The sequence below is a fragment of the Paraburkholderia fungorum genome (assembly GCF_046027605.1).
Classification (GTDB): domain Bacteria; phylum Pseudomonadota; class Gammaproteobacteria; order Burkholderiales; family Burkholderiaceae; genus Paraburkholderia; species Paraburkholderia fungorum_F.
The window spans coordinates 1-162,446 of sequence record NZ_JAQQEF010000019.1 but is presented as its reverse complement, the minus strand read 5'-3'; the positions used below and the strand labels follow the sequence as shown (position 1 = coordinate 162,446).

The 162,446-nt window shown below is 61.4% G+C and carries 166 protein-coding genes, 5 tRNA genes and 1 riboswitch; of the genes, 121 read left to right on the top strand and 50 right to left on the bottom strand.

Annotation, left to right across the window (positions count from 1 at the left end; translation table 11 throughout):
• Positions 1 to 89: 89 nt before the first annotated feature.
• The 11 genes from PQR53_RS27435 to rplL all read left to right on the top strand — a co-directional run bounded on the left by PQR53_RS27435 (position 90) and on the right by rplL (position 5,283).
• Positions 90 to 175, top strand: a tRNA-Tyr gene (locus PQR53_RS27435).
• Positions 176 to 210: 35 nt separating this feature from the next.
• A tRNA-Gly gene (locus PQR53_RS27430) sits at positions 211 to 284 on the top strand.
• Between the two features lie 16 nt (positions 285 to 300).
• A tRNA-Thr gene (locus PQR53_RS27425) sits at positions 301 to 375 on the top strand.
• 63 nt (positions 376 to 438) lie between these two features.
• Complete coding sequence (gene tuf / locus PQR53_RS27420) at positions 439 to 1,629, top strand: elongation factor Tu (RefSeq protein ID WP_063497539.1); 1,191 nt, start codon at positions 439 to 441, stop codon at positions 1,627 to 1,629.
• Between the two features lie 65 nt (positions 1,630 to 1,694).
• Positions 1,695 to 1,770, top strand: a tRNA-Trp gene (locus PQR53_RS27415).
• 36 nt (positions 1,771 to 1,806) lie between these two features.
• Positions 1,807 to 2,187, top strand: a complete 381-nt coding sequence (gene secE, locus PQR53_RS27410; RefSeq protein WP_408461008.1) for a preprotein translocase subunit SecE — start codon at positions 1,807 to 1,809, stop codon at positions 2,185 to 2,187.
• A gap of 1 nt (position 2,188) precedes the next feature.
• Positions 2,189 to 2,746, top strand: a complete 558-nt coding sequence (gene nusG / locus PQR53_RS27405; protein WP_007180147.1) for a transcription termination/antitermination protein NusG — start codon at positions 2,189 to 2,191, stop codon at positions 2,744 to 2,746.
• A 165-nt stretch (positions 2,747 to 2,911) separates the two neighbouring features.
• A complete protein-coding gene (rplK, locus tag PQR53_RS27400) occupies positions 2,912 to 3,343 on the top strand; it encodes a 50S ribosomal protein L11 (protein ID WP_172318045.1) in 432 nt (143 codons plus the stop codon).
• Complete coding sequence (rplA, locus tag PQR53_RS27395) at positions 3,344 to 4,042, top strand: 50S ribosomal protein L1 (RefSeq protein WP_408461006.1); 699 nt, start codon at positions 3,344 to 3,346, stop codon at positions 4,040 to 4,042.
• Positions 4,043 to 4,344: 302 nt separating this feature from the next.
• The gene (gene rplJ, locus PQR53_RS27390; protein WP_007180144.1) at positions 4,345 to 4,848 is read left to right on the top strand and encodes a 50S ribosomal protein L10; all 504 of its coding nucleotides are present in this window, start codon (positions 4,345 to 4,347) and stop codon (positions 4,846 to 4,848) included.
• Positions 4,849 to 4,911: 63 nt separating this feature from the next.
• Positions 4,912 to 5,283, top strand: coding sequence for a 50S ribosomal protein L7/L12 (gene rplL / locus PQR53_RS27385; RefSeq protein WP_172318043.1), 372 nt, complete (start codon positions 4,912 to 4,914; stop codon positions 5,281 to 5,283).
• Positions 5,284 to 5,286: 3 nt separating this feature from the next.
• Here the strand turns inward: rplL and PQR53_RS27380 are convergent, their stop codons facing one another.
• Positions 5,287 to 5,529 (bottom strand): hypothetical protein, encoded by a 243-nt coding sequence (locus PQR53_RS27380; RefSeq protein ID WP_408461003.1) that lies wholly within the window; start codon positions 5,527 to 5,529, stop codon positions 5,287 to 5,289.
• Positions 5,530 to 5,653: 124 nt separating this feature from the next.
• On the opposite strand from PQR53_RS27380, the gene rpoB reads away from it, so the two are divergent.
• The 38 genes from rpoB to dsbD all read left to right on the top strand — a co-directional run bounded on the left by rpoB (position 5,654) and on the right by dsbD (position 38,035).
• Positions 5,654 to 9,760: a DNA-directed RNA polymerase subunit beta gene (gene rpoB / locus PQR53_RS27375; RefSeq protein ID WP_408461001.1), complete on the top strand. Its 4,107-nt coding sequence runs from the start codon at positions 5,654 to 5,656 to the stop codon at positions 9,758 to 9,760.
• 21 nt (positions 9,761 to 9,781) lie between these two features.
• Positions 9,782 to 14,020 carry a DNA-directed RNA polymerase subunit beta' gene (gene rpoC / locus PQR53_RS27370; RefSeq protein WP_179734810.1) on the top strand — a complete coding sequence of 1,413 codons (4,239 nt, stop codon included), beginning with the start codon at positions 9,782 to 9,784 and terminating at the stop codon, positions 14,018 to 14,020.
• Between the two features lie 203 nt (positions 14,021 to 14,223).
• Entirely contained in the window at positions 14,224 to 16,071 is a 1,848-nt protein-coding gene (gene recQ, locus PQR53_RS27365) for a DNA helicase RecQ (RefSeq protein ID WP_408460999.1), read from the top strand.
• 221 nt (positions 16,072 to 16,292) lie between these two features.
• Positions 16,293 to 16,673 (top strand): 30S ribosomal protein S12, encoded by a 381-nt coding sequence (gene rpsL / locus PQR53_RS27360; protein ID WP_006998493.1) that lies wholly within the window; start codon positions 16,293 to 16,295, stop codon positions 16,671 to 16,673.
• Between the two features lie 179 nt (positions 16,674 to 16,852).
• Positions 16,853 to 17,323: a 30S ribosomal protein S7 gene (rpsG, locus tag PQR53_RS27355; protein ID WP_006053291.1), complete on the top strand. Its 471-nt coding sequence runs from the start codon at positions 16,853 to 16,855 to the stop codon at positions 17,321 to 17,323.
• A gap of 134 nt (positions 17,324 to 17,457) precedes the next feature.
• Positions 17,458 to 19,560, top strand: a complete 2,103-nt coding sequence (fusA, locus tag PQR53_RS27350) for an elongation factor G (RefSeq protein WP_172177406.1) — start codon at positions 17,458 to 17,460, stop codon at positions 19,558 to 19,560.
• Between the two features lie 47 nt (positions 19,561 to 19,607).
• Entirely contained in the window at positions 19,608 to 20,798 is a 1,191-nt protein-coding gene (gene tuf, locus PQR53_RS27345) for an elongation factor Tu (protein ID WP_063497539.1), read from the top strand.
• 127 nt (positions 20,799 to 20,925) lie between these two features.
• On the top strand, positions 20,926 to 21,237 hold the full coding sequence (gene rpsJ / locus PQR53_RS27340; RefSeq protein ID WP_006998489.1) for a 30S ribosomal protein S10: 312 nt from the start codon (positions 20,926 to 20,928) through the stop codon (positions 21,235 to 21,237).
• A gap of 201 nt (positions 21,238 to 21,438) precedes the next feature.
• Complete coding sequence (rplC, locus tag PQR53_RS27335; protein ID WP_007180137.1) at positions 21,439 to 22,098, top strand: 50S ribosomal protein L3; 660 nt, start codon at positions 21,439 to 21,441, stop codon at positions 22,096 to 22,098.
• Positions 22,098 to 22,718 carry a 50S ribosomal protein L4 gene (gene rplD / locus PQR53_RS27330; protein ID WP_007180136.1) on the top strand — a complete coding sequence of 207 codons (621 nt, stop codon included), beginning with the start codon at positions 22,098 to 22,100 and terminating at the stop codon, positions 22,716 to 22,718. Before rplC ends, rplD begins: the two co-directional genes overlap by 1 nt.
• A complete protein-coding gene (gene rplW / locus PQR53_RS27325; protein ID WP_007180135.1) occupies positions 22,715 to 23,029 on the top strand; it encodes a 50S ribosomal protein L23 in 315 nt (104 codons plus the stop codon). Before rplD ends, rplW begins: the two co-directional genes overlap by 4 nt.
• A 2-nt stretch (positions 23,030 to 23,031) precedes the next feature.
• Positions 23,032 to 23,859, top strand: a complete 828-nt coding sequence (gene rplB / locus PQR53_RS27320; protein WP_115781223.1) for a 50S ribosomal protein L2 — start codon at positions 23,032 to 23,034, stop codon at positions 23,857 to 23,859.
• A gap of 10 nt (positions 23,860 to 23,869) precedes the next feature.
• Entirely contained in the window at positions 23,870 to 24,145 is a 276-nt protein-coding gene (gene rpsS / locus PQR53_RS27315) for a 30S ribosomal protein S19 (protein WP_054036552.1), read from the top strand.
• A 7-nt stretch (positions 24,146 to 24,152) separates the two neighbouring features.
• Positions 24,153 to 24,485: a 50S ribosomal protein L22 gene (rplV, locus tag PQR53_RS27310; RefSeq protein ID WP_197070230.1), complete on the top strand. Its 333-nt coding sequence runs from the start codon at positions 24,153 to 24,155 to the stop codon at positions 24,483 to 24,485.
• An 11-nt stretch (positions 24,486 to 24,496) separates the two neighbouring features.
• Complete coding sequence (gene rpsC, locus PQR53_RS27305) at positions 24,497 to 25,303, top strand: 30S ribosomal protein S3 (protein ID WP_011490053.1); 807 nt, start codon at positions 24,497 to 24,499, stop codon at positions 25,301 to 25,303.
• Positions 25,304 to 25,305: 2 nt separating this feature from the next.
• The gene (gene rplP, locus PQR53_RS27300) at positions 25,306 to 25,722 is read left to right on the top strand and encodes a 50S ribosomal protein L16 (protein WP_007180131.1); all 417 of its coding nucleotides are present in this window, start codon (positions 25,306 to 25,308) and stop codon (positions 25,720 to 25,722) included.
• Between the two features lie 10 nt (positions 25,723 to 25,732).
• Entirely contained in the window at positions 25,733 to 25,927 is a 195-nt protein-coding gene (gene rpmC / locus PQR53_RS27295; RefSeq protein WP_007180130.1) for a 50S ribosomal protein L29, read from the top strand.
• Positions 25,924 to 26,196, top strand: a complete 273-nt coding sequence (gene rpsQ, locus PQR53_RS27290) for a 30S ribosomal protein S17 (RefSeq protein ID WP_007180129.1) — start codon at positions 25,924 to 25,926, stop codon at positions 26,194 to 26,196. Before rpmC ends, rpsQ begins: the two co-directional genes overlap by 4 nt.
• Positions 26,197 to 26,486: 290 nt before the next feature.
• Complete coding sequence (rplN, locus tag PQR53_RS27285; protein WP_006052212.1) at positions 26,487 to 26,855, top strand: 50S ribosomal protein L14; 369 nt, start codon at positions 26,487 to 26,489, stop codon at positions 26,853 to 26,855.
• Positions 26,856 to 26,864: 9 nt separating this feature from the next.
• Positions 26,865 to 27,173 (top strand): 50S ribosomal protein L24, encoded by a 309-nt coding sequence (gene rplX, locus PQR53_RS27280; RefSeq protein ID WP_408460995.1) that lies wholly within the window; start codon positions 26,865 to 26,867, stop codon positions 27,171 to 27,173.
• A gap of 17 nt (positions 27,174 to 27,190) precedes the next feature.
• The gene (gene rplE / locus PQR53_RS27275; RefSeq protein WP_006052214.1) at positions 27,191 to 27,730 is read left to right on the top strand and encodes a 50S ribosomal protein L5; all 540 of its coding nucleotides are present in this window, start codon (positions 27,191 to 27,193) and stop codon (positions 27,728 to 27,730) included.
• 7 nt (positions 27,731 to 27,737) lie between these two features.
• Positions 27,738 to 28,043, top strand: a complete 306-nt coding sequence (rpsN, locus tag PQR53_RS27270; protein WP_006052215.1) for a 30S ribosomal protein S14 — start codon at positions 27,738 to 27,740, stop codon at positions 28,041 to 28,043.
• Positions 28,044 to 28,057: 14 nt separating this feature from the next.
• Positions 28,058 to 28,453: a 30S ribosomal protein S8 gene (rpsH, locus tag PQR53_RS27265; RefSeq protein ID WP_006052216.1), complete on the top strand. Its 396-nt coding sequence runs from the start codon at positions 28,058 to 28,060 to the stop codon at positions 28,451 to 28,453.
• 18 nt (positions 28,454 to 28,471) lie between these two features.
• On the top strand, positions 28,472 to 29,002 hold the full coding sequence (gene rplF, locus PQR53_RS27260; protein ID WP_028199570.1) for a 50S ribosomal protein L6: 531 nt from the start codon (positions 28,472 to 28,474) through the stop codon (positions 29,000 to 29,002).
• A 12-nt stretch (positions 29,003 to 29,014) separates the two neighbouring features.
• Complete coding sequence (gene rplR, locus PQR53_RS27255; RefSeq protein WP_006052218.1) at positions 29,015 to 29,380, top strand: 50S ribosomal protein L18; 366 nt, start codon at positions 29,015 to 29,017, stop codon at positions 29,378 to 29,380.
• Positions 29,381 to 29,394: 14 nt separating this feature from the next.
• Complete coding sequence (rpsE, locus tag PQR53_RS27250; protein WP_006052219.1) at positions 29,395 to 29,913, top strand: 30S ribosomal protein S5; 519 nt, start codon at positions 29,395 to 29,397, stop codon at positions 29,911 to 29,913.
• A gap of 10 nt (positions 29,914 to 29,923) precedes the next feature.
• Positions 29,924 to 30,106 carry a 50S ribosomal protein L30 gene (rpmD, locus tag PQR53_RS27245; RefSeq protein WP_007180126.1) on the top strand — a complete coding sequence of 61 codons (183 nt, stop codon included), beginning with the start codon at positions 29,924 to 29,926 and terminating at the stop codon, positions 30,104 to 30,106.
• A gap of 29 nt (positions 30,107 to 30,135) precedes the next feature.
• Positions 30,136 to 30,570 (top strand): 50S ribosomal protein L15, encoded by a 435-nt coding sequence (rplO, locus tag PQR53_RS27240; protein WP_074281990.1) that lies wholly within the window; start codon positions 30,136 to 30,138, stop codon positions 30,568 to 30,570.
• Positions 30,571 to 30,616: 46 nt separating this feature from the next.
• Positions 30,617 to 31,963 (top strand): preprotein translocase subunit SecY, encoded by a 1,347-nt coding sequence (secY, locus tag PQR53_RS27235; protein ID WP_179734802.1) that lies wholly within the window; start codon positions 30,617 to 30,619, stop codon positions 31,961 to 31,963.
• Between the two features lie 8 nt (positions 31,964 to 31,971).
• Positions 31,972 to 32,190, top strand: a complete 219-nt coding sequence (infA, locus tag PQR53_RS27230; RefSeq protein WP_004521905.1) for a translation initiation factor IF-1 — start codon at positions 31,972 to 31,974, stop codon at positions 32,188 to 32,190.
• A 20-nt stretch (positions 32,191 to 32,210) separates the two neighbouring features.
• Positions 32,211 to 32,327 (top strand): 50S ribosomal protein L36, encoded by a 117-nt coding sequence (gene rpmJ, locus PQR53_RS27225; RefSeq protein WP_004199844.1) that lies wholly within the window; start codon positions 32,211 to 32,213, stop codon positions 32,325 to 32,327.
• Positions 32,328 to 32,368: 41 nt separating this feature from the next.
• Entirely contained in the window at positions 32,369 to 32,734 is a 366-nt protein-coding gene (gene rpsM, locus PQR53_RS27220; RefSeq protein ID WP_012434566.1) for a 30S ribosomal protein S13, read from the top strand.
• Between the two features lie 28 nt (positions 32,735 to 32,762).
• Positions 32,763 to 33,167, top strand: a complete 405-nt coding sequence (gene rpsK, locus PQR53_RS27215) for a 30S ribosomal protein S11 (RefSeq protein ID WP_006052224.1) — start codon at positions 32,763 to 32,765, stop codon at positions 33,165 to 33,167.
• Between the two features lie 156 nt (positions 33,168 to 33,323).
• Positions 33,324 to 33,947: a 30S ribosomal protein S4 gene (gene rpsD, locus PQR53_RS27210; protein ID WP_007180123.1), complete on the top strand. Its 624-nt coding sequence runs from the start codon at positions 33,324 to 33,326 to the stop codon at positions 33,945 to 33,947.
• 124 nt (positions 33,948 to 34,071) lie between these two features.
• Complete coding sequence (locus PQR53_RS27205) at positions 34,072 to 35,049, top strand: DNA-directed RNA polymerase subunit alpha (protein ID WP_006052226.1); 978 nt, start codon at positions 34,072 to 34,074, stop codon at positions 35,047 to 35,049.
• Positions 35,050 to 35,207: 158 nt separating this feature from the next.
• On the top strand, positions 35,208 to 35,600 hold the full coding sequence (gene rplQ, locus PQR53_RS27200) for a 50S ribosomal protein L17 (protein WP_135894945.1): 393 nt from the start codon (positions 35,208 to 35,210) through the stop codon (positions 35,598 to 35,600).
• A gap of 235 nt (positions 35,601 to 35,835) precedes the next feature.
• A complete protein-coding gene (gene cutA, locus PQR53_RS27195) occupies positions 35,836 to 36,168 on the top strand; it encodes a divalent-cation tolerance protein CutA (RefSeq protein ID WP_408460990.1) in 333 nt (110 codons plus the stop codon).
• A complete protein-coding gene (gene dsbD / locus PQR53_RS27190; protein WP_408460987.1) occupies positions 36,161 to 38,035 on the top strand; it encodes a protein-disulfide reductase DsbD in 1,875 nt (624 codons plus the stop codon). Before cutA ends, dsbD begins: the two co-directional genes overlap by 8 nt.
• Positions 38,036 to 38,157: 122 nt before the next feature.
• On the opposite strand, the gene hemB is transcribed toward dsbD, so the two are convergent.
• On the bottom strand, positions 38,158 to 39,156 hold the full coding sequence (gene hemB / locus PQR53_RS27185) for a porphobilinogen synthase (protein WP_408460984.1): 999 nt from the start codon (positions 39,154 to 39,156) through the stop codon (positions 38,158 to 38,160).
• Between the two features lie 261 nt (positions 39,157 to 39,417).
• Positions 39,418 to 40,071, bottom strand: coding sequence for a ribosome biogenesis GTP-binding protein YihA/YsxC (gene yihA, locus PQR53_RS27180; protein ID WP_408331720.1), 654 nt, complete (start codon positions 40,069 to 40,071; stop codon positions 39,418 to 39,420).
• Between the two features lie 216 nt (positions 40,072 to 40,287).
• Between yihA and PQR53_RS27175 the strand changes: the two genes are divergently transcribed.
• The 5 genes from PQR53_RS27175 (at position 40,288) to msrQ (ending at position 46,398) form a co-directional block, all read left to right on the top strand.
• Positions 40,288 to 40,941 (top strand): c-type cytochrome, encoded by a 654-nt coding sequence (locus tag PQR53_RS27175; protein WP_408461021.1) that lies wholly within the window; start codon positions 40,288 to 40,290, stop codon positions 40,939 to 40,941.
• Between the two features lie 117 nt (positions 40,942 to 41,058).
• Positions 41,059 to 43,272 (top strand): cytochrome c biogenesis protein ResB, encoded by a 2,214-nt coding sequence (locus tag PQR53_RS27170; protein ID WP_408460981.1) that lies wholly within the window; start codon positions 41,059 to 41,061, stop codon positions 43,270 to 43,272.
• 4 nt (positions 43,273 to 43,276) lie between these two features.
• Positions 43,277 to 44,488 (top strand): c-type cytochrome biogenesis protein CcsB, encoded by a 1,212-nt coding sequence (gene ccsB / locus PQR53_RS27165; protein WP_408460978.1) that lies wholly within the window; start codon positions 43,277 to 43,279, stop codon positions 44,486 to 44,488.
• Positions 44,489 to 44,686: 198 nt separating this feature from the next.
• Positions 44,687 to 45,682, top strand: coding sequence for a protein-methionine-sulfoxide reductase catalytic subunit MsrP (msrP, locus tag PQR53_RS27160; RefSeq protein ID WP_408460976.1), 996 nt, complete (start codon positions 44,687 to 44,689; stop codon positions 45,680 to 45,682).
• Between the two features lie 14 nt (positions 45,683 to 45,696).
• Positions 45,697 to 46,398: a protein-methionine-sulfoxide reductase heme-binding subunit MsrQ gene (gene msrQ / locus PQR53_RS27155; protein WP_408460973.1), complete on the top strand. Its 702-nt coding sequence runs from the start codon at positions 45,697 to 45,699 to the stop codon at positions 46,396 to 46,398.
• A gap of 91 nt (positions 46,399 to 46,489) precedes the next feature.
• Here the strand turns inward: msrQ and lysA are convergent, their stop codons facing one another.
• Positions 46,490 to 47,752, bottom strand: coding sequence for a diaminopimelate decarboxylase (lysA, locus tag PQR53_RS27150; protein ID WP_408460970.1), 1,263 nt, complete (start codon positions 47,750 to 47,752; stop codon positions 46,490 to 46,492).
• A 9-nt stretch (positions 47,753 to 47,761) separates the two neighbouring features.
• Positions 47,762 to 48,115, bottom strand: coding sequence for an LPS translocon maturation chaperone LptM (gene lptM / locus PQR53_RS27145; RefSeq protein ID WP_408460967.1), 354 nt, complete (start codon positions 48,113 to 48,115; stop codon positions 47,762 to 47,764).
• A 35-nt stretch (positions 48,116 to 48,150) separates the two neighbouring features.
• On the opposite strand from lptM, the gene cyaY reads away from it, so the two are divergent.
• Positions 48,151 to 48,468 (top strand): iron donor protein CyaY, encoded by a 318-nt coding sequence (gene cyaY, locus PQR53_RS27140; RefSeq protein ID WP_211633109.1) that lies wholly within the window; start codon positions 48,151 to 48,153, stop codon positions 48,466 to 48,468.
• Positions 48,469 to 48,547: 79 nt separating this feature from the next.
• Here the strand turns inward: cyaY and PQR53_RS27135 are convergent, their stop codons facing one another.
• Entirely contained in the window at positions 48,548 to 50,947 is a 2,400-nt protein-coding gene (locus PQR53_RS27135) for a penicillin-binding protein 1A (protein ID WP_408460964.1), read from the bottom strand.
• A gap of 253 nt (positions 50,948 to 51,200) precedes the next feature.
• On the opposite strand from PQR53_RS27135, the gene pilM reads away from it, so the two are divergent.
• From pilM to PQR53_RS27100, 7 genes are all read left to right on the top strand, one after another.
• On the top strand, positions 51,201 to 52,193 hold the full coding sequence (gene pilM, locus PQR53_RS27130) for a type IV pilus biogenesis protein PilM (protein ID WP_408460961.1): 993 nt from the start codon (positions 51,201 to 51,203) through the stop codon (positions 52,191 to 52,193).
• A complete protein-coding gene (locus tag PQR53_RS27125; RefSeq protein WP_408461018.1) occupies positions 52,193 to 52,918 on the top strand; it encodes a fimbrial assembly protein in 726 nt (241 codons plus the stop codon). Before pilM ends, PQR53_RS27125 begins: the two co-directional genes overlap by 1 nt.
• On the top strand, positions 52,915 to 53,838 hold the full coding sequence (locus PQR53_RS27120; RefSeq protein ID WP_408460958.1) for a hypothetical protein: 924 nt from the start codon (positions 52,915 to 52,917) through the stop codon (positions 53,836 to 53,838). Before PQR53_RS27125 ends, PQR53_RS27120 begins: the two co-directional genes overlap by 4 nt.
• Positions 53,839 to 54,131: 293 nt before the next feature.
• Positions 54,132 to 55,784 (top strand): type IV pilus secretin PilQ, encoded by a 1,653-nt coding sequence (locus tag PQR53_RS27115; protein WP_408460955.1) that lies wholly within the window; start codon positions 54,132 to 54,134, stop codon positions 55,782 to 55,784.
• Between the two features lie 106 nt (positions 55,785 to 55,890).
• The gene (locus tag PQR53_RS27110) at positions 55,891 to 56,442 is read left to right on the top strand and encodes a shikimate kinase (RefSeq protein WP_408460952.1); all 552 of its coding nucleotides are present in this window, start codon (positions 55,891 to 55,893) and stop codon (positions 56,440 to 56,442) included.
• A complete protein-coding gene (gene aroB, locus PQR53_RS27105; protein WP_408460950.1) occupies positions 56,442 to 57,527 on the top strand; it encodes a 3-dehydroquinate synthase in 1,086 nt (361 codons plus the stop codon). The genes PQR53_RS27110 and aroB overlap by 1 nt, the downstream gene beginning before the upstream one ends.
• Positions 57,528 to 57,659: 132 nt before the next feature.
• Positions 57,660 to 58,811, top strand: a complete 1,152-nt coding sequence (locus PQR53_RS27100) for a deoxyguanosinetriphosphate triphosphohydrolase (RefSeq protein WP_408461015.1) — start codon at positions 57,660 to 57,662, stop codon at positions 58,809 to 58,811.
• 293 nt (positions 58,812 to 59,104) lie between these two features.
• On the opposite strand, the gene PQR53_RS27095 is transcribed toward PQR53_RS27100, so the two are convergent.
• Together PQR53_RS27095 and PQR53_RS27090 are read right to left on the bottom strand one after the other, a co-directional pair.
• Complete coding sequence (locus PQR53_RS27095) at positions 59,105 to 59,485, bottom strand: ElaB/YgaM/YqjD family protein (protein ID WP_408460947.1); 381 nt, start codon at positions 59,483 to 59,485, stop codon at positions 59,105 to 59,107.
• Positions 59,486 to 59,823: 338 nt separating this feature from the next.
• Complete coding sequence (locus tag PQR53_RS27090) at positions 59,824 to 60,549, bottom strand: OmpW/AlkL family protein (protein WP_408460944.1); 726 nt, start codon at positions 60,547 to 60,549, stop codon at positions 59,824 to 59,826.
• A gap of 187 nt (positions 60,550 to 60,736) precedes the next feature.
• On the opposite strand from PQR53_RS27090, the gene PQR53_RS27085 reads away from it, so the two are divergent.
• The 3 genes from PQR53_RS27085 (at position 60,737) to PQR53_RS27075 (ending at position 68,041) form a co-directional block, all read left to right on the top strand.
• Positions 60,737 to 61,444, top strand: a complete 708-nt coding sequence (locus PQR53_RS27085; RefSeq protein ID WP_408460941.1) for a transposase — start codon at positions 60,737 to 60,739, stop codon at positions 61,442 to 61,444.
• 298 nt (positions 61,445 to 61,742) lie between these two features.
• Positions 61,743 to 66,446, top strand: a complete 4,704-nt coding sequence (locus PQR53_RS27080) for a glutamate synthase-related protein (RefSeq protein WP_408460939.1) — start codon at positions 61,743 to 61,745, stop codon at positions 66,444 to 66,446.
• Between the two features lie 125 nt (positions 66,447 to 66,571).
• Positions 66,572 to 68,041: a glutamate synthase subunit beta gene (locus PQR53_RS27075; protein ID WP_408460936.1), complete on the top strand. Its 1,470-nt coding sequence runs from the start codon at positions 66,572 to 66,574 to the stop codon at positions 68,039 to 68,041.
• A 233-nt stretch (positions 68,042 to 68,274) separates the two neighbouring features.
• Here the strand turns inward: PQR53_RS27075 and PQR53_RS27070 are convergent, their stop codons facing one another.
• Positions 68,275 to 69,540 (bottom strand): D-amino acid dehydrogenase, encoded by a 1,266-nt coding sequence (locus PQR53_RS27070; protein ID WP_408460933.1) that lies wholly within the window; start codon positions 69,538 to 69,540, stop codon positions 68,275 to 68,277.
• A 17-nt stretch (positions 69,541 to 69,557) separates the two neighbouring features.
• Positions 69,558 to 70,817, bottom strand: coding sequence for an MFS transporter (locus PQR53_RS27065; RefSeq protein ID WP_179734760.1), 1,260 nt, complete (start codon positions 70,815 to 70,817; stop codon positions 69,558 to 69,560).
• 260 nt (positions 70,818 to 71,077) lie between these two features.
• Between PQR53_RS27065 and PQR53_RS27060 the strand changes: the two genes are divergently transcribed.
• Entirely contained in the window at positions 71,078 to 72,004 is a 927-nt protein-coding gene (locus PQR53_RS27060) for a tyrosine-protein phosphatase (RefSeq protein ID WP_408460930.1), read from the top strand.
• A 35-nt stretch (positions 72,005 to 72,039) separates the two neighbouring features.
• On the opposite strand, the gene PQR53_RS27055 is transcribed toward PQR53_RS27060, so the two are convergent.
• The 5 genes from PQR53_RS27055 to PQR53_RS27035 form a co-directional block, all read right to left on the bottom strand.
• Positions 72,040 to 73,311 carry an ATP-binding protein gene (locus PQR53_RS27055; RefSeq protein ID WP_408460927.1) on the bottom strand — a complete coding sequence of 424 codons (1,272 nt, stop codon included), beginning with the start codon at positions 73,309 to 73,311 and terminating at the stop codon, positions 72,040 to 72,042.
• Positions 73,308 to 74,048, bottom strand: coding sequence for a response regulator (locus tag PQR53_RS27050; protein ID WP_179734754.1), 741 nt, complete (start codon positions 74,046 to 74,048; stop codon positions 73,308 to 73,310). The genes PQR53_RS27055 and PQR53_RS27050 overlap by 4 nt, the downstream gene beginning before the upstream one ends.
• 91 nt (positions 74,049 to 74,139) lie before the next feature.
• Positions 74,140 to 74,880, bottom strand: a complete 741-nt coding sequence (locus PQR53_RS27045) for a response regulator (protein ID WP_408460924.1) — start codon at positions 74,878 to 74,880, stop codon at positions 74,140 to 74,142.
• A 108-nt stretch (positions 74,881 to 74,988) separates the two neighbouring features.
• Positions 74,989 to 75,780, bottom strand: coding sequence for an SDR family NAD(P)-dependent oxidoreductase (locus PQR53_RS27040; RefSeq protein ID WP_408460921.1), 792 nt, complete (start codon positions 75,778 to 75,780; stop codon positions 74,989 to 74,991).
• A 23-nt stretch (positions 75,781 to 75,803) separates the two neighbouring features.
• The gene (locus PQR53_RS27035) at positions 75,804 to 77,555 is read right to left on the bottom strand and encodes an ABC transporter ATP-binding protein/permease (protein ID WP_408460918.1); all 1,752 of its coding nucleotides are present in this window, start codon (positions 77,553 to 77,555) and stop codon (positions 75,804 to 75,806) included.
• Between the two features lie 393 nt (positions 77,556 to 77,948).
• Positions 77,949 to 78,072: riboswitch (TPP riboswitch) on the top strand.
• Between the two features lie 237 nt (positions 78,073 to 78,309).
• Here PQR53_RS27035 and PQR53_RS27030 point away from each other — a divergent pair.
• From PQR53_RS27030 to tatC, 29 genes are all read left to right on the top strand, one after another.
• Positions 78,310 to 79,440: an FAD-dependent oxidoreductase gene (locus PQR53_RS27030; RefSeq protein WP_408460915.1), complete on the top strand. Its 1,131-nt coding sequence runs from the start codon at positions 78,310 to 78,312 to the stop codon at positions 79,438 to 79,440.
• A gap of 86 nt (positions 79,441 to 79,526) precedes the next feature.
• Positions 79,527 to 79,724: a sulfur carrier protein ThiS gene (thiS, locus tag PQR53_RS27025; protein WP_408460912.1), complete on the top strand. Its 198-nt coding sequence runs from the start codon at positions 79,527 to 79,529 to the stop codon at positions 79,722 to 79,724.
• A gap of 39 nt (positions 79,725 to 79,763) precedes the next feature.
• The gene (locus PQR53_RS27020) at positions 79,764 to 80,579 is read left to right on the top strand and encodes a thiazole synthase (RefSeq protein WP_408461013.1); all 816 of its coding nucleotides are present in this window, start codon (positions 79,764 to 79,766) and stop codon (positions 80,577 to 80,579) included.
• The gene (gene thiE, locus PQR53_RS27015) at positions 80,576 to 81,679 is read left to right on the top strand and encodes a thiamine phosphate synthase (RefSeq protein ID WP_408460909.1); all 1,104 of its coding nucleotides are present in this window, start codon (positions 80,576 to 80,578) and stop codon (positions 81,677 to 81,679) included. The genes PQR53_RS27020 and thiE overlap by 4 nt, the downstream gene beginning before the upstream one ends.
• Positions 81,680 to 81,773: 94 nt before the next feature.
• Positions 81,774 to 82,595 (top strand): ABC transporter ATP-binding protein, encoded by an 822-nt coding sequence (locus PQR53_RS27010; protein WP_408460906.1) that lies wholly within the window; start codon positions 81,774 to 81,776, stop codon positions 82,593 to 82,595.
• Positions 82,592 to 83,359 carry a lipid asymmetry maintenance ABC transporter permease subunit MlaE gene (mlaE, locus tag PQR53_RS27005; protein ID WP_408460903.1) on the top strand — a complete coding sequence of 256 codons (768 nt, stop codon included), beginning with the start codon at positions 82,592 to 82,594 and terminating at the stop codon, positions 83,357 to 83,359. The genes PQR53_RS27010 and mlaE overlap by 4 nt, the downstream gene beginning before the upstream one ends.
• A 91-nt stretch (positions 83,360 to 83,450) precedes the next feature.
• Positions 83,451 to 84,014, top strand: coding sequence for an outer membrane lipid asymmetry maintenance protein MlaD (gene mlaD, locus PQR53_RS27000; protein ID WP_408460901.1), 564 nt, complete (start codon positions 83,451 to 83,453; stop codon positions 84,012 to 84,014).
• Between the two features lie 11 nt (positions 84,015 to 84,025).
• Entirely contained in the window at positions 84,026 to 85,084 is a 1,059-nt protein-coding gene (locus tag PQR53_RS26995; RefSeq protein WP_408460898.1) for an MlaA family lipoprotein, read from the top strand.
• A gap of 118 nt (positions 85,085 to 85,202) precedes the next feature.
• On the top strand, positions 85,203 to 85,835 hold the full coding sequence (locus PQR53_RS26990) for an MlaC/ttg2D family ABC transporter substrate-binding protein (RefSeq protein WP_408460896.1): 633 nt from the start codon (positions 85,203 to 85,205) through the stop codon (positions 85,833 to 85,835).
• Complete coding sequence (locus PQR53_RS26985; RefSeq protein WP_408460893.1) at positions 85,832 to 86,134, top strand: STAS domain-containing protein; 303 nt, start codon at positions 85,832 to 85,834, stop codon at positions 86,132 to 86,134. The genes PQR53_RS26990 and PQR53_RS26985 overlap by 4 nt, the downstream gene beginning before the upstream one ends.
• Before the next feature lie 236 nt (positions 86,135 to 86,370).
• Positions 86,371 to 87,303 carry an ABC transporter ATP-binding protein gene (locus tag PQR53_RS26980; protein WP_408460890.1) on the top strand — a complete coding sequence of 311 codons (933 nt, stop codon included), beginning with the start codon at positions 86,371 to 86,373 and terminating at the stop codon, positions 87,301 to 87,303.
• Positions 87,300 to 88,064, top strand: a complete 765-nt coding sequence (locus PQR53_RS26975) for an ABC transporter permease (protein WP_408460888.1) — start codon at positions 87,300 to 87,302, stop codon at positions 88,062 to 88,064. Before PQR53_RS26980 ends, PQR53_RS26975 begins: the two co-directional genes overlap by 4 nt.
• 15 nt (positions 88,065 to 88,079) lie before the next feature.
• On the top strand, positions 88,080 to 88,319 hold the full coding sequence (locus PQR53_RS26970; RefSeq protein WP_063497505.1) for a BolA family protein: 240 nt from the start codon (positions 88,080 to 88,082) through the stop codon (positions 88,317 to 88,319).
• A 111-nt stretch (positions 88,320 to 88,430) separates the two neighbouring features.
• Positions 88,431 to 89,693, top strand: coding sequence for a UDP-N-acetylglucosamine 1-carboxyvinyltransferase (gene murA / locus PQR53_RS26965; RefSeq protein ID WP_494471274.1), 1,263 nt, complete (start codon positions 88,431 to 88,433; stop codon positions 89,691 to 89,693).
• Positions 89,690 to 90,385 carry an ATP phosphoribosyltransferase gene (hisG, locus tag PQR53_RS26960; protein ID WP_408460882.1) on the top strand — a complete coding sequence of 232 codons (696 nt, stop codon included), beginning with the start codon at positions 89,690 to 89,692 and terminating at the stop codon, positions 90,383 to 90,385. Before murA ends, hisG begins: the two co-directional genes overlap by 4 nt.
• Positions 90,386 to 90,445: 60 nt before the next feature.
• Positions 90,446 to 91,768: a histidinol dehydrogenase gene (gene hisD / locus PQR53_RS26955; RefSeq protein WP_408460879.1), complete on the top strand. Its 1,323-nt coding sequence runs from the start codon at positions 90,446 to 90,448 to the stop codon at positions 91,766 to 91,768.
• Positions 91,769 to 91,961: 193 nt separating this feature from the next.
• Positions 91,962 to 93,032 carry a histidinol-phosphate transaminase gene (gene hisC, locus PQR53_RS26950; protein ID WP_408460876.1) on the top strand — a complete coding sequence of 357 codons (1,071 nt, stop codon included), beginning with the start codon at positions 91,962 to 91,964 and terminating at the stop codon, positions 93,030 to 93,032.
• A gap of 117 nt (positions 93,033 to 93,149) precedes the next feature.
• Positions 93,150 to 93,737, top strand: a complete 588-nt coding sequence (gene hisB / locus PQR53_RS26945; protein WP_179734719.1) for an imidazoleglycerol-phosphate dehydratase HisB — start codon at positions 93,150 to 93,152, stop codon at positions 93,735 to 93,737.
• Between the two features lie 73 nt (positions 93,738 to 93,810).
• Positions 93,811 to 94,431 (top strand): MarC family protein, encoded by a 621-nt coding sequence (locus tag PQR53_RS26940; RefSeq protein WP_179734717.1) that lies wholly within the window; start codon positions 93,811 to 93,813, stop codon positions 94,429 to 94,431.
• Positions 94,428 to 95,069 (top strand): imidazole glycerol phosphate synthase subunit HisH, encoded by a 642-nt coding sequence (hisH, locus tag PQR53_RS26935; RefSeq protein WP_408460872.1) that lies wholly within the window; start codon positions 94,428 to 94,430, stop codon positions 95,067 to 95,069. Before PQR53_RS26940 ends, hisH begins: the two co-directional genes overlap by 4 nt.
• 214 nt (positions 95,070 to 95,283) lie before the next feature.
• The gene (hisA, locus tag PQR53_RS26930) at positions 95,284 to 96,036 is read left to right on the top strand and encodes a 1-(5-phosphoribosyl)-5-[(5-phosphoribosylamino)methylideneamino]imidazole-4-carboxamide isomerase (protein ID WP_408460869.1); all 753 of its coding nucleotides are present in this window, start codon (positions 95,284 to 95,286) and stop codon (positions 96,034 to 96,036) included.
• Between the two features lie 266 nt (positions 96,037 to 96,302).
• A complete protein-coding gene (hisF, locus tag PQR53_RS26925; protein WP_063497498.1) occupies positions 96,303 to 97,076 on the top strand; it encodes an imidazole glycerol phosphate synthase subunit HisF in 774 nt (257 codons plus the stop codon).
• 1 nt (position 97,077) lies between these two features.
• A complete protein-coding gene (gene hisI / locus PQR53_RS26920) occupies positions 97,078 to 97,488 on the top strand; it encodes a phosphoribosyl-AMP cyclohydrolase (protein WP_408460865.1) in 411 nt (136 codons plus the stop codon).
• Positions 97,485 to 97,877, top strand: a complete 393-nt coding sequence (locus tag PQR53_RS26915; RefSeq protein WP_408460863.1) for a phosphoribosyl-ATP diphosphatase — start codon at positions 97,485 to 97,487, stop codon at positions 97,875 to 97,877. Before hisI ends, PQR53_RS26915 begins: the two co-directional genes overlap by 4 nt.
• A 94-nt stretch (positions 97,878 to 97,971) precedes the next feature.
• Positions 97,972 to 98,367: a DUF4870 family protein gene (locus PQR53_RS26910; RefSeq protein WP_323044418.1), complete on the top strand. Its 396-nt coding sequence runs from the start codon at positions 97,972 to 97,974 to the stop codon at positions 98,365 to 98,367.
• 80 nt (positions 98,368 to 98,447) lie between these two features.
• Positions 98,448 to 98,813 carry a histidine triad nucleotide-binding protein gene (locus PQR53_RS26905; RefSeq protein ID WP_408460860.1) on the top strand — a complete coding sequence of 122 codons (366 nt, stop codon included), beginning with the start codon at positions 98,448 to 98,450 and terminating at the stop codon, positions 98,811 to 98,813.
• A gap of 243 nt (positions 98,814 to 99,056) precedes the next feature.
• Positions 99,057 to 99,296, top strand: coding sequence for a Sec-independent protein translocase subunit TatA (gene tatA / locus PQR53_RS26900; protein WP_179734705.1), 240 nt, complete (start codon positions 99,057 to 99,059; stop codon positions 99,294 to 99,296).
• 39 nt (positions 99,297 to 99,335) lie between these two features.
• Positions 99,336 to 99,854, top strand: a complete 519-nt coding sequence (gene tatB / locus PQR53_RS26895) for a Sec-independent protein translocase protein TatB (protein ID WP_408460858.1) — start codon at positions 99,336 to 99,338, stop codon at positions 99,852 to 99,854.
• 34 nt (positions 99,855 to 99,888) lie between these two features.
• Positions 99,889 to 100,668 (top strand): twin-arginine translocase subunit TatC, encoded by a 780-nt coding sequence (gene tatC, locus PQR53_RS26890; protein WP_408460855.1) that lies wholly within the window; start codon positions 99,889 to 99,891, stop codon positions 100,666 to 100,668.
• Between the two features lie 269 nt (positions 100,669 to 100,937).
• On the opposite strand, the gene PQR53_RS26885 is transcribed toward tatC, so the two are convergent.
• Entirely contained in the window at positions 100,938 to 102,161 is a 1,224-nt protein-coding gene (locus tag PQR53_RS26885) for a Do family serine endopeptidase (protein ID WP_179734699.1), read from the bottom strand.
• 19 nt (positions 102,162 to 102,180) lie between these two features.
• Here PQR53_RS26885 and PQR53_RS26880 point away from each other — a divergent pair, with 19 nt between their 5' ends.
• From PQR53_RS26880 to PQR53_RS26845, 8 genes are all read left to right on the top strand, one after another.
• The gene (locus tag PQR53_RS26880) at positions 102,181 to 102,927 is read left to right on the top strand and encodes a Nif3-like dinuclear metal center hexameric protein (protein WP_408460853.1); all 747 of its coding nucleotides are present in this window, start codon (positions 102,181 to 102,183) and stop codon (positions 102,925 to 102,927) included.
• A gap of 220 nt (positions 102,928 to 103,147) precedes the next feature.
• A complete protein-coding gene (gene petA, locus PQR53_RS26875) occupies positions 103,148 to 103,768 on the top strand; it encodes a ubiquinol-cytochrome c reductase iron-sulfur subunit (protein ID WP_179734694.1) in 621 nt (206 codons plus the stop codon).
• Positions 103,768 to 105,147, top strand: a complete 1,380-nt coding sequence (locus PQR53_RS26870) for a cytochrome b (RefSeq protein ID WP_408460850.1) — start codon at positions 103,768 to 103,770, stop codon at positions 105,145 to 105,147. The genes petA and PQR53_RS26870 overlap by 1 nt, the downstream gene beginning before the upstream one ends.
• Before the next feature lie 22 nt (positions 105,148 to 105,169).
• Complete coding sequence (locus PQR53_RS26865) at positions 105,170 to 105,925, top strand: cytochrome c1 (protein WP_408460848.1); 756 nt, start codon at positions 105,170 to 105,172, stop codon at positions 105,923 to 105,925.
• A gap of 94 nt (positions 105,926 to 106,019) precedes the next feature.
• Entirely contained in the window at positions 106,020 to 106,631 is a 612-nt protein-coding gene (locus PQR53_RS26860; RefSeq protein ID WP_006052302.1) for a glutathione S-transferase N-terminal domain-containing protein, read from the top strand.
• A gap of 74 nt (positions 106,632 to 106,705) precedes the next feature.
• Positions 106,706 to 107,236 (top strand): ClpXP protease specificity-enhancing factor, encoded by a 531-nt coding sequence (locus PQR53_RS26855; protein WP_408460846.1) that lies wholly within the window; start codon positions 106,706 to 106,708, stop codon positions 107,234 to 107,236.
• Positions 107,237 to 107,255: 19 nt separating this feature from the next.
• Positions 107,256 to 107,331 (top strand) — tRNA-Thr (locus tag PQR53_RS26850).
• 391 nt (positions 107,332 to 107,722) lie between these two features.
• Entirely contained in the window at positions 107,723 to 108,847 is a 1,125-nt protein-coding gene (locus tag PQR53_RS26845; RefSeq protein ID WP_408460843.1) for a methyltransferase, read from the top strand.
• Positions 108,848 to 108,907: 60 nt separating this feature from the next.
• Here the strand turns inward: PQR53_RS26845 and PQR53_RS26840 are convergent, their stop codons facing one another.
• Positions 108,908 to 110,185: a TIGR03862 family flavoprotein gene (locus PQR53_RS26840; protein WP_408460840.1), complete on the bottom strand. Its 1,278-nt coding sequence runs from the start codon at positions 110,183 to 110,185 to the stop codon at positions 108,908 to 108,910.
• Positions 110,186 to 110,561: 376 nt separating this feature from the next.
• On the opposite strand from PQR53_RS26840, the gene PQR53_RS26835 reads away from it, so the two are divergent.
• Positions 110,562 to 110,771, top strand: a complete 210-nt coding sequence (locus PQR53_RS26835) for a DUF1059 domain-containing protein (protein WP_179734683.1) — start codon at positions 110,562 to 110,564, stop codon at positions 110,769 to 110,771.
• A 129-nt stretch (positions 110,772 to 110,900) separates the two neighbouring features.
• On the opposite strand, the gene PQR53_RS26830 is transcribed toward PQR53_RS26835, so the two are convergent.
• Positions 110,901 to 111,221, bottom strand: coding sequence for a type II toxin-antitoxin system HicA family toxin (locus PQR53_RS26830; RefSeq protein WP_408460837.1), 321 nt, complete (start codon positions 111,219 to 111,221; stop codon positions 110,901 to 110,903).
• A gap of 393 nt (positions 111,222 to 111,614) precedes the next feature.
• Between PQR53_RS26830 and PQR53_RS26825 the strand changes: the two genes are divergently transcribed.
• The gene (locus PQR53_RS26825) at positions 111,615 to 112,457 is read left to right on the top strand and encodes a class I SAM-dependent methyltransferase (protein WP_408460834.1); all 843 of its coding nucleotides are present in this window, start codon (positions 111,615 to 111,617) and stop codon (positions 112,455 to 112,457) included.
• A gap of 41 nt (positions 112,458 to 112,498) precedes the next feature.
• On the opposite strand, the gene PQR53_RS26820 is transcribed toward PQR53_RS26825, so the two are convergent.
• Both PQR53_RS26820 and PQR53_RS26815 read right to left on the bottom strand, forming a co-directional pair.
• Positions 112,499 to 113,053: a DUF1415 domain-containing protein gene (locus PQR53_RS26820; RefSeq protein WP_408461010.1), complete on the bottom strand. Its 555-nt coding sequence runs from the start codon at positions 113,051 to 113,053 to the stop codon at positions 112,499 to 112,501.
• Positions 113,054 to 113,146: 93 nt separating this feature from the next.
• The gene (locus PQR53_RS26815) at positions 113,147 to 113,788 is read right to left on the bottom strand and encodes a TetR/AcrR family transcriptional regulator (RefSeq protein WP_408460831.1); all 642 of its coding nucleotides are present in this window, start codon (positions 113,786 to 113,788) and stop codon (positions 113,147 to 113,149) included.
• Between the two features lie 154 nt (positions 113,789 to 113,942).
• On the opposite strand from PQR53_RS26815, the gene PQR53_RS26810 reads away from it, so the two are divergent.
• Positions 113,943 to 115,226 carry an MFS transporter gene (locus tag PQR53_RS26810; protein WP_408460828.1) on the top strand — a complete coding sequence of 428 codons (1,284 nt, stop codon included), beginning with the start codon at positions 113,943 to 113,945 and terminating at the stop codon, positions 115,224 to 115,226.
• 185 nt (positions 115,227 to 115,411) lie between these two features.
• Positions 115,412 to 116,005 (top strand): nitroreductase family protein, encoded by a 594-nt coding sequence (locus PQR53_RS26805; RefSeq protein ID WP_179734673.1) that lies wholly within the window; start codon positions 115,412 to 115,414, stop codon positions 116,003 to 116,005.
• 124 nt (positions 116,006 to 116,129) lie between these two features.
• Here PQR53_RS26805 and PQR53_RS26800 read toward each other — a convergent pair whose 3' ends face one another.
• Complete coding sequence (locus tag PQR53_RS26800; protein ID WP_408460825.1) at positions 116,130 to 117,605, bottom strand: MFS transporter; 1,476 nt, start codon at positions 117,603 to 117,605, stop codon at positions 116,130 to 116,132.
• Between the two features lie 189 nt (positions 117,606 to 117,794).
• Here PQR53_RS26800 and PQR53_RS26795 point away from each other — a divergent pair, with 189 nt between their 5' ends.
• A complete protein-coding gene (locus tag PQR53_RS26795; protein WP_408460822.1) occupies positions 117,795 to 119,045 on the top strand; it encodes an Hsp70 family protein in 1,251 nt (416 codons plus the stop codon).
• A 113-nt stretch (positions 119,046 to 119,158) separates the two neighbouring features.
• Here the strand turns inward: PQR53_RS26795 and PQR53_RS26790 are convergent, their stop codons facing one another.
• Positions 119,159 to 119,362, bottom strand: coding sequence for a cold-shock protein (locus PQR53_RS26790; RefSeq protein WP_060858913.1), 204 nt, complete (start codon positions 119,360 to 119,362; stop codon positions 119,159 to 119,161).
• 527 nt (positions 119,363 to 119,889) lie between these two features.
• On the opposite strand from PQR53_RS26790, the gene PQR53_RS26785 reads away from it, so the two are divergent.
• Positions 119,890 to 121,485, top strand: a complete 1,596-nt coding sequence (locus PQR53_RS26785; RefSeq protein ID WP_408460820.1) for an APC family permease — start codon at positions 119,890 to 119,892, stop codon at positions 121,483 to 121,485.
• 121 nt (positions 121,486 to 121,606) lie between these two features.
• On the opposite strand, the gene PQR53_RS26780 is transcribed toward PQR53_RS26785, so the two are convergent.
• From PQR53_RS26780 to PQR53_RS26750, 7 genes are all read right to left on the bottom strand, one after another.
• A complete protein-coding gene (locus PQR53_RS26780; protein WP_408460817.1) occupies positions 121,607 to 122,392 on the bottom strand; it encodes a DODA-type extradiol aromatic ring-opening family dioxygenase in 786 nt (261 codons plus the stop codon).
• A 223-nt stretch (positions 122,393 to 122,615) separates the two neighbouring features.
• A complete protein-coding gene (locus PQR53_RS26775) occupies positions 122,616 to 123,215 on the bottom strand; it encodes a UbiX family flavin prenyltransferase (RefSeq protein ID WP_408460814.1) in 600 nt (199 codons plus the stop codon).
• Positions 123,216 to 123,276: 61 nt separating this feature from the next.
• Positions 123,277 to 123,588 (bottom strand): Grx4 family monothiol glutaredoxin, encoded by a 312-nt coding sequence (gene grxD, locus PQR53_RS26770; RefSeq protein ID WP_179734661.1) that lies wholly within the window; start codon positions 123,586 to 123,588, stop codon positions 123,277 to 123,279.
• Positions 123,589 to 123,701: 113 nt separating this feature from the next.
• Positions 123,702 to 124,544, bottom strand: a complete 843-nt coding sequence (prmC, locus tag PQR53_RS26765; protein WP_408460811.1) for a peptide chain release factor N(5)-glutamine methyltransferase — start codon at positions 124,542 to 124,544, stop codon at positions 123,702 to 123,704.
• A gap of 6 nt (positions 124,545 to 124,550) precedes the next feature.
• A complete protein-coding gene (gene prfA, locus PQR53_RS26760) occupies positions 124,551 to 125,633 on the bottom strand; it encodes a peptide chain release factor 1 (RefSeq protein ID WP_408460808.1) in 1,083 nt (360 codons plus the stop codon).
• Positions 125,634 to 125,751: 118 nt separating this feature from the next.
• Positions 125,752 to 127,038 carry a glutamyl-tRNA reductase gene (gene hemA / locus PQR53_RS26755; RefSeq protein ID WP_408460806.1) on the bottom strand — a complete coding sequence of 429 codons (1,287 nt, stop codon included), beginning with the start codon at positions 127,036 to 127,038 and terminating at the stop codon, positions 125,752 to 125,754.
• Between the two features lie 65 nt (positions 127,039 to 127,103).
• Positions 127,104 to 127,814, bottom strand: coding sequence for a response regulator transcription factor (locus PQR53_RS26750; RefSeq protein WP_408460803.1), 711 nt, complete (start codon positions 127,812 to 127,814; stop codon positions 127,104 to 127,106).
• A gap of 218 nt (positions 127,815 to 128,032) precedes the next feature.
• Here PQR53_RS26750 and PQR53_RS26745 point away from each other — a divergent pair, with 218 nt between their 5' ends.
• From PQR53_RS26745 to PQR53_RS26735, 3 genes are read left to right on the top strand one after another with little or no spacing between them, the layout of a single operon-like run.
• The gene (locus PQR53_RS26745) at positions 128,033 to 128,296 is read left to right on the top strand and encodes a hypothetical protein (protein WP_408460800.1); all 264 of its coding nucleotides are present in this window, start codon (positions 128,033 to 128,035) and stop codon (positions 128,294 to 128,296) included.
• 19 nt (positions 128,297 to 128,315) lie between these two features.
• Positions 128,316 to 130,130 (top strand): aminopeptidase P family protein, encoded by a 1,815-nt coding sequence (locus PQR53_RS26740; protein WP_408460797.1) that lies wholly within the window; start codon positions 128,316 to 128,318, stop codon positions 130,128 to 130,130.
• 34 nt (positions 130,131 to 130,164) lie between these two features.
• Positions 130,165 to 130,788, top strand: coding sequence for an HAD family hydrolase (locus PQR53_RS26735; protein WP_408460794.1), 624 nt, complete (start codon positions 130,165 to 130,167; stop codon positions 130,786 to 130,788).
• A gap of 35 nt (positions 130,789 to 130,823) precedes the next feature.
• Here PQR53_RS26735 and PQR53_RS26730 read toward each other — a convergent pair whose 3' ends face one another.
• The 6 genes from PQR53_RS26730 to ugpB form a co-directional block, all read right to left on the bottom strand.
• Positions 130,824 to 131,945 (bottom strand): DUF748 domain-containing protein, encoded by a 1,122-nt coding sequence (locus PQR53_RS26730; protein ID WP_408460791.1) that lies wholly within the window; start codon positions 131,943 to 131,945, stop codon positions 130,824 to 130,826.
• Between the two features lie 213 nt (positions 131,946 to 132,158).
• Complete coding sequence (gene ettA, locus PQR53_RS26725; RefSeq protein WP_408460788.1) at positions 132,159 to 133,823, bottom strand: energy-dependent translational throttle protein EttA; 1,665 nt, start codon at positions 133,821 to 133,823, stop codon at positions 132,159 to 132,161.
• 216 nt (positions 133,824 to 134,039) lie between these two features.
• Positions 134,040 to 135,128 (bottom strand): sn-glycerol-3-phosphate import ATP-binding protein UgpC, encoded by a 1,089-nt coding sequence (locus tag PQR53_RS26720; protein WP_408460785.1) that lies wholly within the window; start codon positions 135,126 to 135,128, stop codon positions 134,040 to 134,042.
• 91 nt (positions 135,129 to 135,219) lie between these two features.
• Positions 135,220 to 136,065, bottom strand: coding sequence for a sn-glycerol-3-phosphate ABC transporter permease UgpE (gene ugpE / locus PQR53_RS26715; RefSeq protein WP_007180267.1), 846 nt, complete (start codon positions 136,063 to 136,065; stop codon positions 135,220 to 135,222).
• Entirely contained in the window at positions 136,062 to 136,946 is an 885-nt protein-coding gene (ugpA, locus tag PQR53_RS26710; protein WP_323047574.1) for a sn-glycerol-3-phosphate ABC transporter permease UgpA, read from the bottom strand. Before ugpA ends, ugpE begins: the two co-directional genes overlap by 4 nt.
• 70 nt (positions 136,947 to 137,016) lie before the next feature.
• Positions 137,017 to 138,342: a sn-glycerol-3-phosphate ABC transporter substrate-binding protein UgpB gene (gene ugpB / locus PQR53_RS26705; RefSeq protein WP_408460782.1), complete on the bottom strand. Its 1,326-nt coding sequence runs from the start codon at positions 138,340 to 138,342 to the stop codon at positions 137,017 to 137,019.
• 296 nt (positions 138,343 to 138,638) lie between these two features.
• On the opposite strand from ugpB, the gene PQR53_RS26700 reads away from it, so the two are divergent.
• Positions 138,639 to 139,598: a glycerophosphodiester phosphodiesterase family protein gene (locus PQR53_RS26700; RefSeq protein WP_408460779.1), complete on the top strand. Its 960-nt coding sequence runs from the start codon at positions 138,639 to 138,641 to the stop codon at positions 139,596 to 139,598.
• A gap of 112 nt (positions 139,599 to 139,710) precedes the next feature.
• Here the strand turns inward: PQR53_RS26700 and ychF are convergent, their stop codons facing one another.
• On the bottom strand, positions 139,711 to 140,805 hold the full coding sequence (gene ychF / locus PQR53_RS26695; protein ID WP_408460776.1) for a redox-regulated ATPase YchF: 1,095 nt from the start codon (positions 140,803 to 140,805) through the stop codon (positions 139,711 to 139,713).
• A 295-nt stretch (positions 140,806 to 141,100) separates the two neighbouring features.
• Between ychF and PQR53_RS26690 the strand changes: the two genes are divergently transcribed.
• The 5 genes from PQR53_RS26690 to PQR53_RS26670 all read left to right on the top strand — a co-directional run bounded on the left by PQR53_RS26690 (position 141,101) and on the right by PQR53_RS26670 (position 146,200).
• Positions 141,101 to 141,463, top strand: coding sequence for a hypothetical protein (locus PQR53_RS26690; RefSeq protein ID WP_408460774.1), 363 nt, complete (start codon positions 141,101 to 141,103; stop codon positions 141,461 to 141,463).
• Positions 141,464 to 141,528: 65 nt separating this feature from the next.
• Positions 141,529 to 142,701 (top strand): UbiH/UbiF family hydroxylase, encoded by a 1,173-nt coding sequence (locus PQR53_RS26685; RefSeq protein WP_408460771.1) that lies wholly within the window; start codon positions 141,529 to 141,531, stop codon positions 142,699 to 142,701.
• A 136-nt stretch (positions 142,702 to 142,837) separates the two neighbouring features.
• A complete protein-coding gene (locus PQR53_RS26680; RefSeq protein WP_408460768.1) occupies positions 142,838 to 143,563 on the top strand; it encodes a DsbC family protein in 726 nt (241 codons plus the stop codon).
• A gap of 95 nt (positions 143,564 to 143,658) precedes the next feature.
• Positions 143,659 to 145,449, top strand: coding sequence for a M61 family metallopeptidase (locus PQR53_RS26675; RefSeq protein WP_408460765.1), 1,791 nt, complete (start codon positions 143,659 to 143,661; stop codon positions 145,447 to 145,449).
• 154 nt (positions 145,450 to 145,603) lie between these two features.
• On the top strand, positions 145,604 to 146,200 hold the full coding sequence (locus PQR53_RS26670) for an FMN-dependent NADH-azoreductase (RefSeq protein WP_408460762.1): 597 nt from the start codon (positions 145,604 to 145,606) through the stop codon (positions 146,198 to 146,200).
• A 111-nt stretch (positions 146,201 to 146,311) separates the two neighbouring features.
• Here PQR53_RS26670 and PQR53_RS26665 read toward each other — a convergent pair whose 3' ends face one another.
• The 8 genes from PQR53_RS26665 to rpe all read right to left on the bottom strand — a co-directional run bounded on the left by PQR53_RS26665 (position 146,312) and on the right by rpe (position 153,627).
• Positions 146,312 to 147,151: a uracil-DNA glycosylase gene (locus tag PQR53_RS26665; RefSeq protein WP_408460759.1), complete on the bottom strand. Its 840-nt coding sequence runs from the start codon at positions 147,149 to 147,151 to the stop codon at positions 146,312 to 146,314.
• Positions 147,152 to 147,216: 65 nt separating this feature from the next.
• A complete protein-coding gene (locus PQR53_RS26660; RefSeq protein WP_408460756.1) occupies positions 147,217 to 147,843 on the bottom strand; it encodes a CYTH domain-containing protein in 627 nt (208 codons plus the stop codon).
• Between the two features lie 39 nt (positions 147,844 to 147,882).
• The gene (gene trpC / locus PQR53_RS26655; protein WP_408460753.1) at positions 147,883 to 148,668 is read right to left on the bottom strand and encodes an indole-3-glycerol phosphate synthase TrpC; all 786 of its coding nucleotides are present in this window, start codon (positions 148,666 to 148,668) and stop codon (positions 147,883 to 147,885) included.
• 18 nt (positions 148,669 to 148,686) lie between these two features.
• A complete protein-coding gene (gene trpD / locus PQR53_RS26650) occupies positions 148,687 to 149,718 on the bottom strand; it encodes an anthranilate phosphoribosyltransferase (protein ID WP_408460750.1) in 1,032 nt (343 codons plus the stop codon).
• 17 nt (positions 149,719 to 149,735) lie between these two features.
• The gene (locus tag PQR53_RS26645; RefSeq protein ID WP_408460747.1) at positions 149,736 to 150,323 is read right to left on the bottom strand and encodes an aminodeoxychorismate/anthranilate synthase component II; all 588 of its coding nucleotides are present in this window, start codon (positions 150,321 to 150,323) and stop codon (positions 149,736 to 149,738) included.
• A gap of 13 nt (positions 150,324 to 150,336) precedes the next feature.
• Positions 150,337 to 151,830, bottom strand: coding sequence for an anthranilate synthase component I (trpE, locus tag PQR53_RS26640; RefSeq protein WP_408460744.1), 1,494 nt, complete (start codon positions 151,828 to 151,830; stop codon positions 150,337 to 150,339).
• A gap of 370 nt (positions 151,831 to 152,200) precedes the next feature.
• On the bottom strand, positions 152,201 to 152,917 hold the full coding sequence (locus tag PQR53_RS26635; RefSeq protein ID WP_408460741.1) for a phosphoglycolate phosphatase: 717 nt from the start codon (positions 152,915 to 152,917) through the stop codon (positions 152,201 to 152,203).
• Positions 152,918 to 152,943: 26 nt separating this feature from the next.
• Complete coding sequence (gene rpe / locus PQR53_RS26630; RefSeq protein WP_323045137.1) at positions 152,944 to 153,627, bottom strand: ribulose-phosphate 3-epimerase; 684 nt, start codon at positions 153,625 to 153,627, stop codon at positions 152,944 to 152,946.
• 277 nt (positions 153,628 to 153,904) lie between these two features.
• On the opposite strand from rpe, the gene apaG reads away from it, so the two are divergent.
• The gene (gene apaG, locus PQR53_RS26625; RefSeq protein WP_172176826.1) at positions 153,905 to 154,279 is read left to right on the top strand and encodes a Co2+/Mg2+ efflux facilitator ApaG/CorD; all 375 of its coding nucleotides are present in this window, start codon (positions 153,905 to 153,907) and stop codon (positions 154,277 to 154,279) included.
• A 46-nt stretch (positions 154,280 to 154,325) separates the two neighbouring features.
• Here apaG and PQR53_RS26620 read toward each other — a convergent pair whose 3' ends face one another.
• Entirely contained in the window at positions 154,326 to 154,487 is a 162-nt protein-coding gene (locus PQR53_RS26620; RefSeq protein ID WP_408460737.1) for a hypothetical protein, read from the bottom strand.
• Between PQR53_RS26620 and mltA the strand changes: the two genes are divergently transcribed.
• Positions 154,486 to 155,640: a murein transglycosylase A gene (gene mltA / locus PQR53_RS26615; RefSeq protein WP_408460734.1), complete on the top strand. Its 1,155-nt coding sequence runs from the start codon at positions 154,486 to 154,488 to the stop codon at positions 155,638 to 155,640. The two genes, PQR53_RS26620 and mltA, sit on opposite strands and share 2 nt — an antisense overlap.
• A gap of 76 nt (positions 155,641 to 155,716) precedes the next feature.
• On the opposite strand, the gene paaK is transcribed toward mltA, so the two are convergent.
• The 5 genes from paaK to paaN all read right to left on the bottom strand — a co-directional run bounded on the left by paaK (position 155,717) and on the right by paaN (position 161,531).
• Positions 155,717 to 157,021 carry a phenylacetate--CoA ligase PaaK gene (gene paaK / locus PQR53_RS26610; protein WP_408460732.1) on the bottom strand — a complete coding sequence of 435 codons (1,305 nt, stop codon included), beginning with the start codon at positions 157,019 to 157,021 and terminating at the stop codon, positions 155,717 to 155,719.
• 159 nt (positions 157,022 to 157,180) lie between these two features.
• Entirely contained in the window at positions 157,181 to 157,642 is a 462-nt protein-coding gene (gene paaI, locus PQR53_RS26605; RefSeq protein WP_408460727.1) for a hydroxyphenylacetyl-CoA thioesterase PaaI, read from the bottom strand.
• Between the two features lies 1 nt (position 157,643).
• Entirely contained in the window at positions 157,644 to 158,435 is a 792-nt protein-coding gene (paaG, locus tag PQR53_RS26600) for a 2-(1,2-epoxy-1,2-dihydrophenyl)acetyl-CoA isomerase PaaG (RefSeq protein WP_408460724.1), read from the bottom strand.
• Positions 158,436 to 158,501: 66 nt separating this feature from the next.
• Entirely contained in the window at positions 158,502 to 159,704 is a 1,203-nt protein-coding gene (gene pcaF / locus PQR53_RS26595) for a 3-oxoadipyl-CoA thiolase (RefSeq protein ID WP_408460721.1), read from the bottom strand.
• A 126-nt stretch (positions 159,705 to 159,830) separates the two neighbouring features.
• Positions 159,831 to 161,531 (bottom strand): phenylacetic acid degradation protein PaaN, encoded by a 1,701-nt coding sequence (paaN, locus tag PQR53_RS26590; protein ID WP_408460718.1) that lies wholly within the window; start codon positions 161,529 to 161,531, stop codon positions 159,831 to 159,833.
• A gap of 132 nt (positions 161,532 to 161,663) precedes the next feature.
• Between paaN and PQR53_RS26585 the strand changes: the two genes are divergently transcribed.
• Positions 161,664 to 162,440: an enoyl-CoA hydratase gene (locus tag PQR53_RS26585; protein ID WP_408460715.1), complete on the top strand. Its 777-nt coding sequence runs from the start codon at positions 161,664 to 161,666 to the stop codon at positions 162,438 to 162,440.
• The last annotated feature ends 6 nt before the right edge of the window (positions 162,441 to 162,446 follow it).

Below are 162,446 nucleotides of genomic sequence, written 5' to 3'. Positions count from 1 at the left end.
TCACTATATAAGTGAGAGCTATGAGTTTGGAACGGTCAAGCAGGCCTTGACAGCGAGCGGTTGTTCCCTCATAATCATCAGTTCTCTGCGGAGGGGTGCCCGAGTGGCTAAAGGGGGCAGACTGTAAATCTGTTGGCTTACGCCTACGTTGGTTCGAATCCAACCTCCTCCACCAGAATGCGAGCAGTAGTTGGGAATCCATGGATCCTTGCGGGTGTAGCTCAATGGTAGAGCAGAAGCCTTCCAAGCTTACGACGAGGGTTCGATTCCCTTCACCCGCTCCAGTAACAAAGAAGTAGCGCCCATGTGGCTCAGTGGTAGAGCACTCCCTTGGTAAGGGAGAGGTCGGCAGTTCGATCCTGCCCATGGGCACCAGAAGTACACGGTGATTGTTTGCGCGCGGCGCAACGTACGGATAAATCCTCTTAGGAGTCGAAAATGGCCAAGGGTAAGTTTGAGCGGACCAAGCCGCACGTGAACGTCGGCACGATCGGTCACGTTGACCACGGCAAGACCACGCTGACGGCAGCGATCACGACGGTGCTGACCAAGAAGTTTGGCGGCGAAGCAAAGGCGTACGACCAGATCGACGCGGCGCCGGAAGAAAAGGCACGTGGTATCACGATCAACACGGCGCACGTTGAGTACGAAACGGCTAACCGCCACTACGCCCACGTCGACTGCCCGGGCCACGCTGACTATGTGAAGAACATGATCACGGGCGCAGCGCAGATGGACGGCGCGATCCTGGTGTGCTCGGCTGCAGACGGCCCGATGCCGCAAACGCGTGAGCACATCCTGCTGGCGCGTCAGGTTGGCGTTCCGTACATCATCGTGTTCCTGAACAAGTGCGACATGGTGGACGACGCTGAGCTGCTGGAGCTCGTTGAGATGGAAGTTCGCGAACTTCTGTCGAAGTACGACTTCCCGGGCGACGACACGCCGATCATCAAGGGTTCGGCCAAGCTGGCGCTGGAAGGCGACACGGGCGAGCTGGGCGAAGTGGCGATCATGAACCTGGCCGACGCGCTGGACACGTACATCCCGACGCCGGAGCGCGCAGTTGACGGTGCGTTCCTGATGCCGGTGGAAGACGTGTTCTCGATCTCGGGTCGCGGCACGGTGGTGACGGGTCGCGTTGAGCGTGGCGTCGTGAAGGTCGGCGAAGAAATCGAAATCGTCGGTATCAAGCCGACGGTGAAGACGACCTGCACGGGCGTGGAAATGTTCCGCAAGCTGCTCGACCAGGGTCAGGCAGGCGACAACGTGGGTATCCTGCTGCGCGGCACGAAGCGTGAAGACGTGGAGCGTGGCCAGGTTCTGGCGAAGCCGGGTTCGATCAACCCGCACACGCACTTCACGGCTGAAGTGTATGTGCTGAGCAAGGACGAAGGCGGTCGTCACACGCCGTTCTTCAACAACTATCGTCCGCAGTTCTACTTCCGTACGACGGACGTGACGGGCTCGATCGAGTTGCCGAAGGACAAGGAAATGGTCATGCCGGGCGACAACGTGTCGATCACGGTGAAGCTGATCAACCCGATTGCGATGGAAGAAGGTCTGCGTTTCGCAATTCGCGAAGGCGGCCGTACGGTCGGCGCAGGTGTGGTTGCTAAGATTCTCGAGTAACGCCAGACAGTTCTCGTTGATCGGTGGTTTCGGGGTTGGCGGTGTCGTCAACCCCAAAATGGTTTAGGGGTATAGCTCAACTGGCAGAGCGTCGGTCTCCAAAACCGAAGGTTGGGGGTTCGATTCCCTCTGCCCCTGCCAACTCTCGCGCCGTATGTGGCGCTTCGTTAAGGTGTTATGGCGAATCCTTCCGTCGAAACTGTAAATACATCCGGCGACAAGCTGATGCTCGTCGCGGGCGTATTGTTGGTCTTGGCCGGGTTCGTGGGGTTCTTCTGGCTCAGCAGCCAGGAATGGTACGTCCGCGGAGCCGCCTTGGCTGTTGGCGCTATCGCGGGTGTTGCAGTCGGTCTTCTCTCCGCGCCTGGCAAGGGTTTCATCGCTTTCGCCAAAGACTCATACAAAGAAGTTCGCAAGGTTGTCTGGCCGACTCGCAAAGAGGCCAGTCAGACGACGCTCGTCGTGTTCGGCTTCGTGTTTGTGATGGCGATCTTTCTTTGGGTTAGCGATAAATCCATCGAATGGGCGATTTTCTCGGTGATTCTGGGTTGGAAATGATATGAGCGATACTCCGGCATCCCCGAGCGGCAAACGTTGGTATGTAGTGCACGCATACTCCGGCATGGAGAAGAGCGTGCAACGTGCGCTTCAGGAGCGTATCGAACGTGCTGGCATGCAAGACCAATTTGGTCAAATCCTCGTTCCGACTGAAGAAGTGGTCGAGGTGAAAGGTGGTCACAAATCAGTGACCGAGCGGCGCTTTTTCCCGGGCTACGTCCTCGTGGAAATGGAAATGACGGACGAAACGTGGCACCTCGTGAAGAACACCGCCAAGGTGACGGGTTTCGTTGGCGGTGCGCGCAATCGTCCGAGCCCGATTTCCCCGCGGGAAGTTGAGAAGATCATGTCGCAGATGCAGGAAGGCGTGGAAAAGCCGCGTCCGAAGACCCTGTTCGAAGTGGGCGAGATGGTGCGGGTGAAAGATGGTCCGTTTACGGACTTCAACGGCAGCGTCGAAGAAGTGAACTACGAAAAGTCGCGCGTCCGTGTTTCCGTTACAATCTTCGGCCGCGCAACGCCGGTCGAGCTGGAATTCGGCCAGGTCGAAAAGTTGTAATCCAGAATTCTACGGGGTGCACCAGTCGGTGCGGTCCGTATTTCGCGCTTACGGTCCGCGTAATGGCCGTTGAGGAGCGTCAGTAGTCTGCTTTTCGGCGAACACGCGCTACTACTCACTGAATGTCCGCCTGTAACACGGCGACGTTCCTAAGAGGTTTTCAAAATGGCAAAGAAAATCATTGGCTTTATCAAGCTGCAGATTCCTGCAGGTAAAGCCAACCCGTCGCCGCCGGTCGGTCCGGCGCTGGGCCAACGCGGCCTGAACATCATGGAGTTCTGCAAGGCGTTTAACGCGCAGACTCAAGCAATGGAACCGGGTCTGCCGATTCCGGTTGTGATCACCGCGTTCGCGGACAAGAGCTTCACGTTCGTTCTGAAGACGCCGCCGGCTACGGTCCTGATCAAGAAGGCAGCGAAGATCGACAAGGGTTCGGCCAAGCCGCACACCGACAAGGTCGGCACGATTACCCGTGCTCAAGCCGAAGACATCGCCAAGACCAAGATGCCCGATCTGACGGCAGCTGATCTGGACGCAGCGGTTCGTACGATCGCTGGTAGCGCCCGCTCGATGGGCATCACCGTGGAGGGCGTGTAAATGGCTAAGCTTTCAAAGCGTCTGCAAGCATTTGCAGCTAAGGTCGACAGCCAGAAGCTGTACGCAATCGACGAAGCTCTGTCGCTCGTGAAGGAATGCGCAAGCGCGAAGTTCGACGAGTCGATCGACGTTGCAGTGCAACTCGGCATCGATGCGAAGAAGTCGGACCAAGTGGTTCGTGGTTCGGTCGTGCTCCCGGCTGGTACCGGTAAGTCCGTTCGCGTGGCAGTGTTCGCACAAGGCGAAAAGGCTGAGCAAGCTCGTGCAGCCGGCGCAGAAGTCGTCGGTATGGAAGACCTGGCTGAACAAGTCAAGGCCGGCAAGCTGGACTTTGACATCGTGATCGCTTCGCCGGACACGATGCGCGTTGTCGGTACGCTCGGTCAGATCCTCGGCCCGCGCGGCCTGATGCCGAACCCGAAGGTTGGCACGGTTACGCCGGACGTCGCGACTGCGGTCAAGAATGCCAAGGCTGGTCAGGTGCAATTCCGTGTCGACAAGGCGGGTATCATCCACGCCACGATTGGCCGTGCATCGTTCGAGCCGACGGCTCTGCGTAGCAACCTAAATGCTCTGGTCGACGCGCTGCAAAAGGCGAAGCCGGCAACGAGCAAGGGTGTGTACCTGCGTAAGGTTGCGCTGTCGAGCACGATGGGTGTTGGCGTTCGCGTCGACCAGGCATCGATCGCAGCACAGTAATAAATTTCATCGCCTCGATGTGAGTCGAGGCGGTTTTATGGGCTTTGGGCGGTCGCGAGATGGCAGTGTGCATCGAACGGCCGGTTGTCAAAGACCGTTGGCGGGAAAGCAGCAGGCAGGCTGACCCTTAATGTAAAGCCAACGCAGATGGCGAACCCGAAAAAGTTTTGTAGTGATGAAACCGGTTGGGATCCGCAGTGATGTGGGTTTCAGGCGGTCGAAATACTCCTGACTGGTCGGACGCCGTTATTGAACGCGGTACGCAAGGCGCACGCTGCGTGTATCGAATCTGGAGGTTAACCGTGCCACTTAACAAAGAAAGCAAGCAGGCCGTCGTCGCTGAGGTTGCCGCGCAAGTCGCGAAAGCCCAGACCGTGGTTCTGGCTGAGTATCGTGGAATCGCGGTTGGCGATCTGACCAAGCTGCGCGCGAAAGCGCGTGAGCAACAGGTTTACCTTCGCGTGTTGAAGAACACGCTGGCGCGTCGCGCTGTCGAAGGTACCCCGTTTGCTCCGCTGGCAGAGCAGATGACTGGTCCCTTGATCTACGGCATCTCGGAAGATGCAATTGCTGCTGCTAAGGTCGTCAACGACTTCGGCAAAACCAATGACAAGTTGATCATCAAGGCTGGTTCCTACGAAGGCAAGGTGATGGACAAGGCTGGCGTGCAAGCGCTGGCAAACATCCCGAGCCGCGAAGAACTGCTCTCCAAGCTGTTGTACGTTATGCAAGCACCTGTTTCCGGCTTTGCGCGCGCTCTGGCCGCGCTGGCAGAAAAGAAACAAGGCGAAGAAACCGCTGCGTAACGCACTTCAGTCGAGCGTGATTGATCGCTGGCTGTATCCGAATTCAATTTAGGAGTATTTCAAATGGCAATCGCAAAAGATGACATCCTCGAGGCAGTAAGCTCGATGTCGGTTCTGGAACTGAACGAGCTGGTCAAGGCGTTCGAAGAAAAATTTGGCGTGTCGGCAGCTGCTGTTGCAGTGGCAGGCCCGGCAGGCGCAGCTGCAGCTGTCGCTGAAGAGCAAACCGAATTCACGGTCAACCTGACGGAAGTCGGCGCGAACAAGGTTTCGGTCATTAAGGCTGTTCGTGAACTGACGGGTCTCGGCCTGAAGGAAGCGAAGGACCTGGTCGACGGCGCACCGAAGCCTGTTAAGGAATCGGTACCGAAGGCTGCTGCTGAAGAAGCCAAGAAGAAGTTGGAAGAAGCCGGCGCGAAGGCTGAAATCAAGTAAGTTTCAGCGCGTTGTGCGAAGGCTGGCGGTTTTCCACCGCCGGCCTTTTTGTGCTTTGTGGGGACGACGTTTTTGCCAGCCATATTCGGCAAGAACAGGGGCCCTAGAAGCCAAAGAAAATCGCCTATCGGCAATATTGACCGGCGTTTCTCTTTGTCTTCTGAAGCGACTGCAGAAGGCAAGTTTGGTCGGGTAGCGGGCAACATAGGCATCCGCTGCCGTCAGCCAGCGGTTGGTAGCGGCCAACCACCAAGCTTCTAGGCTCGTTCAAGCCATCGGACGGCCATCGGGTCTCAGTCGGTGAACACTCGGGTTGTCTCATCAAGGTATCCTGCCTCGACAACAATGCCCGCCGTGATTCGGAGATCGTATGCAATATTCCTTCACCGAGAAGAAGCGTATTCGCAAGAGTTTTGCGAAGCGCCCCATCGTTCACCAAGTACCTTTCCTGCTGGCTACCCAGCTTGAATCATTCAGCACGTTTCTGCAAGCAGACACGTCATCCACGCAGCGCAAGCCGGAAGGCCTGCAAGCTGCGTTTACGTCCGTTTTTCCGATTGTTTCGCATAACGGGTTCGCACGTCTAGAGTTCGTCAGCTATATGCTGTCGCCGCCGGCATTCAACATCAAGGAATGTCAGCAGCGCGGTTTGACGTACTGCTCCGCACTGCGCGCAAAAGTGCGTCTGGTGCTGCTCGACAAGGAATCGCCGAGCAAGCCGGTCGTCAAGGAAGTGAAGGAACAAGAAGTGTACATGGGCGAAATTCCGCTCATGACGCCGACGGGTTCGTTCGTTATCAACGGCACGGAACGTGTGATCGTGTCGCAGCTGCATCGCTCGCCGGGCGTGTTCTTCGAACACGACAAGGGCAAGACGCACAGCTCGGGCAAGCTCCTGTTCTCGGCACGTATCATTCCTTACCGCGGTTCGTGGCTCGACTTCGAATTCGATCCGAAGGACGTGCTGTACTTCCGCGTCGACCGTCGTCGCAAGATGCCGGTCACGATCCTGCTGAAGGCAATCGGCCTGACGCCGGAACAGATCCTCGCAAACTTCTTCGTGTTCGACAATTTCACGCTGATGCCGGAAGGCGCGCAGATGGAATTCGTGCCGGAGCGTCTGCGTGGTGAAGTCGCACGTTTCGACATTACGGATCGTGACGGCAACGTGATCGTCCAGAAGGACAAGCGGATCAACGCCAAGCACATTCGCGATCTCGACAACGCGAAGACGAAGTTCATCTCGGTCCCGGAAGACTATCTGCTCGGCCGCGTGCTGGCGAAGAACGTCGTCGATGGCGACACGGGCGAAGTCATCGCTAACGCGAACGACGAAATCACCGAAACCGTCCTCGAAAAGCTCCGCGAATCGAAGATCAAAGACATCCAGACGCTCTACACGAACGATCTGGATCAAGGTCCGTACATCTCGTCGACGCTGCGTATCGACGAAACCGCGGACAAGATGGCCGCTCGCATCGCGATCTACCGCATGATGCGTCCGGGCGAACCGCCGACCGAAGAAGCGGTCGAGGCGCTGTTCAACCGTCTGTTCTACAGCGAAGACGCATACGACCTGTCCAAGGTTGGTCGTATGAAGTTCAACCGCCGTGTCGGTCGCGACGAAATCGTCGGTCCGATGACGCTGCAAGACGACGACATCCTCGCAACGATCAAGATCCTGGTCGAACTGCGTAACGGCAAGGGCGAAGTGGACGACATCGACCACTTGGGCAATCGTCGTGTGCGTTGCGTCGGCGAACTGGCGGAAAACCAGTTCCGCGCCGGTCTCGTGCGTGTCGAACGTGCTGTGAAGGAACGCCTCGGCCAGGCCGAAAGCGAAAACCTGATGCCGCACGACCTGATCAACTCGAAGCCGATTTCGTCGGCGATTCGCGAGTTCTTCGGTTCGTCGCAGCTGTCGCAGTTCATGGACCAAACGAACCCGCTGTCGGAAATCACCCACAAGCGCCGTGTTTCGGCACTGGGCCCGGGCGGTTTGACGCGTGAGCGTGCTGGCTTTGAAGTCCGCGACGTGCACCCGACCCACTATGGCCGTGTGTGCCCGATTGAAACGCCGGAAGGTCCGAACATCGGCCTGATCAACTCGCTCGCACTGTACGCGCACCTGAACGAATACGGCTTCCTCGAAACGCCGTATCGCAAGGTTGTGGACAGCAAGGTGACGGATCAGATCGACTATCTGTCCGCGATCGAAGAAGGCCGTTACGTGATCGCTCAGGCGAACGCGGCAGTGGCTGCTGACGGCTCGCTGACCGACGAACTGGTGTCGTCGCGTGAAGCAGGCGAAACGTTGATGGTCACGCCGGACCGCATCCAGTATATGGACGTGGCGCCGTCGCAGATCGTGTCGGTGGCAGCATCGCTGATTCCGTTCCTCGAACACGATGACGCGAACCGCGCATTGATGGGTTCGAACATGCAGCGTCAGGCTGTGCCGTGTCTGCGTCCTGAAAAGGCTGTGGTCGGTACGGGTATCGAGCGCACGGTGGCAGTCGACTCGGGTACGACGGTTCAGGCATTCCGCGGCGGTGTGGTCGATTACGTCGACGCTGGCCGTATGGTGATCCGCGTGAACGACGATGAAGCCGTTGCGGGCGACGTCGGCGTGGACATCTACAACCTGATCAAGTACACGCGTTCGAATCAGAACACGAACATCAACCAGCGCCCGATCGTGAAGGTCGGCGATATCGTGTCGCGTGGCGACGTGCTGGCTGATGGCGCATCGACCGACCTCGGCGAACTGGCTCTCGGCCAGAACATGCTGGTCGCGTTCATGCCGTGGAACGGCTACAACTTCGAAGACTCGATCTTGATCTCGGAGAAGGTGGTTGCTGACGACCGTTACACGTCGATCCACATCGAAGAACTGAACGTCGTAGCTCGCGATACGAAGCTCGGACCGGAAGAAATCACGCGCGACATCTCGAACCTGGCTGAAGTACAACTCGGCCGTCTCGACGAGTCGGGCATCGTCTATATCGGCGCTGAAGTCGAAGCAGGCGACGTGCTGGTCGGTAAGGTCACGCCGAAGGGCGAAACCCAGCTGACACCGGAAGAAAAGCTGCTGCGCGCGATCTTCGGTGAAAAGGCTTCGGATGTGAAGGATACGTCGCTGCGTGTGCCATCGGGTATGAGCGGCACGGTCATCGACGTGCAAGTGTTCACGCGTGAAGGCATTCAGCGCGACAAGCGTGCGCAACAGATCATCGACGATGAACTGAAGCGCTATCGCCTCGACCTGAACGACCAACTGCGTATCGTGGAAGGCGATGCGTTCCAGCGTCTCGCACGTATGCTGACCGGCAAGGTCGCGAACGGCGGGCCGAAGAAGCTCGCGAAGGGTGCGAAGATCGAACAGGCTTACCTGGAAGACCTGGATCACTACCACTGGTTCGACATCCGCCTCGCGGACGAAGAAGCCGCGGCCCAGCTCGAAGCTATCAAGGACTCGATCGAACAGAAGCGTCACCAGTTCGATCTGGCGTTCGAAGAAAAGCGCAAGAAGCTCACGCAAGGCGACGAACTGCCGCCGGGCGTGCTGAAGATGGTCAAGGTGTATCTCGCTGTGAAGCGTCGTCTGCAGCCTGGCGACAAGATGGCCGGCCGTCACGGTAACAAGGGTGTTGTGTCGAAGATCGTTCCGATCGAAGACATGCCGTACATGGCCGATGGCCGTCCGGCTGACGTCGTTCTGAACCCGCTCGGCGTGCCGTCGCGGATGAACGTGGGCCAGGTTCTCGAAGTGCATCTGGGTTGGGCCGCGAAGGGTCTCGGCTGGCGTATCGGCGAAATGCTGCAACGTCAGGCGAAGATTGCTGAACTGCGCGAATTCCTGACCAAGATCTACAACGAGTCGGGCCGCGCTGAAGAGCTGGACAGCTTCACGGACGACGAAATCGTCGAACTGGCGAAGAACCTGCGCGAAGGCGTTCCGTTTGCCACGCCGGTGTTCGACGGTGCGACGGAAGAAGAAATGTCGCGCGCGCTGGATCTGGCATTCCCGGACGACATCGCGAAGAACCTCGGCATGACGCCGTCGAAGAATCAGGTGCGTCTGTATGACGGCCGCACGGGTGAGATGTTCGAACGTACGGTGACTGTCGGTTACATGCACTACCTGAAACTGCACCACTTGGTCGACGACAAGATGCACGCGCGTTCCACGGGCCCGTACTCGCTCGTCACGCAGCAGCCGTTGGGCGGTAAAGCGCAGTTTGGTGGCCAGCGTTTCGGTGAAATGGAAGTGTGGGCGCTCGAAGCGTACGGCGCATCGTACGTGTTGCAAGAAATGCTGACGGTTAAGTCGGATGACGTGGCAGGCCGGACCAAGGTGTATGAGAACCTGGTCAAGGGTGATCACGTGATCGACGCCGGCATGCCGGAATCCTTCAACGTGCTCGTGAAGGAAATCCGCTCGCTCGGTATCGACATCGACCTCGACCGCAACTAATCGGACTACGGAGAGAAAGCAATGAAAGCTCTGCTCGATCTATTCAAGCAAGTCCAACAGCCTGAAGTTTTTGACGCGATCAAGATCGGTCTGGCCTCGCCAGACAAGATCCGTTCGTGGTCGTTCGGCGAAGTCAAGAAGCCGGAAACCATCAACTACCGGACGTTCAAGCCGGAACGCGATGGTTTGTTCTGCGCGAAGATCTTCGGGCCGATCAAAGACTACGAATGCCTGTGCGGCAAGTACAAGCGCCTGAAGCATCGTGGCGTGATCTGTGAAAAGTGCGGCGTCGAAGTGACGCTCGCGAAGGTGCGTCGCGAACGGATGGGCCACATCGAGTTGGCCTCGCCGGTCGCTCACATCTGGTTCCTGAAGTCGCTGCCGTCGCGTTTGGGCATGGTGCTCGACATGACGCTGCGCGACATCGAACGCGTGCTGTACTTCGAAGCATATGTGGTGATCGATCCGGGTATGACGCCGCTGAAAGCGCGGCAGATCATGACGGAAGAGGATTACTACAACAAGGTCGAAGAGTACGGTGACGAATTCCGTGCCGAAATGGGCGCGGAAGGCGTTCGCGAACTGCTGCGCGCGATCAACATCGACGAACAGGTCGAGATGTTGCGCACCGAACTCAAGAACACGGGTTCGGAAGCGAAGATCAAGAAGTACGCGAAGCGCCTGAAGGTGCTCGAGGCTTTCCAACGTTCGGGCATCAAGCCTGACTGGATGGTGCTCGAAGTGCTGCCGGTGCTGCCGCCGGAGCTGCGTCCGCTGGTGCCGCTGGATGGCGGCCGCTTCGCGACGTCGGACCTGAACGACCTGTATCGCCGCGTGATCAACCGTAACAACCGGTTGAAGCGTCTGCTCGAACTGAAGGCGCCTGAAATCATCGTCCGCAACGAAAAGCGGATGCTGCAGGAAGCCGTCGATTCGCTGCTCGACAACGGTCGTCGCGGTAAGGCAATGACCGGCGCGAACAAGCGTCCGCTGAAGTCGCTCGCTGACATGATCAAGGGTAAGGGCGGTCGTTTCCGTCAGAACTTGCTCGGTAAGCGCGTTGACTACTCGGGCCGTTCGGTGATCGTGGTCGGCCCGACGCTCAAGCTGCATCAGTGCGGTCTGCCGAAGCTGATGGCGCTCGAACTGTTCAAGCCATTCATCTTCAACAAGCTCGAAGTGATGGGTGTGGCTACCACCATCAAGGCTGCGAAGAAGGAAGTCGAGAACCAGACGCCGGTGGTGTGGGACATCCTCGAAGAGGTGATCCGCGAACATCCGGTCATGCTGAACCGTGCGCCTACTCTTCACCGTCTTGGCATTCAGGCTTTCGAGCCGGTGCTGATCGAAGGTAAGGCAATCCAGCTGCACCCGCTCGTTTGCGCGGCGTTCAACGCCGACTTCGACGGTGACCAGATGGCTGTGCACGTGCCGCTGTCGCTCGAAGCGCAAATGGAAGCGCGTACGCTGATGCTGGCGTCGAACAACATCCTGTTCCCGGCCAACGGCGATCCGTCGATCGTGCCGTCGCAGGATATTGTGCTCGGCCTGTACTACGCGACGCGTGAAGCCGTGAACGCCAAGGGCGAAGGCCTGACGTTCACCGGCGTGTCGGAAGCGCTGCGTGCTTACGAAAACAAGGAAGTCGAGCTGGCCTCGCGCGTCAACGTGCGGATCACGGAAATGGTCCACAACGAAGACACGTCGGAAGGCGCGCCGAAGTTCGTGCCGAAGATCTCGCTGTACGCGACGACCGTTGGCCGTTCGATTCTGTCGGAAATTCTGCCGCCGGGCCTGCCGTTCTCGGTGCTGAACAAGCCGCTGAAGAAGAAGGAAATCTCGCGTCTGATCAACACCGCGTTCCGCAAGTGCGGTCTGCGTGAAACGGTGATTTTCGCCGACCAGTTGATGCAGTCGGGTTTCCGTCTGGCAACGCGCGCTGGTATCTCGATCTGCGTCGACGACATGCTCGTGCCGCCGCAGAAGGAAACCATCGTCGGCGACGCCGCGAAGAAGGTGAAGGAATACGACCGTCAGTACATGTCGGGTCTCGTTACGTCGCAAGAACGCTACAACAACGTGGTCGACATCTGGTCGGCAACGTCGGAAGCGGTCGGCAAGGCGATGATGGAGCAGCTGTCGACGGAACCGGTGGTCGATCGCGACGGCAACGAAACGCGTCAGGAGTCGTTCAACTCCATCTACATGATGGCGGACTCGGGTGCTCGTGGTTCCGCGGTTCAGATTCGTCAGCTGGCCGGTATGCGTGGCCTGATGGCGAAGCCGGACGGCTCGATCATCGAGACGCCGATTACGGCGAATTTCCGTGAAGGCCTGAACGTGTTGCAGTACTTCATCTCGACCCACGGTGCGCGTAAGGGTCTGGCTGATACGGCACTGAAGACGGCAAACTCGGGTTACCTGACGCGTCGTCTGGTCGACGTGACGCAGGATCTGGTGGTGGTCGAGGACGATTGCGGTACGTCCAACGGCGTCGCCATGAAGGCGTTGGTCGAAGGCGGTGAAGTCGTCGAAGCGCTGCGTGACCGAATCCTGGGTCGCGTGACGGTGGCTGACGTCGTCAATCCGGAATCGCAGGAAACGCTGTACGAAACGGGCACCTTGCTCGACGAAGACGCGGTCGAAGAAATCGAACGCCTCGGCATCGACGAAGTGCGCGTGCGTACGCCGCTGACTTGCGAAACGCGTTACGGTTTGTGCGCAGCCTGTTACGGCCGCGACCTGGGTCGTGGCTCGTCGGTCAACGTCGGTGAGGCAGTTGGCGTGATCGCTGCTCAGTCGATCGGTGAACCGGGCACGCAGCTCACGATGCGCACGTTCCACATCGGTGGTGCGGCATCGCGTGCAGCAGTGGCTTCGTCGGTTGAAGCCAAGTCGAACGGTACGGTGCGTTTCACGGCAACCATGCGTTACGTCACCAACGCGAAGGGCGAGCAGATCGTCATCTCGCGTTCGGGCGAAGCAATGATCACCGACGACCACGGCCGCGAGCGTGAACGTCACAAGGTGCCGTACGGCGCGACGCTGTTGCAACTGGACGGCGCGCAGATCAAGGCCGGCACGCAACTGGCGACGTGGGATCCGATGACGCGTCCGATCATCACCGAGTACGGTGGTACGGTGAAGTTCGAAAACGTCGAAGAAGGCGTGACGGTTGCCAAGCAGATCGACGATGTGACGGGTCTCTCGACGCTGGTCGTGATCGACGTGAAGCGCCGCGGTTCGCAAGCGTCGAAGACGGTGCGCCCGCAGGTTAAGCTGCTCGACGCGAACGGCGAAGAAGTCAAGATCCCGAACACCGAGCACTCGGTGCAGATCGGCTTCCAGGTCGGCGCTCTGATCACCGTGAAGGACGGTCAGCAAGTGCAGGTCGGTGAAGTGCTGGCACGTATCCCGGTTGAATCGCAGAAAACGCGTGACATTACCGGTGGTCTGCCGCGTGTGGCCGAACTGTTCGAAGCGCGCTCGCCGAAGGACGCCGGTATTCTGGCGGAAGTCACGGGCACGACGTCGTTCGGTAAGGACACGAAGGGCAAGCAGCGTCTCGTTATCACGGACCTCGAAGGCAATCAGCACGAGTTCCTGATCGCGAAGGAAAAGCAGGTTCTGGTGCACGATGGTCAGGTCGTCAACAAGGGCGAAATGATTGTCGACGGGCCGGCTGATCCGCACGACATTCTGCGTTTGCAGGGCGTTGAAGCGCTGGCGCGCTACATCGTGGACGAAGTGCAGGACGTGTATCGTCTGCAGGGCGTGAAGATCAATGACAAGCACATTGAAGTGATCGTCCGTCAGATGCTGCGCCGTGTGCAGATCGTCGATAACGGTGACACGCGCTTCATCATGGGCGAACAGGTCGAGCGCTCGGATATGCTCGACGAGAACGACCGGATGGCTGCTGAAGACAAGATCCCGGCAACCTACGACAACGTGCTGCTCGGTATCACGAAGGCATCGCTGTCGACCGATTCGTTCATCTCCGCGGCGTCGTTCCAGGAAACGACTCGCGTGCTGACCGAAGCGGCGATCATGGGCAAGCGCGACGATCTGCGCGGGCTGAAGGAAAACGTGATCGTTGGTCGTCTGATTCCGGCTGGTACGGGTCTCGCGTTCCACAAGGCACGCAAGAGCAAGGAACTGTCCGACCGCGAGCGTTTCGATCAGATCGCAGCGGAAGAGTCGTTCGAATTCGGTACGCCGGAAACCCCGGCCGCCGAACAGCAGCACTCAGGCGAGTAAGTCCCGGCGGCGCAAGCCGCTTGGGCTCACCAGCCAGCGAAGCCGCTCAGTTTCGACTGAGCGGCTTTTTTTATGCGCCTCGTTTTTTGTGTGTTTTTGTGGATTCGTCGGCCAAACGGCTAACGTTTGTGCAAAGCGCGGGCGCAGCACGAATGCGTTGGTAAAATTCGTGTCACCGGCATTACGCTGCTTCTCTCCAATTCATGTCCCGTCCGCTCGAAATCCTCAACGAAGTCTTCGGTTACCCCGCATTTAGAGGACAGCAGGGTGAAATTGTCGAGCACGTCGCCGGCGGCGGCGATTGCCTCGTGCTGATGCCGACGGGTGGCGGCAAGTCGTTGTGCTATCAGATTCCGTCGTTGGTGCGGCGCGAAGCAGGGTGCGGAGCCGGGATCGTGGTGTCCCCGCTGATCGCATTGATGCAGGACCAGGTTGCCGCGCTCAAGGAAGTCGGCGTGCGTGCCGCTTACCTGAACTCGACACTGTCGAGCACGGAGGCGATGGCCACTGAGCGCGCACTGCGTGAAGGCGAAATCGATCTGCTGTATGTGGCGCCGGAACGGTTGATGACGCCCCGTTTCCAGGAATTGCTCGAGCGCACGCGTATCGGGTTGTTCGCCATCGACGAAGCGCACTGCGTGTCGCAATGGGGTCATGATTTCCGTCCTGAATATATTCAGCTGTCGGTGTTGCATGAGCGCTTTCCCAACGTGCCACGCATTGCGCTCACCGCAACCGCCGACGCGATCACGCGCGACGAAATCATTCACCGTCTCGCGCTCGATGATGCGCGCATTTTTGTCTCGAGTTTTGATCGTCCAAACATTCGCTATCGCATCGTCGAGAAAGACAATGCGCGTACGCAATTGCTCGACTTCATTCGCGCCGAGCACTCCAAGCCAGACGGCACGACTGATGCCGGTGTTGTCTATTGCCTGTCGCGTCGCAAGGTGGAAGAAACGGCGGAGTGGCTCAAAGAAAAAGGCATGCGTGCGTTGCCTTACCACGCAGGCATGGAGTTCGAAATCCGCCAGAAGCATCAGGAGATGTTTCAGCGTGAGGAGGGCATCGTGATGTGTGCGACGATCGCGTTCGGCATGGGAATCGACAAGCCGGACGTGCGCTTCGTGGCTCACCTTGATTTGCCGAAGAGTGTCGAAGGTTATTACCAGGAAACCGGGCGTGCCGGCCGTGACGGCATGCCAGCGAACGCATGGATGGCGTACGGTCTGGGCGACGTCGTGCAGCAGCGCAAGATGATCGACGAGTCCGACGCTGACGATGCGCACAAGCGCGTGCAGACCGGCAAGCTCGATGCGCTACTCGGGCTGTGCGAAGCGGCGACCTGCCGCCGGGTGCGGCTGCTCGCGTATTTCGGAGAATCGAGCAAGCCGTGTGGCAACTGTGACAACTGCATCGAACCACCCGACACATGGGACGCGACACGCGAGGCGCAAATGGCGCTGTCATGTGTGTTCCGCGCGCAGCGGGCGAGTGGGTTTCACTTCGGCGCCGGGCACCTGATCGATATCCTGCGTGGTAACCGCAGCGAGAAGATCCTGCAACGCGGCCACGAGAAGCTCACCACCTTTGGGATTGGGGCGGCGCTCGGCGAGGCGGAGTGGCGCGCCATCTTTCGCCAACTCGTTGCATTTGGCTACCTCACCGTCGACCACGAAGGTTTCGGCTCGCTCGTACTGACAGAAGCTGCCAAAGCAGTGCTGAAGAGCGAGCAGAACGTTACGATGCGCCGCTACGTGAAACCCACGCGCACCCGCCAATCATCCGGCCGGACGAGCGAGCGCGCCGATCCGACGATCGGCATGGGCCCACGCGAGCGCGCCCGCTGGGAACGCCTGCGCGCCTGGCGCACGGAGACGGCGAAAAGCGACGGCGTGCCGGCCTACGTCATCTTCCACGACGCCACGCTGGCCGAAATTGCCCGCAACGGTCCCGGCTCCATCGAGGATTTGCGCGGTATTCCGGGCATGGGAGCCCGCAAACTCGACCGTTTCGGCGACGAGTTACTGGAAGTCGTCGCCGCCGACTGAGTGGCGTCGCAGGCAGTTTAAGGTCGGCAGGCGTGCGAAACATCGCAACCTGTTGACTCGCTTAGCATTTTCGGAATATTATGCTAGGTTCCGGTTCTTGGAATGCCCGTGTGCGAAGTTAATTCGTGCGCTGACCCCCGGGTCCGGAAGTTCGATGCGCAATCGTTTCTGCTTTGCCCGGAAACAGATGCGTCGATTTTGTTCAATTTCAGGAATAAACAATGCCAACCATCAATCAACTGGTTCGCAAAGGCCGCGCGTCGGAAACGACGAAGAGCAAGAGCCCGGCTTTGCAGGACTGCCCCCAGCGTCGCGGCGTGTGCACCCGTGTGTACACCACGACGCCGAAGAAGCCTAACTCGGCACTGCGTAAGGTTGCCAAGGTTCGTCTGACGAACGGCTTCGAAGTCATTTCGTATATCGGTGGTGAAGGCCACAACCTGCAGGAACACTCGGTCGTGCTGATTCGCGGCGGCCGTGTTAAGGACTTGCCGGGTGTGCGTTACCACATGGTTCGCGGCTCGCTGGATACCCAGGGCGTCAAGGATCGTAAGCAGGCTCGCTCGAAGTACGGTGCTAAGCGTGCCAAGGCTGGCAAGTAACTAGCCGGTCAGAGTAGTTTCAGGTCGCCTGCAAAGGCGTAATAGCGGTGGTGCCGGAATCGCCGGTGCTGTCGAGTAAGTGGTCACCCGACCAGGCTGGTAAGTCGTTAGAGATGAATCGGGTTAGTTGGTGGCCGCGGGGCTAAAAATAGCTCCAACTGAAAAGTTAAGGAAGAAACATGCCGCGTCGTCGCGAAGTCCCCAAGCGGGAAGTGTTGCCGGATCCGAAGTTCGGTAACGTAGATGTAGCTAAGTTCATGAACGTGCTGATGCTCTCCGGCAAGAAGTCGGTTGCTGAGCGTATCGTGTACGGCGCTTTCGAACAGATCCAGACCAAGGGTGGCAAGGACCCGCTGGAAGTGTTCACGGTAGCGCTCAACAACGTCAAGCCGGTGGTCGAAGTTAAGAGCCGCCGCGTTGGTGGTGCAAACTATCAGGTTCCGGTCGAAGTGCGTCCGTCGCGTCGTATGGCATTGGCGATGCGTTGGTTGCGTGAAGCCGCGAAGAAGCGCAGCGAGAAGTCGATGGCCCTGCGTCTGGCAGGTGAACTCTCCGAAGCGGCCGAAGGCCGTGGCGGCGCGATGAAGAAGCGCGACGAAGTTCACCGGATGGCAGAAGCCAACAAGGCGTTCTCGCACTTCCGTTTCTAAGCTTCCCGAACTCGGGTTTAGCAGAAAAAGCGGAACGAAATTCCGGGCGGGTGCGCTTACAAAGCGCCTCGCCCGTTTGTGTTACAGCGCGATGGGTATTTTCTCGCATCGCGTCATCCCAATAGAGGATCAAAGTGGCTCGCAAGACACCTATCGAGCGCTACCGTAACATCGGTATTAGCGCTCACATCGACGCCGGCAAAACGACGACGACCGAGCGCATCCTGTTCTATACCGGCGTGAACCACAAGATTGGTGAAGTTCACGACGGCGCTGCCACCATGGACTGGATGGAGCAGGAGCAGGAACGCGGCATCACGATCACGTCCGCTGCTACCACGGCGTTCTGGAAAGGCATGGCCGGCGACCGCGCTGAGCACCGCATCAACATCATCGACACCCCGGGCCACGTTGACTTCACGATTGAAGTTGAGCGCTCGATGCGCGTGCTCGACGGTGCATGCATGGTTTACTGCGCAGTGGGCGGCGTGCAGCCGCAGTCGGAAACCGTGTGGCGTCAGGCTAACAAGTACAAGGTTCCCCGTCTCGCGTTCATCAACAAGATGGACCGTACCGGCGCGAACTTCTTCAAGGTCTACGACCAGCTCAAACTGCGCCTGAAGGCAAACCCGGTTCCGGTCGTGGTGCCTATCGGCGCTGAAGAAACGTTCACGGGCGTGGTCGATCTGCTGAAGATGAAAGCGATCATTTGGGATGAGGCGTCCCAGGGCACGAAGTTCTCGTACGAAGAAATCCCGGCAGAACTCGTCGACACGTGCAATGAATGGCGCGAGAAGATGGTCGAAGCTGCGGCAGAATCGAGCGAAGACCTGATGAACAAGTACCTCGAAGAAGGCGAGCTGACGGAAGCGGAAATCGTTAAGGGTCTGCGCGACCGTACGATCGCTTGCGAAATCCAGCCGATGCTGTGCGGTACCGCGTTCAAGAACAAGGGCGTGCAACGGATGCTGGACGCCGTGCTCGACTTCCTGCCGTCGCCGATCGATATTCCGCCGGTTACGGGTGAACTCGAAAACGGTGAGAAGGCTGAGCGTCGCGCAGCTGACGACGAGAAGTTCTCGTCCCTCGCATTCAAAATCATGACCGACCCGTTTGTCGGCCAGTTGATCTTCTTCCGTGTGTACTCGGGTACGACCAAGTCGGGCGACACGCTGCTGAACGCGACCAAGGACAAGAAGGAACGTCTCGGTCGTATTCTGCTGATGCACGCAAACCAGCGTGAAGAAATCAAGGAAGTGCACGCTGGCGACATCGCTGCTGCTGTTGGCCTGAAAGACGCGACCACGGGCGACACGCTGTGCGATCCGCTGCACCCGATCGTGCTCGAACGCATGATTTTTCCGGAACCGGTGATTTCGCAGGCTGTTGAGCCGAAGACGAAGCCGGACCAGGAAAAGATGGGGCTGGCCCTGAACCGTCTGGCTCAGGAAGATCCGTCGTTCCGCGTTCAAACGGACGAAGAATCGGGTCAAACCATTATTTCGGGCATGGGCGAGCTCCACCTGGAAATTCTGGTCGACCGGATGAAGCGTGAATTCGGCGTCGAAGCAACTGTCGGCAAGCCGCAAGTGGCGTATCGTGAAACGATCCGCGGCAAGGCGGAAGACGTTGACGGTAAGTTCGTCAAGCAGTCGGGCGGTCGCGGCCAGTACGGTCACGCAGTCATCACGCTCGAGCCGAATGAGCAAGGCAAGGGCTACGAGTTCCTGGACGAAATCAAGGGTGGTGTGATTCCGCGTGAATACATCCCGGCAGTCGACAAGGGTATCCAGGAAACGCTGAAGGCCGGCGTGCTGGCAGGCTTCCCGGTCGTTGACGTGAAGGTTCACCTGACGTTCGGTTCGTACCACGACGTCGACTCGAACGAAAATGCGTTCCGCATGGCCGGTTCGATGGCGTTCAAGGAAGCCATGCGCAAGGCTCAACCGGTCATCCTCGAACCGATGATGGCCGTGGAAGTCGAAACGCCTGAAGATTACATGGGCAACGTGATGGGCGACCTGTCGGGTCGTCGCGGCATCGTTCAGGGCATGGACGACATGGTTGGCGGCGGCAAGATTGTTCGCGCCGAAGTGCCGCTGTCGGAAATGTTCGGTTACTCGACGTCGCTACGTTCGCTGACCCAAGGTCGTGCAACGTACACGATGGAGTTCAAGCACTACTCCGAAGCACCGCGCAACGTGTCTGAAGCGATCATCAACGCGAAGTCGAAGTAAGCGCGCGGCAAGTCATTCAACGATTAACTTTTTGAAAGAAGAGAAACATGGCTAAAGGTAAATTCGAACGGACCAAGCCGCACGTGAACGTCGGCACGATCGGTCACGTTGACCACGGCAAGACCACGCTGACGGCAGCGATCACGACGGTGCTGACCAAGAAGTTTGGCGGCGAAGCAAAGGCGTACGACCAGATCGACGCGGCGCCGGAAGAAAAGGCACGTGGTATCACGATCAACACAGCGCACGTTGAGTACGAAACGGCTAACCGCCACTACGCCCACGTCGACTGCCCGGGCCACGCTGACTATGTGAAGAACATGATCACGGGCGCAGCGCAGATGGACGGCGCGATCCTGGTGTGCTCGGCTGCAGACGGCCCGATGCCGCAAACGCGTGAGCACATCCTGCTGGCGCGTCAGGTTGGCGTTCCGTACATCATCGTGTTCCTGAACAAGTGCGACATGGTGGACGACGCTGAGCTGCTGGAGCTCGTTGAGATGGAAGTTCGCGAACTTCTGTCGAAGTACGACTTCCCGGGCGACGACACGCCGATCATCAAGGGTTCGGCCAAGCTGGCGCTGGAAGGCGACACGGGCGAGCTGGGCGAAGTGGCGATCATGAACCTGGCCGACGCGCTGGACACGTACATCCCGACGCCGGAGCGCGCAGTTGACGGTGCGTTCCTGATGCCGGTGGAAGACGTGTTCTCGATCTCGGGTCGCGGCACGGTGGTGACGGGTCGCGTTGAGCGTGGCGTCGTGAAGGTCGGCGAAGAAATCGAAATCGTCGGTATCAAGCCGACGGTGAAGACGACCTGCACGGGCGTGGAAATGTTCCGCAAGCTGCTCGACCAGGGTCAGGCAGGCGACAACGTGGGTATCCTGCTGCGCGGCACGAAGCGTGAAGACGTGGAGCGTGGCCAGGTTCTGGCGAAGCCGGGTTCGATCAACCCGCACACGCACTTCACGGCTGAAGTGTATGTGCTGAGCAAGGACGAAGGCGGTCGTCACACGCCGTTCTTCAACAACTATCGTCCGCAGTTCTACTTCCGTACGACGGACGTGACGGGCTCGATCGAGTTGCCGAAGGACAAGGAAATGGTCATGCCGGGCGACAACGTGTCGATCACGGTGAAGCTGATCAACCCGATTGCGATGGAAGAAGGTCTGCGTTTCGCAATTCGCGAAGGCGGCCGTACGGTCGGCGCAGGTGTGGTTGCTAAGATTCTCGAGTAAAATCGAGGGTTGAAGCTGCAGTAAGTGGTGCCCGGAGCCGGGCGCCAGCACCATAGCGGGTGCCCGGCTCTACGTTCTTTTACTATCTGGCGGCGCAATACCGCCTCGCTCTTTCCAAGGAATTGTCATGCAGAACCAGAAAATCCGCATTCGCCTGAAGGCTTTCGACTATCGCCTGATCGATCAATCGGCAGCTGAAATCGTCGACACGGCAAAGCGGACTGGCGCAATCGTTCGTGGTCCGGTGCCCCTGCCGACCCGCATTCAACGTTTCGACATCTTGCGTTCGCCGCACGTCAACAAGACGTCGCGCGATCAGCTCGAAATCCGTACGCACCAACGCCTGATGGACATCGTCGATCCGACGGACAAGACCGTTGACGCACTGATGAAGCTGGATCTGCCGGCTGGCGTGGACGTGGAAATCAAGCTGCAATAATGCTTCCAGAGCTTGCCTGGCGTGCCGGGCAGCGCTAAGTCATTGATTGCTTGCGGAAAACGAAAAGCCTCGCTATAATGCAAGGCTTTTCGCGCATTTGCGCAAAAAAGTCGGTGTGCTGCAGCATGAATTCATGCCCGAAACGGCACCGGCATTTTGTAAATTAGCCCCGACCAATCGCAGTCGGGAATGGAGAAAACGATGAGCCTTGGACTCGTAGGTCGCAAGGTTGGCATGACCCGTATCTTCACGGCAGAAGGGGATTCGATTCCCGTTACCGTGCTGGACGTGTCCGACAACCGCGTGACGCAGATCAAGACTGTTGAAACCGACGGCTACACAGCCGTGCAGGTTGCATTCGGTACGCGCCGTGCATCGCGTGTGACGAAGCCGTTGGCCGGTCATCTCGCCAAAGCCGGTGTTCAAGCCGGTGAAATCCTCAAAGAATTCCAGATCGATGCTGCCAAGGCTGCCGAGTTGTCGAACGGCACCGTGGTTGGTCCCGACCTGTTCGAAGTAGGCCAGAAGGTCGACGTGCAAGGCGTGTCGATCGGTAAGGGCTACGCCGGTACCATCAAGCGTTACAACTTCGCATCCGGCCGTGCATCGCACGGTAACTCGCGCTCGCACAACGTGCCGGGTTCGATCGGTATGGCGCAGGATCCGGGTCGTGTTTTCCCGGGTAAGCGCATGACCGGTCACATGGGTGACGATACGGTAACCGTGCAAAACCTCGAAATCGCTCGTATCGACGCTGACCGCAAGCTGTTGCTGGTCAAGGGCGCCGTTCCGGGTGCGAAGGGTGGCAAGGTATTCGTTACGCCGGCTGTGAAGACGCGTGCCGTGAAAGGAGCGAAATAATGGAACTTAAGCTCCTGAATGCCAATGGTCAGGAAGGTGCAGGCGTTAGCGCGTCGGACGTAGTGTTCGGTCGCGATTACAACGAAGCCCTGATTCACCAGGTCGTGGTGGCGTACCAAGCGAATGCCCGTAGCGGCAACCGCGCGCAGAAGGACCGTGAGCAAGTCAAGCACACGACCAAGAAGCCGTGGCGCCAGAAGGGTACGGGCCGTGCCCGTGCCGGTATGTCGTCGAGCCCGTTGTGGCGCGGCGGTGGCCGGATTTTCCCGAATTCGCCGGAAGAAAACTTTTCGCACAAGGTCAACAAGAAGATGCATCGCGCAGGTCTCTGCTCGATCTTCTCGCAGCTGGCCCGCGAAGGCCGTATCTCGGTGGTCGACGAGCTGACGCTCGAAGCGCCGAAGACGAAGCTGCTGGCCGAAAAATTCAAGGCGATGGGTCTCGACTCCGTGCTGGTGATTACCGACACGGTTGACGAAAACCTGTACCTCGCGTCGCGCAACCTCGCCCATGTGGCAGTTGTCGAGCCGCGTTACGCCGACCCGCTGTCGCTGATCTACTTCAAGAAGATCCTGATCACGAAGGCTGCGGTCGCCCAGATCGAGGAGTTGCTGTCATGAGCGAGATTCGCAAGAACGATCATCGTTTGATGCAGGTCCTGCTCGCGCCGGTGATCTCCGAAAAGGCGACGCTGGTGGCCGACAAGAACGAGCAAGTTGTGTTCGAAGTCGCGCCCGATGCCACGAAGCAGGAAGTGAAAGCTGCAGTCGAGCTGCTGTTCAAGGTGGAAGTCAATTCCGTCAACGTGCTGGTCTCGAAGGGCAAAGCCAAGCGCTTTGGCCGCTTCATGGGCAAGCGCAAGGACGTGAAAAAGGCGTACGTCTGCCTGAAGCCCGGCCAGGAAATCAACTTTGAAGCGGAGGCCAAGTAATCATGGCAATCGTTAAAGTTAAGCCGACTTCGCCGGGTCGCCGTGCGATGGTCAAGGTGGTCAACAAGGATCTGCATAAGGGCAAGCCGTTCGCACCGCTGCTCGATTCGCAATCTTCGACCGCCGGCCGTAACAACAACGGCCACATCACCACGCGTCATAAGGGTGGTGGTCACAAGCATCACTATCGCGTCGTCGATTTCCGTCGCAACAAGGACGGCATTCCGGCGAAGGTCGAGCGTCTTGAGTACGATCCGAACCGTAGCGCGAACATCGCGCTGGTTCTGTACGCAGACGGCGAGCGCAAGTACATCATCGCTCCGAAGGGCGTGACGGTTGGTCAGCAACTGATGTCGGGTTCGGAAGCTCCGATCCGCGCAGGTAACACGCTGCCGATCCGCAACATTCCGGTCGGTACGACGATCCACTGCATTGAAATGCTGCCGGGCAAGGGCGCGCAAATGGCGCGTTCGGCTGGTACGTCGGCGATGTTGCTGGCTCGTGAAGGCATCTACGCACAGGTCCGCCTGCGCTCTGGTGAAATCCGCCGCGTTCACGTTGAATGCCGCGCGACGATTGGTGAAGTTGGTAACGAAGAGCACAGCCTCCGTCAAATCGGTAAGGCTGGCGCGAACCGCTGGCGCGGTATCCGCCCGACGGTGCGTGGCGTTGCAATGAACCCGGTCGATCACCCGCACGGCGGTGGTGAAGGCAAGACGGCTGCAGGTCGCGATCCGGTGAGCCCGTGGGGCACGCCTGCTAAGGGTTATCGCACCCGCAGCAACAAGCGCACGACGAGCATGATCGTCCAGCGCCGTCACAAGCGTTAAGGAGTAGGCAATGGCACGTTCTGTAAAAAAAGGTCCGTTCTGCGACGCCCATTTGCTGAAGAAAGTTGAGTCGGCAGCCGCTGCGCGTGACAAGAAGCCGATCAAGACTTGGTCGCGTCGTTCGACGATTCTGCCGGATTTCATCGGTCTGACGATTGCCGTTCACAACGGCCGTCAACACGTTCCGGTGTACATCTCGGAAAACATGGTCGGCCACAAGCTTGGCGAGTTTGCATTGACCCGGACGTTCAAGGGTCATGCAGCCGACAAGAAGGCTAAGAAATAAGGGGCTCATGATGGAAGTGAAAGCAATTCATCGCGGTGCCCGCATCTCGGCGCAGAAAACGCGCCTTGTGGCTGACCAGATCCGCGGTTTGCCGGTCGACAAGGCGCTGAACGTTCTGACGTTCTCGCCGAAGAAGGCTGCGGGAATCGTGAAAAAGGTCGTGCTGTCGGCGATCGCGAATGCGGAGCATAACGAAGGCGCCGATATCGATGAGCTCAAGGTAACGAGCATCATGGTCGACAAGGCTGCGTCGCTCAAGCGTTTTACTGCGCGCGCAAAAGGCCGTGGTAACCGCATCGAGAAGCAATCCTGTCACATCACTGTGACGGTCGGGAATTAAGGGGTCATACGATGGGACAGAAAATTCATCCGACTGGCTTCCGTTTGGCCGTCAGCCGCAATTGGGCGTCGCGTTGGTACGCGAACAACAACAATTTCGCGGCGATGTTGCAGGAAGACATCGGTGTTCGTGAATACCTGAAGAAGAAGCTGAAAAACGCTTCGGTTGGTCGCGTCGTTATCGAGCGTCCGGCGAAAAACGCGCGCATCACGATTTATAGCTCGCGTCCGGGTGTCGTCATCGGTAAGAAGGGCGAGGATATCGAGTTGCTGAAGTCGGAACTGCAACGCCGTATGGGCGTTCCGGTCCACGTCAACATCGAAGAAATCCGCAAGCCGGAAACCGATGCGCAACTGATCGCTGACTCGATCACGCAACAACTCGAGCGTCGGATTATGTTCCGCCGCGCGATGAAGCGTGCGATGCAAAACGCAATGCGTCTGGGTGCTCAAGGCATCAAGATCATGAGCGCTGGCCGCCTGAACGGTATCGAAATCGCTCGTACGGAATGGTATCGCGAAGGTCGCGTGCCCCTTCATACGCTGCGTGCTGATATCGACTACGCAACTTCGGAAGCGAAGACGACGTACGGCATCATCGGCGTGAAGGTGTGGGTCTACAAGGGCGACACGCTCGGCCGCAACGACGCACCGGTGGTTGAAGAAGTCGCCGAAGAAAAGCGTCCGCGCCGTAACGCACGTCCGGGTGGCGATCGCCGTCCGCGTCGCGATGGTGAAGGTGGTGGCCCGGCAGGTGCACGCCGTGGCGCTCCTCGTCGTGCTGGCGGTGCCGGCGACGGCGGGAAGACTGGAGAATAACGATGCTGCAACCGAAACGCAGAAAGTATCGCAAAGAGCAGAAGGGTCGTAACACCGGTATCGCTACCCGCGGCAACGCGGTGTCGTTCGGTGAGTTCGGCCTGAAGGCGATCGGTCGTGGTCGTCTGACCGCGCGCCAGATTGAAGCGGCACGTCGTGCAATGACGCGTCACATCAAGCGTGGTGGCCGCATCTGGATCCGCATCTTCCCGGACAAGCCGATCTCGCACAAGCCGGCTGAAGTACGGATGGGTAATGGTAAAGGTAACCCTGAGTACTACGTCGCAGAGATTCAACCGGGCAAGATGCTGTACGAAATGGATGGCGTAACCGAAGAGCTGGCACGCGAAGCGTTCCGTCTGGCTGCAGCTAAGCTGCCGCTTAAGACGACGTTTATCGTGCGTCAGCTCGGCGCCTAAGGAGCAAATGATGAAGGCTTCCGAACTTCACCAGAAAGATCAGGCCGCGCTCAACAAGGAGCTGTCGGACCTGTTGAAGGCGCAATTCGGCCTGCGCATGCAACTCGCGACCCAGCAGCTCACGAACACGAGCCAGCTGAAGAAGGTTCGTCGCGACATCGCACGTGTGCGGACCGTCCTGACTGAGAAGGCGAACCAGAAATGAACGATAGCGTAAAAACCTCGCTCAAGCGGACGCTGGTCGGCAAGGTCGTCAGCAACAAGATGGACAAGACGGTCACCGTGCTGGTTGAGCACCGCGTGAAGCACCCGATCTACGGCAAGTACGTTGTGCGTTCGAAGAAGTATCACGCGCACGACGATGCGAACACGTACAACGAGGGTGACCTCGTTGAAATCCAGGAAACGCGTCCGATTTCGAAGACGAAAGCTTGGGTTGTGGCTCGCCTGGTCGAGGCTGCTCGCGTCATCTGACGCCGCAAAGTTGTAGAAGTAGTTGAAGTCGCAGTAAGTTTCGCTTGCAAGACCGAGATTATTTGTTATAATCTCGGTCTTCCCTCTTTTATGGGAGCCCCGTCGCGGGCGAAGTTGGTGGGGGAAGCGGTGCAGGCGCCAGTCTGTTCCGTAGGATTCACCGGATTGCGATGGCGGGTTTCGTTTGCCGTCGCTGCTGTTCATACCCAAGCAGCCGATTGGCTGACGGGACCAAGACTGACCGGGTACGCCATGGTGGTGTGGCCGGATTAAGTTGGGAAAGATAAACCATGATCCAGACCGAAACTCGGCTTGAAGTGGCCGACAACACCGGTGCGCGTGAAGTCATGTGCATCAAGGTTCTCGGCGGCTCGAAGCGTCGTTATGCCAGCATTGGCGACATCATCAAGGTGACCGTCAAAGAAGCAACGCCGCGCGGGCGCGTGAAGAAAGGCGAAATTTATAACGCCGTGGTGGTTCGCACCGCCAAGGGCGTGCGCCGTCAGGACGGCTCGCTGATCAAGTTCGATGGCAATGCAGCAGTGCTGTTGAATGCCAAGCTCGAACCTATTGGCACCCGTATTTTCGGGCCTGTTACGCGCGAGTTGCGCAGCGAACGATTCATGAAGATCGTTTCGTTGGCACCTGAAGTGCTGTAAGGAGTCGCGATGAACAAGATTCGCAAAGGTGACGAAGTAATCGTCATCACCGGCAAAGATAAAGGCAAGCGCGGCGTCGTGCTGTCCGTTGGCGAAGACAAAGTCATTGTCGAGGGTATCAACCTCGTCAAGAAGCACGTCAAGCCGAACCCGATGAAGGGTACGACGGGTGGTGTGGAAGCCAAGACGATGCCGCTGCAAATTTCGAACGTCGCATTGGTCGACGCGAATGGCAAGGCGTCGCGTATAGGCATCAAGGTCGAAGGAGACAAGAAGGTCCGTTTCCTTAAGACGACCGGTGCTGTGCTGAGCGCCTGACGCTGCGGAGTAAAAAAATGGCTCGTTTGCAAGAGTTTTACAAAGAGAAGGTTGTACCCGGCCTCATCGAGAAGTTCGGTTACAAGTCCGTGATGGAAGTGCCGCGCATCACCAAGATCACCCTGAACATGGGTCTTGGCGAAGCGGTTGCTGACAAGAAGATCATCGAAAACGCCGTTGGCGACCTGACGAAGATCGCAGGCCAGAAGCCGGTGATCACGAAGGCACGCAAGGCAATCGCTGGCTTCAAGATCCGTCAGGGCTATCCGATCGGTGCAATGGTCACGTTGCGTGGTCAGGCAATGTACGAATTTCTGGACCGTTTCGTGACGGTTGCGCTCCCCCGTGTGCGTGACTTCCGTGGCGTGTCGGGTCGTGCGTTCGATGGTCGCGGCAACTACAACATCGGTGTGAAAGAGCAGATCATTTTCCCCGAAATCGACTACGACAAGATCGACGCATTGCGTGGGCTGAATATCAGCATCACGACGACTGCGAAGACCGACGACGAAGCAAAGGCTCTGCTCGCCAGCTTCAAGTTCCCGTTCAGAAACTGAGGTTACCGTGGCTAAACTGGCACTGATCGAACGTGAAAAGAAGCGTGCTCGCCTGGCCGCTAAGTACGCTCCCAAGCGTGCTGAGCTGAAAGCGATCATCGGCGATATGAGCAAGTCGGACGAAGAGCATTACGCAGCACGTCTGGAACTGCAACAACTGCCGCGCAACTCTAATCCGACCCGTAAGCGCAACCGTTGCGCAATTACCGGTCGCCCGCGTGGCACGTTCCGTAAATTCGGGCTGGCGCGTAACAAGATTCGCGAAATCGCGTTCCGCGGCGAGATCCCTGGCCTGACCAAGGCGAGCTGGTAATAGGAGAAACGTAAATGAGCATGAGTGATCCTATCGCCGATATGCTGACTCGCATCCGCAATGCGCAGATGGTTGAGAAAGTCTCGGTGACTATGCCCTCGTCGAAAGTCAAGGTTGCGATTGCGCAGGTCCTTAAGGACGAAGGCTATATCGATGATTTCGCAGTGAAGTCCGAAGGTGCGAAGTCTGAATTGAACATCGTGTTGAAGTACTACGCTGGCCGTCCGGTGATCGAGCGCATTGAACGCGTTTCGAAGCCTGGTCTGCGTGTGTACCGCGGCCGTAACGACATCCCCGTGGTCATGAATGGCCTCGGCGTGGCAATCGTGTCGACGCCGAAGGGCGTGATGACGGACCGCAAGGCGCGTGCAACGGGCGTTGGCGGCGAAGTCATCTGCTACGTCGCTTAAGGCCGAAAGGAGAGAAACATGTCTCGAGTAGGTAAAAGCCCGATCGCGCTGCAAGGCGCAGAAGTGGCCCTGAGCGACGAACGCATTACCGTCAAGGGTCCGCTGGGTACGATTTCGCAGGCTGCAAACAGCCTCGTTAAAGTGGTGAACGACAACGGCACGCTGAAGTTTGAGCCGGTGGACGAAAGCCGCGAAGCGAATGCGATGTCGGGCACGATGCGCGCACTGGTTGCGAACATGGTGAACGGCGTGACGAAGGGTTTCGAGCGCAAGCTGACGCTGGTTGGCGTCGGTTACCGCGCACAGGCGCAAGGCGACAAGCTGAACCTGTCGCTGGGTTTCTCGCACCCTGTGGTGCACCAGATGCCGGAAGGTGTCAAGGCTGAAACCCCGACGCAAACCGAAATCGTGATCAAGGGGATCAACAAGCAACAAGTTGGCCAAGTCGCTGCAGAAGTGCGCGGCTATCGCCCGCCGGAGCCCTACAAGGGCAAGGGTGTGCGTTACGCCAACGAGGTTGTGATCCTCAAAGAAACGAAGAAGAAGTAAGGGTGCGCAATCATGGATAAGACTCAATCTCGCCTGCGCCGCGCTCGTCAGACGCGTATCAAGATCGCTGAGCTGCAGGTCGCGCGTCTCGCCGTGCATCGCACGAACACGCACATCTATGCGCAAGTGTTCTCGCCGTGCGGCACCAAGGTACTCGCCAGCGCGTCGACGCTCGAAGCCGAAGTGCGTGCGCAACTGGCTGATCAGACGGGCAAGGGCGGCAACGTCGCTGCTGCGACCCTGATCGGTAAGCGCATTGCAGAAAAGGCTAAGGCTGCCGGCATCGAATCCGTCGCCTTCGACCGTTCGGGTTTCCGTTACCACGGCCGCGTGAAAGCGCTGGCCGATGCGGCGCGCGAAGCCGGACTCAAGTTCTAAGGGAAGAATTCGTCATGGCAAAGATGCAAGCGAAAGTTCAGGCTGACGAACGCGACGACGGCCTGCGCGAAAAGATGATTTCGGTCAACCGCGTGACCAAGGTTGTGAAGGGCGGCCGGATTCTCGGTTTCGCCGCACTGACCGTGGTTGGCGACGGTGATGGCCGCGTCGGTATGGGCAAGGGCAAGGCGAAGGAAGTGCCGGTCGCTGTTCAGAAGGCGATGGAACAGGCTCGCCGCAACATGTTCAAGGTGCCGCTTAAGAACGGTACCCTGCAACACGAAGTGCACGGTAAGCACGGCGCATCGATGGTCCTCCTGGCTCCGGCCAAGGACGGTACCGGTGTGATCGCCGGCGGCCCGATGCGCGCAGTGTTCGACGTGATGGGCGTGCAGAACGTTGTGGCCAAGAGCCACGGTTCGACGAACCCGTACAACCTCGTTCGTGCAACGCTCGACGGTCTGCGCAAGCAGTCGACGCCGGGTGATATCGCGGCGAAGCGCGGCAAGTCCGTCGAAGATATTCTGGGCTAAGGTGGACACCATGTCTGATAAAACTGTCAAGGTCCAGCTCGTCAAGAGCCTGATCGGCACCCGTGAAACGCACCGTGCAACGGTGCGTGGCTTGGGCCTGCGCCGACTCAACTCGGTTAGCGAGTTGCAGGACACGCCGGCTGTGCGCGGCATGATCAACAAGGTTTCGTACCTCGTTAAGGTCATCAGCTAAGCGGCTGACCAGGACTCAAGGAGTTGATAATGGAATTGAATAACCTGAAGCCGGCTGAAGGTTCGAAGCACGCTAAGCGTCGCGTCGGCCGTGGTATCGGCTCCGGTCTGGGCAAGACGGCTGGCCGTGGTCACAAGGGTCAGAAGTCGCGTTCGGGCGGCTTTCACAAGGTTGGCTTCGAAGGCGGTCAAATGCCGCTGCAACGGCGCCTGCCGAAGCGTGGCTTCACCTCGCTGACGAAGGAATTCGTCGGTGAAGTGCGTCTCTCTGATCTGGAAAAGCTGCCGGTCGACGAAATCGATCTGTTGGCTCTGAAGCAAGCCGGCCTGCTCGGCGAGCTGATCAAGAGCGCCAAGATCATCGCGACGGGCGAGCTGAAGCGCAAAGTCGTTGTGAAGGGTCTGGGTGCGACGAAGGGTGCGCGTGCTGCTATTGAAGCAGCGGGCGGCTCTTTTGCCGAGTAACGCGCAAGTTATTTGCCGTCACTAGCATTTGCATCGGAGAAGGTACTTGGCTAACAGTCCGAGTCTCGCAAAACCCGGTCGCAGCGCGGCGAAGTTTGGCGATCTGCGTCGGCGTGCAGTGTTCCTGCTGCTGGCGTTGATTGTCTACCGTATCGGCGCGCACATTCCGGTGCCGGGTATCGACCCGGACCAACTGGCAAAGTTGTTCCAAAGCCAGTCGGGCGGCATCCTTGGCATGTTCAACATGTTCTCGGGTGGTGCACTTTCGCGGTTCACGATTTTTGCGCTGGGGATCATGCCGTACATTTCGGCGTCGATCATCATGCAGTTGCTGGCGATTGTCTCGCCGCAGCTGGAAGCGCTGAAAAAGGAAGGGCAGGCGGGTCAACGGAAGATTACGCAGTACACGCGTGTCTTCACGGTCCTGCTGGCGACATTCCAGGCGTTCGGCATTGCCGTCGCTTTGGAAAATCAGCCTGGCTTGGTGATCGATCCGGGGATGATATTTCGGTTGACGACGGTCGTGACGCTGGTGACCGGCACGATGTTCCTGATGTGGCTGGGTGAGCAGATCACGGAACGTGGGCTGGGTAACGGTATCTCGATCATCATTTTCGGCGGTATTGCGGCGGGGTTCCCGAACGCAATCGGTGGTCTTTTTGAACTGGTGCGAACCGGCTCGATGAGCATCATCTCAGCGATTATCGTGGTCGCGCTGATTGCTGCAGTGACGTATCTGGTTGTGTTCATCGAACGTGGCCAGCGCAAGATTCTTGTGAACTACGCCAAGCGGCAGGTCGGCAACAAGATTTACGGCGGACAGTCTTCTCATCTGCCGCTGAAGTTAAATATGTCGGGTGTGATTCCGCCGATCTTTGCATCGTCGATCATTCTCTTCCCGGCAACCATCCTGAACTGGTTTAGTTCGGGGTCGCGTACCAGCTGGTTCGCAGACACGTTGCACAACGTGGCCGAAGCCCTTAAGCCCGGTCAACCGGTGTACGTGTTGCTGTACGCGTTGGCGATCGTCTTCTTCTGTTTCTTCTACACCGCACTGGTGTTCAACAGCAGAGAAACGGCCGACAACCTGAAAAAGAGTGGAGCGTTCGTCCCAGGCATCCGCCCGGGCGATCAAACCGCGCGATATATCGACCGCATCCTGACTCGTCTGACGCTGGCTGGTGCGATCTACATCGTGTTTGTTTGTCTGCTGCCTGAATTTTTGGTACTGCGCTGGAACGTGCCGTTTTATTTTGGTGGAACGTCGCTGCTGATCATTGTCGTCGTCACAATGGATTTCATGGCGCAGGTGCAGTCGTACGTTATGTCGCAACAGTATGAATCGCTGCTGAAGAAAGCTAACTTCAAAGGCGGCGGCGTCCCGATGCGTTGAAAGGACTTATGGCCAAAGACGATGTTATCCAGATGCAGGGTGAAGTCATCGAAAACCTGCCTAACGCTACCTTTAGGGTGAAGCTGGAAAACGGCCATGTCGTATTGGGACACATATCCGGCAAGATGCGGATGCACTATATCCGCATCTTGCCGGGCGACAAGGTGACGGTTGAATTGACGCCTTACGATCTGTCGCGTGCGCGGATCGTGTTCCGGGCGAAGTGATTTGAAAAAAGGGTAATATCATGAAAGTGATGGCATCGGTTAAGCGCATTTGCCGCAATTGCAAGATCATCAAGCGCAAAGGCGTTGTGCGCGTGATTTGCAGCTCTGATCCGCGCCACAAACAGCGTCAAGGCTGAACGCCGCGCTTTTTGCTGCGCTTTTTGTTTGAGGAAAAACAATGGCTCGTATCGCAGGGGTTAACATCCCGAATCACCAGCATACCGAAATCGGCCTGACGGCAATTTACGGTGTAGGCCGCACGCGCTCGCGCGACATTTGCGTCGCTGCTGGTGTGGCATTTTCGAAGAAGGTCAAGGACCTGAACGACGCAGACCTCGAAAAGCTGCGTGAAGAAGTCGGCAAGTTCATCGTTGAAGGCGATCTGCGCCGTGAAACGACGATGAACATTAAGCGCCTGATGGATCTCGGCTGCTACCGTGGCGTGCGTCATCGCAAGGGCTTGCCCCTGCGTGGCCAACGCACGCGTACGAATGCCCGTACGCGCAAGGGTCCGCGTCGTGCAGCGCAATCGCTGAAGAAGTAAGCGGAACTGACAGTTACAGGAAAACGTAATGGCTAAGGCTTCGAACAACTCCGCGGCGCAACGCGTTCGCAAGAAGGTCAAGAAGAACGTCGCCGAGGGCGTGGTTCACGTTCACGCGTCGTTCAACAACACCATCATCACGATCACTGATCGTCAGGGCAATGCACTTGCTTGGGCAACGTCGGGTGGTCAGGGCTTCAAGGGTTCGCGTAAATCGACCCCGTTTGCAGCCCAGGTGGCAGCCGAATCGGCTGGCCGCGTGGCGATGGAATACGGCGTGAAGAACCTCGAAGTGCGGATCAAGGGCCCTGGTCCTGGCCGTGAGTCGGCGGTGCGCGCGTTGCATGGTCTTGGCATCAAGATCACCGCAATCTCCGACGTGACCCCGGTCCCGCACAACGGCTGCCGTCCGCCGAAGCGTCGTCGTATCTAAGACGCTGTTTTCGCTAGCGCCTGTCGCCGCCGGGGTACAAGCCGGCGACCACAGGCTGCTTGCGCTATTGAATTGACTAAGCCCACCGTTCGGCCCAAAGGGTTCGGACTAGCGCGAGTGCAAGCGCTCGTGTGATTAATCATAGAAGGAATCAACGTGGCACGTTATATCGGCCCTAAGGCCAAGCTGTCCCGCCGTGAAGGCACTGACCTCTTCCTGAAGAGCGCCCGCCGTTCGCTCGCTGACAAGTGCAAGCTTGACAGCAAGCCTGGCCAACACGGCCGCACGTCGGGTGCACGTACGTCCGACTACGGCACGCAGCTGCGCGAAAAGCAAAAAGTGAAGCGCATCTACGGTGTCCTCGAGCGCCAATTCCGCCGTTACTTCGCTGAAGCCGACCGCCTGAAGGGCAACACGGGTGAAAACCTGCTGCAATTGCTCGAATCGCGTCTCGACAACGTCGTGTATCGCATGGGCTTCGGCTCGACGCGCGCTGAAGCGCGTCAGCTCGTGAGCCACAAGGCGATCACGGTCAACGGCGTGGTGTCGAACATCCCGTCGATGCAAGTGAAGGCAGGCGATGTCGTCGCAGTGCGCGAACAAAAGAAGAAGCAGGCGCGTATTCTCGAAGCGCTGTCGCTGGCTGAGCAAGGCGGTTTGCCGAGCTGGGTCGCTGTTGATTCGAAGAAGTTCGAAGGCACGTTCAAGCAGAAGCCGGAACGCAGCGACATCGCTGGCGATATCAACGAAAGCCTGATCGTCGAATTGTATTCGCGGTAATCGGATTAACGGCCGGGGCACCTCGATTGCGTTGCGCAAGGAGGCGTCTCGGCTGTTTATTTTCAGGTTGTTACCGGTCAGCCTTATCGGTGTAACGAGCCGAGGGTATTGAAAAGGAAAACCTATGCAAACCAGTTTGTTGAAGCCCAAGATCATCGCTGTTGAATCGCTTGGTGAGAGCCATGCGAAAGTGGTCATGGAACCGTTTGAACGCGGTTACGGCCACACCTTGGGTAACGCGCTTCGGCGCGTGCTGCTGTCGTCGATGATCGGCTACGCGCCGACCGAAGTGACGATCGCAGGCGTCGTACACGAGTATTCGACGCTCGACGGTGTGCAAGAGGATGTGGTCAACCTGTTGTTGAACCTGAAGGGCGTGGTGTTCAAGCTGCATAACCGTGACGAAGTGACGGTTACGCTGCGCAAGGAAGGCGAAGGCGTTGTCACCGCTGGCGACATCGAACTCGCGCACGATTGCGAAGTGATCAACCCGGATCACGTGATTGCACATCTGTCGAAGGGCGGTAAGCTCGACGTGCAGATCAAGGTCGAAAAGGGCCGTGGTTATGTGCCGGGCAATGTACGTCGTTACGGCGAAGAGTCGGCCAAAATCATCGGCCGTATCGTGCTGGACGCGTCGTTCTCGCCGGTTCGCCGCGTGAGCTACGCCGTTGAAAGCGCGCGCGTCGAACAGCGTACCGACCTCGACAAGCTCGTGATGAACATCGAGACCAACGGTGTGATCTCGCCGGAAGAAGCGATCCGTCAATCGGCGCGTATTCTGGTTGATCAACTGTCGGTGTTCGCTGCACTGGAAGGTACCGAAGCAACGGCGGAAGCGCCGTCGCGTGCGCCGCAGATCGATCCGATCCTGCTGCGTCCGGTTGATGATCTCGAACTGACGGTTCGTTCCGCGAACTGCCTGAAGGCCGAGAACATTTACTACATCGGCGACCTGATCCAGCGCACGGAGAACGAGTTGCTCAAGACCCCGAATCTGGGTCGCAAGTCGTTGAACGAAATCAAGGAAGTACTGGCGTCGCGTGGTTTGACGCTCGGCATGAAACTCGAAAACTGGCCGCCGGCTGGTCTCGACAAGTAATCTCGGGACAAGCCCCGCCGCTGCACTGGCAAAGACGCGGATTTTCCTTTAAAATCCGCGTCTTGTCTTTTTTTACTACCGGCCCGTGCACTCACACCTTCGGGTGGATCGAGCGCGATAGAAGAGCTGGACCAAAACTTTGAATTGAAGGAATTAACATGCGTCACCGTCATGGTCTGCGGAAACTGAACCGCACGAGCAGCCACCGTCTGGCAATGCTCCGTAACATGTCCAATTCGTTGATCGAGCACGAAGTCATCAAGACGACGCTGCCGAAGGCGAAAGAACTCCGTAAAGTCGTCGAGCCGCTGATCACGCTCGGCAAGAAGCCGTCGCTGGCAAATCGTCGTTTGGCGTTCAATCGCCTGCGCGATCGTGACTCGGTCACGAAGCTGTTCGACGTCCTCGGCCCGCGTTACGCTACCCGTCCGGGCGGCTACCTGCGCGTCCTGAAGTTCGGCTTCCGCGTCGGCGACAACGCGCCGATGGCACTGGTCGAATTGCTGGACCGTCCGGAAGTCGAGGAAGTTGAAGTGCAAGAAGCTGAGTAAGCTTTTTAGCATCGAAGAGAAAGCCAGGCACCCAGCCTGGCTTTTTTTGTTTGCGGCGGTGAAATTCACTACTGTATGCCGATCACGGCGGCCGACTGCCGTATGCGTGCCCCGGCCCTGCAGCATCGCGCCACCAGCGCCACCAGCCACCAGCCACCAGCCACCAGCCACCAGCGCCACCGCGAGCCTAGGTGATACGATATCGGCACTTGAATCGTGCCTGTCCGGAGCCCTTGTGAGCGTGAATGTGACCTTGATTCTGACGACGGTACCGGATGCCACCGTTGCTCAGAAGCTTGCCGCGGATGCACTGGCCGCGCGCCTATGTGCCTGCGCTACGCAACTAGGCACTGTGCAGTCCAGCTATCACTGGCAAGGTACGATCGAAACAGCGCAGGAAATTCAGTTACTGTTCAAGACGAGTTGCGCACGCGCGCTGGAACTTGAACAGTACATTCAGGCGCACCATCCTTACGACACGCCGGAAATCCTCTCGTGGCAAGCTACGGCATCGGCTGCGTACGGCCAGTGGATCACTGCTGAAACCCAACGTCCTCTTCATGTTTAACGGTCTCAATCGACGTACACGCAATGCGCTGCGCACGGTCCTTTTCCTGCTCGGCAGCCTGATCTTCTCGCAGTTCGGCACGCTTGCTCACGCTGCGGACGATTTCCTCGATCCCGCCGTCGCATTCAAATTCAGCGCGACCGAAAAGCCGGGTGAAGTCGACGTCACTTACAAGATCGCGGACGGTTACTACATGTATCGCGAGCGCTTCGCGTTCGCGGTCCGTAACGGCGCGACGACGATCGGCGAGCCGCAACTGCCCGCTGGCCACGTGAAGTTCGATCAGACCTTCAACAAGAACGTCGAAACCTATCGCAATGAGTTGACGATCCGCATTCCTGTGAAACAGGCCCAGGGGCCGTTCGACCTCGCTGTCACGTCTCAAGGCTGCGCAGACGCCGGCATCTGCTATCCGCCGATGGAGCGCGCGTACCACGTCAGCGGCGCGGCGTTGCAGCCGGTCGACAGCGCTCCCGCTGCCGCTGCCGCGCAACAACCCGCAGGAGCCGGCACCTCGTGGTACGACCGCGCCACCAGTGCCGACTATGCGCAGTCCCTTCTGCAAGGTGGCGGCTTCTTCGCGATCATCGCGCTCTATTTCGCGGCCGGCGCCGTGCTCAGTTTGTTGCCGTGCTCGTATCCGATGATTCCGATCCTGTCGGTGATCATCATCGGCGAGGGGACGCGGGTGACGCGCGCCCGCGGCTTCGCGTTGTCGCTGGCGTACGTGATCGGTATGGCGCTCGTGTACACGGCGCTTGGCGTCGCGGCGGCGCTGGTTGGCCAGAGCCTCGGTGCGTGGCTGCAGAACCCGTGGGTGCTTGGGACGTTTGGCGTATTGCTGACAGTTTTCGCATTGACCCTGATCGCGGGTTTAGACATCGCATTGCCACAGCGCTGGCAAGACGGTGTGTCGCATGCGTCGACCGGGCGTTCCGGCGGCAAGTTTGCCGCCGTTGCCGTGATGGGCGCTTTGTCCGCGTTAGTGGTGGGCGCCTGTATGACCGCGCCACTCTTCGCCGTGCTGGCATTCATCGCGCATACGGGCGACGCATTGCTCGGTGGCGCCGCGCTTTTCTCGATGGGACTCGGCCTGGGTGTGCCGCTCCTGATCATCGGTCTTGGCGCCGGTACGTTGCTGCCGCGCGCCGGTGCATGGATGAACGGCGTCAAGGTGTTTTTCGGCGTGGTGCTGCTTGCCGCGGCCCTGTGGATCGTCTGGCCGGTGCTCGGTGCGACAGCGACAATGCTGTTGAGCGCGCTGTGGCTTCTGATTGCCGCCGCTGGACTCGGTCTGTTCTCGGGCCCAACCGCCGGCGCCTCGCTGTGGCGCCGGTTCGGTCGCGGTATTGGCGCGGCACTGGCAATCTGGGCGGTAGTGCTGCTGGTCGGCCTGGCTGCGGGCTCGTCAGATCCGCTGCGTCCCCTAGCTGTTCTGGCCGTGCGCGGCGGTAGTGAGGCCAGTGTCGCAAGCACCTCCAATGAGCCGAATACAGCGTCACAGAACGATCTGACGTTCGCCTCGGTGCGTTCCTCGACCGAGCTCGACGAGGCCGTCAAAACGGCTGCGCAGCCCGCTATGCTCGATTTTTACGCCGACTGGTGCGTGAGTTGTAAAGAGATGGAGAAATTCACGTTCAGCGATCCGCGTGTCCAGGCGAAGTTGAAGCAGATGAACCTCCTGCGCGCCGACGTCACCGCGAATAACGCCGATGATCAGATGCTGCTCAAGCGTTTCAGCCTGTTCGGGCCGCCTGGCATCATCTTCTTCGATCAAGGCGGCAAGGAAGTATTGCGCGTCGTCGGATACGAGTCCGCGGACAAGTTCCTGCGCAGCCTCGATCGCGCGAGTGCGCCCGGCGCCTAGCGGCGGTGCGGTTTTCCGCGAGCGTGTGCGAAAAAAAACGGAGGCGTGACTGAAAAAGTCCGCCTCCGTTTTTTCGAGCAATCAGACCGCTGCCTGTCGCCTCGGCGACGCGTCGAATCAAATCACTTCTGCGAGCGCAAAATTCGCGCAGCATCCAGCGCGAAGTAGGTCAGCACGCCATCCGCGCCTGCCCGCTTGAACGCCAGCAGCGATTCCATCATCGCCTTGTCGTGGTCCAGCCAGCCGTTCTGCGCGGCCGCCTTGAGCATTGCGTATTCGCCGCTCACCTGGTAGACGTAAGTCGGGAACTTGAACTCGTCCTTCACGCGACGCACGATGTCCAGATACGGCATGCCGGGCTTGACCATCACCATGTCCGCGCCTTCCTCGATGTCCGCTTGGACTTCGCGCAGCGCTTCATTCGAATTGGCCGGGTCCATCTGGTAGGTCATCTTGTTGCCCTTGCCGAGGTTCGTCGCGGAACCGACGGCATCGCGGAACGGGCCGTAAAACGCCGACGCGAACTTGGCCGCGTAAGCCATGATGCGCGTATGGATATAGTCCTCGCTCTCGAGCATTTCGCGGATCGCGCCGATACGGCCGTCCATCATGTCCGAGGGTGCGACGATATCGACGCCCGCTTCAGCCTGCGCACGCGCCTGTTCAACGAGAATCTCGACGGTCTCGTCGTTGATCACGTAGCCGGCCTCGTCGAGTACCCCGTCCTGGCCGTGGCTCGTGTACGGATCCAGCGCGACGTCGGTGAGCACGCCGAGGTCGGGGAAGTTCTTTTTCAGCTCGCGAACCGCGCGCGGGATCAAACCGGCGGGATTAGTCGCTTCGCGGCCATCAGGCGTCTTCAAGGAAGGCTCGATCGCCGGGAACAGCGACAGCACTGGGACGCCCAACTCGACGCATTGTTCGGCCACACCCATCAGCAGATCGACCGACACACGCTCGACGCCCGGCATCGACGGTACGGCTTGCCGCACGTTGGTGCCTTCGACGATAAACACGGGGTAGATCAGATCGTTGGTGGTGAGGATGTTTTCCCGCATCAGACGGCGCGAGAAGTCGTCATGGCGCATGCGGCGCGGACGATAGTGCGGGTAGAAGCTCATAAACGCATCGAAGGAACGTGGATGTATGGAGTGGACAAGTAACGCCTGCCTCCGCTCCCGGAAACTTTTCGAGACAATGGTATATCATACCGATCGAGCAAGGCGCCTAGCGCTGACCTCCCCGCTTCTCCTCCCTGAGCGGGTGCCTGTCGTTTTTTCGATTAGGCTGTTTGACCCGCCGTTAAAGCGGCGGGTTTTTTTATGGGCGGCCGAAATCGGCCTAAAAGGCGCTTTTTGCCCGCGCTCTTACGAGCCGTGCGGTTACTGCGGGGCGTCTGTTTCGCCCTTCGCATCGGGAATCAGCCAGCTTTCGATCAACTCATGCGCTTCGTCGATGCCGACGCGCTTGAGCGCCGAGAACAACTGCGCGGTCAATTCGCCCTGATAGCCGGCGGTACGATATTCAGCCAAACCTTTCTGCGTCGCGCGCAAGGCGTTGATGCTTTCCTGACGCGTCAATTTGTCGCACTTCGTGAGCAGCGTGTGAATTGGCTTGCCGGTCGGCGCGAACCACTCGATCATGCGCCGGTCCAGATCCGTCAACGGGCGGCGCGAGTCCATCATCAGGATCATGCCGCGCAACTGCGAGCGCGATTGGAGATAAGTGGACAGCAGGGCTTCCCAGTGGGCCTTGGCCGCGCCCGGCACTTCCGCATAGCCGTAACCCGGCAGGTCGACCAGGTGAGCGGTCGGCTCATCCGCCTTGCCAACCGAGAAATAATTAATGTGCTGCGTACGCCCCGGTGTCTTACTGGCGAAGGCCAGCCGCTTCTGATTGCACAGAATATTGATGGCTGTCGACTTGCCCGCATTCGAGCGCCCGGCAAAGCAGATCTCGGGTTGCGCGGTGGCCGGCAGGTCACGCAGGTGATTGACGGTCGTGAAAAAGCGGGATTGGTGGAGCAGGAAGGACATGATCAGGCCAGAATTCGAGACGCCGGGGAACCCGGAGTGGGGACGGGTCAAGCCCGACTGGCGTCTTAGCGATTAGCGAGTTATTGTACAATACGATGGTTTACTGAAAACCTGAGGGGGCCAGCCCGCGTGCCTTGGCGGCTCTTTGCGGTCACTCAGTCGCTGTCGTATCTTGCAAAACCTCTAAAATCCCACAAGACGAGACAGGGTGTGCGAATGAATCGACTGTGCAAGACTCTGATGGTGTTTCAAGTAGCGGCAGGTCTTTCAGGTTTGGCAATTCAGGCACGGGCAGCAGATTCGGCAAAGCCGGACGTCAATCGGGGGCAGGCAATCGCAGTGCAGGTTTGCGCGTCATGTCACGGTGCGGACGGCAACAGCGCAGGCGGCGCGTATCCGAAGCTGGCGGGCCAGCATCCCGAGTACCTCGTCAAGCAGCTCATGGATTTCAAGACGCAGCCGGGGGCCAAGCAACCCGCGCGCAACAATGCGATCATGGCGGGCATGGCCGCGGCGCTGTCGCCCCAAGACATGGTCAACGTGGCGGCCTATTTTTCGACGCAGACCCCGAAGCCAGGCTACGCGCATAACAAAGACACCGTCCCGCTCGGTCAGAAGATTTACCGCGGCGGCCTTGCTGATAAGGGCGTGCCGGCGTGCGCAAGCTGCCACGGGCCGACCGGTCAAGGGATTCCGTCGCAGTATCCGCGTCTGTCGGGCCAGTGGGCCGAGTATACGGTGGCGCAGTTGATGGCGTTCACGCAAGGTCCGGGCGCACGTAACAACAACGAGCCGATGCATGCAATTGCCACACGTCTGTCGGATAGTGACATCAAGGCCGTAGCCGATTACATCGCGGGCTTGCATTAAGATAGCCCGCACGCAAGTGCAACCGGCCCGGCGAGGTCGGTACAAAACAAGAAAAGGGTGGGGGCGTCGTGCCTACGACAGCCCTCCACCCTTTTTTGCTGTTCAGTCGGAGTATGAATGAGCGTCACCACGTCGGGTTTGCAATCGAAGTCGGGCAATCGCATTACGCGCAGCATCATCGAAGTATTGAGCTCGATGCGCTTCGCGATCGCGCTGCTCGTGATTCTGTCGATCGCCAGCATCATCGGTACCGTCCTCACGCAGGACGATCCCTATCCCAACTACGTCAATCAGTTCGGCCCGTTCTGGGCGGACATCTTCCGCTCGCTGAGTTTGTACACGGTGTACAGCTCGTGGTGGTTCATGCTGATCCTCGGTTTCCTGATGGTGTCGGTGTCGCTGTGCGTGATTCGCAATGCCCCCAAGATGGTGGCGGACGCCAGGAGCTGGAAGGACAAGGTCCGCGAAGGCAGCCTGCGCGCGTTCCATCACAAAGGCGAGTTCGCGGTCCATGGCACGCGCGCGCAGACCTCGGCGGTGCTTGCCACACTCTCGGGCAAGCTCGGCTACAAGTTCGTCACACGTGAGTCGGACGGCGCGACGCTGATCGCGGCCAAGCGCGGCGCGCTGACCAAGTTCGGCTACATCTCCGCGCACATTGCGATTGTGGTGATCTGTCTGGGTGGTCTGCTCGACAGTAATCTGCCGATCAAGCTGCAAATGTGGCTGTTCGACAAGTCGCCGATCCGCGCCAACACGGTGATAAATGACATTCCGCCGGAACATCGCCTGTCGCAATCGAACCCGACTTTCCGCGGATACGCATGGGTGCCGGAAGGCCAGCATGTGTCGACAGCGATTCTGAATCAGCCTGACGGCTCGCTGATCCAGGACCTGCCGTTCTCGATCGAACTCAACAAATTCATCGTCGACTATTACTCGACCGGCATGCCAAAGCTGTTCGCGAGCGATATCGTGGTGGTCGATCACAAGACCGGCGCACGCGTGCCGGCACGCGTCGAAGTGAACAAGCCGTTCACGTATGACGGCGTGTCGATCTATCAGTCGAGTTTCCAGGACGGCGGCTCGCAGATGCAGATGACCGCGTATCCGATGTCCGGCAACAGCGCAAAGACCGCGCCGTTCGGCGGCACTATCGGCGGCAACGCACCGTTGAACACGGCCACGCCGCTGGCTGACGGACAAACCGTCGAATTCACCGATTTCCGCGCGATCAACGTCGAAAACATTTCGAACGGCAGCGGCCAGAACGATGCTCGGGGTGTGGCCGCGCATCGCACGCTGAAAGAGGCGTTCGACGAGCGCCTCGGCTCCGGCGCCAAAACCTCGAATCCACTCGATCTGCATAATGTCGGCCCGTCGGTGCAGTACAAGGTGCGCGACAAGGACGGCCAGGCGCGCGAGTACAACAACTACATGCTGCCGGTGGACGTCGCCGGCGAAAAGATGTTCCTCGCCGGCATGCGCGTGAATCCGGACGACCCATTCCGCTATCTGCGCATTCCGGCCGATACCGGCGGTACCGTCAAGGAATGGATGAACCTGCGCGCCACCCTTGAAGTTCCAGCCAAGCGCGCCGCAGCCGCACACCTTTTCGCCTTGCGCTCGGTGCCGGGTTCGAATGCCGAACTGCAACAGCATCTGGAAGAAAGCGCGGTGCGTGTCCTGACCCTGTTTGCCGGTGCGGACAACAGCATCAAGATGCCGAACGGCCAGCCCGTCGGCGGCTTCCAGGCGATCGCCGGTTTCATCGACCATTCCGTGCCGAAGGGCGAGCAGGAAAAGGCCGCCGGCCTGCTTCTGCGCATGCTGGAAGGCGCGACGTGGGACCTGTGGCAACTGTCGCGTGAGCAACTGGGCGAGCCCGATGCACAGGCCAGTGCGGACGCCAGCCGCTTCATCCAAAGCTCGCTCAATGCGATATCCGACAGCTTTTTGTATGGATCGCCGGTCTACTTGCAGCTTGACTCCTTCAAGCAGGTGCAAGCTTCGGTATTTCAGTTGACGCGCGCGCCGGGCAAAAAAGTCGTGTATCTTGGCAGCCTGCTCCTCGTGTTGGGCATCTTTTCGATGTTCTATGTCCGCGAACGCCGCCTCTGGTTCTGGCTCAAGGATACCGATCACGGCACGAACGTCGTGATGGCCATGTCGAGCGCGCGCAAAACGCTCGATTTCGAAAAGGAGTTCGTCCAGACGCGCAACGCTGTAAGCGCCGCGTTAGGCACCCAACTCACTGATGCATCCGGCGCCTCCGACCAACCCGGCAATGCCGGCACGCCGTCCGCAGGCTCACAAGATTCGACCCGGTAAGATCATGGACTTGACTCAGGTTTCCTCATCCTCCTCTTCACCCTCGCGGCCGCAGAAGACGTTTGCGAACGAGGCACTCAACGTCGCGCAGTATGACGAGCGGCCGTTTTTGAAACGGCTCGGTGTCGTCGACTGGCTGTTCGCCGTGGTGATGGTTGCGGGCGCGGGATTCGCGCTGTCGCGCTACCACCCGTTCATGAATTACTACGACAAGCTGGTGCTGTGCTGCGCAGTGCCGGTGTTCGTCGTGTTGGGCTGGCGCTGGAAACCGGTGCGCCCGCTGATGATCGGCATCGCCGCGCTGTCGCTGCTGGCGATCCAGATCTATCACGGCGATCTGACACGCGCGGATAACGCGTTCTTCCTCAAATATTTCCTGTCGAGCCAGTCCGCGATTCTGTGGATGAGCGCGCTCTTTGTGTTTGCCACCGTCTTCTACTGGATCGGCCTGCTGTCGCGTTCACCCACAGGCGCTGCGATCGGTTCCAAAATGACGTGGGCCGCAGTGGTGATGGGCTTCGTCGGGTTGATGGTGCGCTGGTACGAGTCGTACCTGATCGGCGCGGACGTCGGCCATATTCCAATCTCGAACCTGTATGAAGTGTTCGTGCTGTTCAGCCTGATTACCGCGCTGTTCTATCTGTACTACGAGCAGCACTACAACACTCGTGCGCTCGGCGCGTTTGTGCTGCTGGTGATCAGCGCGGCTGTCGGTTTCCTGATGTGGTATTCGGTCGCGCGTGACGCACAGCAGATTCAGCCGCTCGTGCCCGCGCTGCAAAGCTGGTGGATGAAGATCCACGTGCCGGCTAACTTCATCGGCTATGGCAGCTTCGCGCTGTCGGCCATGGTCGGCGTCGCGTATCTGTCGAAGGAGCGCGGCGTGCTGGCAGACCGCCTGCCGGCGCTCGATGTGCTCGACGACCTGATGTACAAATCGATCGCCGTTGGCTTTGCGTTCTTCACGATCGCGACGATTCTCGGCGCACTGTGGGCCGCTGAAGCATGGGGCGGTTACTGGAGCTGGGACCCGAAGGAAACGTGGGCACTCATCGTCTGGCTGAACTACGCGGCGTGGCTTCATATGCGCTTGATGAAGGGTCTGCGCGGCGCCGTGGCGGCATGGTGGGCGTTGACCGGCCTGTTGGTGACGACCTTTGCGTTCCTCGGAGTCAACATGTTCCTGTCCGGGCTGCATAGCTACGGCAAGCTGTAAGTTCTGTCGTTCCAAGCCGACCAAGAACCGCCGCGTGCTTCGCACCGGCGGTTTTTTTATGTCTGGCGGAATATTCGCTGCATCCAGGGTGTTCGTTAGAGCAGTACCTATGGATGGCTGGGCGAGTGGGCAAACGAGCCGATCATCAATATGGCCCCGTAAGATAGACACCCCGATGGGCCGGCAAGGAGCAGCACGATGTGGATCAAGCGAAGCGACCGAATTCAACTCATTGGCGAAAACATCGCGCGCAGCGAAATCACGCCGCAGCGCGTGTTCGAGAACCGGCGGCGCGTGTTGCAGGCAGCGGGCGCGTTAGCGCTCGGTAGTCTGATTGGAGTGAATGGCGAAGCGCTGGCGGCGTATTCATCGCCGGATCCGAAGGCGCAGAAGCTTACGGCGAAGACCAACGCGAAGTTCGTCGCGCTCGACAAGATCACGCCGTACAAGGACATCACCACGTACAACAACTACTACGAGTTCGGCACCGACAAGGCCGACCCGGCGCATAACGCCGGTACCTTGCGGCCGCACCCGTGGAAGGTGAGCGTCGAGGGTGAGATCAAGAATCCCAAGGTGTATGACATCGACGAATTGCTGAAGCTCGCGCCGCTCGAGGAGCGCGTGTACCGGTTGCGTTGTGTCGAAGGTTGGTCGATGGTGATTCCGTGGATCGGTGTGCCGCTCTCGGAATTGATCAAGCGCGTGCAGCCGACCGGCAATGCCAAGTACGTGCAATTCATCACGCTGGCCGATCCGTCGCAAATGCCTGGCCTGTCGGAACCGGTGCTCGACTGGCCGTACACGGAAGGGCTGCGGATGGACGAAGCGATGAATCCATTGACACTGCTGACCATGGGCCTCTACGGCCAGGTGCTGCCGAATCAGAATGGCGCGCCGATCCGCGTGGTGGTGCCGTGGAAATACGGCTTCAAGAGCGCGAAGTCGCTGGTGAAGATCCGCTTCCTCGACAAGCAGCCGCCGACCAGCTGGAACACGTATGCGTCGAATGAGTATGGGTTTTACTCGAATGTGAATCCGAACGTCGATCACCCGCGCTGGAGTCAGGCTACTGAGCGGCGTATCGGCGAAGACGGTTTCTTCACGCCCAAGCGCAAGACATTGATGTTCAACGGCTACGGCGATCAGGTCGCGTCGCTCTATCAGGGCATGGACCTGAAGAAGAATTTTTGAACGACGAACTAATAATGGCTTCCTCCGACACGCAACCTGTTACCGAAACCCCACGCATGCCGCCTGGTGCTAAAGCGCCGGCGAAAGCGACGGCAAAGCGCCCGGCAGGCGGCGCGCGCTGGATCGTGCCGGCCAAGATTGTCGTGTTCATCGCGGCGTGGTTTCCGCTCGCGCGCATCGTGCTGTTCGGCGTGACCGATCGGTTGGGCGCGAATCCGATCGAGTTCATCACGCGCTCGACGGGCCTGTGGACGCTCGTCTTTCTTTGCATCACGTTGGCCGTGACACCGTTGCGCCGGCTGACCGGCATCGCTGCATTCGTCAGGTTTCGTCGCATGCTGGGTCTTTATGCATTCTTCTACGCGACGCTGCACTTCACCACTTACCTGTGGTTCGACAAGTGGTTTGATGTTGCCGCGATTCTGAAGGACATCGGCAAGCGGCCTTTCATCACCGTAGGCTTCGCTGCGTTCGTGTTGCTGATCGCATTGGCCGTGACATCGCCGCGCGCCATGGTGCGCAAACTTGGACGCCGCTGGCAGATGCTGCATCGCGCGATCTACGTAATCGGCGCGCTCGCGATCCTGCACTTCTGGTGGATGAAGGCGGGCAAGCACGATCTGATTCTGCCGAAAATCTACGGCGCGATCATGGTCGCGTTGCTGGGGTGGCGTTTGATCGTATGGTTGCGCGAGCGGCGCCTGAAGGCGCGCTGACCTGCGCGGTCCTTGTCTAACGCATAAATGAAAAAAGGCGATGCCGCAGTTGGCATCGCCTTTTTTATGGAAGAGCGCAGCCCGCCGACGTTTACGCCGGCAAGATCGTCTCGCCTGAAAACAGCTGCGTGACCTCTTCACGAGCGCGAACGATATGCGCTTGTGTACCATCAACCATCACCTCGGCCGCACGCGGACGGGTGTTGTAGTTCGAGCTCATCACGAAGCCATACGCACCAGCGGAGCGAATCGCCAGCAGATCTCCCGGTTCGACCGCCAGCAGACGCTCACGACCGAGCCAGTCGCCACTTTCGCAAACCGGGCCGACCACGTCGTACACGTGAGCGGGCACGTCGCGCTTAACGACAGCCTCGATTGCGTGATACGCCTCATACATCGCAGGGCGTGCGAGATCGGTCATCGCCGCATCGACAATCGCGAAGTTCTTTTCCGCGCCCGGCTTCAGAAACTCGACGCGCGTCAGCAGCACACCGGCATTGCCGACCAGCGAACGGCCCGGCTCGAAATACACCTCGCGATGCCCGTGGCCGCGCGCTTCGATGCGATCCAGCACGGTGCGCACGAAGTCGCCGATTTCCGGCGGGGTTTCGTCGTCGTACGTGATGCCGAGACCGCCGCCTACGTCGATATGGCCAATTTTGATGCCGTCCTGCTCGATCTGTTCGACCAGTTCCAAGACCTTGTCGACCGCGTCCAGATACGGTGCGACTTCAGTGATCTGCGAGCCGATATGGCAGTCGATGCCAACCACGTCGAGGTGCGTCATCGCCGCGGCGGCTTGATAGGTTGCCCGCGCATCTTCGAACGCGACGCCGAATTTATTCGACTTCAGGCCAGTGGAAATATACGGATGCGTTTTCGCGTCGACGTCCGGATTCACGCGCAACGAAACGGGCGCCTTCTTGCCCATTTCCGCGGCCACGGCATTCAGGCGATCGAGCTCGGGAATCGATTCGACGTTGAAGCATTTGACGCCGGCCGCGAGTGCCTGACGCATCTCGTCCGCGTGCTTGCCGACGCCGGAAAACACGGTGTTTTCCGCTTTGCCGCCGGCGGCCAGCACGCGCGCCAGTTCACCGCCCGACACGATGTCGAAGCCGGCTCCGAGTCGCGCGAACACGTTCAGCACCGCGAGATTGCTATTGGCCTTGACGGCGACGTGGACGCTCGCGCGGCGGCCGGCGCAAGCGCCTGCGTAGGCATTCCACGCTGCGGTGAGGGCGGCGCGCGAATAGACGTACAGCGGCGTGCCGAACTGTTCGGCAAGTGAGACGGCGGACACGCCTTCGGCGTGCAATACGCCGTCGACGTAGTCAAATGCGGATCGAGTCATGCGAAAGTCTTATTGAACGGGAGTGGCAGCGGAGGCAGGTTGTGCAGGCAAAGCCGAGGATGCGGCGGACGCGGGCGGCGCGGCGAGTTCGCTTTCCGGCGACAACGACAGCGGCGCGCCAGAAGTGTCCGGTACCTCACCCGTCGGAGCCGCGTTTTCCGTGGCCGGTTTCACTTCATCCGATGACGGTGACGGCGGCAGTTGTGTGCGATCGATCGGCTTGGCCGGCAGCGGCGGCACGGTGGGCAAATAGAGCGAACCGCGTTGCCCGCAGCCGGCAAGTGCACAACCTGCGAGAATGGCTAAACCCGCTACAATCGCGCGGCCGGGCACCGCCGCGCGCATCCGAGATACGACTCGCATGACTGTCCCTGAATAAATAATCGATGGAGTTTAGCATGTCCGATAGTGATTACCTGACCCGCGCGGAAGCCGCGCTAGCCGCCATCGAACGCGCGCTCGACGACACGGAAGCCGACATCGAACTCGAGCGCAGCGGCAATGTCCTGACCCTCGAATTCGAGAATCGCACGAAGATCATCGTCAATCTGCAGCCGCCGATGAGCGAAATCTGGATCGCCGCGAAAGCGGGTGGTTTTCACTTCCGTTTCGTCGACGGTGAGTGGCGCGATACCCGCAGCGGCACGGAGTTTTTTGCCGCGCTGTCGGAGTACGCGACGCAACAGGCTGGCGAGCCGGTCCACTTCGAAGCATAAAGCGCTCGCCTGAAAGAAAAAAACCGCCGCGCATCGAGCGCGGCGGTTTTCTTTTTTTCCGACTGATCCAGGTCTTGCTTCAGTGTCCGCGGAACAGATTCATGATGTCCTGCTTTTCCTGCTCGCCGACCTGCTCGGGCGCCGCCGCGGACGCCCCGCTCGCGTCGGCATCCAACGCCGCCTGGCTGACGCCGACTGTCGCGACGAAACCGTGGCCCGGCGTGAATTCGTCGAAATACAGTTCTGAGCCGATGTCGGTTACGCCGTCCGGCATCGGCATCTTGTACTCCGGCACGCCTTTGAGCGCGCGCGCCATGTATTCGACCCACACTGGCAACGCGAGGCCACCGCCGGTTTCCTTATCGCCGAGACTGCGCGGGTTGTCGTAGCCGATCCACGCGATGGCTGTGAGCGTGTGCTGATAGCCGGCGAACCACGCGTCGCGCGAATCGTTGGTGGTGCCGGTTTTGCCGCCGAGATCGGTACGCTTCAACACGTTGGTCTTAGCACCCGTGCCCCGTTGCGCGACACTTTGCAGCAGGCTGTTCATCACATACGCATTGCGCGGTTCGATCGCGTGAGGCGCGCTCTGCGCGGCGACTAGCGGTTGCGCGTGCGCCACGACGATACCGCGCTGATCGGTGACTTCGGCGATCAGATACGGATTGACGCGATAGCCACCGTTAGCAAACACCGAGAACGCGCCCGCCATCTGCAAGGGCGTGACGAGTCCCGCGCCGAGCGCCATTGGCAGATAAGCCGGGTGACGATCCGCATCGAAGCCGAAACGCGTGATGTATTGCTGCGCGTACCTGGTGCCGATCTGGTTCAGGATGCGGATCGACACGAGGTTCTTCGACTTCTGCAGCGCGGTGCGCATGGTCATCGGACCGTCGAAACCGCCACCATAGTTCTTCGGTTCCCACGCCTGACCACCCGTCTCCGCGGCGCTGAAAAAAAGCGGCGCGTCATTGATCACCGTGGCCGGTCCGAGTCCCTTTTCAAGCGAAGCTGAGTAGATGAATGGCTTGAAGCTCGAACCCGGCTGACGCCACGCCTGGGTCACGTGGTTGAACTTGTTCTTGTTGAAGTCGAAACCGCCGACCAGCGCGCGAATTGCGCCATCTTGCGGCACCACCGAAATGAATGCGCCTTCCACTTGCGGCAACTGCGTGATCGACCAGTTGCCGTCGTCATTCTTCACGAGGCGAATGATCGCGCCGGGCCGCACGCGTTGATTCGGCTGCGCACGCGTGCCGAGCGCGAACTGCGCGAAGCGCAGGCCGTCGCCCTGAATGGTCGCGACGTTGCCGTCGATGAAAGTGGCCTGCACCTGCTTCGGGCTTGCCGCCGTCACCACCGCCGCAATGATTTCGCCGTTGTCGGGGTGTTCGAGCAACGCGTCGTCGATGGCCTGTTCGCGGTCGTCCGCATCGGACGGCAGATCGATGAACGCTTCCGGGCCGCGATAGCCGTGGCGCCGTTCGTAGTCCATCAGACCTTTGCGCAACGCCCGGTAAGCGACGTCCTGATCGGCCGAGTCGATGGTGGTCACGACGTTCAGGCCGCGCGTGTACGCCTCTTCGCGATACTGCGCGTACATCATCTGCCGCACCATTTCCGCGACGTACTCCGCGTGCACGCTGAACTCCTTGCCCGCGCCCTTGACGATCAGCGGTTGCTTGCTCGCCTCGTCGTACTGTTCCTGAGTGATGTAGTGCAGCTCGTACATGCGCTGCAGAATGTATTCCTGACGAATCTTCGCGCGTTTCGGATTGACCACCGGGTTGTACGCAGACGGCGCCTTCGGCAAGCCCGCCAGCATGGCCGATTCCGCCAGCGTCAGGTCCTTCAGATCTTTACCGAAGTACACTCGCGCGGCGCTCGCAAAGCCATACGCGCGTTGACCGAGATAGATCTGATTCATATACACCTCGAGAATCTGATCTTTCGTCAGTTTGGACTCGATCTTGTAGGCGAGCAGCATCTCGTAGATCTTGCGCGTGTAGGTCTTCTCACTCGAAAGGAAGAAGTTGCGCGCCACCTGCATGGTGATCGTGCTGGCGCCTTGTGTTGCGTGACCATTGGTCAGGGCGACGAAACCGGCTCGCGCGATGCCTGTGAGGTCGACGCCGCCATGATCGTAGAAGCGCGCGTCCTCAATTGCCAGCACGGCTTTCTTCAGGCTATCCGGCACGTCCTGGATATGGACGATGTCGCGCCGTTCTTCACCGAATTCGCCGATCAGCACGTGGTCGGCCGTATAGATGCGCAGTGGGACCTTCGGTCGGTAGTCGGTCAGTGCATCGAGCGACGGCAGGTTCGGCGTGGCCACCACCAGCGCATAGCCGAGAACCAGCAGCACGCATAGGATGCCTGCGACGATCAAACCCACAAAGCCGATGATGAGCTTGAGCCACAACGGGCGCTTGCGCTTCTGCGGCGTGGGCGGCGGGGACGTAGGAGACGTGGATTGCATATGGACACCAAAAAGCAGTCCCGCGATTATAGCCGCCCCGCTTTTCAGCTTTCGGCATGCTTACTGACAGTTCTTGACAAGTCTGCGCGTCCTGCGGGAATGACTTCACTGTAGACGCTTTGATGGTGTGCAGGGCGCGCGTCACGCAACGTTAGCCATTTGGCTGAGTGTCGCGCAACGGCGCGGCTACGCACAATTCTCCCTCGCAACTCGCGTTCGAATGGTTCGTCGCGTGAGTCTGAGGGAGGGCGTGATGACGTTTAAAAATTCGTGGCTTCAAGGTGTGCAACTCGGTGCGCAGCGTTTCGCTGCGGGAATCGATGTGGGATCGCAGGCGGTGCGTCTGGTCGTGATAAGTCAGCATGCGCGCGCACCTGCCGCGCTGCATATCGAATACGTGAGCACGGTGCCGCTTGGCGCCGGCGCGATGGCCGGCACGGAGATCGCCGACCGCCATGCGGTGGCGCGTGCGTTGCGCGACGCATTCGCCGGCATGCCGCATGCCTGCGTCACGCAGGCATTGCGCTGCGCGATGGCGTTGCCCGCCGCGGCTACGTTGACCACCACGGTGCCGCTCACGCGGCTCGCCGCGCTAAGCGGTTGCGCGGAAGACGGCGGCCATGAACTCGCCGAACTCGAACCGGCGGTGATGAGCGAAGTCGAGCGTATCGCCGGTCTCGAGCGGCATGCATTGGCTGTCGACTGGTTCGTCGACGAAACGCGTTCGCCGATTCGTTCGGTGACGATCGCCGCAACCGCCCGCCAGCATCTCGAAGCGCGTATCGAATGCGCGGCGACGGCCGGTATTTCGCTCAGTGCGATCGATGGCGAACCGCATGCGGCTTTGCGCGCAATGCGCTATGCGGCGAGCTATGAACTCGATCCGCACGAGCCGTACGTCGCGCTCTGGGTGGGCACGGACGGCGTGTACGGCTGGCGGATCGTCGACGACTGCCTGGTCGGCGAAATGCGCTACCCGGCGCCTGAACATGCTGATCTCGCCGACGCGTTGCGTGATCTCGTCCACGGTCCTGTACTCGATTGTGCATTGCTGAGCGGCGAGGTCGATCTGCTCGACGGCGTGGGTTTCTCGACCGCGGATATCGCCGACGTATTGGGCTGCACGGTGCTGCCGTTCGAATGCGCGGCGCTGGGTGGGCTCGTGCGTGAATTGCACGATCCGTTATTGCACGAGCCCACCGCGGCGGTCGCGTTCGGGCTTGCGTTGCGCGGGGTGCTCGAATGATGCGCGCGCTCTCCGGTCTGAGTTCGGGGGGGCTGGCCACGCGGGCGTCTACGCGTGGCGCGCGCGGCGTATCGCTGTGGCTCGGCGGCTTCAATCTGCTGCCATACCGGCAACGCAATGCGCAACGCGCGCGCCAGCGGCGTCTGCTCGAATGGGTGGCCGCTGCGCTCGCCGGTTTGATGGCGGTGCTCGCGTTCATTGGCTGGCAGGCATTGGAACGAGCGCGGCTCGATGCGCGGCGCGCGTCGGTTGAACAGTCGCTCACGCAACTGGCCATGCCGCTCGCCGAGCACACCAGGCTGCTGCGGGCGCAAGACGAACAACGCCAAGGCGCAATGCGTGCAATGACTCTGTCAAAGCCGCTCACGCATTTGCGCGATCTGCTGGATGCGCTGAGCTTTGAACCTGGCGATGGCGTGGTGCTGCAGCAGCTGCGCCAGCGCGAGTACGAGACGGAGTTGCTCGCGACCTCGCGTGGACATATCGCGTCGGCCGAGTGGCTTAAGCGCTTGAGCGCGATCCGCGGCGTGAAGGGCGCGGAAGTGAGCGACCTGCATCGCTCGACGCCTCGTGGTGGTGCGGTTGCGGCAATAGGCGTGACGAGCGGCCCGATTGAATTCGGCGCGCATCTGCGCTGGGACGACCCGCCGCGCAAAGCGGTCCTTCTGTCTCGCGCCGCTGAGCCACGTCACACGAAGTCTGAACAATCAGGAGGTGCGAAATGAGTACGACTTTTATCGAGTTCGGCGGCACGGCGAGCACGCGGTTTTCTTTCTCTCAATGGATGAAGCATGTGCGCGTGCCGCTCGCCGCGTGGAATCGTCGGCGCTGTTGGGCGGTCGCGTTGCTGATCGCTGCGCTGGTGTTCGCACTTGGCGCGCACGGCTGGGTCGTGGCCGATTTCGGCGGCATCGAGGCGAGCCGGACGGCATTGGATGCGGCCACGCGGCATCTCGCGGATGCGCGCCACGCGTTGACGCAGTTGCCCGCGCTGCGCAGGGACGTTACCGCCAAGCCGGGTGGACCGTTGTCTGCGTCGTGGACCTCGGCGGACGATGTGCGCATCGTGTCTGAACTCGCAGCGCAGAATAGCGTCTCGTTGCTTTCAATAGACCCGGGCGCCGCCAGCGGTTCAGGTGCTGAAACCATGCGTCCGATACAGATCACCGCCCACACTGATTTCGTCCACCTGATGGCATTTCTGCGCGGGCTGTCGGACCTGCCGGTGCTGATCGTTCCGGTCGACGTGACGGTCAACCGCGAGGCCGCTTCGTTAGCGGTGAGGGCAACGCTGCACGTATTCAGTGCGTTGAAGCCGGTGCCTTCAGCGGCCGCCGTTGACGCGTTTGCCGACGATGGCCTTGATCTGGATGACGAAGAAGATGTCGTGTTCTTCGATCCGTTCCTGCTTCCGCTGATGCTCGCATCCGGTGAGCAGCAGCCGGACGCTTCGCAACTGCGCCTGGTCGGGCTGTTGCATGATCGAACGCGCGGGCTGGCCTTGCTGGATACACCGGATGGCGCGACCACGGTCGTGTCCGGGCAGCAACTCGGTACTGAGCGCGTTACGCGGCTCGACGCGCTCAGCATCACGCTGGCGAATGGCGGCGTGAGGCGCACGCTGGCACTGACGGAGGCGTCCTGATGAGGATGATGAAGCCGTTTGGTGCCGCAGCGGCGTGCGCGGGCGTTCGTGCGTGGTTTGGCTTTGGCGTGGGTTGCGGCATGCCGGGAGATATGGGTGGGAGGGTGGTTTCCAACGTGGTTCGCAGCTCGGTTCGCAACACGGTTCACAGCCCTCCTCGCAGTGCGGTTCGCACTCCGGTCAAGAGTACGGTGCGCAGCCCGGTCAAGCGTCCGGTTAATCCGGTTGGCAGCCCGCTTCGCAACGCGCTTCGCAGCCCCCTTCGCAGCCCCCTTCGCAGCCTGGTCGCGGGGATGGCGATAAGCGCCGGCATGGCGCACGCGTCGACTCCACCGCTGCCACCGCTACCCGCATACATACCGCTCGACGACGCCATCGCGCTCCCCGGTGCTCGATACGACGTACCGCCGCTGCCGCGAGGCAGCGCGGCCGAAGTCGCCAACCCGTTCCGTGACGATTCCGCTGTTGAGCCTGGCGCCGAGTCTGGCATATCGCGAGCGGCGGCGATCTCCGGGACTGGCCGTGCCGACCTGGCCGACGATCTGGCCAATGACGCGGACGGCTCAATGCCGCTACCGAGGCGGTCCCCAACCTCGACTCGCGACAATGTCACCGCAGCAGCGGCCCGCGACGACCTCACCGGAGCCGCGGTGCTCGAAGGACCGCCGGTGCCGCTGCCTCCGCTCGCGCGTCTGAGCGGCGCACCGAAAACGCCAGCAGACGCTCAACTCGCCGCCGACGACAAACCGATCTCGTTGAATTTTCAGCGTGCCGAACTCGGTGCGGTGCTTAACGCGTTCGCCCAGTTCACCGGACTGAACATCGTCTCGAGCGAGAGAGTGCGCGGCGCCGTTTCATTGCGGCTCGACAAGGTGCCGTGGCGCACCGCGTTCGACACTTTGCTCGACGTCAATGGGCTCGCCATGGAGCGCCACGGCAACGTGATCTGGGTCGCGCCGGGCGCGGATCTGGCCGCGCGCGAACGGCTGCGTTTCGAAGCTCACGCGAGAGCCGCCGATCTTGAGCCGCTCGCCAGCCGTACGTTCGAGCTGCACTACGCGCGCGCGGAGGACGTGCGGCGTCTGCTGAGCGGCGCCGGCAATCAGCGCGTGCTATCCAAACGCGGCGCCGCGACTGCCGACCCGCGCACCAATCTGCTGTTCGTCACCGATCTCGAAGCACGGCTCGCGCAGATCACGGCCTTGCTTGCCTCCGTCGACCGGCCGACCCGTCAGGTATTGATCGAAGCGCGTATCGTCGAGGGCGAGCACGGGTTTTCGCGCAATCTCGGGGTGCGTCTTTCCATGGCAGCCGCCAACGCCGACGGCACGGCCCGGGGCTTGACGGGCGGTAAGGACGGCACCGTGTACGATCTGTCGGCCCGGCCAATTTCCGGTTTTGACGCCGCCACCGCCGGGCTGACCTTATTCGCAGCCGGGGCGACGCGTCTCCTGAACATCGAGCTGAGCGCGCTGGAGGCGGAAGGGCGCGGTGAAATCGTCTCGAGCCCTCGCGTCGTCACCGCGGACCGGATGAAGGCGGTGGTCGAGCAGGGTACCGAGCTGCCGTATCAGGCGAAAGTCGGGCAGGGCGTGTCGGGCGTGCAGTTTCGCCGCGCCACGCTCAAACTGGAGGTCGAGCCGCAAATCATGCCGGACGGCAGGGTGGTGCTGGACCTCGACGTCGCCAAAGACAGCGTCGGCGAACAGACCGATGCCGGACCCGCGATCAACACCAAACACGTGCAAACGCGCGTCGAAGTCGAAGATGGTGGTACGGTGTCGATCGGCGGAATTTACGCGACCGACGACCGTGACGATGTGACGCGCGTGCCGGTCCTGGGCAAAATACCTGTTTTAGGTGCGCTTTTTCGCCATCGGGCCCATCGGGACCAGCGCAGTGAACTGGCAGTTTTCATCACGCCGCGCGTCGTTCAGACAAATTAGGGGCATGCTGCTGCCGCCGTCCAGCGGCGGCCTGCAGGCTCGACAAGGCAGCCGCTTTGCCAGTAAGCTGCGGCACGAACCATACCGGATTAGCCAGAGGACACCGTTGCAAGCGCGGGACGCACACGCCAATGTATTTTTTGTAGGGCTCATGGGGGCAGGCAAGACCACCGTGGGTCGGGCCATTGCGCGCCGTCTCGATCGCCCGTTCTTCGATTCCGATCATGAAATCGAGGCACGCACGGGCGCGCGCATTCCGGTGATCTTCGAGATGGAAGGCGAAGCGGGCTTTCGCGATCGCGAAGCAGACGTGATTTCCGACCTGACCGGGCGCGATAATATCGTGCTGGCCACGGGCGGCGGTGCGGTCTTGCGGCCGGAAAACCGCGAAGCGCTGCAAAATCGGGGCGTGGTGATCTACTTGCGCGCGAATCCACATGATCTGTGGCTGCGCACCCGGCGCGACAAAAACCGCCCGCTGTTGCAGACCGAAGACCCCAAAGCGCGTCTCGAAGCGCTCTACGAAGTACGCGATCCGCTATACCGGGAATGCGCGCACTTTGTGATCGAAACCGGCCGGCCTTCGGTCAACGGACTCGTCAATATGGTTCTGATGCAGCTCGAGCTGGCCGGCGTCGCCAAACATCCTGCGTCATAATGGACCGTATGATTACCGTCAACGTCGAACTGGGCGAGCGCGCCTACCCCATCCATATCGGTGCCGATCTGATCGGCCAGACCGCGCTGTTCGCGCCGCATATCGCCGGCAGCTCGGTCACGATCGTCACGAACACCACGGTCGATCCGCTTTACGGCGACCAACTGCGTGCGGCGCTTGCGCCGCTCGGCAAACAGATCTCCACGGTCGTTTTGCCGGACGGCGAGGCGTACAAGAATCTCGAAACGCTGAATCTGATTTTCGACGCACTGCTGGGCTCGCGCGCGGATCGCAAGACCACGCTGATCGCTCTCGGCGGCGGCGTGATCGGCGACATGACGGGTTTTGCCGCGGCCTGCTACATGCGCGGCGTGCCGTTCATCCAGGTGCCGACTACCTTGCTGTCGCAGGTCGATTCGTCGGTGGGCGGCAAGACCGGTATCAACCATCCGCTCGGCAAGAACATGATCGGCGCGTTCTACCAGCCACAGGCTGTGATCGCCGACATCGGTGCGCTGCGCACGCTGCCGGCACGCGAACTGGCAGCAGGCGTCGCCGAAGTGATCAAGACCGGCGCCATTGCTGACGCCGGTTTCTTCAACTGGATCGAAGCGAACATCGAGGCGCTCAATCGCTGCGAGCCGCAAGCGCTGGCCGAGGCGGTCAAGCGCTCGTGCGAGATCAAGGCGTCGGTCGTGGCGCAGGATGAGCGCGAAGGCGGACTGCGCGCGATTCTCAATTTCGGCCACACCTTCGGCCACGCGATCGAAGCCGGGCTTGGCTACGGCGAGTGGCTGCACGGCGAGGCGGTGGGCTGCGGAATGGTGATGGCGGCGGACCTGTCGGTGCGCATGGGCTATCTCGACGAAGCCGCGCGCAAGCGTCTGGTCGACGTGATCGTCGCCGCCCATCTGCCTACCCGTGCGCCGGCACTCGGTGACTCGCGTTACGTCGAACTCATGCGCGTCGACAAGAAGGCGGAAGCCGGCGCGATCAAATTCATTCTGCTGAAGCGTTTCGGTGAGACGCTGATCACCCAGGCGCCCGACGCCGAGGTGCACGCCACGCTGGCCGCTGCCATCTAGAAACGGCAGGGCATTGCAGCAAAGGTTCACGCACCAGCGTCACGAGGCGCCGCCCATGTTTCGGAGAATCCGGTGACTGACAGGCGCAGCGACGATGTAAAGCATGGCCCCGCAGACACGCCCGGCACGCCCGTGAGTGGCGTGCCCGCGCAGGAAGCGCTCGAAGCGCATCTCGCGCCGTACGCGGCACATTCCGCCCAATCACGCGGGCGCCGCTATCCCGAAGCCGCGCCCAGCGCGCGCACCGAATTCCAGCGCGATCGCGATCGTATCGTCCACTCCACGGCGTTCCGCCGGCTTGAATATAAGACACAGGTATTCGTCAATCACGAGGGCGATCTGTTTCGCACGCGACTCACCCATAGTCTCGAAGTCGCGCAGATCGCCCGTTCGGTGGCCCGCAATCTGCGCGTCAACGAGGACCTCGTCGAAGCCATTTCGCTGGCGCACGATCTCGGCCATACGCCGTTCGGTCACGCGGGCCAGGACGCGCTGAACGAATGCATGCGCGAACATGGCGGCTTCGAGCACAATCTGCAAAGCCTCGCGGTGGTCGACGATCTGGAGGAGCACTACGGCGCGTTCAATGGGCTGAACCTTTGCTTTGAAACGCGCGAGGGCATTCTCAAGCACTGCTCGCGCGAGAACGCGCGGCGGCTCGGCGCGCTCGGCGAGCGTTTTCTGGAGGGGCGGCAGCCTTCCATAGAAGCGCAGATCGCCAACGTCGCCGATGAGATCGCATACAACAATCACGATGTCGACGACGGCTTGCGTTCGGGCTTGCTTACGGTGGAGCTGCTTGCCGAAGTGGAGTTATGGCAGACCCATTACGTGGCGGCGCGTGGCGATTTCCCGCAGATCGAAGGGCGACGGCTGATTCACGAGACGGTGCGCCGCATCATCAACACGTTGATCGTCGATCTGATCGATACGACCTTGCTCAATCTTGCAAGGCACGCGCCAGTCTCGCTCGACGATGTGCGGGCCGCACCGCCGCTGGTCGCACACAGCGAAGCGATCGCCGCGCAGGCTGCGACGCTCAAGCGCTTTCTGTTCAAGAACCTGTATCGACACTATCGCGTCATGCGCATGGCCAACAAGGCGCGCCGCGTGGTGGCCGGGCTGTTCGATGCGTTCACGGAAGATCCGAGGCTATTGCCACCCAGCTATCAAACGACGGACGCGTCGATGCAACCGCGGTTGATCGCCCACTACATCGCGGGTATGACGGATCGCTATGCGGTGAAGGAATACCAGCGGCTGTTTGTGATCGACGACAACTGATTGGACCTGCGGCCAGGTCGGGCCGCCTACGCTGTTGCGGCGCAGGCCGACTTCTGGCGCGGGCCGCCGCGCCATAAGTCGATATGAGCCTCGCGCTCGAGAAGCGTGCGGCGGCCACCTGCGCCGGTGGCGATTCGAGACCTCCGCCAGAAGCCGGTGCCCGAACTTGGCGTCAGTGCTCCGACCTGCGTGCCGCCAAAGGCGTCACACGCGACGGCCCTGCCGACTCGCTACCTGGCCGTAGCGCGCTTACCCCAACTTGCCTGGCGCAGCCGCGCCTTACGCACCCGCGCCTAGCGCAGCCGCGCCGCGAACAGCGCGCCCGCGATCAACGCAACGCCGCCGACAATCGCCACCGTCTGCCACGGATTCTCATGCACGTAATCGTCAGCGTCGGCGATCGCGACTTCAGCGCGTTCGCGAACGGCTTCGCGGGTGTCGTTCAAACGGGCACGCGCGGCGTCGAGCTGCTTACGCAATTTGCCGCGCAGCGCCACCGCGTCTGCCTGGGTGCCGTCTGCCAGAGTGGACTCCAGCTCCGACATCAAGTTGCGCAGTTCGCCTGCGATATCTTCGGCCGCATGGCGGCTATGGCGAGCGATACGCCGCGCGCGGCGGCTGGTGGTGGTCCAGGATTCGCCGAGGGCGTCTCGCGTGTTCGGAAGTGCTGTCATGGTCGCTCCGTCGATGAGGGTGAAGGGTCCCACGCTGTCACGCAGACACACGTTGTCACGCGGGAAACACCCTGAGAACGCAACTTCGGTGCCAAACCGGCAGCCCCTATACACCGTAGCGCCACCTCACATTCGTCAGCAGATATTGCACGAGCCGGCCCGTTGATGGGTCAAATTTACAAACGCTCCCGCCCGGGCACCGAATTGAGTTCCGCACGCCGCAAACGGTCTCCCAACGTGCATGAATCAAAAAAACGCCGTCATTGAATGCATGACGGCGTTGTCCAAGCCACGAAAATTCGACTACCCTAACTCAACGGCCCCAATTTCATGACGCGTTAGAAACGGTAACCAATGTTGACGTAGGTAACGATAGGGTTCAGCTTGATCTTGGTTTGCGACTGCACATTCAGCGTACCGACCGGGGTATTGGCGGCGGTGTTCAGCTTGGCAGTCGTGCTGAGCGGCAGGTACGAGATCGAGACACCCGCGAACCAGTGCTGGTTGAACGCATAGGTGAAACCCGCATTAAACACCGGCTCCCACGAACTATCCGTAGAGACGCTGGTCGGACCATGCAGAACACCCGCCTCGAACGCGCCGTTGGTGATCTTTTCGTCGGTGAACCAGATGCGGCTCACACCAACGCCGAGATACGGGCGGAACGTAGCGGTCGGAGCGTTGAAGTAGTACTTGAACAGCAGAGTCGGGCTCCACTGTTTCGCCTGACCGAGCTTGCCGAATTGTTCGAGGTTGCCCGTGCCGTTCAGGTCGAACGAAGGCGGGACGCCGATTACGAACTCGGTGGCGATGTGGTCTGTGATGAAGTAACCGGCAGTGAAGCCAAGCGTGTCAGCTGAACTGAGTGATGCACCGGTGTTGGCTTGGGGGAGGTTGGTCGGGCTGCCCCCAACGCTTGTCACTCTCAGCGGCTCGCTGCTCGATTGAGGCGCAAGATGGAACCAGCCTGATGTGACGTAAAAGCTTCCGGCCGATTGCGCGTGCGCTGCTGTTGTCATACAGGCTAGCGCCGCGATCCCCGTTACGGCCTGTTTTAATTTCATATGTGCTCCTCCAAAAAAGGCCCGCTCATTATGACTACAACGTTTGAAACAAACCATACGCGGCGGTTAGAGCTTTCTCCCTAGGCTCCGCGCGGTTTCTGGCTTAGCCGTGCTGCGCCGAACCCCGGGCGCGCGCGGTTCTTCGGACCTTCGGGTATGTACCAACGCGACTATTGGATACTCCAGCATGGCACGGCTTGCACGTCTTTATGTCCCTGACCAGCCGCAACACGTCATTCTCCGCGGACTCGATCAGCAACCCGCATTCGTCGACGACCAGGACTACGAGCTTTTCATCGACTGTTTGAAAGCGGCTTCACGCGACCATCACCTGTCCATCCACGCGTACGCGTTGATGCCGGGCTCGGTACAGCTGCTCGTCACGCCGACCGAGGAGTCGAGCCTGCCGAAGGCGATGCAGGCAGTAGGGCGCCGCTACGTAGCGCATTTCAACCGGCGTTACGCGCGCCGCGGCACGCTATGGGAGGGCCGCTACCGCGCCACGGTGATCGAAGGCGAGCGCTATTTCCTGCTGGCCAGCCGCGTTGTCGAAATGTCGCCGGTGCGCGCGGGGCTGGTGAGCACGCCCGAGGACTATCGCTGGTCGAGCTACCGCCATCACATCGGCCTGACGCTAGACAGCCTGATTACCGACCACCCGCTGTACTGGTCGCTCGGTAACACGCCGTTCGAACGGCAGCGCGCATACCGCGAGCTGTGCGAGCAGCCGCTCGACGAACGTGAAGCCAGTCAGCTTCAGCAGGCCACCCTGAAAGGCTGGGTTCTGGGCAGTGATACTTATCGCGAATGGGCGGCGCGGGCCGCCAACCGGCGCGTATCTCCGCTGCCACGCGGACGGCCGCGCAAGGTGCGCGAAACGCCCCAGACGCAATAAAGTGTTTCAAATCAAACGGCCTCACCCCGAACGGCATTTTCGAATGCCGTTTTCTTTTGCACTTTTTTGATGTGGCACCAATAAAAAACGACCGCAATGCACCAACTTGATAATTGGGGATCGACCATCACGTTTTATTTGCTATTCCGTTGATTCGTCGCGTATATTCCGAATTCCGGCGCTTTTTGGTATGTGCACCCTCTTGCGTACTGAACTCGCCGACGTGGTTGCGGTGCGAACTGCGGCAATAGAAAAACGGTTTTAACGGCCTGACCGGCCCCTCACAGACGGTGTCCCCATGAACGACCACCAGCAACCCGCTCACCCGGTTCCCGCCGCGCAAGGTCTGTACGACCCGCAAAACGAACATGACGCCTGTGGCGTCGGCTTCGTTGCCCATATCAAGGGCAAGAAAAGCCACGAGATCATCGAGCAAGGCCTGAAGATTCTCGAGAACCTCGACCACCGGGGCGCCGTCGGCGCCGATCCGCTGATGGGCGACGGTGCCGGCATCCTGATCCAGATTCCGGACGGTTTCTATCGCGAGGAAATGGCCAAGCAGGGCGTCGTGTTGCCGCCGCACGGCGAATACGGTGTCGGCATGGTCTTCCTGCCGAAGGAACACGCCTCGCGTCTCGCCTGCGAACAGGAACTGGAACGCACGGTGAAGGCCGAAGGCCAGGTCGTGCTGGGCTGGCGCGACGTGCCGGTCGACCACACCATGCCGATTTCGCCCACCGTCAAGGCGAGCGAGCCGCTGATCCGCCAGATCTTCATCGGCCGCGGCAAGGACATCATGGTGACCGACGCGCTCGAGCGGAAGCTGTACGTGATCCGCAAGACCGCGAGCCACCGCATCCAGGCGCTCAAGCTGAAGCACGGCAAGGAATACTTCGTGCCTTCCTGCTCGGCGCGCACGGTCGTCTACAAGGGCCTGTTGCTGGCCGGCCAGGTTGGCGTGTACTACCGCGACTTGCAGGACGAGCGCACCGTGTCGGCGCTGGCGCTGGTGCACCAACGCTTCTCGACCAACACGTTCCCGGCGTGGGAACTGGCTCACCCGTATCGCATGATCGCCCACAACGGCGAAATCAACACGGTGAAGGGCAACGTCAACTGGCTGAACGCCCGCACCGGCGCGATCGCGTCGCACGTGCTCGGCGACGATCTGCCGAAGCTGTGGCCGCTGATCTATCCGGGCCAATCGGACACCGCCTCGTTCGACAACTGCCTCGAACTGCTGGTCATGGCCGGCTATCCGCTCGTCCACGCTGTGATGATGATGATCCCGGAAGCCTGGGAACAGCACACGCTGATGGACGACAACCGCCGCGCGTTCTACGAATACCACGCCGCAATGATGGAGCCGTGGGACGGCCCCGCTGCGATCGCCTTCACCGACGGCCGTCAGATCGGCGCGACGCTCGACCGTAACGGCCTGCGTCCGGCGCGCTACATCGTCACCGACGACGACCTGGTCATCATGGCGTCGGAAGCGGGCACGTTGCCGATTCCCGAGTCGAAGATCGTCAAGAAGTGGCGTCTGCAGCCGGGCAAGATGTTCCTGATCGACATGGAGCACGGCCGCATCATCGACGACAAGGAACTGAAGGACAACCTCGCGAACGCCAAGCCCTACAAGAGCTGGATCGACGCCGTGCGCATCAAGCTCGACGAAATCGAGCCGAAGGCCGAAGACGTCGTGACGGAACGCCGTGAACCCGCTGCCTTGCTGGATCGCCAGCAGGCGTTCGGCTACACGCAGGAAGACCTCAAGTTCCTGATGGCGCCGATGGCGCAAGCCGGCGAAGAAGCCGTCGGTTCGATGGGCAACGACTCGCCGCTGGCCGTCATGTCCAACAAGAACAAGACGCTCTATCACTACTTCAAGCAGCTGTTCGCGCAAGTCACGAACCCGCCGATCGACCCGATCCGTGAAAACATGGTGATGTCGCTGGTGTCGTTCGTCGGTCCGAAACCGAACCTGCTGGACACGAACAACATCAACCCGCCGATGCGGCTCGAAGTATCGCAGCCGGTGCTCGACTTCAAGGACATTGCGAAGATCCGCGCGATCGATCAGTACACGGGCGGCAAGTTCAGCTCATATGAACTGAACATCTGCTATCCGGTGGCGTGGGGCAAGGAAGGCATTGAAGCGCGCCTGGCCTCGTTGTGCGCGGAAGCCGTCGATGCGGTCAAGTCCGGCTACAACATGCTGATCGTGTCGGACCGTAAGACCGACCGCGACAACGTCGCGATTCCGGCCTTGCTGGCAACGGCCGCGATCCACACGCATCTTGTGCAGCACGGTCTACGCACGAGCGCGGGTCTCGTCGTGGAAACCGGCTCGGCGCGTGAAACGCACCACTTCGCGTTGCTCGCGGGCTACGGCGCGGAAGCCGTGCACCCGTACCTCGCGATGGAAACACTCGGCCAGCTCGCAGCGGGCCTGAAGGGTGACCTGTCGCCTGAAAAGGCGGTCTACAACTTCACCAAGGCAGTCGGCAAGGGCCTGATGAAGGTCATGTCGAAGATGGGCATTTCGACCTACATGTCCTACACCGGCGCGCAGATTTTCGAAGCGGTCGGTCTGGCTGAAGACCTGGTGGTGAAGTACTTCAAGGGCACGTCGTCGAAGGTCGGCGGCATCGGCCTGTTCGACGTCGCGGAAGAAGCGATCCGTCTGCACCGCGACGCGTTCGGCGACAACCCGATCCTTGCGAACATGCTCGATGCGGGCGGCGAGTACGCGTACCGCGTGCGCGGCGAAGAACACATGTGGACGCCGGATGCGATCGCCAAGCTGCAGCACTCGGCGCGCAGCAACTCTTACCAGACGTACAAGGAATACGCGCATCTGATCAACGATCAGACCAAACGCCACATGACGTTCCGCGGCCTGTTCGAATTCAAGTTCGATCCGACCAAGGCGATTCCGCTCGACGAAGTGGAATCGGCGAAAGACATCGTCAAGCGTTTCGCAACCGGCGCGATGTCGCTGGGCTCGATCTCGACCGAGGCGCATGCCACGCTGGCTGTTGCGATGAACCGCATCGGCGGCAAGTCGAACACCGGCGAAGGCGGCGAGGACGTGAACCGTTATCGCAACGAACTGCGCGGCATTCCGATCAAGAACGGCGACACGATGAAGTCGGTGATCGGCGATGAAGTGATCGTCGACATTCCGCTGAAGGACGGCGATTCGCTGCGCTCGAAGATCAAGCAGGTGGCGTCAGGCCGTTTCGGCGTGACGGCGGAATACCTCGCGTCGGCTGATCAGATCCAGATCAAGATGGCGCAAGGCGCGAAGCCGGGCGAAGGCGGTCAGCTGCCGGGCCACAAGGTGTCCGACTACATCGGCAAGCTGCGTTACTCGGTGCCGGGCGTGGGTCTGATCTCGCCGCCGCCGCACCACGACATCTACTCGATCGAAGATCTGGCGCAACTGATTCACGATCTGAAGAACGCCAACTCGGCGGCGAGCGTGTCGGTGAAGCTGGTGTCGGAATCGGGTGTCGGTACGGTTGCCGCGGGTGTTGCCAAGGCGAAGGCCGATCACGTCGTGATCGCGGGCCATGACGGTGGCACGGGTGCTTCGCCGTTGTCGTCGGTGAAGCATGCCGGCACGCCGTGGGAACTGGGTCTGGCCGAAACGCAGCAAACCCTGGTGCTGAACCAGCTGCGCGGCCGTATCCGCGTGCAGGCCGACGGTCAGATGAAGACCGGACGCGACGTCGTGATCGGCGCGCTGCTCGGCGCGGACGAATTCGGTTTCGCGACGGCGCCGCTCGTCGTCGAAGGCTGCATCATGATGCGCAAGTGCCACCTGAACACCTGCCCGGTCGGCGTCGCGACGCAAGATCCGGTGCTGCGTGCGAAGTTCCAGGGTCAGCCGGAACACGTCGTCAACTTCTTCTTCTTCGTTGCGGAAGAAGCGCGCGAAATCATGGCGCAACTGGGCATCCGCAAGTTCGAAGATCTGATCGGGCACGCCGAACTGCTCGACATGAAGAAGGGCGTCGAACACTGGAAGGCAAAGGGTCTCGACTTCTCGCGCGTGTTCTATCAGCCGCAGGTTTCGGCTGAAGTCGCACGCAAACACGTCGACGTGCAGGACCACGGTCTCGAGAAGGCACTGGATCACGTGCTGATCGAGAAGTCGAAGGCCGCGATCGAGAAGGGCGAACACGTCTCGTTCATCCAGCCGGTGCGCAACGTGAACCGTACGGTCGGCGCGATGCTGTCCGGCACGATCGCGAAGAAGTACGGCCACGACGGCCTGCCTGACGACACGATTCACATCCAGTTGAAGGGCACCGCGGGTCAGAGCTTCGGCGCGTTCCTCGCGAGAGGCGTGACGCTGGATCTGGTTGGCGACGGTAACGACTACGTCGGCAAGGGTCTCTCGGGCGGCCGCATCATCATTCGTCCGACCAACGATTTCCGCGGCAAGTCGGAAGAGAACATCATCTGCGGCAACACGGTGATGTATGGCGCGATTGAAGGCGAAGCGTTCTTCCGCGGCGTTGCCGGCGAGCGTTTCTGCGTGCGTAACTCCGGTGCGACGGCGGTTGTCGAAGGCACCGGCGACCACGGTTGCGAATACATGACGGGCGGCACGGTGATCGTGCTCGGCGAAACGGGTCGTAACTTCGCGGCCGGTATGTCGGGCGGTATCGCTTACGTGTACGACCCGGACAATACGTTCGCGGGCAAGTGCAACAAGTCGATGGTCGCGCTCGATCCGGTCCTGCAACAGGCCGAACAGGAACGCACGGTCGACAAGGGCTTGTGGCACAGCGGCACGACCGACGAAGCCCTGCTCAAGGGTCTCATCGAAAGTCACTTCCAGTTCACGGGTTCGCCGCGTGCAAAGGCGTTGCTCGAAAACTGGGATGCGTCGCGCCGTCAATTCGTGAAGGTATTCCCGACCGAATACAAGCGCGCGCTGGGCGAGATGGCAGCGAAGAAGGCGAGCAAGGAAGTCCTCGCCGCGTAATCGCCTCCTGATCACCACAGCACAGAAGACGTCACATTTAGCCGTACCCGCCGCGCCTCACCGTTCAGTCGGTCCGCGCGGCGGGTGAAGATCACCCACCTGATACAGATAGAGAAGAGAACCACATGGGCAAGGCAACCGGTTTTCTCGAGTTCGAGCGCCGCCACGAGGCGTACGAAGCTCCGCTCACGCGTGTGAAGCACTACAAGGAATTCGTCGCGGCCCTGACCGACGACGAAGCGAAGATTCAAGGCGCGCGTTGCATGGACTGCGGCATTCCGTTCTGCAACAACGGCTGCCCGGTGAACAACATCATCCCGGACTTCAACGACCTGGTGTTCCATCAGGACTGGAAGAACGCGATTGAAGTGCTGCACTCCACGAACAACTTCCCGGAGTTCACGGGCCGCATCTGCCCGGCTCCGTGCGAAGCGGCATGTACGCTCGGCATCAACGACGACGCTGTCGGCATCAAGTCGATCGAACACGCGATCATCGACAAAGCGTGGGCGGAAGGTTGGGTCGCGCCGCTGCCGCCGAAGCACAAGACCGGCAAGAAGGTCGCCGTGGTCGGATCAGGCCCCGCCGGTTTGGCCGTCGCGCAGCAACTCGCGCGCGTGGGGCACGATGTGACCGTGTTCGAAAAGAACGACCGCATCGGTGGTTTGCTGCGTTACGGCATTCCCGACTTCAAGCTGGAGAAGTGGTTGATCGACCGCCGCATGCGCCAGATGGAAGCCGAAGGCGTGACGTTCCGCGCCAACGTATTCATCGGCCGCGCGGATTCGCTACCGGAATACATCGGCAATACCGCGAAGGAAACCATCACGCCGGCAGAGCTGAAAGAACAGTTCGACGCGGTGGTGATCGCCGGCGGTTCGGAAACGCCGCGCGATTTGCCGGTGCCCGGCCGTGAGCTGGAAGGCATCCACTACGCGATGGAATTTCTGCCGCAGCAGAACAAGGTCAACGCCGGCGACAAGGTCGCGAACCAGTTGCTCGCCAAGGGCAAGCATGTGGTCGTGATCGGCGGCGGCGATACGGGTTCGGACTGCGTCGGCACGTCGAATCGGCATGGCGCGAAGAGCGTCACGCAGTTCGAGCTGCTGCCGCAACCGCCGGAAGAAGAGAACAAGCCTTTGGTTTGGCCGTACTGGCCGATCAAGCTGCGCACGTCGTCGTCGCATGACGAAGGCTGCGAGCGCGATTGGGCGGTTGCGACCAAGCGTCTCGAAGGCAAGAACGGCAAGGTCGAGAAGCTGATCGCCGCGCGCGTCGAATGGAAGGACGGCAAGATGCAGGAAGTGCCGAACTCGGAATTCGAAATGAAGGCCGATCTGGTGCTGCTGGCCATGGGCTTCACGCAGCCGGTATCGCCGGTACTTGAAGCGTTCGGCGTCGACAAGGATGCGCGCGGCAACGTGCGCGCCGCGACCGAAGGCGACAAGGCGTATTACACGTCGGTGGACAAGGTCTTCACGGCGGGCGATATGCGTCGTGGCCAGTCGCTGGTGGTGTGGGCGATTCGCGAAGGCCGTCAGTGCGCACGTTCGGTCGACGCCTTCCTGATGGGTCATTCGGAACTGCCGCGTTAAACGTCTCTGGCCGGTTTCCGCGGTTCAAGCTGGAAACGGGCGACTGCTTGCAGGAAGAGGTGGAGACGACAAAGCGGTAGAAAACAAAGGCGGGCACCTGAGAGGGTGACCCGGCTTTTTAACGTCTGTTGCACGCGGAGAGTCGAGGGAGGCCGTCCACGTTATGACTCGTTTGCGGTCCCGTACGCGAACGCAACGCGTCGCACTTCACGCCGCGGTTTATCCGCGCGCTGTCATTTCCGATAGCGCGCCAGTGTCAGCCCATCCAGATCAATTTCCGGCTGGCGCTGCGTGATGAGATCCGCAACCACGCGCCCCGAGCCCATCGACATCGCCCATCCCGTCGAACCGTGTCCGACGTTCAGCCACAGATTGTCCACACCCGACGGACCCAGCAACGGCGCGCCGTCGGGTGTCATCGGACGGCGGCCCACCCAGAAGTGCGCGGAAGTGGGATTGGCCGCGTGCGGAAACCAGTCGCCGAGTACCTTCATCAGCGTCTGCAGGGCCTGTTCGCGTAACGTGGTCTGACGATTGCCGAGTTCCGCCGTGCCCGCCACGCGCAGGTTGTTGCCGAAGCGCGTGATCGCCGTCTTCAGCGATTCGTCCATCAGCGCCGCGCGCGGGGCTTTTTCTTCATCGGTGACGGGCAGGGTTGCCGAATAGCCTTTGACCGGGTAGAGCGGCACCTTCACGCCGAGTGGCGCGAGCAGCGCCGCACTGTCGACGCCCAGCGCCACCACCACCGCATCCGCTTGCACCGTCTCGCTGCCACGCTCGCTCTCGATCCGCACGCCGCGCACCGTATGGCGTTCTACATCGAGTCCCGCCACGCGCGTGTCGAAGCGAAACTGCACGCCATTGCGCTCGCAGATCGCACGCAGTTCGCGGGTGAAGCGGGCGCAATCGCCGGCTTCGTCGTCGGGGAGATAGAGACCCGAGAGCGGTGTCTGACGCGCCCACCGCAAACCCGGTTCGATCTCGACGCACTGCGCCGCGCTCACTTCACGGTGCGCGATCCCGGCGTCGCGCAAAATCGCCAATGCGGGTTGCGCGAGTTCGACGTCGTACTCGCTGCGGAACAACTGCAGATAGCCCCGGCTGCGACCATAGTCGAACGGATGACGGCCACGGAATTCGTGCAGACACTCCCGGCTGTAATAAGCGATGCGTTGCATGCGCTGCTTGTTGACGCGAAAGCGTTCGAGGTCGCATTCGCGCAGCCAGCGCGCGATCCAACGCCATTGAGCCGGATCGAAGGTGGGGCGGAAGATCAGCGGCGAGGCCGGCTTGAACAGATACTTGAGGATTTTCGTCGGCATGCCGGGCGCGGCCCACGGTGTCACATAGCCCGGCGCGATCACGCCGGCGTTGCCGAAACTGGTGGAAAGCGCGACGTCGGGCTCGCGCTCGATCACGGTGACGTCGCAGCCTTGCTGGCGCAGATAAAACGCGGTGGCGACGCCAATCACGCCGCCCCCCAGAACAATCGTTTTCATGTGTGTGTACAGCGATTTCAGGCGGTAGGGCGGGTCGCGCCAAGCACTTTGCCCTTGGTTTCCGGCAGACACACCGCGGCGACGATCACCAGCAGATAGCCGGACCCGGCGACGATACCCATCGCCTTAACAAGCGTCATGGTTTGCGACAGTGTACCCACCAGAATCGGAAAGAACGAGCCGAGACCGCGACCCAGGTTGTAGCAGAAGCCTTGCCCCGATCCACGGATCGAATTCGGATAGAGCTCCGACAGATACGCGCCCACGCCCGCGAAAATCCCTTGCACGACGATGCCGAGCGGAAAGCCGAGCGCGAGCATCATGCCGTCGGTGATCGGCAGCATGGTGTAGACCATGCCGAGCACGAACGAGCCGATCGCAAACAGCACGAACGACGCGCGCCGGCCGATCTTGTCGCACAGAATCGCGCCGACGATATAACCCATGAACGAGCCGACAATCAGCACGATCAGATAGCCGCTCGTGTTGAAGATCGACAGATGGCGCACGGTTTTCAGGTAGGTCGGCAGCCAGGTGGTGATGGCGTAGTAGCCGCCGAGCATGCCGGTGCACAGCGCGCTGCCGAGCAAGGTCGTTTTGAGGTGATCGCCGGAAAATATCTGCAGGAAGTGCGAGGTATCGAAACCGCTCTCGCGAGCGCGGCGCGTTTCGAGAAAAATCTCGGGATCGCTGACATTGCGGCGAATGTAGATGATCCACAGCGCGGGCAGCAGGCCGATCCAGAAGCAGGCGCGCCATGCGTACTGCTCGGGCAGCAGCGCGAAGAACGCCCAATAGATGATGGCCGCCGCTGCCCAGCCGAAAGACCAGCTGCTTTGCACAGTGCCGACGGCTTTCGCGCGATGCTGAGGTGAGCGGATGGTTTCAGCCATCATGATCGTCACCACCGACCATTCACCGCCGAAGCCGATGCCTTGCAGCGTACGAGTGGTGAGCAGTTGCCAGAACGAGTGCGTGAAGCCGGACAGGCAGGTGAAGATCGCGAAGGTGGCAATCGTCCACTGGAGGACACGTACTCGTCCGTAACGGTCGGCGAGGATACCGGCGAGCCAGCCACCGATCGCCGACGAAATCAGCGAACTGGTCGCGATCATGCCGGCTTCGCTTTTGGTCATGCCCCATGTCGCGATCAGTGTCGGAATGAGGAACGAGTAGATCATGAAGTCGAAGGCGTCGACTGCGTAGCCGCCGAAGCCAGCATAGAGAGTGCGGCGTTCGCGCTGGGTCAGTTCGGTGAACCATTGGAGAGAGGGCATGTTTTTTTGTGGTCTCCAGCTGTCTTTTTGCCTTTCGGCGGCTTGATTGTGGGGTTTTTGTATTCTAAGGGGACGAGGTGTCGTGCGGCCAGTTGTGGTCAAAAATGGCGACGGGGTAGGACACGCACTTCCAGTTCCTTACCAACCACTACCGTGTAACTCAAAAATCATCGACCGTCGTTAGACTGCAACGGCAGCGTTCAGGCTGCGACAATCCTCCTCACGCCAGCGCCCGCCACCTCGTCCCTTCCCAACTGCTCATGCCCGCAACCCCAAAAGCCCGCTCGCCGTCCCGCCGCCTCGCGAGCACGCCTTTGCGGGCAGATCAATCGCGTCGTGCGTTCCTGAAATCTTCGGTAAGTGTGTTGTTGCTCGGAGGGATGAGCAGTTCGCTGCTGTCGGCTTGCGGGGGCGGAAATCTGGACGCTGATCAGCCGGCAACGCCACGCCTCGCGTCGGTGAACAACTTTCGCGATGTAGCGGGTGCAGCCACCAGCTATCCCACTGTCGACGGCAAGCAGATGCGCCGCGGCGCCTTCTATCGCGCGAACGCGTTGACCCTCGGCGCCGCCGACGCGGCCGCCCTCGACAAACTCGGCATCGCCTCGGTCTACGATCTGCGCACGCCCGGTGAAATCGCGCGCACTGCGGATAGTCTGCCGGCCGGTGCGGCATCACAGGCGCTCGACGTCCTGGGTACCAGCGACTTCGTCACGCCAACGTTCGATACGGCAGACGCCGCCGTGGCGTTCATGGAAGCCCAGGCGCGCGCCTACGTTACCGGTGCTGCCCAGCGCATCGGCTACGGCGAACTCCTCACGCGGCTCGCTAACGGCGCCGGCGCGCAACTGTTTCATTCCAACGCGGGTAAGGACCGTGCCGGTTGGGTCGCGGCGCTCCTGCTCAGCATCGCCAATGTGCCGCTCGACGTCATCATGCAGGACTATTTGTTGAGCAACGTCTATCTGGCCCAGTCGATCCAGGCCCAGGCCGCCGCGCTGCGTGCGCAGGATGGCGACGCCGTCGCAACGGCCGAGTCGCCCTTGTTCAGCGTTCAGGAAAACTATCTGCAAGCGGGCTTCGATCAGGTGCAGGCGAGCTATGGCACGATGACGAACTATCTGACGCAAGGCCTTGGCATGTCTCAAGCGACCATCGATACCTTGCACAGCCGCCTGGTCGTCTGACGCCTGCTCCCACGCTCAACCGTTCTGCACCATTCTCACGTTAGCGTTGGCACGACCGGCAATTCGATTCGTACTTCGAGGCCGCCTTGCGCGTGATTGCGAACATGGCAGCGTCCGCCGCGGTCGTGCGCGAGCCGCGCGACGATCGCGAGACCGAGGCCGCAATGACCTTCGCCGCCCCGTGCGGCGTCGAGCCGGACGAACGGCTTCATTGCCGCGGCGACGCGCTCGTCGGGAATGCCCGGGCCGTGGTCGCGCACGCTGATCACCCAATGCCGGTCATTGCGCGACGTGGCGATATCCACCGGCGGCGAGCCGTGCTCGAGCGCGTTGTCGACGAGGTTCGTGACCAGCCGGTCGAGTAAGGTGCGCGGCAGCGTGAACGACGAACCCGCGCGCAGATCGAGCGCGAACAGCGGCGTCTCGGTGCTGTCGCTGGCGGAAAACTGTTCCTTCAGGAAGGCGTCGACTTCGATCGGCGGTCCGGCGTCGGCGGATTGACCGGCAAACTCGAGAAACTGCTGGACGATATTAGTCAGCGAGTCGACGTCGCGGATCAGTCCGGCTCGCTCGTTTTCCGCGACCAGTACGCTCGCGCGCAATTTGAGCCGCGTAAGCGGCGCTTTCAGATCGTGCGCGACGCCGGCCAGCATCACCGCCTGGTCGTCGCCGGCTTCGTTCAGGCGCCGCATCATGTCGTTGAATGAACCGATCAGATCGCGCAGCTCACGCGGGCCTTCCACCGTGACGGGTTCCGGCCGGCCGCCCGACCCGAACGCGCGCGCCGCCACCGCCACGCGCGATAGCGGCCGCTGCATCTGCCAGACCGCGAACAGCGACAGAATCAACGCGGCCAGCAGCATCGAGATGGATTCGACCAGGAAACGTGGACGCGGCGGCACGTCCACCGGCACGACGACCCAGTTCGACTTGCCGGGGAACAATACCCATAGCTGCGGCGGGCGTAGGTCGTCCACCGCGATCTGCGTGCCGGGCGGCAAGTTCTCACGCAAATGCCGGCTCAGTTCGACCAATGGATGCATGGTCGGCGTATGCAGATGAACGCTCGACGGCATGTTCCAGGTGGGCACGAGGTGCACGCGCATGGCGGGCGCGAGCGCGGCCCCCTTGATCGGTTCGCCGTTGATCGCCTGCAGCACCAGCAGAATGCCGCGCGCGAAACCGTCGATTTCGTGGCGGGGCGGCTGCATCACCACCAGCACGAACCAGCACGCCTGAATCGCGAACAGGACCGCCGTCGAGAGCAACGCCATTCTGCCGAACAGCGTGTTCAGCGGATTTCTCATGCGTTTGCGGCGGCCTCGTCGGCGAACGGGGTGCCGTCGGCGTCGGGTACGAAGACGTAGCCTTTGCCGCGCACTGTTTGCACGTAGCAGGGATTGGACGGGTCGTCTTCGATCACGCGGCGCAGGCGCCAGATCGGCACGTCGAGGCTGCGGTCGCGGAAGGCGAGGTTGTCGCGATGCACGAGATCGTGAATCAGCACACGCGACAGCACTTTGTACGGATTGTTGACGAAGATTTTCAGCAGCGCGAATTCGCTGTCGCGTAGCGGCAGCTTCGAGTCGTCGCGCGATAGCGAGCGGGTGGCGAAATCGAGTTCGAACGGGCCAAAGCGATACGGCTTGCGGGCTTCCGGCGCGCTCGTGGTGGACGGGCCACGGCGGCGCAGCACCGTATGGATGCGCGCGAGCAGCTCGCGTGGATCGAACGGCTTGGTCAGGTAGTCGTCCGCGCCAAGCGAAAGCCCGACGATGCGGTCGGCCACCGTGCCGCGCGCCGTCACGAAGATCACCGGAATGTCGTCGCCGGCCGCGCGCAGGGCGGTGAGCGCGCGCAGGCCGTCAGTGTTCGGCATCATGATGTCGAGCACGACGACCGACGGCCGCTCGCGTTCGAGCCGGCGTTGCAGATGGGTGCCGTCGTGCAGCACCGACGCGTCGAAGCCGTTCGTCTGCAGAAACTTGCAAAGCAGATCGCGTACGACCGGGTCGTCGTCGACGATAAGGACCTGTGGATTCATGGCGAAATTCTAGACTGGCGCGCGCGACGCACGACCGACTGTTTTCTTACCAATGCTTACGCAGCCGCGCGACGGGAAATTTGGACAAATCTTACGTAAGCAGCGGCGCGCTACGTTCCGCCACGCCGATTTCACCGTCCGGCACGAACACGTAGCCGCGTCCCCAGACGGTTTGCACATAGCGGGGCTGGGACGGATCGACTTCGATCAGCCGCCGCAAACGCCAGATCGACACATCGAGGCTGCGATTGCGATGCGACTCGCTATTGCCATGCACCTTCTCCAGCAACTGCGCGCGCGTGAGGACGGTCATCGCGTGCGTAACGAACACCTTGAGCATCGCGAATTCGCTCGAGCGCAGCGCAATGCGCTCGCCGTCGTGGTGCAATTCGCGCGCCGGGAAATTCACCTCGAAACGGCCGAAGCGATAGGGCGCGCGTTGCTCCGGCGCACTCGGCGCAAGCGCGCCGCGGCGGCGCAGAACCGTGCGAATCCGCGCGACCAGTTCGCTGGGTTCGAACGGCTTGCCGAGATAGTCGTCGGCGCCGAGTTCGAGGCCGATCACACGGTCGATCGGCTCGGCGCGCGCCGTCAGCAGGATCACGGGAATATCGTCGCCGGCGACGCGCAATGCGCGCAGCGCGCTGATGCCGTCGAGTTCCGGCATCATGATGTCGAGCACGATCAGCGCGGGACGCTCGTCCTGCAAGGTGCGCTGCAACGCCATACCGTGTTCGAGCGTGGACACCCTGAAGCCACGCCCCAACAGATATCCGCTGACGAGTTCGCGTACGACGGGGTCGTCGTCGACGACCAGAATGGATGGGTTCATTCAGGTCATCTTAGTGAGCCACGCGAGCGGTGCAAAGCGCGTAACGCTTTCGAATCCTTTCTCGCATAAGAAACGGCAAGCAGACGGTGCGGCTAGCTGGCCTGTCGCTTAGCCCAACGTGAGGCCGCCGTCGATATGGATCACCTGGCCGGTGATATGACGCGCTTCATCGGAAAGCAGGAACGCAATCAGCGCCGCGATATCCGCGGGCTCGGCGACGTGACCGAGCGGTGTCGCTTCGGCGGCGCGGGTCCACACCGATGCATTATCGGCACTGGGGCCGCGATCTTTACGGGTGTAGCCGGGCGCCACGCAATTGACCGTCACGCCATGCGGCGCAAGTTCGGCAGCCGCGGTCTTAGCCAGCGATTCGAGCGCCGCTTTAGCCGCCGCCGTGGCGGCGAACGGCGCATCCGCGCGATAGCGATGCGCGACGAACGAACTGAGCGCGACCACGCGACCGCGTTTCGAGGTTTCCAGGGCTGGCGTGGCGCGCTTCACGAGCGCGGCGAACGCGGCAGGCATCGCGGCGAAGGCAGCGCTGAACGCATCCGCGTCGAGTGCGTTGAGCGTTTGCCGTTGCGCGTGGCCCGCGTTCGCCACCAGTTGATCGAGCGCGCCGAAACTCGCGAGTGTTTGATGAATCACGTGTTCGGCGGCGCCGCGTTCGGCCAGATCGCCGAACACTGTCGCACAATGTGCGCCGTTCGCGCTGCAATCGGCGGCGACCTGGGCAAGGCGCTGGCGCGCCTCGTCATCGGCGCCGCGTGCGTGCAGCATCAACGCGGTGCGCGGCGCGGCGATCCGCCGGGCCAGTGCCGCGCCGATCCCGGAACCCGCGCCGGTGATCAGGACGACGCGATCAAGTTCGGCGCCGCTCGTGCCAGTCGTGCTGCTCATGTCTGTTTCCTTGCTCTCGCTGTTCACGCGGCAATCGGTTCGCCCGAGCGCTCGACGTCCAGCGTATCGCCATGGAACGCCGCCAGCGATTCGCGATGCGCGACGCTGACGATCGCCGCCTTCGGCAGCCGCTCGGTGAACAGGTGGTAGAGACGGGCTTCGTTTTCCGCATCGAGCGCGCTGGTTGCCTCGTCGAGGAACAGATAGTCCGGCTTGTGCAGCAGCACGCGGGCGCCGGCGAGACGTTGCTGTTCGCCCGGCGAGAGGATGCGTGTCCAGTGTCCCGATTCCTGCAGACGGTCGGCGTATTCCGACAGGTGGCAGGTGACGAGTGCTTCGCGGCATTCTTCGTCGGTGTAGGCGTCAGCGGAGGACGGATAGGCGAGCGCGGCTTTCAGCGTGCCGATCGGCATGTAGCTGACTTGCGGGATGAACATCATGCGTGCGTTGACCGGGGCGTCGATCGAGCCGTTGCCGAACGGCCACAAGCCGGCGAGCGCGCGCATCAGCGTGCTCTTGCCCGAACCGGACGGCCCACGCACCAGCCAGCGCGAACCCGGCGTGATCGCGATATTGCGGATGCGCGATAGCGGGTTGCCGTTCGGCAGCGAAAGCTGCAGGTCTTCGGTGGAGAGCTTGTCTTCGTCGACAAAATGCAGATTGATGCCGCCATGCGCGGTAGCCGGCGACACCGATTCCTTCAGACGCGGCGCATGCACGATGCGCTTGAATTCACGCAACCGGTTCACGGTAGCGCGCCATTCGACCAGCGTGCCGTAACTGTTGATGAACCACGAAAACGAATCGCTGACGGTGCCGAATGCGCTCGAGATCTGCATCAGTACGCCGAACGTGAAGGCGCCCGCGAAGTAGCGGGGCGCCGCCACCACCAGCGGAAAGATGATCGCGATCTGACCATAGAAGCTCAGCACGAAGGTGAGCCGCTTGGTGTACTTCATCACTTGCCACCAGTTGTCGCGGATGCGGCCGAACAGCGTGTGGGTGTTCTTCTTCTCGGTCTCCATGCCGTTGTAGAAGGCGATTTGCTCGGCGTTTTCACGCAGACGGATCAGGCCGAAACGGAAATCCGCCTCGACTTTCTGCGCCTGGTAATTGATCGATACGAGCGGATGGCCGACCTTCTGGATGATCAGCGAGCCGACCACCGCGTACAGTGCCGCGGCCCACACCATGTAACCCGGAATCTGCAGCGGCATGCCGCCGAGCGAAATGGTCAGCGCGCCGGCCAGCGACCACAGGATCGTGATGAACGAAACCAGCGTGACGACCGTGGACAGCAGATCGAGCGTCAGTGAGAGCGTGGTGGTGGCGAACGATTGCAGGTCGTCGCTGATCCGCTGGTCGGGGTTGTCGGTCAGCCGGTCGCGTTCGATCCGGTAGAAGGCGCTGTCGTGCAGCCACTCGTTGAGATAACGGGTGGTCAGCCACTGGCGCCAGCGAAAGCCGAGCATCTGGCGCAGATAGCGGCCGTACACCGCGAGAATGATGAAGCCGAACGCGAGCCCCGAGAACACCATCAGCAGGTGCGGGAAGTCGTGGACGTTCTTGGTTTGCAGCGCGTTGTAGAAGTCGGCGCTCCAACGGTTCAGGCGCACGTTGATCCACACGACGAGCAGATTCATCACGATGATCGCGATAAGCAGCCCCCACGCCGTTTTTCGTTCTTCGGAAATCCAATAAGGTTTGATCAGACTCCAGGCGGAGACTTTTTCGTCCGGCGGCAGCGCGGGGCTGGAAGCGGTATTCGGTGTCATGAGCATCCTGATGAAGTGCTGGCCCATTTGGGCTGGCCCATTTGGGGCTGGCCCGTCCGGGGCTGGCCTCTGTCAGGCCGGCCTGGGTCGGGTTTGCGGTGCGTGCCCCGGGCGTCGTGCTCGTCGAACGCACATCCGGGTGAGTGTGCGATTCTGGCGCGAAGCCCTTAAGTGAAAATTAATTTCCGCTGCAAGGCCTCGCCACGATGCCGCAGTCGCACATGCGGCCAGGCATGTCGCACGCGCGTGGCTCCTGCGGCATCGGGTGTTGGCATTGTGCCAGAGCGTCGCCCTTGGCCGTATTGATGAAGCGAAAGATGGTGCCGGACCAACCGCGCGCGAGGGCTCGCCCGTCGGTTTGCGGGCGCCGCGCCTTTTATGGTCTAATGACCTTCGACGAAACAGGGGTGCTTCGCCCACAGGCTGCGTGATTCTCACGTAGCGGCGGCGAGGCTGAGAGAGACCCTTTGCACCCGATCCGGGTAATACCGGCGCGGGAAGTTTCCGGAAGCAGCCAGTCTTCCATTCCCCGCCGGGCGGCGTCCGTCATTGGATGCGCGTGTTGCCCGGCCGGCCTTGCCCGCCGGTTTCGTCCTGGGTACGTGCGTTTTTGGCCGTACGGAAAGGACTCGATGACCGCCTATTCTTCAGATATGTGTTTTGCGTGTTGTGCTGTCGGCCATGCTTTCATCGGCCGTGGCGGCGCGTCGTACTGTTCTAGCCTTGCTTGCCGTTGCGACTCGGGGTGGGCGAGATGAGTCGTTCCGCTCAACCTGATTTCGCGGTCCTTGGCGGCGGCCTGTGCGGGCGTCTCGTCGCGTGGCGTCTGGCCGGCCAGGGGCACCGGGTTGCGCTCTATGAGCGTGGCGATGCCGCGGGCACGCAAGCCGCGGCGTGGGTTGCCGCCGCCATGCTGGCGCCGCTCGCCGAAGCCGCCAGTGCTGAACTGCTGATCACCCGTCTGGGCGCGAGTTCGCTCGACAGCTGGCCGCACGTGCTGGCCGAATTGCCCGAACCCGTGTTTTTTCAGCGCAATGGCACGCTGGTCGTATGGCATCACGCCGACCGTACTGAAGCGCCGTTGTTCGAGCGCCGGGTGCGCTCGAACGCACCTGCTGAATTGCTCGACGGCGGCTTCGTTACGCTGGCGGGTGCTCAGGTCGGTGCCGCTGAGCCGGCGTTGGCGGGGCGTTTCAACCAGGGCTGGCTGCTGCCGCGCGAAGGCCAGCTAGATAACCGCCAGGTGCTGGCCGCGCTTGCCGCGGGCCTCGCCCAGCGCGGTGTCGAAACGCACTGGAACACAGCGGTCGACGATCACGCGCTGCCGCCCGCGCGCATCACGATCGACTGCCGCGGCTTGGGCGCGAAGCCCGTGTTGCCGACGCTGCGCGGCATTCGCGGTGAAGTTGCCCGCGTGCATGCGCCCGGTATCAAGCTGACGCGGCCGGTGCGCCTGCTGCATCCGCGCTATCCGCTGTATATCGCGCCGAAGCCCAATGATCTCTACGTGATCGGCGCGACCGAGGTGGAAGGCGAGGACATGTCGCCGGTCAGCGTGCGCTCGGCGCTCGAGTTGCTGAGCGCGGCGTTTTCCGTGCATCCCGGCTTCGGCGAGGCCCGCATTCTCGAACTGAATTCGCAGTGCCGCCCGACTTTGCCGGACCACCGTCCGGCTTTGCTGTGGGATGGCGCGCAGACACTGCGCGTGAACGGCCTGTACCGGCACGGCTACATGATCGTGCCCGAAGTTGCCGACGAAGCTGTGCGCTTTGCCGCGGCGCTGCTCGACGGCCGCATCGGCGACGCCGATGCTTTCGCCGACTGGCAAAGTGCCGCGCGCTGGAGCGAGCTGTTTCACCTGGATTCCACGCGGGAGCCGGCATGAGCGTTGCGCGCCTGCTGGGGAACTGACCGCAGGCAAATCAGCGCGCCGCGCCGCTACCGCCATCGATTGAACCGTATTCGAACATCATGGACATTCATATCAATCAGAAGCCGTTGTCGCTGCCCGAAGGCGCGACTGTTGCCGATGCGCTCACCGCATTCGGCGCGCGTCCGCCGTTCGCGGTCGCCTTGAACGGCGATTTCGTCGCGCGTACCCAGCATGCGGCACGCGCGCTGCAGCCGGGCGACAAGCTCGATGTCGTGCAACCCGTAGCCGGCGGTTAAATGCCGCGCCACGCATTGCCGGAGACCAGGACTATGCAAATCACTTCCTCCTATACCGCCGACGCGCTCACGCTCTACGGCCAAAGCTTCGCGAGCCGCGTTCTGCTCGGCACCTCGCGCTATCCGTCGCTGCAATCGCTGTCGGATTCGATCGACGCCGCGCGCCCCGGCATGGTGACCGTCGCGCTGCGCCGGCAGATGAACGAAGGCGGCGCCGAAGCCGGCTTCTTCGACCTGCTCAAGCGCCACGGCGTGCCTTTGTTGCCAAACACGGCCGGCTGCCTGACGGTCGGCGAAGCGGTGACGACCGCGCATATGGCGCGTGAAATCTTCGAAACCGACTGGATCAAGCTCGAGCTGATTGGCGACGACTACACGCTGCAGCCCGATCCCATCGGCCTGATCGAAGCGGCTGCACAACTGATCAAGGACGGCTTCAAGGTGCTGCCGTATTGCACCGAAGATCTCGTGATCGGCCGCCGTCTGCTCGATGCGGGCTGCGAAGCGCTGATGCCGTGGGGCGCCCCCATCGGCACCGGCAAAGGCGTGATCAATCCGTACGGGCTGCGCGTGTTGCGCGAACGGCTGCCCGATGTGCCGCTGATTGTCGACGCGGGTCTCGGTGTGCCGTCGCACGCGGCGCAAGTGATGGAATGGGGCTTCGACGGCGTGCTGTTGAACACCGCGGTATCGCAAGCCACGCATCCCGACGCGATGGCGCGCGCCTTTGCGCTGGGTGTCGAAGCGGGCCGCCAGGCTTTCCTGGCGGGGCCGATGGCCGAGCGCGAAAGCGCACACGCGAGCACGCCGGTGGTCGGCATGCCGTTCTGGCATCAAGACGGGAGCGCCGCATGACGCAGACTTTGCCTTTGACCGGTCGCGAGCTCTTCTGGCCGCCCGCCGATGAACTCACCGAAGCCGCCGAGCGGATCCGCGCCCGCCTCGGCGAATGGCCACCCACGCATGCGCCGTGGCGTATCTGCCTGACCGCGCCGGATGGGCCGAACGGCGGCGATCTGATCGTCGTCGCCGACGCGCAGCAGCACGGTGAGCAGGTGGCGCGCTGGCAGGTACAGGGTGCCGGCGTGATCGTCGCCGCGGAGAACACGGCGACGCTGCATCTGGGGGGCGAGAAATACGCTCTGGAAGGTCATCTGGCGGACGACTGGATTGCCGCGCTGGCGGCGTTTCTGGACTGCGGTTTCGATCCGCACGACGCGCTGGTGCTGGCTCTCGCGTGGCGCGACGGCGACGAAACCAGCGCGGACGACGCGTTCCCGGCCGATATCGCACACTTTCCGCGCCTCGCCGGTCTGCCGGCCGCGCCGGCGCAAGCGTTCGCGCGTTGCCCCGACCGGCTCGGCTTGTATCCGGTGTTGCCGACTGCCGAATGGGTCGAAAAGGTGGTGGGATTCGGCGTGAAAACGGTGCAGTTGCGCCGCAAATCGGCCGAACCCGCGGACGAACTAAAGCGCGAAATCGCCCGCTGCGTCGCCGTGGGCCGCGAGCACGATGCCCAGGTTTTCATCAACGATCACTGGCAGGCCGCGCTGGAAGCGGCTGCCTACGGCGTCCACCTCGGCCAGGAAGACGTGCACACCGCCGATCTGTCGGCGCTTGCCACAGCCGGCATCCGGCTCGGTCTGTCGACGCACGGTTTCTACGAGATTCTGAAGGCGCTGCATTTCCGGCCCAGCTATATTGCATTGGGTGCAGTGTTCCCGACCACCACCAAGGTCATGCCGACCGCACCGCAGGGCCTCAAGCGCCTCGCGCGCTATGTGCGCCTGCTCGACGGCGTCGTGCCGCTGGTGGCGATCGGCGGGATCGATCTGCAGGTGCTCCCCGAGGTACTGGCGACCGGCGTGGGTTGCGCGGCCGTGGTGCGTGCCGTGACCGAGGCCGCCGATCCGGCTGCCGCGGTTTCTGCGCTGCAACATGCGTTTACGCAATAATCGTCAAGTTGGGTAAAGGGACAGGGCGTCTCAACGCAGCTTTTGCATGATGGCCCTATAATTCGGCCTTCCGTGTAAAAGGACTGTCAGTTTCGTGTCTTCCTCCCCCGAGACCCTACTCGAGCTGCGCGACGTCGACTTCGGTTATGGCGACCGGCTCGTCCTGTCGAATCTGAATCTGCGCTTCAAGCGCGGCCAGGTCGTCGCGGTCATGGGCGGCTCGGGTTGCGGCAAAACCACGGTGCTGCGCCTGATCGGCGGTCTGGTCCGCGCGCAGCGCGGCCAGATCCTGTTTCAAGGCCAGGACATCGGCCAGCAGACGCGCGACGGCCTGTACGCGCTGCGCCGCAAGATGGGCATGCTGTTCCAGTTCGGCGCGTTGTTCACCGATATGTCGGTGTTCGAAAACGTCGCCTTCGCGCTGCGCGAGCACACCGACCTCCCCGAAGAACTGATCCGCGACCTCGTGTTGATGAAGCTCAACGCGGTCGGGTTGCGCGGCGCGCGCGACCTGGCGCCGTCGGAGATTTCCGGCGGTATGGCGCGGCGCGTGGCGCTGGCCCGCGCCATTGCGCTCGACCCCGAACTGATGATGTACGACGAGCCGTTCGCCGGCCTCGATCCGATCTCGCTCGGCATCACCGCAAACCTGATTCGCGCGCTGAATCAGGCGCTTGGCGCAACGTCGATCCTCGTCACACACGACGTGCCGGAGTCGTTCGCGATTGCCGATTACGTCTACTTCCTCGCCAACGGCGGGGTGCATGCCGAAGGTACGCCGGCCGAGCTGCGGGCGTCGACTGACGCTACGGTGCGCCAGTTCATCGACGGCGCGCCAGACGGCCCGTTCAAATTCCACTATCCCAGCAAGGCGCCGCTCGCAGCGGACTTCGGCATTGGCGGAGGTCAGTCATGATCAGTGCGATCGGCCGTTCGGTGATCGGCGGGCTGGGCACGGCCGGGTATGCCACGCGTTTCTTCTTCCGGCTGCTGCTCGAGTTTTTCCCGCTGCTGCGCCGGCCGCGCCTTGTCACGAAGCAGATCCACTTCGTGGGTAATTATTCGCTGGTGATCATCGCCGTGTCGGGGCTGTTCGTCGGCTTCGTGCTCGGGTTGCAGGGCTATTACACGTTGAACCGCTACGGCTCCGAACAGGCACTGGGGCTTTTGGTCGCGCTTTCGCTGGTGCGCGAACTCGGGCCGGTGGTCACGGCGCTGCTGTTCGCCGGTCGCGCGGGCACTTCGCTCACGGCTGAAATCGGCTTGATGAAGGCGGGCGAGCAACTTACCGCCATGGAAATGATGGCCGTGGATCCGGTGAAAGTGGTAGTGGCGCCGCGCCTGTGGGCAGGCATTATTTCCATGCCGATTCTGGCCGCGATCTTCAGCGCGGTCGGTGTGTTCGGCGGTTATGTGGTGGGCGTGCTGCTGATCGGCGTCGACGCCGGCGCGTTCTGGTCGCAGATGCAAGGCGGCGTCGATGTCTGGCGCGACGTCGGCGCTGGGGTCATCAAGAGCGTGGTGTTCGGCGTCGCGGTGACCTTTGTTGCGCTGTTTCAGGGCTATGAAGCCAAGCCGACGCCTGAAGGCGTGTCGCGCGCCACGACCAAAACAGTTGTGTACGCGTCGCTTGCGGTGCTCGGCCTCGATTTTCTGCTGACCGCACTGATGTTCAGCTAAGACTGCGCTGCACGCTTGCCGTCAGCGGGCGCGCCTCGGGCTGCGCGTGACGGGAGCGCGAGCGGCGTGGCGGATTCACTTTGGGATGACGATGAAAAAGACTGCTCTCGACTTCTGGGTCGGCCTGTTCGTAGTGTTGGGTTTCGTGGCGTTGCTCTTTCTCGCGCTGAAGGCCGGCAATATGAGCTCGTTGTCGTTTCAGGCAACGTACCCGGTCAAGCTCAAGTTCGACAATATCGGCGGACTGAAGGCGCGCGCGCCGGTGAAGAGCGCGGGTGTGACGGTCGGCCGGGTCGATTCGATTGGCTTTGACAGCAATGCCTATCAGGCTGTCGTCACGATCGACATCGACAAGCAATACCCGTTTCCGAAAGACACCTCGGCGAAGATCCTGACCTCGGGTCTGCTGGGTGAGCAATACATCGGGCTCGAACCCGGTGGCGACAGCGAGATGCTTAAGGCGGGCGACACGATTTCGATGACGCAGTCGGCGATCGTGCTTGAAAACCTGATTGGACAATTCCTGTACAGCAAGGCCGCGGACTCGGGCGCATCCAAGCCGGGCGCGGGTTCGGCTACCCCTGCGGCCGGTCCCGCCACGGCGCCCGCGCCAGCGGCGCCGACTCTGCCCGCCTCCGGCGCGGCCGGTCAATAAGGAGAACAAAAATGCAGACCCTACGCATACGAGGCGTGCGCACCGTCCAGATCGCGACGTTCGCGCTCGCGGCCGCTGCGCTCGCCGGCTGCTCGACCGTGCAGACTCCGACCAAGGGCGACCCGCTCGAAGGCCTGAACCGTACGATCTTCACCGTCAACGACAAGCTCGACCAGTACGCGCTGAAGCCGGTCGCGAAGGGCTATGTCTGGGCGACGCCGCAACCGGTGCGCGACAGCGTCACCAACTTCTTCTCGAACATCGGCGACGTCTACATCGCGGCGAACAACCTGCTGCAGTTGAAGATCACCGATGGCGTCGAAGACATCATGCGGATCGTGATCAACACGACGTTCGGCGTCGGCGGTCTGTTCGACGTGGCGACGCTCGCCAAGCTGCCCAAACATGACAACGATCTCGGCCTGACGCTGGGCCACTACGGCGTGCCGGCGGGCCCGTATCTCGTGCTGCCGCTGTTCGGCCCGAGCACGGTACGCGACGCGATCGGCTCGGTCGGCAACTACTATGTGAATCCGCTCAGCTACATTCATCCGGATGGTCTGAGCTGGGCGTTGTATGGCCTGAACGTCATCAACACGCGTGCGAATTTGCTGAACGCGAGCGACGTGCTGGAAGGCGCCGCGCTCGACAAATACTCGTTCGTGCGTAACGCCTATTTGCAACGCCGCCAGTATCTGCTGTCGGACGGCAAGCAAGCGCAGGCGCTGCCGAACTACGGCGATGAAGCGCCGCTGCCGAAGTACGACGACGTCGAGGGCGGCGCGGCTGCGGCGCCGGCCGGCGCTATGACCGGTGCAGCAGGCACACAAGGTGCTGCTGCGAAGGCGGCCGCTGCCTCCGGTACCGCAGCGGCGACACCGCCGCAAGCCGCCTCGGCAGCGGGCGCAACCGCAGGCGCGACCGGCACGGCTGCGGCCCCGGAAGCCGCCTCGGGCAGCACCGAAACTCCGCCGCTCGATCTGAACGGCGGTCCGGAAACGACGCAAATCCCGGCCGGCCAACTGGTTCCGCCGTCGCGTTTCAACTTTCCGTCATTCAAATTGCGTTGATCGTGCAACCGTAACAGATCGATACGACTCTCGCAGTTTGCGCATGGATTGCTGCTGAACTCGCGTGCTAATGTCGGCTCAAACGGTTGCACTATTTTTAAGGCAAGCAAGGTTCGATATGAAAAAACTATTCCTGATTCCGTTGTTCGCTGCGTTGTTTTCTTTCGCCAGTGCCGGTGCATCGGCACAAACGGTCGACGCCAATTCGCCGGACGCCCTGATCAAGACGGTCACCCAGCAGGTGATCGACGCGGTGCGCGCCGACAAGTCGATCCAGCAAGGCGACATCTCGCACATCACTCAGCTCGTCAACGAAAAGATTCTGCCGTACACCGATTTCCGCCGCACCACGCAACTGGCGATGGGCCGCAACTGGCGCACCGCTACGCCTGAGCAGCAAAACCAGGTGGTCGAACAGTTCAAGATGCTGTTGATCCGCACGTATTCAGGTGCGTTGGCACAAGTGCGTGACCAGCAGATCCAGTACAAGCCGTTCCGCATGAACCCGGACGACACCGACACGGTGGTGCGCTCGGTGGTGATGAACAACGGCTCGCCGATCGAACTCGACTACCGTCTGTACAAGACGCCTAACGGCTGGCGCGTGTATGACATCAACGTGCTCGGCGCGTGGCTGATTCAGGCGTACCAGCAGCAATTCAACGAGCAGATCCAGCAGAAGGGCGTGGACGGGCTGATCCAGTTCCTCACGCAGCGCAATCAGCAACTGGCTGCGGGCAAGCAGTCGTGAGCGAGGTGCTGAACGCCGTCGCGAGCCGCTTCGAATGCGGCGCGACGCTGACCCACGAGAGCGCGAAAGCCGCGCTTGCGGCGGGTCTGCAGCGCATTGCCGCAGGCGCGAACGGCGTGGATTGTGCGTCGCTTGCGCAATTCGACTCGTCCGCGCTGGCCGTTCTGCTCGCGTGGGAGCGTGCCGCCCAGGCACGTGGCGTCAAGTTCGAGATAGTCAATCTGCCGGCTGGTCTCGCCAGCCTCGCACGAGCCTACGGCGTCGATACCCTTCTTTGTCGATCGGAGTTAGCGCTTTAGCGCTTACTCCAGCGCCATAGCGCGCTACGCATGGTCCCATGCTGCTTGCAGCCCGCGCGACATTGACACTCCCATAGCATCACTTCCAATCACCCCGGCCAAGTCGGGGTTACCGATTTTTGCCCTATAATCAAACGTTTTTTGGGGCAGATAACCGGCCCCAATTTCGTCCCTTCCAGCATTTTTGCGCCCCCACAGGGCTTCTTTAGGCGCCGCGGCACACGCGGCCCACAGTCATGTCAGCCATAGAAATCCGTAACGTCAAGAAGCGCTACAAGGACTTGCAGGCGCTCAAGGGCGTCAGCCTCACAGTGGAAGAAGGTGAGTTCTTCGGATTGCTCGGTCCGAACGGCGCGGGCAAGACAACGCTCATCAGCATCCTCGCCGGTCTCGCACGCGCCGATGAAGGCAGCATCGCGGTGCGCGGCCATGACGTAGTCAATGATTTCCGCGACGCGCGCCGCGCGCTCGGCGTGGTGCCGCAGGAGCTCGTGTTCGACCCGTTCTTCACCGTGCGCGAAACCTTGCGCATCCAGTCCGGCTACTACGGCCTGCGCAATAACGACGCGTGGATCGACGAGATCATGGCCAATCTCGACCTCACCGACAAAGCCGACGCCAACATGCGTGCGCTATCGGGCGGCATGAAGCGTCGCGTGCTGGTGGCGCAGGCGCTGGTGCACCGGCCGCCGGTGATCGTGCTCGACGAGCCGACTGCCGGCGTCGACGTCGAGTTGCGTCAAACGCTGTGGAAATTCATCTCGCGCCTGAATCGCGAAGGCCACACGATCGTGCTGACCACGCACTATCTGGAAGAAGCCGAATCGCTGTGCGACCGCATTGCGATGTTGCGGCGGGGTGAAGTGGTCGCGCTCGAGCGCACCAGCGCGCTGCTGCAACGCTTTGCCGGCATGCAGCTATTCCTGCGTTTTGCGCAAGGCGTCTTGCCGGTTGAGTTACGTCCACTCGAAGTGGAAAGCGGCACGGGCAACGGCAATGGCCGCCAGCATCTGCTGCGCCTGTCGAGCTACGACGAGGTCGAACCGATTCTCGCGCAGTGCCGCGCAGCGGGTTGTACATTCGAAGAAATCGAGGTCCGCAAAGCCGACCTCGAAGATGTGTTCGTTCAGGTGATGAACGGTCCGGAAGTGATCGAGGGGCTTGCATGAGCGGCTATAGTGGTTTCAGCACGCTGTTTTACAAAGAAATCCTGCGATTCTGGAAAGTGGCGTTCCAGACCGTGTTGGCGCCGATCATCACGGCGCTCCTGTATCTGACGATTTTCGGCCACGCGTTGCGCGGTCACGTGGAGGTCTATCCGGGCGTCGAGTACACGAGCTTTCTGATTCCGGGTCTCGTGATGATGAGCGTGTTGCAGAACGCGTTTGCGAATAGCTCGTCCTCGCTGATCCAGTCGAAGATCACCGGCAACCTGGTGTTCGTGCTGCTGCCGCCGCTCTCGCACTACGAGATGTTCGGCGCGTACGTGCTCGCTGCCGTGGCACGGGGTCTGGCGGTCGGCTTCGGCGTGTTCATCGTGACGATCTGGTTCGTGCCGGTCAGCTTCACCGCGCCGCTCTACATCATTCTTTTCGCGATTTTCGGTGCGGCGATTCTCGGCACGCTCGGTTTGATCGCCGGCATCTGGGCCGAAAAATTCGATCAGCTTGCGGCGTTTCAAAACTTTCTGATTATGCCGCTCACGTTCCTCTCGGGCGTGTTCTACTCGACGCATACGCTGCCGCCGGTGTGGCGCGAAGTGTCGCGGCTCAATCCCTTTTTCTACATGATCGACGGCTTTCGCTACGGTTTCTTCGGGATGTCGGATATCAATCCGCTCGAGAGCCTGGCGATCGTTGCCGGTTTCTTTGTGGTGCTGGCACTCGTGGCGATGCGCATGCTCGCCACCGGCTTCAAACTGCGCCACTGATCAGGAGCTTCTCTCATGTTGCCCACTCCCGAACAGGTCAAGCAATACATTGCGGCTGGGCTCGCTTGCCAGCATCTCGAAGTCGAAGGCGACGGTCAGCATTTCTTCGCGACCATCGTTTCGCCGAGTTTCGAAGGCAAGCGTCTGATCCAGCGCCATCAACTCGTGTACGCGGCGCTCGGCGACCGCATGCGCGAGGAAATCCACGCGCTCAGCATGAAGACGCTGACGCCCGCCGAATGGCAGACCGCGTAATCTGGAAATTTAGTGCGAATTACTCAAGAAGGGCGTGACGCCGGTAGCGGCGCGTCGAACACAGTCAAAGCAGCCCCGGCCGAAGTCCGGGTCAATCAGGAAGAGACAGGCATGGATAAACTCATCATCGAAGGTGGCTACCCGCTATCGGGTGAAGTCGTCGTCTCGGGTGCCAAGAACGCGGCGTTGCCGATCCTGTGCGCGAGTCTGCTCAGCGCGGAGCCGGTGCATCTGGAGAACGTGCCCGACTTGCAGGACGTGCGCACGATGCTCAAGCTGCTCGGCCAGATGGGCGTGCGTATCGAGAGCGGTGAGGGGCGTGTGTCGCTGGATGCGTCGAAGGTCGATAACCTCGTCGCGCCGTACGAGATGGTGAAGACCATGCGTGCGTCGATCCTCGTGCTCGGCCCGCTGGTCGCGCGCTTCGGTCACGCTCGGGTATCGTTGCCGGGTGGCTGCGCAATCGGCGCGCGTCCGGTGGATCAGCACATCAAGGGCCTGCAGGCCATGGGCGCGGAGATCACGATCGAGCACGGTTTTATCGAAGCGCGCGCGAAGCGTCTGAAGGGTGCGCGCATCGTGACCGACATGATCACCGTCACCGGCACGGAAAACCTGCTGATGGCAGCGGTATTGGCCGAGGGCGAAACGGTGATCGAGAACGCGGCGCGTGAGCCGGAAGTCGGCGATCTCGCGCATCTGCTGGTCGAGATGGGCGCGAGGATCGAGGGCATCGGCACGGATCGGCTGGTCATCCAGGGCGTCGACAAGCTGCACGGCGCGAAACATACGGTGATTCCGGATCGTATCGAAGCGGGCACCTTCCTGTGCGCAGTCGCGGCCGCTGGTGGCGACGTGACTTTGCGCAAAGTGCGTCCGCTGATCCTCGAAGCCGTGACGGAAAAGCTGCGCGAAGCCGGCGTCACGATCGAAGAGGGCGATGACTGGATGCGCGTGCGCATGGACAAGCGTCCGAGCGCTGTCACGTTCCGCACCTCCGAATACCCGGCGTTCCCGACCGACATGCAAGCGCAGTTCATGGCGCTGAACACGCTCGCCGACGGCACGTCGCAAGTGGTCGAGACGATCTTCGAGAACCGCTTCATGCACGTGCAGGAACTGAACCGCCTCGGCGCCAATATCACGATCGACGGCAACACCGCGCTCGTGACCGGCGTCGAGAAGCTGTCAGGCGCGAAGGTGATGGCGACCGATCTGCGTGCTTCGGCGAGTCTCGTGATTGCCGCGTTGCGCGCCGAAGGCGAAACGCTGATCGACCGGATTTATCACCTGGATCGCGGTTACGACCGGATGGAGACCAAGCTCAACGCCATCGGTGCAAAGGTGCGCCGCGTCGCCGGGAGCCAGGCATGAGTTCGATGCCGCAAACTTCGTCTTCGCCGGCCGTGAGCGCACCGCTTACGCTGGCGTTGTCGAAAGGGCGTATCTTCGAAGAAACCCTGCCGCTGCTCGCCGCGGCCGGCATTGAAGTCACCGAAGATCCGGAAACCTCGCGCAAGCTGATTCTGCCGACCACAGACACGAACGTCCGCGTGATCATCGTGCGCGCGACCGATGTGCCGACCTACGTCGAATACGGCGCAGCCGATTTCGGCGTAGCCGGCAAAGACGTGTTGCTCGAACATGGCGGCAGTGGGCTGTATCAGCCGGTCGACCTGGAGATTGCGCGCTGCCGCATGTCGGTTGCGGTGGCCGCGGGTTTCGATTATGCGAACGCGGTGCGCCAGGGCGCCCGCTTGCGTGTCGCAACCAAGTACGTTGAAACCGCACGTGAGCATTTTGCCGCCAAGGGCGTGCACGTCGACCTGATCAAGCTTTACGGTTCGATGGAACTCGCCCCGCTGGTCGGTCTTGCCGATGCGATCGTCGACCTGGTGAGCTCGGGCAACACTTTGCGCGCCAACAATCTTGTCGAGGTGGAGGAGATCATGCAGATTTCGTCGCGCCTCGTTGTGAACCAGGCGGCGCTGAAGCTCAAGCGCGCCGCGCTGCGGCCGATCCTCGACGCGTTTGAACGCGCGTCGAAGGCCGGCACCGCGGCCTGAATAGTCTGACCACGCTCGTTTGATCACGCTTTAGCGCGCCTTACCGAAACGGATATCTGTATGTCTATCAAGATTCGCAAACTCGATTCCAGCGTTCCCGGCTTTCAGAAGTCGCTGCACGCGGTGCTCGCGTTCGAGGCGAGCGAAGACGAAGCAATCGAGCGCTCGGTCGCGCAGATTCTGAACGACGTGAAAACGCGCGGCGACGCTGCGGTGCTCGAGTACACGAAGCGCTTCGACCGTGTCGAGGCGAAGAGCGTCGAGGCGCTCGAGTTGCCGATGTCCGAACTCGAAGCGGCGCTCGAAAGTCTTGAGCCGAAGCGCCGTGCGGCGCTCGAAGCGGCGGCGGCGCGTGTGCGCGGTTACCACGAGAAGCAGAAGATCGAGTGCGGCAGCCATAGCTGGCAATACACGGAAGCCGACGGCACCGTGCTCGGCCAGAAGGTCACGCCGCTGGATCGCGCGGGTATCTACGTGCCGGGCGGCAAGGCAGCGTATCCGTCGTCGGTGCTGATGAACGCGATTCCGGCCCGCGTGGCCGGTGTGCGCGAAATCGTCATGGTCGTGCCCACGCCGGACGGCGTGAAAAATCCGCTGGTGCTGGCGGCGGCCTTGCTGGGCGGTGTGGACCGGGTGTTGACGATCGGCGGCGCGCAGGCGGTAGGCGCATTGGCATACGGTACGGAAACGGTGCCCGCAGTCGACAAGATCTGCGGTCCGGGCAACGCGTATGTCGCGTCGGCCAAGCGCCGCGTGTTCGGTACGGTCGGCATCGACATGATCGCTGGGCCGTCGGAAATCCTGGTACTGTGCGATGGAACGACCGACCCGCGTTGGGTCGCGATGGACCTGTTCTCGCAGGCTGAGCACGACGAACTCGCGCAGTCCATCCTATTGTGTCCGGACGACGCGTTCATCGCCCGCGTGCATGACGCGATCAACGAACTGCTGCCGAGCATGCCGCGGCGGGACGTGATCCGCGCATCGCTCGAAGGCCGCGGGGCGCTGATCAAGGTGCGCGATATGGCCGAAGCCTGCGCGATCGCCAACGACATCGCACCGGAACACCTCGAAATCTCCGCGCTGGAACCGCATCAATGGGGTCGGCTGATCCGCCATGCCGGCGCCATCTTCCTTGGCCGCTATACGAGCGAAAGCCTCGGCGACTACTGCGCGGGGCCCAATCACGTGCTGCCTACGTCTCGTACCGCACGGTTCTCGTCCCCCTTGGGCGTCTACGATTTCTTCAAGCGTTCGAGCGTGATCGAGGTCAGTGCGGATGGCGCGCAGACGCTCGGAGAGATCGCCGCCGAACTCGCGTATGGCGAAGGCCTGCAGGCGCATGCCCGCAGCGCCGAATACCGCATGCGGCAGAACGGCTGAAGACGGGGCAGCCGCCCCTGAATACGGCGAACCCGACGAGGGAGCAGGCGGGCATCGAACCGATGCCCCCGAACTTCACCGACGGATTTCGCCCGGCTTCCCGTTAAATAACGACAAGACAGACCAACCCGGCGCGGCCAACGTGGCGCCGATGCCAGGCCAGCATCTCCCTCGCGGACCGTTCCGCTGACTTATGACGACACCTCAAGACATCATCCGCCGCGACGTGCTCGCGATGACGAGCTATCCGGTTCCGGACGCCACGGGCTATATCAAGCTCGACGCAATGGAAAATCCGTTTCCGCTGCCACCGGTGCTCGCCGCGCATCTCGGCGAACATCTGGCCGGCGTCGCGCTGAATCGTTACCCGGCGCCGCGCCCGGAAGCGCTGATCGAAAAGATCAAACGCGTGATGGGCGTGCCCGCGGGTTGCGACGTACTGCTCGGCAACGGTTCGGATGAAATCATCAGCATGATGTCGGTGGCGTGCGCGAAGCCGGGCGCCAAGGTGCTTGCGCCGGTGCCGGGTTTTGTGATGTATCAGATGTCGGCGACGCTGGCGCATCTGGAATTCGTCGGCGTACCGTTGAAGTCCGATTTCACACTCGACACCGAAGCCATGCTGGCGGCGATCGCCGAGCATGAACCGGCGATCGTCTATCTGGCCTATCCGAACAATCCGACCGGCACGCTGTACGACGACGCGGACATGGAGCGCGTCATCGCAGCGGCGAGCAGGAGCCTGGTGGTGATCGACGAGGCGTACCAGCCGTTCGCGCAGCAAAGCTGGCTGCCGCGTGCCGATGCGTTCGACAACGTTGTTGTGATGCGTACCGTCTCCAAGCTGGGCCTGGCCGGTATCCGCCTGGGGTATCTGGTCGGCAGGCCGGCCTGGCTCACCGAATTCGACAAGGTGCGCCCGCCGTACAACACCAACGTGCTCACGCAAGCTGCGGCCGATTTCCTGCTCGACCACATCGACGTGCTCGACGCCCAGGCCGAGCAACTGCGCGAAGAGCGCACGAAACTCGCGCAGGCCGTGGCCGAATTGCCGGGCGCCGAAGTGTTCCCGAGCGCCGGCAACTTCCTGCTGGTGCGGGTGCCCGACGCATCCGTTATGTTCGAAACGCTGCTGGCGGCACGGGTTCTGATCAAAAACGTGAGTAAAATGCACCCATTGCTGGTCAATTGCGTGCGTTTGACCGTCGGTTCGCCCGAGGAAAACGCCCAGTTGATCGCTGGACTGAAACTCGTGCTGCACTGAGCAACGGCGTGCCGAATGGCCGCGTAAGCATTTCCTTCAAGCGGGGAAAGTGCGCGCGGCCCGCCGTGTTCCCACCCCACACTACTATCGCTTTCTAGCTAGATTCGAGGAATTACCATGCGCCTTGCGGAAGTCGTTCGCAACACCAGCGAAACGCAGATCCGTGTGAAGATCAATCTGGACGGCACCGGTCAGCAGAAGCTGGCCACCGGCGTGCCGTTTCTTGATCACATGCTCGACCAGATCGCACGGCATGGATTGTTCGACCTCGAAATCGAAGCGCATGGCGACCTGCATATCGACGACCACCACACGGTCGAAGACACCGGCATCACGCTCGGCCAGGCCGTCGCGAAGGCAATCGGCGACCGCAAGGGCATCCGCCGCTATGGCCATTCCTACGTGCCGCTCGACGAGGCATTGTCGCGCGTCGTGATCGATTTTTCCGGCCGTCCGGGCCTCGAATTCCACGTGCCGTTCACGCGTGCGCGCATCGGCACGTTCGACGTCGATCTCTCCATCGAATTTTTCCGTGGCTTCGTGAACCATGCCGGCGTGACGCTGCATATCGACAACCTGCGCGGCCTGAACGCCCATCATCAGATGGAAACGGTGTTCAAGGCGTTCGGGCGGGCCTTGCGCATGGCCGTCGAACTGGACGAACGCGCGGCGGGCCAGATTCCGTCGACCAAGGGCAGCCTTTAAGCGCTAGTTCACCAGCTCATCTAAAACACGACTACGACCAGGACCGGCTGCGCTTCCACGCAACCGGTGTGCGATGGATATTCTGAAGTCGTTTATTTCGCTGCTGGCGCTGATCAACCCGGTCGGCGCGATTCCGTTCTTCATGAGCCTGACGGCGCTTCAAAGCGACGCCGAGCGGCGCAGGACCATCCGCATTGCGGCGATTTCGGTGTTCTGTGTGATTGCGGTGACCACGCTGCTCGGACAGCAGATCATCAGTTTCTTCGGTATTTCGGTGGGGTCGCTCGAAGTGGGCGGCGGGATCATCATGCTGCTGATGGCGATCAACATGCTGAACGCGCAGATCGGCAACAGCCGTTCGACGCCGGAAGAGCGCCATGAAGCCGAACAGAAGGACAACATCGCGGTCGTGCCGCTGGCGATCCCGCTGTTGACCGGCCCGGGCGCGATCAGCACCACGATCATTTACGCGGCCGGCTCGGCGCATTGGTACGACCGGCTGAGCCTGATTGCAATCGGTGCGGTGCTGGCGGCGATCTGCTTTTTCTCGCTGCGTCTTGCCGAACCGATTGCCCGCTGGGTAGGTCGCACGGGTATCAACATCGGGACGCGGCTGATGGGTTTGATGTTATCGGCGCTGGCGGTGGAATTCATCGTCGACGGATTGAAGGCATTGCTGCCTAACTTGAAATGAAAACTTCGATAGCGATTGTGGATTACGGAATGGGCAATCTGCGCTCGGTGGCCCAGGCATTGCGCCGCGCCGCGCCGGAAGCGGACGTGGCGATCGTCGATCAGCCCGAGGCGATCCGCTCGGCCGATCGCGTGGTGCTGCCCGGCCAGGGCGCCATGCCAGACTGCATGCGCAGTCTGGCCGAATCCGGCCTGCAGGAAGCGGTCGTTGAAGCCTCGCGCAGCAAGCCGCTGATGGGCGTATGCGTCGGCGAGCAGATGCTGTTCGACTGGAGCGCCGAGGGCAATACGCCCGGCTTGGGCCTGTTGCCAGGCAAGGTGTTGCGCTTCGATCTGGAAGGCCAGGTGCAGGACGACGGCTCGCGCTTCAAGGTTCCGCAAATGGGCTGGAACCGCGTGCGTCAGGCGCAGCCGCATCCGTTGTGGGACGGCGTCGCCGACAACGCGTTCTTCTACTTCGTACACAGCTATTACGTCGTGCCGGACAACGCCGCCCATACGTCGGGCGAAACGGTGTACGGTGTGCCCTTTACCTCGGCGGTGGCGCGGGATAACATCTTCGCGACCCAATTCCACCCGGAAAAGAGCGCCGAGGCGGGGCTGCGCGTGTATCGCAACTTCGTGCACTGGAACCCGTGAGCGCCTTTCTTCATTCTGCTGTCGTGCGCCGTTTCGCCACAAGCGGAACGCCGCCCGTGCGCCACAATGGCAGCGCGACGATTTCGCTTCGATATGGCGCTCCGCAAGGGCGTCGAAAGAGTTGTACTAAACTAGCGAAACGGCGTTGTAGCGGGCTGGCCTGTCAGCCGCTGCCGCCGACCTTCAACCACCTCCCAGACAACACCCGATTGCTATGCTGCTGATTCCCGCCATCGACCTGAAAGATGGTCACTGTGTACGCCTCAAACAGGGCGATATGGACCAGGCGACGATATTCTCCGAGGAACCGGCGGCGATGGCCCGGCATTGGGTCGACCGCGGAGCCCGGCGTCTGCACCTCGTCGATCTGAACGGCGCGTTCGCCGGCAAGCCGAAAAACGAAGACGCGATCCGCGCGATCATCGAGGAAGTGGGCGGCGCGATTCCCGTCCAGCTGGGCGGCGGCATCCGTGACCTGAACACGATCGAACGCTATCTTGACGACGGTTTGTCCTACGTCATCATCGGCACGGCTGCGGTGAAGAATCCGGGCTTCCTGCAAGACGCGTGTACGGCGTTCGGCGGCCATATCATCGTCGGACTGGATGCGAAAGACGGCAAGGTCGCCACCGACGGCTGGAGCAAGCTGACCGGTCACGAAGTGGCCGATCTGGCGCGCAAGTTCGAGGATTACGGCTGCGAGTCGATCATCTACACCGACATTGGCCGCGACGGCATGCTGCAGGGTATCAACATCGAAGCCACGGTGCGTCTCGCCCGTGCGGTGAAGATTCCGGTGATCGCGAGCGGCGGCTTGTCGAATCTCGCGGACATCGAGTCGCTGTGTGAAGTTGAGGACGAGGGCATCGAAGGCGTGATCTGCGGCCGGGCGATCTACTCGGGCGATCTGGACTTCGCGGCTGCGCAGACGCTCGCGGACCGGCTGCGCGAATCGGACGACGCTTGAGGTTCGTCGCCCGCAGCGTCGCATGTGCCGCGGCATCGGCGCATAGCCGGGCCTAAAGCAGGCATCGGGCGGGCATCGGGCGCACATCTAGCAGGTGTAAAAGCGACGACAAGCGGACGCAACGGTGCGTCCCGCTAGCGCGTCAAGCCGCATGCATGTGTCTTCGGCGCCTATTCGGTCTGACGCGGCTCGCCGCGCCGGCACTGTGCCGCTCGTGAAGTTCCGGCGAGTGGCCTCATCAGCGGTATTGGCAGAATTGCAAGATCATGGCTCTAGCTAAACGCATCATCCCCTGTCTCGACGTCACGGCTGGACGCGTGGTCAAGGGCGTCAACTTCGTCGAACTGCGCGACGCCGGCGACCCGGTCGAAATCGCGCGCCGTTACGACGATCAGGGCGCCGACGAACTCACCTTCCTCGACATCACCGCGACCTCCGATCAACGCGATCTGATCCTGCCGATCATCGAAGCGGTCGCCTCCCAGGTGTTCATTCCGCTGACGGTCGGCGGCGGCGTACGCGCTGTCGAAGACGTGCGGCGCTTGCTCAACGCCGGCGCGGACAAGATCAGCATGAACTCGTCGGCGGTCGCGAATCCGCAACTCGTGCGCGACGCGACGGACAAATACGGCTCGCAATGCATCGTCGTCGCAATCGACGCAAAGCGCGTCTCCGCGGACGGCGAAGCGCCGCGCTGGGAAGTCTTCACGCATGGCGGGCGCAAGGCCACTGGCCTCGAAGCAGTCGAATGGGCGCGCAAGATGGCCGAACTCGGCGCGGGCGAAATCCTGCTGACCAGCATGGACCGCGACGGCACCAAGAGTGGCTTCGATCTCGCGCTCACGCGCGCGGTGTCCGATGCGGTGTCGATTCCGGTGATCGCCTCGGGCGGCGTCGGTTCGCTGCAGCATCTGGCTGACGGCATCAAGAGCGGTCACGCGGACGCCGTGCTGGCCGCCAGCATTTTCCACTACGGCGAACACACCGTGGGCGAGGCCAAGCGCTTCATGGCCGATCAAGGCATCTCGGTGAGGTTGTGACGTGGTGAATCCTTCAGCAGTAGATTGGCTCGACAAGGTCAGGTGGGACGCGAACGGCCTCGTGCCTGTGATCGCGCAGGAAGCGTCGACCAACGACGTGTTGATGTTCGCGTGGATGAACCGCGAAGCGTTGGTGAAAACGGTGGAATTGGGCCGCGCGGTGTATTTCTCGCGTTCGCGCCAGCGCCTCTGGTTCAAGGGCGAAGAGTCCGGCCACGTGCAGCATGTGCATGAAGTGCGGCTCGATTGCGACGAAGACGTCGTGCTGCTGAAGGTCGAGCAGGTGTCGGGCATCGCCTGCCACACCGGCCGCCACTCGTGTTTTTTCCAGAAATTCGAAGGCTCGGTTGAAGATGGCGATTGGGTCGCCGTCGATCCCGTGCTGAAAGACCCCGAACACATCTACAAATGACGCAATCCACGCAATCCCCGGCACCCGCTTCGTCCACCAGCGACACGCTGCTGCGCCTCGCGGCCATCATCGGCAGCCGCAAGGGCGGCGACCCGGACGTCTCGTACGTGTCGCGCCTGTTTCACAAGGGCGATGACGCGATTCTGAAGAAGATCGGCGAAGAAGCCACCGAAGTCGTACTGGCCGCCAAAGACGCGCGACACGGCGGCGCGCCGAAAGCACTGGTCGGCGAAGTGGCGGACCTGTGGTTTCACTGCCTCGTGATGCTGTCGCATTTCGACCTGAGCCCCGCCGACGTGCTCGCCGAACTCGAGCGCCGCGAAGGCCTGTCGGGCATCGAGGAAAAGGCGCTGCGCAAGAGCCGCGAGCGCGAGCAGAACGGCGACTGATTGCCCGGCTTTGTCCGCGCTAGCTTGAAGTGACGGACGTCGGCACCCACATTGCACTGAACGCATGGGATCACATCCTCGGGAGGACGCAAGCATGGAACAGTCGCAGGAAAGTTATCCGCCGCCGGTCTACCGCAACGCGATCGAGCCGGAGCGCGAACGCAGTCTGCGCACGCTCACCCATGTGCTGTATGCGCTGTATGCGGTCCACTGGCTGACGGGTGGTCTGACGATTCTGATTGCGATCATCATCAATTACGTGAAGCGGCCCGACGTGGTGGGCACGCCTTACGAGGCGCATTTCGAGTGGCAGATCCGCTCGTTCTGGATGGCTTTGCTGGGTTATGCGATCGGCGGGGTGCTGCTGTTCGTGGTGATCGGCATTCCCATCCTGTGGGCCGTCAGTATCTGGATGTTGTACCGTATTATCAAAGGCTGGTTGTATCTGTACGATAACAAGCCGCTTGCGAACCCGCGCGGCTGGTTCTGAGTTGAGTCCGGTTGAGACCGGCTCGACACGCACTCGCCCCACCGCATCTCGCGTTCTAGCCATACTGCGTCAGGAATACGATGAGTCACGACCCGAACTGCCTTTTCTGCAAGATCGCCGCCGGCGAGATTCCGTCGACCAAAGTCCACGAAGACGAAGAGTTTTTCGCCTTCCGCGACATTCGTCCGGCGGCTGAAACGCATGTGCTGTTGATTCCCCGCAAACACATCGCGACGCTGTCAAATTGCACCGAAAGCGATGCGCCGCTGCTTGGTAGAATGCTTGTCTTGGCGGCGCGTCTGGCCGACCAGCTCGGCGTGGCGTACACCGGTGGCGAAAGCGGTTTTCGCACGGTAATCAATACCGGGCCGGGCGGCGGGCAAGAGGTGTATCACTTGCACGCACACATCCTCGCGGGGCCGCGCCCGTGGCAGCGGATGGGCTGACATACCAGCATGTGCCGGGAGCCCGCGGTGAGTTTTGGTAGTCGAGAATAGGGCGGCAGTTATTTTTTACGGCACTGTAATGTTGCCGACGCGATCTCCGGTCACAATGACACAGCGTATCGTGGGTTGAATCGGAACAGTCCGCGCTAACGTATAGATGAAGCACACGTGCTTCGATTCACGCCGCAGGGCGCACAAGTTTTGCCGCATCACGATGCGGTGTCGGGGTTAAGGAGAGTAGTCATGGGTTCGTTGAGCATTTGGCATTGGCTGATCGTGTTGTTGATCGTGGCGCTCGTGTTCGGCACGAAGAAGCTGCGCAATATCGGTGGCGATCTGGGTGGCGCGGTGAAGGGCTTCAAGGAAGGCATGAAGGAAGCCGAAACGCCCGCAGGTGAAGCGCAGCAGCGCGAACTGCCGCGCAACGGCGCCGTGGATGTGGAAGCGAAGGAAAAGACGCCGCGTTCCAGCGATTACCGCTAAGCCGCGGCCCAACCGCGTTACTGACGGACACTCCATTTCATGCTGGACCTCGGTCTAACCAAGATGGCGCTGATTGGCGTCGTCGCGCTGGTCGTACTCGGGCCTGAGCGCCTGCCTCGCGTCGCCCGTACGGCCGGCGCGTTGTTCGGCCGCGCGCAGCGGTATATCAACGACGTGAAGGCCGAAGTCACCCGCGAAATCGAGCTCGACGAATTGCGCCGCATGAAAACCGAGTTCGAAGCGGCGGCGAGCAACGTCGAAACCAGCGTTCAGGACAATCTGCGCAAGCACGAATCCGAACTGAACGACGCGTGGAATAGCGGCAGCTCGGTGTCGCCGAGCATTGCAGGCGGCGCGCTCGAAGATGCCGGCAATTCGTCCTGGCCGACCAGCACGCCGGCTGCGGGTCCGAAGCGCAAGAACTGGCGCGTCAAACAGACCGCCATGCCCACCTGGTACAAGCGCGCCACCACGCGCCGCACGCGCGTGCAGTCAGGCGCTGCGCGCGTGGCGCGGCATACGCCGGCCACCATGCGTCGTCCGACGCGCTTTTTCTGATGATCAGAGCGACAATCCCTAACCGAGGGCCGGTGTGAGCGACCCCCAGCAAACCCAGGACGAAGGCACTGAAGAGACCTTCATTTCCCACCTCGTTGAATTGCGCGACCGTATCATTCGCGCCGGCCTTGCCGTCATCGTGGTGTTTGTCGGACTCGTGTATTGGGCGCCGGACATCTTCCGGCTGCTAGCGCGGCCCTTGATGCAGAATCTGCCGAAGGACGGCAAGATGATCGTCACGGATGTGACCGGCTCGTTCTTCGTGCCGATGAAGGTGACCATGATGGTCGCCTTCGTGATCGCGCTGCCGGTCGTGCTGTACCAGATCTGGGCGTTCGTCGCGCCGGGTCTGTACCAGCATGAGAAGAAGCTGGTCGGGCCGTTGGTGGGCAGCAGCTACACGCTGTTCCTGTGCGGCATGGCGTTCGCGTACTTCGTGGTGTTTCCAACCATCTTCCGCGTGATGGCGCACTACAACGCGCCGCTCGGCGCGGAGATGAACACCGATATCGACAACTACCTCAGCTTCGTGCTGACCATGTTCCTCGCGTTCGGCGTGACGTTCGAAGTGCCGATTGTCGTGGTGCTGCTGGTCCGCATGAACGTGCTGACGATCAAGAAGCTCAAGGAAATCCGTCCGTATGTGATCGTGGCCGCGTTCGTGATTTCGGCGGTGGTGACGCCGCCGGACGTGTTCTCGCAGCTGATTCTGGCGATTCCGCTGATCGTGCTGTACGAGGCCGGGATCATCGCGGCGCGCCTGATCGTCGGTAAGCAGCCGGTGGTTATTGAGGAAGCGAGTCCGCCGGACTGAACGTAAAGCACTTCACGCGCCAGGGTGGTGCGGTGCTGGGCGGGTGAGTCAAAGGATCACGCAAACAAAAAGGGCAGTCCGGAATGGATTGCCCTTTTTGTTTGCGGCTGCATTGTTGGGTTGCCGTGTTGCTGTGTTGCCGTGTTGCTGTGTTGCTGTGTTGCTGTGTTGCTGTGTTGCTGTGTTGCTGTGTTGCCGCGTGTCCTGGGCCAGCCGCTGCGCTGCTTCAACGGCCGGCTGTGCTGACAACCACTGCTGTTATGAAGCGCTTAACCGCCGTCATCATCCTGCTGATCACCGCCGCCGTTGTCCTCCGCAGGTTGCTTCGGCGGAGGCGGACGCTTGCCGATGGTCACCTCCAGATCCATCTCGCGGCTTTTGCGCACCAGGTGGACCTTCGCAGCCGTGCCGGGCTTGATCTGAGCGATGACATTCAAGAGACGCGTGGTGTCGGTGATCTCCTGGCCGTTCACGCTCACCAGGATGTCGCCCGGCTTGATGCCCGCGCGGTCGGCCGGTCCGTTCTTCAGCACGCCCGCGACAATCGCGCCGGACTTCTGCTCGAGCCCGAACGATTCAGCGATTTCCGGCGTCACGTCCTGCGGTTCCACGCCGATCCAGCCGCGCGTGACCGAACCCGTCGTGATGATGCTCTCCAGCACGCTGCGCGCCGTCGAAACAGGAATCGCGAAGCCGATGCCGAGCGAGCCGCCTGAGCGCGAATAGATAGCGGTATTGATGCCGAGCAGATTGCCGTTCACGTCGACCAGCGCGCCGCCGGAGTTGCCCGGGTTGATGGCCGCGTCTGTCTGAATGAAATTTTCGAAGGTGTTGATGCCGAGGTGATTGCGCCCGAGCGCGCTGACAATACCCATGGTCACCGTCTGCCCAACGCCGAATGGATTGCCGATTGCCAGCACCACGTCGCCCACGCGCGTCTGGTCCATGCGGCCGAGCGTGATGGTGGGCAGATTGGTCATGTTGACCTTGAGCACGGCCAGATCGGTCTCAGGATCGACGCCGATCACCTTCGCGTTCGTGGTGCGACCGTCGGCGAGCGCGATTTCGATCTGGTCGGCGCCGTCCACGACGTGCTGGTTCGTTAGAATGTAACCTTCCGAACTCACTATCACCCCCGAGCCGAGATTCGACGCGGGCTGCTCCTGCCGCTTGCGGTTGTTCTTGTCGCCGAAGAAGTAGCGGAACAGGGGATCTTTCGCGCGCGGATCGGGCGGTAGTGAGCCATCCTTGCTGGAGAACACGTTGACGACCGCGGGCATGGCCTTTTGCGCGGCATCTGCATAGGACGCCTGTGCAGGGCCGCTGCCGATGCCTGGCGCCACTTCCCGCAGGGCGACGATCGGTTCGGCGAGTTGCTTGCCGAATTGCCCTTGACGCTGCAGCCACTGCGGTTTGAGGGTCGCAATGATGAACATCAGCGCCAACAGCACGGTCACCGCTTGGGCAAAGAACAGCCAAAAGCGTCTAAGCATCTGAAGACTAGAGGTTTATATGGATCGGATCGAACTTGAATTGTACTTGAACAATCTTCTTGAAACCGCGCGCTTCAAGGACTATTGCCCTAATGGATTGCAGGTGGAAGGGCGTCGCCGGATCAATAAGCTCGCGACCGGCGTGACGGCTTCCGTGGCCTTTCTCGAGGCCGCGCTCGACTGGGGCGCGGACGCTGTGCTGGTCCATCACGGCTACTTCTGGCGCAACGAGGCGCCGCAGATCACCGGGCGCAAACACGCGCGCCTGAAACTGCTGATTGCCAACGACCTGAACCTGTTCGCCTACCACCTGCCGCTCGACGACCATCCCGAGTTCGGCAACAACGCGCAGATCGGCGCGAAGATGGGCTGGATCAGCGACGCGCGTTTCGGCGAGAACGATCTCGGCTGGCTTGCCACTTTTCCTATGCCGATCACGCTCGCGCACTTCACCGCGCAAGTCGAGCAGACGCTCGGCCGCACGCCGCTCGTGTTCGGTGACCCGGATCGCGAACTGCGCCGGGTGGGCTGGTGCACGGGCGCCGCTCAAGGCATGTTCGACGCCGCGATCAATGCCGGCGCTGACGTCTACCTGACCGGCGAAGTGTCGGAGTCGGTCATGCACACCTCGGCGGAAAGCGGGGTAGCGTTCCTCGCGGCCGGCCATCACGCGACCGAGCGTTTCGGCGTGCAGGCGGTGGGCAAGCATCTGTCCGAGGCGTTCGATATTGAGCACGTGTTTATCGATATCCCTAATCCCGTTTGAATTTAAACCGGGATTGGATAAGAAAAAGGCACGAATAACGCAGAGGGCACTTAAAAGGAGGTGCGAAAAAGTTTGCGATCCGTACGGAGAAACCCTGAGTTATCAAGGGGTTCGCACGGTTTTTGGCAATCGGGCCTTGTAAATGCCGACTCCATTCGCGCAAACTAGCGGCGGTAGAAGCGACGTGAAGGAAAAATCCAACTCAGAAGTGGGGCGTGTAATGCGAGACAAGGAAGATGAACGCGTCGACGGCGGCCGCCGTACCTGGCTGATAGCGACGACCGTAGCAGGTGGCATAGGAGGCGTTGCCACTGTCGTACCCTTTGTTAGTTCGTTTGCACCATCTGAAAAGGCCAAGGCAGCAGGTGCCCCGGTCGAAGTCGATATCAGTGACCTCAAGCCTGGCGACATGAAGACCGTCGCCTGGCGCGGCAAGCCCGTCTGGATCATCAACCGCACCGACAGGATGCTCGCCGATGTCCAGAAAGCCGATAACGAAGTAGCGGATCCCCACACCAAGAATCCTTTTTCGATGCCGTTGCCGGAGTACTGCAACAACGAATTCCGTTCGCGCTCCGATCACAAGAATCTGTTCGTCGCCGTCGCCGTGTGCACCCATCTGGGCTGTACGCCGACGCCGCGCTTCCAGGAGGGCGCGCAGCCCAATCTTCCAGACGACTGGCCAGGCGGCTTCCTGTGCCCTTGCCACGGTTCGACCTATGACATGGCCGGCCGCGTCTTCAAGAACAAACCTGCGCCGCAGAACCTCGACATCCCGCCTTACATGTTCACGTCGGCCACCGGGCTCGTGATCGGCAAGGACGAGAAAGGAGAAGCGTAATGGCGATCGAACACGAAGTAGAGACGACCGGGCTGGTCGGCTGGATCGACCGCCGCTTTCCGCTGACCTCCACCTGGAAGAAGCACGTTTCCGAGTACTACGCGCCGAAGAACTTCAACTTCTGGTACTTCTTCGGTTCGCTCGCGTTGCTGGTGCTGGTCAATCAGATCGTCACCGGCATCTTCCTCACCATGAACTACAAGCCCGACGCGACGCTCGCGTTCGCGTCGGTCGAGTACATCATGCGCGAGGTGCCGTGGGGCTGGCTGATCCGCTACATGCACTCCACGGGCGCGTCGATGTTCTTCGTCGTCGTGTATCTGCATATGTTCCGCGGGCTGTTGTACGGCTCGTATCGCAAGCCGCGCGAACTGGTGTGGATCTTCGGCTGCGCGATCTTCCTGTGCCTGATGGCCGAGGCGTTCTTCGGCTATCTGCTGCCGTGGGGCCAGATGTCGTTCTGGGGCGCGCAGGTGATCGTGAACCTGTTCTCGGCGATTCCGTTCATCGGGCCGGATCTGTCACTGTGGATTCGCGGCGACTATGTCGTGTCGGACGTGACGCTGAACCGCTTTTTCGCGTTTCACGTGATCGCCATTCCGCTGGTGCTGATCGGCCTTGTGGTCGCCCATCTGGTGGCGCTGCATGAAGTGGGTTCGAACAACCCCGACGGCATTGAGATCAAGGCGAAGAAGGACCCGGACGGCATTCCGCTCGACGGCATTCCGTTCCATCCGTACTACTCCGTGCACGACTTCATGGGCGTCTCGGTGTTTCTGATCATTTTCGCCGCGATCATCTTTTTTGCGCCGGAGATGGGTGGGTATTTCCTCGAAGCGAATAACTTCATCCCCGCCAATCCGCTTCAAACGCCGCAGGAAATTGCGCCGGTGTGGTACTTCACCGCCTTCTACGCGATGCTGCGCGCCACCACTGATCCGTTCAAGATCGTGTTGATGATCATCATCGCGCTGCTCGGCCTGTTCGCGTTGGTGCGCGCGCGCGGCAAGTGGAAGCTCGGTTTGCCGGTGCTCGCCGTGCTGGTGGTGCTCGCCATGGCGTTCACCGAATCGAAGTTCTGGGGCGTGGTGGTGATGGGCGGCGCGGTGATCTCGCTGTTCTTCCTGCCGTGGCTCGACCGCTCGCCGGTGAAGTCGATCCGTTACCGACCGTTTTTTCACAAGGTGTTCTACGGGATTTTTGTGCTCGCTTTCCTGACGTTGGGCTTCCTCGGCACCAAACCGCCGTCGCCGGCTTCGACGTTGATTGCGCAGGTGTGTGCGCTGATCTACTTCGCGTTTTTCCTCGGTATGCCGGTCTGGACGCGGCTTGGCACGTTCAAGCAGCCGCCCGAGCGGGTGCGGTTCAAGCCCCACTAATCGCGAGCCAGGAGAACACGAAATGAAAAAACTGCTTTCGACGTGCGCGCTAATCGGCGCGACACTGCTCGCGGTGCTGGCTGGCCCGGCGCACGCGGACGAGAATTTCCCTCTCGACCGCGCGCCCGATAACGCGGAGAATTTCGCTTCTTTGCAGCACGGCGCGCAAATATTTGTAAACTATTGCCTGAATTGTCACAGCGCGAACCTGATGCGCTACAACCGGCTGACGGACCTTGGCATTACGCCGAACGAAATCCAGGCGAACCTCCTGTTCACCACGGATAAAGTCGGCAATACCATGACCGTGGCGATGCGCCCAGACGACGCGAAAGCGTGGTTCGGGGCGAGTCCGCCGGATTTGTCAGTGGAGGCACGGGCGCGCGGCAAGGACTGGCTGTACACGTACCTGCGCAGCTTCTATCGCGACGATACGCGGCCGACCGGCTGGAACAATCTGGTGTATGAGAACGTGAGCATGCCTCACGTGCTGTGGCAGCTTCAGGGGCAACGTACCGCGAAGTTCGGTGACGCCGTAGACGAAAAAACAGGCGAAACGGTGCACAAATTTGTCGGCTTCCAACAGGTCACGCCGGGGACAATGTCGCCGGTAGATTATGATTCTACTGTGGCCGACCTTGTGTCGTACCTGTCATGGATGTCCGAACCGACGCAGAAAACCCGCAAACAGCTTGGCGTGTGGGTGCTGCTGTTCCTCGGCGTCCTGAGCTTTTTTGCCTGGCGATTGAACGCCGCGTACTGGAAACATATCAAATAATCACGCTGTCACCGGCGTGGGGCCGGCGCCAGGAAAAACCTGTTGAACGGTTTTTCCGCGCGCTGGCCTTTCAGCTTTTTGAGGAAACGTAAACATGATGGTTCTGTATTCCGGCACAACTTGCCCGTTCTCCCAGCGCTGCCGGCTGGTGTTGTTCGAAAAGGGCATGGACTTCGAGATCCGCGACGTCGACCTGTTTAACAAGCCGGAAGACATCGCTGTGATGAATCCGTACGGTCAAGTGCCGATTCTCGTCGAACGGGACCTGATTCTGTACGAATCGAACATCATCAACGAGTATATCGACGAGCGCTTCCCGCATCCGCAACTGATGCCGGCCGATCCGGTTCAGCGCGCGCGCGCCCGTCTGTTCCTGCTCAACTTCGAAAAGGAACTGTTCGTTCACGTCGGCACGCTCGAAAACGAAAAGGGCAAGGCCGCCGAGAAGAACCACGAAAAGGCACGTCTCGCGATCCGCGATCGTCTGACGCAGCTCGCGCCGATCTTCCTGAAGAACAAGTACATGCTCGGTGAAGAGTTCTCGATGCTGGACGTCGCGATCGCGCCGTTGCTGTGGCGTCTGGATCACTACGGCATCGAGCTGTCGAAGAACGCGGCGCCGCTGATGAAGTACGCCGAGCGCATTTTCAGCCGCCCGGCTTATATCGAAGCGCTGACGCCTTCGGAAAAGGTGATGCGTCGTTGAGTTTGGCTTTGGGGTGAGGGCGCCGCGTCTCGATGGTTTTCCGTGCGCGCCCCAACCCGGTAAGAGGACTGTTGATGCAAGAGATTTCCACCAAGCCTTATCTGCTGCGTGCGCTGTACGAGTGGTGCACGGATAACGGCTATACGCCGCATATTGCGGTCCGGGTCGACAATCAGACGCGCGTGCCGCGTCAGTTCGTGCGCGATAACGAGATCGTGTTGAACATCAGCTTCGAGGCGACCAGCCAGTTGCAGATGGGCAATGAATGGATCGAGTTCAGCGCGCGTTTCTCCGGCAAGTCGCACAAGATCGAGGTGCCGATCGCCAATATTCTCGCGATCTACGCGCGCGAAAATGGCCAGGGCATGGCGTTCCCGGTCGAGTCGGCGGGCGGCGAAGCGCAGGATTCAGGCGCCGACGCGGAACTGGCGGACGAGACCGAGGCGCCGGCTGCACCGCGCGCTACGGCGCCGCGCGCGGTCGAATCGTCGTCGACTGCCGCCGATGCGGCCGCCGCCAAAGCGGAAACGGCGACGGACGGCCCGCAGCCTGACGACGACGGATCAAAAGGTGGCGGAAGGGCTCGCCTCAAGATCGTGAAATGAAGTAGAATCACGGCCTCATGCCGGCTTAGCTCATCAGGTAGAGCGCTTGACTTGTAATCATGAGGTGGCGGGTTCGAGTCCTGCAGCCGGCACCAGTAGTACGAAAACGGGTTTCTGAAGAATTTCAGAAACCCGTTTTTTTATTGGGTCGGGAATCATTCGGCGGCCGTTGCCTCATGGCCAGCAGACGCCATGGCTTGCCGATCGAAGCGGCGAGTGAGGCGAAAAACAGCCCATTTTCACCAGATCTCATTCACCTTGTCGATTGTGGACATTTCAGTCTACGATTTGGCCAGATAGGCAGCAGTAAAGGCGATCGCGGCGATCTCGTCCCGGGAGCCGTCTGCAGATACAGCGCCGCGAACCCGACCGGGAGAGGTACTATTCGGGCGTCAGTCGGCATCACGATCAGTCACTCCGGCGGGCAACGCCCCCGAGACGCGAGGTTTCACCGCGTCACTCCCGCAACACAGACCCCACCTCACCATGACCAGCCCCGCAACCATCACCTGGCCCGAAGCCGACGGCCCCCGCAGCGCGCGTTGGCGCTCAGAAGCCGCAGTGCCGCCGCCCAAGCGCGTCGTCGTGGCGGATGACCGCACCACCGCCGACTCGGCCTACCGTCTCGCCTGCGAAGGCACGGCGCTGTTGTGGAACGGCGACTTCCAGAACGCCCGTCAGTTGCTGCAAGCAGTCACGCGCCGGCTGGAGCGCAAACCGCGCAAGCAGGGCGAAACGCCGATCGACGCGTTCAATCTGCATCGCCAGGCGCAGTCGCAGCGTGCCCGTACGCTTGGCATGATTCTGATTCCGCTTGACGCCGCTTATGGCATCCCGCTTCGCCGCGCGCCTGAAGTACAGCAGGCCTGCATCGAAACCTACGGGCTGTCTACCGACGAACCCTCGGTCGTGTCGCTGCGTGAATTGCTCGGGCTGATCGGTGCGCACGAGTGGCGCAAGAAGGGCGTGGAAATCCCTGCGCTCGGGGACCGCATCCATCCGCACTACGGCGTGTTTTCGCCGGTGCGCGGCGAGTATGTGGATCTGGTTGCTCGCACGCCGCTGCCCTCATTGAACAAGGCGTTCGATATCGGCACGGGTACGGGCGTGCTCGCTGCGTTGCTTGCTAAACGCGGCGTGAAGAAAGTCGTCGCGACAGACCAGGATCCGCGGGCGCTTGCCTGCGCGCGCGAAAACCTCGCACGTCTTGGCTACGATCAACAAGTCGAGGTCGTGCAGGCCGATCTGTTTCCTGAAGGCCGTGCGCCGCTGGTGGTCTGTAACCCGCCATGGGTGCCGGCCCGACCCGCGTCGCCGATTGAATATGCGATCTACGATTCGGAAAGCCGCATGTTGCTCGGCTTTCTGGACGGTCTGGCGGAGCACTTGTCCCCGGGCGGAGAGGGCTGGCTGATCATGTCGGATTTCGCCGAGCATCTCGGCTTGCGCACCCGCGAGTGGCTGCTTGCGGCCATTGAAAAGGCGGGTTTGACCGTGGTCGGTCGCGAGGATATCCGTCCGCGGCATCCGAAATCGACCGATGAAACCGATGCGCTGCACACGGCGCGCGCGGCCGAGTTGACGTCGCTCTGGCGTCTGAAGGCACGCTAGGGCGATAACGTGCAACGACGTGCGATAGCGTGCGACGACGCGGTAGGGACGCGCGGCGTGTCAAACCGGCAAACCGCGCGCCTCGAGATACGCCAATGCGCCGCGTCCGGCCACGAGCCCGCTGGCAAAGCAGGCCGTGAGCAGATAGCCGCCGGTCGGCGCTTCCCAGTCGAGCATTTCGCCCGCGCAGAACGCGCCGGGCAAACGCTCGATCATCAGATGCTCATCGAGCGCTTCGAAAGGCACGCCGCCAGCGGTGCTGATCGCCTCCGCAATAGGCCGGGCCCGCGTGAGTCGCACCGGTAGCGCCTTGATCGCGTGCGCGAGACCATTCGCATCGGCGAAAGCTTCCTTCGACAGCATCTCGTGTAACAAAGCCAGTTTGACGCCGCTAATGCCGATTCTGCCGTGCAGGTGAGTCGACATCGAGCGCGAGCCGCGCGGTCGCGTGACTTCGGCCACCACACGCTCCAAAGTCAAGCCTGGTGCCAGGTCCAGTGCGATCGTGACGTCTCCGTCAACCAGAATTCGCTCCCGGATAGCGGCCGACAACGCGTAAATCAGGCTCCCTTCGAGGCCTGTTTCGGTCAGAAGTATTTCACCTTGTCGATTGTGGACTTTATTGTCTACATCGGTGAGCGTGATGGCCACCGATTTCACCGGCTGGCCGGCGAAACGCTCGCGCAGATAGGGGCTCCAGTCTGCGTCGAAGCCGCAGTTCGCGGGCTGCAACGGCGTCACCGGCACCTCGCGTGCGCTCAGCAGCGGTACCCAGGCGGCGTCGGATCCGAGTTGTGGCCAGCTTGCGCCGCCGAGGGCGAACACCACGGCATCGTACGTCACGATTTGCTCGCCGCCAGGCGTTTCGAAGCGCAGCGCGTGGGCAGCGGCGTGACCCGCATCGCTATCGCGATTCCAGCCGATCCACTTGTGGCGCATGTGAAACTGCACGCCGGCTTCCCGCAACCGATGCAACCACGCTCGCAGCATCGGCGCCGCTTTCATATCGGTCGGAAAAACGCGCCCCGAACTGCCGACGAAGGTTTCGACGCCAAGCCCCTGCAACCAGACCCGCAGGGCGTCGGGACCGAACATCTCGAGTAGCGGCGCGATCTGTTCGCGGCGGGCCCCGTAGCGGCCAAGAAACGGTTCGAGCGGTTCCGAATGGGTGATGTTCATGCCGCCTTTGCCCGCCATCAGGAACTTACGGCCAACCGACGGCATCGCGTCATGAACGTCGACCTGTATGCCGTGCTGGGCAAGCGCCTCAGCGGCCATCAAGCCGGCGGGACCGCCGCCGATCACGGCGACACGGGGGGAATCGAAGGAGGATGACATGCGGTCCTGCGGATGGGCGGAGGGGCGGCGCGCGCCTGAACTGATGACCGGGCGACGAAGGGCGCTATTTTCACATCACGGGCGGCTCAGGGCAAACCGTCGGCGCATGCCGGATTAGCAGGCCGAAAAACGCTGGGTTCGGGCGCCTTCGCACGCGCCCCGTTTGCACGCGCTTCTTTGCAATCTCAGCCCGCAAACTATACTTTTCAAACACCTTCCACCGGACGCAGTTCGCGTCTTCGCCGCCATAAACCAATCTGCCGTTTTAAGTCCGCCCGACGTTTTTGAAAGCTGTCGCGTCGCGGCTGGCGACCGTGACCGGCGCGCCTGTTGTTTGTCTGGATGTTTGTGTCAACGTTGGATGAAGGAGATTGCCATGACTCGCCAATACATCGACTGTCGCGAGTTCCCGAGCGAGACACATTGCACCGTTGCCCTATCCGCCGACAGCGAGAGCGAATTGCTCGACGCGGCCGTGCAGCACGCAGTGACGGTTCACAAGCATACGGACTCGCCGGAACTGCGCTCGCAGCTCAAGACGCTGTTTCACGAGGGTACGCCGCCGATCGAGGCGCCGCGCGCGTGATTCGTCGTCCTTTCTACAGGTCCGGCACCTGAGCAGGATATCTAACCTGCGCTTGATCGCTGAGGAACTGGCGAATAAGCGCGAGCGGCAGCGTGCCGCGGGCGCAGGTCGCGGCGTTGCCTGCGCGTCCTAGCCGGGGTAAGCCTCATCCACCTTCAGGCCGGCAAGCTTGAAAATGACGCGCAGCGTTTGCGGTTTGATGTCGCGACGCGAAGCGAGCGTCGTCATCACGAAGTCGAGCACTTTCGCGTACTTGAGCATCGTCAGGCAGGTTTCCATATCGACGCTGCCATCTCGCATGACTTCGGCGAGCCGCAGCATTTCGCTGGAAATATCGCGTGCCATCTCCAGTTCGAGCTGCTGCTTTTCCGACCACGCCGGCGCGGCGGTGAGCTTCGCCAGCATTTCCTGAAATTTCTGTTCGACGTTGCCGTTGGGTACGATATCCATTTGCTGCCTCTTCTATTTTCCAGCGCGTGCCGGTTTGCGATCGCGGCGCGCTGCGGGTTACGTAACGTTCGGTCCGTGTTCCGGGACCGTCCTCCCCACATGCATTCGGTTCGCGTGATTGATGCCACGGCCGGTAGCCTGTTGTTATGCGTGACACGGCTTGCGCCATCGGGTGAGCCGGCCCGCAAGACGCGCTCAAAGCCACGTCGGAACCGTCCTGCGTACTGCTCTTTTCGAGCAGGAAGTGTTCCAGGTTGCGGCATTTCTTACTGGGTCGACACGGCTCCTCAGGTGAGCGGGCTGCGCTTTGGGTAAACTGGCAGCAACTTTTCCTTTTTTCCGTCATCTGTCGCACGTTCGCGTTGCAATCGATGGCGGTCTCCGGTCGCCACGATGTCCAGCAAAACCCACGAAATCCGTCCGAACCAGTCCATCGAGCTGTTAAAGGAGCTTCATATCCTGACGCGCGACGGCAAGATGAACCAGGACAGCCGCCGCAAGCTCAAGCAGGTCTATCACCTGTTCCAGTTCATCGAGCCCCTGCTGAAAGAGCTCAAGGACCAGCAGGGCGCGGTGACGCTCGTCGACCACGGCGCGGGCAAGTCATACCTAGGTTTTATCCTGTATGACCTTTTCTTCAAGGAGTTTCACGACGCCGCTGGTGGGGCGTCGCACATTTACGGCATTGAAACGCGCGAGGATCTCGTGACGAAATCCGAGGAGCTGGCCGGCAGGCTGGGTTTCAAGGGAATGTCGTTCCTGAATCTGTCGGTGGCGGAATCGATTACGTCGGCGAGTTTGCCGGCGCAGATCGATATCGTGACGGCATTGCATGCGTGCAATACCGCGACTGACGACGCACTCCGGTTTGCGCTGGAAAAACGGGCGAAGTACATCGTGGTCGTGCCGTGTTGCCAGGCCGAAGTAGCCGGGGTTTTACGGCAAAACAAGGGTAAATCGCTCGGCAATGCGTTGACTGAGATCTGGCGGCATCCGCTGCATACCCGGGAATTCGGCAGTCAGATTACTAACGTACTGCGCTGCTTGCAGCTGGAAGCACATGGCTATCAGGTGAGTGTGACCGAGCTGGTCGGGTGGGAACACTCGATGAAAAACGAACTGATTATTGCCCAGTTCAAGGATCTGCCGAGACGGCGGCCGGCCGAGAGGCTAAATGAAGTGATGGCCACCCTCGGGATCGAGGAGCTGAAAGAAAGGTTCTTTGTCCCCGCCTGATCTGACCTGCGGTGATGGTTTTGTTGCCACCACCGCGCGACCTACATTTTCATTAAATCATTCCAGCCGTTAAGGCCGATGCGCCGAAGGGTCTCCTGATTCCGCTCGTAAATATCTTCCGCGTCGGGAAAAGCCTGAACCGCCCGTTCAATACTTTCCTCGCGAAGTAAATGCAGAATTGGGTAGGGCGCCCGATTCGTATAATTCTCGATATCGTCCGGCTCGCTGCCTTCAAACTGATAATGAGGATGAAAACTGGCGATCTGGATAATGCCTTCCAGTCGAAGCTGCTTGATAAGCCGATCGGCAAAAAACAGGCAATCGTTATAGTCGAGAAAATTGCCGAGCGCCTGCGGTAAAACCAGAAGCGTGGTATCCACCGTTTCAGGATTCTCCGCGACGAGTGTCTGAATCTCGGTTTCGAGATCGGTTAAAACGCCTTCCATGTCCACGGCGTCGCTAACGGCATAGCGAATCTGCCCTTTCACATGCACAGCCTTGGCAAAAGGACATAAGTTGAGCCCGATCACGGCCTCTGTCAGCCAATGACGAGTGGCGGCGATAACGGCGTCGTGAGAGTCGGCAGGCAACGGCATGGCAAGCAGCGAAAGGGGAAACTGCCATTCTAATGGCGCCGACCGGCGCAGCGGCACCGATCCGTGCTCTGCCGCAACCGGCCGGCGAAAACCTCAAGCCGCTTGCGTCCCGTTGCACGCCGCAGCAATCAACTGCGCCGCGACTTTCGGCGCAGCAAGGACCGGCCCGCGGCCTGGGCCATAGGTCTGGCTGGCCGCGTATACGCCTTCGATCATCAAACCCAGCGCATTCGCCAACGCAGCTGGATCATTCGCGCCTGCAGCGGTCGTCAATTCCAGAAGCCGCGCCATCAGCCGCTCCTTGTTTTGAAACACGAATTGCCGCGCCGGGTGCGCCGCGTCGGGAAATTCCACGGCGACATTCACGAAAGGACAGCCGCGGTAGTCGTCGATCGAAGCACGCACTGCCAGGTCGTCGAAATATTGCTGAAGCTGTTTCGCCGGCTGGCCCGGATGCTTCGCGAAACTATTCTCCACGTAGCCGAAGAACTGTTCGTCCTTGCGCTCCAGATACGCCATCACCAAGTCGTCCTTCGACGAAAACTGACGGTACAAGCTCATCTTGTTCACGCCCGCGCGCTCCACCACCGCGTCGACGCCGACCGCCCGCACACCCTCGCGATAAAACAGTTCCTCCGCGGCGCGGAGCAGATGCTGCTGCGCTTGCGGGCCGGCTGTCTGCGCGCCGCGCGCGCGCCGTGCACCGGTGGGCTTGAGGGTTTCACTGTCGGACATGGAATGCCACCTGAATTGAATTGACGCCTTGACATGTTACCGAGCAGTAACTAATATCGCAACACCCATTGTGACAGATCTGTCACAAGTCCTTTACCGAAGTCGTAAAAATGCGAGCGGCGCGGCCTGCGGCAAGGCGCCGACTGGAGAACCGATGAACTGGGCAGCGAGACTGATTGGCGGGCGATTCCATTATGGCTGGTTGACCGTCGCTGTGGTGTTTCTGGTGCTGCTGGCCGCGGCCGGCACGCGTGCCACGCCGAGCGTGATGATGGTGCCGCTGGAGCATCAATTCGGCTGGAGCCGCGCGACGATTTCGCTCGCGATCTCCGTGAACATTGCGCTCTACGGCCTGATGGGGCCATTCGCGGCTGCGGCGATGCAGCGCTTTGGCGTGCGTCCTACCTTGCTGATCGCGCTCGGTACGATGGCGGCGGGCGTGGCGTTGTCGTCGCTGATGACGCATCCGTGGCAGATGGTTCTGATCTGGGGCGTGATGGTTGGAGGCTCGACCGGGGTGGCGGCGCTGTCGTTGTCAGCGACCGTCGTGACGCGCTGGTTCACCACGCATCGTGGCCTCGTGATGGGGATTCTCACCGCCAGCTCGGCGACCGGCCAATTGGTGTTCCTGCCGATGCTTGCGGCCATCGCCGAACATTACGGTTGGCGCCAGGTGGTGTGGGTCGTCGCAGGCGCGGCGGCGATCGTGTTGCCGCTCGTCGCGTTCCTGTTGCCGGAGCGGCCTGCGGATATGAAGCTGCGCCCGTTTGGCGAGCCCGCGGACGCCCCGATCTCTGCCACCGTAACGAAGCAGAATCCGCTGGCGATCGCCTTCGGCACGCTCGCGATGGCGAGCAAGACGCGTGATTTCTGGCTGCTGTTCTTCAGCTTCTTTATTTGTGGGGCGAGCACCAATGGTTACGTCGGCACGCACCTGATCGCCATGTGCGGCGACTACGGCATGACCGAAGTGCAGGGCGCTTCCTTGCTCGCCGCAATGGGCATCTTCGATCTGTTCGGCACGACGTTGTCGGGCTGGCTGTCGGACCGCTTCAACAGCCGCGTGCTGCTGTTCTGGTACTACGGGCTGCGCGGATTGTCGTTGATGTATCTGCCGCACGCTTTCGGCATCGATTTCTTTGGGCTGCCGTTGTTCGCGGTCTTCTACGGTCTCGACTGGATCGCCACCGTGCCGCCCACCGTGCGTCTCGCCACCGACGTCTACGGCAAGGAAGCCGCGCCCGTCGTGTTCGGCTGGGTGGTCGCGGGCCACCAGCTCGGCGCGGCTTTCGCGGCGCTCGGCGCGGGCATGCTGCGCGCGAGCCTCGGCACGTACACGGTGGCGTCGATGATTTCTGGCGGGCTGTGCCTGGTTGCCGCCGTGATCGTGCTGCGGATCAACCGCCCGGCCAAGGTGCTGGAGCCACAAGCGGCGTGAAGCTGCGCCCCGGCGGGCGGTGAACACGGTGAACCAGCGCAAACGGCCTCATTCGGGGCCGTTTGCCATTGCAGCCGACGCGAAAACTAACTCGCACTTGTCGGAGCGCTAGCGACTCAGCCCGGTTATGCTATGAGACCCCGGGCAGCCGCCCGTCGATCATGAATTTCGACCGAGAGAAGCGCATGACCAACAAACCCGCCCCCACCGCAGTTGCCATTCACGAGCTGATTGCAGGTCGCTGGAGCCCGCGCGCGTATTCGAGCGAGCCGGTGAGCCGCGAGAATCTGCATGCGGTGCTCGAAGCGGCACGCTGGGCGCCGTCTTCGTATAACGCGCAACCGTGGCGTTTTCTCGTGTTCGACCGCAGCGTCGATGAAGTCTCTTTCAAGCAGGCCTTCGCCACGCTGGTGCCGTTCAATCAGGGCTGGAATGCGCCGGCGCCGGTGCTGATCGCGGTTACCACGCATACGCTCACCAACAAGGGCGAAGTGAACCGTTGCGCGCCCTACGATGCGGGTGCCGCGGCAATGGCGCTGGTGCTGCAGGCGCATGCGCTCGGTCTTGCCGCACATCAGATGAGCGGCTTCGATCCGAACGCATTCCGTACCACGTTCAAGCTGCCGAACGACGTCGATGTGATCGCCATGATTGCGCTCGGTCACTACGGCGACGTCGACAAGCTCGACCCGGTGTTGCGCGAGCGCGAAAAGTCGGTGCGTCAGCGTCTGCCGCTGGCCGACATCGCTTACGGCGGTGGCTGGAAGAAGGTGTTCTGAGGGCCTTTCAGCCTTTGGTGAGGGACGCGCGGCGCTGACCGCGCGTCTTTTTATGCCGCATGGCGCTTGACGTTCGAGGCGCGGGACCTTTTCCCGCCGCTTTTACCGCTTCAATGCGCGTGATTCATTCCGCGCCGTCCGCGACGCTCGAAAGCGGCGCGGCGACATTCTCGAGCGATTTGCGCTCCGCATCCACGCCCCAGATCGCGGCGATCACAGCCGCGGCGATCATCAGCCCCGAACCGACCAGATAGCCGAAAAACACTTCGCTGCGCTGATGCGTATCGATCAGCCGGCCAAAAAACGCCGGACCGACGATGCCGCCCAGCGCCGTGCCGAACGCGTAGAACACCGCAATCGCCAACGCGCGGATTTCCAGCGGAAACGATTCGCTGACCGTCAGATAGGCCGAACTCGCTGCCGCCGACGCGAAAAAGAACACCACCATCCACGCCAGTGTCTGCGTCACCACGGTAAGCATCTGCTGCTCGAACAGATAGCCGCTCAGCGTCAGCAGGATGCCGGACAGCGCATAAGTCGCTGCGATCATCTTGCGTCGCCCGATTACATCGAAGAGCCGGCCGAGCAGCAGCGGTCCGAGGAAATTGCCGAGCGCGAACGGCAGCAGATACCAGCCGATGTGGTCGCCCGGCACGTGATAGAAATCGGTCAGCACCAGCGCGTAGGTGAAAAAGATCGCGTTGTAGAAGAACGCCTGGGCGGTCATCAACGACAGGCCGACCAGCGCGCGCCGTCGGTGCACGTTGAACAGCGTGTGAAACACTTCGCGCAGCGGCGTGTGTCCGCGTGCGCGGAGTCTTAGCCGCATGAGGTCGTCGTCCGCAAGTGTGTGGCCTTCATCGCGAAAGCGCGTTTCGATGCCCTCGACGATCGAGCGCGCGTCGCGTTCATCGCCATGCGTGAGCAGCCAGCGAGGACTTTCGGGCACCCAGATGCGCATTGGCAGAATCGCCAGCGCCAGCACCGCGCCAATGAAGAAACAGGCGCGCCAGCCCCAGTCGCTCGGCAGCAGATTCGGATCGAGCAAGATCAGCGAGCCCGCCGCGCCGAGTCCCGCGCCGACCCAGAAGGTGCCGTTGATGCCGAGATCGGTCCAGCCGCGCACCCGCGCGGGCGTGAACTCCTGAATGGTCGAGTTGATCGCCGTATATTCGCCGCCGATGCCTGCGCCGGTGAGAAAGCGAAACAGCAGGAAACTGGCGAGATTCCACGATAAAGCGGTGGCCGCAGTGGCGGCCAGATACAACGCGAGCGTAATGAAGAACAGCTTGCGACGGCCGAGCCGGTCGGTCAGCCAGCCGAAGCCGAGCGCGCCGAGCACGGCGCCGGCGATGTAAGCGCTGCCGGCGAGGCCCACGTCGGCGTTGGTAAAGCGCAACGATGGACTAGACTTCAACGCACTGGCTACCGCGCCCGCCAGCGTCACTTCAAGACCGTCGAGCAGCCACGTTATGCCCAGCGCGACGACGATCTGCGAATGAAAGCGCCCCCACGGCAAGCGATCGAGCCGCGAGGGCAGGTTGGTTTCAATGATGGCGGCGTTTTTCTCGTGGACGGCGGCAGTAGGCGGCGCGCTCATTGCTGTAAGTCTCCTGATTGCCGAAAATTGGCGGCGTATTCTGTCGAATTCAGCAATTTTTGTTCCGTCGAGCGGGCTTGGACATGATTGCGGGCGTCCCGGCAAGCGTCAGTTGATGCTGATTGGGCTTTCGTGTTACAAAGCCGCTCCCCTTTCTGTCCGCGCCTGCCGTGAGCGGCGATTCCTGCCATGAACTATTGCGCGATTGACTTCGGTACTTCCAATTCGGCCGTGGCCGTCCCTGACGGCGCTGCGCTTAGGCTTGCGCCCGTCGAGGGCGTCAATACGACGCTGCCGACCGCCGTCTTTTTCAACACCGACGAGAACACCCGCGAGTTCGGGCGCGCGGCGTTGGCGGCGTATATCGACGGTTTCGACGGTCGTCTGATGCGCTCCATGAAAAGTATTCTCGGCTCGCCGCTTGCCGAGAATTCGACCGATCTCGGCGACGGTTCGGCGATCAAGTACACGGAGGTCATCGCGATTTTCGTCGACCACCTGAAGCGTTCGGCCGAGAAGAGCGCCGGCGGCCCGATCAGCCGGGCCGTGCTGGGTCGCCCGGTGTTCTTCGTCGACGACGATCCGCGTGCGGACCAGATGGCGCAGCGGCAACTCGAGGCCGCGGCGCGTTCAGTCGGTTTGCGGGAGATTCAATTCCAGTATGAGCCGATCGCGGCCGCGTTCGACTACGAATCGCATCTGACCGAAGAGGGGTTGGTGCTGGTGGCTGACATCGGCGGCGGTACGTCAGACTTTTCGCTGGTGCGAGTCGGGCCGGAGCGGGCGAAGCGTATTGAACGTAAAGACGATGTGCTGGCTCACCACGGCGTGCACGTCGCGGGCACCGATTTCGACCGTCGCGTGGAACTGGCGACGATCCTGCGCGAACTCGGCTACCAGACGCTCGACCCCGAAGGCCGTGAGATTCCGAACCGCATCTATTTCGATCTGGCCACCTGGCACCTGATCAACACGGTCTATGCGCCGAAGCGTGTCAGCGAACTCGCGCTCATGCGACATCTGTTCATGCAGATCAGACATCACGACCGCCTGACGCGCGTCGTGGAGCGCCGCTTGGGGCATGCGCTGGCGGCCCATGCGGAAGAGGCGAAGATCGGCGTGGCGGCGGGCGGAGAGACGGTGATCGACCTCGATGAAGTGGAAGACGATCTGCGCCTCGCATTCGACGAAGCGCAGCTCATCAAGGCTGGACAGGACGAGACCCTGCGCATCGTGCAGGCGGCGCGCGATACGGTGCAGGCGGCCGGCGTGGCTCCACGCGACGTCGACGCGATTTACTTCACGGGGGGCTCGACTGGCTTGGCGTTTCTATCGGGCGCATTGGCCGCGGCATTTCCGCATGCCAAAGCGGTATTCGGCGACCGTCTTGCCAGTGTCGCGACAGGTCTCGGTATTCACGCGCGGCGCGTGTTCGGATAAACAAACCGATCAAGTCGCATACTGCGAAGATAATCACCAATTGCAGTTGCAACGGATATAAAAAAACCCCGCCGAGGCGGGGTTTTTTTGCGTCCAGAAGGAAGCGTGCTTGCTTACGCCGGCTTGATGTTAGCAGCTTGCTTGCCCTTCGGGCCCGTCTTCACTTCAAACGTAACCTTTTGGTTTTCTTGCAGCGTCTTGAAGCCTTCCGTGCGGATTTCCGAGAAATGCGCGAACAGATCTTCGCCACCGCCGTCCGGCGTGATGAAGCCAAAGCCCTTTGCGTCATTGAACCACTTGACGGTACCGGTTTCCATATTACTTGTTCCTAAAGATGGTAAATAAGGCCGAAGCCCAATGGGTGCGCATGAAAATCAAGGAAGGGGGTAATGGGACCAACCGGAGTACCGTTGATGGGCGAACTACGAAAGACCAATTCACTCGCCGCTTGAAATCCTGCCCGAACGTTATACGGCGATTTCGATCGAAGGTCAACACTCTCATCCCATCTTTACAAAAATTCGCTGGAGGACGTAAATTTTTCTTACAAACCTTGCTATTTGGATGAAAAATTTGCTAGGGAGAACCCTTGGTTTCTCTGCAGGGCGCAGGTGCAACCGTTAAACTACGCGCCGCGCGTCGGTTGCACCTGCCTTGAATGGACCGTCGCGCTGCATGCTCGTCACCCGCCTCCGCGCCACAAGCGACGTCAAGGGGGCCGAACTGGATCTGCTGCAATTTGCTTGGGACCGGAAAGTGCTGACGCACGAACTCCGGCAGACATACGGTGTATGGGACCAGAGTAATCGCTACAGCGCTAACTCTGGTCGACACAGGAGAAGATGTGAAAAGTTCTATACAACGGAACATCGGACCGGTCGCGCTATTGCTGACCGGCTTGGGTTCGATCATCGGATCGGGCTGGCTGTTCGGGGCGTGGAAGGCTGCAAAAATCGCCGGACCCGCTGCAATTTGTGCATGGATCATCGGCGCGGTCGTGATTCTCGCGATTGCACTGACCTACGCGGAACTCGGCGCGATGTTCCCCGAGTCGGGCGGCATGGTGCGTTACGCTCGCTATTCGCATGGCGCGCTGGTGGGGTTCATCAGTGCATGGGCCAACTGGATTGCTATTGTCTCGGTGATTCCTATCGAGGCTGAAGCATCCATTCAATATATGAGTACCTGGCCGTATTCATGGGCGCATGCGTTATTCGTGGATGGCTCATTAACGACCAATGGGTTATTGCTGTCCGCCGCATTGGTGATCATTTACTTCCTGTTGAACTACTGGGGCGTGAAACTCTTCGCGCGCGCCAATTCGGCGATTACGGTTTTCAAGTTCCTGATTCCCGGTGCGACCATACTCGGCTTGATGCTGACGGGTTTCCACAAGGAAAACTTCGGCGAAGTGAGCACCTTCGCGCCGTATGGCTGGTCGGCTGTGCTGACGGCCGTGGCAACCAGTGGCATCGTGTTCGCCTTCAACGGTTTTCAAAGTCCGATCAACCTCGCCGGCGAAGCGCGCAATCCGGCCAAGAGCGTGCCGTTCGCGGTGATCGGCTCGATCCTGCTGGCGCTCGTGATCTACGTGCTGCTGCAGATCGCGTATATCGGCGCGGTGAGCCCTGGCGACGTGATGAAGGGCTGGAGCCACTTCAACTTTGCTTCGCCGTTCGCCGAACTGGCGATCGCGCTGAATCTCAACTGGCTGGCGATCCTGCTGTACGTCGACGCGTTCGTAAGCCCGAGCGGCACCGGCACGACTTACATGGCGACCACCACCCGCATGATTTACGCAATGGAGCGCAACAACACGATGCCGAAGATGTTCGGCAACGTGCACCCGTTCTACGGCGTACCGCGTCAGGCGATGTGGTTCAACCTGTTCGTGTCGTTCATTTTCCTGTTCTTCTTCCGCGGCTGGAGCTCGTTGGCAGCGGTGATCTCGGTCGCGACCGTGATCTCGTACCTGACTGGCCCGGTCAGCCTGATGGCGCTGCGCCGGGCGGCGACGGATCTGGAGCGTCCGCTGCACATTCCGGGCATGAAAATCATCGCACCGTTCGCTTTCGTGTGCGCATCGCTGATTCTGTACTGGGCAAAGTGGCCGCTGACCGGCGAAATTATTCTGCTGATGGTCGTCGCGCTGCCGGTGTACTTCTACTTCCAGGCAAAGTCGGGTTTCAGCGGCTGGGGGCGTGACCTGAAGGCTGCCTGGTGGCTTGTGGCCTATCTGCCGGTGATGGCGATCCTGTCGCTGATCGGCAGCAAGGAATTCGGCGGCCATGGCATCCTCCCGTATGGCTGGGACATGCTGGTGGTGATCGCGTTCTCGCTGGTGTTCTACTACTGGGGCGTGCACAGCGGCTACCGTTCGGACTACCTCGAAGAGCGTCAGACGCACGACGAAGTGCTCGAAGGCATGGGCGCACATTAAGTTGCCGCGCTAAATGTTCTGCCGGATTTTCGTGATCCGGCGCAGTACGAAAAAGCCCGCCTGACTTGCTCAGGCGGGCTTTTTTATTTGCAGGCTTCAATATTGCCGCGGTTGCCTGGAATCAGGCAGTGCCGAAAACGTAATTCGTCATCGCGAGCGAGCGCTGATAAGTCCCGAGCGACTGAATCGCCAGCGAATAATCGTCGTCCGCCGCGCCCAGCGCGGCGAATACCGGCAATAGGTGCTCGTCGGTCGGATGCATCAGTACCGCGTGCGGCGCCTGACGGCGGTAGTCGAGCAGCGCGTCGATGTCATGCACGGCGAGCCTGGCCTCGAACCAGTCGGTGAATTCGGCCACGCGCGGATCGGCGTCTTCCGGGCGCGCGGAGAAGTCCGCGGCGCGCAGGTTGTGGGTGATCTGCCCCGAGCCGATCACCATCACGCCGTCGTCTTTCAGCGAGCGCAACGCGCGACCCACGCGGAAATGGTGGGCGGCGTCCATGTGCGGCTGGATCGACAACTGTGCGACCGGCACGTCGGCTGCCGGGAACATCAGCAGCATCGGTACCCATGCGCCGTGGTCGAGCCCATGCGGCTGCGCGGCGGCGAGCATGCCGTGTTCGCCGAGTAGTGCCGCGGCACGGCGCGCCACCTCGGGCGCGCCCGGCGCCGGATATTGAATCTCATACAACTGACGCGGGAAGCCGTAGAAATCGTGGATGGTTTCCGGCGCCGTGGATGTGCTCGCCACAGGCTGCGCCGTGCCCCAATGGGCCGACAGCATCAGAACGGCTTCAGGACGCGGTAGTTGCGCCGACAACGTGCCGAATTCGGCGGACGGCAGGAGCGGGTCGATCGGCAGCGTAGGCGCGCCGTGGGAAAGGAACAGCGACGGTAAGCGATTCATGGCAGCAACGCCGCCGCGGGAACGCGGCGCGAAAGTGGGGTTGCTATCAATATAAGTCCGTACCAATGTTTGATAAACAAGTGAAAACGGAATTGATTATGTCGCAGGGATTGTTAATGGTAATAACATGATTTTCGGACTCAGCGCGTCTCGCTCGCCAGGTCGCGGCAACGTAGCGCCTGCCTTCGCGCCAAGCGCGGCGGCGGCATGGCTGCGCCGCGAATTATTCCTGCGCGCCGCGCAATCCTTGCCACGCCGGCGACATGGCCGGTCCAAGTGCGAACAGATCCAGCACGCGCGCCGTCGTGTGATCGACCATCTCGTCGATCGAGGCGGGCTGGTTATAGAAGGCGGGCAGAGGCGGAAAGATCACGCCGCCCATTTCGGTGACGGCCGTCATGTTACGCAGATGCGCGAGATTGAACGGCGTTTCGCGCACCAGCAGCACGAGCCGGCGGCGCTCCTTGAGCGTGACATCGGCGGCGCGGGTAATCAGGTTGTCGGAAAAACCGTGCGCGACGCTGGCAAGCGTCTTCATCGAGCAGGGCGCGACGACCATGCCGTCGGTGGCAAACGAACCGGACGCGATGCTCGCGCCGACGTCGCGCACCGAATGGACGACATCCGCGAGCGGATGCACGTTTTCTTTGCTCAACTGGAGTTCATGCTGGATATTGAGCCAGCCGGCGCTCGAAATCAGCAGATGACTTTCGACTCCGCCCAGCCTGCGCAACGTCTCGAGCAACCGGATGCCGTAGATGGCGCCGGTTGCGCCGGTGATCGCGACGATCAGCCGGCGGGGTGCCGCAGCGCGTGTTTCCATGGCTCGCGGCACCTTATCGGAGGACAGCAGAGGGTCGGACAGCGGCCACTACAACGGCCACTTAAGCCGCGGCAAACAGCTGCTGCAGTTCGCCCGATTCGTACATTTCCATCATGATGTCCGAGCCGCCGACGAATTCGCCCTTCACGTAGAGCTGCGGAATGGTCGGCCAGTTCGAGAATTGCTTGATGCCCTGGCGGACTTCGTCGTCTTCGAGCACGTTGACGGTTTTGATTTCACCGACGCCACACGCCTTCAGGATCTGGATGGCGCGGCCGGAAAAGCCGCACATCGGGAACTGAGCGGTGCCCTTCATGAAGAGGACAACGTTGTTGTCGTCGACGATTTGCTTGATGCGTTGTTGCGTATCCATGACTGACCTTGCGGTTCCGTGATGTGTAGGGAATAGGCTGAAATGATAGCGGATTTCGGTACGGCCGGCCGAGGGCCGCTTCGTCCCCAGGCGATCGAGGCCATCCATCGAGCTTAGCCAGGCAACTGTCCGCCGCTGATTCGCTCGATGCCGGCGAGATCCCGCTCCGAGCGCACGTCCGTAAAAGCTTGCGTCGCCAGCAAGCTGCGTACGGCTTCTGCCTGATCGTACCCGTGTTCGATCCACAATACGCCGTTGGCAGCCAACCGTGTGGGCGCTCCCGCGACGATCTTACGGATTGCGCTGAGTCCGTCGGCTTCGTCGGTGAGCGCGTCGCGCGGTTCGAAGCGCAGATCGCCCTCCGCCAGATGCGGATCGCCGCTCGCGATATACGGCGGGTTGCTGACGATCACGTCGAAGCGCAAGGCGGTGTCGAGCGAGCCGTACCAGTCACTTTGCTGCAGTACCAAGGCGCCGCCGGGGCGTTTGGCGTCGAGCAGGCGCGCCGCATTGCGCGTGGCAACCGCCAGCGCCTGGGCCGAACGATCCAGTGCCCAAACCTGCGCATCAGGCCGCATCGACGCAATCGCCACCGCAATCGCACCGGTACCGGTGCCGAGATCGAGCACGCGCGGCCGCGACACGTTTTCCATCGCTGCCAGCGCCGTTTCGACCAGCAATTCGGTTTCGGGACGGGGGATCAGTACGTCTGGCGTCACTTCGAAATCAAGCCCAAAAAACTCGCGCGCGCCCACTAGTTGCGCGACTGGCTCGCCGGCGACACGCCGCGTTTCCAGGGTCCAGTATTGTTCAACCGCTTTGCCGTCGAGCGCTTCATCGCTGCGCGTAATCAACTGCGTGTGCCGCCACCCAAGCACGTGCGTGAGAAGAATCCGCGCTTCGAGCGACGGCAGCGGCGAGGCGCGCAACAACGCGGCGGGCGTGACCGGATCCATCGGCGCTTAGTCTGCGTCGCCGAGCGATGCCAGCAACTCGGCCTGATGCTCGCTGACCAAGGCCGCGATCAGTTCATCGAGATCGCCGTCCATGATTGCGTCGAGGCGATAGAGCGTCAGATTGATCCGGTGATCCGTCAGACGGCCTTGCGGGAAGTTATAGGTGCGGATCCGTTCCGAGCGGTCGCCAGAGCCGATCAGGCTTTTACGCGTAGCGGCTTCCTTCGCCTGCTGCTCATGGGACTGCTTGTCCTTGATGCGCGCGGCCAACACCTTCAACGCCCGATCCTTGTTCTTGTGCTGCGAGCGGTCGTCCTGACATTCGACGACGATCCCCGTCGGCAAGTGCGTGACACGCACGGCCGAGTCGGTTTTGTTGATGTGCTGCCCGCCCGCGCCGGACGCGCGGAACGTGTCGATCCGCAGATCGGCCGGATTGATCTCGACTTCGCCGATTTCGTCCGCTTCCGGCATGACCGCGACCGTGCAGGCCGATGTGTGGATGCGGCCCTGTGTTTCGGTCGCCGGCACGCGCTGCACGCGATGGCCGCCCGACTCGAACTTGAGCTTGGAATAGGCCGCTTCGCCGGCAATCCGCACGATCACTTCCTTGTAGCCGCCCAGGTCCGATTCACTCGCCGACATCATCTCGACCTGCCAGCGATTGCGTTCGGCAAAGCGCAAGTACATGCGCAGCAAATCGCCCGCGAATAGCGCCGATTCATCGCCGCCCGTCCCGGCGCGGATTTCGAGGAAGATGTTGCGGTCGTCGTTCGGGTCTTTGGGCAGCAGCATTTTTTGCAATTCGCCGCCGAGCTTTTCCATCCGCTCGCGTGCCGCGCGAATTTCTTCTTCCGCGAAGTCGCGCATCGACGCGTCCGCCAGCAGTTCCTGCGCGGTCGCCGCGTCGTTCATTGCGTGGCGCCACAGTGCGTAATGCTCGACGACCGGCCCGAGCTCGGCGTGCTCACGCGTGAGCTTGCGGTATTGGTCGAGATTCGAGGTGATGTCCTCGCGGCTCAACAGGTCGTTCAGTTCGGCCAGCCGGATAGTGAGCTGGTCGAGCTTGCGTTGCATGCTCGTTTTCATCGGACGGGTATCGGAGCGGACTCCGGCAAGGACGACATAGGGGAGTGGGCGGATGCCCTGGTCGGAAGCACGTCGCGGGCCACAGGGTGGCGCGGACGGTGCGGCAGTGGCTGCGCCGCTAACGCTCCGTGGAACCGGAGTGTTTGTAGAAGCCGCTCATCAACTCGATGAGCGTGTCACGGTTCTCGCTGCTCGCGCGATTGAGCGCGTGCGTGGGGCCGTGGATCAGTTTGTTGGTGAGCGATTGCGACAGCGCTTCGAGCACCGCTGCCGGGTTGTCACCGCGGGCGAGCATTTTCTGCGCGCGTTCGACTTCGGCGCGACGCAGCACGTCGGCCTGCGTATGCATGTGGCGGATCACCGGCACGATGCTGCGCGCGTCGAGCCATTGCATGAAGTTCTGCACGCGCGTTTCGATGATCGCTTCGGCCTGAGCAACCGCAGCCTGGCGCGACGCATTGCCTTCGCGCACGATCGCGCCGAGATCGTCGACGGTGTACAGGAAGACGTCTTCGAGCTTGCCGACTTCGGGTTCGATATCGCGCGGCACCGCCAGATCGACCATGAAAATCGGCCGGTGACGGCGCGCCTTCACGGCCCGCTCGACCGCGCCCAAGCCGATGATCGGCAGAGTGGAGGCGGTGCACGACACAATGATGTCGAACTCATGCATGCGCGCAGGCAGTTCCGACAGCGGAATGGCCCGGCCGTTGAAGCGTTCGGCGAGGCGCGTGCCGCGCTCGGCGGTGCGATTCGCAACGACGAGTTCGCGTGGCTGCTGCGCCGCGAAGTGCGTGGCGCACAACTCGATCATTTCGCCTGCGCCGATGAACAGTACGCGCTGATTCGAAACCTTGTCGAAAATCCGCTGCGCGAGCCGTACGGCGGCTGCCGCCATGGAAACCGATTGCGCGCCGATTTCGGTCGTGGTGCGCACTTCCTTCGCGACGGCGAACGTGCGCTGGAACAACTGGTTCAGATAGGTGCCGAGCGCCCCGGCTTCAGAAGCCGTGCGTACCGCATCCTTCATTTGTCCGACGATTTGCGTCTCGCCCAGCACCATCGAATCGAGCCCCGAAGCGACGCGGAACGCGTGGCGTACGGCTTCCGACTGCGGCAGTGCGTACACATGGGGCGCGAGTTCGTCGATCGGGAGATTGTGGTACTTCGAGAACCACTGGATCGCAGCTTCACGCGCGGCCTGATCGTCGGTCGCGCAATAAAGCTCGGTGCGGTTACAGGTGGACAGAATGGCTGCTTCCGGCGCCGTGCGGGCGGTGCGGCCCAGCCAGATGCTCTTGAAGGTGTCCAACGCAGGCTTGATCTGTTCGAGCGGAAACGCCACGCGTTCGCGCAAGGCGACAGGCGCAGTGTGGTGATTGATTCCGATCGTGAGAAGCTGCATATGGGGGGAAACTATGGTTTAGCCTAATATTATAGCGTTTTCACCATTCTTACCTGGTAGACGCCTCATCCCGCGTCCACAACGGCTTCCGGGGGGATCGCGTCGAGTTGATATCCATAGCCGTAAAGCGGGGTCAGGCAATAACCGAATTCCGGGCGCAGCTGCAATTTGGTCCGCACGCGCGACGCATGAGTGTCCACGGTACGCGACCTTACGTCGCGGCGGCGTGTCCAGACGGTTTCGAGAATATGCGCGCGCGATATCGGTCGCGACAGATTGGTAAAGAGTAGCAGCGCAAAGCGGTATTCCTTCGGCGTCAGCGAGACAGTGTGATTGCGGAACGTGACGGCGAATTGCGCTGCGTCGAACGCATAGCCGCCGATCAGATCGCGCCGCCGGTTGGGCGGCCGCCGCAAACCCGCGCGCCGCAGCAATGCATCGACTCGGGCCAGCATTTCCGGCCCGCGGACTGGTTTGGTCAGGCAGTCGTCGGCACCGGCGTGCAACGCGGCAACGATCTGGCTCTCGCGCGGTTCTGACAGCAGCACGATCACCGGCAGGCTTGGCAGGATGGAGCGGGCGCGGGGGATCACGTCTTCGGCGGAATGGTCGCCGGCCCAGCTTTCGATGATAAGAAGATCGAAGAATTCGTCGGTTGCGCGCTGGAGGAACGGTGTGCTCGCGGTGAAGTGCTGGCACACATGGCCGCCGGCAAAAATCAGCTGGCCGACCAAGGCGGCGTGTCGAAGGTCCGGCTCGATGAGGGCGATTCGCATGGGGCGTTTTCAGCTTGGCATGACCACGGGCCAGGCTTCTCCGTAAGGCTTACAGCTTGCCTAACATCACCCCGACCCCTAAACTCAACCGCTATGCGGAAAGCGCCGTGCTGAACGTTTATAGTTAGTGAGACAAAAATGCTAGCTGTCCTGGCCCTTTGCGCCCATGAGACGAATCTGAAACTGCGCCAAAGTCGCCGCCGCGAGCGTTGCTGCTAATGGGGTGGCCCGGAATTCTGGTACTGGGCGCGGTGATCGGCGTCGCGGGCTGGTGGCTGCATCCGCTGCGCCGCTCGAGCCGCTCGAATCGCGCCCACTGGTGGATAGCGCTGCTGGCCGGCGTGCTCGGCGCGAGTGTCGCGCGCATGGCTGGCAACGTGGTTGGTCTCTTTCATGACGGTGGTACGCTCGAATGGCCGGTATGTACCGCCATCGCGCTGGTTGCCGTTGCCGTGACGGTCGGCTTGCTTTCCCGTCGATGAATATTTGCAGGTGACTCCGATGAATGCCCGACTCCCCGAAACCTCCTCTATCCCCGAACGGCTCGCGACATTGCGCAACGCGATGGCGCGCGAAGGCGTAGCCGCCTATCTGGTGCCATCCGCGGATCCCCATCTTTCCGAATATCTGCCCGCGCGCTGGCAAGGCCGGCAGTGGTTGTCGGGTTTCACCGGCTCGGCCGGCACGCTGGTCGTGACCGCCGATTTCGCCGGCGTATGGACCGACAGCCGCTATTGGGAACAAGCCAACGCGCAACTGGCCGCCACCGGCGTTCAGTTGATGAAAATGACGGGCGGACAGCAGACCGCGCCGCATTTCGAATGGCTCGCGCAGAACGTCGCGAGCGGCGGCACGGTGGGTGTGGACGGTGCCGTGCTCGGGGTGTCGGCGGCGCGTGCGTTGAGCCAGGCGCTCACCGCACGTGACGTGAAGCTGCGCACCGACGTCGATCTGTTCGACGCGATCTGGCCGCAGCGCCCGTCGCTGCCCGCGGCCGCCGTGTTTGAGCACGCCGCGCCGCATGCGAGCGTCGCCCGGTCCGAAAAGCTCGCGCAGATTCGCCGCGCAATGGCGGAGAAGGGCGCGCAGTGGCACTTCATTTCCACGCTCGACGACCTCGCATGGCTTTTGAATCTGCGCGGCGCCGATGTCAGCTACAACCCGGTGTTCGTGGCGCACGCGCTGATCGGTCTGGACAGCGCGTCGCTCTTCGTCGGCGACGGCAAGGTGCCACAAGCGTTGGCCGATGCGCTCGCGCGCGACGGCATCCGCGTCGAACACTATGCGAAGGCTGCCGGTGCGCTGGCCGCGCTGCCCGCCGGCAGCACGCTGCTGATCGACCCGCGCCGCATTACGTATGGCTCGCTGCAATCGGTGCCGTCCACGGTGAAAGTCGTCGAGGCGGTCAACCCGTCCACGTTCTTCAAATCGCGTAAGACCGAGGCGGAAGCGGAGCACGTGCGCGAGACGATGGAACAGGACGGCGCGGCACTCGCCGAATTCTTCGCGTGGTTCGAAGGCGCGTTGGGCCGCGAAACGATCACCGAACTGACGATCGACGAGCGCCTGACGGCAGCCCGCGCGCGCCGTCCCGGGTTCGTGTCGCTGAGCTTTGCGACGATCGCGGGCTTCAACGCGAACGGCGCGATGCCGCACTACCGCGCGACGGATGAAGCGCATTCAGTGATCGAGGGCAATGGCCTGCTGCTGATCGATTCGGGCGCACAGTATCTGAGCGGCACGACCGACATCACCCGCGTCGTGCCGATCGGCACCATCAGCGAGGCGCAGCGGCGCGATTTCACGATCGTGCTGAAAGGCACCATGGCGCTGTCGCGCGCAAAATTCCCGCGCGGCATCCGTTCGCCCATGCTGGACGCGATTGCACGCGCGCCGATCTGGGAAGCGGGTGCCGATTATGGTCACGGCACTGGTCACGGGGTGGGCTATTTCCTGAACGTGCACGAAGGCCCGCAGGTGATTTCGCACTACGCGCCGGCCGACCCCTGGACGGCTATGGAAGAAGGCATGATCACCTCGGTCGAGCCGGGCCTTTACCGGCCAGGCAAGTGGGGCGTGCGGATCGAAAACCTCGTGCTGAATGTGCCTGCGGAAAAGACCGAGTTCGGCGATTTCCTCAAGTTCGAGACGCTGACCCTGTGCCCGATCGACACGCGCTGCCTCGACCTGTCGCTGTTGCGTGACGACGAGCGTGCATGGCTCAATGCCTATCACGAGACGGTGCGCACGCGCCTGACGCCGCATGTCTCGGGCGAGGCCAAGGCGTGGCTCGAGTTGCGTACACAACCTATCTGATCTCGTCGCATGAGAGTTGACTGACGGAGCGTGCATGGCCATCAAGGCAGTGGTGTTCGATTTTGGCGGCGTGCTGATCGACTGGAGCCCCGAGTATCTGTACCGTCAGTTGATTCCTGACGAAACCGAGCGCCGCTGGTTTCTGACTCACGTCTGTTCGATGGACTGGGTGATCCGTCAGGATGGCGGCCAGCCGATCGTCGAGGCAACAGACGAACTGATCGCGAAGTTTCCCGATCACGCACCACTGATCCGCGCGTTTTACGAACGCTGGCACGAGATGGTGGCCGGCGTGCTGGAAGAGGGCGTCGCGATCATGGAAAAACTCGAGGCGGCCCACGTGCCGCTGTTCGGGCTGACGAACTGGTCGGCGCAGACGTTTCCCTATGCGTGGGAACACTTCCCCGTGCTGCGGCGATTCCGCGACATCGTCGTGTCGGGCAGGGTGAGGCTGGTGAAACCGGATCCGGCGATTTTCGCGGAAATGCGTCAGCGGATCGAGGCGCAACTGCCGGGCATCGAGCCGGACCAACTCGTCTTCATCGACGACAATCTGAAAAACGCGCAGGCCGCAACCGCACTTGGCTGGCACGGGGTACACCACACGAGTGCGGCGCGAACCGAAGCCAGACTGCGCGAGCTGGGCTTGCCGGTTTAGATGCGCGATGCCGGTTAATCTTGGTTAATGCCGGCTTACTGCCCGAGCAGATTCTTCAACGCGTTACCCAGACCTTTCACGGTTTCCCCGGCGCCCTTCGCCACGCCTTCGACGCTCACGCCCGTCGCTTTCGCAAAACCGGCTCCGAGGCGCGTCATCAGACTTTCCTGCACCGAAAACTTCGGGTCGCGCAAATTTCCATCCAGCGTGAAATGCAGCGTGATATCGCCGTTGTGCGACTTGAGCGCGGCGACGGCAGCCTTGGTCGGGATCGACATGAAGGTGTCGAGCGGATTGCCGCTGTCGGCGAGTTGCAGATTGTGGATCGTCACCGTGCCGGGCGCGTGCAACTGATAGTTAAGCACGGTCGATTCGACTGTCAGGTCGACCGTGCCGCCTGCCACTTGCGCCTTCGCGCCCGTTTTTTTCAGCAGGTAAGGATCGAGCATCACCACATCGATGCCGCGCAGTTGGCTGGTGGTCTGCGAATCCTTGTTGGCGATCTTGATCCACCCGCCGAACGAAACCGTGCCCGTATGCGCCGGGCCTTTGATCGAGCCGGTGAGGTTGAGTGTGGTCGGCTCGCTGAGGGCGGGCAGTTGCAGGTGATCGACCGTCGCGTTCGCGTCGCTGACCGTCACCTTAAATGCCGGCGGACCGACCGTCATATCGTAGAAATGGAAGTTGCCTTGCTCGAAGCTAATGTGGTCGATCAGCTTTTCGCGGGGAGCAGTTGGTGCGACGCCACTGGCTTCTTCATCGGACTTGTTCACGGATTCCCGCAGATTCGGCATCAAGCGGATCGCGCCGTCCTTGCTCCGCAACACCGCGATATCGAAGCCGCGCACCACCACGCTGCGAATATGCATGCGGCGCGCGATCAGATCGCGAAGGTCAGGCGTGATGGTAATTTCGTCGGCCCGCAAAGGGTCGCCAGCGGGCCAGCCGGGCGGCGCCTTGAGCAGAACGTTGGTGAGATGGACTGACGTGAGGCCGACCCGGATGCTTTCGGCACTGCCTAATGGGCCGAGCGCCGCAATTACGCGTTGCTTGACTTCGCGCTGCGCGAACTGGAGCGCACCGACCGCGACGACAATCAGCACCACCAACACGCCGCCTACGGCAATGGCCCAGCGCTTGCCCTTCGACATCGCCATGCTTGCCTCCTCGTCGCCGCGCCGTGCGCGGTGTGGGTGTGATTGGCCGGTGCGCGCGCCGGTGGGACGCGGATTTATTTGTCTCGGCGGAGTTGCCGCGTCTCGTCGGAACAACGCGTTCGCGCCAAGGCACGCAAAACGTGTGCCCCGCGCAACTCGTATCGCCGGATCCCGCGGCGGCCTGACTGCACCGACCGCCGCCGGGCTCGCGATTTATCGCGCGATCGGCTTGTAACGCAGGCGCTTCGGACGTGCAGCTTCTTCACCGAGACGCGCGCGCTTGTCCGCTTCGTATTCCTGGTAGTTACCGTCGAAGAAGGTGATTTGCGAATCGCCTTCGAACGCGAGGATGTGCGTCGCGATGCGGTCGAGGAACCAGCGATCGTGCGAGATGACCATCACGGAGCCGGCAAATTCGAGCAACGCGTCTTCGAGCGCGCGCAGCGTTTCGACGTCCAGGTCGTTCGACGGTTCGTCCAGCAGCAGCACGTTGCCGCCCGCAATCAAGGTCTTGGCCAGATGCAGCCGGCCGCGCTCACCGCCCGAGAGATTGCCGACGGTCTTCTGCTGATCGCCACCCTTGAAGTTGAAGCGGCCGATGTACGCACGCGACGGCGTTTCGTACTTGCCGACTGTCAGCACGTCCGCGCCGCCGGAGATTTCCTCGAACACGGTCTTCGAGGCGTCGAGCGCGTCGCGGCTTTGGTCCACGTAAGCGAGCTTGACGGTCGGGCCTTGCACGATCTCGCCCGAATCCGGCTGTTCGCGGCCGGTGAGCATGCGGAACAGCGTCGACTTACCGGCGCCGTTCGGCCCGATGATGCCGACGATCGCGCCCGCCGGAATCTTGAAGCTGACGTCGTCGAGCAGCAAACGGTCGCCATACGACTTGCTGACGTTCTTGAACTCGATCACTTCATTACCCAGGCGGTCGCCGACCGGGATAAAGATTTCCGAGGTCTCGTTGCGCTTCTGGTAGTCCTGGCTGTTCAGTTCCTCGAAGCGCGCGATACGCGCCTTCGACTTTGCCTGACGGCCCTTGGGGTTTTGACGCACCCACTCCAGCTCCTTCTTGATCGCCTTCTGCCGCGCCGATTCCGACGACTCTTCCTGCTTCAGGCGCTCTTCCTTCTGGTCGAGCCAGCTGCTGTAGTTGCCCTTCCACGGAATGCCGTGGCCGCGGTCGAGTTCGAGAATCCATTCGGCGGCGTTATCGAGGAAGTAGCGATCGTGGGTCACCGCGACGACGGTGCCCGGGAAGCGCGTGAGGAACTGTTCGAGCCAGTCGACGGATTCCGCGTCCAGGTGGTTGGTCGGTTCGTCGAGCAGCAGCATGTCCGGCTTTTCGAGCAGCAGCTTGCAGAGCGCCACGCGACGCTTTTCGCCGCCCGACAGGTGTTCGATCTTCGCGTCCCACGCCGGCAGGCGCAGCGCGTCGGCGGCGATTTCGATTTGCTGTTCCGCACTGCCGTCGGTGGTGGCGAGAATGGCTTCGTACTTCGCCTGCTCGGCGGCGAGCGCGTCGAAGTCGGCGTCCGGCTCAGCGTAGGCGGCGTAGATTTCGTCGAGCTTCTTTTGCGCGCCGAAGACGTCGCCGAGACCTTCCTCGACCGCTTCGCGCACCGTCTTGTTCGGATCGAGCTGCGGTTCCTGCGGCAGATAGCCGATGTTCAGATTCGGCATCGGCGTGGCTTCGCCTTCAATGTCCTTGTCCACACCGGCCATGATGCGGATCAGCGTCGACTTGCCCGAGCCGTTCAGGCCGAGCAGGCCGATCTTCGCGCCGGGGAAGAACGACAGCGAGATGTCTTTCAGGATTTGACGCTTGGGCGGCACGATCTTGCCGACCCGGTTCATGGTGAAGACGTATTGGGCCATTTGCTTGCAATAGACGTTGACGACGCCGGCCGCGTGGGGGCGGGCGGTCGTGGGTGGATGGGTAATCGGTGTTATGGCCGGGCAGTGCGCCCGACGCCGGCCGGCGCGACGCCGAGCGGGGCGTGGAACTTCGCGACGCCCCGCGCGCGGCGGGTGGTTCAGGTGGCATTGTACTTCGGGGCGGGGGTGGGGCGGCAGAGGGAGTCCGCCTCGACGTCAGTTCGCCCGCCGTCCCGTCGACGAATCGAAGAAATGCAGATGCTGCGCGGGCAACGCGACTTGCAGCGTTTCACCTGCCGCCGGCCGATGCGTGTGCGGCAAACGGACCGTCACGTCGTGCTTGCCCCAACGGCCGTGTGCGAGGTTGTCGGCGCCGAGCAGTTCGCAGGAGTCGACGGTCAACGAGGCGTGAGAGGCGTCCGGCTGGCCCGGCGTCATGTGCTCAGGACGAATGCCGAGCGTCCATTCGCGGCCCTTGGCGACTTCCTGACCGATTGCCGCCGCGCCGGCGAGCGGCAGCTTCGGCCCGTTGCCTGCGACCTCGAACGTGGAACCGTCGTCCGACACCCGGCCTTCCAGCAGATTCATCCCCGGCGAGCCGATGAAGCTTGCGACGAACACCGTCGCCGGCCGTTCGTAGACGTCGGTCGGCGCGCCGATCTGTTCCGCGTGACCCTTGTTCATCACGATCACGCGTTGCGCCAGCGTCATCGCTTCGATCTGATCGTGCGTGACGTAGAGGCTGGTTGTGGCAAGCCGCGCGTGCAGGCGCTGGATTTCGAGGCGCATTTGCACGCGCAGCCGTGCATCGAGATTGGACAACGGTTCGTCGAACAGAAACACCGCCGGTTCGCGCACGATCGCACGGCCCATTGCGACGCGTTGCCGCTGACCGCCGGACAACTCGCGCGGCTTGCGTGCGAGCAGCGGTTCAAGCTCGAGAATTTGCGCCGCGGCCTGCACGCGCTTCGTAATCTGCGCGCGATCGACACCCGCGATCTTCAGCGCATAGCCCATGTTCTCCGCGACGCTCATATGCGGATACAGCGCGTAATTCTGGAACACCATCGCGATGTTGCGATCCTTCGGCTCCAGTTTGTTGACCACTTTGCCGGCGATCGAAATGGTGCCTTCGGAAATGCCTTCGAGCCCGGCCACCATCCGCAGCAAGGTCGATTTGCCACAACCGGACGGACCGACCATGACAACGAACTCGCCGTCCGCGACGTCCACGTCGATGCCGTGCAACACGAACTGTTTGCCGTCGTAGGTCTTTTTAACGCCTTGCAGAGTCAGTGCAGCCATGCCGTTTTAACCTTTTCGTTGCTTGCCGCGCGAACCACGCCTCACGCGGGATGTTTTATTCGAATCCTGGAGCACGCCCAAACGGCGCCGATCACTTCTCTGCATCCACCAGTCCGCGCACGAACCAGCGTTGCATCGTCAGCACGACGGCGAGCGGCGGCAACATGGCGAGCAGCGTCGCGGTCATCACGAGATGCCATTCGGTGGCCGTGTCGCCCGAGGCGATCATGCTTTTGATGCCGACCACGGCCGTGGTCAGCGATTGCTGGCTCGTAATCAGGATCGGCCAAAGGTACTGATTCCAGCCGTAAATGAAGGTGATCACGAACAGCGCCGCCATATTCGTCTTCGACAGCGGCAGCACCACGTCCCAGAAGAAGCGCATCGCCCCGGCACCGTCGATGCGCGCCGCTTCCATCAATTCGTCGGGCAGCGTCATGAAGAACTGCCGGAACAGGAAGGTAGCGGTGGCCGAGGCGATCAGCGGTAACGTCAACCCGCTGTAGGTATTGCTCAGATGCATCGACGACACGACCTGCACGGTCGGGAAGATCCGCACTTCGACTGGCAGCATCAGCGTGATGAAGATCAGCCAGAACGCGAGATTGCGAAACGGAAAACGGAAGAACACGATCGCGTACGCGGAAATCATGGAGACGGCGATCTTGCCGATCGAAATCACCAGCGCCATCACGAGGCTGTTGAACAGCATGCGGCCGAACGGTGCGGCTGCGTTGCCGCTGCCTTGGGACCAGACAGTGGCGATGTTCTCGAACAGATGCGTGCTCGGCACCAGCGACAACGGTACGCTGAACACCTCATGTTCGCTCATGGTCGCCGCGCAGAAGGCGACGTACACCGGAAACACCACCAGCACGACGCCGAGTATCAGCACCGCATGGCAAAAGAGGTCGAAACCGCGTCGGTTCTCGATCATGAGTATTGAACCCTGCGTTCGATGAAGCGGAATTGCACGACCGTCAGCGCGACGACGATCACCATCAGGATGACGGACTGCGCACCGGAGCTGCCGATGTCGAGGCCCTGGAAACCTTCGGCGAAGATCTTGTAGATCAGCGTGCGGGTGGCTTGCGCAGGGCCGCCGCCGGTGGCGGCGTCGATCACGGGGAAGGTGTCGAAAAACGCGTAGGTGATGTTGATCACCAGCAGGAAGAAGCTGGTCGGCGAGAGTAGCGGCAGTGCAATGCCGAAGAAACGCCGCACGGGACCGGCGCCATCGATGGCTGCCGCTTCGATCAGCGAGCGCGGAATCGCCTGCAAGCCGGCATAGAAGAACAGAAAGTTATAGCTGACCTGTTTCCACACGGACGCCAGAACGACCAGAAACATCGCCTGGCCCGCATTCAGCGCATGATTCCACACGATGCCGTACTTGGCGAGCGCATACGTGACGAGGCCGATGCTCGGATTGAACAGGAACGACCACAAGACCGCGGCAATCGCGGGCGCGACCGCATATGGCCAGATCAACAGCGTCTGGTAGGTCTTCGCGCCGCGTGTGACGCGATCCGCGCAGACCGCCAGCAACAGCGAGATGACGAGTCCTGAGACCGTGACCAACGCGCAGAAAATCAACGTCGTATTGAACGACGATAAGTAGAGGGGATCGGCGAACAACTGCTTGAAATTGGCGAGCCCGACAAACTCGCTCGACGTGCCGAACGCGTCCTGGCTCTGCGTGGATTGCCACAGCGCTTCGCCCGCCGGCCACAGAAAGAACAGCAGCGTAATCAGGAGTTGCGGCGCAACCAGCAGGTAGGGCAGCACGCTGGTGCCGAAGCTAGAGCGCTTTTCCATCGAGAATTCCCAAGGTTCTACTGCAACATGGGTTCCGGTGCGAATGCACCGAAACCCTGCCGGCGGATACTTAGTTACCGGCTTTCTCGAAGCGGCGCAGCAGCTCGTCGCCGCGCGACACCGACGAATCGAGCGCCTGTTGCGGCGTCTTCTTCCCCGCCCAGACCTGTTCGAGTTCTTCGTCGATGACCGTGCGGATCTGCGGCATGTTGCCCAGACGCAGGCCCTTCGTGTACGGCAGCGGCGGCTTGTTGAGCATCTGTTTGATCGCGGTGTCGCTGCCCGGATTCTTCTCGTAGAAGCCTTGCTGCTGCGTCAGTTGATACGCGGCGGTCGTGACCGGCAGATAGCCGGTGTCCTGATGCCACTTCGCGGCAACCGGTGCGGACGACAGATACGCGAGGAACTTCGCCACGCCCTTGTAGACGGCCGGGTCTTTGCCCGACAGCACCCACAGGCTGGCGCCGCCGATGATCGCGTTCTGCGGTGCACCCTTCACGCTCGCGTCGTAAGGCATCATGCCGGTGCCGAAGTTGAACTTGGCGTACTTCTTGATCGTGGCAAGCGAGCCTGACGAGTTCGTGATGATTCCGCAGTCGCCGCTATAGAACTTCGACACCGGTTCGTCCTTGCGGCCTACGTAGGTGAAGGTGCCTTCCTTCTGCATGTTCTGCAGGAACTGGATGTGCGCGACCTGCAGCGGCTTGTTGAATTCGAGCTGCGCGTCGGCGCCGTCAAAGCCATTGTTCTTCGACGCGAACGGCGCGCCATGCCAGGCGCTGTAATTTTCAAGCTGAATCCAGCTTTGCCAGCCCGACGAGTAACCGCACGCCATGCCGGAGGCCTTCAGCTTCTGCGCATCCACCTGCAATTCAGCCCAGGTTTTCGGCGGCTGATTCGGATCGAGCCCGGCTTTCTTGAAAGCGTCCTTGTTGTAGTACAGCACCGGGGTCGAGCTGTTGAACGGCATCGAGATCAGCTCACCGCTTTTGGCGTCGCTGTAATAGCTGGCGATGGTCGGCACGAAGGCCTTTTCGTCGAGCGGTACGCCGGCTTGCTTGAACACTTCGGAGACGGGGATCACCGCCTTCTTCGCCTGCATCATTGTGGCGGTGCCGACTTCGTAGACCTGCAGAATGGCCGGCGCGTTGCCGCTACGGTAAGCAGCGATGCCGGCGGCGAGCGTCTGGTCGTAGGTGCCTTTGAATACCGGCACGATCTTGTAATCGCTTTGCGACGCGTTGAAGGCGTTGGCAATGTCGTTCAGGCGTTCGCCGAGGGCGGCTTCCATACCGTGCCAGAACTGGATTTCAGTGGCGGCGTGCGCGGCCTGACTGATGCCGAAGCTCAACACGGCGGCAACGGAAAGCGAACGGAATAGCGGCTTGCAACTCATCGATTGTGTCTCCTCTGTCGGAACGGGCGCGGGCCGGAATCGCGCGATTCTAGTTGTGTTCGATGACAATCCGGCGTCGGCCGCCGGCCGGCCCCCCGCTTTTGGCAGGCGCCGAATGCCGCAATTTAACATCGCCTGTCACGAAACGGAAACAATGCGCGTCTGAAGCCACCAGTACCTGCGACGTCAAGACCCAACACGGGCTGCTTGTGCACGGGCATCATGGACAGTGAGATGGCAGCGTGCTTCAAGCAGCCATGCATGTTTCCTGATGTCATTTTTAATAAGGATTCCAGATGCTAAGTGCCGGGCGATTGGCAGTTTGCGCGTCGATAGCGGGCTTCACGGTGGTTGGTTGTGCGCTGACACCTGAGATTGCGGACGCCAGAGTAGCGCCGGTGACGTCGTTGCCGAAGATCATTGCGCATCGCGGCGGCACGGGCGACGCGCCGGAGAACACGCTCGAGGCGATTCGCCAGTCTGTCGCGCATCATGCCGACGAGATGTGGCTGACCGTTCAGTTGAGCAAGGACGGCGTGCCGGTGTTGTACCGGCCGGCCGATCTGTCGGCATTGACCAATGCAAAGGGGCCAGTATCCGAATTCACGGCGGCGGAACTCGCGCGCGTGAATGCCGGCTGGAGTTTCCAGAGCGGCGGTCTCTATCCTTATCGCAATCGCCCGATCGGTATTCCGACGTTGCGCGAAGCATTGCGCACGATTCCGCTGGCCACGCCGATCATCCTGGATATGAAAGCGTTGCCGGCCGGGCCGCAGGCTCAGGCCGTGGCGCAAGTGCTCAACGAAGAAAGCGCGTGGGCGCGCGTGACGATCTATTCGACCGAAGCGGATTATCAGCAGAGCTTCGCCGCCTATCCGCAGGCCAGGCTGTTCGAGTCACGCGATGCGACACGTGGACGCCTCGTGCGCGTGCTGCTCAACCAGGGCTGCGTGGATGCGCCGGCCGAGCACACCGCCGCAGCGTTCGAGTTGCACCGGACGATGACCGTGGTGGAAAAATTTACGCTGGGCGAAGGCCGCTCCGAGGTTCAGGCAACGCTGTGGACGCCCACAACGGTCGCGTGTTTCCGGCAGAAGCCGGATGTACGGATCGTCGCGATCGCGGTGAATAATGCGGCCGATTATCGGACGGCAGCGTGTCTGGGGATCGATGCGGTGCTGGCGGATTCGCCGCAAAGGATGGCTGCGATCAAGGCAAGTATGGCTATGCCGCTGCGATGTGAGGCGCAGAAGTAGGCACTGAAGCAGGCGCACGCCGGCCAATAAAAAAGCCCGCATTTCGCGGGCCTTCTTCGAGTACGGCGGAGTTCGGCGATCACCGGCTACCGCCTCGCGCTGAAGCCAAACCTCAAACGTTGAACAGGAAGTTCATCACGTCGCCGTCGTGCACGACGTATTCCTTGCCTTCCGCACGCATCTTGCCGGCTTCTTTCGCGCCTTGCTCACCCTTATAGGTGATGAAGTCGTTGAAGGCGATCGTCTGCGCGCGAATGAAGCCGCGCTCGAAGTCGGTGTGAATCGCACCCGCTGCCTGCGGTGCCGTATCGCCGACATGGATCGTCCACGCGCGCACTTCCTTCACGCCGGCCGTGAAGTAGGTTTGCAGGCCCAGCAACTTGAAACCCGCGCGAATCACGCGATTCAGGCCCGGCTCTTCCATGCCCATGTCGGCGAGGAACACGGCCATATCCGCTTCTTCAAGGTCGGCGATTTCTGCTTCGATTGCCGCGCACACGGCGACGACCGGCGCGCCTTCGGCTGCTGCGAACTTCGCGACCGCGTCCAGATGCGGGTTGTTCTCGAAACCGTCGTCTTTCACGTTGGCGACGTACATGGTCGGCTTGGCGGTGATCAGGCAGAACGGCTTGAGCGTGGCCTTTTCCTCATCCGACAGATCGAGCGCACGAACCGGCTTGGCCTGGTCGAGTTGCGCACGGACCTTTTCCAGCACGGCGGCGTTCCTGGCGGCTTCCTTGTCGTTACCCGACTTGGCGGCCTTCGAATAGCGCGTCAGCGCCTTTTCGACCGTGGCGAGGTCGGCCAGCGCCAGTTCGGTGTTAATCACTTCGATATCCGACAGCGGATCGACCTTGTTCGCGACGTGGATCACGTTCTCGTCTTCGAAGCAGCGCACCACGTGCGTGATCGCGTCGGTTTCTCGAATGTTCGCGAGGAACTGGTTGCCGAGGCCTTCACCCTTGCTCGCACCGGCCACGAGGCCGGCGATGTCGACGAATTCCACCACCGCCGGCAAGATGCGCTCCGGTTTGACGATTTCGGCGAGTGCTTTCAGACGCGCGTCCGGCACTTCGACGATGCCGACGTTCGGCTCGATCGTGCAGAACGGATAGTTTTCGGCGGCGATGCCCGCCTTGGTCAGCGCATTGAACAGGGTGGACTTGCCGACGTTAGGCAGGCCGACGATGCCGCATTTGAGGCTCATGGAAATCCTTCAGTGAATCAGTAAGTTGCGTGATGCGCTCGACGCTGTTTGCAGGATTCGGAAAGCCTTCGCGGGTGGCGTGGCGGAGAAAACGCAGCGGAGCGGGACAAGACACCAGATCGGGGCGTTGCCTCGACGATTCTGGGCGAGTTTTGTCACGGAAAGCGCAATTGTAACCCGTTCGGATCAGGTGACTGGGAAGGGCGCGGGAAACCGTGCTGAGCCGGAAATATCCGGTCGGAACATTGTAATATGCGGGTCCGGGGCCGCTAGAGCCCTATTCCGGGGAATCACGATGACAATAAATAAATGGGTCAGGTGGATATTGTGCGCCGCGCTGATTGGCGCCGGCATGGTTGCCTGGCTATCGCCGAACTACGAGGAAGCCCAGGCCGCCACCGATCGCCAGACGGTGGACTGCATGGTGAAGCAGCTCACGCAGGACGACAAACGCAACATCGCGCAGTTCGCGGACACCAATGATTTCGACTCCCTGTGGCGGGTGTACGACCGCGTCTTCCCGGACTGCACCGTACGGGGCGACCAGCGGGACCGTAAGAGCGAACTGGTGACGAGCGCGTGGAGAGTCCTTTCAACCGACCGTGAGTTCGTGCTGTTGCGCGAAGCTCATGCGGCGCACGCGGCGCTTGGACGCTAGGTTTCAGGCCGAAATGCCGCACGCGCCGATCCGTCCCCCGCGACCCCCGCGGCTATAATGCGCGGATGAACGCACACCACCAGACCTTTGATGCCGCCGTGATCGGCGGCGGGCTCGTCGGCAAGACCGCGGCGCTGGCGCTGACGCAAGGCGGACTACGCGTGGCGCTACTCGCGCAACCCTGCGCGGCACTGCCCGCCGGCGCTGCCTTCGACTCGCGGGTCTACGCGTTGTCGTCGAGTTCGCAGGCGCTGCTGGAGCGGTTGCGGGTCTGGCAGGCACTCGATTTGTCGAAGCTCGGGCCCGTCTACGACATGCGTGTCTACGGCGATGCCCACGCCGAACTTCATTTTTCCGCGTTTCAGGCGTCGGTGCCGCAACTGGCGTGGATCGTCGAATCGTCGGTCGTCGAACGTGCACTGGATGCCGCGCTGCGTTTCCAGCCGAATCTCACCTGGATCGACACGCGCGCGCAGGCGTTGGACTTTACCGCCGACGGTGCGAGCGTTGGTCTCGCCAACGGCAATGTGCTCGAGGCCGATCTGGTGGTGGGAGCGGACGGCGCGCATTCGTGGGTGCGTGCGCAGATCGGCTCGAAGATGAACCGGCGCGACTACAGGCAAACCGGCGTGGTCGCGAATTTCAAGGCCGAAAAGCCGCACAGCGAAACCGCGTATCAATGGTTCAAGGACGGCGAAATCATCGCGCTGCTGCCGATGCCGGACGGCCACGTCTCGCTGGTGTGGTCGGCGCGCACGGAACACGCGGAGCAACTGGTCTCGCTCGATCCGGCACAACTCGCCGCGGAGGTCGAACGCGTGACCGGCGGCCAGTTCGGCGCTTTGGAATGCGTGACGCCCGCACAAGGCTTCCCGCTCGCGCTGCAAACCGTCGACAAGCTGGTGGCGCCACGCGTCGCGCTGGTCGGCGACGCCGCGCATCTGATTCACCCGCTGGCGGGCCAGGGCATGAACCTCGGTTTGCGCGATGTCGCGGCGCTCGCCGAGACAGTCGCCGGCAAGGAAGCGTTCCGCGATCTTGGCGACATGGTGCTGCTGCGCCGCTACGAACGCGCCCGGCGCGAAGACATCCGCGCGCTGATGGTCGCCACCGACGGCCTGCAAAAACTCTTCTCGGCGCCCGGGCCGTTTGCCAAGGTGTTGCGCAATACCGGCATGGCGTTTGTGGGCGCACAGCCGTTCATCAAGCGCTGGCTGGTGTCGGCCGCGTTGGGGTAAAGCGCCCGAACCCGCCTGCCCGACCGGCGAGGCGGGTATCATTGACGGATGGACGCCATTCTGGGCGCCAATCTGGTCACACCTGAAAACGTCGAAAAAACGCGCACCGCGCGCGATTGAACTCCAGGAATTCAGCATGAAAAAATCCTTTCGCATCGCAGTCGCCGTGCTCGCGATCGCCGCCGCGGCAATCGGCTGCTCCGCGCAGGCCGATCAAACCACCGACAAGCTCAAAGCCACGCTGCAAACGCGCCTGAACGACGTGACGATCAAGAGCGTCTCGAAGTCGCCGATTGCCGGGCTCTACGAAGTGAACCTCGGCACGCAGATTATCTATAGCGATGCGAATGGCGACTACCTGATGCTTGGCGAGATCGTCGACGCGAAGACCCGCAAGAATCTGACGGAAGCGCGTCTATCGGAGACCAACCGCATCGACTTCGCGAGCCTGCCGTTCGCGAACGCGGTGAAGGTCGTGAAGGGCAACGGCGCGCGCAAGATTGCCGTGTTCTCCGATCCGAACTGTCCGTACTGCAAGCAGCTCGAAACGTCGCTCAAGTCGATCGACAATGTAACGGTCTACACCTTCCTGTACCCGGTGCTGTCGCCGGATTCCACTGTCAAGTCGAAGTCGATCTGGTGCTCGGGCGACCGCGCGAAGGCGTGGGAATCGTGGATGCAGGATCATCAGACACCCACGGCAGCCGGCACCTGCGACACCGCCGCGATCGACAAGAACCTGGCGCTGGGCCGGGCAATGGGCGTCGACGGCACGCCAACCGTATTTCTCGCCGACGGCCGCCGCCTGCCCGGCGCCGTGCCGGCAGACCGGTTGGACAAGGAAATGTCCGCCGTGCACTGAGCACGCCACGCAAGTCGAAGAAAGGAGGCGCGAAGTGCGCCTCCTTTCACATCGAACCCCGAACATTCCCGCCTGAAACCATCTAATCGCCGCCGATGAAGCCGATCCGCTACACCATCGTTCCGAAGCAACCCGCCGCCCATCTGTTCGAAGTCACCGTGACTGTTGCCGATCCCGATCCGGCCGGGCAGCGTTTCATGCTGCCGGTCTGGATCCCGGGCAGCTACATGGTGCGCGAGTTCGCGCGCAACATCGTCACGCTGCGCGCCGTCAACGAAGCGGGCCGCAAGGTGCGCGTCGAAAAGACCGACAAGCACACGTGGCAGGCCGCGCCGGTCAAGGGCGCGTTGACGCTGCGCTATGACGTGTATGCATGGGATCTGTCGGTGCGCGCCGCGCATCTGGACGATACGACGGGTTTTTTCAATGGCACCAGCGTGTTCCTGTCGCCGCTCGGTCATGAGGAAGCGCAGTGCGTGGTCGATATCCAGAAGCCGGAAGGCGCGGCGTATCGTGACTGGCGTGTCGCGACCGCGTTGCCGGAAGCGCGCGGGACGAAGCGCTACGGCTTCGGCGAATATCGCGCGCAGAACTACGATGAGCTGATCGATCATCCCGTGACGTTGGGCGAATTCGCGCTGGCGACCTTCAAGGCGCATGGCGTACCGCACGACATCGTGATCGCAGGGCGTGTGGTTGGGCTGGATATGGCGCGTCTGTGCGCCGATCTGAAGCGCATCTGCGAAGCGCAGATCGCGTTGTTCGAGCCGAAGTCGAAGAAGGCGCCCGTGGATCGCTACGTGTTCATGACGCAGGCGGTCGCGGATGGTTACGGCGGGCTGGAACATCGCGCGTCGACAGCGCTGATCTGCAACCGCACCGATTTGCCGGTGGAAGGCCGCGACACCCCCACCGAGGGCTACCGAACCTATCTCGGTCTGTGCAGCCATGAATACTTCCACACCTGGAATGTGAAGCGCATCAAGCCGGCCGTGTTTGCGCCGTACGACTTGAGTGTCGAAAACTACACGCCGCTGCTGTGGTTGTTCGAAGGCTTTACCTCTTACTACGACGATCTGATCCTCGTGCGCACGGGCTTGATCTCGCAGGACGACTATCTCGGCATGCTCGGCAAGGTGATCGGCGGCGTGTTGCGCGGCAGCGGCCGGCTGAAACAGACGGTGGCCGAAAGCTCGTTCGACGCGTGGGTCAAATACTATCGGCAGGACGAAAATGCGCCAAACGCGATCGTCAGCTATTACACCAAGGGCTCGCTCGTCGCGCTCGCTTTCGATCTGACGATCCGCGCGCAGACCAACAACCGCAAATCGCTCGACGACGTGATGCGTCTCTTGTGGCAGCGCTTTGGCCGTGACTTCTATCGCGGTAAGCCTGTCGGCGTCGAAGAAAGCGAGATCGAGGCGATTTTTGCCGAAGCGACCGGTGCACAACTGGGCGAGTTGTTCGCCGAAGCCGTGCACAGCACGCGTGATCTGCCCCTCGACACCCTGCTCGCGCCGTTCGGCATCACGCTCGCGCCGGAACTGGACAAGAACGGCAAGCCGTCGCTCGGTGCGCGCGTGCGCGGCGGCGTGGATTGCACGCTGGCGGCGGTTCACGAAGGCAGCGCGGCGCAGAAAGCCGGTCTTTCGGCTGGCGACGTGCTGATCGCGCTCGACGGATTGCGGGTGACCGGCTCGAATCTTGATTCGCTGTTGTCGCGCTATCTGCCGGGTGCAAAAGTCGAGGTTCACGCCTTCCGCCGCGACGAACTCCGCACCGCGCAAGTCAAGCTGGACGGCCCTGAGGTGGCGCGCTACAAGCTCTCCTTCAGCGACAGTCGGCCTGCGGCGCGCAAGGCGCGGGAGCGCTGGCTGGCAAGCTGATCGTAATCGGGAGCGTCGTTAATCGACGCTCCCAAGCGGGGGATTGTTCTACCAGTGCAACAATCCTTCGCTGCCGGACGGCTTTTTCCCGGGCCGGTAAAAAATCACAATGGCTCCACTCGCGCAAAGCTGCGCGCCCCTACTGGAGTCAACCATGACCACGATCCTGCAAATCAACTCGGCAGCCCGCTCGCAAGGCGCGAACTCGACACTGCTCGTCAACGAGCTGACCGCAAAGCTGCAACAATCGAATCCGGGCGCGCAAGTCGTCGTCCGTGACCTGCAAGCTGGACCGCTGCCGCACCTGGACGACGCCGTCCTCGGCGCGTTCTTCACGCCGGCTGACCAGCGCACGCCGGAACAAGCCGCGATCTCCGCGCGCAGCGAAGCGCTGATCGCCGAACTGCAAGCCGCCGACATCGTCGTGATCGGCGCACCGATGTACAACTTCGGCATCTCGTCGCAACTGAAGACGTACTTCGACTTCATCGCACGCGCCGGCATTACGTTCCAGTACACGGCGAATGGTCCGGAAGGTCTCGTGAAGGGTAAGAAGGTATTCGTCGTGTCGGCTCGCGGCGGCAAGTATCTGGGCACCCCGAACGATAGCCAAACGCCGTACCTGCAGAGCTTCCTGGGCTTCCTCGGCATGACCGACGTGAACTTCATCTACGCTGAAGGCCTGAACATGGGCCCGGACGCCGCGACTGCCGCATTGGCTGGCGCACGTGAAGCGATCGCTGCTGCGTAAGATGTAAGGCTTGTCCCGCGCCGGGTGATTGCGGCGCGGTGGAATGAAAAAACGCCACGGGGTGTGATTCCGTGGCGTTTTTGTTTTTGTGCCGTCCTCTACGCCTCTACACTACGCGAGCATCTGTGCCTCGTCGGGCAAGCGCCAGTCGATCGGTTCACGGCCGTGCTGTGCGAGATATTCGTTGGCCTTCGCAAAGTGCCCACAGCCGAGGAAGCCGCGATGCGCCGACAAGGGCGACGGATGCGGTGCCTCCAGCACGTAATGCGACTTGCCGCCGAGCAGCGCGCGTTTGGCTTGCGCATGTGCACCCCACAGCATGAATACGAGGCCGTCGTGACGCATGGCCAGTTCGTGGATCAGCGTGTCGGTGCATTTCTCCCAGCCACGCTTCGCGTGACTCGCGGCCGAATCGCGCTCAACGGTCAGCACCGTATTCAACAGCAGCACGCCCTGTTTGGCCCACGTGTCGAGGCAGCCATGGCGCGGCGGCTCGTGGCCGAGGCTGGCGGCGATTTCCTTGAAGATGTTGCGCAATGACGGCGGCGTGCGCACGTTCGGCGCCACGGAAAACGCGAGTCCGTGCGCTTGCGGCGTGCCGCGGTCTTCGCCGTGGTACGGATCCTGGCCGAGGATCACGACTTTGACTTCGTCGGGGCTGGTGAGGCGCAGGGCACGGAAGACGTCGGCGGGGTAGACGGTTTTGCCGGCCGCCCGCTCACCGTCGACGAAACGGCACAACGGCGCGTAGGCGTCACTCTCGATGAACGGTTTGAGGTGTGCACGCCAAGCCGGTGGCAGGGCGGCGAATTGGGCTTCGAGGGTCGGCGGAGCTGAGTGGCCGGCAGCGGATGTCCGCTGCTGCGCTGTTGCGCTGGACGGCGTGGCCGAGGCGTCGCCGAACAACGAGGCTTGCGACGGACTGGAGCGGGTGCGGGAAGCTGAGGTCATGGCGAGGGAGTGTCGCAGCAAAAGCGCGCTAGCTCAAGTTTGTGCGGCTTGAGCGCCGAGACGGCTTAGGCCGCCCGTAATTGATAGCCGCGCTGAGCTTTGCTGATGTTGTCCGGCGCAAGCCCGGCCACCTGCTTGCCCAGTTCTTTCGCCAGCCTATCCAGCACCGCTTCGTCGCCGGACTTCAGTTCCAGTTCGACTTCCGAGATCGGCGCGCGGCGCGTTTCGCCATTCACTTCCGCGATAACGTTGCCCTGGTCGATCGCGGCTTCGACTTCGGAGCCGTCCAGATCGACATTCCACAGCGTGCGCGTGAAATTCGTCCGGAACAGTTCGATCAGTTCCGGCGCTGCCTGGCGCAGGGCTTGCGCGGCGGCGGGTTCGTCACACTGGCGCAGCAAGGCTTCGATCTCCAGCTTTTCGCCCGCCACCGGCATTTCCCATTCGTGCCGGCTGTGTAGACCGTCCTTGGCGTTGCCCACCGTCTTGAACGTTTGCAGCCAGCCGTCCGGCGTATGCCGCAAACGCAGTGCGCTCTTTGAACCCGCTAATGCCAGTTTGGGTGTGTCGAAGTAAATATTCGCCAGCTCGATCGGACGCCCTTCGTTGCCGGTGCGCGCGACGAGCCACTGCGTCGCCGCTTTCACCTGGCTCACCGGCAGTGCCAGCTTGATTTCACGTTCCATCGCCATGGTGTGCTCCGCTACGTCGGCTGAAGATTGAAGCTGCGCTCAGAAAAACATCCGCGCAAGTTCCACACCCGGCTCTTCGGCGCGCATGAACGCCTCGCCGACGAGGAACGTGTGCACGTCCATCGCCCGCAGCCGTTCCACATCCACGCGCGACAGAATGCCCGACTCCGTGACGACGATGCGGTCGTCTGGAATCGATTCGAGCATGCCGATGGTCGTCTCGATCGAGGTTTCGAACGTACGCAGATTGCGGTTGTTGATCCCGATCAGCGGCGTCTTCAGCGTGAGCGCTTCCATCAGTTCGTTGCTGTCGTGCACTTCGACCAGCACCGCGAGGCCCAGCGAATGCGCGAGCGCTTCGAGGTCCTGCATCTGCGAGGTTTCCAAAGCGGCGGCAATCAGCAGGATCGCGTCGGCGCCCATCGCGCGGGCTTCGACGATCTGGTATGGATCGACGATGAAGTCTTTGCGCAGCACAGGCAAATTGCAGGCGGCGCGCGCTTCTTCCAGATACGCCACGCTACCCTGGAAAAACTGCACGTCGGTGAGGACAGACAAGCAGGCCGCACCGTGTTTTTCATACGAACGCGCGATCTCCGCAGGGACGAAGTTTTCGCGCAGCACGCCTTTCGACGGACTCGCCTTCTTCACTTCGGAAATCACCGCGGCCAGACCGGCCGCGTGCTTCGTGCGCAATGCGCCGACGAAATCGCGAATGTCGCGCGCCGAGGCTTCGAGGCGCAGTTCTTCGAGCGGCGCGCTCTGTTCGGCCGCGCGGACTTCTTCGCGTTTGACCGCGATGATGCGGTCGAGGATGTCGCTCATAAGTGTCTCGCTACGTAGTTACTGCTTGAATTGCTGGGTGAAGCGGACCAGGTCGTCGACCTTCGCGCGCGCTTTGCCGCTCGCGATCACTTCCCGTGCCAACTGAATGCCGTCCGCAATCGACGCCGCCACGTTCGCCGCATACAGCGCCGTGCCCGCGTTCAGCGTAACGATCTCGCGGGCCACGCCCGGCTTGTTGTCGAGCGCTTCGAGCAGCATCAGTCTGGATTCGGCGGCGTCGGCCACTTTCAGCGTGCGGTTCGACACCATCTGCATGCCGAAGTCTTCCGGATGGATCTCATACTCGTGGATCTGGCCGTCGCGCAACTCGCCGACTTGCGTCGCCGCACCGAGCGAGACCTCGTCCATGCCGTCCATACCGTACACCACCAGCACGTGTTTAGCACCGAGGCGCTGCATCACGCGCACCTGAATGCCGACCAGATCGCCGTGGAACACGCCCATCAGCTGATTCGGTGCGCCGGCCGGATTGGTCAGCGGCCCGAGAATATTGAAGAGGGTGCGTACGCCGAGTTCGCGGCGCACCGGCGCGATGTTCTTCATCGCCGGATGATGGTTCGGCGCGAACATGAAGCCCATGCCGGTTTCCGCAATTGAGGCCGCCACCTGTTCCGGTTGCAGATCGATATTTACGCCGAGCGCCTCGAGCACGTCCGCGCTGCCCGACTTGCTCGACACGCCGCGGCCGCCATGCTTCGCGACCTTGGCACCCGCCGCAGCCGAAACGAACATGGTTGCAGTGGAAATGTTGAAGGTCTGTGCGCCATCGCCGCCGGTGCCGACGATATCGACGAAGTTCGAGTTGTCCGGCACCTCGACGTGCCGGGCAAATTCACGCATCACCGTGGCGGCGGCGGTGATTTCGCCGATGGTCTCTTTTTTGACGCGCAGGCCGGTAATGATCGCCGCCGACATCACGGGCGACAGTTCGCCGCGCATGATCAGGCGCATCAGATGCAGCATTTCGTCGTGGAAAATTTCGCGGTGCTCGATCGTGCGTTGCAGCGCTTCCTGGGGCGTAATCGACATGATTTCGTCTCTCTTCATCAAGCGGTGCGGTGAGCGGTCTTCGACTGCTTCACGAAGTTTTCGAGCAATGCGTGGCCGTGTTCGGACAGGATCGATTCCGGATGGAACTGCACGCCTTCAACCGCCAGTTCCTTGTGACGCACGCCCATGATTTCGCCGTCCTCGGTCCATGCGGACACCTCGAGGCAATCAGGCAGCGATTCGCGTTCGATCGCGAGCGAGTGGTAGCGGGTGACGACGAAATGCTTCGGCAGGTCGGCGAACACGCCTTTGCAGTCGGTTTCGATCGTGCTGACCTTGCCGTGCATGATGGTTTGCGCCCGCACGACGCGGCCGCCGAATGCTTCGCCGATTGCCTGATGGCCGAGGCAGACGCCGAGAATCGGCGTCTTGCCGCTGAATTCGCGTAACACGTCGAGCGTGATGCCGGCGTGTTGCGGGTTGCTCGGACCGGGCGACAGACAAATGCGCTCCGGGTTGAGGTTCGCAATCTGATCCAGCGTGATTTCGTCGTTCCGATAGGTGCGCACGTCTTCGCCGAGTTCGCCGAAGTACTGCACCAGGTTGTAGGTGAACGAGTCGTAGTTGTCGATCATGAGCAGCATGGTGTGTCTCCGGTCAGAAGTCGCTATCGAGGCCGTCTTGAACCTGCTCGGCGGCGCGCAGTACCGCGCGCGCCTTGTTCTCGGTCTCTTGCCATTCGGATTCCGGCACCGAATCCGCGACTACCCCCGCTGCCGCCTGCACATACAGATTGCCGTTTGCGATCACGCCGGTGCGGATTGTGATGGCCAGATCCATTTCGCCGGTGAATGACAGATAGCCGACAGCGCCGCCGTAGAGGCCGCGCTTGACCGGTTCAAGTTCGTCGATCAATTCCATCGCGCGGACTTTCGGCGCACCGGACAGCGTGCCGGCCGGGAAGGTGGCGCGCAGCACGTCGAAATTGGTGGTGCCGGGCTTCAGCTTGCCTTCGACCGAACTGACGATGTGCTGCACGTGCGAGTACTTCTCGATCACCATCTTGTCGGTGACGACCACCGAGCCGATCTGGGCGATGCGGCCCACGTCGTTACGCGCGAGGTCGATCAGCATAACGTGTTCGGCGATTTCCTTCGGATCGTTCAGCAGTTCGGTGGCGAGTTCGGCGTCGCGTTCCGGCGTGTTGCCGCGCGGACGCGTGCCGGCGAGCGGCCGGATCGTTACGATGCGATCCTCGCCGCGCTTTTCCTGGCGCACCAGAATTTCCGGCGACGCGCCAACCACGTGGAAGTCGCCGAAGTTGTAGTAATACATATACGGCGACGGATTCAACGAGCGCAGCGCCCGGTACAGCGACAGCGGATTGTCGCGGTAAGGCTTGATCAGACGCTGGCCGACCTGCACCTGCATCAATTCGCCAGCGGCGATGTATTCCTTCGCTTTGCGCACGGCGGTCAGATAATCGTCTTTCGCGAACTCGCGATAGGTCTCGGTGCGCACGCTGGCCGACGTGACCGGTGGTTGCACTGTCGTGCGCAAACGCTGACGCAATTCACGCAGACGCTGTTTGGCTTTCGTGTACGCCTCAGGCTGCGTCGAATCCGCGTACACCACGAGGTAGAGCTTGCCCGCGAGATTGTCGATCACCGCGACTTCTTCGGTGAGCAGCAACTGGATGTCGGGCAGATTCAGATCGTCTTTCGGCGCGGTGTGAGCGAGCTTTTTCTCGATGTAGCGCACCGCGTCGTAGCCGAAGTAGCCGGCCAAGCCGCCCGCGAAGCGCGGCAGACCGGGCCGCTGCGCCACTTTGAAGCGCCCCTGGAATTGCTGGATGAACTCAAGCGGATCGCCCTCGTGCGTTTCGACGACTTTGCCGTCCCGCACCACTTCCGACACGCCGTTGCGGGTGCGCAGCAGCGTGCGCGCCGGCAAGCCGATGAACGAATAGCGGCCGAAGCGTTCGCCGCCGACCACCGATTCCAGCAGGAACGAGTTGGCGCCGTTGCGCTCGGGCTGAGCGAGTTTCAGGTACAGCGAGAGTGGCGTTTCGAGATCGGCGAGCGCTTCGGCGATCAGCGGAATGCGGTTGAAGCCCTCGTTGGCGAGGGACTGGAATTCGAGTTCGGTCATGTTCCGATCCTGTACGTACGTCAGACGGCACTATGCGTCGGACAAAGCGGGGCGCGGCGCAGCCGGTCAGGCGTTCGTTCGACGTTTCGACACGATGATACCGACCGGCGCGAGTTTCCCATCGACGCGTGCAAGGGATTTCGGCGCACCGATGTACTTTGTGGGTACACGTTGGCCGAATCAACCGATGCAGCGAAACAAGGTGATGGAAAAAACGCGTGAGCGCAGCGAAGTAAAAAACGGTTGCCGAAGACGAGCTTCAGCGTACCTCAGGCGAGGTTAGCGCGACCAGCGACGCCAGGGCCAGGCTCCCCGGTCGATGCTAATCAGACTCCGTTTTTTATTCAGAAACATGAGGATGAGGGACTTTTCAAGTCGTGGAATGGTGCGCTGCGATAGCCTTGGCGGCATCGAGCAGCGAGGCAACTATACCATCGGATTTTATTTCTTGTATAGCTCGGCCGTGGTTGTATCCGTACGGCAGAGTCAGCGTAGCCATGCCCGCCGCGCGGCCTGCCAGCGCATCATTTTCCGAATCGCCGATGGCGACCGTGGCTTCTGGCGCGACGCCTAGCCGCGCCGCGGCGGTGAGCATCGGCAGTGGATCGGGCTTCTTTTTCTCCAGGCTGTCGCCGCCGAGTACGACGCTGAAATACTGGCTGAGCCCGTACTGCTCCAGCAATTCGACCGCGAAACGGTGCGGTTTGTTGGTGACGCAGGCTAGTTTGAGGCCGGCGTCGCGCATGGCGCAGAGGCCGGCTTCGACCTCCGGATACAGCCGCGTGTGCACGCCGTTGATCTTGGCGTATTCCGCCTGATAGATCGCGAGCGCCTCGTCGAAACGATCTTGTGCGTGATCCGTTTCGAAGCGCTGAGCCAGCACGCTGCGAATCAGATTCTCCGAGCCTTTGCCGATGTAGCCGATCACTTCCTCGCGCGAGGTTTCAGACGCGTCGAGTTGCGCGAGCATGCCGTTCAGGCCGGCGGTGAAATCGTCGGCGGTATCGATCATCGTCCCGTCCAGGTCGATGATTGCGGCTTGCAGGCGCGGGCCGGTGAGGGTCGGAGCGGGGTACTGGGTTTTCATCTTTAGTGCGGAATTCCGGTGTTCGATCAGTGCTCGATGTTGGCGAGTGCGGCGCGCATCTTGTCGATCACCGCTTTGTGATCCGGTGCGCCGAAGATCGCTGAGCCTGCCACGAACGTGTCGGCGCCAGCCGCTGCAATTTCGGCAATGTTATCGACCTTCACGCCGCCGTCCACTTCGAGATGAATCTCGCGGCCGGTCTTTTCCTTGTAGGCGTTGATCCGCTTGCGCGCTTCGCGCAGCTTGATGAGTGCCTCAGGAATGAACGATTGACCACCGAAGCCCGGATTCACCGACATGATCAGCACCAGATCGACCTTGTCCATCACGTAGTCCAGATAGCTCAGCGAGGTGGCCGGGTTGAACACGAGGCCGGCCTTGCAACCGTGGTCGCGAATCAGCGACAGCGTACGGTCGATATGGTCCGAGCCTTCCGGATGAAAGCTGATCAGATTCGCGCCGGCCTTGGCGAAGTCCGGCACGATCCGGTCGACCGGGCGCACCATCAGATGCACGTCGATCGGCACGTCCACGTGCGGGCGGATCGCTTCGCAAACGAGCGGGCCGATTGTCAGGTTCGGCACATAATGGTTGTCCATCACGTCGAAGTGGATCCAGTCGGCGCCGGCGGCGACCACGTTGCGGACTTCTTCGCCGAGACGTGCGAAATCGGCGGACAGAATGCTGGGAGCTATGCGGAATTGCGTCATGGCGGGGGCGGATGCAAGCGGGGAAAACGCCATTTTACCGGTTTGTGCGCTTCTGAACCGGCGGGCGGCCGGTTTGAGACCGACTCCGAAAGCGCGCGGCAAAACTGACAAAACGCCTTAGCAGCCCTTGGCCAAAGGGATTTGTCCGGTTGCGGGCATGCCGCGCATCAAGCAGAATGCCAAACCATACGCGCCGCTTCGTCAATGCGCCCGCAAACCATTGGCGTTCGGGGCTTCCCACGATTTTTTACACTCGTTTGACCAGACCGGAATCAGGATGAGCCAGTACGAATTCAGCGTCTCGGCGCAGGTGCAGTATCTGCCCGAAGAGTCGGACCCGGAGCGCCGCCAGTATGCGTTTGCATACACGCTGACTATCCGTAACAGCGGCCAGGTGCCCGCGCAGCTGATTGCGCGTCATTGGGTGATCACCGACAGCGACAACAACGTGCAGGAAGTCAAAGGCCTGGGCGTGGTCGGTCATCAGCCACTGCTCAAACCGGGCGAGCACTTCGAATATACGAGTTGGGCCGTGATCGCCACGCCCGTTGGCACGATGCGCGGTGAGTATTTCTGCGTGGCGGAAGACGGCGAGCGTTTCGACGCACCTGTGCCCGAATTCATTCTACGCATGCCGCGTACTTTGCATTGAACCGAGCGCGCGGCTCGCGGTCTTTAAAAAGCCTTACGGCGCAGCTTCATTGAGATTTTTGCTGCTTTTGCTGTTCATTGCTGGCGGCGCGCGCAGCCTTTTTCTTGCCGGACGATGTCCATACAACGATAAAGACGAGCAGGAAGAGCGCGAGGAGCGATTCCAGCGCAAAGATCAGCATTGGGTATTCGTCGAACAGATCAGACATGGCGGTTTCCATCAAGAACGAACATTGTAGGCGGTTTGTCCGCACGGCCGGAGCATGGCTCGGGGCGCTTTCGGTTGCAGTGCTGCTGGCTTCCTGCGGCGGCGGCGGCGCGGTCCGGCCTTCGGTTTCGCCGCCCACGGGTGCCGCGATCATACCCGGGCAGATCGCCGCGACGCGGCTTACAGCGGTAGCCTGGCAGCAGGTGCCAGGGTGGCAGGACGATTCGCTGATCGGCGCAACGGCTGCGTTGCGGCAAAACTGCACGAGGCTTGCACGTCAACCGAACTGGGCCCGCGCATGCGCGGCGGCCTCGCAGATCGACGATCTGGACGTGACCGGCGCGCGGGCGTTTTTTGAGGCGTACTTCACGCCTTTCCAGTTGGCCAATAACGACGGCACGCTCGACGGTCTCGTCACCGGCTACTACGAGCCATTGCTGCGCGGTTCGCGCACACGGCATGGTGTGTACCAGACGGCGTTGTACCGCTGGCCATCCGGTTATCGCGCGGGTGCTCCGTTGCCGGCGCGTGCGCAACTCGAGCGCGCAGGTGTGCTCAATGGCAATGAACTCGTGTGGGTCGACGATCCGATCGAAGCCTTCTTCCTGCAAGTGCAGGGCTCCGGCCGCATCGTGATGGAAGACGGGAGCGTGATGCGGCTCGGCTTTGGCGGCACCAACAACCAGCCGTACAAGTCGATTGGACGGTGGCTGCTCGATCGCGGCGAACTGACACCGGCTCAAGCGACCATGCAGGGCATCAAGGCGTGGGCGCGTGCGAACCCGACGCGGGTCGACGGGCTGCTCGATACCAATCCGCGCTTTGTGTTCTTCCGCGAGATGCCGTCCGGCGAGAGTGCGCCGAGCGGCGGCGCGGATGGCCCGATCGGCGCGTTGGGCGTGCCGTTGACGCCGGAGCGGTCGATCGCGGTGGATCCAACTTCGATTCCGTTGGGTACGCCGGTGTTTTTGCAGACCACGCGTCCGTTAACGAACTCGCCGATGAACCGCCTCGTCTTTGCACAGGACACGGGCTCGGCGATCAAGGGCGGTGTGCGCGCCGATTACTTCTGGGGTCTCGGCGACGACGCTGGCGATCTGGCCGGCAAGATGAAGCAGGGCGGCCGGATGTGGTTGTTGCTGCCGAATTCGTGAGGACGGGCCGCGCCATTTGATAACGGTGCTGACGTCGATCAGTTCCGTTATCAGGCACCCACTCTCGACGCTTCGCTTAAAGCCCGGATTTACGTTTGTCCACCACGCGCCGTGCTTTGCCTACCGAACGCTCGATACCGTTCACGCCCAGCACATTCACGATAGCGCTTACACCGATCAGTGCCTTGATGTCGTAGGTCAACGCCTGTTTTGCCGTGGTGAGCGCGGCAGTATCCGGTGCTGATTCCGGGCAGGGCTCGACGTTCAACGTCAGTACATCGAGCGGGCCTTCCTTGGTCAGGATGATCTGATAGTGAGGCGCGAGAGCGTGCTGCTTGAGCAGCAATTCTTCGATCTGCGTGGGGAATACGTTGACGCCGCGCACGATCATCATATCGTCCGAGCGGCCCGTGATCTTTTCCATCCGACGCATGGTGCGCGCGCTGCCTGGCAAGAGACGCGTCAGATCGCGCGTCCGGTAGCGGACGATCGGCAGCGCTTCCTTCGTCAACGACGTGAATACCAGTTCGCCGAGTTCGCCGTCCGGCAGAACCTCGCCGGTTTCGGGGTCGATGATCTCGGGATAGAAATGGTCTTCCCAGATGGTCGGGCCGTCTTTGGTCTCGACGCACTCCGAGGCGACGCCGGGTCCCATCACTTCAGACAGACCATAGATATCGACAGCGTCGATGCCCATGCGCTTTTCGATCGCCTGACGCATGTCGTTGGTCCACGGTTCCGCGCCGAAGATGCCGATACGCAGCGAGCAATTCGCCGGGTCGATGCCCTGCCGTTCGAGTTCGTCGGCGATCGACAACATATAGCTCGGCGTAACCATGATGATGTCGGGCCGAAAGTCCTGAATCAGCTGCACCTGTTTTTCGGTCTGACCACCGCCGAACGGGATCACCGTCAGCCCCGCGCGCTCGGCGCCGTAGTGTGCACCCAGGCCGCCTGTGAACAAGCCGTAGCCGTAGCTCACGTGCACCTTGTCGCCGCGCTTCGCACCTGCGGCACGGATCGAACGGGCGACGAGATTTGCCCACGTATCGATATCGCGCGCCGTGTAGCCGACGACCGTCGGCTTGCCCGTCGTGCCGGACGACGCGTGAATTCGCGAGACCTGTTCCTGCGGCACCGCGAACATGCCGAACGGGTAGCTGTCGCGCAGATCCTTCTTGGTGGTGAAGGGGAAGCGTGCCAGGTCCGCGAGGCTCTTCACTTCGCTCGGGTGGACGCCGGCTTCATCGAATTTGCGCCGATAGACCGGCGAATTCTCGTAAGCATGGTTCAGCGACCATTTAAGCCGTTCGAGTTGGAGCGCGGCGAGTTCGTCGCGGCTGGCTGTCTCGATGGGATCGAGCGGAAGGGCGGTGGTCATCGAATGTCTCCTTGCTGCCTCAATGCTTGGGTCGGGGGTGCGGTGCGCTTGCGCGCAAAATCGGAACGCGTTGCTATCTATGGATGCGCTGCCAATGTGTCGCGGACGCGCCGCAATTCTGCTGCGAATCTGGCGCGACTCTGCTGTTCAATCTGTTGTTCAATCCCCCGTGGGAATCAGGTTGCCTTTGATCTGCGCGGATTTGCCGCGAAACATCGCCACGGTCTCGTCTGCGCGGTTCGTGACGCGAATATCGTAAATGCCCGTGCGGCCGCTCAGCGTTTGTTCGACCGCTTCAGCCGTCAACACATCGCCGCCGTGTACCGGCCGCAGGAACTCGATCGAACAGCCGGCTGCGACTGTGTTGATGTTGTATGTGTTGCAGGCGAAAGCGAACGTCGAATCAGCGAGTGTGAAAATCAGGCCGCCGTGGCAAATCTGATGGCCGTTCAGAAAGTCGTCACGAACGGCCATACGCAGACGCGCGTACCCTAGACGCACTTCTACAATCTCGAGTCCGAGCGCCCGACTGCACGCGTCGTTTTCGTACATGGCGGCCGCGGTTGCGCGAGCGAGTTCGTCCGGCGCCATTTGGGCGGGGTGGTTCGATTTCGTCGCCATGTCAGCGACCCTCGAAGCGCGGCGCGCGTTTTTTCACGAACGCTTGCACGCCTTCCGCATAGTCGTGGGAAGCGCCGAGTTCGCGTTGCAAATCACGCTCGAGATCGAGCTGCCGATCCAGGGTTTGCGTCGTGCCTGCGCGCATTGCCTGCTTGATTGCGGCGATCGCGCGCGTGGGTTGCTGCGCCAGTTGTGCCGCGAGCTTATTTGCCGCGGTGGCGAGCTCGGCATCATCAACCGTTTGCCAGATCAGCCCCCAGCTTTCGGCTTTCTCCGCGCTCAGTTTGTCGCCGGTGATGGCAAGTCCCAAGGCGCGCGCCATGCCGACGCGTTGCGGCAGGAACCAGGTACCGCCCGAATCCGGTACGAGACCGATCTTCACGAATGCCTGGATGAAGCTGGCCGAACGAGCGGCAAGCACGAGATCACAAGCTAGCGCGAGATTGGCGCCGGCGCCGGCGGCCGTGCCGTTGACCGCGGCAATCACCGGCATTGGCAGCGCTTGCAGGCGGCGAATCAGCGGATTGAAATGCGTGTCGATCAGTTCGCCCAGATCGGTCATCGCGCCCGGCGTGAAGTCGAGATCGGCGAGGTCCTGTCCCGCGCAGAAGCCGCGGCCCGCACCAGTTAGCACGAGCGCGCGGGCGCCGGATGCTTCAACCTCGCCGAGCGCGGCGCTCAATTCTTCGTGCATGGCGCGCGTAAAGCTGTTGAGCTTGTCCGGGCGGTTCAGCGTGATGGTCGCTACGCGGCTCGGTATATCGATGTCGACGCGGATCGATTCATACGACATTGGGTGTCTCCTCAAGGTCTCTAAGTCTCTGTCACCGTTGGGACGGTGGGCGAAGCAGCGTTGGTGTCAGAGCCGCTCGATTACCAGTGCAATGCCTTGACCCACGCCAATACACATCGTGCAAAGCGCAAAACGGCCGTTGGTCCGCTCCAGCTGATAAAGCGCCGTGGTGATCAAACGCGCGCCGGACGCGCCGAGCGGATGGCCGAGCGCAATCGCTCCGCCATTCGGGTTGACGCGCGGATCGTTGTCGCGCAGACCGAGCGTGCGCAGCACGGCAAGCCCCTGTGAGGCAAAGGCTTCGTTCAACTCGATCACGTCGAATTGGTCGAGTGTCATATTCAATTGCTTCAACAGCTTTTGCGTGGCCGGCGCCGGGCCGATACCCATAATGCGTGGCTCCACGCCCGCCGTTGCCATGCCTACCACACGGGCGCGGCGACGCAATCCGTATTGATCTGCAGCGTCCTGATTCGCTAGCAGCAGTGCACATGCACCGTCGTTCACGCCTGACGCATTGCCGGCGGTCACGCTGCCGTCGGGGCGGACCACGCCCTTGAGCTTGCCGAGACTTTCGAGCGACGTTTCGCGCGGATGCTCGTCGAGCGTCACGTGCACCGGGTCGCCTTTCTTCTGCGCAATTTCGACGCCGACGATTTCCTGAGCCAACGTGCCGTCGCGCTGCGCGCGCGCTGCTTTTTGCTGGCTCGACAGCGCAAACGCGTCCTGATCCGCACGGCTTATGCCGAACTCGACGGCCACATTTTCCGCGGTTTCCGGCATCGAATCGACGCCATACTGGCGTTTCATTAGCGGATTGATGAAGCGCCAGCCAATGGTCGTGTCGTAAATGTCGGCCTGCCGCGAAAACGGGCTGGTGGCCTTGCCCATCACGAACGGCGCCCGCGTCATGCTTTCGACGCCGCCAGCGATCATCAATCGCGCTTCGCCAGCCTTGATGGCGCGAGCAGCAGTGCCGACAGCGTCCATGCCGGAACCGCACAGCCGGTTGACGGTTGCACCGGGCGCATCCGTGGGCAAGCCGGCGAGCAACGCCGACATGCGGGCGACGTTGCGATTGTCTTCACCGGCCTGATTGGCGCAGCCATAGATCACGTCGTCGAGGGCCCGCCAGTCGACGCCAGGGTTGCGGTCGATCAGCGCCTTGATCGGTACAGCGCCGAGGTCGTCGGCACGGACATCCTTCAGGGCGCCGCCGTAGCGGCCGATTGGGGTGCGAATCGCGTCGCAAATAAAGGCGTCGTTCATGTGGGTTCCTGCTGGGATGGGCCGGCGGGACATGCCGGACCGATGTCTCATGTTAGTTGGGGCGCACGGCTCGGTCCATTCGGCCAAACGGCATAGGACGAAAGCCGTGCTTTTGTCTTATGCCATTCAGCCAGCTACTGCCGGCGCCGCTTTCGGTTCAACATGAACGCGACTTTGAACGACGCGGAAGCGGTTCGCGACAAAGGCCGCGTCGGCCAGTGCGGCATTTGCTGCCGGGTTTGCGCCCGTGCCGTGGAAGTCAGAGAAGGCTGCCGATTGATTGACGAAAACGCCGCCCGTCAAATTGATCGAGAGTGCTACACCACCGCGGATCGATGCTTCGTGCGCCTCTTCGAGCACCGCTTCATCCGTGCTGTAGACGGACAGCGTCAGCGCGCCGTGCTCGGCGGCGATTGTGCCAGCAAGGTCGAGCGACTGAGCCGTCGAGTCCGTCGCGATCACGAACGAGATCGGACCGAACCATTCTTTGGTGAATTGAGCTTGATCGTTAGCAGCGTCTAGCTGGAGCACGAGCGGTGTGCGCACGCGGGCACCGGCAAAGGCCGGATGTTCCAGCGTTTGACTTTCTACGAGAACGTGGCCGAGCTTGGCAGCTTCGTCGATACGTTGAGTTACGCCTTCGTTCTGGATCGCGCCGAGCAGCTCGACGGCGCGTGCTGGGTCAGCAACCAGTTTTTGCACGGCACCAGCGATAGCCTGGGCGACTTCGTCGAAACCGAGCGTGCCTTCAGCGGTGCGGATACCGCCGCGCGGTACGTAGATGTTTTGCGGCGCAGTGCACATCTGGCCCGAGTACAGCGCGAGCGAGAAGGCGATATTGCGGGCGGCTGCCTTGATGTCGTCCACCGAGTCGATCACGATCTGGTTGACGCCGGCTTTTTCGGTGTAGACCAGAGCCTGATGTGCATTGCGCTCGAGCCAGGTGCCGTTTTGTGTGCTGCCCGTGAAATCGATCAATTTGATTTCCGGGCGCAGGGCTAGATCCTGCACGAGTGGGCCGTCGTTCGGTTCGGTCGCTAGCAGCGTGATGATATTTGGGTCGAAACCGGCTTCTCGCAGTACATCACGCGCGATTCGGACGGTCAGCGCGAGCGGCAGAATTGCGCCCGGATGCGGCTTGACGATGACCGTGTTGCCTGTTGCCAGATCGGCGAAGAGGCCCGGATAGCCGTTCCACGTCGGGAAGGTGCAGCAGCCGAGCACGAGGCCGGCTCCGCGCGGCACGACGGTGTAGCGCTTTTGCATCGCGAGCGGCGGATTTTTGCCTTGCGGCTTTTCCCAGTGGGCATCGGCGGGAATACGGCGCAGTTGGTCCCATGCATACACGACCGCTTCGAGTGCACGGTCTTGCGCATGCGGGCCGCCGGCCTGGAAAGCCATCATGAATGCCTGGCCGGTCGTGTGCATCACGCTATAGCCGATTTCGAAGCTGGCGCGATTGACGCGCGCGAGGATTTCGAGGCATACGCCGATCCACGCCTGCGGGCCGGCCGCGCGCCAGTTGCGTTGTGCGGCGGCCGCGGCGGCGATCAGCGCGTCAGGATCGGCTTTCGGATAGCGCACGCCGAGCGGAAACCCGAACGGTGAGACTTCAGCGCCGACGGTTTCTCCGGTCGACGGCTGGTCCAGTTCGAAGGTCTTGTTCAGATGTGCTTTGAATGCGGCTTCGCCGTCCGCGTTAGCTGTTTCCCCGTACACTTTCGGACTGGGCAGCTCGACGAACGGACTCCAGTATCCGCGCGTTTCAACCGCGGTAAGTGCCTTTTGCAGCGTGTCTTCATGCTTGGTGAATAGCGGATGTGTCATGGCAGAGGGGCTTGGCTAAACGTTGGGAAAAGCCTGTCGAATAATTGACCGACCGGTTGGTTGGTGAATGGTAGCATTATTAAGACGGCCGCGCGAAGCGTTTTCGCGTGGCATTAACCATTAGGAGGCGGCATGGCTTACGAGAACATTCTGGTTGAGACGCGGGGGCGGGTCGGTTTGGTCACATTGAATCGCCCGAAGGCGTTGAACGCGTTGAACGACGCCTTGATGGACGAACTCGGCGCGGCGCTGCGCGAGTTCGATGCCGACGACGCCATCGGCGCAATCGTGGTGACGGGCAGTGAGAAGGCGTTCGCCGCTGGCGCCGACATCGGCATGATGGCGACCTACACCTATATGGATGTCTACAAAGGCGACTACATCACTCGCAACTGGGAAACGGTGCGCTCCATCCGCAAGCCGGTCATTGCCGCAGTGGCGGGCTTCGCGCTTGGCGGTGGTTGCGAGTTGGCAATGATGTGCGACATTATCTTCGCCGCCGACACTGCGAAGTTCGGTCAGCCGGAGATCAAGCTTGGCGTTATGCCAGGCGCGGGCGGTACGCAGCGACTGCCGCGAGCCGTCTCCAAGGCGAAAGCGATGGATCTCTGTCTGACCGCCCGTTTCATGGACGCCACCGAGGCAGAGCGTGCTGGATTGGTCTCGCGGGTGATTCCGGCCGGTTCCCTCCTTGATGAGGCTATGGCTGCGGCCGCGACCATCGCTGAATTCCCGTTGCCGGCGGTGATGATGGTCAAGGAATCGGTTAATCGTGCCTACGAAACGACGCTCGCGGAAGGTGTGCATTTCGAGCGCCGCCTCTTCCATTCGCTGTTTGCTACGGAGGATCAGAAGGAGGGCATGGCAGCGTTCGTTGAGAAGCGCAAACCGGTTTTCAAGCATCGTTAATACGCT

Bases quoted from the DNA above. Each gene is read 5' to 3' on its own strand.
- PQR53_RS26885 (WP_179734699.1), bottom strand. From the start codon at position 102,161: ATGCTTAGACGCTTTTGGCTGTTCTTTGCCCAAGCGGTGACCGTGCTG.
- ugpA (WP_323047574.1), bottom strand. From the start codon at position 136,946: ATGGAAAAGCGCTCTAGCTTCGGCACCAGCGTGCTGCCCTACCTGCTG.
- infA (WP_004521905.1), top strand. From the start codon at position 31,972: ATGGCCAAAGACGATGTTATCCAGATGCAGGGTGAAGTCATCGAAAAC.
- rplQ (WP_135894945.1), top strand. From the start codon at position 35,208: ATGCGTCACCGTCATGGTCTGCGGAAACTGAACCGCACGAGCAGCCAC.
- lysA (WP_408460970.1), bottom strand. From the start codon at position 47,752: ATGACTCGATCCGCATTTGACTACGTCGACGGCGTATTGCACGCCGAA.
- hisB (WP_179734719.1), top strand. From the start codon at position 93,150: ATGCGCCTTGCGGAAGTCGTTCGCAACACCAGCGAAACGCAGATCCGT.
- rpsQ (WP_007180129.1), top strand. From the start codon at position 25,924: ATGAACGATAGCGTAAAAACCTCGCTCAAGCGGACGCTGGTCGGCAAG.
- hisG (WP_408460882.1), top strand. From the start codon at position 89,690: ATGAGTTCGATGCCGCAAACTTCGTCTTCGCCGGCCGTGAGCGCACCG.
- rpe (WP_323045137.1), bottom strand. From the start codon at position 153,627: ATGACGCAATTCCGCATAGCTCCCAGCATTCTGTCCGCCGATTTCGCA.
- PQR53_RS26855 (WP_408460846.1), top strand. From the start codon at position 106,706: ATGCAAGAGATTTCCACCAAGCCTTATCTGCTGCGTGCGCTGTACGAG.
- murA (WP_494471274.1), top strand. From the start codon at position 88,431: ATGGATAAACTCATCATCGAAGGTGGCTACCCGCTATCGGGTGAAGTC.
- paaI (WP_408460727.1), bottom strand. From the start codon at position 157,642: ATGGCGACGAAATCGAACCACCCCGCCCAAATGGCGCCGGACGAACTC.
- rpsK (WP_006052224.1), top strand. From the start codon at position 32,763: ATGGCTAAGGCTTCGAACAACTCCGCGGCGCAACGCGTTCGCAAGAAG.
- paaG (WP_408460724.1), bottom strand. From the start codon at position 158,435: ATGTCGTATGAATCGATCCGCGTCGACATCGATATACCGAGCCGCGTA.
- PQR53_RS27040 (WP_408460921.1), bottom strand. From the start codon at position 75,780: ATGAGCAGCACGACTGGCACGAGCGGCGCCGAACTTGATCGCGTCGTC.
- rpsS (WP_054036552.1), top strand. From the start codon at position 23,870: ATGGCACGTTCTGTAAAAAAAGGTCCGTTCTGCGACGCCCATTTGCTG.
- hisA (WP_408460869.1), top strand. From the start codon at position 95,284: ATGCTGCTGATTCCCGCCATCGACCTGAAAGATGGTCACTGTGTACGC.
- PQR53_RS27085 (WP_408460941.1), top strand. From the start codon at position 60,737: ATGGCACGGCTTGCACGTCTTTATGTCCCTGACCAGCCGCAACACGTC.
- PQR53_RS26975 (WP_408460888.1), top strand. From the start codon at position 87,300: ATGAGCGGCTATAGTGGTTTCAGCACGCTGTTTTACAAAGAAATCCTG.
- PQR53_RS26830 (WP_408460837.1), bottom strand. From the start codon at position 111,221: ATGGATATCGTACCCAACGGCAACGTCGAACAGAAATTTCAGGAAATG.
- hisF (WP_063497498.1), top strand. From the start codon at position 96,303: ATGGCTCTAGCTAAACGCATCATCCCCTGTCTCGACGTCACGGCTGGA.
- PQR53_RS26865 (WP_408460848.1), top strand. From the start codon at position 105,170: ATGAAAAAACTGCTTTCGACGTGCGCGCTAATCGGCGCGACACTGCTC.
- PQR53_RS26645 (WP_408460747.1), bottom strand. From the start codon at position 150,323: ATGCTGCTCATGATCGACAACTACGACTCGTTCACCTACAACCTGGTG.
- prmC (WP_408460811.1), bottom strand. From the start codon at position 124,544: ATGGATCCGGTCACGCCCGCCGCGTTGTTGCGCGCCTCGCCGCTGCCG.
- rplC (WP_007180137.1), top strand. From the start codon at position 21,439: ATGAGCCTTGGACTCGTAGGTCGCAAGGTTGGCATGACCCGTATCTTC.
- apaG (WP_172176826.1), top strand. From the start codon at position 153,905: ATGAGCCAGTACGAATTCAGCGTCTCGGCGCAGGTGCAGTATCTGCCC.
- PQR53_RS26790 (WP_060858913.1), bottom strand. From the start codon at position 119,362: ATGGAAACCGGTACCGTCAAGTGGTTCAATGACGCAAAGGGCTTTGGC.
- hisH (WP_408460872.1), top strand. From the start codon at position 94,428: ATGAAAACTTCGATAGCGATTGTGGATTACGGAATGGGCAATCTGCGC.
- PQR53_RS26940 (WP_179734717.1), top strand. From the start codon at position 93,811: ATGGATATTCTGAAGTCGTTTATTTCGCTGCTGGCGCTGATCAACCCG.
- rplF (WP_028199570.1), top strand. From the start codon at position 28,472: ATGTCTCGAGTAGGTAAAAGCCCGATCGCGCTGCAAGGCGCAGAAGTG.
- pcaF (WP_408460721.1), bottom strand. From the start codon at position 159,704: ATGAACGACGCCTTTATTTGCGACGCGATTCGCACCCCAATCGGCCGC.
- PQR53_RS26810 (WP_408460828.1), top strand. From the start codon at position 113,943: ATGAACTGGGCAGCGAGACTGATTGGCGGGCGATTCCATTATGGCTGG.
- PQR53_RS26660 (WP_408460756.1), bottom strand. From the start codon at position 147,843: ATGGCGATGGAACGTGAAATCAAGCTGGCACTGCCGGTGAGCCAGGTG.
- PQR53_RS26845 (WP_408460843.1), top strand. From the start codon at position 107,723: ATGACCAGCCCCGCAACCATCACCTGGCCCGAAGCCGACGGCCCCCGC.
- rpsH (WP_006052216.1), top strand. From the start codon at position 28,058: ATGAGCATGAGTGATCCTATCGCCGATATGCTGACTCGCATCCGCAAT.
- rplK (WP_172318045.1), top strand. From the start codon at position 2,912: ATGGCAAAGAAAATCATTGGCTTTATCAAGCTGCAGATTCCTGCAGGT.
- rpsC (WP_011490053.1), top strand. From the start codon at position 24,497: ATGGGACAGAAAATTCATCCGACTGGCTTCCGTTTGGCCGTCAGCCGC.
- PQR53_RS26730 (WP_408460791.1), bottom strand. From the start codon at position 131,945: ATGGCGATGTCGAAGGGCAAGCGCTGGGCCATTGCCGTAGGCGGCGTG.
- hemB (WP_408460984.1), bottom strand. From the start codon at position 39,156: ATGAGCTTCTACCCGCACTATCGTCCGCGCCGCATGCGCCATGACGAC.
- PQR53_RS27030 (WP_408460915.1), top strand. From the start codon at position 78,310: ATGAGTCGTTCCGCTCAACCTGATTTCGCGGTCCTTGGCGGCGGCCTG.
- PQR53_RS26860 (WP_006052302.1), top strand. From the start codon at position 106,020: ATGATGGTTCTGTATTCCGGCACAACTTGCCCGTTCTCCCAGCGCTGC.
- recQ (WP_408460999.1), top strand. From the start codon at position 14,224: ATGTCCCGTCCGCTCGAAATCCTCAACGAAGTCTTCGGTTACCCCGCA.
- tuf (WP_063497539.1), top strand. From the start codon at position 19,608: ATGGCTAAAGGTAAATTCGAACGGACCAAGCCGCACGTGAACGTCGGC.
- rplP (WP_007180131.1), top strand. From the start codon at position 25,306: ATGCTGCAACCGAAACGCAGAAAGTATCGCAAAGAGCAGAAGGGTCGT.
- tatB (WP_408460858.1), top strand. From the start codon at position 99,336: ATGCTGGACCTCGGTCTAACCAAGATGGCGCTGATTGGCGTCGTCGCG.
- PQR53_RS26775 (WP_408460814.1), bottom strand. From the start codon at position 123,215: ATGGAAACACGCGCTGCGGCACCCCGCCGGCTGATCGTCGCGATCACC.
- rpsL (WP_006998493.1), top strand. From the start codon at position 16,293: ATGCCAACCATCAATCAACTGGTTCGCAAAGGCCGCGCGTCGGAAACG.
- trpC (WP_408460753.1), bottom strand. From the start codon at position 148,668: ATGAGCGACATCCTCGACCGCATCATCGCGGTCAAACGCGAAGAAGTC.
- rpsE (WP_006052219.1), top strand. From the start codon at position 29,395: ATGGCAAAGATGCAAGCGAAAGTTCAGGCTGACGAACGCGACGACGGC.
- tatA (WP_179734705.1), top strand. From the start codon at position 99,057: ATGGGTTCGTTGAGCATTTGGCATTGGCTGATCGTGTTGTTGATCGTG.
- PQR53_RS26910 (WP_323044418.1), top strand. From the start codon at position 97,972: ATGGAACAGTCGCAGGAAAGTTATCCGCCGCCGGTCTACCGCAACGCG.
- PQR53_RS26735 (WP_408460794.1), top strand. From the start codon at position 130,165: ATGGCCATCAAGGCAGTGGTGTTCGATTTTGGCGGCGTGCTGATCGAC.
- PQR53_RS26740 (WP_408460797.1), top strand. From the start codon at position 128,316: ATGAATGCCCGACTCCCCGAAACCTCCTCTATCCCCGAACGGCTCGCG.
- dsbD (WP_408460987.1), top strand. From the start codon at position 36,161: ATGTTTAACGGTCTCAATCGACGTACACGCAATGCGCTGCGCACGGTC.
- PQR53_RS27120 (WP_408460958.1), top strand. From the start codon at position 52,915: ATGAGTACGACTTTTATCGAGTTCGGCGGCACGGCGAGCACGCGGTTT.
- PQR53_RS27170 (WP_408460981.1), top strand. From the start codon at position 41,059: ATGAGCGTCACCACGTCGGGTTTGCAATCGAAGTCGGGCAATCGCATT.
- PQR53_RS26665 (WP_408460759.1), bottom strand. From the start codon at position 147,151: ATGACCTCAGCTTCCCGCACCCGCTCCAGTCCGTCGCAAGCCTCGTTG.
- PQR53_RS27070 (WP_408460933.1), bottom strand. From the start codon at position 69,540: ATGAAAACGATTGTTCTGGGGGGCGGCGTGATTGGCGTCGCCACCGCG.
- PQR53_RS27125 (WP_408461018.1), top strand. From the start codon at position 52,193: ATGCGCGCGCTCTCCGGTCTGAGTTCGGGGGGGCTGGCCACGCGGGCG.
- ugpB (WP_408460782.1), bottom strand. From the start codon at position 138,342: ATGAGTTGCAAGCCGCTATTCCGTTCGCTTTCCGTTGCCGCCGTGTTG.
- rpsG (WP_006053291.1), top strand. From the start codon at position 16,853: ATGCCGCGTCGTCGCGAAGTCCCCAAGCGGGAAGTGTTGCCGGATCCG.
- rpmC (WP_007180130.1), top strand. From the start codon at position 25,733: ATGAAGGCTTCCGAACTTCACCAGAAAGATCAGGCCGCGCTCAACAAG.
- paaN (WP_408460718.1), bottom strand. From the start codon at position 161,531: ATGACACATCCGCTATTCACCAAGCATGAAGACACGCTGCAAAAGGCA.
- PQR53_RS27050 (WP_179734754.1), bottom strand. From the start codon at position 74,048: ATGAATCCACAGGTCCTTATCGTCGACGACGACCCGGTCGTACGCGAT.
- rplB (WP_115781223.1), top strand. From the start codon at position 23,032: ATGGCAATCGTTAAAGTTAAGCCGACTTCGCCGGGTCGCCGTGCGATG.
- PQR53_RS27045 (WP_408460924.1), bottom strand. From the start codon at position 74,880: ATGAACCCATCCATTCTGGTCGTCGACGACGACCCCGTCGTACGCGAA.
- PQR53_RS27115 (WP_408460955.1), top strand. From the start codon at position 54,132: ATGGCGATAAGCGCCGGCATGGCGCACGCGTCGACTCCACCGCTGCCA.
- tuf (WP_063497539.1), top strand. From the start codon at position 439: ATGGCCAAGGGTAAGTTTGAGCGGACCAAGCCGCACGTGAACGTCGGC.
- PQR53_RS27080 (WP_408460939.1), top strand. From the start codon at position 61,743: ATGAACGACCACCAGCAACCCGCTCACCCGGTTCCCGCCGCGCAAGGT.
- rpmD (WP_007180126.1), top strand. From the start codon at position 29,924: ATGTCTGATAAAACTGTCAAGGTCCAGCTCGTCAAGAGCCTGATCGGC.
- secE (WP_408461008.1), top strand. From the start codon at position 1,807: ATGGCGAATCCTTCCGTCGAAACTGTAAATACATCCGGCGACAAGCTG.
- PQR53_RS26915 (WP_408460863.1), top strand. From the start codon at position 97,485: ATGACGCAATCCACGCAATCCCCGGCACCCGCTTCGTCCACCAGCGAC.
- PQR53_RS26905 (WP_408460860.1), top strand. From the start codon at position 98,448: ATGAGTCACGACCCGAACTGCCTTTTCTGCAAGATCGCCGCCGGCGAG.
- PQR53_RS26680 (WP_408460768.1), top strand. From the start codon at position 142,838: ATGAAAAAATCCTTTCGCATCGCAGTCGCCGTGCTCGCGATCGCCGCC.
- rpsJ (WP_006998489.1), top strand. From the start codon at position 20,926: ATGCAGAACCAGAAAATCCGCATTCGCCTGAAGGCTTTCGACTATCGC.
- PQR53_RS27095 (WP_408460947.1), bottom strand. From the start codon at position 59,485: ATGACAGCACTTCCGAACACGCGAGACGCCCTCGGCGAATCCTGGACC.
- rpoB (WP_408461001.1), top strand. From the start codon at position 5,654: ATGCAATATTCCTTCACCGAGAAGAAGCGTATTCGCAAGAGTTTTGCG.
- PQR53_RS26820 (WP_408461010.1), bottom strand. From the start codon at position 113,053: ATGCCGTTGCCTGCCGACTCTCACGACGCCGTTATCGCCGCCACTCGT.
- grxD (WP_179734661.1), bottom strand. From the start codon at position 123,588: ATGGATACGCAACAACGCATCAAGCAAATCGTCGACGACAACAACGTT.
- rplW (WP_007180135.1), top strand. From the start codon at position 22,715: ATGAGCGAGATTCGCAAGAACGATCATCGTTTGATGCAGGTCCTGCTC.
- PQR53_RS26815 (WP_408460831.1), bottom strand. From the start codon at position 113,788: ATGTCCGACAGTGAAACCCTCAAGCCCACCGGTGCACGGCGCGCGCGC.
- thiE (WP_408460909.1), top strand. From the start codon at position 80,576: ATGACGCAGACTTTGCCTTTGACCGGTCGCGAGCTCTTCTGGCCGCCC.
- hisD (WP_408460879.1), top strand. From the start codon at position 90,446: ATGTCTATCAAGATTCGCAAACTCGATTCCAGCGTTCCCGGCTTTCAG.
- PQR53_RS27075 (WP_408460936.1), top strand. From the start codon at position 66,572: ATGGGCAAGGCAACCGGTTTTCTCGAGTTCGAGCGCCGCCACGAGGCG.
- trpE (WP_408460744.1), bottom strand. From the start codon at position 151,830: ATGACCGAACTCGAATTCCAGTCCCTCGCCAACGAGGGCTTCAACCGC.
- PQR53_RS26880 (WP_408460853.1), top strand. From the start codon at position 102,181: ATGGATCGGATCGAACTTGAATTGTACTTGAACAATCTTCTTGAAACC.
- ccsB (WP_408460978.1), top strand. From the start codon at position 43,277: ATGGACTTGACTCAGGTTTCCTCATCCTCCTCTTCACCCTCGCGGCCG.
- mlaD (WP_408460901.1), top strand. From the start codon at position 83,451: ATGAAAAAGACTGCTCTCGACTTCTGGGTCGGCCTGTTCGTAGTGTTG.
- PQR53_RS26585 (WP_408460715.1), top strand. From the start codon at position 161,664: ATGGCTTACGAGAACATTCTGGTTGAGACGCGGGGGCGGGTCGGTTTG.
- rplX (WP_408460995.1), top strand. From the start codon at position 26,865: ATGAACAAGATTCGCAAAGGTGACGAAGTAATCGTCATCACCGGCAAA.
- ychF (WP_408460776.1), bottom strand. From the start codon at position 140,805: ATGAGCCTCAAATGCGGCATCGTCGGCCTGCCTAACGTCGGCAAGTCC.
- ugpE (WP_007180267.1), bottom strand. From the start codon at position 136,065: ATGATCGAGAACCGACGCGGTTTCGACCTCTTTTGCCATGCGGTGCTG.
- msrQ (WP_408460973.1), top strand. From the start codon at position 45,697: ATGGCTTCCTCCGACACGCAACCTGTTACCGAAACCCCACGCATGCCG.
- prfA (WP_408460808.1), bottom strand. From the start codon at position 125,633: ATGAAAACGAGCATGCAACGCAAGCTCGACCAGCTCACTATCCGGCTG.
- PQR53_RS27035 (WP_408460918.1), bottom strand. From the start codon at position 77,555: ATGACACCGAATACCGCTTCCAGCCCCGCGCTGCCGCCGGACGAAAAA.
- PQR53_RS26870 (WP_408460850.1), top strand. From the start codon at position 103,768: ATGGCGATCGAACACGAAGTAGAGACGACCGGGCTGGTCGGCTGGATC.
- nusG (WP_007180147.1), top strand. From the start codon at position 2,189: ATGAGCGATACTCCGGCATCCCCGAGCGGCAAACGTTGGTATGTAGTG.
- PQR53_RS26800 (WP_408460825.1), bottom strand. From the start codon at position 117,605: ATGAGCGCGCCGCCTACTGCCGCCGTCCACGAGAAAAACGCCGCCATC.
- PQR53_RS27135 (WP_408460964.1), bottom strand. From the start codon at position 50,947: ATGCAATCCACGTCTCCTACGTCCCCGCCGCCCACGCCGCAGAAGCGC.
- rpmJ (WP_004199844.1), top strand. From the start codon at position 32,211: ATGAAAGTGATGGCATCGGTTAAGCGCATTTGCCGCAATTGCAAGATC.
- PQR53_RS26795 (WP_408460822.1), top strand. From the start codon at position 117,795: ATGAACTATTGCGCGATTGACTTCGGTACTTCCAATTCGGCCGTGGCC.
- PQR53_RS26720 (WP_408460785.1), bottom strand. From the start codon at position 135,128: ATGGCTGCACTGACTCTGCAAGGCGTTAAAAAGACCTACGACGGCAAA.
- PQR53_RS26805 (WP_179734673.1), top strand. From the start codon at position 115,412: ATGACCAACAAACCCGCCCCCACCGCAGTTGCCATTCACGAGCTGATT.
- PQR53_RS26835 (WP_179734683.1), top strand. From the start codon at position 110,562: ATGACTCGCCAATACATCGACTGTCGCGAGTTCCCGAGCGAGACACAT.
- PQR53_RS26685 (WP_408460771.1), top strand. From the start codon at position 141,529: ATGAACGCACACCACCAGACCTTTGATGCCGCCGTGATCGGCGGCGGG.
- PQR53_RS27065 (WP_179734760.1), bottom strand. From the start codon at position 70,817: ATGCCCTCTCTCCAATGGTTCACCGAACTGACCCAGCGCGAACGCCGC.
- PQR53_RS26670 (WP_408460762.1), top strand. From the start codon at position 145,604: ATGACCACGATCCTGCAAATCAACTCGGCAGCCCGCTCGCAAGGCGCG.
- PQR53_RS26995 (WP_408460898.1), top strand. From the start codon at position 84,026: ATGCAGACCCTACGCATACGAGGCGTGCGCACCGTCCAGATCGCGACG.
- rplD (WP_007180136.1), top strand. From the start codon at position 22,098: ATGGAACTTAAGCTCCTGAATGCCAATGGTCAGGAAGGTGCAGGCGTT.
- PQR53_RS26980 (WP_408460890.1), top strand. From the start codon at position 86,371: ATGTCAGCCATAGAAATCCGTAACGTCAAGAAGCGCTACAAGGACTTG.
- rplA (WP_408461006.1), top strand. From the start codon at position 3,344: ATGGCTAAGCTTTCAAAGCGTCTGCAAGCATTTGCAGCTAAGGTCGAC.
- PQR53_RS26780 (WP_408460817.1), bottom strand. From the start codon at position 122,392: ATGAATCGCTTACCGTCGCTGTTCCTTTCCCACGGCGCGCCTACGCTG.
- hemA (WP_408460806.1), bottom strand. From the start codon at position 127,038: ATGCAGCTTCTCACGATCGGAATCAATCACCACACTGCGCCTGTCGCC.
- PQR53_RS26990 (WP_408460896.1), top strand. From the start codon at position 85,203: ATGAAAAAACTATTCCTGATTCCGTTGTTCGCTGCGTTGTTTTCTTTC.
- mltA (WP_408460734.1), top strand. From the start codon at position 154,486: ATGGCGGTTTCCATCAAGAACGAACATTGTAGGCGGTTTGTCCGCACG.
- rplR (WP_006052218.1), top strand. From the start codon at position 29,015: ATGGATAAGACTCAATCTCGCCTGCGCCGCGCTCGTCAGACGCGTATC.
- PQR53_RS27090 (WP_408460944.1), bottom strand. From the start codon at position 60,549: ATGAAATTAAAACAGGCCGTAACGGGGATCGCGGCGCTAGCCTGTATG.
- thiS (WP_408460912.1), top strand. From the start codon at position 79,527: ATGGACATTCATATCAATCAGAAGCCGTTGTCGCTGCCCGAAGGCGCG.
- PQR53_RS26675 (WP_408460765.1), top strand. From the start codon at position 143,659: ATGAAGCCGATCCGCTACACCATCGTTCCGAAGCAACCCGCCGCCCAT.
- PQR53_RS27055 (WP_408460927.1), bottom strand. From the start codon at position 73,311: ATGAGAAATCCGCTGAACACGCTGTTCGGCAGAATGGCGTTGCTCTCG.
- PQR53_RS26825 (WP_408460834.1), top strand. From the start codon at position 111,615: ATGTCCAGCAAAACCCACGAAATCCGTCCGAACCAGTCCATCGAGCTG.
- PQR53_RS26970 (WP_063497505.1), top strand. From the start codon at position 88,080: ATGTTGCCCACTCCCGAACAGGTCAAGCAATACATTGCGGCTGGGCTC.
- cyaY (WP_211633109.1), top strand. From the start codon at position 48,151: ATGTCCGATAGTGATTACCTGACCCGCGCGGAAGCCGCGCTAGCCGCC.
- rplL (WP_172318043.1), top strand. From the start codon at position 4,912: ATGGCAATCGCAAAAGATGACATCCTCGAGGCAGTAAGCTCGATGTCG.
- PQR53_RS26620 (WP_408460737.1), bottom strand. From the start codon at position 154,487: ATGTCTGATCTGTTCGACGAATACCCAATGCTGATCTTTGCGCTGGAA.
- trpD (WP_408460750.1), bottom strand. From the start codon at position 149,718: ATGTCGATTACGCCCCAGGAAGCGCTGCAACGCACGATCGAGCACCGC.
- PQR53_RS27205 (WP_006052226.1), top strand. From the start codon at position 34,072: ATGCAAACCAGTTTGTTGAAGCCCAAGATCATCGCTGTTGAATCGCTT.
- yihA (WP_408331720.1), bottom strand. From the start codon at position 40,071: ATGTCCTTCCTGCTCCACCAATCCCGCTTTTTCACGACCGTCAATCAC.
- ettA (WP_408460788.1), bottom strand. From the start codon at position 133,823: ATGGCCCAATACGTCTTCACCATGAACCGGGTCGGCAAGATCGTGCCG.
- lptM (WP_408460967.1), bottom strand. From the start codon at position 48,115: ATGCGAGTCGTATCTCGGATGCGCGCGGCGGTGCCCGGCCGCGCGATT.
- rplE (WP_006052214.1), top strand. From the start codon at position 27,191: ATGGCTCGTTTGCAAGAGTTTTACAAAGAGAAGGTTGTACCCGGCCTC.
- PQR53_RS26635 (WP_408460741.1), bottom strand. From the start codon at position 152,917: ATGAAAACCCAGTACCCCGCTCCGACCCTCACCGGCCCGCGCCTGCAA.
- rpsM (WP_012434566.1), top strand. From the start codon at position 32,369: ATGGCTCGTATCGCAGGGGTTAACATCCCGAATCACCAGCATACCGAA.
- mlaE (WP_408460903.1), top strand. From the start codon at position 82,592: ATGATCAGTGCGATCGGCCGTTCGGTGATCGGCGGGCTGGGCACGGCC.
- paaK (WP_408460732.1), bottom strand. From the start codon at position 157,021: ATGACCACCGCCCTTCCGCTCGATCCCATCGAGACAGCCAGCCGCGAC.
- rpoC (WP_179734810.1), top strand. From the start codon at position 9,782: ATGAAAGCTCTGCTCGATCTATTCAAGCAAGTCCAACAGCCTGAAGTT.
- rplO (WP_074281990.1), top strand. From the start codon at position 30,136: ATGGAATTGAATAACCTGAAGCCGGCTGAAGGTTCGAAGCACGCTAAG.
- PQR53_RS27060 (WP_408460930.1), top strand. From the start codon at position 71,078: ATGCCCGCAACCCCAAAAGCCCGCTCGCCGTCCCGCCGCCTCGCGAGC.
- pilM (WP_408460961.1), top strand. From the start codon at position 51,201: ATGACGTTTAAAAATTCGTGGCTTCAAGGTGTGCAACTCGGTGCGCAG.
- PQR53_RS27175 (WP_408461021.1), top strand. From the start codon at position 40,288: ATGAATCGACTGTGCAAGACTCTGATGGTGTTTCAAGTAGCGGCAGGT.
- PQR53_RS26750 (WP_408460803.1), bottom strand. From the start codon at position 127,814: ATGCGAATCGCCCTCATCGAGCCGGACCTTCGACACGCCGCCTTGGTC.
- PQR53_RS26840 (WP_408460840.1), bottom strand. From the start codon at position 110,185: ATGTCATCCTCCTTCGATTCCCCCCGTGTCGCCGTGATCGGCGGCGGT.
- rplN (WP_006052212.1), top strand. From the start codon at position 26,487: ATGATCCAGACCGAAACTCGGCTTGAAGTGGCCGACAACACCGGTGCG.
- PQR53_RS26690 (WP_408460774.1), top strand. From the start codon at position 141,101: ATGACAATAAATAAATGGGTCAGGTGGATATTGTGCGCCGCGCTGATT.
- rplV (WP_197070230.1), top strand. From the start codon at position 24,153: ATGATGGAAGTGAAAGCAATTCATCGCGGTGCCCGCATCTCGGCGCAG.
- msrP (WP_408460976.1), top strand. From the start codon at position 44,687: ATGTGGATCAAGCGAAGCGACCGAATTCAACTCATTGGCGAAAACATC.
- petA (WP_179734694.1), top strand. From the start codon at position 103,148: ATGCGAGACAAGGAAGATGAACGCGTCGACGGCGGCCGCCGTACCTGG.
- PQR53_RS26745 (WP_408460800.1), top strand. From the start codon at position 128,033: ATGGGGTGGCCCGGAATTCTGGTACTGGGCGCGGTGATCGGCGTCGCG.
- aroB (WP_408460950.1), top strand. From the start codon at position 56,442: ATGGACCGTATGATTACCGTCAACGTCGAACTGGGCGAGCGCGCCTAC.
- PQR53_RS26700 (WP_408460779.1), top strand. From the start codon at position 138,639: ATGCTAAGTGCCGGGCGATTGGCAGTTTGCGCGTCGATAGCGGGCTTC.
- hisC (WP_408460876.1), top strand. From the start codon at position 91,962: ATGACGACACCTCAAGACATCATCCGCCGCGACGTGCTCGCGATGACG.